The 227613-nt window shown below is 67.9% G+C and carries 202 protein-coding genes, 4 tRNA genes, 2 pseudogenes and 1 other annotated feature (2 of these 209 running past the window's edge); of the genes and pseudogenes, 105 read left to right on the forward strand and 103 right to left on the reverse strand.

Going from position 1 to position 227613, the window contains the following annotated elements; translation table 11 throughout:
* Positions 1-394, forward strand: the end of a protein-coding gene (recQ, locus tag ACQ1RG_RS03770; RefSeq protein ID WP_430600539.1) for a DNA helicase RecQ. The gene continues 1439 nt to the left of window position 1, outside the view; the window shows 394 of its 1833 coding nt (coding positions 1440-1833); its start codon lies off the left edge, out of view; the stop codon is at positions 392-394.
* 8 nt (positions 395-402) lie between these two features.
* On the opposite strand, the gene ACQ1RG_RS03775 is transcribed toward recQ, so the two are convergent.
* From ACQ1RG_RS03775 to ACQ1RG_RS03790, 4 genes are all read right to left on the reverse strand, one after another.
* Entirely contained in the window at positions 403-846 is a 444-nt protein-coding gene (locus ACQ1RG_RS03775; protein ID WP_430600541.1) for a VOC family protein, read from the reverse strand.
* Positions 847-1171: 325 nt separating this feature from the next.
* On the reverse strand, positions 1172-2281 hold the full coding sequence (locus tag ACQ1RG_RS03780; RefSeq protein ID WP_430600543.1) for a DUF262 domain-containing protein: 1110 nt from the start codon (positions 2279-2281) through the stop codon (positions 1172-1174).
* Positions 2281-2871 carry a hypothetical protein gene (locus ACQ1RG_RS03785; protein WP_430600545.1) on the reverse strand — a complete coding sequence of 197 codons (591 nt, stop codon included), beginning with the start codon at positions 2869-2871 and terminating at the stop codon, positions 2281-2283. The genes ACQ1RG_RS03780 and ACQ1RG_RS03785 overlap by 1 nt, the downstream gene beginning before the upstream one ends.
* 195 nt (positions 2872-3066) lie before the next feature.
* Complete coding sequence (locus ACQ1RG_RS03790; RefSeq protein ID WP_430600547.1) at positions 3067-3552, reverse strand: Lrp/AsnC family transcriptional regulator; 486 nt, start codon at positions 3550-3552, stop codon at positions 3067-3069.
* Positions 3553-3622: 70 nt separating this feature from the next.
* Here ACQ1RG_RS03790 and kynU point away from each other — a divergent pair, with 70 nt between their 5' ends.
* Positions 3623-4897, forward strand: coding sequence for a kynureninase (gene kynU, locus ACQ1RG_RS03795; protein ID WP_101623381.1), 1275 nt, complete (start codon positions 3623-3625; stop codon positions 4895-4897).
* Positions 4898-5048: 151 nt separating this feature from the next.
* On the opposite strand, the gene ACQ1RG_RS03800 is transcribed toward kynU, so the two are convergent.
* Positions 5049-5810 carry an MOSC N-terminal beta barrel domain-containing protein gene (locus ACQ1RG_RS03800; protein ID WP_430600549.1) on the reverse strand — a complete coding sequence of 254 codons (762 nt, stop codon included), beginning with the start codon at positions 5808-5810 and terminating at the stop codon, positions 5049-5051.
* Between the two features lie 102 nt (positions 5811-5912).
* On the opposite strand from ACQ1RG_RS03800, the gene ACQ1RG_RS03805 reads away from it, so the two are divergent.
* From ACQ1RG_RS03805 to ACQ1RG_RS03815, 3 genes and pseudogenes are all read left to right on the forward strand, one after another.
* Entirely contained in the window at positions 5913-6278 is a 366-nt protein-coding gene (locus ACQ1RG_RS03805; protein WP_009376654.1) for a hypothetical protein, read from the forward strand.
* A gap of 209 nt (positions 6279-6487) precedes the next feature.
* Positions 6488-7104: pseudogene (locus ACQ1RG_RS03810) on the forward strand (cysteine hydrolase family protein).
* Positions 7105-7332: 228 nt separating this feature from the next.
* Positions 7333-7755 carry an OsmC family protein gene (locus tag ACQ1RG_RS03815; RefSeq protein WP_009376656.1) on the forward strand — a complete coding sequence of 141 codons (423 nt, stop codon included), beginning with the start codon at positions 7333-7335 and terminating at the stop codon, positions 7753-7755.
* A gap of 98 nt (positions 7756-7853) precedes the next feature.
* Here ACQ1RG_RS03815 and ACQ1RG_RS03820 read toward each other — a convergent pair whose 3' ends face one another.
* Positions 7854-8705, reverse strand: a complete 852-nt coding sequence (locus tag ACQ1RG_RS03820; protein ID WP_040341354.1) for a polyphosphate kinase 2 family protein — start codon at positions 8703-8705, stop codon at positions 7854-7856.
* A 148-nt stretch (positions 8706-8853) separates the two neighbouring features.
* Between ACQ1RG_RS03820 and ACQ1RG_RS03825 the strand changes: the two genes are divergently transcribed.
* On the forward strand, positions 8854-9546 hold the full coding sequence (locus tag ACQ1RG_RS03825; RefSeq protein ID WP_009376658.1) for a GOLPH3/VPS74 family protein: 693 nt from the start codon (positions 8854-8856) through the stop codon (positions 9544-9546).
* Positions 9547-9559: 13 nt separating this feature from the next.
* Here the strand turns inward: ACQ1RG_RS03825 and ACQ1RG_RS03830 are convergent, their stop codons facing one another.
* Positions 9560-10249, reverse strand: a complete 690-nt coding sequence (locus ACQ1RG_RS03830) for a trimeric intracellular cation channel family protein (RefSeq protein ID WP_009376659.1) — start codon at positions 10247-10249, stop codon at positions 9560-9562.
* 137 nt (positions 10250-10386) lie between these two features.
* On the opposite strand from ACQ1RG_RS03830, the gene ACQ1RG_RS03835 reads away from it, so the two are divergent.
* Positions 10387-11271 carry an alpha/beta hydrolase gene (locus ACQ1RG_RS03835; protein WP_430600550.1) on the forward strand — a complete coding sequence of 295 codons (885 nt, stop codon included), beginning with the start codon at positions 10387-10389 and terminating at the stop codon, positions 11269-11271.
* Between the two features lie 89 nt (positions 11272-11360).
* Here the strand turns inward: ACQ1RG_RS03835 and ACQ1RG_RS03840 are convergent, their stop codons facing one another.
* The gene (locus tag ACQ1RG_RS03840) at positions 11361-11864 is read right to left on the reverse strand and encodes an OsmC family protein (RefSeq protein WP_095375315.1); all 504 of its coding nucleotides are present in this window, start codon (positions 11862-11864) and stop codon (positions 11361-11363) included.
* A gap of 164 nt (positions 11865-12028) precedes the next feature.
* On the opposite strand from ACQ1RG_RS03840, the gene ACQ1RG_RS03845 reads away from it, so the two are divergent.
* From ACQ1RG_RS03845 to ACQ1RG_RS03860, 4 genes are all read left to right on the forward strand, one after another.
* Positions 12029-13675, forward strand: coding sequence for a molybdopterin-dependent oxidoreductase (locus ACQ1RG_RS03845; protein ID WP_430600551.1), 1647 nt, complete (start codon positions 12029-12031; stop codon positions 13673-13675).
* A gap of 140 nt (positions 13676-13815) precedes the next feature.
* Positions 13816-14481, forward strand: coding sequence for a fasciclin domain-containing protein (locus ACQ1RG_RS03850; RefSeq protein ID WP_430600553.1), 666 nt, complete (start codon positions 13816-13818; stop codon positions 14479-14481).
* Between the two features lie 240 nt (positions 14482-14721).
* A complete protein-coding gene (locus ACQ1RG_RS03855; RefSeq protein ID WP_095375313.1) occupies positions 14722-15336 on the forward strand; it encodes a sigma-70 family RNA polymerase sigma factor in 615 nt (204 codons plus the stop codon).
* Positions 15333-16256 (forward strand): anti-sigma factor, encoded by a 924-nt coding sequence (locus tag ACQ1RG_RS03860; protein WP_190247395.1) that lies wholly within the window; start codon positions 15333-15335, stop codon positions 16254-16256. Before ACQ1RG_RS03855 ends, ACQ1RG_RS03860 begins: the two co-directional genes overlap by 4 nt.
* On the opposite strand, the gene ACQ1RG_RS03865 is transcribed toward ACQ1RG_RS03860, so the two are convergent.
* Positions 16257-17024, reverse strand: coding sequence for a hypothetical protein (locus ACQ1RG_RS03865; RefSeq protein WP_259820019.1), 768 nt, complete (start codon positions 17022-17024; stop codon positions 16257-16259).
* Positions 17025-17118: 94 nt separating this feature from the next.
* Between ACQ1RG_RS03865 and ACQ1RG_RS03870 the strand changes: the two genes are divergently transcribed.
* The 7 genes from ACQ1RG_RS03870 to ACQ1RG_RS03900 all read left to right on the forward strand — a co-directional run bounded on the left by ACQ1RG_RS03870 (position 17119) and on the right by ACQ1RG_RS03900 (position 23386).
* Complete coding sequence (locus ACQ1RG_RS03870; RefSeq protein WP_259820017.1) at positions 17119-17553, forward strand: hypothetical protein; 435 nt, start codon at positions 17119-17121, stop codon at positions 17551-17553.
* A gap of 143 nt (positions 17554-17696) precedes the next feature.
* Positions 17697-19124, forward strand: a complete 1428-nt coding sequence (locus ACQ1RG_RS03875) for a sensor histidine kinase (RefSeq protein ID WP_430600554.1) — start codon at positions 17697-17699, stop codon at positions 19122-19124.
* Positions 19121-19792, forward strand: coding sequence for a response regulator (locus ACQ1RG_RS03880; RefSeq protein ID WP_009376666.1), 672 nt, complete (start codon positions 19121-19123; stop codon positions 19790-19792). The genes ACQ1RG_RS03875 and ACQ1RG_RS03880 overlap by 4 nt, the downstream gene beginning before the upstream one ends.
* Positions 19793-20045: 253 nt before the next feature.
* The gene (locus tag ACQ1RG_RS03885; protein WP_131248245.1) at positions 20046-20723 is read left to right on the forward strand and encodes a TetR/AcrR family transcriptional regulator; all 678 of its coding nucleotides are present in this window, start codon (positions 20046-20048) and stop codon (positions 20721-20723) included.
* A 34-nt stretch (positions 20724-20757) separates the two neighbouring features.
* Positions 20758-21645, forward strand: a complete 888-nt coding sequence (locus ACQ1RG_RS03890) for an ABC transporter ATP-binding protein (RefSeq protein ID WP_009376668.1) — start codon at positions 20758-20760, stop codon at positions 21643-21645.
* The gene (locus tag ACQ1RG_RS03895) at positions 21642-22766 is read left to right on the forward strand and encodes an ABC transporter permease (RefSeq protein ID WP_095375310.1); all 1125 of its coding nucleotides are present in this window, start codon (positions 21642-21644) and stop codon (positions 22764-22766) included. Before ACQ1RG_RS03890 ends, ACQ1RG_RS03895 begins: the two co-directional genes overlap by 4 nt.
* Before the next feature lie 44 nt (positions 22767-22810).
* Entirely contained in the window at positions 22811-23386 is a 576-nt protein-coding gene (locus tag ACQ1RG_RS03900) for a GNAT family N-acetyltransferase (protein ID WP_095375309.1), read from the forward strand.
* Between the two features lie 72 nt (positions 23387-23458).
* Here ACQ1RG_RS03900 and ACQ1RG_RS03905 read toward each other — a convergent pair whose 3' ends face one another.
* The 3 genes from ACQ1RG_RS03905 to ACQ1RG_RS03915 are packed head-to-tail and all read right to left on the reverse strand — an operon-like array spanning position 23459 to position 25639.
* The gene (locus tag ACQ1RG_RS03905; RefSeq protein ID WP_095375308.1) at positions 23459-24193 is read right to left on the reverse strand and encodes an ABC transporter permease; all 735 of its coding nucleotides are present in this window, start codon (positions 24191-24193) and stop codon (positions 23459-23461) included.
* Positions 24190-24975, reverse strand: a complete 786-nt coding sequence (locus ACQ1RG_RS03910; RefSeq protein WP_095375307.1) for an ABC transporter ATP-binding protein — start codon at positions 24973-24975, stop codon at positions 24190-24192. The genes ACQ1RG_RS03905 and ACQ1RG_RS03910 overlap by 4 nt, the downstream gene beginning before the upstream one ends.
* A 43-nt stretch (positions 24976-25018) precedes the next feature.
* Complete coding sequence (locus ACQ1RG_RS03915) at positions 25019-25639, reverse strand: TetR family transcriptional regulator (protein WP_176472404.1); 621 nt, start codon at positions 25637-25639, stop codon at positions 25019-25021.
* A gap of 226 nt (positions 25640-25865) precedes the next feature.
* On the opposite strand from ACQ1RG_RS03915, the gene ACQ1RG_RS03920 reads away from it, so the two are divergent.
* The 4 genes from ACQ1RG_RS03920 to ACQ1RG_RS03935 all read left to right on the forward strand — a co-directional run bounded on the left by ACQ1RG_RS03920 (position 25866) and on the right by ACQ1RG_RS03935 (position 29833).
* On the forward strand, positions 25866-27131 hold the full coding sequence (locus ACQ1RG_RS03920; protein ID WP_009376685.1) for a pyridoxal phosphate-dependent aminotransferase: 1266 nt from the start codon (positions 25866-25868) through the stop codon (positions 27129-27131).
* Positions 27132-27169: 38 nt separating this feature from the next.
* Positions 27170-27907, forward strand: coding sequence for a GH25 family lysozyme (locus ACQ1RG_RS03925; protein ID WP_259801208.1), 738 nt, complete (start codon positions 27170-27172; stop codon positions 27905-27907).
* A gap of 425 nt (positions 27908-28332) precedes the next feature.
* A complete protein-coding gene (locus ACQ1RG_RS03930; protein ID WP_259801210.1) occupies positions 28333-29229 on the forward strand; it encodes a sulfite exporter TauE/SafE family protein in 897 nt (298 codons plus the stop codon).
* A 145-nt stretch (positions 29230-29374) separates the two neighbouring features.
* Complete coding sequence (locus ACQ1RG_RS03935; protein ID WP_040341421.1) at positions 29375-29833, forward strand: RrF2 family transcriptional regulator; 459 nt, start codon at positions 29375-29377, stop codon at positions 29831-29833.
* A gap of 27 nt (positions 29834-29860) precedes the next feature.
* Here ACQ1RG_RS03935 and ACQ1RG_RS03940 read toward each other — a convergent pair whose 3' ends face one another.
* Complete coding sequence (locus tag ACQ1RG_RS03940) at positions 29861-30850, reverse strand: LysR family transcriptional regulator (RefSeq protein ID WP_259801212.1); 990 nt, start codon at positions 30848-30850, stop codon at positions 29861-29863.
* 90 nt (positions 30851-30940) lie between these two features.
* On the opposite strand from ACQ1RG_RS03940, the gene ACQ1RG_RS03945 reads away from it, so the two are divergent.
* On the forward strand, positions 30941-32527 hold the full coding sequence (locus ACQ1RG_RS03945) for an aminotransferase class I/II-fold pyridoxal phosphate-dependent enzyme (RefSeq protein WP_430600556.1): 1587 nt from the start codon (positions 30941-30943) through the stop codon (positions 32525-32527).
* A gap of 405 nt (positions 32528-32932) precedes the next feature.
* Complete coding sequence (locus tag ACQ1RG_RS03950) at positions 32933-34441, forward strand: MFS transporter (RefSeq protein ID WP_081590970.1); 1509 nt, start codon at positions 32933-32935, stop codon at positions 34439-34441.
* An 80-nt stretch (positions 34442-34521) separates the two neighbouring features.
* Here the strand turns inward: ACQ1RG_RS03950 and ACQ1RG_RS03955 are convergent, their stop codons facing one another.
* Positions 34522-35352: a GntR family transcriptional regulator gene (locus ACQ1RG_RS03955; protein WP_009376695.1), complete on the reverse strand. Its 831-nt coding sequence runs from the start codon at positions 35350-35352 to the stop codon at positions 34522-34524.
* A 235-nt stretch (positions 35353-35587) separates the two neighbouring features.
* Here ACQ1RG_RS03955 and ACQ1RG_RS03960 point away from each other — a divergent pair, with 235 nt between their 5' ends.
* Positions 35588-37711 (forward strand): FAD-dependent oxidoreductase, encoded by a 2124-nt coding sequence (locus ACQ1RG_RS03960; protein ID WP_009376697.1) that lies wholly within the window; start codon positions 35588-35590, stop codon positions 37709-37711.
* Between the two features lie 31 nt (positions 37712-37742).
* The gene (locus tag ACQ1RG_RS03965) at positions 37743-38735 is read left to right on the forward strand and encodes a proline racemase family protein (protein ID WP_009376699.1); all 993 of its coding nucleotides are present in this window, start codon (positions 37743-37745) and stop codon (positions 38733-38735) included.
* Positions 38736-38744: 9 nt separating this feature from the next.
* Here ACQ1RG_RS03965 and ACQ1RG_RS03970 read toward each other — a convergent pair whose 3' ends face one another.
* On the reverse strand, positions 38745-39998 hold the full coding sequence (locus ACQ1RG_RS03970) for a hybrid-cluster NAD(P)-dependent oxidoreductase (RefSeq protein ID WP_009376701.1): 1254 nt from the start codon (positions 39996-39998) through the stop codon (positions 38745-38747).
* A gap of 62 nt (positions 39999-40060) precedes the next feature.
* Positions 40061-41395, reverse strand: coding sequence for an aromatic ring-hydroxylating oxygenase subunit alpha (locus tag ACQ1RG_RS03975; RefSeq protein ID WP_009376707.1), 1335 nt, complete (start codon positions 41393-41395; stop codon positions 40061-40063).
* 191 nt (positions 41396-41586) lie between these two features.
* Between ACQ1RG_RS03975 and ACQ1RG_RS03980 the strand changes: the two genes are divergently transcribed.
* Together ACQ1RG_RS03980 and ACQ1RG_RS03985 are read left to right on the forward strand one after the other, a co-directional pair.
* Positions 41587-42507, forward strand: coding sequence for a LysR family transcriptional regulator (locus ACQ1RG_RS03980; protein ID WP_009376708.1), 921 nt, complete (start codon positions 41587-41589; stop codon positions 42505-42507).
* A gap of 173 nt (positions 42508-42680) precedes the next feature.
* Positions 42681-43622 carry an ornithine cyclodeaminase family protein gene (locus ACQ1RG_RS03985; RefSeq protein WP_009376709.1) on the forward strand — a complete coding sequence of 314 codons (942 nt, stop codon included), beginning with the start codon at positions 42681-42683 and terminating at the stop codon, positions 43620-43622.
* 7 nt (positions 43623-43629) lie between these two features.
* Here ACQ1RG_RS03985 and ACQ1RG_RS03990 read toward each other — a convergent pair whose 3' ends face one another.
* The 5 genes from ACQ1RG_RS03990 to ACQ1RG_RS04010 all read right to left on the reverse strand — a co-directional run bounded on the left by ACQ1RG_RS03990 (position 43630) and on the right by ACQ1RG_RS04010 (position 47485).
* Complete coding sequence (locus ACQ1RG_RS03990) at positions 43630-44304, reverse strand: DUF6226 family protein (protein ID WP_009376710.1); 675 nt, start codon at positions 44302-44304, stop codon at positions 43630-43632.
* A 303-nt stretch (positions 44305-44607) separates the two neighbouring features.
* A complete protein-coding gene (locus ACQ1RG_RS03995) occupies positions 44608-44946 on the reverse strand; it encodes a hypothetical protein (RefSeq protein WP_430600557.1) in 339 nt (112 codons plus the stop codon).
* The gene (locus ACQ1RG_RS04000) at positions 44943-45977 is read right to left on the reverse strand and encodes an IS30 family transposase (protein WP_430600054.1); all 1035 of its coding nucleotides are present in this window, start codon (positions 45975-45977) and stop codon (positions 44943-44945) included. The genes ACQ1RG_RS03995 and ACQ1RG_RS04000 overlap by 4 nt, the downstream gene beginning before the upstream one ends.
* A 51-nt stretch (positions 45978-46028) precedes the next feature.
* Positions 46029-46406: a hypothetical protein gene (locus tag ACQ1RG_RS04005; protein ID WP_430600559.1), complete on the reverse strand. Its 378-nt coding sequence runs from the start codon at positions 46404-46406 to the stop codon at positions 46029-46031.
* Between the two features lie 629 nt (positions 46407-47035).
* Positions 47036-47485 carry a hypothetical protein gene (locus ACQ1RG_RS04010; RefSeq protein ID WP_141236318.1) on the reverse strand — a complete coding sequence of 150 codons (450 nt, stop codon included), beginning with the start codon at positions 47483-47485 and terminating at the stop codon, positions 47036-47038.
* 577 nt (positions 47486-48062) lie between these two features.
* Between ACQ1RG_RS04010 and ACQ1RG_RS04015 the strand changes: the two genes are divergently transcribed.
* The gene (locus ACQ1RG_RS04015; RefSeq protein WP_009376717.1) at positions 48063-50876 is read left to right on the forward strand and encodes a hypothetical protein; all 2814 of its coding nucleotides are present in this window, start codon (positions 48063-48065) and stop codon (positions 50874-50876) included.
* Positions 50877-51268: 392 nt separating this feature from the next.
* Positions 51269-52255 carry a siderophore-interacting protein gene (locus ACQ1RG_RS04020; RefSeq protein ID WP_009376725.1) on the forward strand — a complete coding sequence of 329 codons (987 nt, stop codon included), beginning with the start codon at positions 51269-51271 and terminating at the stop codon, positions 52253-52255.
* Positions 52256-52297: 42 nt separating this feature from the next.
* Here ACQ1RG_RS04020 and ACQ1RG_RS04025 read toward each other — a convergent pair whose 3' ends face one another.
* Positions 52298-53311: a DMT family transporter gene (locus ACQ1RG_RS04025; protein ID WP_081590971.1), complete on the reverse strand. Its 1014-nt coding sequence runs from the start codon at positions 53309-53311 to the stop codon at positions 52298-52300.
* Positions 53312-53393: 82 nt separating this feature from the next.
* On the opposite strand from ACQ1RG_RS04025, the gene ACQ1RG_RS04030 reads away from it, so the two are divergent.
* Positions 53394-54305, forward strand: coding sequence for a LysR family transcriptional regulator (locus tag ACQ1RG_RS04030; RefSeq protein WP_009376729.1), 912 nt, complete (start codon positions 53394-53396; stop codon positions 54303-54305).
* A gap of 144 nt (positions 54306-54449) precedes the next feature.
* Here the strand turns inward: ACQ1RG_RS04030 and ACQ1RG_RS04035 are convergent, their stop codons facing one another.
* From ACQ1RG_RS04035 to ACQ1RG_RS04045, 3 genes are all read right to left on the reverse strand, one after another.
* Positions 54450-54737 (reverse strand): HNH endonuclease, encoded by a 288-nt coding sequence (locus ACQ1RG_RS04035; RefSeq protein WP_430600560.1) that lies wholly within the window; start codon positions 54735-54737, stop codon positions 54450-54452.
* A 95-nt stretch (positions 54738-54832) separates the two neighbouring features.
* The gene (locus ACQ1RG_RS04040) at positions 54833-55756 is read right to left on the reverse strand and encodes an IS3 family transposase (protein WP_009381362.1); all 924 of its coding nucleotides are present in this window, start codon (positions 55754-55756) and stop codon (positions 54833-54835) included.
* Positions 55664-55792, reverse strand: a sequence feature (AL1L pseudoknot). (Overlaps the previous gene by 93 nt.)
* The gene (locus tag ACQ1RG_RS04045) at positions 55753-56058 is read right to left on the reverse strand and encodes a transposase (RefSeq protein WP_009381361.1); all 306 of its coding nucleotides are present in this window, start codon (positions 56056-56058) and stop codon (positions 55753-55755) included. Its footprint overlaps the feature before it by 40 nt. Before ACQ1RG_RS04045 ends, ACQ1RG_RS04040 begins: the two co-directional genes overlap by 4 nt.
* Positions 56059-57063: 1005 nt before the next feature.
* Between ACQ1RG_RS04045 and ACQ1RG_RS04050 the strand changes: the two genes are divergently transcribed.
* Positions 57064-58272, forward strand: a complete 1209-nt coding sequence (locus tag ACQ1RG_RS04050; protein ID WP_240941165.1) for a DUF2332 domain-containing protein — start codon at positions 57064-57066, stop codon at positions 58270-58272.
* Positions 58273-58449: 177 nt separating this feature from the next.
* On the opposite strand, the gene ACQ1RG_RS04055 is transcribed toward ACQ1RG_RS04050, so the two are convergent.
* Positions 58450-58869 carry a VOC family protein gene (locus tag ACQ1RG_RS04055; protein WP_009376740.1) on the reverse strand — a complete coding sequence of 140 codons (420 nt, stop codon included), beginning with the start codon at positions 58867-58869 and terminating at the stop codon, positions 58450-58452.
* A 167-nt stretch (positions 58870-59036) separates the two neighbouring features.
* Positions 59037-60194, reverse strand: a complete 1158-nt coding sequence (locus ACQ1RG_RS04060) for a helix-turn-helix domain-containing protein (protein WP_167560084.1) — start codon at positions 60192-60194, stop codon at positions 59037-59039.
* A 222-nt stretch (positions 60195-60416) separates the two neighbouring features.
* Here ACQ1RG_RS04060 and ACQ1RG_RS04065 point away from each other — a divergent pair, with 222 nt between their 5' ends.
* Both ACQ1RG_RS04065 and ACQ1RG_RS04070 read left to right on the forward strand, forming a co-directional pair.
* Positions 60417-61748 (forward strand): MFS transporter, encoded by a 1332-nt coding sequence (locus ACQ1RG_RS04065; protein ID WP_167560086.1) that lies wholly within the window; start codon positions 60417-60419, stop codon positions 61746-61748.
* 31 nt (positions 61749-61779) lie between these two features.
* Complete coding sequence (locus ACQ1RG_RS04070; protein ID WP_430600562.1) at positions 61780-63051, forward strand: M20 family metallo-hydrolase; 1272 nt, start codon at positions 61780-61782, stop codon at positions 63049-63051.
* Positions 63052-63188: 137 nt separating this feature from the next.
* Here the strand turns inward: ACQ1RG_RS04070 and ACQ1RG_RS04075 are convergent, their stop codons facing one another.
* From ACQ1RG_RS04075 to ACQ1RG_RS04095, 5 genes are all read right to left on the reverse strand, one after another.
* On the reverse strand, positions 63189-63599 hold the full coding sequence (locus ACQ1RG_RS04075) for a type II toxin-antitoxin system VapC family toxin (RefSeq protein ID WP_009376747.1): 411 nt from the start codon (positions 63597-63599) through the stop codon (positions 63189-63191).
* Positions 63596-63805: a type II toxin-antitoxin system prevent-host-death family antitoxin gene (locus ACQ1RG_RS04080; RefSeq protein WP_231882248.1), complete on the reverse strand. Its 210-nt coding sequence runs from the start codon at positions 63803-63805 to the stop codon at positions 63596-63598. The genes ACQ1RG_RS04075 and ACQ1RG_RS04080 overlap by 4 nt, the downstream gene beginning before the upstream one ends.
* Positions 63806-64013: 208 nt before the next feature.
* Complete coding sequence (gene selB, locus ACQ1RG_RS04085; protein ID WP_430600564.1) at positions 64014-65861, reverse strand: selenocysteine-specific translation elongation factor; 1848 nt, start codon at positions 65859-65861, stop codon at positions 64014-64016.
* Positions 65861-67321, reverse strand: coding sequence for an L-seryl-tRNA(Sec) selenium transferase (selA, locus tag ACQ1RG_RS04090; protein ID WP_131248453.1), 1461 nt, complete (start codon positions 67319-67321; stop codon positions 65861-65863). Before selA ends, selB begins: the two co-directional genes overlap by 1 nt.
* 75 nt (positions 67322-67396) lie before the next feature.
* Positions 67397-67492: transfer RNA gene (locus ACQ1RG_RS04095), tRNA-Sec, on the reverse strand.
* 160 nt (positions 67493-67652) lie between these two features.
* Here ACQ1RG_RS04095 and ACQ1RG_RS04100 point away from each other — a divergent pair.
* The 3 genes from ACQ1RG_RS04100 to ACQ1RG_RS04110 all read left to right on the forward strand — a co-directional run bounded on the left by ACQ1RG_RS04100 (position 67653) and on the right by ACQ1RG_RS04110 (position 70450).
* Positions 67653-68591, forward strand: coding sequence for an SMP-30/gluconolactonase/LRE family protein (locus ACQ1RG_RS04100; RefSeq protein WP_009376771.1), 939 nt, complete (start codon positions 67653-67655; stop codon positions 68589-68591).
* A gap of 96 nt (positions 68592-68687) precedes the next feature.
* Positions 68688-69740 carry a glucose 1-dehydrogenase gene (locus ACQ1RG_RS04105; RefSeq protein ID WP_009376772.1) on the forward strand — a complete coding sequence of 351 codons (1053 nt, stop codon included), beginning with the start codon at positions 68688-68690 and terminating at the stop codon, positions 69738-69740.
* The gene (locus ACQ1RG_RS04110; protein WP_063250351.1) at positions 69737-70450 is read left to right on the forward strand and encodes a YczE/YyaS/YitT family protein; all 714 of its coding nucleotides are present in this window, start codon (positions 69737-69739) and stop codon (positions 70448-70450) included. Before ACQ1RG_RS04105 ends, ACQ1RG_RS04110 begins: the two co-directional genes overlap by 4 nt.
* Positions 70451-70537: 87 nt before the next feature.
* Here ACQ1RG_RS04110 and ACQ1RG_RS04115 read toward each other — a convergent pair whose 3' ends face one another.
* From ACQ1RG_RS04115 to ACQ1RG_RS04125, 3 genes are read right to left on the reverse strand one after another with little or no spacing between them, the layout of a single operon-like run.
* Complete coding sequence (locus tag ACQ1RG_RS04115; protein ID WP_009376776.1) at positions 70538-71323, reverse strand: ferritin-like domain-containing protein; 786 nt, start codon at positions 71321-71323, stop codon at positions 70538-70540.
* Entirely contained in the window at positions 71313-72317 is a 1005-nt protein-coding gene (locus ACQ1RG_RS04120; protein ID WP_009376778.1) for a hypothetical protein, read from the reverse strand. The genes ACQ1RG_RS04115 and ACQ1RG_RS04120 overlap by 11 nt, the downstream gene beginning before the upstream one ends.
* Positions 72311-74527: an HAD-IB family hydrolase gene (locus ACQ1RG_RS04125; protein WP_009376780.1), complete on the reverse strand. Its 2217-nt coding sequence runs from the start codon at positions 74525-74527 to the stop codon at positions 72311-72313. The genes ACQ1RG_RS04120 and ACQ1RG_RS04125 overlap by 7 nt, the downstream gene beginning before the upstream one ends.
* Before the next feature lie 130 nt (positions 74528-74657).
* Between ACQ1RG_RS04125 and ACQ1RG_RS04130 the strand changes: the two genes are divergently transcribed.
* The 3 genes from ACQ1RG_RS04130 (at position 74658) to ACQ1RG_RS04140 (ending at position 78317) form a co-directional block, all read left to right on the forward strand.
* The gene (locus tag ACQ1RG_RS04130) at positions 74658-75455 is read left to right on the forward strand and encodes an SDR family NAD(P)-dependent oxidoreductase (protein ID WP_040341360.1); all 798 of its coding nucleotides are present in this window, start codon (positions 74658-74660) and stop codon (positions 75453-75455) included.
* 160 nt (positions 75456-75615) lie between these two features.
* Complete coding sequence (locus ACQ1RG_RS04135) at positions 75616-76554, forward strand: lysophospholipid acyltransferase family protein (protein WP_156491177.1); 939 nt, start codon at positions 75616-75618, stop codon at positions 76552-76554.
* Positions 76551-78317, forward strand: coding sequence for an FAD-binding oxidoreductase (locus ACQ1RG_RS04140; protein WP_430600567.1), 1767 nt, complete (start codon positions 76551-76553; stop codon positions 78315-78317). The genes ACQ1RG_RS04135 and ACQ1RG_RS04140 overlap by 4 nt, the downstream gene beginning before the upstream one ends.
* Before the next feature lie 13 nt (positions 78318-78330).
* Here ACQ1RG_RS04140 and ACQ1RG_RS04145 read toward each other — a convergent pair whose 3' ends face one another.
* The gene (locus ACQ1RG_RS04145; RefSeq protein WP_009376784.1) at positions 78331-79119 is read right to left on the reverse strand and encodes a helix-turn-helix domain-containing protein; all 789 of its coding nucleotides are present in this window, start codon (positions 79117-79119) and stop codon (positions 78331-78333) included.
* 121 nt (positions 79120-79240) lie between these two features.
* Between ACQ1RG_RS04145 and ACQ1RG_RS04150 the strand changes: the two genes are divergently transcribed.
* From ACQ1RG_RS04150 to ACQ1RG_RS04160, 3 genes are all read left to right on the forward strand, one after another.
* Complete coding sequence (locus tag ACQ1RG_RS04150) at positions 79241-79597, forward strand: nuclear transport factor 2 family protein (protein ID WP_063250354.1); 357 nt, start codon at positions 79241-79243, stop codon at positions 79595-79597.
* A gap of 95 nt (positions 79598-79692) precedes the next feature.
* On the forward strand, positions 79693-80691 hold the full coding sequence (gene selD / locus ACQ1RG_RS04155) for a selenide, water dikinase SelD (RefSeq protein ID WP_063250355.1): 999 nt from the start codon (positions 79693-79695) through the stop codon (positions 80689-80691).
* A gap of 8 nt (positions 80692-80699) precedes the next feature.
* Positions 80700-81743, forward strand: coding sequence for an ankyrin repeat domain-containing protein (locus ACQ1RG_RS04160; RefSeq protein ID WP_063250356.1), 1044 nt, complete (start codon positions 80700-80702; stop codon positions 81741-81743).
* 49 nt (positions 81744-81792) lie between these two features.
* Here the strand turns inward: ACQ1RG_RS04160 and ACQ1RG_RS04165 are convergent, their stop codons facing one another.
* The gene (locus tag ACQ1RG_RS04165; protein WP_144587756.1) at positions 81793-82395 is read right to left on the reverse strand and encodes a TetR/AcrR family transcriptional regulator; all 603 of its coding nucleotides are present in this window, start codon (positions 82393-82395) and stop codon (positions 81793-81795) included.
* Positions 82396-82544: 149 nt separating this feature from the next.
* On the opposite strand from ACQ1RG_RS04165, the gene ACQ1RG_RS04170 reads away from it, so the two are divergent.
* Together ACQ1RG_RS04170 and ACQ1RG_RS04175 are read left to right on the forward strand one after the other, a co-directional pair.
* Positions 82545-83768: an MFS transporter gene (locus tag ACQ1RG_RS04170; RefSeq protein ID WP_063250358.1), complete on the forward strand. Its 1224-nt coding sequence runs from the start codon at positions 82545-82547 to the stop codon at positions 83766-83768.
* Between the two features lie 44 nt (positions 83769-83812).
* On the forward strand, positions 83813-85453 hold the full coding sequence (locus ACQ1RG_RS04175; protein ID WP_063250359.1) for an amidohydrolase: 1641 nt from the start codon (positions 83813-83815) through the stop codon (positions 85451-85453).
* A 490-nt stretch (positions 85454-85943) separates the two neighbouring features.
* Here ACQ1RG_RS04175 and nrfD read toward each other — a convergent pair whose 3' ends face one another.
* The 6 genes and pseudogenes from nrfD to ACQ1RG_RS04205 all read right to left on the reverse strand — a co-directional run bounded on the left by nrfD (position 85944) and on the right by ACQ1RG_RS04205 (position 94098).
* The gene (gene nrfD, locus ACQ1RG_RS04180) at positions 85944-87308 is read right to left on the reverse strand and encodes an NrfD/PsrC family molybdoenzyme membrane anchor subunit (RefSeq protein WP_009376794.1); all 1365 of its coding nucleotides are present in this window, start codon (positions 87306-87308) and stop codon (positions 85944-85946) included.
* Positions 87305-88411, reverse strand: coding sequence for a 4Fe-4S dicluster domain-containing protein (locus ACQ1RG_RS04185; RefSeq protein ID WP_009376796.1), 1107 nt, complete (start codon positions 88409-88411; stop codon positions 87305-87307). The genes nrfD and ACQ1RG_RS04185 overlap by 4 nt, the downstream gene beginning before the upstream one ends.
* A 500-nt stretch (positions 88412-88911) precedes the next feature.
* Positions 88912-92082: pseudogene (fdnG, locus tag ACQ1RG_RS04190) on the reverse strand (formate dehydrogenase-N subunit alpha); the annotation flags it as partial.
* Positions 92083-92129: 47 nt separating this feature from the next.
* Positions 92130-92867, reverse strand: a complete 738-nt coding sequence (locus ACQ1RG_RS04195; RefSeq protein WP_063250360.1) for a class I SAM-dependent methyltransferase — start codon at positions 92865-92867, stop codon at positions 92130-92132.
* Positions 92864-93280 carry a thioredoxin family protein gene (locus ACQ1RG_RS04200; RefSeq protein ID WP_101623331.1) on the reverse strand — a complete coding sequence of 139 codons (417 nt, stop codon included), beginning with the start codon at positions 93278-93280 and terminating at the stop codon, positions 92864-92866. The genes ACQ1RG_RS04195 and ACQ1RG_RS04200 overlap by 4 nt, the downstream gene beginning before the upstream one ends.
* A gap of 68 nt (positions 93281-93348) precedes the next feature.
* Complete coding sequence (locus ACQ1RG_RS04205) at positions 93349-94098, reverse strand: ABC transporter permease (protein WP_197464191.1); 750 nt, start codon at positions 94096-94098, stop codon at positions 93349-93351.
* Between the two features lie 300 nt (positions 94099-94398).
* Here ACQ1RG_RS04205 and ACQ1RG_RS04210 point away from each other — a divergent pair, with 300 nt between their 5' ends.
* The 4 genes from ACQ1RG_RS04210 to ACQ1RG_RS04225 all read left to right on the forward strand — a co-directional run bounded on the left by ACQ1RG_RS04210 (position 94399) and on the right by ACQ1RG_RS04225 (position 98171).
* Positions 94399-94602: a cold-shock protein gene (locus tag ACQ1RG_RS04210; RefSeq protein ID WP_009376805.1), complete on the forward strand. Its 204-nt coding sequence runs from the start codon at positions 94399-94401 to the stop codon at positions 94600-94602.
* A 486-nt stretch (positions 94603-95088) separates the two neighbouring features.
* Positions 95089-96462 (forward strand): putative PEP-binding protein, encoded by a 1374-nt coding sequence (locus tag ACQ1RG_RS04215; protein ID WP_063250362.1) that lies wholly within the window; start codon positions 95089-95091, stop codon positions 96460-96462.
* 209 nt (positions 96463-96671) lie between these two features.
* Entirely contained in the window at positions 96672-97451 is a 780-nt protein-coding gene (locus ACQ1RG_RS04220; protein ID WP_009376807.1) for a DeoR/GlpR family DNA-binding transcription regulator, read from the forward strand.
* 51 nt (positions 97452-97502) lie between these two features.
* Positions 97503-98171: an HAD family hydrolase gene (locus ACQ1RG_RS04225; RefSeq protein WP_063250363.1), complete on the forward strand. Its 669-nt coding sequence runs from the start codon at positions 97503-97505 to the stop codon at positions 98169-98171.
* A gap of 16 nt (positions 98172-98187) precedes the next feature.
* On the opposite strand, the gene ACQ1RG_RS04230 is transcribed toward ACQ1RG_RS04225, so the two are convergent.
* The 4 genes from ACQ1RG_RS04230 to ACQ1RG_RS04245 form a co-directional block, all read right to left on the reverse strand.
* Complete coding sequence (locus tag ACQ1RG_RS04230; protein ID WP_223289833.1) at positions 98188-98631, reverse strand: acyl-CoA thioesterase; 444 nt, start codon at positions 98629-98631, stop codon at positions 98188-98190.
* An 80-nt stretch (positions 98632-98711) separates the two neighbouring features.
* A complete protein-coding gene (locus ACQ1RG_RS04235; protein WP_009376813.1) occupies positions 98712-99158 on the reverse strand; it encodes a hypothetical protein in 447 nt (148 codons plus the stop codon).
* A 19-nt stretch (positions 99159-99177) separates the two neighbouring features.
* Positions 99178-99969 carry an SDR family NAD(P)-dependent oxidoreductase gene (locus ACQ1RG_RS04240; protein WP_009376815.1) on the reverse strand — a complete coding sequence of 264 codons (792 nt, stop codon included), beginning with the start codon at positions 99967-99969 and terminating at the stop codon, positions 99178-99180.
* Complete coding sequence (locus tag ACQ1RG_RS04245) at positions 99966-100694, reverse strand: type 1 glutamine amidotransferase domain-containing protein (RefSeq protein ID WP_009376817.1); 729 nt, start codon at positions 100692-100694, stop codon at positions 99966-99968. Before ACQ1RG_RS04245 ends, ACQ1RG_RS04240 begins: the two co-directional genes overlap by 4 nt.
* A gap of 94 nt (positions 100695-100788) precedes the next feature.
* On the opposite strand from ACQ1RG_RS04245, the gene ACQ1RG_RS04250 reads away from it, so the two are divergent.
* From ACQ1RG_RS04250 to ACQ1RG_RS04265, 4 genes are all read left to right on the forward strand, one after another.
* Complete coding sequence (locus ACQ1RG_RS04250) at positions 100789-101358, forward strand: TetR/AcrR family transcriptional regulator (RefSeq protein ID WP_009376819.1); 570 nt, start codon at positions 100789-100791, stop codon at positions 101356-101358.
* A gap of 154 nt (positions 101359-101512) precedes the next feature.
* Entirely contained in the window at positions 101513-102421 is a 909-nt protein-coding gene (locus ACQ1RG_RS04255) for an acetoacetate decarboxylase family protein (RefSeq protein WP_009376821.1), read from the forward strand.
* A 30-nt stretch (positions 102422-102451) separates the two neighbouring features.
* Positions 102452-104032, forward strand: coding sequence for a succinic semialdehyde dehydrogenase (locus tag ACQ1RG_RS04260; protein ID WP_009376823.1), 1581 nt, complete (start codon positions 102452-102454; stop codon positions 104030-104032).
* Positions 104033-104034: 2 nt separating this feature from the next.
* Positions 104035-104973, forward strand: a complete 939-nt coding sequence (locus tag ACQ1RG_RS04265; RefSeq protein WP_040341452.1) for an NAD-dependent epimerase/dehydratase family protein — start codon at positions 104035-104037, stop codon at positions 104971-104973.
* On the opposite strand, the gene ACQ1RG_RS04270 is transcribed toward ACQ1RG_RS04265, so the two are convergent.
* The 5 genes from ACQ1RG_RS04270 to ACQ1RG_RS04290 all read right to left on the reverse strand — a co-directional run bounded on the left by ACQ1RG_RS04270 (position 104945) and on the right by ACQ1RG_RS04290 (position 110981).
* Positions 104945-105910: a LysR family transcriptional regulator gene (locus ACQ1RG_RS04270; RefSeq protein WP_009376827.1), complete on the reverse strand. Its 966-nt coding sequence runs from the start codon at positions 105908-105910 to the stop codon at positions 104945-104947. The two genes, ACQ1RG_RS04265 and ACQ1RG_RS04270, sit on opposite strands and share 29 nt — an antisense overlap.
* Positions 105911-105983: 73 nt before the next feature.
* The gene (gene dnaB / locus ACQ1RG_RS04275) at positions 105984-107321 is read right to left on the reverse strand and encodes a replicative DNA helicase (RefSeq protein ID WP_009376829.1); all 1338 of its coding nucleotides are present in this window, start codon (positions 107319-107321) and stop codon (positions 105984-105986) included.
* A gap of 164 nt (positions 107322-107485) precedes the next feature.
* The gene (locus tag ACQ1RG_RS04280; RefSeq protein ID WP_063250370.1) at positions 107486-108862 is read right to left on the reverse strand and encodes an FtsX-like permease family protein; all 1377 of its coding nucleotides are present in this window, start codon (positions 108860-108862) and stop codon (positions 107486-107488) included.
* A gap of 26 nt (positions 108863-108888) precedes the next feature.
* On the reverse strand, positions 108889-110244 hold the full coding sequence (locus tag ACQ1RG_RS04285; RefSeq protein ID WP_227007234.1) for an FtsX-like permease family protein: 1356 nt from the start codon (positions 110242-110244) through the stop codon (positions 108889-108891).
* An 8-nt stretch (positions 110245-110252) separates the two neighbouring features.
* The gene (locus tag ACQ1RG_RS04290) at positions 110253-110981 is read right to left on the reverse strand and encodes an ABC transporter ATP-binding protein (RefSeq protein ID WP_040341366.1); all 729 of its coding nucleotides are present in this window, start codon (positions 110979-110981) and stop codon (positions 110253-110255) included.
* 190 nt (positions 110982-111171) lie between these two features.
* Here ACQ1RG_RS04290 and ACQ1RG_RS04295 point away from each other — a divergent pair, with 190 nt between their 5' ends.
* Genes ACQ1RG_RS04295 through ACQ1RG_RS04305 form a run of 3 tightly spaced genes read left to right on the forward strand, consistent with a single transcriptional unit; the run spans position 111172 to position 113067 of the window.
* Complete coding sequence (locus ACQ1RG_RS04295; RefSeq protein ID WP_009376837.1) at positions 111172-111564, forward strand: ArsR/SmtB family transcription factor; 393 nt, start codon at positions 111172-111174, stop codon at positions 111562-111564.
* Entirely contained in the window at positions 111561-111950 is a 390-nt protein-coding gene (locus ACQ1RG_RS04300) for a VOC family protein (RefSeq protein WP_009376839.1), read from the forward strand. The genes ACQ1RG_RS04295 and ACQ1RG_RS04300 overlap by 4 nt, the downstream gene beginning before the upstream one ends.
* Before the next feature lie 55 nt (positions 111951-112005).
* Positions 112006-113067: an FUSC family protein gene (locus tag ACQ1RG_RS04305; protein WP_259819731.1), complete on the forward strand. Its 1062-nt coding sequence runs from the start codon at positions 112006-112008 to the stop codon at positions 113065-113067.
* Between the two features lie 147 nt (positions 113068-113214).
* On the opposite strand, the gene ACQ1RG_RS04310 is transcribed toward ACQ1RG_RS04305, so the two are convergent.
* Positions 113215-114513 (reverse strand): DUF445 domain-containing protein, encoded by a 1299-nt coding sequence (locus tag ACQ1RG_RS04310; protein ID WP_009376843.1) that lies wholly within the window; start codon positions 114511-114513, stop codon positions 113215-113217.
* Between the two features lie 349 nt (positions 114514-114862).
* Between ACQ1RG_RS04310 and ACQ1RG_RS04315 the strand changes: the two genes are divergently transcribed.
* From ACQ1RG_RS04315 to ACQ1RG_RS04325, 3 genes are all read left to right on the forward strand, one after another.
* The gene (locus ACQ1RG_RS04315) at positions 114863-115078 is read left to right on the forward strand and encodes a DUF2945 domain-containing protein (protein ID WP_009376846.1); all 216 of its coding nucleotides are present in this window, start codon (positions 114863-114865) and stop codon (positions 115076-115078) included.
* Positions 115075-115677, forward strand: coding sequence for a DUF488 family protein (locus ACQ1RG_RS04320; protein ID WP_430600575.1), 603 nt, complete (start codon positions 115075-115077; stop codon positions 115675-115677). Before ACQ1RG_RS04315 ends, ACQ1RG_RS04320 begins: the two co-directional genes overlap by 4 nt.
* A gap of 119 nt (positions 115678-115796) precedes the next feature.
* Positions 115797-116576: a class I SAM-dependent methyltransferase gene (locus ACQ1RG_RS04325; protein ID WP_009376848.1), complete on the forward strand. Its 780-nt coding sequence runs from the start codon at positions 115797-115799 to the stop codon at positions 116574-116576.
* 163 nt (positions 116577-116739) lie between these two features.
* Here ACQ1RG_RS04325 and ACQ1RG_RS04330 read toward each other — a convergent pair whose 3' ends face one another.
* The 9 genes from ACQ1RG_RS04330 to ACQ1RG_RS04370 form a co-directional block, all read right to left on the reverse strand.
* Positions 116740-117375, reverse strand: coding sequence for a DUF1345 domain-containing protein (locus ACQ1RG_RS04330; RefSeq protein WP_009376849.1), 636 nt, complete (start codon positions 117373-117375; stop codon positions 116740-116742).
* 247 nt (positions 117376-117622) lie between these two features.
* Positions 117623-118081: a 50S ribosomal protein L9 gene (gene rplI, locus ACQ1RG_RS04335; RefSeq protein ID WP_009376850.1), complete on the reverse strand. Its 459-nt coding sequence runs from the start codon at positions 118079-118081 to the stop codon at positions 117623-117625.
* A 16-nt stretch (positions 118082-118097) separates the two neighbouring features.
* Positions 118098-118337, reverse strand: a complete 240-nt coding sequence (gene rpsR / locus ACQ1RG_RS04340; RefSeq protein ID WP_009376853.1) for a 30S ribosomal protein S18 — start codon at positions 118335-118337, stop codon at positions 118098-118100.
* A gap of 35 nt (positions 118338-118372) precedes the next feature.
* Complete coding sequence (locus ACQ1RG_RS04345) at positions 118373-118993, reverse strand: single-stranded DNA-binding protein (RefSeq protein WP_009376855.1); 621 nt, start codon at positions 118991-118993, stop codon at positions 118373-118375.
* Positions 118994-119024: 31 nt separating this feature from the next.
* The gene (gene rpsF / locus ACQ1RG_RS04350) at positions 119025-119315 is read right to left on the reverse strand and encodes a 30S ribosomal protein S6 (RefSeq protein ID WP_009376857.1); all 291 of its coding nucleotides are present in this window, start codon (positions 119313-119315) and stop codon (positions 119025-119027) included.
* Positions 119316-119491: 176 nt separating this feature from the next.
* Positions 119492-120916, reverse strand: a complete 1425-nt coding sequence (locus ACQ1RG_RS04355) for a hypothetical protein (protein ID WP_009376859.1) — start codon at positions 120914-120916, stop codon at positions 119492-119494.
* A gap of 50 nt (positions 120917-120966) precedes the next feature.
* Positions 120967-123306: a transglycosylase domain-containing protein gene (locus tag ACQ1RG_RS04360; protein ID WP_009376861.1), complete on the reverse strand. Its 2340-nt coding sequence runs from the start codon at positions 123304-123306 to the stop codon at positions 120967-120969.
* A 325-nt stretch (positions 123307-123631) separates the two neighbouring features.
* On the reverse strand, positions 123632-125338 hold the full coding sequence (locus tag ACQ1RG_RS04365; protein ID WP_009376862.1) for an AMP-binding protein: 1707 nt from the start codon (positions 125336-125338) through the stop codon (positions 123632-123634).
* Between the two features lie 109 nt (positions 125339-125447).
* A complete protein-coding gene (locus tag ACQ1RG_RS04370) occupies positions 125448-126929 on the reverse strand; it encodes a CCA tRNA nucleotidyltransferase (RefSeq protein WP_063250373.1) in 1482 nt (493 codons plus the stop codon).
* A 114-nt stretch (positions 126930-127043) separates the two neighbouring features.
* On the opposite strand from ACQ1RG_RS04370, the gene ACQ1RG_RS04375 reads away from it, so the two are divergent.
* The 7 genes from ACQ1RG_RS04375 to ACQ1RG_RS04405 all read left to right on the forward strand — a co-directional run bounded on the left by ACQ1RG_RS04375 (position 127044) and on the right by ACQ1RG_RS04405 (position 136652).
* Positions 127044-127532, forward strand: coding sequence for an NUDIX domain-containing protein (locus ACQ1RG_RS04375; protein WP_040341368.1), 489 nt, complete (start codon positions 127044-127046; stop codon positions 127530-127532).
* A 42-nt stretch (positions 127533-127574) separates the two neighbouring features.
* Positions 127575-129857, forward strand: coding sequence for a DUF6049 family protein (locus ACQ1RG_RS04380; protein WP_009376869.1), 2283 nt, complete (start codon positions 127575-127577; stop codon positions 129855-129857).
* Between the two features lie 3 nt (positions 129858-129860).
* Positions 129861-131474 carry a murein biosynthesis integral membrane protein MurJ gene (murJ, locus tag ACQ1RG_RS04385; protein WP_063250374.1) on the forward strand — a complete coding sequence of 538 codons (1614 nt, stop codon included), beginning with the start codon at positions 129861-129863 and terminating at the stop codon, positions 131472-131474.
* 60 nt (positions 131475-131534) lie between these two features.
* A complete protein-coding gene (locus ACQ1RG_RS04390) occupies positions 131535-133838 on the forward strand; it encodes a virulence factor MviN (RefSeq protein ID WP_430600580.1) in 2304 nt (767 codons plus the stop codon).
* A 169-nt stretch (positions 133839-134007) separates the two neighbouring features.
* Positions 134008-134997 carry a thioredoxin-disulfide reductase gene (trxB, locus tag ACQ1RG_RS04395; RefSeq protein WP_063250375.1) on the forward strand — a complete coding sequence of 330 codons (990 nt, stop codon included), beginning with the start codon at positions 134008-134010 and terminating at the stop codon, positions 134995-134997.
* 109 nt (positions 134998-135106) lie between these two features.
* Positions 135107-135424 (forward strand): thioredoxin, encoded by a 318-nt coding sequence (trxA, locus tag ACQ1RG_RS04400; RefSeq protein ID WP_063250376.1) that lies wholly within the window; start codon positions 135107-135109, stop codon positions 135422-135424.
* 163 nt (positions 135425-135587) lie between these two features.
* On the forward strand, positions 135588-136652 hold the full coding sequence (locus ACQ1RG_RS04405; protein ID WP_100227405.1) for a peptidoglycan-binding protein: 1065 nt from the start codon (positions 135588-135590) through the stop codon (positions 136650-136652).
* A gap of 3174 nt (positions 136653-139826) precedes the next feature.
* On the opposite strand, the gene ACQ1RG_RS04410 is transcribed toward ACQ1RG_RS04405, so the two are convergent.
* The 8 genes from ACQ1RG_RS04410 to rpmH form a co-directional block, all read right to left on the reverse strand.
* Positions 139827-141560: a ParB/RepB/Spo0J family partition protein gene (locus tag ACQ1RG_RS04410; RefSeq protein WP_009376886.1), complete on the reverse strand. Its 1734-nt coding sequence runs from the start codon at positions 141558-141560 to the stop codon at positions 139827-139829.
* A complete protein-coding gene (locus tag ACQ1RG_RS04415; protein WP_009376888.1) occupies positions 141553-142449 on the reverse strand; it encodes a ParA family protein in 897 nt (298 codons plus the stop codon). Before ACQ1RG_RS04415 ends, ACQ1RG_RS04410 begins: the two co-directional genes overlap by 8 nt.
* Positions 142450-142515: 66 nt before the next feature.
* The gene (rsmG, locus tag ACQ1RG_RS04420) at positions 142516-143154 is read right to left on the reverse strand and encodes a 16S rRNA (guanine(527)-N(7))-methyltransferase RsmG (protein WP_240941080.1); all 639 of its coding nucleotides are present in this window, start codon (positions 143152-143154) and stop codon (positions 142516-142518) included.
* Entirely contained in the window at positions 143147-143668 is a 522-nt protein-coding gene (locus tag ACQ1RG_RS04425) for a protein jag (RefSeq protein ID WP_009376890.1), read from the reverse strand. Before ACQ1RG_RS04425 ends, rsmG begins: the two co-directional genes overlap by 8 nt.
* Before the next feature lie 8 nt (positions 143669-143676).
* Positions 143677-144633 carry a membrane protein insertase YidC gene (yidC, locus tag ACQ1RG_RS04430; protein WP_009376891.1) on the reverse strand — a complete coding sequence of 319 codons (957 nt, stop codon included), beginning with the start codon at positions 144631-144633 and terminating at the stop codon, positions 143677-143679.
* A 107-nt stretch (positions 144634-144740) separates the two neighbouring features.
* Positions 144741-145112 carry a membrane protein insertion efficiency factor YidD gene (gene yidD, locus ACQ1RG_RS04435; RefSeq protein WP_223289831.1) on the reverse strand — a complete coding sequence of 124 codons (372 nt, stop codon included), beginning with the start codon at positions 145110-145112 and terminating at the stop codon, positions 144741-144743.
* Positions 145084-145458, reverse strand: a complete 375-nt coding sequence (gene rnpA / locus ACQ1RG_RS04440; protein WP_040341370.1) for a ribonuclease P protein component — start codon at positions 145456-145458, stop codon at positions 145084-145086. The genes yidD and rnpA overlap by 29 nt, the downstream gene beginning before the upstream one ends.
* Positions 145459-145460: 2 nt before the next feature.
* Positions 145461-145598: a 50S ribosomal protein L34 gene (gene rpmH, locus ACQ1RG_RS04445; RefSeq protein WP_009376895.1), complete on the reverse strand. Its 138-nt coding sequence runs from the start codon at positions 145596-145598 to the stop codon at positions 145461-145463.
* Between the two features lie 406 nt (positions 145599-146004).
* On the opposite strand from rpmH, the gene dnaA reads away from it, so the two are divergent.
* The 9 genes from dnaA to ACQ1RG_RS04490 all read left to right on the forward strand — a co-directional run bounded on the left by dnaA (position 146005) and on the right by ACQ1RG_RS04490 (position 157097).
* Positions 146005-147618, forward strand: a complete 1614-nt coding sequence (gene dnaA, locus ACQ1RG_RS04450) for a chromosomal replication initiator protein DnaA (protein WP_167559771.1) — start codon at positions 146005-146007, stop codon at positions 147616-147618.
* Positions 147619-148135: 517 nt separating this feature from the next.
* The gene (dnaN, locus tag ACQ1RG_RS04455; RefSeq protein WP_009376899.1) at positions 148136-149275 is read left to right on the forward strand and encodes a DNA polymerase III subunit beta; all 1140 of its coding nucleotides are present in this window, start codon (positions 148136-148138) and stop codon (positions 149273-149275) included.
* Positions 149276-150415 carry a DNA replication/repair protein RecF gene (recF, locus tag ACQ1RG_RS04460; RefSeq protein ID WP_009376901.1) on the forward strand — a complete coding sequence of 380 codons (1140 nt, stop codon included), beginning with the start codon at positions 149276-149278 and terminating at the stop codon, positions 150413-150415.
* A 13-nt stretch (positions 150416-150428) separates the two neighbouring features.
* Complete coding sequence (locus tag ACQ1RG_RS04465; protein WP_009376903.1) at positions 150429-150941, forward strand: DUF721 domain-containing protein; 513 nt, start codon at positions 150429-150431, stop codon at positions 150939-150941.
* 200 nt (positions 150942-151141) lie between these two features.
* On the forward strand, positions 151142-153139 hold the full coding sequence (gene gyrB / locus ACQ1RG_RS04470; protein WP_131248440.1) for a DNA topoisomerase (ATP-hydrolyzing) subunit B: 1998 nt from the start codon (positions 151142-151144) through the stop codon (positions 153137-153139).
* Positions 153140-153261: 122 nt separating this feature from the next.
* Positions 153262-155847 (forward strand): DNA gyrase subunit A, encoded by a 2586-nt coding sequence (gyrA, locus tag ACQ1RG_RS04475; RefSeq protein WP_009376908.1) that lies wholly within the window; start codon positions 153262-153264, stop codon positions 155845-155847.
* Positions 155844-156677, forward strand: coding sequence for a DUF3566 domain-containing protein (locus ACQ1RG_RS04480; protein ID WP_009376910.1), 834 nt, complete (start codon positions 155844-155846; stop codon positions 156675-156677). The genes gyrA and ACQ1RG_RS04480 overlap by 4 nt, the downstream gene beginning before the upstream one ends.
* Positions 156678-156799: 122 nt before the next feature.
* A tRNA-Ile gene (locus ACQ1RG_RS04485) sits at positions 156800-156873 on the forward strand.
* Positions 156874-157024: 151 nt separating this feature from the next.
* Positions 157025-157097, forward strand: a tRNA-Ala gene (locus tag ACQ1RG_RS04490).
* Between the two features lie 84 nt (positions 157098-157181).
* On the opposite strand, the gene ACQ1RG_RS04495 is transcribed toward ACQ1RG_RS04490, so the two are convergent.
* The 3 genes from ACQ1RG_RS04495 to ACQ1RG_RS04505 all read right to left on the reverse strand — a co-directional run bounded on the left by ACQ1RG_RS04495 (position 157182) and on the right by ACQ1RG_RS04505 (position 160600).
* Positions 157182-158708 (reverse strand): multicopper oxidase family protein, encoded by a 1527-nt coding sequence (locus ACQ1RG_RS04495; RefSeq protein ID WP_144587792.1) that lies wholly within the window; start codon positions 158706-158708, stop codon positions 157182-157184.
* A 187-nt stretch (positions 158709-158895) separates the two neighbouring features.
* Positions 158896-159471 (reverse strand): hypothetical protein, encoded by a 576-nt coding sequence (locus ACQ1RG_RS04500; protein WP_144587794.1) that lies wholly within the window; start codon positions 159469-159471, stop codon positions 158896-158898.
* A gap of 97 nt (positions 159472-159568) precedes the next feature.
* Positions 159569-160600 carry an Atu2307/SP_0267 family LLM class monooxygenase gene (locus tag ACQ1RG_RS04505; RefSeq protein WP_101623301.1) on the reverse strand — a complete coding sequence of 344 codons (1032 nt, stop codon included), beginning with the start codon at positions 160598-160600 and terminating at the stop codon, positions 159569-159571.
* A 206-nt stretch (positions 160601-160806) separates the two neighbouring features.
* Here ACQ1RG_RS04505 and ACQ1RG_RS04510 point away from each other — a divergent pair, with 206 nt between their 5' ends.
* Positions 160807-162303, forward strand: coding sequence for a DHA2 family efflux MFS transporter permease subunit (locus ACQ1RG_RS04510; RefSeq protein WP_101623300.1), 1497 nt, complete (start codon positions 160807-160809; stop codon positions 162301-162303).
* 142 nt (positions 162304-162445) lie between these two features.
* Here the strand turns inward: ACQ1RG_RS04510 and ACQ1RG_RS04515 are convergent, their stop codons facing one another.
* The gene (locus ACQ1RG_RS04515; RefSeq protein ID WP_144587797.1) at positions 162446-163651 is read right to left on the reverse strand and encodes an MFS transporter; all 1206 of its coding nucleotides are present in this window, start codon (positions 163649-163651) and stop codon (positions 162446-162448) included.
* Positions 163652-163825: 174 nt separating this feature from the next.
* Here ACQ1RG_RS04515 and ACQ1RG_RS04520 point away from each other — a divergent pair, with 174 nt between their 5' ends.
* Positions 163826-164275 carry a MarR family winged helix-turn-helix transcriptional regulator gene (locus ACQ1RG_RS04520; RefSeq protein ID WP_009381257.1) on the forward strand — a complete coding sequence of 150 codons (450 nt, stop codon included), beginning with the start codon at positions 163826-163828 and terminating at the stop codon, positions 164273-164275.
* Here ACQ1RG_RS04520 and ACQ1RG_RS04525 read toward each other — a convergent pair.
* The 3 genes from ACQ1RG_RS04525 to ACQ1RG_RS04535 all read right to left on the reverse strand — a co-directional run bounded on the left by ACQ1RG_RS04525 (position 164251) and on the right by ACQ1RG_RS04535 (position 168782).
* On the reverse strand, positions 164251-166827 hold the full coding sequence (locus ACQ1RG_RS04525; RefSeq protein ID WP_144587799.1) for an excinuclease ABC subunit UvrA: 2577 nt from the start codon (positions 166825-166827) through the stop codon (positions 164251-164253). The genes ACQ1RG_RS04520 and ACQ1RG_RS04525 overlap by 25 nt on opposite strands.
* 125 nt (positions 166828-166952) lie before the next feature.
* Positions 166953-167213 carry a hypothetical protein gene (locus ACQ1RG_RS04530; protein WP_009381251.1) on the reverse strand — a complete coding sequence of 87 codons (261 nt, stop codon included), beginning with the start codon at positions 167211-167213 and terminating at the stop codon, positions 166953-166955.
* A 195-nt stretch (positions 167214-167408) separates the two neighbouring features.
* A complete protein-coding gene (locus ACQ1RG_RS04535; protein WP_009381250.1) occupies positions 167409-168782 on the reverse strand; it encodes an NAD-dependent succinate-semialdehyde dehydrogenase in 1374 nt (457 codons plus the stop codon).
* Positions 168783-169150: 368 nt separating this feature from the next.
* Between ACQ1RG_RS04535 and ACQ1RG_RS04540 the strand changes: the two genes are divergently transcribed.
* Positions 169151-169549: a VOC family protein gene (locus tag ACQ1RG_RS04540; protein WP_063250783.1), complete on the forward strand. Its 399-nt coding sequence runs from the start codon at positions 169151-169153 to the stop codon at positions 169547-169549.
* Positions 169550-169837: 288 nt separating this feature from the next.
* On the opposite strand, the gene ACQ1RG_RS04545 is transcribed toward ACQ1RG_RS04540, so the two are convergent.
* The 3 genes from ACQ1RG_RS04545 to ACQ1RG_RS04555 all read right to left on the reverse strand — a co-directional run bounded on the left by ACQ1RG_RS04545 (position 169838) and on the right by ACQ1RG_RS04555 (position 175430).
* Complete coding sequence (locus ACQ1RG_RS04545; protein ID WP_430600585.1) at positions 169838-172765, reverse strand: HNH endonuclease signature motif containing protein; 2928 nt, start codon at positions 172763-172765, stop codon at positions 169838-169840.
* Between the two features lie 568 nt (positions 172766-173333).
* Entirely contained in the window at positions 173334-174686 is a 1353-nt protein-coding gene (locus ACQ1RG_RS04550; RefSeq protein ID WP_430600586.1) for a Cmx/CmrA family chloramphenicol efflux MFS transporter, read from the reverse strand.
* Between the two features lie 141 nt (positions 174687-174827).
* A complete protein-coding gene (locus ACQ1RG_RS04555; RefSeq protein ID WP_063248792.1) occupies positions 174828-175430 on the reverse strand; it encodes a TetR/AcrR family transcriptional regulator in 603 nt (200 codons plus the stop codon).
* A 306-nt stretch (positions 175431-175736) separates the two neighbouring features.
* Here ACQ1RG_RS04555 and ACQ1RG_RS04560 point away from each other — a divergent pair, with 306 nt between their 5' ends.
* On the forward strand, positions 175737-175946 hold the full coding sequence (locus ACQ1RG_RS04560; protein ID WP_009379855.1) for a DUF5808 domain-containing protein: 210 nt from the start codon (positions 175737-175739) through the stop codon (positions 175944-175946).
* A 60-nt stretch (positions 175947-176006) separates the two neighbouring features.
* Here the strand turns inward: ACQ1RG_RS04560 and ACQ1RG_RS04565 are convergent, their stop codons facing one another.
* The 3 genes from ACQ1RG_RS04565 to ACQ1RG_RS04575 all read right to left on the reverse strand — a co-directional run bounded on the left by ACQ1RG_RS04565 (position 176007) and on the right by ACQ1RG_RS04575 (position 177056).
* Positions 176007-176360 (reverse strand): VOC family protein, encoded by a 354-nt coding sequence (locus ACQ1RG_RS04565; RefSeq protein WP_430600588.1) that lies wholly within the window; start codon positions 176358-176360, stop codon positions 176007-176009.
* 27 nt (positions 176361-176387) lie between these two features.
* Positions 176388-176753 carry a DUF488 domain-containing protein gene (locus ACQ1RG_RS04570; protein WP_167560330.1) on the reverse strand — a complete coding sequence of 122 codons (366 nt, stop codon included), beginning with the start codon at positions 176751-176753 and terminating at the stop codon, positions 176388-176390.
* Between the two features lie 156 nt (positions 176754-176909).
* The gene (locus tag ACQ1RG_RS04575; protein WP_201671842.1) at positions 176910-177056 is read right to left on the reverse strand and encodes a hypothetical protein; all 147 of its coding nucleotides are present in this window, start codon (positions 177054-177056) and stop codon (positions 176910-176912) included.
* Positions 177057-177151: 95 nt separating this feature from the next.
* On the opposite strand from ACQ1RG_RS04575, the gene ACQ1RG_RS04580 reads away from it, so the two are divergent.
* The 3 genes from ACQ1RG_RS04580 to ACQ1RG_RS04590 are packed head-to-tail and all read left to right on the forward strand — an operon-like array spanning position 177152 to position 179628.
* Positions 177152-178189, forward strand: a complete 1038-nt coding sequence (locus ACQ1RG_RS04580; protein WP_009379852.1) for a Dyp-type peroxidase — start codon at positions 177152-177154, stop codon at positions 178187-178189.
* 42 nt (positions 178190-178231) lie between these two features.
* Entirely contained in the window at positions 178232-179017 is a 786-nt protein-coding gene (locus tag ACQ1RG_RS04585; RefSeq protein WP_009379851.1) for a pyrimidine reductase family protein, read from the forward strand.
* Between the two features lie 2 nt (positions 179018-179019).
* Positions 179020-179628: a hypothetical protein gene (locus tag ACQ1RG_RS04590; protein ID WP_430600591.1), complete on the forward strand. Its 609-nt coding sequence runs from the start codon at positions 179020-179022 to the stop codon at positions 179626-179628.
* A gap of 41 nt (positions 179629-179669) precedes the next feature.
* On the opposite strand, the gene ACQ1RG_RS04595 is transcribed toward ACQ1RG_RS04590, so the two are convergent.
* Positions 179670-182954, reverse strand: coding sequence for a S41 family peptidase (locus ACQ1RG_RS04595; RefSeq protein WP_430600593.1), 3285 nt, complete (start codon positions 182952-182954; stop codon positions 179670-179672).
* Positions 182955-183031: 77 nt separating this feature from the next.
* Between ACQ1RG_RS04595 and argS the strand changes: the two genes are divergently transcribed.
* From argS to ACQ1RG_RS04610, 3 genes are all read left to right on the forward strand, one after another.
* The gene (gene argS / locus ACQ1RG_RS04600; protein ID WP_201671837.1) at positions 183032-184762 is read left to right on the forward strand and encodes an arginine--tRNA ligase; all 1731 of its coding nucleotides are present in this window, start codon (positions 183032-183034) and stop codon (positions 184760-184762) included.
* Positions 184759-186009: a CynX/NimT family MFS transporter gene (locus ACQ1RG_RS04605; RefSeq protein WP_223289830.1), complete on the forward strand. Its 1251-nt coding sequence runs from the start codon at positions 184759-184761 to the stop codon at positions 186007-186009. Before argS ends, ACQ1RG_RS04605 begins: the two co-directional genes overlap by 4 nt.
* 104 nt (positions 186010-186113) lie before the next feature.
* Complete coding sequence (locus ACQ1RG_RS04610; protein ID WP_009379842.1) at positions 186114-187481, forward strand: FAD-binding oxidoreductase; 1368 nt, start codon at positions 186114-186116, stop codon at positions 187479-187481.
* 110 nt (positions 187482-187591) lie between these two features.
* On the opposite strand, the gene ACQ1RG_RS04615 is transcribed toward ACQ1RG_RS04610, so the two are convergent.
* Positions 187592-188335 (reverse strand): hypothetical protein, encoded by a 744-nt coding sequence (locus tag ACQ1RG_RS04615; RefSeq protein WP_197464152.1) that lies wholly within the window; start codon positions 188333-188335, stop codon positions 187592-187594.
* Positions 188336-188509: 174 nt separating this feature from the next.
* Here ACQ1RG_RS04615 and ACQ1RG_RS04620 point away from each other — a divergent pair, with 174 nt between their 5' ends.
* Both ACQ1RG_RS04620 and ACQ1RG_RS04625 read left to right on the forward strand, forming a co-directional pair.
* Positions 188510-189052 (forward strand): peptidylprolyl isomerase, encoded by a 543-nt coding sequence (locus ACQ1RG_RS04620; RefSeq protein WP_009379838.1) that lies wholly within the window; start codon positions 188510-188512, stop codon positions 189050-189052.
* A gap of 19 nt (positions 189053-189071) precedes the next feature.
* A complete protein-coding gene (locus ACQ1RG_RS04625; protein ID WP_227006994.1) occupies positions 189072-189779 on the forward strand; it encodes a rhomboid family intramembrane serine protease in 708 nt (235 codons plus the stop codon).
* A gap of 294 nt (positions 189780-190073) precedes the next feature.
* On the opposite strand, the gene ACQ1RG_RS04630 is transcribed toward ACQ1RG_RS04625, so the two are convergent.
* Positions 190074-190727, reverse strand: a complete 654-nt coding sequence (locus tag ACQ1RG_RS04630) for a cell division protein CrgA (protein ID WP_063248786.1) — start codon at positions 190725-190727, stop codon at positions 190074-190076.
* Between the two features lie 430 nt (positions 190728-191157).
* Between ACQ1RG_RS04630 and ACQ1RG_RS04635 the strand changes: the two genes are divergently transcribed.
* The 4 genes from ACQ1RG_RS04635 to ACQ1RG_RS04650 are packed head-to-tail and all read left to right on the forward strand — an operon-like array spanning position 191158 to position 193723.
* Complete coding sequence (locus ACQ1RG_RS04635) at positions 191158-192297, forward strand: class E sortase (RefSeq protein ID WP_009379832.1); 1140 nt, start codon at positions 191158-191160, stop codon at positions 192295-192297.
* A 1-nt stretch (position 192298) separates the two neighbouring features.
* Entirely contained in the window at positions 192299-192466 is a 168-nt protein-coding gene (locus ACQ1RG_RS04640) for a hypothetical protein (RefSeq protein ID WP_040342208.1), read from the forward strand.
* The gene (locus ACQ1RG_RS04645) at positions 192466-193152 is read left to right on the forward strand and encodes an anthranilate synthase component II (protein WP_063248784.1); all 687 of its coding nucleotides are present in this window, start codon (positions 192466-192468) and stop codon (positions 193150-193152) included. Before ACQ1RG_RS04640 ends, ACQ1RG_RS04645 begins: the two co-directional genes overlap by 1 nt.
* 58 nt (positions 193153-193210) lie before the next feature.
* Positions 193211-193723 carry a GyrI-like domain-containing protein gene (locus ACQ1RG_RS04650; protein ID WP_009379827.1) on the forward strand — a complete coding sequence of 171 codons (513 nt, stop codon included), beginning with the start codon at positions 193211-193213 and terminating at the stop codon, positions 193721-193723.
* A gap of 3 nt (positions 193724-193726) precedes the next feature.
* On the opposite strand, the gene pknB is transcribed toward ACQ1RG_RS04650, so the two are convergent.
* The 7 genes from pknB to ACQ1RG_RS04685 form a co-directional block, all read right to left on the reverse strand.
* The gene (gene pknB / locus ACQ1RG_RS04655) at positions 193727-195670 is read right to left on the reverse strand and encodes a Stk1 family PASTA domain-containing Ser/Thr kinase (protein WP_430600595.1); all 1944 of its coding nucleotides are present in this window, start codon (positions 195668-195670) and stop codon (positions 193727-193729) included.
* A gap of 83 nt (positions 195671-195753) precedes the next feature.
* A complete protein-coding gene (locus ACQ1RG_RS04660) occupies positions 195754-197544 on the reverse strand; it encodes a protein kinase domain-containing protein (RefSeq protein ID WP_430600597.1) in 1791 nt (596 codons plus the stop codon).
* Positions 197541-199010 (reverse strand): peptidoglycan D,D-transpeptidase FtsI family protein, encoded by a 1470-nt coding sequence (locus ACQ1RG_RS04665; protein WP_009379822.1) that lies wholly within the window; start codon positions 199008-199010, stop codon positions 197541-197543. The genes ACQ1RG_RS04660 and ACQ1RG_RS04665 overlap by 4 nt, the downstream gene beginning before the upstream one ends.
* Positions 199007-200557, reverse strand: coding sequence for an FtsW/RodA/SpoVE family cell cycle protein (locus tag ACQ1RG_RS04670; RefSeq protein ID WP_009379820.1), 1551 nt, complete (start codon positions 200555-200557; stop codon positions 199007-199009). Before ACQ1RG_RS04670 ends, ACQ1RG_RS04665 begins: the two co-directional genes overlap by 4 nt.
* Positions 200554-202008, reverse strand: a complete 1455-nt coding sequence (locus tag ACQ1RG_RS04675) for a protein phosphatase 2C domain-containing protein (RefSeq protein ID WP_063248780.1) — start codon at positions 202006-202008, stop codon at positions 200554-200556. Before ACQ1RG_RS04675 ends, ACQ1RG_RS04670 begins: the two co-directional genes overlap by 4 nt.
* Entirely contained in the window at positions 202005-202520 is a 516-nt protein-coding gene (locus ACQ1RG_RS04680; protein WP_009379817.1) for an FHA domain-containing protein FhaB/FipA, read from the reverse strand. Before ACQ1RG_RS04680 ends, ACQ1RG_RS04675 begins: the two co-directional genes overlap by 4 nt.
* Positions 202517-203359, reverse strand: a complete 843-nt coding sequence (locus ACQ1RG_RS04685; protein WP_009379815.1) for an FhaA domain-containing protein — start codon at positions 203357-203359, stop codon at positions 202517-202519. The genes ACQ1RG_RS04680 and ACQ1RG_RS04685 overlap by 4 nt, the downstream gene beginning before the upstream one ends.
* A 473-nt stretch (positions 203360-203832) precedes the next feature.
* Here ACQ1RG_RS04685 and ACQ1RG_RS04690 point away from each other — a divergent pair.
* Positions 203833-203919, forward strand: a tRNA-Leu gene (locus ACQ1RG_RS04690).
* Positions 203920-204001: 82 nt separating this feature from the next.
* Here ACQ1RG_RS04690 and ACQ1RG_RS04695 read toward each other — a convergent pair.
* The 3 genes from ACQ1RG_RS04695 to ACQ1RG_RS04705 form a co-directional block, all read right to left on the reverse strand.
* The gene (locus tag ACQ1RG_RS04695) at positions 204002-205132 is read right to left on the reverse strand and encodes an IS1249 family transposase (RefSeq protein WP_144589524.1); all 1131 of its coding nucleotides are present in this window, start codon (positions 205130-205132) and stop codon (positions 204002-204004) included.
* 193 nt (positions 205133-205325) lie between these two features.
* Complete coding sequence (locus tag ACQ1RG_RS04700) at positions 205326-206144, reverse strand: hypothetical protein (protein WP_063248777.1); 819 nt, start codon at positions 206142-206144, stop codon at positions 205326-205328.
* 116 nt (positions 206145-206260) lie between these two features.
* Positions 206261-207292 carry a cupin domain-containing protein gene (locus ACQ1RG_RS04705; protein WP_131248228.1) on the reverse strand — a complete coding sequence of 344 codons (1032 nt, stop codon included), beginning with the start codon at positions 207290-207292 and terminating at the stop codon, positions 206261-206263.
* 203 nt (positions 207293-207495) lie between these two features.
* Between ACQ1RG_RS04705 and ACQ1RG_RS04710 the strand changes: the two genes are divergently transcribed.
* The 5 genes from ACQ1RG_RS04710 to ACQ1RG_RS04730 all read left to right on the forward strand — a co-directional run bounded on the left by ACQ1RG_RS04710 (position 207496) and on the right by ACQ1RG_RS04730 (position 213247).
* Complete coding sequence (locus tag ACQ1RG_RS04710; RefSeq protein ID WP_131248227.1) at positions 207496-208389, forward strand: NmrA family NAD(P)-binding protein; 894 nt, start codon at positions 207496-207498, stop codon at positions 208387-208389.
* Positions 208386-208856, forward strand: coding sequence for a DUF1772 domain-containing protein (locus ACQ1RG_RS04715; protein WP_063248776.1), 471 nt, complete (start codon positions 208386-208388; stop codon positions 208854-208856). Before ACQ1RG_RS04710 ends, ACQ1RG_RS04715 begins: the two co-directional genes overlap by 4 nt.
* A 116-nt stretch (positions 208857-208972) precedes the next feature.
* Positions 208973-210202 carry a hypothetical protein gene (locus tag ACQ1RG_RS04720; RefSeq protein ID WP_430600598.1) on the forward strand — a complete coding sequence of 410 codons (1230 nt, stop codon included), beginning with the start codon at positions 208973-208975 and terminating at the stop codon, positions 210200-210202.
* A 41-nt stretch (positions 210203-210243) separates the two neighbouring features.
* Complete coding sequence (locus tag ACQ1RG_RS04725; RefSeq protein WP_009379807.1) at positions 210244-212067, forward strand: bifunctional 3'-5' exonuclease/DNA polymerase; 1824 nt, start codon at positions 210244-210246, stop codon at positions 212065-212067.
* Between the two features lie 94 nt (positions 212068-212161).
* Positions 212162-213247, forward strand: coding sequence for an NAD(P)-dependent alcohol dehydrogenase (locus ACQ1RG_RS04730; protein WP_009379806.1), 1086 nt, complete (start codon positions 212162-212164; stop codon positions 213245-213247).
* 49 nt (positions 213248-213296) lie between these two features.
* Here the strand turns inward: ACQ1RG_RS04730 and ACQ1RG_RS04735 are convergent, their stop codons facing one another.
* Both ACQ1RG_RS04735 and ACQ1RG_RS04740 read right to left on the reverse strand, forming a co-directional pair.
* Entirely contained in the window at positions 213297-213470 is a 174-nt protein-coding gene (locus tag ACQ1RG_RS04735; RefSeq protein WP_240388922.1) for a DUF1772 domain-containing protein, read from the reverse strand.
* A gap of 60 nt (positions 213471-213530) precedes the next feature.
* Positions 213531-213749, reverse strand: coding sequence for a hypothetical protein (locus ACQ1RG_RS04740; RefSeq protein ID WP_240388921.1), 219 nt, complete (start codon positions 213747-213749; stop codon positions 213531-213533).
* Positions 213750-213948: 199 nt separating this feature from the next.
* Between ACQ1RG_RS04740 and ACQ1RG_RS04745 the strand changes: the two genes are divergently transcribed.
* Together ACQ1RG_RS04745 and ACQ1RG_RS04750 are read left to right on the forward strand one after the other, a co-directional pair.
* A complete protein-coding gene (locus ACQ1RG_RS04745; protein ID WP_063248772.1) occupies positions 213949-214506 on the forward strand; it encodes a TetR/AcrR family transcriptional regulator in 558 nt (185 codons plus the stop codon).
* Positions 214507-214597: 91 nt separating this feature from the next.
* On the forward strand, positions 214598-215065 hold the full coding sequence (locus ACQ1RG_RS04750; protein ID WP_205772186.1) for a VanZ family protein: 468 nt from the start codon (positions 214598-214600) through the stop codon (positions 215063-215065).
* Positions 215066-215090: 25 nt separating this feature from the next.
* Here ACQ1RG_RS04750 and ACQ1RG_RS04755 read toward each other — a convergent pair whose 3' ends face one another.
* Positions 215091-215537, reverse strand: coding sequence for a MarR family winged helix-turn-helix transcriptional regulator (locus ACQ1RG_RS04755; protein WP_063248770.1), 447 nt, complete (start codon positions 215535-215537; stop codon positions 215091-215093).
* Positions 215538-215637: 100 nt separating this feature from the next.
* On the opposite strand from ACQ1RG_RS04755, the gene ACQ1RG_RS04760 reads away from it, so the two are divergent.
* Complete coding sequence (locus ACQ1RG_RS04760; protein ID WP_197932193.1) at positions 215638-216012, forward strand: VOC family protein; 375 nt, start codon at positions 215638-215640, stop codon at positions 216010-216012.
* Positions 216013-216025: 13 nt separating this feature from the next.
* Here the strand turns inward: ACQ1RG_RS04760 and ACQ1RG_RS04765 are convergent, their stop codons facing one another.
* Both ACQ1RG_RS04765 and ACQ1RG_RS04770 read right to left on the reverse strand, forming a co-directional pair.
* Positions 216026-216976: a methyltransferase family protein gene (locus ACQ1RG_RS04765; RefSeq protein WP_009379801.1), complete on the reverse strand. Its 951-nt coding sequence runs from the start codon at positions 216974-216976 to the stop codon at positions 216026-216028.
* Between the two features lie 10 nt (positions 216977-216986).
* Positions 216987-217919, reverse strand: a complete 933-nt coding sequence (locus tag ACQ1RG_RS04770; RefSeq protein ID WP_009379799.1) for a PhzF family phenazine biosynthesis protein — start codon at positions 217917-217919, stop codon at positions 216987-216989.
* Between the two features lie 284 nt (positions 217920-218203).
* Between ACQ1RG_RS04770 and ACQ1RG_RS04775 the strand changes: the two genes are divergently transcribed.
* The 3 genes from ACQ1RG_RS04775 (at position 218204) to ACQ1RG_RS04785 (ending at position 222834) form a co-directional block, all read left to right on the forward strand.
* Complete coding sequence (locus tag ACQ1RG_RS04775) at positions 218204-218944, forward strand: M50 family metallopeptidase (protein WP_009379797.1); 741 nt, start codon at positions 218204-218206, stop codon at positions 218942-218944.
* Positions 218945-219318: 374 nt separating this feature from the next.
* On the forward strand, positions 219319-220002 hold the full coding sequence (locus ACQ1RG_RS04780) for an HAD family hydrolase (RefSeq protein ID WP_009379795.1): 684 nt from the start codon (positions 219319-219321) through the stop codon (positions 220000-220002).
* A gap of 462 nt (positions 220003-220464) precedes the next feature.
* Positions 220465-222834, forward strand: a complete 2370-nt coding sequence (locus ACQ1RG_RS04785; protein ID WP_190246639.1) for an HNH endonuclease signature motif containing protein — start codon at positions 220465-220467, stop codon at positions 222832-222834.
* A 184-nt stretch (positions 222835-223018) separates the two neighbouring features.
* Here the strand turns inward: ACQ1RG_RS04785 and ACQ1RG_RS04790 are convergent, their stop codons facing one another.
* The gene (locus tag ACQ1RG_RS04790; protein ID WP_009379791.1) at positions 223019-224629 is read right to left on the reverse strand and encodes a nucleobase:cation symporter-2 family protein; all 1611 of its coding nucleotides are present in this window, start codon (positions 224627-224629) and stop codon (positions 223019-223021) included.
* A gap of 489 nt (positions 224630-225118) precedes the next feature.
* Here ACQ1RG_RS04790 and ACQ1RG_RS04795 point away from each other — a divergent pair, with 489 nt between their 5' ends.
* A complete protein-coding gene (locus tag ACQ1RG_RS04795; protein ID WP_430600599.1) occupies positions 225119-226540 on the forward strand; it encodes an 8-oxoguanine deaminase in 1422 nt (473 codons plus the stop codon).
* A 7-nt stretch (positions 226541-226547) separates the two neighbouring features.
* Here the strand turns inward: ACQ1RG_RS04795 and ACQ1RG_RS04800 are convergent, their stop codons facing one another.
* Positions 226548-227324, reverse strand: a complete 777-nt coding sequence (locus ACQ1RG_RS04800; protein WP_009379788.1) for a FadR/GntR family transcriptional regulator — start codon at positions 227322-227324, stop codon at positions 226548-226550.
* Positions 227325-227476: 152 nt separating this feature from the next.
* On the opposite strand from ACQ1RG_RS04800, the gene eat reads away from it, so the two are divergent.
* Positions 227477-227613, forward strand: the 5' portion of a protein-coding gene (gene eat, locus ACQ1RG_RS04805; protein ID WP_009379786.1) for an ethanolamine permease. Its footprint extends 1300 nt past the window's final position; 137 of the gene's 1437 nt are visible here — the first part of the coding sequence; its start codon is at positions 227477-227479; the stop codon falls past the right edge of the window.

Consider the following 227613-nt stretch of genomic DNA (forward strand, 5'->3'; position numbering starts at 1 on the left):
CGGTCTCCTCGAATCCCACGGCGACTACGGCGTCCTCGTCCTCGGCCCGGCCGCCGATCCCGTGCTCCGCGGTGAGGCCGAGGTCTCGATGCGCATCGACCCCGTCAAGCGCTCCGGCGGTTCCCGCTCAGGGGCGAAGCGCCGAGGCGGCGACGTCACGCTCGACGCCGCCGACTCCGCACTGTTCGAGGCCCTGCGCGCATGGCGAGCCGAGCAGGCCAAGGAGCAGTCGGTGCCCGCCTACGTCGTCTTCCCCGACGCGACGATCTACGGCATCGTCGAGGCGAAGCCGCGGACCGTCGCCGAGCTCGGCCAGGTCAGCGGCGTCGGACTGAAGAAGCTCGACCGCTACGGACCGGCCGTGCTCGAGGTCATCGCCGCCCACCTCGGCTGACGCGCCGCCTAGCCTTCGGTCTCGGTGAAGGCCTCCGGTCCCGCCTCGGCGGCGGCTGGGTCCATCCACATGAACTCGATGATGTTCCCGTCGGGATCGGTCATGCTGATCGCGTACATGAACCCGTGATCCTGCGGTGGGCGGTTATCGCCTCCCCCGGATTCGAGGACCGCTGTGCGCATCGCGTCGACGTCCTCGCGGGAGGGACGGCTGAGCGCCGTCATCGCCTGCGCGCTCGCATGCGGGTCGATGATCGGCTTGTCGGTGAAGGACTGGAGGTAGTCCTTCGTGAGGATCATGAAGAAGATCGAGTCCTCCCACTTCACGCAGGCGGCGTTCGCGTCGGTGAACTCGGGGACGATCGTTGCTCCAAGCGCGGAGTAGAACGCCTTCGAGCGTTCGAGGTCGAGGGTGGGGAGGTTGACGGCGATGTCAAGGCGTCGAAGCAACATGGGGCTCGCCGGCGAGCCCCATGTTGCTTCGACGCCTTGACATCGCCTGCTCCTTCGCAGGACAGTTTCGCATTCAAAAGGATTCTACTTCAACATGGAGAATCATTATCAACGCAACGACAAACCGCTGCGTCCCTGAGGTAAAAATTTCCAAAGCCTAGAACTTCCAAGTTAGGCCCATTTCAAGTACGCATGCGCAACAAGTAAATTATCAGTACTCCAAACTCCAATCTCCATTGCGATTCCAACAGAAACCAACGCCGGCAGCCTTGAATGATAAACTGGCATCACGACAATTAAATCATCCGGCTGACTCAATCAAAGATCAAGACAACATATTATTGAGTAACCCACTAAGAGCACTAGAGCGAGAACGACGTGCCCCTAAATCAGATGAATTCCGCACTCCAGACGTGTACTGTGCGATTGCCGACTCCACGCGATCATTCTCCACGCCAGCGAGAACGCCCAACTTTTTTAGGTCCGCCGCAGTTGCCGATTCGTCGCCGCCGTTCTTTTTATAATGAGAAACCGAACGCTGGAATAGATCAAAGAAATCACGGATGCTCGACGGGTCCGAAGTTAAATCGTTGAGTCCTTCGCGAAACTCCCAGGTAACATGCAATAGTGTAAACATGTCCACAATATTCGACCACCGAGTACGCCCTTCCCACTTGATGAGAATTGTTAGATCGTCGAGAAGCTTCACAAAACTCATCGCGTCATCTGCGTAATCTTCGAAGTCGACAGACATCGTGTCATATCTTTCATCCAGCTCGGCCTTTTTGTTCGAGAGCCCGAACACGCAGCTTCCGAACGCTTCCGCAAAGAACTCTAGATCGCCACCCCTTTGACGTCGTTGCGGGCTAAATATACCCGACACCGTGCTAATTTTGTGATAAGAGCAATCTTTCAGGAATTCCAGGAATGGACCAGGCATAATCGCGTTCCTCAACTCCTGCTCAGTCAAAACCATGTTGACACGATTAACCCGAGCGAACACGGAACGAACAAACTCGTCGGTAATATTGGACAAACGGCGAATCGGAAATCGATACTCGAAGAAGTCTTGGCGCACCTCGGGAGGAAGATCCTTGAAGAAGAGGCCCTCGTATTGTCCAATCAGGCCTTCATCTTCCAACCCCTGAAGCGGATACTCGTTATTAACAAACTGCAGGAGTGCGGTCAGTCGTTGCTGCCCGTCGACGACTGAGGCACGCACGTCCCCGTCTGCGCTGGTTTCATATGCTAGATATATTTCCGGAATCGGATATCCAAGAAGTATCGTTTCCATTAACGAAACTTTGGCATGCTCGGGCCACACAAGCTTTCGCTGATAATCTGGCCTCAACTCCAGTTCGCCATCGTTCTGTAGTTTACGAAATTCAGCGACCGTCTTGGATTCAATTTCAAACTTCAAAGTGGCATCTGACATCAAGTTAAGACTCCATCTCCGACGGCTCGCGCCTCAGCTGCCTTAACGCTTTTCAATTGATAAGCGCGCAGTGATTTATGATTTCGGTAGATTCTATAATTTATATCTAGTGAAGTAAATTCACTGCCCAGCGAGGCTATCAAATCCTCTCGAGCCTTAGACCAGGCCTGACCGAAGGAGAGGTGCGGCAAGACAATATCTAAGCCGATGCACTCCTCGAAGACCAGTTTTCTCAACCGCCCCTTCATGCCATGAAAATTTCCTTCCTCAAATAGTCGGCGCAACTCCGTCCAAGATTGCTCGAAAATGTCCGAATTGATTATGGCGACATCCAAGTCGGATTCTGAATCAAACTTTTTAAAGTTTTTACCTGGATTTAGAGAGTACCCTAATCGCGCGCTCCCAACTAGTTGCACTTCGGCCGGATCCACCCCTAGACGGTCTCCGACCAAATGTCGCCACGTTACGTACTCGAGATCCTTCGTCCAAACCGACGGAACGCCATCCATGAGGCGAGCAGTAACAAAATATTCGACATTGCGGTCTAGAGTTTCGAAGTCAAACGAGAACTGCTTCAATCCCTCGCTCACTAGCTCCTCATCTCGATTTCTGGCGATGTTCGATCTGATTATTACGTCTACAGTATCATGCGCGAATCAGGTTATGTCGTTGAACCCGACTTGAATAGTTTGGCAGAACGTTGTTTGCGAGCCTGCACCCTCCGGTTGACCTTCACACATATACGTCGCCTTCCATTTGAGACCGAGCGAATCAGTCACGGGTCATCAGCCGCGGTGGTGGCCGAAGACGAGGCTCGTCTGCGTGTGGGCGATCGCCTGGTCGGCGAGGTGCTCGTCGATGAAGGAATGGAGGCCGAGCGGATGGGTCGTGGCGATGTGGACGAGGAGGTCGCGCTCTCCCGAGACCTGGAAGACCTCGAGCGTCTCGGGCACCGCGAGCAGCCGGTCGATGACCGCGGCCATCGAGGCGCGGCCCACCGGTGTCGTGCGCACGGAGATCATGCCGAAGACGTGGAGGCCGAGCGCCTCGAAGTCGATGTCGGCGTGGAAGCCCCTGATCACCCCGCGCCGCCGCAGTGCACTCACCCGCCCCGAGCACGTCGACGGGGCGATGCCGACACGGGCGGCGAGCTCCCGGTTCGAGATCCGGGCATCGGCACTGAGCTCACGGAGGATCGCGAGGTCCACCTCGGCGAGGGGATCAGACTCCGGTGTGCGATGATCGGCGATCAGACCCGAACGATTGCTCATTTCCTCGCTCCTTTTCCGTGAATCGTTCACTTCGACTCCGATCCTGCCGCAATTTCGGCACGATGGGAACATGACCGAACTCACCGTTCTCGACCGGGCCGCCTGTCAGCGCCGCGACGCCGACGATCCTCTGCGCGGATTCCGCGACGACTTCATCATCCCTACGGACACGATCTACCTCGACGGGAACTCGCTCGGTGCCCGCCCCAAGGGTGCGGCCGAACGCGCGGCCGCGGTCATCGAGGACGAATGGGGCGAGGGCCTCATCCGCTCGTGGAACACCGCCGGCTGGTTCGAGCTGCCGGCTGCGCTCGGTGAGAAGGTCTCCGGTCTCGTCGGCGGCGGCGACGGGAGCACCGTCGTCACGGACACGACGTCGATCAACCTCTTCAAGGCCGCCTCGGCGGCGCTGCGGATCCAGGCCGAGGACCGGCCCGAGCGCCGCGTCATCCTCACCCAGCGGGAGAACTTCCCCTCCGACATCTACATGCTCCAGGGCCTGGCCGAGCAGCTCGACGACGGGTACGAGGTCCGTCTCGTCGACGACGCCGAGGTGACCGCGGGCTTCCCGACGACGATGACCGACGAGGTGGCCCTCGTCGTCCTCACCCACGTCAACTACCGCACCGGCCGTCTCTTCGACATGCGCTCGACGACCGAGGCGATCCACGCCGGCGGGGCGCTGGCGATCTGGGACCTCTGCCATTCCGCGGGCGCCCTGCCCATCGACCTCGCCGGAGACGGTGCGGACATGGCGGTCGGCTGCACGTACAAGTTCCTCAACGGCGGGCCGGGATCCCCGGCCTTCATCTGGGTGGCCGAGGAGCATCGGAACCGCTTCGCGCAGCCGCTGTCGGGCTGGTGGTCCCATGCGAAGCCGTTCGAGATGAGCCCCGGCTACGCTCCCGCCGACGGCATCCGCCGCTTCCTCACCGGCACGCAGGGCATCGTCTCGATGTCCGTCGCCGAGGTGGGGCTCGACGTCGCGGCGCGCGCGGACATGGGTGCGGTGCGGGCGAAGTCGCTCGAACTCAGCGACCTCTTCATCGAGCTCGTCGAGACGCGCCTGTCCCACCACCCGGTCGAGATCGTCACCCCGCGCGAGCACGAGCACCGGGGCTCACAGGTCTCGATCGCCCACGAGGAGGGGTTCGCGATCATGAGCGCCCTCATCGCCCGCGGCATCATCGGCGACTACCGGGAGCCCTCGATCCTGCGCTTCGGCCTCACCCCGCTCTACCTCGGCTTCGCCGACGTCTGGGACACCGTCGAGGCGCTGCGCGACATCCTCGACAACCGCCTCTGGGACACCCCGGAGTTCAAGGTCCGCGGCGCCGTCACGTAGGCCGCGAGCAACCCTCGGGGGCGCGAGCGTCGAATCTCGGCAAACCTCCGCACGCTGAGCAACCCTCGGGGACGCGAGCGTCGAATCTCAGCACCCCCGGGCACTGAGCAATCTGGCACCGGGGTGCCGAACGCCGAAGGGTTGCTGAGATTCAGGCCACCTCGGCGTAGACGCCGAAGAACGGTTCACCCGCCCGGTTCGTCGCCCTCGTCGCGGCGAGCGTCGTGAGCAGACTGCCGGTGCGCTCGCCGGTGGTCGGATCGAGGTCGATGACCGCGCAGCGCGGGACCGGTCCGCCGATGCGCAACCGCAGTCCGTCGACGGTCCCGCGCACGGTCATCACCCGTCCCAGCCACGTCTCCTCGGCGAACGGCTCGTCCGTGTCGACGAGCAGTGTCGCCCGGAAGCGGTGGAACAGATCGGTCACCGCCGCACCCCCTGCCACCTCGGCGAGGGAGGCGGTGGCGACGATCGTCAGCGGCTGGCCGAAGACGACGCCGCCGCGCGGGGCCTCGGCCAGGCGCACCGGCCGCCCCAGATGCGTCGAGAACAGCTCATCGTGACCGCCTCCGGTGAACGTCAGGTCGACCGCCCGACCCCAGTAGTCGCAGGTGAGCGTCTCACCGGTGGGCTCAGGAACCGCAGTCACCGCACTGCCGTCGGGGAGCACCGTCTCCAGCGCCTCACCCTGCATCCGCGCGACGACGGCGAGCAGCGAAGGATTCTGCACGGTCCGCAGCACGCGCCGGGTGCGCATGTCGACGAGGCAGAAGCGCCGATCACCGAGCGGACCGGCCGCATCGAAGCGAGCCTTCGGCTGCACGAGGTGCCGTGTGCCCTTGATCGGCGAGAAGCCGACGGCACGGACATCGAGAACGTCGTCGTCCACCTCGGCGACCCCCTCCCATTCCATCCTTCGAACATCTGCGTCCCACACTAGGTGATGATCCGCGCCCGCACCGCGCCGCCACTAGGCTGATGAGCAGCCGTGCACCGACCACCAAGGAGCTTGCACATGCCGAAGATCACCATCGGCCTCGGAATCATCCTCATCCTTTTGGGCGTCATCGGATGGCTCGCCACCGGTATGGCGAGCTGGACCGCGCTCATCCCCGCGATCCTCGGTCTCATCATCGCGATCTGCGGGTGGATCGGGATCCGCCGCCCGAAGATCGGCATCCACATCGCCCTCGTCGTCGCCCTCCTCGGCGTCTTCGGCACGTTCATGAACGTCCTCAAGCTCGGCGATCTCTTCGCCGGCACCGCCGAGCGTCCGGCCGCCGTCATCATCAGCACGGTGACGTTCGTCCTGCTCATCATCTACATCATCCTCGGCATCCGCTCGTTCATCGCCGCTCGCAGGAACCCGACCGCCGCCTGAGTCCCGACCGTCCGGTCAACCGGACGCCAGCAGGTCGTCCGGCATCTTTGCATCCCGACCGCCTCGCCGCATCCCCGCGCCGAGGCGGTCGTCTGCGTTCCGGTGCGATCCGCCCGTCCGTCGTGCCCCGGCACGGCCTATCGTCGTGTCACGGGCGGACGCTAGCCTGTCAGTGACCGTGCATGTGCACGACGATCAAGGAGGATCGCATGTCGAACAACACCCCCGCCGCCGCACCGAACACCGCTGCCCCGTCCGCCGCTCTGCCCGCCGAGAGACCGAATTCCGCGCTCGTCGTCATCGACGCCCAGTATGCTGCGTTGGCCGCAGCCTGGAACGCCGCCGAGGTGGTCGCGACGATCGCCGACCTCGTCGAGCGTGCCCGACAGTCCGGGACCGAGGTCGTGTGGGTCCGCCACAGCTCCGCCGGGCTTCCGCCGGGCTTCCGCCGGGCTCCGACCAATGGCAGATCGTCGAGGAGCTCATCCCGGCAGAGGGAGAGGCGATCGTCGAGAAGACCCATGCAAGCAGCTTCGAGGACACCGACTTCGACGAGGTGCTCGCAGGCCGGGGCATCGGCCACCTCATCGTCACCGGGGCCCAGTCGGACTGCTGTGTGCGCTCGACGATCCACGGCGGATTCGCGTGCGGCTATGACGTCACGCTCGTCTCCGACGCCCACACGACCGAGGATCTCACCGAGTGGGGCGCACCGCCGCCCCAGGACGTCGTCTCTCACACCAACCTCTTCTGGACCTTCGAATCCGGTCCCGGACGACAGGCGCGGGTGCAGGAGTCCGCGGAGGTCGACTTCGGGGTTCGGTGACTGAACCGGATCTGACTGCACCGGAGCTGACTGAACCGGTCCATCGGCGCGTGCGCCCCAGCGACGCTGCAGCGTTACGGCACGGGTCGAGCTGCACTGGCGGCACGCCACGGCGCTGGCCGCACGCCACGGCGCGGGCCTCTCGCTCCGTCTGCGCCACGACGCCTGCGCCGACGCCCGTAGGCCAGCGCCGCGCCCGGGTGACGGCCCTTCTGCGATCATGGATCCATGAGCGAAGACCCGCGCAGCATCGAACTGACCCGCATCGCAGAGAACCACTACCGTGCGACCGCTCCGAACGGCGCGAGCATCGAATTCGGCCGTGGCGAGGGTCTGATGACGCCCGTCGAACTCCTGCTCGCCGCCGTCGCCGGGTGTTCGTCGATCGACGTCGACACAGTGACGAGCCGGCGGACGGAGCCGACGCGCTTCGACGTGCGAGCGAGCGCGGACAAGGTCGTCGAGGACGGCGCGAACCGGCTCGAGAACGTCCACCTCGACTTCGACCTCGCGTTCCCCGACGACGAGGCCGGCCGCAGGGCCGATACCCAGATCGAGAAGCTCGTCGCCCTCTCCCACGACAAGTACTGCACGGTCTCGCGCACCATCGAGCATCCGACGCCCGTCGATGTGAGGATCCACCGCGACTGACACCGCCGATGGCCGATCGGCCCCGCGGGGTTGCTCACACGCGAGGCCCGCCGCTTCCGCTGAGGTTCCGCACTGGTTCGCCGCCCGGACGGGCAGGCTCAGCTCGCGAGCAGCCGCTTCTTCTCCACCTCGATGTCATAGTCGGCCGGCGGCCACTGCGGATCGATCGCTGAGAGGGCATCGATGAGGAGGCGCTGGACGGCGAGGCGCGCGTACCACTTCCGGTTCGCAGGTACGACATACCAGGGAGCGATGGCCGTCGAGGTCCGTTCGAAGACGTCCTGGTAGGCCTCCATGTACGCAGGCCAGAGCAGGCGCTCGTCGACATCGCCGGGGTTGTACTTCCAGTGCTTGTCCGGCCGGTCGAGGCGTTCGAGGAGGCGGTCGCGCTGCTCCTCGGGCGAGATGTGGAGCATGACCTTGATGATGACGACGCCCGCCTCGGCGAGTTCGGCCTCGAAGGCGTTGATCGCGTCGTAGCGGCGTTCGATCTCCGCCGGATCGGCGAGGCTGCGAACCTTGCCGATGAGCACGTCCTCGTAGTGGGAGCGGTCGAAGACGCCGATCATCCCCGGACGGGGCACCCGCTTGCGGATCCGCCAGAGGAAGTCGTGGGCGAGCTCCTCCTCGGTGGGCTTCTTGAACGCGGCGAGTTCGACACCCTGCGGGTCGACGGATCCGACGACGTGGCGGACGATCCCGCCCTTGCCCGCCGTGTCCATCGCCTGAAGGACGAGGAGGACGGCAGGCCCTGAGTCCTTGTCATGGTGCGCCGCGAAGAGACGCTCCTGCAGATCGTCGAGGTTCGGGGCGGCCGCGGCGAGATCCCGCTGACCGCTCTTCTTCTCACCCTCGTAGCCGGGTGTCGACTCCGGATCGACATCGCCGAGGCGGAATCCCTCTCCGACGTGCAACAGTGGGCCGGGGTCCTGCGTCCAATGGCTGCTCATGCGAACATCTTCGCAGGTGGGTGACCCAGCGTCCACACCGACATCGAGCACCCCGCAGTGACCGCCCTGCCCGCCGCGACTCTGGGCAAGGCGCCTTCCCATGCCCTACCCTTGAACCAACCTTCACAGCGGCGGGAGGAGTGTGCCCATGGACGACGATCTGCTCATCGTCGAAGAGCTCATGCTCCTCCTGCTCGCCGACGACGGCACCGCGATCGCCGGAGCCAATGTCCTCCACTGCCTTCTGCCTGCTGCGATCTTCGTCGAACTCGCCCTCACCGCGCGCCTCGACGTCCACTCCCACCGCCGTTCCGCCGGCACCCTCATCCATGCCCGGCGCACAAGCCCGGATCCGGCGATCGATCCGCTGCTCGCCGAGGCGCTGCGGGCGATGGGCACGCGGGAGCATTCGGCGTACGGGCTCGTCTCCGCCCTCGGGATCGACGTCCGACAGCCCGTCCTCGACCGCCTCGCCCGCCGCGGACTCATCATCCGGGAGACGAGGAAGATCCTCGGCGTGCTGCCGGTGACCCGATGGCCTGCCGCCGACTCCCGCGCCGAGGCGCCGCTGCGCGATCGCGTCACCGCCGTCCTCGACGGTGATGCCGACCCCGACGCGCGAACGGCGGGGATCATCGCGCTCGTCTCCGCCTCCCAGGTCTACGTCCAGCTGCAGCCGCGGATGCCGTGGACTGCGGGGGTGGCGAAGCGTCTGCGTGCGATCGAAACGGGAGAGGTCACCGCCCCCGGCACGACACAGGAGTCGAGGGAGATCACCGAGGAGCTCGCGAAGGCCGTGCGCGCCCTGACCTCCTCGGCCACCTCGGCGCCGATCCTCTGACTGAGGTACCCCCTCAGTCCGGGCGACGGAACACCGAGGGCAGCCGTTTCCGTCGGGACCGCCCCTCCTTCGCGCGGAACGACCACTGCCGCATCGGCTGCGGCACCCGCCACTGCAGCTTCCACGCGAGCATCCGGAACCCGAAGGCGAGCGCGGCGATGAGCACCGCGGTGACGCCGCCGAGGACGCCCGTGCGGTCGGCGATGATCGTCAGACCCGACCCGAAGAGAGCGGGGATGAGGTAGAGGTCGGTGCCGCTGAAGATCGCCGGGTCCTCGTTCGCGACGACGTCACGCAGCAGTCCGCCGCCGCACGCGGTGAGCGCCCCCATGAGCAGAGCCACCGGTGCCGCTGACCCAGCGTCGAGCGCGATCGCGGTGCCGGTGAGGCTGAAGAGGCCCATCCCCATGGCATCGAAGACGATGATCCAGATCCGCGCCCGCAGGGTGTGCCGCCCGAGCAGGTAGACGATGAGCGTCGCGAGCAGCGGCGGCGCGAAGTAGACGGGGTGGGCGATCGCGTTGGGCACACGGTCGAGGAGGATGTCGCGGATGATGCCGCCGCCGATGCCGGCGAGCATCCCGAGGACGAGCCCGCCGGTGATGTCGAATCCGCGCCGGGCGGCAAGCAGCACACCGGAGATCGCGAACACGAACGTGCCCATGAGGTCGAGCACGAGCAGGACGATCGCGACGAATGACACACCGACTCCTTGATCCGGGCCGCAGCCACTCGCGGCGCTCCCGCCACCACTGTAGTGCGGCTGATGAGAACCCGGCGGCGTGACCCACATGCCCACGGTGACCCTCACATCCTCGGCGGCGCCGCTAGGCTGGCCCCATGACCGAGCACACAACGCCGTCCGGTGAGCCCACCGTCGTCCTCATCCACGGAGCGTTCGCGAACTCGCTGACCTTCGCCCCGCTCCAGGCGGCGCTGGCCGGCCACGGCGTCCGCTCGGCGGCGCTCGACCTGCCGGGTCACGGCTTCGCCGCGTCCGTTCCCGCCGGCTACCATTCACCGCAGGATCTCTCCACCCTCGCCACCTCACCGAGTGCGATGGCCGGAGTGAGTCTGGACGATGCCGTCGACAGCCTCGCCGAGGCGCTGGTGAGCTTCCGGAGGTTCGGACCCGTCATCGTCCTCGCCCACAGCCGCGGCGGTGTCGCCCTCACCGCGCTCGCCAACGCCCACCCGGAGCTTGTCGACCATCTCGTCTATGTCTCGGCGTGGGCTCCCGTCGACCTCGAGGCCACCGCGTACAACGGGGAGCCGGAGATGGCGGGGGTCGACTCCACGGTCCTCGCATCCCTGCTCGTCGGGAATCCGGCCGAGCTCGGGGCGCTGCGCTGCAACTTCCGCGCCGCCGCCGGCGAGCAACTGGCCGCGCTCAAGAACCTCTTCGCCGCCGACCGCAGCGACGACGAGTTCCTCACCTTCCTCAGCACCTTCCAGACCGATGAGGGACTCGACGCGGGCGGTGCCGACGATCGGGCGCACGCGGGCACGTGGGGGACGATCCCACGGACGTACGTCCGCCTCGACGAGGATCGGTCGATCCCTCCGGCGATGCAGGACCGCCTCATCGCCGAGGGCGACGCGCTCACCCCCGACAACCCCTACCGGGTGCGGACGCTGCCGACCTCGCATCTGGGATGGCTCATCGACCCCGCCGAAGCGGCAGCGCAGATCGCGGACATCGTCGCCGAGGTGCGGGCCGGGTGATCACGCCGACATCGGCCGAGTGATCACGTCGACACCGGCCGGGTGAGCGCGCTCAGCGCAGCCGACCCGAGCCGAGGCGGCGAGAGTGTTCAGCTGAGCAGGAAGTTGTCGGGGTTCTTGTAGGCCTCGATCTCGACGCTCGGGGTGCCCATCCCCTTGAGCAGCTTCGAGATCGGGCAGCGGGCGTGGGCGCGGGCCGCGTACTTCTCCGCGTCCGCATCCGAGACCCCGTCGATCGAGACGTACGCGCGGGGGACGAAGTAGTAGCCGCCGGACTTGTCCCGGTGGAGGTCGACCTCGCAGCGGACCCGGGAGAGGGCCTCGAGGTCGTTGACGGCGAGGACCACTTTGAGGGTCTCGCCGAGGCAGGTGCTCCACGCCATCGCGAGGAACTGCTCCGGATTGCTGCCGAGCTCCGTGTGGGAGGTGGGCGCTGTGGCCAGGGTCGGGCCGTCCTCGACCCTCACCTCTCCCGAGGTGCCGCCGAGGTTCTCCACCTTCGCGGTGTAGATGGGAGCGTTGGCGCCTTTGGGTGCGTCGTCCGAGTCTTCGCGGCGTGCCTGCGGCTCGGCGTATCCGGGGTTCTCAGTCATTGATCCATGTTACGACGGCGAAGAGACACGCGGCTGAACGTTTCGTGAAATGGAGACGCCCGTCCGGCCCCACCCGCGGACCATCCCGGCTGATCCGACGCCCGCTCGGCTGATGCGACGCCCGTCCGGCTCATCCGCAGCCCGCCCGGCTCCGAACTCCTCGCATGAGACCACTTCTGCGCTCGGTCCGCTGGCTGCCCGTCCTCCTCGGCGCCGCCGCGGCCCTCGTCCTCTTCGGCCTCGCCGACCTCATCGCCCGGTTCATCGGCCCGAACTCCGCGCCGCTGCTCGCTCTCGGTCAGGCGATCATCCCGCTCACCCCGACGAGCATCATCAAACCGGTCATCGCGATCTTCGGCGACAACGACAAGCTCGTCCTCGTCGCCACGGTCGGACTCGGCGCACTCGTGCTCGGCGGCCTCATCGGCTGGTTCGGGTCAGTGCGACCGCGGGCGGCCCTCGCCGCCTTCACCCTCGCCGGGCTCGTCCCCGCGGTCGTCGTGCTCACCGCACCCGGTGCGCGCCTCCTCGACCTCGTGCCCACTCTCCTCGGGCTCGTGGTCGGGCTCGTCGTCCTCGGACTCGGACTGCGGATGGAGGATCGGTCCCCCGCCGCCGGTGACGCTGCCCCGACCCCCGCCGAGGCGGTCGTCCCGCCCCGGGTCACCGACGATACCGCCCCGAGCGCTCCCCCACCCGTCACCCGGCTCCTCACCCGCAGCCCATCACGGCAGCGGCCGACCTCGCGCCGCCGCTTCCTCGCCCTCACCGGCACGGCGGCAGTGATCGGCGCGATCGGCGTCGCAACAGGGCAGTCGCTTGTCACCCTGACGCGCGAGGCCGGTGCCGCCGCGGCGAACTTCGTCCTCCCCCGCGCCGCGCGGAGGGCACGGCCGATCCCATCCGAGGCCAGCCTCGGCGTCGAGGGGATCGAACCATTCATCACCGACCAGAAGGACTTCTACCGCATCGACACCGTGCTCGCCCCGCCGACGATCGATCCTCGCACCTGGTCCCTGCGGATCCACGGAATGGTCGAGAACGAGGTGACGCTCACGATGGACGAGCTCCTCGCGCTTCCGCTCGAAGAGCAGCACACGACGCTCACCTGCGTCTCGAACCCGGTGGGAGGGGATCTCGTCGGGACGGCGACGTGGCTCGGCTACCCCGTTCGCGAACTCCTCCGCCGGGCACGGCCGCAGCCGGGAGCGGACATGGTCCTCTCGAAGTCCGACGACGGCTTCTCGGCCTCGACCCCGCTCGAGGCGATGCTCGATGATCGCGACGCCCTCCTCGCAGTCGGAATGAACGGGCAGCCGCTCACGCCCGTGCACGGCTTCCCCGCCCGGCTCGTCGTCGCCGGACTCTACGGCTTCGTCTCAGCGACGAAGTGGGTGACCGAACTCGAGGTCACCCGCTTCGATCGGGCGGAGGCGTACTGGACGCAGAGAGGGTGGGACGCGAAGGCACCGATCCTCGTCGCCTCGCGCATCGACGTCCCCCGCCCCCTCGCCCGGGTCGCCGCAGGCACCGTCGTCGCCGGCGGTTCGGCGTGGGCGCAGACGCGCGGGATCGAGCGGGTCGAGGTCCGCCTCGACGACGGCGACTGGACGCAGGCCCAGCTCGGCGCCGACGTCAGCGACGACACGTGGCGGCAGTGGCGGGCGGAGTTCCCCGACGTCGGTGCGGGCACGCACGCGATCACGGTCCGCGCCGTCGACGGTGAGGGCACGGTGCAGACGGCCGAGCGGCGGGAGTCGATCCCGAACTCCGCGACCGGTCATCACCGGATCCAGTTCACCGTCGAATGAGAACTGAGATCAGCGAAAGAGATTTCTTCCTCAACCACCCATCCAGAACCCGCCCGGCTGCGAACCCCGGGTACACAGCAGGACACACAAGCGCTGTGTCGACCAGAGAACCGCACCACAGTGAAACAAGGAGAAGAACGATGAAGACACTTCGCACCCGCACTGCCACACTCCTCTCGGCCGGCGCGATCGGTATCCTCGCACTTTCGGGCTGCTCGGGCACCGGCAGCGGCTCGGAGGGCGGCGGCTCGGAGACCGAGTCGAGCGAGTCCGCGGAGACCTCCGCGCCGGCCTCGGAGGAGGCGATGGCCGACTCCGAGCTCGTCGGATCCGGCTGCGCCGCCTACGCCGAGCAGAACCCCGATGGGGCCGGCTCCGTCGAGGGCATGGCTCAGGACCCGGTGGCCACCGCCGCGTCGAACAACCCGATGCTCTCGACGCTCACCGACGCCGTCTCGGGCAAGCTCAACCCGGACGTCAACCTCGTCGACACGCTCAACGGCGACGAATTCACCGTCATCACCCCGGTCAACGACGCCTTCGAGAAGATCCCCAAGGACGACCTCGATGCGCTCGCCGGCAACGCCGACGAACTGACGAAGGTGCTCACCTACCACGTCATCCCCGGCCAGCTCTCGCCGGACGAGGTCGTCGGTGAGCAGGAGACCGTCGAGGGTTCGAAGGTCAAGATCGGCGGCAGCGGCGACGACCTCACGTTCGATGACGCCAAGCTCGTCTGCGGCGGTGTGAAGACGGCGAACGCGACCGTCTACATGGTCGACAGCGTGCTCATGCCTCCGAAGTGAGACACGCCTGCGCCTTCCCCGCAAGGCGCGCACAGGCCTCCCAATTGAGGGATGGGAGGAGTCGCCGGGGGCCGCGACCCCAGTGGTCCGGCCTCCGGCGGCATCGGCCTTTCCCTCACCGGATGCGGGCCCTCCGGGTCCCGTTCCGAGGCGCAGCTTCCCCACCCGCAGCCGGTGTCTTCGCCCCGCACTCCCGGGATGTCGCCCCGCCACCTCAGGCGGAGATGACATGATGGGAACATGACTTCCCATGACCCTGGCGCGCAGGGAGACGCACCGCCTGGTCAGAGCATCGACTCGACCCCGGCGTCGGATCCCTGCGGTCGACTCCTCGTCGAGGTGGCCGCCGGCGACCGCGAGGCCTTCGAGGAGCTCTTCGTCTCCCAGTCCCCCGTCCTCATGGCAGTGATCATGCGGATCGTGATGAGCCGCTCGCTCGCCGAGGAGGTCCTCCAGGAGTGCTTCGCCGAGGTGTGGGCAAGGGCCCGCAGCTTCGATCCCGGCCGCGGCACCGGCCGGGCGTGGCTCGTGACGATGTGCCGCCGCCGCGCGATCGACTGCGTGCGCAGCGTGCAGGCCTCCCGTGACCGGGACGTCGCCGACGGCCTGCGCCAGGCCGCCACCGTCGATGAGGAGGTAGAACAGACAGTCATCAGCAAAGCAGAGTCGGATCGCACAGTCTCAGCCCTCAAGCTTCTGCCCGACGACCAATCGACGCCGATCGTCATGGCGTTCTATCAGGGGAAGACCCACGCTCAGATCTCAGAGGAGCTCGGAGTCCCCCTGGGCACGATCAAATCGAGGATCAGAGACGGAATGAAGAAGCTGCGAAGAGACTTGGAGGCGAGCCGATGAACGCAGATCGTGACTATCTGGCCGCCGGATTGGCCCTGGGTGGGCTGAGCGAGAGCGAACTCGCCGAGGCGCGCGCCCTCGCCGACACCGACGCCGACTTCCGCGCCGAGGTCGACGCGTACACCGACACCGCCGCCCTCATGGCGATGTCCGACGAGCCCCAGACCGTGAGCGAGGAGACCCGCTCGGCGATCCTCTCCCTGCCCGATACCGTGGCACAGGAGGACAGTGCTGCCGATGCCGGTCCCGCCGAGACGGCCGACCGTTCGCCGGCACAACTCCGCGACGTCTCCCGTCCCGCCGAGACCGGTCAGACGGAATCCGCCCCGACCGGGCCTGCGGCGGCGGGCAACGGGTCCGCGGCCCCGGAATTGGCAGGCACCCCCGCCACTGCGGGCGCCGCACCCGCGAAGCCGCGAGACGACCAGCCCGTCGACCTCGCCGAGCGTCGCCGCCGGCGCGCCTGGCTGCCGTGGGCGGCCGCAGCGGCCGCGGTGGCCCTCGTCATCGCTGGCTTCGGCGTCAACGCGTGGCAGACCCAGCAGCGACAGTACGCGCTCCAGGAACGCCTCGACCGCACCGAGAAGACGCTCGAGGACACCACCCGGCTGATGACGGCGCCCGACCTCAAGACGTCGACGGCCGAGCTGCCCGACGGCGGGTCGGTCACCGTGGTCTCCTCGGAGACGGAACAGGTCATCCGCGTGTCCGCGCGCGATGTCGAAGCGCCGAGCGGTTCGGACCTGCAGATGTGGGTCATCGACGCCGACGGCCCCGAGAGTGCGGGCCTGATGTCCGGTGCCGGCGCGCAGATCGACGATCGCACGTTCACCGCGGGCAGCCAGTTCGGCATCACCGTCGAGCCCTCCGGCGGGTCGCCGCAGCCGACGAGCGATCCCATCGTCGCAGTCGAACTGTAGTCAGCCGGCGAGCTCGGCGAGGTCCATCGTTGCGCCCGGGCGTTCCCGGAATGCGCCCCTGACCAGGGACGACAGTCCTTCTATGTAAGTTGAGCGCATCCGCGCTTCATCGCGCCCGGAGACGATCCTCGCCACCGCGCTGCGGGCGAGCAGGAGGGCCGCCTCGGCGATCACGGCGGTACCCGCAGGTGACACGGCCTCGAGTCCCCAGGCCCGCGCGACCCTCTCGTAGACCGCACGCACTCTGGCGGAGTCCTCGGAGTCGATCCGGTCGAGCACCTCGGCGAGTTCCGGTGTCGGGGCATCGAGGGCCACCGCCTGGAAGCGGACGAAGGCGCGCCAGCGATCTGAGCCGAGGAGGATGTCGAGCTCTTCGTCGGCGGCGAGTGCGATGAAGCGGGCCGCGCTCTCCACCCGAGAAGGATCAGTGGACCGCGCATCGGACTCCGATGTACCCGACGCCTGTGCCGAGGATTCCCCGTCGCCGTCCTCCGGTTCGACGACCTCACGGGCGAGCGCGAGGGCGCGATCGGCACCGAGGGTCGCCATCGCGTGTCCGGCGAGGCACTGCTCGAGGGCGAACGCACTGAACGCCGACCTCCCCGACCAGATCCGGTAGGCCGAGGCACGGGAGACGCCGGCGCTCTCAAGGATGGCCTCCATAGGGATCTCCGGCCACACGGCGATGCCGTGGTGGGCGACGAAGTCGACGACCGCCTCGGCGACGAGGGATCGCGTTTCCTCGGTGGTCCGGTGCGTTCGCGGCATGGGAACCCCTTGACTTGAGACATGATGCCTCTTTAGGCTACCAGTACGAGTTGAGACATGACATCTCAGCACTCTCGGGACTCTGGAGGACATCATGATCCGCACCCGCACCGCCGCCCTCATCGGCGGACCTGCCAGCGCCGCAGCCATTGTCGCCACCGCCGCCTCGGCGGGACAGGTGGGCCCGGCGCTCGCAGGAGCATACGCCTATCCGAACGCCTCAGGCATCGGCCTCGACGAGGCGGTATCGATGACACTGACCTATCTCTTCGTCCTGGCCGGCACCGGGCTGATCGTCGCCTTCGCATATCTCCTCATCCACCCCTTGGCGCGGTCCCGTGTCGGATGGTGGATCGCACTGGGGTTGAGCGCCCTCGGTCTTGCGGTCGCGGCCTACAACGCCGTACAGGTGGAGATCCCCCCGATCGTCAAAGTCGTGTTCTTCCTGCCGCCGCTAGCCGGAATCGCCTGGCTCGCGATCTCACGGCAGGGGATTCGGGCGGAGGACCGAGTGCGCACCGGTGACTGAGCAGGCGCTCAGCGGAAACGCGCAGTCTCGACCGCACCTGGCCGTGTCCACCGCGCGGGTCCGCAACAGGCTCCACCACGCGGCGGAGGCCAATCCGCACAGAGGCGGATGTCTCCGGGGTCGGCACTGCCTAAGCTGGAGGCATGGCAGATCCGATCACCCTCGAAGAGCGGCGACCGCGCGTCGGGGACTGGTACCTCGTCGCAGCCCTCGCCATCGGCTCATCGGTCTTCGCCGCGCTCTACGATGCCGGCGGCTTCTGGCCCTTCGAGGTCCCACTCTGGGTGGCCTGCACGGCATCGGTCGCCGTCGCCCTGCCCCTGCCGTGGCGCCGACTCCACCCGAGTGTCACCGCGTGGCTGATCTCGGCGATCTACGTCACCGCCCAATTCCTCGGGGCGATGGAGCCCGGTGTCTCCCAGATCGCCCTCTTCATGGGCACGTATGCGATCGGAGCGTGGCAGAGCGACCGCCGCTCGGCGTTCCTCTCCCGCCTCCTGCTCTGCGTGGCGATCTTCGCCTCCCTCATCGTCGGTGCGGTCATCGAGCTCTCGAACCTCGGCAGCCTCACCGTCCTCCAGTATGCCGCGAACTCCGGCATCACCGTCCTCATCAACATCATCTTCTTCGGCGGCGCCTGGCTGTTCGGCGACCGGGCGTGGAATCAGCGTCTCCTCCTCGCCGAGCTCAGACGCGCCAACAACGAGGTCCGCCGCCAGGGCCGACAGCTCGCCGATCAGGCGCTCGACCTCGAGCGCGTCCGCATCGCCCGCGAACTCCACGACGGCGTCGCCCACCACATCGCCGGGGTGAGCATCCACGCGGCCGCAGCGCGGCGCAGCATGGAGCGCAACCCCGACCGGGCACGCGAGTCGCTGGGGATCATCGAATCCTCGACACGGGAGACCGTCGAGGAGCTGCGCACCCTCGTCCACACCCTCCGCGACTCCGGCAGCCCGACAGCCCCGACAACCGACGGCGCAGGCAATCCCGGTCTCGGCGACCTTCCTGAGCTCTTCGACAACGCGCGTCGGAACGGGCAGCGCCTCGAGTTCCGGACCCTCGGCGAGCCCCGTCCACTCACCCCGATCATGGAGCTCTCCGTCTATCGCGTGATCCAGGAGTCCCTGACGAACTGTCATCGCTACGCGGGGGCCGACGCCGAAGTGGAGGTGCGCCTGCGCTACTGCGATGCGGAACTCGAGGTCGAGGTCAGCGATGCACGTCGGCGCACCGCGTCCACCGGCCACCTCCCGGAGACCGATGCCGACGCCACCGTCTCCCACCACGCTCCCGGCCAGGAGACGGGCTCTGCCGCCTCGGTCGGCACAGGGCTCGGCATCATCGGGATGCGAGAACGCATGAGCGCCCTCGGCGGCACCCTCGAGGCCGGCCCGAAGTCACGCGGGGGCTGGCTCGTCCGGGCCCGCCTGCCCTATCCCCTCCGGAGCGGCAACCGCTCCGGGACGGTCGATGCGACCGACACCCCTGACCCGTCCGGGGACCCCGCTGTCGATGCCGCCTCGGCGAGGACCCCCGACGAACTCGCCCCAGCGGAGGTCAGCCCATGATCCGAGTCCTCCTCGTCGACGACCAGTCGATGGTCCGCACCGGCTTCCGCACGATCCTCGAGTCCGAGGACGACATCGTGGTCGTCGGTGAGGCCGAGAACGGGCAGGAGGCCGTCGATCGGGCCCTCGAACTCTCCCCCGACGTCATCTGCATGGACGTGCAGATGCCGGTCATGGACGGGCTCGCCGCGACCGCGGAGATCGTCCGTCGGGGCGCCGCCGGCGCCGTGCTCATGCTCACGACCTTCGACCGCGACGACTTCCTCTTCGACGCCCTCGCGGCGGGAGCGAGCGGATTCCTCCTCAAGACCGCACAGGCCGAACAGCTCATCGACGCCGTGGCCGCGCTCGCCGGCGGGGACGGTCTCCTCTCACCCGAGGTCACCCGCCGGGTCATCGAACGCTCCGTGAGCACTCCGGCGGCGAGCGCCGCCCCGGCGCCCGAGCTCGACTCTCTCACCGACCGCGAACACGAGGTGCTCCGCCTGCTCGCGACGGGTCTGAGCAACGCCGAGATCGCCGGGCAGCTCTTCCTCGGGGAGGCGACGGTGAAGACGCACGTGTCGAATGTGCTCGCGAAGCTCGGCATCCGCGACCGCACGCACGCGGTCATCTGGGCGTATGAGAACGGGGTCGTGAGAGTCGGCGAAGGCCGCGCGGACCGCTGACGGTCAGAGCGACGCGGGCCGTGAACGGTCCGGAGGAGCTCAGCCCGCTGAGGGTCCGGGGGCTGCCGGTGCGAGCGCACCGGCAGCCCCTGATGACGAGGCTGAGAACGCCGAGGCGCCTCTGGGGATTGCCGTCATCGGATACTCCTCGGGGAGTGCACGCGGAGTCGGACTCCACTTGCATTACGTATCGTAACGCAATGTAAGATGGTCTTCAACGTCCCTGGTGCCGGGAGTCCCGGCTGCAGTCGACGTGAGCGACCCGACCCGAAGAAGGAGTGTCGACATCATCATCCAGAGGCTCTCCGGTCGCCCTCGAGACGATTCGATCGACTCCTCGATCCTCGACGCGGCGGCACGGATCATCATCGACGACGGCTACTCGGCGGCGACGATCGCGGCGATCGTCAAAGCGGCCGGAACGAGCAAACCCGCCTTCTACCGTCGCTTCGACAGCGTCGCCGACCTCGTCCCGGCGCTCGTCGAACGGCGCCATCAGCTCAGCGTCCCCGCCGACACCGGGTCGCTGACCGGCGATCTCTGTGCCTTCCAGACTGCACAGGCCGAGATCTTCAACGACCCGTTCGTCCGGGCGGCGATGCCGGGCTGGCTTGCGCACATGCAGGAGTCCCCGGAGACCTCGGGACCGTTCGTCGAGGGCTTCCTCCCGCAGCGGATGGCTGTGCTCGAGGCGATCCTCGCCCGGGCGGAGGAGCGCGGAGACGCGGTGCGCTCCGGCCTCGACATGGACACCCTCATGGAGGCGTGCGTCGGCCCCTTCCTCATGCGCTCCCTCATCCCGGGTGCACCACTGCTCGACGACGCCGACGTCGATCGCACCGTCGCTCTCGCCTGCCTGCTCATCGACCAGGCGAGCGCCGCAGCCTCGGCTCCCCCGGCCAGCGGAGTCCGATCTCGTCCGCACGACTGAGCCGCAGACGGCCGCTCGGCCGTAGCGTGGGAGCATGATCACTCTCGAGGGAATCTCCCGCAGCTTCGGTGCCACGCAGGTGCTCCACGACCTGAGCTTCTCGATCGGCGCGGGCCGGATGACCGGCTTCGTCGGATCGAACGGTTCGGGGAAGACGACGACGATGCGCATCCTCCTCGGCGTCCTCGCCGCAGACAGCGGACGGATCACCGTCGACGGCACCGACATCACCCCTGCCGATCGGAGCGCGATCGGCTACATGCCCGAAGAGCGCGGGCTCTACCCGAAGATGCCGATCATCGATCAGCTCGTCTACCTCGCCCGCTTCCACGGGCTCAGCCGCCACGACGCCAAGCGCCGCGGACTCGACCTCCTCGAGCGCCTCGACCTCAAAGGCGAGCCGAGCGACACCCTCGAATCAGTCAGCCTCGGCAACCAGCAGAAGGTCCAGATCGCCGCCGCGCTCATCCACAGCCCGCGCGCCCTCGTCCTCGACGAGCCCTTCTCCGGCCTCGACCCCGCCGCCGTCGAACGCACTCTCCAGGTGCTCTCGGACTTCGCCGCCACCGGCGCCCCCGTCCTCTTCTCGAGCCATCAGCTCGACCTCGTCGAACGCCTCGTCGACGACCTCGTCATCATCGGTGACGGCCGGCTCATCGCGACGGGCACGGCCGATGAGCTGCGCCGCTCCCGCAGCCTGCCCGAGTGGACGCTCGAGGCCGACGCCGACCTCGCGTGGGTCCGTGAGGTCCCCGAGGTCGACGTCACCGAGTTCGACGGCTCGTGGGTGCGCTTCACCGCCCCGGATGCCGATGCCGCCGAGGCGGTCCTGCGCCGGGCGCTGTCCGTGTCCTCGGTGAGGTCGTTCACCCCGCACTCCGTTCCACTCAACCGTCTCTTCCAGGAGGTCACGCAGCCATGAGCACCATCACCGCAACGGACCGGACTGCACCGACCCGGCCCACCCGGGCGAGCTTCACCACGGCCATCGGCCTCGTCATCGAACGCGAGATCATGGTGCGGGTGAAGTCGAAGGCGTTCATGATCTCGACCCTGCTCTCGATCGTCCTCTTCGGCGCCGCCGTCGCCGCATCGGGGGCGCTGCCCTCTCTGTTCGCCTCGACGGACAAGGTGGCGGTGACCTCGGCGGAGACCGTGGCCGGGATCGAGGGCATCGAACCGGTCGAGGTCGCCGGCGTCGAGGAGGCGAAGGAGCTCGTGCGCACCGAGGCGGTCGCCGCGGCCGTCGTCGACTCACCGGACTCGCCGACCGGCACCACCGTCATCGCCCTGCGGTCGGCCCCGGAGTCGCTGGCCGGGGCGCTCAGCCTCACCCCGGACGTCGAGATCCTCGACCCCGACGCCCCGGATCCGACGCTGACAAAGTTCATCGGACTCGGCCTCGGGCTCATCTTCCTCAGCTCCGCGATGACCTTCGGGGTGACGATCGCGTCCTCCGTCGTCGAGGAGAAGCAGTCGCGGATCGTCGAGATCCTCCTCGCCTCCGCCTCGGCGAAGGTGCTCATGTTCGGCAAGGTCATCGCGTGTTCGATCCTCGCGTTCGCGCAGATCGCGCTCACCGCGGTCGCCGTCCTCGTCGGGGCCGCGATCAGCGGCAACGATCTCGTCCTCGGCCGCCTCGCCGCCCCGATCGCGTGGTTCATCCCGCTCTTCGTCGTCGGCTTCGTCATGATCGCCGCCCTCTACGCGGCGGCCGCCTCGATGGTCTCCCGGTCGGAGGACCTCGGGTCGACGAGTTCCCCGCTCATGATGCTCATCCTCCTGCCGTACATGGCCGTCGTCCTCTTCGCCGACAACGAGGCGGTCATGGCCGTGCTCAGCTACATTCCGTTCTCCGCCGCCGTCGCCGTGCCGATGCGGGTGTTCATGGGCACGACCGAGTGGTGGGAACCGGTCGTCTCGCTCGCGATCCTCGGTCTCACGACCGTCCTCGCCCTGCTGCTCGCGACCCGCATCTTCGAGGGCTCGATCCTCCGCTCGGGTCCGCGGGTGACGTGGAGGCAGGCCCTGAGTCCTGCGTGACCCGCACCTTGACCGCGGGATCCCGGCGTGGTTCGGTAGACGCTATGAGCGAGCCGGCACTGACGCTGCACACCGATCGGCTGCGACTGCGCACCTACCAGCCCTCCGACGCCGAGGCGCTGCTGCCGATCTACTCCCGCGAGGACGTCTCGCGGTTCCTCCTCGGCGACCCGTGGACCGCCGAGGCGGCGCGCACCGAGGTCGGCAAGCGGCTGCAGCGCACGGGGCTGAGTAGGGAGGCGAAGGCGCTCGCCCTCGTCATCGAGACCGATGACGACAACGACGCGATCGCCGGGTCGCGGGTCATCGGCGACATCGGGATCTGGCTCGACGGCAATGATCCGACGAAGGCGGAGATCGGCTGGGTGCTCGACCCTGCCGCGAGCGGTCACGGCTTCGCCTCGGAGGCCGCGATCGCCGTACTCAACATGGCCTTCGACGACTGCGAGCTGCGTCGGGTCGTCGCGCAGATGGACGCCCGGAACACCGCCTCGGCGAAGCTGGCCGAGCGGATCGGGATGAAGCGGGAGGCGCATCTGCGTCAGGACTGGTGGTCGAAGGGCGAGTGGACCGACACCCTCGTCTTCGCCATGCTCGCCAGCGACCGCGTCACCGCGTGAACACCTCCCGACCCGATCGCACCACCCCGCCCGCCGCATCAGCGAGCGATGACGACGCACCGCGCACGGCTCCTACGGGGTGCGCCTGCGCAGGGTGAGCGACCCGACGACGATCGCCCCGACGATCCAGCAGCCGATGAAGAGGATCCGCAGCCACACCCAGCCCGCGTCCTCGTCCCCGGTCGCCACCGCCGTGAGCGCGTCGATCGCGTGGGAGAGCGGCAGCCAGTCGCCGATCACCTCGAGCACGTCGGGCAGTCGGTCACGCGGGAGGAAGATCCCGCCGAGGAGGATCTGCGGGAAGACGAGGACCGGCATGAACTGGACGACCTGGAATTCGGTGCGGGCGAACGCGCTCGCGAGCAGCCCGAGTGCGGTCCCGAGCAGGGCGTCGGCGATCGCGACGACGAAGAGGAGGCCGAGCGAACCGTCGATCGTCAGTCCGCACACCCACACCGCGAAGGCGACGGCGATCGCCGTCTGGACGATCGCGAGGAGCCCGAAGGCGAGTGTGTAGCCGAGGATGAAGTCGCCCTTGCCCAGCGGCATCGACAGCAGGCGCTCGAGGGTGCCGCTGCGCCGCTCACGCAGGGTGCTGATGCTCGTGACGAGGAACATGACGATGAACGGGAAGAGCGCGAGCATCGCCGGCCCGATCGTCTCGAACACATCGGTCTCGTCGAAGATCCACGCGACGAGCCCGATGAGCAGGCTCGGCACGACGAGGAGGAGGGCGATCGTGCGGGGATCGTGGCGGATCTGGGCGAGCACGCGACCCGTCGTGGCCAGCGTGCGCTGCGGGGTCATCGGCGACCTCCCCTCGGCCGGGCGGGGCGCCTCTCGCCGAGGAGGCGGTGGCCCTGACCTCGGTCGCTGCTGCGGTCGCGTTCGATGATCCGGAGGAAGGCGTCCTCCGCCGTCGCCGACCCGGTCTCGCGGAGGAGACTCTGCAGAGACGAGTCGGCGATGACACGGCCGTCGCGCATGAGGAGGAGCCGGTCGCAGCGCGTGGCCTCGTCCATGACATGGCTCGAGACGAGGATCGTCGCCCCGTCGTCGACGAGCCCCCGGAAGATGTCCCAGAGTTCGGCGCGCAGCACGGGGTCGAGGCCGACCGTCGGCTCATCGAGGACGAGCAGCTCGGGGGTGCCGAGCATCGCCGCCGCGAGCGACACCCGGTTCGCCTGACCGCTTGAGAGCGTCCGGGCGAGCTGGCGAGCCTGCGCGCTGAGCCCGGTGCGCTCGATCACTCGGGCGACGTCGGTCGCGGGAGCCCCGACGACGCGGGCGAAGTAGCGGAGGTTCTGCTCGACGGTGAGGTCGTCGTAGATGCTCGCCTGCTGGGTCATGTAGCCGACCCGGTGGCGCAGTGCGGACGATCCCGCGCGCCGTCCGAGCACGCTGACCTCGCCGCCGCGGATGGTCTGCACCCCGACGATCGCCCGCATGAGCGTCGTCTTCCCGCTGCCGCTCGGGCCGAGGAGTCCGACGATCTCCCCGCCGGGCACGCTGAGATCGAGGCGGTCGAGGACCGTCGTCCTCCCGCGCCGGACCGTGAGGTCCCGGATCTCGATCGAATTATTCACCATATGATGAATTACACGCCCGATGCGCGCTCACGTCAAGGGTCGGTCAGCCGCCGCGACCGTCGATGTGCCCCTGCAGAGCCGGACCGACCCGGGCGATCACCTCGTCCAGCGGCGCCGAGGCGAGCGGTTCGAGGACGATGACGTGCCGGACGATGAGCGCCCCCGCCATCTGGGCGAGGACGAGGGAGGCCCGCAGATCCGCCTCGGTCGCCTCGACGCCTTCGGCCGCAAGCCTCCCCGCGATCTGACTGCCGAGCTCGCGGACGAGGAACTGCCTGACCAGACCGCCTGCGGCCGAACCCCCGATCGCCGATTTGAGCAGGGTGATGCCGACGGGCTTGACCCGCGGATCCTCCCACGCCGTGAGCACCGTCGTCGCGATTGCATCGCCGAGGCGGTCGAGCGGGGCGTCGAGCGCGCCGCGGACGATTCTGTCGGGGCGCACGGGAAGCCTGACCGCCTCGGCGAAGAGGGCGGCCTTCGAGTCGAAGTAGTGGTGGATGAGGGCGGGGTCGACGCCGGCCCGGCGGGCGATCCCCCGCATCGAAGCGGCGTCGTAGCCGCGCTCGGAGAACTCGGCGGCGGCCGCCTCGGCGATCGCCTGGCGCGCGTCACCGCCGGACGACTTCGGCGGACGACCGCGGCGGCGCTGGTTCGGGGGCACAGACCTCAGCTTAGTCGGGCGCGATCGGCTGGGCACTGTGCACGGAGGGAGCAGACCGCGCCGGCACCGGCATCGCGCGCTGGTCCGGACGCCACTGCGGCGCAAAGGTCTGCACAACGGTCCGCCCCGGCGGCCAAAGGTGTTCGAAACGCGCCTCTGTCCGGTCGGAACCACCCAGGGTCGGGCAATAGCGTGGGAGAGGCAGCACTCTCAGGGAAAGGCTCACATGTTCAGGCAGTCGTCGAAGCTGGCCAACGTCCTCTATGACATCCGGGGACCCGTCCTCGAGGAGGCGGAGGCGATGGAGGCAGCGGGACACACGATCCTCAAGCTCAACATCGGCAATCCGGCACCCTTCGGCTTCGAAGCCCCCGAGGCGATCGTCCAGGACATGGTCGGGCACCTGCCCCACGCACAGGGCTACTCCGAGTCCCGGGGCATCCTCTCCGGTCGCCGCGCGGTCGTCCAGCACTACGAGTCGAAGGGGATCACGAACCTCGATACGCGTGAGGTCTTCCTCGGCAACGGGGTGAGCGAGCTCATCACCCTCTCCCTGCAGGCACTGTGCAATCCCGGCGACGAGATCCTCGTCCCCAGTCCCGACTACCCGCTGTGGACCGCCTCGGTGGCGCTGTCCGGAGGCACCCCGAAGCACTATCTCTGCGATGACGAGAACGGCTGGCTGCCCGACCTCGAGGACCTCGAGTCGAAGATCACCGACCACACCCGCGGCATCGTCGTCATCAACCCGAACAACCCGACCGGCGCCGTCTACCCGCGCGAGACGCTCGCCGCGATCGTTGACATCGCCCGCCGACACGACCTCATCGTCTTCGCCGACGAGATCTACGAGAAGATCACCTACAACGGCGTCGAGATGGTCAACCTGGCGACCCTGACCGGCGACGACGTGCTGTGTCTGACGTATTCGGGCCTGTCGAAGGCCTACCGGATCGCCGGATACCGGGCGGGCTGGCTCGCGATCACCGGACCGCTGTCGGAGGCGAAGAGCTACATCGAGGGGATCACCCTGCTCGCGAACATGCGGATGTGCGCGAACGTCCCGGCTCAGCACGCGATCCAGGCCGCTCTCGGCGGTCGCCAGTCGATCGAGGACCTCGTCCTGCCGACCGGTCGCCTCGGCGAGCAGATGGCCGTCGCCCATGCCGGGCTCAACGCGATCGACGGCGTGAGCGCGCAGCAGGCCGATGGGGCGCTCTACCTCTTCGCGAAGCTCGATACCGAGAGGTTCGGGATCACCGACGACGAGCAGTTCGCGCTCGACCTCCTGCGCGAACAGAAGATCCTCATCTCCCACGGCACCGCGTTCAACTGGTCGCGCCCCGATCACTTCCGGCTCGTCACACTGCCCTCGGTCGACGTGCTCGAGGAGTCGATCGGTCGCCTCGGCGAGTTCCTCTCCGGTTACCACCAGGTCGCGCCGACGACGTGCGAGCTGCCCGTCGTCCGTGATGTCGAGGGCGCGGCCTGAGCTCGTGGGGATAGCGGGACCGCCGCTAACCTGGGGTGATGGGCGCACACCACTCCTCACGACAGCGACGCGGCAGGCGTTCGCGCAGGCCGCTGATCGTCACCGCGATCGTCCTCGTCGCTGTCGTCGGCATCGGTGCCGCCTGGTGGTTCGCCTACGTGCCGAACGGCAGGCCGGCACTCCAGGCGGGCGAGGTGCTCGCGATCGACGTCTCCAACCATCAGGGCGCCATCGACTGGCCAGCCGTCGCCGGTGACGACGTCGGGGCCGCGATGATCAAGGCGACCGAGGGCAACGACTACGTCGACCCCCGCTTCACCGAGAACTGGGCGGGTGCAGGCGAGGCCGGGATCCGTCGCGGCGCCTACCACTTCTTCACCCTGTGCTCGCCGGGCAACGAACAGGCCGAGAACTTCCTCTCAGCAGCCCCGCCCGACGCGGATGCGCTCGCCCCGGCGATCGATCTCGAGCTCATCGGCGCGTGCGAGAGGCGACCGTCCCAGGCCGAGGTCGATGCCGAGCTCACCGACTTCCGCCGCACCGTCGAGGAGGCGTGGGGTCGGCCCCTGCTCGTCTACGCGAGGGGGTCCTTCACCTCCGAGTATTCGATCGGCGCGCTGGCCGAGCGCCCGCAGTGGGTGACGAACTACTTCGTCCGGCCGGCCGACGACAGCTGGACGATGTGGCAGGTCCACTACTTCGCGAAGATCGACGGCATCGAGGGGCAGGTCGACCTCGACGTCCTCCGCCTCGGCGCCATCCCCCGCTCGGAGTAGTCGAACGACCGGTGCACCCCGGCATCCCGGCATCCCGACAACCCGGCGCCGGACGGCAGCGCACCCCGCCGCCGAACGCACCCCGGCACGCACTCCACCCCTCCACCACGTCGGCATCGTGTCCTCCGCGACGGCATCTCCTCCACTACCTCGGCATCTCCCCCATCACGACGACACAGTTGAGCAATCTTGGCTCCCCACCCACTGATCCCGCACCGCCCAACCGACGATTCCCGCCGCCAGCCCTTCAGCAGACAGGCCCAACGCGGCCCGAGACACCGCGACCATCCGCCGAATCACCGCCACTCTCCGCCTCGCCGCGTCACAGAAGTTCATAGTGTAGTAATCCACTCAACTTAGTGGCTATTGTGTGGGGGTACCGCAGAACTGCTCAACAATCCTCACGCAACGGAAAGGCGGCCTCCATGCGGCAGCTCATCGTCTTAGGCATCGTCGGGCTCATCGCCCAGCTCATCGACGGCTCCCTCGGCATGGCGTACGGCGTGACGTCGACGACCCTGCTGCTGGCGACGGGCATCGCCCCGGCGACCGCCTCGGCGGCGGTGCACTTCTCCGAGATCGGCACCTCCCTCGTCTCCGGCATCTCCCACCACAAGTTCGGCAACGTCGACTGGCGCACCGTCCTCATCCTCGCCGTGCCCGGCTTCATCGGCGCCTTCGCCGGGGCGACCTTCCTCGCCGGTCTCAATGGCGATGCGGCGACGCCGTGGATCTCGGGCCTCCTGCTCGCCCTCGGCGTCTACGTGATCTGGCGCTTCCTCGCCCTCGGCGGGGCGAGGCCGACGTTCAAAGCACGTCCGGGGAAGACCCTCCTCGTCCCCATCGGCCTCGTCGGCGGCGCCCTCGACGCGATCGGCGGCGGGGGCTGGGGTCCCGTCGGCACGACGACGCTGCTCTCCTCCGGTCGTCTCGAACCGCGCAAGGTCGTCGGCTCAATCGACACCAGCGAGTTCGTCGTCGCCGTCGGCGGCTCGCTCGGCTTCCTCTTCGCCCTCGGCTCACAGGGCATCGAGTGGTCGATCGCCGGGGCCCTCCTCGTCGGCGGCATCATCGCTGCCCCCTTCGCCGCGTGGCTGGTGAAGATCCTCCCCGCGAAGGTGCTCGCGATCGCCGCGGGCGGCATCATCATCCTCACCAACGCACGGACGATCGCACTGGCTCTCGGCGCCTCGACCCCGGTGCTCACGACGATCCTCATCGGGCTCGCGCTCGTCTGGGTCTCGCTCCTCGTCCATGTCGTCCGCCTCGAGCGGAAGTCGCGACGCGAGGAGGCGGCCGAACCGGTCGCGGCCGACGCATGAGCCGCTGAGCCGTCCACGGCACCGCGGAACGACCACGGTCGGGCCGCGGTGCCGCCGTACGATGACAGTCCCGCCGCACGACGACGGCGCCGCTGCACCTTCACGGTCCCGCAGTGCGAGGACGGTGCCGCTGTACGATGACGGCATGCGGGTCACCACGAAATCCGACTACGCGCTGCGCGCGCTCATCGAGATCGCCGCCAGCGGCGACGGCGACCCCATCAGCGCCGACGAACTCGGCCGCCGCCAGGACATCCCGAAGGGATTCCTCCAGGCCATCCTCGCCGACCTCCGCCGGGCAGGCATCCTCGTGTCCGTGCGCGGGAAGTCCGGAGGGTGGCGGTTCGCGGACTCCGCCGCCGAGGTGACCGCAGCCGATGTCATCCGCGCCGTCGACGGCCCCCTCGTCTCCATCTACGGCCAACGCCCCGAGGCCGTCGAGTACGATGCCGCCGCCGAGGCGCTCCAGCAGGTCTGGGTCGCCGCCCGCTATGCGCTGCGTGACGTCCTCGAGAAGGTGACGATCGCCGACCTCGCGGCGAAGACTCTGCCTCCGGAGATCGCCGACAAGGCCGCGATCGAAGACGCCTGGCAACCGCACTGAGCGCTCACCACTGGAAACTCGGTGTCCTCACCGCCAGACCGCGGTGACCGTGCGGACGTCGGCGTCCACCTCGGCGAGGGCGGCGGAATGGGCGGCGGCGATCGGATCGTGGCGCGCGGGTCGGCGGCTCGGACCGAGCACCCGGGCGCGGGAGACGAGGAGGACGTCGCGGCGGGCGGCCGTGAGCGGCAGCGGCACCACGTCGATCTCGGGATCGCTCGGCAGTGACGACTCGGGGATCATCGCGACGGCGAGTCCGGCGGCGATCATCCGGTTGATCGCCGCGTAGTCGTCCATCCGCATGCCCACCCGGGGTTCGAAGCCCGCGGCGAGGCACAGCGCCCGGATGACCTCGTCGATCGCATCGCCCGGGTCGATGCTGAAGGCCCACGACTGCGTGACGAGGGCGGCGAAGTCCGGCATCCCGTGGGCATCGACGGGGATGGGACCGACGGATGCGGGCACGCAGAGGAAGAGCCGTTCGGAGTAGAGGTGCTCGGCAGTGAGGCTCGGCGGGATCCACACTTTGTCGACGTCGGTCGAGACGAGGAGCGCGAGGTCGAGGTCCCCGGCTTCGAGGCGGGAGACGAGCTTCGCGTGCTCATCCATCGTCACATCGAGCGCCGCCCCGAGCCCCGGAGAGTCCTGGTGCCAGCGCGGTCGCTTCTGCAGCTCGTGGTGGAGTTTGGGGATGACGCGGGCGCCGACAGTCGGAACGGCTCCGATCTTCACCGGCACCGCCTGGGAGTCGCGCCACAGGCCGACCTCGTCGATGAGGCGGTCGCAGAGTCCGAGGATCTCGACGCCGCGGGTGACGACGAGGGCGCCGACAGTCGTCGGGTGCGATCCGCGCGGGGTGCGATCGACGAGCGTGGCCCCGAGCGATCGCTCGAGGTTGCCGAGGTGATGGTTGACCGTGGGCTGGCTCCAGCCGAGCGCTGAGGCCGCTGCGGCGACCGACCCGGAGTCGGCAACGGCGCGCAGCGCCACGAGACCCCGAGTATCGAGGACTTCCATTGGTCTACCCCCATAATCTCTATAGTGGCTATAGAGTACGGGAGGAAACTTGGTATTCTCCTCAGACTCCTCGCTCCTTACATTGGAGACATGACCGTGCACCAGGACTCCCCCATGCCCGCAACCGCCCGCGCGCACACGCGCGCGCCCTACGCCGACGCCCTCGCGACGGCGGCGGGCCGCGATTCGCTCTTCCTCTCGACTCCGGGGCACGGCGGCAATCGGGAAGGGATCTCCGCAGGTCAGGCCGATTTCTTCGGCGAGCACACGCTCGCCCTCGACATCCCCCCGCTCTTCGACGGCATCGACCTCGGCGTCGACACCCCGAAGGACGAAGCGCTGCAGCTGGCGGCCGAAGCCTGGGGGGCCAGGCGGACCTGGTTCCTCACCAACGGCTCCTCGCAGGGCAACCGAATGGCGGCCCTGGCCATCGGCACCCTCGGCACCGGAGTCATCACCCAGCGCAGCGCCCACTCGAGCTTCATCGACGGCATCGTGCTCGCCGGACTCAACCCCCGCTTTGTGTCCCCCAGCGTCGATGAGGTCAACGGCATCGCCCACGGCGTCACCCCCGACGCCCTGCGCCACGCCATCCGCATGCACCCGGAGAAGGTCACCGCGGTCTACCTCGTCACCCCGAGCTACTTCGGTGCCGTCGCCGACGTCGCGGCACTCGCCGAGGTGGCCCATGAGGCCGGCGCGATGCTCGTCGTCGACGCGGCCTGGGGCGCCCACTTCGGCTTCCACCCCGACCTGCCGGCCTCCCCGGTGACGCTCGGGGCCGATATGGTCATCATGAGCACCCACAAACTCGCGGGCTCCTTCACCCAGTCCGCTCTCCTCCACCTCGGCGACACCGAATACGCCGATCGCCTCGAGCCGGCACTCGCCCGCGCCTTCATGATGACGGCCTCGACGAGCGAGAACGCCCACCTCATGGCGTCGATCGACATCGCCCGCCGGGAGCTCGTCAACGCCGAGGACGCGATCACCGACTCGCTCGAGAACATCCGGCAGATGCGCGCCCAGGTCGAGGGAACGGGGCGCTACCGCCTGCTCTCCGGCGACTTCCTCAGTCATCCCGACGTCGTCGACATCGACCCGTTCCGCCTGCCCATCGACATCACCGCCACCGGCCTCGACGGGCACACGATCCGCAAGCGGCTGGCAGAGGACTACGGCATCTTCGCCGAGATGGCCACGGCCACCACCCTCGTCGCGCTCATCGGACTCGGCAAGTCCCCCGACATCACCCCGCTGCTCACCGCCCTCGACGAACTCCGGGACGAGCACGCGGCGACGGTCGACGCCGCCGCGGACGACGAGGCAGCAGTCGGCGCGGCAGCAGTCGAGGACGCTGTCGAGGACACCCCCGTCGAGATCCCGCCGCTGCCGAGCGCCGGTGATCTGGTCATGCTCCCCCGTGAGGCGTTCTTCGACGAGTCCGAGGTCGTCCCCGCCGCCGAGGCGGCCGGCCGGATCAGCGTAAGCTCGCTCGCGGCGTACCCGCCCGGGATTCCGAACGTCCTTCCCGGTGAGGAGATCACCGCGGAGACCGTCGCCTTCCTCCAGGCCGTCGCCGCGAGCCCGTCCGGCCACGTCCGCGGCAGCGTCGATCCCGGACTCGAGTCCTTCCGCGTCGTCCGCGATCCCCACGCAGGAGACTCTCCGCTCTGATCTGAGCATCGCCTCGCACGCGTGCGGATCCCGTCTCGATGGGGTCCGCACGCCTATCTTCTGGGGCCGGAGATCCGGCCGCGGTCGGATCGGAGCACCACCTCGGCGGGGAACGCACACCCACCTCGGCGGGGGTCGTGATGATCACATCTGCCGAGGTGACGAACACGGCCGAGGTCGATGATCGGCAGGGCCGTCTCTGCCTTGTCGCACAAGGGCTCCTGCGCCCTCGAGCCGCCCAGAGTACGGTCGCATCGCGCACCAGGGAAACAAGCTGTCTTGCGTGATCCGGTTCACTCCGACTGTTGACATGGTTTGCACACCGCGCAATGATGTTCTGCATTGTCTTTTTGCCGCCCAGCATGTGAGCGGCGATTGCACTGCTGTCAACGTGAGGATTCTCAGATGACCACCGGCCACTCGGAACCGTCCAGGGAAGGCCGAAAGCCCTTCCGCATCAAGCGGAGGAAGAAGCGTTTGGATGCCGATGACTGCATCGTCGTCGAACCGAAGTCCATCCGCACCGCGATCGGCGGGACCACCGTCGGCAACTTCATGGAATGGTTCGACTTCGGCGTCTACGGCTACCTCGCCGTGACGATGACGACCGTGTTCACCGAGGGCATGGACAAGCAGATGGGTCTGCTCGTCACCCTGCTCGGCTTCGCGGTCTCGTTCCTCGTCCGCCCGCTCGGCGGCATGGTGCTCGGACCCCTCGGCGACAAGATCGGCCGGCAGAAGGTCCTCTTCTTCACGATGGCGACGATGGCCACCGCCACCGCTCTCATCGGCATGCTCCCCACGGCCGCCCAGGTCGGACTGTGGGTGATCATCCCCCTCTACATCCTCAAGATGATCCAGGGCTTCTCGACCGGCGGCGAGTACGCCGGTGCGACGACCTACGTCTCCGAGTTCGCTCCCGACAAGTCGCGCGGCTACTGGGCGTCGTGGCTCGACGTCGGCTCGTACCTCGGCTTCGCAGCCGGTGCGGGCACCGTCGCCATCACCTCGGTGGTGACGACGAGCATCTGGGGCGAGAACGCGATGGTCGACGGCGGCTGGAGGATCCCGTTCCTCGTCGCGATCCCGCTCGGCGTCGTCGCGATCTGGTTCCGGATGAAGATCCCCGAGACCCCCGGCTTCGAAGCGGCCCAGCACGAGGGCCTCGTGACGAAGGACAACGACGACCCCTACGCCCGCCACGGGCTCATTGGCGTCATCCGTCACTTCTGGAAGGAGATCCTCATCGGCATCGCGATCGTCGCGGGATCGCAGACGATCGGCTACGCCCTCACGAGCTTCATGCCGACCTACCTCGAGGAGACGGTCAAGGTCTCGAACATCCAGGCAGCCGTCGTGACGATCCCCGTGCTCGTCCTCATGTCGGCGAGCCTGCCGCTCATCGGACGTCTCTCGGACAGGCTCGGGCGGAAGTTCGTCTTCGGCCTCGCCGCCGGGCTGACGATCGTCCTCATCGTCCCCGCCTTCGCGGTCATGCAGATCGGTGAGATGTGGGCGGTGACGATCGCCCTCTTCATGGTCGCCGTCCCCGCGGCGTTCTACATCGCCTGCCTCGCCTCGACGCTGCCCGCGCTCTTCCCCACCGCCTCGCGCTACGGCGGCATGGGACTGACCTTCAACCTCGGCGTCTCCCTGTTCGGCGGCACGACTCCGCTGTTCAGCCAGGCGCTCATCGATCTCACCGGCAACTCGTACATGCCTGCCTTCTACATCATGTTCTTCTCGGTGATCGCGTTCGTCGCCGTGTGCTTCATGAAGGAGTCGGCGCACCGGCCCCTCCTCGGGTCGTTCCCGACCGTGAGCTCGCACGAGGAGGCCGTCGAGCTCGAGAAGACCCAGGACGACAACCCCGACATCGACCCGGAGACGATGCCGATCGGCGCCGGGAGGTAAGCGCTCGCCCTTCCCGTTCTCGCCCCTCGACGCCCGCGCTTGGCCGCCCGCGTCGAGGGGCGCCGGTCGTCTCGGGCGGCTCAGGCCTCCGTGCGCCGGAAGAAGTAGAGGTTGCGGGTGACGAGCTCGGCCACCTCATCATCGGCCCCGGTTTCGATGAGGTCGACGATGTCGATGAGCTCCTTCGCCGAGGTGACCGCGATGTCCTCGACCGCGACCCCTCCGACCGGCGCCTGCCCGCCGATGCGCGACTGATCGCGCAGGCGCAGGCTGATCTCCGCGGCCCGGGATCCGAGGCCGAAGGCGAGCAGGGACTCATGAAACCGGCGGTCGTGGGTGTAGAAGCCGACGATGTCCCCGGCTTCGGCGGCGGTCACCGTCGCCTCGGCGTGCTCGCGCAGCTGCCGCATCCGGTCGCCGATGTCGGGGCGGGCTGTGTCGGGGTGGGCTGTGTCGGGGTGGGCTGTGTCGGGGCGCGCTGAGTCGGGATCGGCGGCCACGCCTGCGGGTCCGGTCCCGGCGATCTCCGGGTCGCCGGCCTCCGGAGTCCCGGCGATCTCCGGGTCGCCGGCCTCCGGAGTCCCGCCGTCGGAGCCCGCACTTCTCAACTGCCGGCAGAGTTCGCGGACGGCGGGGACGGCGAGGAGCACACGGATGCGGATGATCTCCTCGAGGTCGGCCTCGGTGACCGGGACGAGCCGGAACCCGCGGTTGGGCACGGCCTCGACGGTGCCTTCGGTGACAAGGGCCATCATCGCTTCGCGCACCGGACTGAGCGAGATGCCCAGCTGCTTCGCGAGTCCCGCGGCGGAGTAGATCCGCTCCTCGTCGAGCTCTCCGGTGGCGATCGCGTCGCGGATGATCGCCAGCGCGTGCTCGCGCAGCGACGGTGGTGCCGTTGGTCGATCCATGCTCACCCTCCTCGCTCACCTGTCGCGATCTGCTCGCCGGAGTTCCGGTCGAACTCTCCCGCACAAACCTGCACGCTGAACTCCCGCGCGATCTGCTCGTCCGACTCCCGCACAAACTTCGCAGAGCTATTGACAGCATAGCCCGGAGAATCGACGATGGAAGCACGGTAGTCGGTAATCGATTACCTATTCCGCTCGTTCCCGGAAGGGAACCCGTTCCTGCGATGGAGGAGGAATGGACGACCCGCTGCTCCAGCCGTACGACCTCGGCGGACTCACTCTGCGCAACCGCATCGTCTCGACCTCGCACGAGCCGGCCTACACCGAACTCGGCATGCCCAAGGACCGGTACCGCCTCTACCACCGGGAGAAGGCGCGCGGCGGCGTCGGCCTGACGATGATCGGCGGATCCGCGATCGTCTCGCGCGACTCTCCTGCGGCCTTCGGCAACATCGACCTCTCGACCGACGAGGTGACCCCGTGGCTCGCGGCGATCGCCGAGGACTGTCATGCCGAGGGAGCGGCGGTGATGATCCAGGCGACCCATCTGGGCATGCGTTCGTCGAACTTCACCGGCGACTGGCTGCCGCTCGTCTCCCCCTCGCGCACTCGTGAGGCCGCGCACCGGTCGTTCACGAAGGCGCTCGAGGACTTCGACATGGATCGCATCGTCGCCGACTTCGCCGCCGCGGCCGCCCGGGTCGCCGACGCCGGCTTCGACGGCATCGAGATCATGCATGCCGGTCATCTCCTCGACGCGTTCCTCGCGCCCTGGCTCAACGAGCGCACCGACGACTGCAACGGCGGGCTCGCCGATCTCACGCGCTTCCCCCTCCGGATCATCGACGCCGTCAGGGAGGCCGTGCCCGACGGGTTCCTCGTCGGCATCAGGATGGCCGTCGACGAGCGCCGCGACGACGGGATGCGCGAGGACCGCGCAACCGATGTGCTCGAGGTCTACGCCGCCCACGGCATCGACTTCCTCAACCTCAACGTCGGCACGATCGGCTCCGACAGGGTGCTCGCCGAGGCGATCCCGGGCATGGGCACCCCCTCGGCCCCGTGGCTCGAGACGTGTCGGAGGATCCGGAAGGCGATCGAGATCCCCGTCCTCCATGCCGCGCGCATCGCCGATGTTCCGACCGCCCGGTGGGCGATCGAGGACGGCTGTCTCGATCTCGTCGGGATGACGCGGGCGCAACTGGCCGACCCCCATCTCGTCCGCAAGATCGCCGAGCACCGTGAGGACGACATCCGTCCCTGCGTGGGCGCGAACATGTGCCTCGACAGCATCTACACCTCCGGTTCGGCGACGTGCATCCACAATCCTGCGAGCGGCCGGGAGGCCGATCTCCCGCAGGAGGTCCCGAAGGATTCCGTCGCCGAGGTCAAGCACGTCGTCATCGTCGGGGCCGGCCCCGCAGGTCTCGAGGCCGCCCGCGTCGCCGCGGTCCGCGGGCACCGGGTCACCGTCCTCGAGGCCGACTCCGCGCCCGGCGGTCAGGTCCGCATCGCCGCCCGCTCCGAGCGCCGCCGGGACCTCATCGGGATCGTCGACTGGCGCGTCCAGCAGTGCGCCAAGCACGGTGTGGATCTGCGTCTCAACGCCTTCGCCGACGCCGAGGCGGTGCTCGCCCTCGATCCCGACGTCGTCATCGTCGCCACCGGGGGGATCCCCGACACCGGACCTCCGCTCGGCGGGACCCAGCCGTTCGACGTCTGGGACGTCATGGACGATCATCTGCGCGCGAAGTCCCGGGTGCTCGTCTTCGACGACCACGGAGCCTATCCCGCCCTCGATGCCGTCGAACGCCTCGCCCGGGGCGGACAGGAGGTCGTCTACGTCAGTCCCGAGCGGACCATCGGCATCGACGTCGGCTCGATGAACTCCCCCGCCTACCTGCGGGCATTCTCCGAATTCGGCGTCGACGTCCGCCTCGGCGAGCGCCTCGTCGCGGCAGCGCCCGAGGGGACGCGGGTCCGGGCAGGACTGCGCAACGAGTACTCCGATCTCGAGTCCGCGGTCGAGGCGGATGCCGTCGTCGTCGATCACGGGACGGTGCCCAACGACGACGTCTACCTCGAGCTGCGCGAACGCTCACGCAACCGGGGCGAGATCGACCTCGACGCCTGGGTACACGGGCATCCGCAGCCCGCGACCGGGCCATCGTCCCGTCCCACCACGGCTGACGAATCCGCCGAGGCGGCCGACGCTGCCGAGCAGCCCCGTCCCCCCACGCGTGCCGAGCCCGCCGAGGCCGCCGGGTCCTTCGCGCTCTTCCGGATCGGGGACGCCGTCGCCTCCCGCAACATCCATGCCGCGGTGCTCGAGGGCCTGCGGGTCGGGATGGGACTGTGACGCAGTGTCAGGGAAAGGGAGACCCACAGTGATGATAAAGACGGTCGACTACCACACGGCCGGGGAGCCGTTCCGGATCGTCGCGAACCCGCCGATCGACATCGCCGGGTCCGCCGTCGCCGACCGGCGGGCGAGCGCGATCGCCAGTCCGGAGGTCGACGGACTGCGTCGGCTGCTCTGCTTCGAACCGCGCGGGCATGCCGACATGTACGGCGGGTTCCTCGTCCCGCCCGATGATGACGGCGCGGACCTCGGCGTCCTCTTCTGGCACAAGGACGGGTTCTCCACCGCGTGCGGTCACGGGACGATGGCGCTCGGTGTCTGGGCGGTCGAGTCCGGGCTCATCCGCCCCGCCGAGGCGGGTCCCACCGAGGTCGTCATCGACGTCCCCTCGGGCAGGGTGAGGGCGAGCGTGCACACTGACGCCGAGGGCGCCGTAACCGCCGTCGACTTCGTCAATGTGCCCAGCCGCCTCGTCGCCTCAGGAGTCACGGTGGAGACGAGCCAGGGTCCCGTCGAGGTCGATCTCGCATGGGGCGGGGCGCTCTACGCCTGTGTCGAGGACAGCGGAATCGACGTCACTCCCGACCGCCTCGGCGAGCTCATCGCCTTCGGACGGGAGGTGAAGGCGGGACTGCGCGGACATCCGCTGACCGTCCACCCGGATGACGAGCGACTGAGCGGGGTGTACGGGACGATCGTCGTCGACCGGCTCGGCACCACCTCAGCCGGCGAGCTCCACCAGCGCAATGTCACGATCTTCGCCGACGGGCAGGTCGATCGGTCCCCGTGTGGGTCGGGCACAGCGGCAAGGGTCGCCGCCCTCCATGCGACCGGCGAGCTCGGTGACGGGCAGCGGCTCGTCCACGAGTCGATCGTCGGCACGCGCTTCACCGCGCGGGTCCTCGACGTCACCGATGACGGTGTCGTCCCCGTCGTCACCGGCACGGCGCACCAAGTCGCTGAGTCGAGCTTCACCGTCGACCCGAAGGATGACCTCGTCCCGGGCTTCGTCCTGCGGTGAGCGGCCTGCTCACCGGTCGATGACGAGGTCACTCAGCGGCGTCGAACAGCAGGGAAGGAACTTCCCGGCGGCGATCTCCTTCGGACGGATGCCGCCCTCATGGCTCATCTCGACCTCTCCGGAGAGGAGGTCGGACTTGCACGTCCCGCACATGCCCGACTCGCATGACGAGGGGACGGTCAGTCCTGCGGCGAGCGCGGCATCGAGCACGGTCGTCTCGGCGTCGCAGTCGACGGACAGGCCGCTCGCGGCGAACTCGACGGTGAAAGCCGGTGGCGCCGACGACCCCGTTCCCGCAGAGATCGGCGCTCCTGCGGAGAGCCTCGCTCCCGCGGGAACCGTCGCTCCTGCGGAAACCGTCACTCCCGAAGCGACCTTCGCTCCGGCGGAGACTGTCGCGCCTACACCCTCCGTCGCCGGGGTTCTGCGGCGAGCGAGCCGCTGCGCGGGAGTCGTCGCGAAGGCGAACGTCTCCTCGTGCACTCGGCTCACCCCCGCCTCGGCGAGCAGGGAACGGACGGTGTCCATGAATCCGCTGGGCCCGCAGACGAAGGCCTCCCGTTCGGTGAGGTCGGTGACCGACTCGAGGACGTCCCGGCGGATCCGACCGCGCGGACCGCTCCAGACCTCGGTCGCGGAGTCGCGGGAGCACATCGTGATGACGGTGATCCCGGGGACCTCGGCCAACTGGTCGAGTTCGGTGCGGAAGACGATGTCGTCGGGGGTCGAGGCGCTGTGGAGGAGGACGATGTCGATCGTCTCGGGAGGATTGCGGGCGAGCAGCGCACGGACCATCGACATGATCGGGGTGATCCCCGACCCCGCGGAGACGAAGAGGTGGCGGCGGGCGGGATGGAAGCTCGTGCTGAAGAGGCCGTACGGCCCGTCGACATGGAGTCGGTCACCGACCCGGAGCCGGTCGTGGAGGTAGGCCGAGACCGGACCCGCCTGTCGTTTGACGGTGATCGTCAGCGTGTTCGTGCCGAACGGCGCCGAGGAGATCGAGTAGCAGCGGTCGAGTCCGAGCTCGGGCACGTGCACCGTGAGGTACTGGCCGGGTTCGAAGTCGGCCCTGTTCAGCCACGGTGTCCACAGCTCAATCGTGATGACGTCGCGGGTGTTCGCGGTGATGGCAGTGCAGACGGCGAGACCGGTGATCCCCTCGTCCGTGTCGCGGAACTCGTCAGCGTCGCGGAGCTCGCCCGTGTCGCGGAGTCCGTCCGTGCCGCGGGGTCGGGCAGCGGGGGTCGCGAGTGCCGGCACTCGGAACCTCGACCTGCTCGGCGTTTCCGGTGCGACGAGCGGGAACGGCGACCTCACGTACCTCATCGCCCGCACACCCTCTCTCTGTGGGCCTTCAGCCGTTCGATGTACCACGTGCAGAACTCTTCGAGATGCGCCTCGGTGGGGGCATAGGGCCCCGGCAGGTACGCCGGCGACGACACCCCCAGCTGACCGCGTTCGCAGAAGGCCGCGTCCTGCTCGTTCGTCTTCATCCACACCGTCGTGAGGTTCTCCAGGTCGTAGTCGACGCCCTCCTCCGCCTCGGCGTCGACGAGCCACGTCGTGCGCACGAGCGTTCTGTCAGCGGCGAGGGGGACGAGGCTGAAGGTGACGATGTGGTCGGCCATCGCGTGGAACCACATGTTCGGTTGGACATGGAGTGAGGCCCGGCCCAGGGAGAAGGTGTCGAGGTCGCCGAGCAGTCTCGCCGAGGCGGCCGACCCGTCCATGGTGTACGACTCGCCGTGTCCGTCAAGGGCGGCGCGTTCGATCCTGAACCCGGTCGGGCGGCCGCTGAGCTCCTCGACGAGGGCAAAGGGAAGTCCGTTGCGGTCGCAGTCGTCGTGGAGTCGCCGTTCGGCGTCGAGGAAGCGCTGATAGGCCGGTTGCAGCCGGGGTGGGATCTCCTCGGGGGCGTACCCGTAGGTGGGGAAGAATGTGCAGGTGAGCTCCGGATGCCCGGCCTCGCAGTGGTAGCACTCGCGGTTGTTCTCCATGACGAGCTTCCAGTTCGAGTCCTCGATGAGGTCGACCTGTGCTGCGACCTTCGCTCCGGCGATGTCATGCGGGGCGATGTACGGCGCGATGACGTCGGCCACCTCGTCGATGTCGTCCGGCTCGGGTCCCAGGCAGACGAAGATGAGCCCGGCGATGGTGCGCACGCTCACCGAGCGCAGGGAGAAGCAGGCGGGATCGAAGCCCGGTGCCTGTGCTCCGGCGGAGATGAGCTCACCGCGGGGCGTGTAGGTCCACTGGTGGTAGCTGCAGACGATGTTGCCCACCGATCCGGCGAGGTCGCTCAGCAGTCTCGTCCCGCGATGGCGGCAGACGTTGTGGTGGACACGGATCTCGCCGTCGTCATCGCGGATGACGATGACCGAGTACGTGCCGATGTCGATGGTGACGAAGTCGCCGGGTTCGGGCACCTCGGCGACGGAGCCGACGAAGATCCACGTCGAGGCGAAGATCGCCTCGACATCGCGGGCGAAGAAGTCGGGACTGGTGTAGAACGGGGCCTCGAGCGAGTACCCGGGGCGGCGCTCGTCGATGAGCTCATCGAGCCCGCGTGGATCCGTTCCGGGGACGACCGTCCTGTCGGGATCGAGCCCGCGTGCCCGCGTTCGGGGATCGACTGTGCTGTCGGGGAGCAGGGTCATCGGTTCCACCACCTTGTCGCGTCGGGGGCATCGGCGCCGGCGACCGAGCACCCCGGGCAGCGACCGCCTCGCAGCGGCTGTCGCGGCGCGGACCCAGCGCCGGAGGGACTTCGCCGTTCCCTCTCAGTCTCCGCCCCCACCTCGGCGAAAGGAAGCGAATCATTTTGTCCGCGATCATGCAAGAATATTGCATGATCGATCGTCGTCTCCACGTCCTCCGCGTGCTCGCCGAGGTCGGCACCGTCACCGCCGCCGCGGAGCGGCTCGGGTACACGCCGTCGGCAGTGTCGCACCAGCTGCGGACCCTGTCGAAGGACCTCGGGGTGACCGTGCTCGAGCAGCGCGGGCGGATGCTCGCACTCACCCCGGCGGGGCAGATGCTCCTCGACCGCACGCAGGAGCTGTTCACCCGGTGGGAGGAGATCCGCGGCGAGCTCGCATCGATCGGTCCCGCCACGGGCACGCGGACGCTGCGCCTGTGCGGGTTCTCGACGGCGGCGGCGAGCCTGCTCCCGCTCACCGCCGACCGGGTGATGGGCGCGCATCCGGACTGCACCGTGCGGATCATCGAGGCGGACCCGCAGGAGTGCTTCGACCTCCTCGTCGCCGACCAGGCCGACATCGCCGTCGTCGTCGCCACCGATCCGCTGCCGCCGCGCAGCGACACCCGCTTCGAGCAGTCGGCGCTCTTCAGTGACCGTCTCGACCTCCTCGTCCCCAGCCGCCACCGTCTCGCCGGCCGGGAGTCGGTCGCGCTCGGTGAGGCGGCGGAGGAACGGTGGATCCTTGACCGGCCCGGCACGCCCTACCACCGGCTCGTCCGTACGGCATGCGCGGCCGCAGGGTTCTTCCCCGAGGTCGCCCACGAGTCCCACGAATGGGAGACCGGTGCGGCGCTCGTCTCCGCCGGACTCGGCGTCGCGCTCGCTCCCCGGCTCGCTCACCTGCCCGAAGGCTACGACGTCGTCCGGGTCCCCCTCCGAGGCGACCCGGTCCCCTCCCGAAAGATCCTCACCGGGGTCCGCAGCGGTTCGGCCGATCAACCGCTCATCGCCGAGGCACTGACAATCCTCGCCGAGGCGGCCGCCGCTGCCGCCCGACGCGCGGTGTGAGGGGCGACCCCTTCCACCCGCCGGGGTCGCCTTCGCCACGCTGACCCTCCACCCCGGCAGGCCCTCCATCGCGGCTGACGCCGCTTCCTCCCGGCAGAATCCGTTCGGAATTGTGGGTGCGATCACATAGTGTGGCAGGACAGCCGTGGCACCCGCACCAGTGAGGAGAACCCATGGACGACGTGAGCTATCTCGACGCCGAAGCCGTGTTCGCGGCCCTCTCCCCCGCCGAGGCGGTCTCCGCTCTCCGCGAGACGCTGGCCGGGGGATTCGATCCCAGTGACGACATTCCCCGGACCGTCACCGACATCAGCGCGGGGAACATGATCTTCATGCCCTCGGAGTTCGGACAGTGGGTCGGGGTCAAACTCGTCGGAGTCTCGACAGGCAATGCCGAACGCGGGCTGCCCCGCATCCTCGGCCAGTACCTCATGTACGAGGCCTCCACGCTGCGCCTGCGCACGGTCATCGACGGCGCGGCACTGACGACCCTGCGCACTCCCGCCGTGTCCGTCGCCGCAGTCCTGCCCGCGCTCTCGCGCTTCCCGGACCCGGTGAAGGTCGTCATCTTCGGCGCCGGGCCCCAGGGGATCGGTCATGCCGACACGATCAGGGCGGAGCTCGACGTCGCCGAGGCGGTCTTCGTCGTCCGCTCCCCCGACCGGGTCGGCGACGAGGTGCGAGATCGTGGACGGGTACTCGCGGCAGGGTCGGAGGAAGCGAACGAGGCCCTGCGCGACGCCGACATCGTCGTCGCCGCGACCACCGCGCGCACGCCGCTCTTCGACGCCGATCTCGTCCGCCCCGGTGCCGTGGTGCTTGCGTGCGGCTCGCATGATCCGCACGCACGGGAGCTGCCGGCGGAGCTGTTCGCTCGCTCAGAGGTCGTCGTCGAGGACCTCGACACCGCCCTGCGCGAAGCCGGGGACGTCGTCCTCGCGATCACCGATGGTGCCCTCGACGCGGACACGATCGTGACGATGAAGCAGGTGAGCACGGGCGAGGTCACGCTTGACGCGGACCGCACGCTGATCTTCAAGGGGTCGGGGATGTCGTGGGAGGACCTCGCCGTCGCGGCGAAGCTCGTCGAGACCGTCGACCGCGGCGAACGGTGAGCTGCGGTCAGGCCCATTCCTGCATGGGCCGGGGTGTCCAATCGGGGAACCACGGTCGTGACCGATGTCTGGCCTGGCGGTGGGTGATCTCCCCGGAGAATTCTCCGGCGGCGTCGAACGAGGTGCGGTAGCCGGAGTACCGGCCTCCTGATTGCGCTTCGATGGAGCCGTCGACGACGGAGAAGATGAGGCTGTCGAGCTGCTGGAGGAGGACGTCGGAACCGTAGTCGCAGAAGTCGCAGCCGCAGTCGGGCACGCGGGCGAGAGACACGGCCGGATCGCCGAGGGCGACGACGACGTTGGCGACGCGGTCGATTCCGTCGTCGTCGGCGACGAAGTCGTTGAATCCGATGACGAGCTCGGGGTTGCCCTCGACGTCACTTGTGAGGATCGCGCTGCGGTCGGCCACGGAGAGGAAGGGGTCGTCGCTGGCCCAATCGACCGGGTGGTCGGCGACGCGGATGCCGCGTCGGGCGAGCACATTGATCCACGCCCGCGCGCGTGCGTGGACGATGGCGAATTTCTCATGATCGGTCACGTCCGACCAGCCGTCGGGGGCCGGTCCTCCGCCCCACTCGAACTCGGGGTCGAGGTGGGGGTCCTCCCACCTCGGCGTGCGCGACCCGGTGGCGCGGAAGTCCTCCTCGACCTCACGGAACAGCGCGGCAGCCCTCTCTGACACCGGAAGAGTCGCAATAGCGGGATTCCACCGCTGGTCAGAGGGGTCTTCGTAAGATCGGGCAAGGTTGCTTCGCAGCTCCTGCCCCCAGAAAGTCATGGTTCGATCTTAGACTGCTCGTTCCGCCGCGGAGTCAACACTTCGTCACAGCGGGTCACTGCCTGGTCACCAATCATCGAACGTCACTCCTCTGCGATGTCCTCACGGCGTTCGAGCACGTCGGCGGGGCCGTCGGGCCGCGCCGCGCAGCCGTCATAGGTGCAGGTGTGCTTGCCGTCGCATCAGGTCCGTTCGTCGCCGACACCGTCAGTCCTGCAGTCGGGTCGTTCCCTCGTATCCCCCTGAGGTGTTGAGCTGCTTGGCGTAGCAGTGGTCGGGCCCCAGACCGTTCGAGGAGCACCAGGCGAGTGCGTCCTCGGGGTCGCTGTAGCCGATGCCGACGACGGTCACCCAGAAATCGTCCTCTTTGAAGCTCGAGAAATCACCCGACCACACCAGTTGTACCCGGGGATACTCGTTGCGGAATTCCTCGTATTCGGCGAGGATGTCCGCTTCCTTCCACGTCTTTCCCTCGGCTTCGAGGCCGACTCGCTTCGAACTCAGCTGGGGAACCCATTTGCCGTTGAGGTCCTTGGGCGATGTCAAGGCGTCGAAGCAACATGGGGCTCGCCGGCGAGCAGTCGAGCGAATGCCTCGGTGGGCGTGAGATAGCCCAGTCGGCGGCGGGGTCGATTGTTGATCTCCTCGGCGATGGTGGTGAGGTAGGGCTGGTGATCGGGGATCACCGTGCCCTTGGGCAGATACTCCCGGTAGAGCCGGTTCGTGTTCTCGTTGCTGGGCCTCTGCCAGGGCGAGTGGGGATCGGCGAAGTAGACCGGCATCGCCGTGGCCAGGGAGACCTTCGCGTGCTGGGCCATCTCGCTGCCCTGGTCCCACGCCAACGATGCCTTCATCATCTCGGGCAGGTCGTTGAAAAACTCGATGACCGCGTCAGCGGTTGGCTCGGCGTGTTTCGAGGGCAGGGCCAGCAGCCCGGTGAACCCGCTCATCCGCTCCACCAGCGTCGCCGCGCACGAGGTGCCGTTCTTCCCGATGATCAGGTCACCCTCCCAGTGCCCCGGCACCCGACGCTGGGCGGCGTCCTCACCTCGCTCCGCGATCGGGACCATACCTACGATTGGGCCACCGCGCGTCCGCCCGGTCGTACGTGGTCGGCGCTTGGTCCGCTTGGACTGCAGGAAGATGCCCTTGCGGGCGAGCTCACCCTTCGGGATTGCGTAGATGTACTGGTAGATAGCCTCACCGGAGACGGTTCGGCCGCGTGCGTCAGGAGAGTTCGCCATGCGTTCAACGGTCGGGTCTGTCGCCTCCAGACGCAACCGGCCCGCTATCTCGTTCGGCGTCCAGGACGCGGCCAGGTCGGCGTCCACCCTCGCCTGCAGCACCGGATCCCCCGCGACCTTCCGCTGCTGCGGGCGAGCTCGCCGAGGCTGCGCTCTGACGTCTGCGGTCACGGCCTGGTAGCCGCGGGTCTTCGTCGAGTTCCGGTGAAGCTCCCGCGAGATCACCGACGGGCAACGCCCCAGGTGACGGGCGATCCTCCGCACCGACCAGCCCGCTTTCGAGGCCGCCGAGATCTCCGACCTGTCGCTGAACGACAACCCCACCCGCGCCATCTGCACACTCCACCGATCAGACCCCCGCCGACCGGGAGTGTTGCTTCGACGCTATGACACCACCTTGACCACCGAGGGGCGGTCGCGGTCGACGATTTGGTCGAGCGCCTCCTTCGGGTCATCGGGGAGTTCGGGCGATGACTCTGCGGTCGGCGTGGTCTCCGCACTCGGCCCGCCGGACGGCGACGGCGAGACCGAGCCGGACGGGGAGCTGGCGACTGTCGTCTCACCCGAGTCGTCCTGGGTGAAGAACATCGCCGCGCCCCACCCGATGGCACCGGCGACCACGACTGCGAGAACGATGAAGAGTCCGATGACGCCCCTGCGACGGCGTCGATCGGTCGTCGGCGCCGCAGACCGACCCGGGCCTGCGGCAGCGAACCCGACCCCTTGCTGGTGGGGCCCCATCTCCTGCTGCTGGGATCGCATCCCTTGTTGGTAGGGCCCCACTCCCTGCTGATGGGGCTCCATTCCCTGCTGGTGGGGTCCCGCCTCCGGCTGACGAGGAGGAACGCCAGGGCGCTCGGACGCCAGACGCGCGGGCTCGTGTCCCGGATGCTCCTGCTCCCCACCGGGACGCTCTGCTCCGTTCGGGTGCCGCGCCGACGCCGGCTGCTGAGCGGCGATGAAGGGCGAGGCCTCGTTCGGGCGGCCCCATCCCGTCTCCGCTGGGGGACCCCATGCTCCAGGGGCGCCGGCACCCGCGCTGCCCTGTCGAGCAGCCTCGGCGCCGTCGGCGGGACCTCGGTCCCAGCCGTCATCGGACCCCGATCCCCAACCGGTCTCCGCGGCAGGCCCCCATGCGTCCGCGTCACCGGCCCGCGGGCCACGGCCGGGCTGAGGTCCTCCGCTCGCATCATCGCGCGGCCACCCATCGTTCTGGCCACGCCCGCCTCGGGAAGGGTTGTCGCTCATCGGCAGCTCCAGATCGGTCGTCGGACACAGAATTCTGAGAAAAACTCCCTCTGCTGTTTCCAGCCTAATATAGGATGCCACTACAGATGGATATGTCGTTGCGAATGACTGATCACGTCCCCATCAGCCCGGCGCAGCAGGCATCATTGGCGGCAATGAGGTCGGCGACGCACTCGGGCCTGAGCAGTCGAAGGATTCCCCATGAGCACATCGTCCCAGAACCCCGAAGAGCGGTCCCCCGACAGTTCGAAGCGCAGCCCCGAGCACGGCTCCGCGACACCGTCGAAACCCGCGAAGCCGTCGGAAGCTACTAAGCCATCGGAAGCCGCGAGGCCGTCGGGGACCACGAAGCCGTCAGAAACTGCGAAGCCGTCGGCTGCCGGGAAGCCGTCAGCGGCACCGAAGAAGCCCTCCGCCGAGCCCGCCCGCAGCAGCACCCGTCCCGGCAGTTCGGCGTCCGTCAGCTCTAGTCCCGGCAGCTCGACGCCCGACAGCTCTGATCCCAGCAACTCTGATCCCGGCACCTCTGACACCAGCAGCTCCAATCTCAACAGCTCCGCGTCCAGCGGCACCGATGCGGAAGACACCGTCACAGCCGCGCCAGCAGTGGACAGTCGCGAATCGACTTCTCAGAGCGCACCGGGCTCGGACACGAGGGCACCGGGCTCAGGTTCGGACACGAGCGCGCCGACCGAGCAGTTCCCGCGCTTCTCCCCGGAAGCCGCTGCCCAGCAGAACTCCGTGTACTCGCCGGAAGGTTCGCCCTCCCCAAAGCAGGGGACCCCTTACTCCCCGGAAGGATCCGGGTCCCGGCAGCCACAGGGCGAATCCACGCACGGTGCCCCTCCTCAGGGAACTCCGAATCCCCCGTCGACGCCGCCGTGGCAGGGGGCGGGGTCGCAGCATCCGCCCCAGGGGCCCGCTCACCAGGGAGCATCACCGTACCAGGATGCGCCGTATCAGGGAGCCGCCTCGCAGGGATCGCCGTATCAGGGTGCCGCCTCGCAGGGTGCGCCACACCCCCAGCAGGGCACGCCGTACCAGGGTTCACAGTATCCCCAGCAGGGGGCGACCCCGCAGGGCATTCCCTATCCCACATCGAGCGCGGGACCCTCGCCGCGGGCGGCGACATACCTGGCACCGCTTGCCCGCGGAGCCACGTGGAAGGCGGTGCTCATTCCTCCGGGGATCGCCCTGGCCGCCGGCATCCTCGTGTCGATCATCCTCACGGTCGTCGTCATGTCGACCGCCGAGGTCGATTCGGCCTCCCAGACCATGGGCGCGGACACCGACAAGATCGGCTACGCCCTTCCATTCGTCCTCATGGCTCTGGCCCTGTTCGGTTCGGCCGCGTTCCGCTTCGACCTGCAGATCGAGGACTTCGCCTCCGCGAACGGCGCACTCCACCTCTCCGGCGCCCCACTGCTCGTCACGCTCGTCGTCCTCGGGACCCTGTGGTGGTTCACCCAGTGGAGCGAGCGACGCCAGCCGTCTCCCAACCGCGGGTCGACGTGGATCCGGATCGGAATCTCCGCGCTGGCGTTCACCATCGTGCTCTTCCTGCTCCAGCTCATCTTCGCGGCACGGTTCGCGCTCATGGAAGGCGGCGGTGCCGCGCAGTTCGAGTTCTCGGCGGTGACTGCGCGCTCGTTCTTCGTCCCTCTGCTCGTCATCGCCGCGGTGAGCGCGTGGGGCCGAGTCGCCGGCCACTTCAAGGGCACAGAGGCGATCGGCGCCCCGTTCCTCCGCTGGGCTGTTCCGCCTCTGCTCGTCGCATGGGTCCATCTCGTCGTCATGGTCGCCGTGATGTCGATCGTGGCGATCTTCGTCCTGCCCTTCGGTCTCGACGTCCCCGGCCAGGTGGTTCCGCTCGTCTTCATCACGATGGGTCTCATCCTCACTCTGCTCGTCCACCTCGGCGGGGTGACGTTCTCGATACAGGGTGGCTTCGGTTCGGGATCGGGTGGCTTCTCGGACTCGGGAACGTTCTCCGAGTCACTGACGATCTTCAGCGACGAGGCTCCCGGGCAGCTGTGGTTGGGTCTGCTCGCCGTCGTCGTCGCGGTCCTCGCCGCAACGCTCGTCGCCACGGTGACGCGGCAGCCGCGGTGGACGGTGCAGGGTCAGGATCCGAATCAGTGGCATTCTGCGTGGAGGATCCCGCTCGCCTTCGCCGCGGTGTGGGGGATCCTCTCGCTGACGGCGATCCCGATGCGGGCCTCTGTGCGCGGTTCGGCCGGAGCGACGGATGTCTTCGGGTCGATGGCTGCCGGACAGGCCGCACTGAGCACCTTGGCGTGGTCGTTCCTCGTCTTCGCAGTCTGGGGCGGCCTCATCGAGGTGCTCTCGCGCACGCTCGGGCCGCGCCTGGCGCTGACGATGCCTGCGGTGACGCGGTTCCTCGCCGGTCGGGCGACGCACCCGCACTGGGGTCGCGAACTCGGCATGAGCGCTCCGGAGTATCCGCTCATCCATCGCAGCGCGGTCTCCGGCACGCGATCGGGCCAGACACCGCCTCCGCCGCCGCAGACTCCGTTCGGCCCGGCCGGTCCGCAGTCGGGAGCACTGCAGGATTCGAGCGGCAATCCGATTTCGCAGTCAGCACCCGGCTCGGCGTCACAGCCTGCTTCCGGGACGACGTCTCGGTCCGCCTTCGATTCGGCCCTCCACGCGGCCTCCGGCTCGACTGCACAGTCCGCCTCCGGGGCTGCGGATCCATCCGTCTCGGGATCAGCGGCGCAGTCCGCCCCAGACTTCGCCGGACCCTCATCTTCGTGGAGCGCAGACCCATCGCCGAGTCAGACCGGCACGGGATCCACGCGCGCGTGGTCGGAGGCGGGCACCTATTCCGGGGCAGCGTCGGCACCAGCGCAGTCTGCGTACGACGGGCGATCCCCCGGCGCGTCGGGAGGCCCGGCCAAGCCGTTCGACCGGAAGAAGGCCACCGTCGTCGGCGTCATCAGCGGAGTCTCGGTCCTCGTCATCGTCGCCGCGCTCATCGTCGTCACCCAGGTCAACGGTCGGATGTTCGGCCCGGAAGCGGCCGTCGAGAAATACCTTGACCGACTGGCCGACGGAGACGCCGAAGGGGCGCTGTCGATCGCGGATGTCGATGTGCCGGCGGAGCAGAGGCAGCTGCTCACCAACGACGTCCTCGGCGCCGCCAAGGCTCTGCCCACGGACATCACCGTCGCCGATGCCGACGTCTCCGACGACCAGGCCACGGTGTCGGCGACCTTCGACCTGGGAGGAAGCAAGAGCACGACCGACTTCTCCCTGGTCAAGTCGGGTAAGACTGCTCTGTTCTTCGACGATTGGAAGCTGCAGTCACCTGAGCTGTCCTACCTCGCGGTGGAGACTCCCGGGCTGACGACGGTCAAAGTCAACGGCATCGATGTCGACACAGACGGCAGTCAGCTGGCGCTGCCGGCGTTCCCGGCGCTCTACGAAGTCGGGCTCGCCGAGCAGACAGAGCTCATCTCCGCCGACCCCATCGAGGCACGGACGTTCTTCGCCGGCAGCGTCGACGATGCGGACATGGAGGGCGTCGAACCGGCTCTCCTCGCGGCGCAGCCGACCGATGCGTTCCGCAGCGAGGTCGACAAGCAGGTCAAGACCCTCATCGACAGCTGCGCGCAGAAGACCGTCGCCCAGCCCGACGGGTGCCCGTTCGGCTCGTTCAGCGCCGAGAGCTACGACGCGACGAACATCAAGTGGTCCACCTCCTCGTATCCCACGGTCACCGTGGCGGACAGCTCGTCGGATCCGTACTACGACCTGGGAGAGACGACCGGCCCCAACGGCGGTCCTGCCTGGGCCGTCACCTCGGTGACCGAGGGAGAGGCGTTCGTCACCGGCAACTATGATTCGTTCTTCGATGATGACGGCACGTTCGATGACACGGTGACGTTCTCCGTGGACGGGACGGCTGAGATCGTCGACGGGAAGGTCGTCATCACCATCAACGACGGCTACGGATACTGAGACGCCGGGGAATTCGCGGGCCGGGCCGGTGCGCGGTCCACGCTCACATAGGCCCGGCCGCAGCACGCCCCCGCGCCCGCCTTCCCGGTACGCCTGCCAACCCGGGGCACACCATGCCCGGCTCACATCGGCCCGGCGCACAGCACGACCCCGCTCGCGCCGGCCCGGTGCACAGCATGCCTGGCTCGCATCGGTCCGGTGCGCCGTCTCTTCGCGCGCCCGACCTGACACGGGAAGTCCGTGCTCGCACCCGGCCGCCGTCGGGACGTCGGTTGAATCACATCGGCGATCAGACAGTGTGGAAAGGCTACCCTTATCTGTAGACTCGACGTGAACGAACGTCCATCGTCGCCGCGGGGTCTCGACTCGCCGCGGGGGCCAGAGGAGAACCCGTGTCACGAGCATCCATCAACGCCTTCGAAGCCACCGTCATCGGCATCGAGGATCTCAGTCCCGCCTTCCGTCGCATCACGTTCGGAGGTCCCGGACTCGCCGGCTTCGGCGTCACCGACCATCCGCGCGACCTGAGGATCAAGCTCGTCATTCCCCCAGGCGGCACGACCGCTCCCGCTTTCGACCTTGTGGGGTTCTTCAGCGAGCAGGCACAGGCCGGGACCTCGTGGTACCAGGCGTGGTTGCAGCTCGACGAGGCGCTGCGCGGGTGCATGCGCACGTACACGGTCCGCGAGTGGCGAGACGAGGCCCGTGAGCTCGTCGTCGACATGGTCCTTCACACGGACGAGGCAGGACATTCGGGTCCGGCCGCGAGCTGGGCCGAGACCGCAGAGATCGGTCACCGCCTTCACATCATCGGACCGTCGCGCGATCACGACGGCGATTACGGCGGGATCGAGTTCCGATCCGGCGACGCCGATCAGCTCCTCCTCGCCGGAGATGAGACCGCCGTGCCGGCCATCGCCTCGATCCTCGAATCACTGGTCGGGGGCAGCGTGCGTGGGAAGGCGGTCATCGAGGTCCCCAGCCCTGCCGATGTCCTCGATCTCACCCTCCCCGACGGATTCGAGATCGAATGGCTCCCCCGTGGTGATGCTGAGTTCGGCGCCAAACTCGAGCCCGCAGTCCGGGCGGCGGTGAAGGCGGAGAGAAGGGTCCTCGCCGAGGTGGGAGGATCAGGCTCGGGCGTCGAGCTCCCGGACGTCGACATCGATTCCGAGATCCTCTGGGACGTTCCCTCCCAGCTCTCTCAGGCCGCCCAGAGCAGTTCGAGCGACAGCACGGCCCGGCCGTTCTACGCGTGGATCGCCGGTGAGGCGGGACCGGTCAAACGCCTGCGTCGGTATCTTGTCCAGGAGATCGGCGTCGATCGCAAACAGGTGGCGTTCATGGGCTATTGGCGTCAGGGCAAGGCCGAAGGCTGAGCGGATCACACCGCCGTCCGTGCGCCTTGGGGCGTGCTTCGGTCAGCCCGAGCGCTCGGCGGACGCTCGCAGCGAGCTCACGATCTGCGGTCCGATCGCACATGCGGCCCCAACGAGGCAGAGGACTCCGCCCGCGGCTGCCAGCGGCGGCGGCACCTCGGCGAGGATGATCCATGAGAGAAGAACGACGATCGCCGGGACGAGAAGGCTTGAGGAGCTGAGCAGGCCGGCCGGGAGAACGCGGATAGCGAATCCCCAGAGATTGAACGCGATCGCAGTCGGCACGACGCCGAGGTAGACGACCTGGAGGGTGATGCCGATGGGTGCGGCGGCCACCTCGGCGACGAGGCTCGGAGTGAAGACGAGACACGCAACTGTGCCGGCGAGGATACCGAGCCACGTCACGGTCACGGAGTCCTCGCGCGAGAGGAAGTGCTTCTGGAGGAGCACACATGCCGCGTAGAGCACGGCGGCGACGAGGCTGAGGACCAGTCCACCTAAGGTGATGACTCCGGTGAAACTCGCTGCCGTGATCAGCCCGATGCCGCCGAGCGAGATGAGTATGCCGAGCAGGAGGCGCCAGGGCAGCCCCTCGCGGAGGACGATGCCTGCGAAGACCGCGATGATGAGCGGTGCGACATTGACGATCATCGAGGCGGTGCCGGCGTCGATGGAATGCTCCGCTGCGTTGAGGACGACGACATAGGCGGCGAACCACGCCACTCCCCAGAGGGCGACGATGAGCCAGGCGCGCATCGATGAGGGGAACCGCGGGCGCCGGATGAGCATCCACAGCGAGAGCACGGCGGCTGCGGCAAGGCAGCGCAGCAGTGCCATCGCTCCGGGGTTGAAGTGGGCAGCTGCGTCACGGATGACGACGAAGGACGACGCCCAGAAGACCATGGTCAGCAGTGCGGCAACCCATGGCAATGCGGGGAAGCGGACGGAGAGAGGCAGCGATCGGCCGGTCGGCGCGGTGGCCAGCGGTGTCGCCGTGGTGTCCACAGCGTCGTCGGCTGCCCTCGACGAGCCTTCTCGCTCTGGATTGCGTCTCATATCTGTGATTATTACGGTTCTCATCGTAAGGGAAAAGCGCACGCTCTTGCACAACTGTGCACGGTATTCGTACGGTTGGGGTATGCACTCCGTCGCGCATCTGCAGTCATTCAAGTCGGTCGCGATGACGGGCTCGGTCCGCTCTGCCGCTCATCATCTCGGACTCTCACCGTCAGCCGTCAGTCATCATCTCAAGCTGCTCGAACGCGAAACCGGTCTCACCCTATTCACCCGGCGCGGACGCGGACTGTGCCTGACAGAAACGGGCGCCTCCATCCTCGGAGAGATAGAGGCGGTTCTCGATTCATCGAGTCGACTGCAGCAGCGGATCTCCGAACTGCAGGAGAGCCGTGTGAACCGGCTGTCGATCGGGTACTTCGCGTCGGCTGGGACGAGATGGCTGCCGGAGCTCGTCGCCTACCTCGAGAACCGCTACCCTGATACCGCCGTTCAGCTCAATCTCGCGGAAGGACCGTGGAGGGAGCTGAGCTCCGATATTCAGCTGGTCATCTCTGAGTCGCAGGAACTGCGCTTTCCCGTCGAGGTCGACAGCAACCTGCTCGTCGCAGACCCGTATGTCGTCGCTGTTCCCGACGACCATCGGATCGCCTCTCCCGACTCGATCTCGCTCGCTGAGCTCGAAGAGCTGCAGTGGATCGACAATGACATCGGCGACGGACCCTGCCGAACGATTCTCTTCGACGCATGTGCGCGAGCCGGCGTACGGATCCACTTCAAGCATGAGGCGCATTCCTTCCCGACGGCCCTGCACATGGTCAGTCGCGGACTCGGTGTGACGATCCTTCCCCGGCTCGGCATCGACCCGCTGCCGCCGGGAGTGCGAATCGTGCCACTGGCGGATCCCGCTCCGACGCGATACATCCACGCAATCAGCGATCCGGGGCATCCGCAACAGGAGCTCATCGCCGATGCCATCTCCGCCTTGCGGGATCTCGCTGTCAACGACACCCCACAGACTCCTTCTCACGGATGACATCGCACTAATGGCGTCATACGGATTACTTTCTACGGATGGCGTCATACAAATGGCGTCGCACGGATGACGTCATGCGGATGAGGTCCGAGAGATTGCGTGAACAGGTGCTTCAACTCAGCCGATGAGGACAGGGCTGTGCCCTCACCCGGTGCCCCGCTGTTGATCCTGACCAGTCCCGTCAGAGTGATCATCTCTCACCGTGTCGGGGTGGTCGTCGAAGAGGGACGCGATGATCTCCTCGGCCAGGAACCGCGGATGCAACAGTGGTCGTCGGGCAGGATCCACCGACGCCGGTGGTCTCCACGCCGGACGCCCATCCAGAAGCATGAGCATCTCCCAGTCGCAGCGATCCAACAGGTGATGGTGGGCACTGCAGGCCAGAGCCAGATTGTTGATCGTCGTCTTCCCACCCCTGGCCCAGGGCACCACATGATTGGCCTCACACCACCCCGGGGGCGCATCACACCCGGGGAACGTACACCTGTCAAGCCCCGGGTTTCGTAGAGGCTCCTATTCTTGGTTTCCTAAGCAGCCGCGGGTTCTGTCCCGGACTGGTTGATCCATTCGGAATGGACCTCGACGGGCGGTCGGTAGTTAATCGCTGAATGCAACCTGGACTGGTTGTACCAAGCCACCCACTTCGACGTCTCCGCCATCACCTCGATCAACCCCGACCACCCCTTCCGGTCGATGAGTTCGGCCTTGTAGACCGAGTTCAGCGCCTCGGCCATGGCGTTGTCGTACGAATCCCCACGCGACCCCACCGACGCCACGACCTCGGATTCCGCCAGGGTCTCGCCATAGCGAATCGATCGGAATTGCACCCCGCGATCCGAGTGGTGCACCAGCCCGGAAACGTCTTCACCGGCCCGATATTTCGCAGCGAGAGCCATCGTCAGAGCGTCCCTGGCCAGGGACTCCCGCATGTGGTTCGTCACCTGCCAGCCGACGATCTCCCTGTGGAAGACATCGAGGATGAACGTCGTGTATACCCACCCAGCAGTCGTCGGAACATAGGTGATGTCCGCGACCCATAGACAATTGGGTGCCGGTGCTGCGAACTCACGCTCGACAAGATCATCCGGACACTCCTCAGCCCTAGCCGAAGCCGTCTTCGGGCGCTTCCTCCTGCGTCGAATACCGTCGATGCCTAACTGGCGCATCAACCGCTCCACCGTGCAGCGGGCCACCGGGCCGAACTGATCCGCGTACTCGCGGTTGATCGCCTTCCACATCTTCCGCACCCCGTAACACGAGTAGTTCGCCTCATAGACATCCTGGATGACGACCATCAGCGCCTGGTCTCGGCGGGCCCTGGCCGATGGTTCGCGTTTCTTGAACGCGTAATACGAGCTCACAGCAATCCGTGCCGCAGTCCCGGACAGGGCGCGTACGATTGGCTCGACTCCGAACTCGTGACGATTGTCGTCGATGAAGACGACAATCACTTCGATGGGCGGTCGAGCTCCGCCGCGAAGAAAGCCGACGCTCTCTTCAAGATCTCGTTGGCCCGCTTCGCTTCAGCCAACTCCGCCCGCAGCCGACGGTTCTCCGCTTCCAAATCGACTGACTCAGTCGGTGTGGCCTTGCCGGAGTCTTTGTGCTTACGGACCCAGACTCGCAGGGTCTCTTTGCTCAGACCGAGCTCGCCGGCGACACGGGTGATTGCCCCGTTCGCCGTCTCCGGATCGGCCTGAGCATGAATGACGAGTTCGACGGCGCGAGCCTTGAGTTCGTCGGTGTATTTCACTGGCAAGAGAGAATCTCCTTCTTCCAATCTCCCTGCCTCTATTATCCCCGGGGCGATTCAGGTCGCCGGGATGGGCGGTGTCGTCTGGGATCGGGTGTTCGGGGTCCTGTGAGGGAGCATCGCCGGGCCACTCCCCCGTCTCTTCTCCGCCGTTGTCTCGGCGAGGTCCGAAGAGGTCGATATCGGAGTCATCGATCGTGGAGAAGTAGTCGAATGCGGGGTCCTCGGGGACCGGGGTGTTGGTGGTGACGGGGTCGAGGGCGTCGAAGTCGTCGGCGAGGGGGTGTCCGGTGAGGTCGAATCCGGCCTGGGCGAGTTGGTCGCGCAGTGACTGGAGTTCTTCGCTGATCGCCTCGTCACGTGGACCATCAGCCGCGGGTGTCCTGCGGGAGTTCGTCGACGTCTCATCGGGCCCGGGCGCATTCTGCGAGGGAGTCGGAGCGTGTCGCTTCGGCTTCTTCGGGGTGCGGTCCGGGGTGAGAGTCATGGCCTCCTGGTCCATTCATCAACGTCGGTGTTGATGCTCCTAGTATACACGTGTTTCGGTGTTGTCAATGGTTTTCTTTGTTTTTTGTTCGACTATTTGACTACTGTTCGATGTTCTTCGAATCTGTCGTCAACTCTTCTTGTTCTCAACTTTGCTGTGTGTGTGATGGTCTGCGCTTGTGATCAGGGGCGGTCCTCTCATCGCGGCCGTTGGTGGCCTCGTCGTGGCGCCTGCGCAGGCGCGTCGAGGGTCTGACAGCGGAGGGGTCGGCACGGCCTGGTTGTGGGTGATCCTACGAGCAGGTGCTGACGCCGGGGCACGGCGCGGCCGCCGCGCAGTCCCGAAGCACACCCGCGCAGTCCCGAAGCACACCTGCGCAGTCCCGAAGCACACCCGCGCAGTCCCGAGGCACACCCGCACCGAACCGCCCAGGCCGACACCGCCCGGTCTACGATGAGGAGACGATCGCGCCGCACCGGCGGTGACTTCGGCCGGAAGGGGACGACTGCATGCGACCGATGACCGATCTCGACACCGAGACTCTGCGCGAATACTACCGGAACTTCGCCGGCGTCGAGGCGGCCGGCACCTCCCCGATCTACGTCGACTGGGCGAGCGGTGTCGCCGAGGACGAGGCGGTCCTCCGCCTCCTTCTCGACCTTCCCCGGCCCAAACGCCAGGCGAATCTGCTCTTCGGAGCGGCCAGACACCTCGGCGCCGGTGAAGGCGACTACGCGCAGCTGCGCACGTGGCTGCTCGAGCACTGGGACGAGACCCGCTCGCTCATGCTCGCCCGCTCGACGCAGACGAACGAGGCCGGTCGGTGCGCCGTCCTGCTGCCGGCGTTGGCGCAGATCAACGGGCCTATCTCGCTCATCGAAGTCGGCGCCTCGGCGGGGCTGTGCCTCTATCCCGATCGCTACAGCTACACGTATCGGACCGTCGCCGTCCCCGGGGAGAACGTCTCGATCGCCGACCGGGAGTCAGGTGCTGGAGGGTCAGGCACAGGAGGGTCCGGAGCCGGAGAGTCCGGAGCCGGAGAGTCCGGCGCCAAGGAGTCGGACTCAGCGGAGCACGGCACAGGAGAGCTCGGCACCGTCCGACTCGATCCCGTCGACGGCCCGAGCACCGTCCGACTCGATCCCGTCGACGGCCCGAGCACCGTCGATCTCGAGTGCACGCTCACCGGCACAGCGCCGCCGACTCGCCTCCCCGGGGTCGTCTGGCGCGCGGGGATCGACCTCAACCCTCTCGACGTCACCGACCCCGAGGACCGCGCATGGCTGCGCTCGCTCATCTGGCCCGAGCACACCGTCCGCCGCGACCGCCTCGACGCCGCTGCCGCCATCGCCGCCGCCGACCCGCCGAGGTTGGTCACCGGTGATCTCGTCGCCGGCGTGGAATCGCTCATCGCCGAGGCCCCGGCCGACTCACAGGTCGTCGTGTTCCACAGCGCTGTCCTCGCCTATGTCGACCCACCACACCGAGCCGCCTTCGCCGACCTCATGCGCTCCCGCGACGACGTCGTCTGGGTGAGCAACGAGGGCGAGCGCGTGCTGCCCGAGATCGGCGACCAGCTGCGTGACCTCGGCATCGAGAGTTCCGGCGGCCGCTTCGTCCTCGCCGTCGACGGCATCGCAACCGCCCTCACCGGACCCCACGGGCAGAGCTACGAGAGCCTGCAGAGCTGCGAGGGCCTGAGGACACCACTGCCCCAGGCACCGTAGGCATTCCGTGAAACCAGAGCACTTCGGCAACCACGGCATCCGTCGAACGCGAACTGTCCGCCGGACCGTCCCGCGAACCGTCCCGCGAACTGTCCGGCGGACCCTCCGGCACACCCCAATCCGAACAGCCCCACCCCGACCCGGCTCCACCCCGACCCAGCCCGGGCCGATTCAGGCTCACTGCGGAGCAGGCTCCTGGGTCGTATCGATCATCCACGGCACTCCGAACTGGTCGATGCACGCCCCGAATCCCGCCGACCAGAATGTCGGCGCGAACGGCATCTGCACCTCACCGCCCTCGGCGAGGACGTCGAAGATCCGCTTCGCCACCTCCGGATCGGGAGCGGCATAGAAGAGGGCGACCCCGGTCATCGCGTCCCCTGTGCCCGTCGGATCGTCGGCGCCCATGATCCGCGAATCACCGAGGTCGAGCTCGGCGTGCATGACCGAATCCTCGGGTGCGCCGGGCATCCGCGCCTCGGGAGGCGCGTCCTTGGCGAGCGCGATCGTGAGATCACCGCCGAGGATGTCGCGGTAGCGTTCGAACGCGGCGGCGCACTGGCCGCCGCTGATGAAGACGTGGGGACTGACCGGCATGGCTTCTCACCTCATGACGTGGACGGATAGACCGCACGACCGGCTCCGTTGCCGGTCGTCGTGACTCAAGTATGCCCCGACCGTCCCGCCGGGGACAGACGTTCCCGCCGGCGACAGCGATTCCCGCACCGCGTCCCCACCGCGCCCACCCCGTCGACGACAGAGGCTCACGCCCACGCGACGACGAGGCGGGCCGCCTCGGCGGGGATCGTCGGATCGACCCCGGTCACCTCGGCGAATCGCCGCAGCCGGTTGGCGACGGTGTTGCGATGGCAGTAGAGCACGGCAGCCGTCCGTCCGATGCTCCCGGTCTCGAGGTACGCCCCGGTCGCCTCGACGAGGCGCTCCCGCTCCGCCGTCCCGCACGCGGCGAGGGCCTCGTCGATGTCGCCGCCGACGGTCTTCCCCGTCGCATTGAGAGCCTGCGCCGCGAGCCTGGCCCACCCCCGACTCCACGTCATCGCTCCCGTCTCACCTGGGGTGATGGCCTGCGCGAGATCCCTGGCGGTGAGCGCGAGGCGACGCAGGGACGCGATCCCGGCGGCCGTGACCAACCCGACCCTCGCATCGGCGAGGCGGGCGTCGATCCCCGTCCGCCGCACCCCTGCCGCGGATGCGAAAGCGATGAGGACCCCGCCGAGGTGGTGGGTGAACATCGTCCCGCCCGTGCTCTCGTGTGCGGAGACGAGGACGCGCAGGTCCGGGGTGTCCTCCTCGCGGGAGGCGGCGACGATGAGCTCCTCGGTCGGATCGATCCCCAGCGCCGAGGCGATCGTGGCCAACCGCTCGTCCGTGGGGTTCACGTCCTGGAAGAGCGAGGCGATGTAGCCCTGGCGGACCGAGGACTCCTCGGCGCGCATCCGCTGCAGCTCGGCCGTGTAGGCCCGCTGGACCTGGAGGACGTACTCGTCGACGGTGCTGAGCACGTCACCGGTGTGGCGGATGACGAGTTCGGCGTCGTCCCGGGTGGCGACGCGGGTGAGCGCCTCCCAGAGCACGGTGAAATCGTGGCGGATCGCCGTCATCAGCGCCTCGAGCGGGATGCCCGCTCGGGCGCGGGAGACGCCGACCTCGGTCGAAACGGCAACGACCCCGTCGAAGCCGCCGGCGCGCAGACCGTCGATGAGGGTGGTGAACGAGTTCCTGCCGGTGCGGCGCAGTTCGGAGACGGGGATCGGCGCGGGGTCGTAGCCTGGGACGGTGACGACGCGGTCCATGAAGGACTCGGTGAGCTCGTCGAGGTCGAGGGCGTCGAGGAGTTCGAACCACCGCTGCCGATCGCCGGGCAGCGGCCGATCATGGAGGCGGCCGTCGTTCGCACTCATGTCGTCAGTGTATGTGCATATGCACAATCCCGACCGGGACAATTGCGGCAATTCTCCGTGGAGACCGAGCGATCTCACTCGGTAATGTTCTGAGTCACACGGTCGTCCGCCCCGACCCGCTCAGACGGACGCCCGACTCGCCCAGCCGAACGCCCGACCCACGCAGGCGGACGCCCGACCCCGCAGTCGCAGAACCGCCCACGCAATCGACGGAGATCACGCATGAGCAACGACCCCACCACCTCGGCGATCGAATACGACGCGACGCAGGAACTCAGCGTCAAGGACGCGAACAAGGTCGCCGCCGGGGCACTCATCGGCACCGCGCTCGAATGGTATGACTTCTTCCTCTTCAGCGCCGCCGCCGCGCTGATCTTCAACGTCCAGTACTTCACCTCGGAAAACGCCACCGCCGCAGCCCTCGCGTCGTTCGCGACCTTCGGCGTCGGCCTGGCCGCCCGCCCCATCGGCGGCATCATCTTCGGTCGGATGGGTGACAGGATCGGACGTCGTCGGGTCCTCATGATCACGATCGTCGGCATCGGCATCGTCACCGGCCTCATCGGCATGCTCCCGACGTACGCGGCGATCGGGTTCGCCGCCCCGGTCCTCCTCGTCCTCCTGCGCATCGCGCAGGGTCTCTTCGTCGGCGGCGAATGGTCGGGGGCGATGACGCTCGTCGTCGAGAACGCCCCGCTCCACCTGCGCGCCCGCTACGCCGCGATCCCGCAGATCGGCTCGCCGATCGGCACGATCCTCTCCTCGGGCGGCTTCTTCGTCATGACCCTGCTCCTCTCACAGGAGAACTTCAACTCGTGGGGCTGGCGGATCCCGTTCCTCGTCGCCATCCCACTCCTCCTCGTCGCCGTCTACATCCGCAGCCGCCTCGAGGAGTCCCCGGTCTTCCGCCAGCTCGAGGAGTCCGGTGAGGTCGAGAAGAGCCCGATCTCGACGACTCTCAAGCGCAGCTGGAAGCAGATCATCGTCGGCATGGCGGCAGCACTCCTCGGCGTCGGCGGCTTCTATCTCGTCACCGCCTTCTGCGTCTACTACGGCGTGAACATCCTCGGCTACGACGACTCGCTCCTCCTGCTCGGCAGCATGGTCGCCGCCGCGGTCGAGATCCTCATCCTCATCTGGGGAGGGATGCTCGGGGCGAAGTACGGCGCGAGCAGGGTCATCCTCTGGGGCGGCATCGCCTCGGCGGTCATCGCGGTCCCCGCGTTCCTCCTCTTCGAGTCCGGACAGCCGGTCCTCATCGTCATCGCCATGACAATCGCCGTCGGAGCGCTCTCCCTGCCGTATGCGGCCTCGGGCACGGTGCTCACCGGGCTCTTCCCCCCGACGACCCGCTACACCGGGGTGGGCATGGCGCAGAACGCCGCGGGCATGCTCTCGGGCTTCATCCCGCTGCTCGCGACCGGGTTCGTCGTCTCGGCGAACGACCATTGGTGGCCGGCCGCGGCGATGCTCATCTTCCTCTCCCTCTTCACGGCGTTCGCCGGAGCGATCGCGCCGAGGCTGAGCGTCGACCTCCCCGGCTTCAAGCACTGAGCACTCGGCTCCCGCACGGAAAGTCCACACGATGAACGAGAACCCCAGCACCCCGACCCAGGCCACCCGCGACGCCGACTTCCTCGCCGACTGGGCCGTCCACTCCCGCTTCGGCGCGGTCGAGGGGACCAACGGGGTCGATCGGCAGGCCGCGAGCGAGGCCGACGGGCAGCAGCGGACGTGGTTCGCCCGGCTCCTCGAGGACCACGGGTTCACCGTCGAACGGGACGCGATCGGCAATCAGTTCGGACTGCTCGAGCTCGTCCCCGGCGCCCCGTACGTCCTCACCGGATCGCACATGGACTCGCAGCCGACGGCCGGTCGCTTCGACGGCGCGTACGGCGTGATGGCGAGCGCGCACGCGTGCTTCGCGATCGCCGATGAACTCCGCGCAGACCCCTCGCAGGCGCGGTTCAACCTCGCCGTCGTCAACTGGTTCAACGAGGAGGGCTCACGGTTCAAGCCCTCGATGATGGGCAGCAACGTCTTCACCGGCAAGGCCGACCTCGAGGCGGCGCTCGCGACGACCGACCCGCACGGGGTCACCGTCGCCGAGGCGCTCGATGCGATCGGCGAACGCGGTGACTTCACCGCCCCGGAAATCGCCTCGTACGCCGAGATCCACGTCCAGCAGGGGCGGAGCATGGAGGAGGACGGCGTGACGATCGGGCTGGTCGATGCGACGTGGGCCGCGCACAAGTTCGAGTTCCGCGTCCACGGCGCGCAGGCCCACAGCGGGTCGACTCTCATGACCGATCGGCGCGATGCCCTGCTCGGCGCAGCGCGACTCGTCGTCGCCGCACGCGAGCTCGTCGACGAGTTCGAACCCGGAGCGCTGCACACCGCGTGCGGTGAGCTCAACGTCTACCCGAATTCGCCGGTCGTCGTCGCGAGCGAGGTCGAGCTCCTCCTCGACCTCCGCTCCCCCAGCGCCGAGGTGATCGCCGCCGCCCACGCCTCGCTCATGGACACGGTCGCGAAGATCTCCGAGGAGGTCGGGGTCGACATCGAGATCACCGCCGAGCACAGCTGGGATCAGAACCCCTACGGCGAGGACGGCGTCGAGCTCGCCCGCGCGGTCGCCGATGACCTCGGGCTCACCTCGGCGAGGGTGATGACGGTGGCCGGGCACGACTCGACGAATCTCAAGGACACGGTGCCCACGGTCATGCTCTTCGTGCCGAGCGTCGCCGGGATCTCGCACAACCTTGAGGAGTTCACGAAGGACGAGGACCTCCTCTCCGGTCTCCATCACCTCACCGAGGTGGTCCGGCGGTTGGCAGGCGGCGCGCTTGCGGGGTGAGGAGCGCGCACGGGGCGGATCGCGAATCGGTCACCGCTCGGTTCCGATCCACATGGCATGGATCGATCCAGCGCAGTGGGATCGGAACCGAGCGGTTGCCGGCGGTCAGTGTCCCGGCGGGTTCGCGCCGACGCTCCTCAGTCGTCCCAGGGGTTGAGCAGGGCGACGCCGGTGCGTTCGAAGTCAGCGGTGTTCCGCGTGACGAGCGTGAGCGAATGCGCGATCGCCGTCGCCGCGATGAGACTATCCATGTCCAACATCGGGTCGAGGACATGAAGCTGCGACGCCCGCAGCGCCACTGCTTCGTCGACCGGGAGGATCCTCCCGGTGAACGCTTCCCGCACCTGATCGTCGAGCCAGCGTCGGAGCACGACCCCGGCTCGGGGGTCTCTGCGCTCCTTGAGCCGGATTCCGAGGTCGATCTCGAGGAGGGTGATCGCGCTGATTGCGAGGGCGCGCAGTCGCTGCGTCCTCACCCACTCGGCGGCCGGTGAGCGGCCTCCGCGGCGCGCATCGCTGACGATGTTCGTGTCGAGAAGGAACCTCACAGCGTCGGAATCCGCAGCGACGACCCCGAGCGCGGCGGAAGCTCCAGCTCGACATCGTCGCCCTCGATGACGAGCCGATCACCCATGAGTTCGTCGGAGTCGACGAGTGCGTCGTAGTCCTCCGCAGTGAGCAGCACATGTGAGCGTCGCCCGTGGTCGGTGATGGTGACCGGGCCGTCCTTTGCCGCACGCTTCGCCGCAGACACGTCTCGATTGAATTCCCGACTCGACATCGTCGTCATCGCAACCCCTCCGGCTTGTGCCTACTGTCACTACATTCTACCGGCGCTGATGCGGGGGCGCATCAATATCGCCAACGTGAAGTCCCTGCGCAGCGGACTTGTCCGTCGCGCTCGGACATCTGGTCAGCGGCCCTGACTGCACCGCGGACCGCCCGCCGCTTTCGAGCACGTCCTACCGCACGACCTCGCGGTGCGAACCGTCGAGTCGCCTCGTCCACCCGCGGGAGTCGAGGTGCTCGAGCAGGGGGATGACGACGCGCCGCGTCGTCCCCAGCGCCCGCCTGGCCTGACTCGTCGTGAACGGCTGATCGAGTCCCGCGAGCAGTCGCATCGCCTGCGCCGGGGTCCGCGGGGAGACGACGACACCGTCGCCGAGGCGCAGCACCCTCCCCGCCTTCTCGGCGACCGCGAGCTCCCGCGCTCCCAGGCACAGCGCCCGCAGATCATCGGCCTCGGGGGCATCGAAGGGATTGGCCTTGAGGCGTTGTTCGACCTTGGCGACACCCGCCTCCGCAGGGCCGAGATCCGCGCGGTGACCGGGTGGGCGGACCACGCCGTCGGCCGCCTCGAGACCGGCTCGTCGGATCACCTCGGCGACGAGCGCGCCGATCCCGGTTCCGCTGCCTGGGGACGCGGCCGGCTGGGCCCCAGCACTCGGCAGCGGCGGATCGACCCGACGCAGGGCCTCGACGACGGCTTTGACCGGCACGCCCGGGGCCATCGGCTGTGCGGCGAGCTGCTTCGCCACCACTTCCTTGGCCGCCGTCACCCACGCCTGGAGCGTCGGAGCGTGCACGAGCCAGGCACCCAGCGCCTCGACGCCTGAGGGCAGCGCCTCGGGCACCGTCAGACCGAACCGCACGAGGACCACGCGTTCGACGGCTCCCCGCCGGGCCACCTCGGCGAGGACGTCCCCGGTCACCGGCCGCGATGCCAACGCAGCGGCCCGCCGCGCCCCGTCGCCGCGTCGTCCCAGCTCAGGCGGGTCGACGTCGAGGACGACGACGCCGGCGAAGACGTTGCGGCTGCCGGGGTTGCGCAGCACCATGCGGTCGCCGAGCTGCAGCGGCAACGGGCGCTCGAGGGTGAGCCTGGCGTGCTCGGCGTCGAAGGGGCGCAGACGCACTGGCACGGCGGCGGTGCCGATGTGGAGCATGAGCTCGTGGACGCCGTCGTCGAGCGCCTCACCCATCGTCCGGCGCACGTCGAGCACCTCGACGATCGGCCACGCATCGGGCGTGATGAGGGCGTCACCTCGGTGGATGTCGTCGACGGGGACGTCGCGGACGTTGACGGCGACGCGCGCGGCGGGGGTGACGACCTCGGCGGAGGATTCCCTGCTCTGCATCCCGCGGATCCCGGTGACGACGTCGACGGACTCGCCGACGACGCGCACCCGGTCGCCTGCGCGCAGGATTCCCGCGGTGAGCGTGCCGGTGACGACGGTGCCCGCCCCGGTGATCGAGAACGCCCGGTCGATCCACAGCCGCACGCGCGCGTCCGCGTCCGGAGCGGGGGCGGCGGCGGTGACCTCGTCGAGGCGGGCGATGAGTTCGTCCATGCCCTGCCCCGTCGTCGCCGAGACCGTGACGATCGGCGCATCGGCGAGCGTCGTCCCCCGCAGCTCGGCCCTCACCTGGGCTTCCGTCTCCGTGACGGTGTCGGGGGCGAGGTCGGCGCGGGTGACGACGACGAGCCCCCGGTCGATCCCGAGGGCTGCGATCGCGTCCCGATGATCGCTCGACTGCGCCTGCCAGCCCTTGTCCGCGGCGATGACGAAGCAGACGATCGGCGCGGGCCCGACCCCGGCGAGCATGTTCGCGAGGAACCGCTCGTGCCCGGGGACGTCGACGAACGCGAGCTCCCGACCCGAGGGCAGCGTCGTCCACGCGAACCCGAGATCGATCGTCAGCCCGCGCCTGCGCTCTTCGGCCCACCGGTCCGGTTCCATCCCGGTCAGGGCTTTGACCAGGGTCGACTTCCCATGATCGACGTGCCCAGCCGTCGCGACGACGAACATCAGGTGCCCTCGCCGAGGCGGTCGTGCGCGGCCGTCTGCGTCGCGGTTTCCGTGATGCAGGGTCCGCCCTGACCGCGGTCAGCCGCTGCGCCGGTTCCGCCGAGGCGGTCGGCGGCCGCGCGGATCGCATCGGCGAGCGCACCGTCGGAGGTTTCGGGCACGCACCGGAGGTCGACGAGGCACACACCCTGGTGGACGCGGGCGACGACGGCCGGATCGCCGAGGCGCAGCGGTTCGGCGAAGTCCTCGGGAAGCTCGAGCGCCCACCCGGGTAAGGGGACGCCGGGAGCACCCCCGCCGCCGACGCGACCCTCGTGGACGACCACGGTTCCACCGACCGCCTCGGCGAGGCGATCCGTGCGTCTGCGCAGGTCGACCGGGTCGAGGTGGAGGGCGTCGTGAACCGGGTTCGAGGCTCCTGAGATCGTCGCCTCGATCGCCGCAAGCGTGAGCTTGTCGGTGCGCATCGCGCGGGCGAGCGGGTGCCTCGCGATCCGCTCGACGGCCTCGGTCCGGCCGAGGATGAGGCCGGCCTGCGGTCCGCCGAGGAGTTTGTCGCCGGAGACGATGACGACGTCGGCCCCGTCCCGGAGGGCGGTGTCGATGTCGGGTTCGTTCGGCAGAACCGGGTCGGGAGTGAGGAGTCCGCTGCCGAGGTCGGCGATGAGCGGCAGCCCGTGTTCGTCGGCAAGGCCGCGCAGCTCGGGCAGGGTCGCCTCGGCAGTGAAGCCGTCGACGCGGAAGTTGCTCGTGTGGACCTTGAGCAGGCTCGCGGTCGCCGGGCCGACGGCCGCGGCATAGTCGGCCAGATGCGTCCGGTTCGTCGTGCCGACCTCACGGAGGCGAGCGCCGGTGGTGACCATGAGGTCGGGCAGACGGAAGCCGGCCCCGATCTCGACGAGCTCCCCGCGGCTGACGACGATCTCATCCGGGACGGTGGTTCCCGGACCGGACCGGCCCGGCGAGGTCGAATCCGCAGCGTCCCCACTGCCCCGCAGCGCTGTCACCGCGAGGAGCAGGGCGGCGGCGCCGTTGTTGACGACGAGCGCGTCCTCGGCGGCGGGGCAGGCGCGCAGCAGCGCCGCCTTCGCCCCGACTCCGCGCTTGCTCCGCTTGCCGGACTCGAGATCCATCTCAACGTCGACATAGCCGGCGGCATCGCTGACGGCCTGCTGCGCCGCAGGTGAGAGCGGCGCGCGCCCGAGGTTCGTGTGGACGATGATCCCGGTCGCGTTGAGCACGGGGGTGAGCGAGGAGGCCGAACGCGTGGTCACGGCCGCGATGACGGTGGGGGTCACCTCGGCGACGGGAAGCTTCCCTGACCGGGCGGAGTCCTGGGCATCGGCGATGAGGGCACGGATCGTCGCCTCGCCGAGGCGGTCGCGGGCGGCGGCGACCTCAGGCAGGGCGAGGAGATGATCGGTGCGCGGAATGCTCCGGCGGGGGTCGGCCTCGACCATGGCTGCCTCCTCCTCTGTGCCGACGCGCATACGCTCACGTCCCGTGCCGGCAAGCATCCTTGCCGGCGATGTCTGTGGCGGAGGCGGACGGGAATCGAACCCGCCAGACCGAGATGCTCGGTCTCACCGGTTTTGAAGACCGGGGGGCCCACCAGGACGCCAGACGCCTCCGGAACGAACTCTACCGGGTACCGCGGACATGGTGATCCACTGCGGTCGGACCCCATCCCGCAAGGGGCGTTGACTGAGGTGAGCGGCGGCAATAGCGTGGACCCCACGGTCGACGTCCCCGACCGACCCCGTCCAGCGTCCCTCCCACAAGGCAGGAAGCATGCGAGCAGAGCTCTTCGTCCCTCCCGTCGCCTTCCACGCCGAAGGTCCCGTGTGGTGGCCCGACGACGGTTCACCGGTCGCGAACACACTGCGCTACGTCGACATGCTCGCCGGACGGATCCTCACCGTGCGACCCGAAGCGCTGACCGCCGACGTCAGCGGCACTTCCGCCGGGTCAGTTCTCACACCGGTGGCCCCCGACATGGTCGACGCGCTCGACGTTCCCGGCCCGGTCGCCGGATGCCTGCGCCCCCGCGTCGCCGGCGGCGTCGCCGTCCTCACCGAGCACGGACTCAGCGTCTCCGACGATCCCGCCGGCGGGGCATGGACGGAGATCGCCGAGGTGGTCACCGACCCCGACGTCCGCTTCAACGACGGCGGGTGCGACCCGGCCGGTCGATTCCTCGCCGGCACGATGCGCTACGACCAGGGCGAGGGCGGCGGCGCCCTCTATCGGATTACCGGCGACGGCTCGGTGAGCACGGTCTTCGACGACGTCACCATCTCCAACGGCATCGCGTGGACCTCGGATGAGCGCCGCGCCTTCTACAACGACACCCCCACCCGCAGTACCTGGGTCCTCGACTGGGACGAGTCGGCGGGACTGAGGAACCCCCGTCGCGTGTTCACCCTCGACGACGATGACCCGGCCGGCGGACCGGACGGACTCTGCGTCGACGCCGAGGACAATGTGTGGACGGCGATCTACGGCGGATCGCGGGTCGAGTGCCGCAGCTCAGGCGGCGAACTCCTCGAGATCGTCGACCTTCCCGTCACCAATGTCACCGCCTGCACCTTCGGCGGACCGGATCTGCGCACCCTCTTCATCACGACGACCCAGGAGAACGTCGAGCCGGGCACCCAGCCGGGCGCAGGAGGCGTCTTCGCCGTCGTCCCCGGCGCCACCGGGGTCCCCGCAGCGCCGTTCGACGGGTGAGCGACGCCGCCTGACGAGCCGCCCGACCAGGCGACACCCACTCACGACCCACGCGACACCCACCCACGACCCCGACCCCGACCACGAAGGACCCCGATGAGAGCACTCACTATCACCCCCGGCACCGCTGACTCGCTCGCCGTCACCGACATGCCCACGCCCGAGCCCGCTGCCGACGAGCTCCTCGTCACCGGCCTGGCGATCGGGGTGTGCGGCACCGACCGCGAGCTCAACGGCGGGCAGTACGGGTGGGCGCCTCCGGGAGAGGAGCTGCTCATCATCGGCCACGAGTCCCTCGGCCGCGTCGAAGCCGCCCCGGAGGGATCGGCCTTCGCCCCGGGCGACCTCATCGCCGGGGTCGTCCGGCGCCCCGACCCCGTGCCGTGCCCGGCGTGCGCGCACGGCGAGTTCGACATGTGCCGCAACGGCGAGTACACCGAACGCGGGATCAAGGAGCTGCCGGGATTCGGGTCCGAGCAGTGGGTCGTCAAGCAGGACTTCTCCGTCAAGCTCGACCCGAGCCTCGGGCGCACAGGGGTGCTCATGGAGCCGACCTCGGTCGTCGCGAAGGCCTGGGATCAGGTCTTCCGCGTCGGCGAGCGCGCGTTCTTCGACCCGGCGTCCGTCGTCATCGTCGGCGGCGGGACGATCGGGCTGCTCGCGGCCCTCCTCGGCCGGCAGCGCGGGCTCGACGTCCATCTCTACAACGCCACCCAGCGGGACAACAAGGAGGAGCTCGTCGACCGCCTCGGCGGGCAGTTCCACTCCGGGGATCTCCCCGGCGTCCTCGCCGAGGTGAAGCCCGACATCGTCCTCGACACGACCGGGGACTCGGCGACCCTCGCCGACATCCTCGAGGCTGTCACCCCCTACCAGGTCGTCTGCCTCCTCGGCATGCACGATCCGCAGGAGCCCACCGGACTCGACCTCGCGAGCATCGGCAAGACGATCGTCCTCGACAACGTCGCAATCGTCGGATCCGTCAACGCCAACGTCGACCACTGGAAGCAGGCAGCCGCGGCGCTCGCCGCCGCGGACGAGGAGTGGCTGACCTCCCTGCTCTCCCGCACGGTTCCCCTCTCCCAGGCGCTCGAGGCCTTCGAACATCACCCCGGCGACATCAAGGTCGTCATCGACCTCCAGGAATGACGATGGCGGCCGCGGCGAAGGAGAGAGCTCCCGGATCCCTGGCGCTGCGGTCGCTCTACGCGCTCGCCGGAGTCGTCCTCATCGGCCTCGGCGCCGCGATCCTCCAGACCGGAGGGGTCGGTGTCGACCCGTACACGGCGCTCAACATCGGCATCAGTGAGCGGATCGGATGGTCGCTCGGGGCATATCAGCTGTTGAGCAACGCGATCCTCTTCATTCCCGTGCTCATCTTCGCCCGCCGCTACATCGGCGTCGGCACGGTCATCAACATGACGCTGACCGGGTTCTTCATCGACCTCTTCGCCGGTCTCCTCGCTCCGCTCACCGTCGCACCGGGCGATCACGGGGGTGCGACGATGTTCTTCGCGATCGGCATCGTCGTCTTCGCGTTCGGTGCCAGCGGATACATCTCCGCCGGGGTCGGGACCGCGCCCTACGATGCGATCGCCCCGATCATCGTCGACCGCACCGGGTGGAAGTACCAGCGGGTGCGCGTCCCGCAGGACCTCATCGTCCTCGTCGGCGCAATCCTCGTCTCCGGTCCCGTCGGGGTCGGCACGATCATGACCGCGTTCTTCTGCGGCCCGCTCATCGCCTTCTTCTCCTCCCGCGTCAACGAACCCCTCGTCGCGCGGCTGACGAAGGGCCGGGCACTGAGCGACTGCCATCCCGAGGCCGGGAACCCGGCCGATCCGACGAAGCTCATCTGATCCCTCCCCCGTTCACATTCCCTCGCCGAGGTGGTGCGGATTTCGCATGCGCCGCCGAGGCGGTGCCGGAGTCCGGTGCCGCGCCTCTCAGTCGATGCCGAGGCGGGCGAAGGCGTTGCGGAAGATCGTCAGGTCCCCGAGACCGGGCAGCTTCTGCACGCGTTTGTCGAGCTTGTCGAGTTCAGCGGTCTGGTTCCGGAAGAGGTGGGTCATGACGTGCTTGACCTCGGCGTCGTCCATCATCCCCGAGCCCACCGGCTTCCACAGCCTCCCGAGCGCCAGTCGCACGATCCTCTGCGCGCGCGGGTTGTCCTCGAGCCGTTCCTTCGCCTGCGTCGAATAGAACGCGACGTGGCGGGTCTCCTGCTTGGCGATGCGCTCGAGCAGCGGCGAGAGCACCGGGTGGTCCTGCATCGCCGCCATCCGACGGTAGCCTGCGGTGGCCGAGAGCTCGTTGGCTGCGCCCCATGCCATGTGGACGGCGATGAAGTCGGAGCCGACCATGTTCGACAGCAGCGACTGCTTCGCCGGACCGAGGGCGAGCTTCCAGCCCAGTCCCGCCCGCTTCGCCTTGATCTCGTCGTAGTCGACGTGGATGCCGTGCTTCTTCAGCACCGCGGCGAGCGCCTCGCCGTGCCAGAACTCCTCCCGGTTCCACATCGTCATGAACGCCGCCGGCGCGTCCTCCCGGTGCGAGGGGGTGACGAGGAGCTCCCGGACGAAGCACGTCGTGTGGTACTCGACGTCGCACATGTAGCGGACCGTGCGCAGCGTGTCCGCATCCAACGGCATCGCGTCGAAGACGTCGAAGTCGAGGTCCGACCATCTCACCGCCTCGGACGTCTCGGCATAGGTGTCGAAGTCAAACGCCATTCTCACTCCTGTCTCGAACCGGTCGGCTGCGGGTGGACCGCAGGCGACTGCCCGCGGTGCCGGGCCGTCCGTCCTTGGTCACCCTCCGTCGGCCTGGACTACCCTGCCGTCGGCGCGCGAAGCGCAGCGCCGCCCGGACCTCGTCCGCCGACGGCTGAGGGTTCCCGGCGAGCTGCTGCCCGATCACCGCATCGGAGGCGGTGAGCGCCCGCCGGTCGGAGCCCTCGGCGAAGAGGCTCGCGAGTGCCGCCGCCTCGTCGGGCTCGGGCACGCCGACGATGCGCAGCGGCGCCCAGGGCCAGCCGAGGTGGATCCGGGCGAGGACGGCTTCGCGTCGCGACCGGGTGATGCGGGCGATCGCCTCGGTGCGGAAGAACCGCACGATCTCCTCGCGACGCTCGACCACCTCGGCGAGGACCCGGTGGGCCTCCCCGTTCAGCCGCGGCAGCAGGGCGGCCTCCGCGACCTGGAGGGCGCCCTCCTGGACGGCGAGCCGGGCCATGTGGCCGGCGGTGACGGGCTCCCTGACGACGCCCCCGACGATGGGAGCGACGATCGGCAGAGCCCGCTCGACCCAGACCTCGCGCAGCCGGGTCGACGGCACCCGCGAGGGCGCGGGGGATCCGGTCGCGCCACCGGCATCGAGGACGTCCCGCAGCGCTTTGGCCAGCCAGTATCGCTCATATCCCCACGCGGTGACGAAGGCGGTGATCCGGGCTTCGTTCGCCGTCCATGAGGCCAGCAGCGCCCGGGTCTCGGCGAGCGCAGAGTTCTCCAAGCGCCAGAGGAATCCCAGGTCACGGGCCGCCTCGGCGGGCAGATCGATGCGCTCACGGTCGACGGGGATGCGACCCCGCGCCTGCTCGAGGTAGCCGGGGACGTCGAAGTCGGTGACGAGGACCGTCGGATGGTCCGCGTCGGAGAACAGGCGTCCGTCGACGTGACCCGGCGGATGCTCGACGTCGACCGCACTCCGGCTTCCCTGCATCACCATTCGAGCACCTTCCATCGCTTCTTCAGGGCATGTCCGTAGAGGCCGAGGTCGGGGGTGACGGCGATCGGCTCGCCGACGAGCTCGAGCCACGCGGCATCGGCGAAGGAATCGCCGTAGCCGGTCGATTTCGCGAGGTCGGCGCCGACGCCGCTCGCGTACTTCCGCAGCCAGTTCGCGCGGGCTTCGTCGACGAGCGGCGGAGTCGCGAGGTACCCGGAGAGCACGCCGTCCGAGGTGACGTCCATGCGGGTGGCGACGACCTCGTCGAAGAGGTCGGCGAGCGGTTCGACGAGGACTTCGAGGGCACCGGTGACGAGCACGGTGCGGTGTCCGGCCGCGCGGTGCTCGTCGATGAGGGTGCGGGCCTGCGGGCGGATCGAGTCGCGGATCCGCTCCCCGAGGCTGCCCGCGATGACCGCGCGCAGCTCGTCGATGTGGAACCCCCGGTACCGGCGGTTGACCATGCGGATGAGCTCGGAGCGGTCACGGGATTCGGCGCGCAGGAGCCCGGGGACGATCCCGGCGATGCCGGCGAGCGCTCCCGGCCAGCGGTGGGGAGGCTGGGTGGCGCGGACGACAGCCGCGTACTGCCGGACGATGTTCGTCGAGATCACCGTGCCGTCGAGGTCGAACACGGCGAGCGCATCGCCGGCAGGCAGCAGCCCCGCCGAGGTGGTGCGGTCCTGCCTCGTGCGCGCCCGGGTGCGGGCGTAGGTGCGGGTGAGTTCGGTGATGGCGGGCAGGTGGATGTCCTTGAAGTACCGGTCCCACTCGATGTCGGTGACGTCGAACCCCCGCTCGGGCGCAGTGTCCGCGGGCAGTCGTTCGTGGAGTCGGCGGGTGGCAGCGTCGTCGAAGACCATCTCGGTCTTCGTGTACTGCCGGTAGAGGTCGGCGAACTGGCGCAGAGACCGCAGCCCCGCATCGACGCGGCTCAGATGCGAGACCCACCCGCGGGTGCGCCGGGACGACGGCAGCCGGTCGACGACGGCCCGCCCGAGACGTGAGCTCAGTTCCTTGAGGCGGATGCGCTGTTCGATGAGCTCGGAACTCGGGAAGCTCCATTCGGGAACCGGGGTCGGTTCGCCCTCGGGGTCGGGGATCGGGCGGTCGAGGAAGTACTCGCGCACCGTGCTCACCATCTGGTGGAACGGCAGGGGATTCGACGTGCCGGACACGACATGGAAGTACCGGGCCCCCGCCTCGGCGGCGGTGGATTCGTCCTCTGCGGCGAGCGCGAGGATGACGTTGACGACGAAGTCGACGGGGATGATGTCGAGGACGGAGTCCGCGTGGCCGGGGAACTCGGTCAGCCCGCCGTTCGCATAGGCCATGATGAGCGGGTCGGCGACTTTGAAGCCGTCGATCCAGCCGGGGTGGGGCAGGCGGAGCGCGGATTCGATGATCGAGGGCCGGACGAAGGAGACCCGGTGGCCCTGGTCGGCCCATTCGGCTTCGGCGACGCGTTCGGCCATCGCCTTCGTCAACGTGTAGACGTCGGTCCAGCCGAGGGATTCGGCGCGGGTGCGGCCGAACTCGACGAGGCGGTCGGCGACGAAGGCCTCCCGCGCCGCCTCGGCGGACGCGGCGACGGCCTTGGGTCCCATCCGGGAACTCTGGGCGCGGGCACTGCGGAGGAAGCGGCGCAGCTGTTCGGGAGCACGGGATTCGGCTTCGACCCGGTCGCGGGCGAGTTCAGCGGCCGCGGACTCGGCGCGGTGGTCGACGTTGTGGCTGAGCCGACGCTCCTGGGCGAGGCCCTTGGAGATGCCGCCGACGTACGCCGTCGAGACGTGGATGACGTGCGGGTCCTGCCCGGTCTCGCGCAGGGCCCGGTAGAGATGCTCTACTCCAGTGACGTTGGTGCGGAACGCCTCGTCGATGGGGGCGTCGAAGGACACCGACGACGCGGAGTGGATGACGACGTCGAAGGCGTGCGGCAGCGGCGGCAGGTCGGTGAGGTCACCCTCGAGGACCTCGACACGCGCCGTGAGAGCATCCCGCACGGCGGCCTCACCGGCCCGTCCGATCCAGGAGCCGAAGACCGGTTTCGCGAGCAGCCGTTCGAGGCGCTGCCTGCCCGACCGGGTGCCCCGGGGACGCACGAGGGCGGTGATGGTGACGTCCGGCCTGCTCTCGAGCAGGGCCTGGAGCACCGCCTGACCGAGGAATCCCGTCACGCCGGTCAGGAGAATGCGGCTGGATGTCATGTGCTGCCTATCGGGTCGCGCGGAAACGGTCTCGGATGCTCATTCGGAGCCGGCGGGGAATCGGATGGGTGGTGCGGTCACCCTCAAGGTCATCGCGGAGTATGACGCAGGTCACTGTATCGTAACAAGCATGCATGTCGCTCTGATCACGGGAGGCACCGCGGGCATCGGTGCCGCGTTCGCCCGGGCCTTCGCCTCTCGCGGCGTCGGACTCGTCCTCGTCGCCCGCGATGAGGGCAGGCTCGAGACCTTCGCGGCCGACCTGCGCTCGACCTTCGGGATCGAGGTCGAGACGCTCATTGCCGACCTCGCCGACCGTGACGACCAGACGCGGGTCGCCGTCCGCATCGAGGACCCCGGAGAGCACCGACCCATCGACATCGTCGTCAACAACGCCGGGTTCTCCGTGCGGGCGAGCCTGCTCGCCACGGACCTCGAGGAGCATGACCGCGGCTTCGAGGTGATGCAGCGGGCGGTGCTCGTCATCGGCGGTGCCGCGGCCCGGGCGATGACCAAGCGCGGACGCGGGTGGATCATCACCGTGTGCTCGGTGAGCTCGGGCCTGACCCAGAACAACTACACCGCGATCAAGGCCTGGGCGCTCAACTACTCGGAGTCGCTCGCGGTCGAGACCGCCGGCACCGGGGTGACCGTGACGGCGCTCGTGCCCGGCTGGGTGCGCACCGAGTTCCATGCCCGCGCCGGCATCGCCGGGACCTCGATCCCCGATGTCCTCTGGCTCGACCCCGACGACCTCGTCGAGGAGTGCCTGCGCGACGTCGCCAGGGGTCGGACCGTGAGCGTACCGCAGCTGCGCTGGAAGGCCATCGTCGCAGGCCTCCGGATCGCCCCCCGGTCGGCGATCCACCGACTCTCGAGTGCTCTCACCTCCCGCCGGAACGAGGAGAGAGACCGCCGTGGCGCCTGATCGCGAGCCCCACGACCGTGCGTACGTGGGGCTTCGCTCGCACGACGTGCGCCATCCGCGCGAGCGGCTTCGTCCGCGCGTGGGGCACCGTACGAGGGACGGGGAGAATTTCCTCGCCGAGGCGGCATCCGGTTCTGGGGTCGGCTCCGAACCCCGGGCGATGAGAGCAGAGAGAACACCCCAGGGTCAGTCGCCCGCAGTCGTGCCGGCGGCGGCACCGACCGAGGTGCCGACGACCCCGCCGTCGCGGGACGCAGCACCCCCACCTCCGCACGCCCCGTCCACGGCGATGTACCGCTCCCGGGCGCGCGCCGCGCTGCGCTTCGTCCTCCAGCGCGTCCTCTTCCGCGGTCTCGTCCGCTCGACGATCACCCCCTCGGCACGGATCGATCCCGAGGTGCGCGGCCTGCGCGGTGGGTTCCTCGTCGTCGCCAACCACACCTCGCACCTCGACGCGCCGCTCATCGCGCAGAGCCTGCCGCGAGGACAGGCGCGTCTGCTCGCCGCCGGGGTCGCCTATGACTACTTCTTCACGGCGTGGCACAAGCGGATGTTCGTCCGACTCCTCTTCAACGCCTTCCCCGTCTACCGGGAGGGCTCCCACGGCAGCTCCGAGACGCCCCGCGCCCTGCTGCGCTCAGGTGTGCCCGTCCTCCTCTTCCCCGAGGGCGGGCGTCAGCAGAACGGGTTCGTCGCCGACTTCAAGGTGGGGGCGATCAAACTCGCCGTCGACACCGGCGCGCCCATCGTCCCGACGGCCGTCGTCGGCGGTTCGGAGGCGATGCCGAAGGGCACGAGCTGGCCGGTGCCCGGCCGCCGGCCGGTGCGCGTCATCGTCGGCGCCCCTGTCCTCGCCCAGCCCGGGGAGTCGCTGCCGGCGCTGACGGCGCGGGTCCAGTGCCGGGTCGAGGAGCTCTTCGACGCCGGGGCCGACGAACTCGGCCTCGCCCGACTCACCCACCGACGTGTCCCTGGCGACGAATCCGGGCGCACCGACCGTGCCCCGCAGCCCGACAAGCAGGGCGCGGCAGAGAAGCAGGCCACAGCCGCCGAGCAGGGCACCACAGATCACACCACCGACGAAGGGACGAGGACGTGAGCGCACCGCTGAGCGTCGACGAGGTCAGGCGACACCGCTGGTGGGGCTGGGGCGCCGACGGCGTCGAGTTCCGCTGGGAGACGAAGCCCGCCTTCGCTGCGATCGCGAAGGAGAAGGTCGGCCTCGACCTGTGGAACGCCCCGCGCCCGCGCATCCCCGACCTCGGCGGGTTCGACGTTCCCGCCTCACGGGTGAGCGAAGATGGCCTCGCCGTCCTCGCCGAGGCGGTGGGGACCGAGAACGTCAGCGTCGACGACGAGCTGCGGGTCATCCACTCCTTCGGGCGCTCCCTGCCCGACCTCTACCGTGTCCGGAACGGGACGATGCCCCGTCTCACCGATGTCGTCGTCCATCCCGGCAGCGAGGAGGAGATCGCCGAGGTGCTCACCGCGGTCCTCGACCACGATCTCGTCCTCATCCCCTACGGAGGCGGCTCGTGCATCTCCGGTTCGGTCACCCCCGACCCCGACGAGGAGCGACCCATCGTGTCGCTCAACCTCGGTCGGATGCGGCGCGTCCTCGAGGTCGACGAGTACTCGGGCCTCGCGCGGGTCGAAGCCGGCGCGTACGGACCCGACCTCGAGGAGCAGCTGGGCGTCCGCGGGTGGACCATGGGGCACTTCCCCGATTCGTTCAGCTATTCGACGCTCGGCGGGTGGGCGGCGACCCGGTCGTCCGGGATGCAGTCGGACAGGTACGGCGACATCGAGGACATCGTGCGCGGGATGCGCGTCGTCCACCCGCGCGGAGTCGTCGTGAGCAAGCCGATCCCCGGCCGGGACTCCGGCCCCTCGGTCCACGAGATGATCCTCGGCAGTGAGGGCCGCCTCGGCGTCATCAGCGAATGCACGGTCCGGATCCACCGGAAGCCGGAGGTGAGGGAGGTCGTCGCCTACCTCTACCCGGATTGGGCGTCCGGGGTCGAGGCGATGCACGACATCGCGCGCTCGGAGGCCAACCCGACGTTCACCCGGCTCTCCGACGGACCCGAGACGCGGTTCAGCCTCGCCATGGTCTCGGAGCCGACGACGGTGAAGTCGAAGCTCACCGCCCGCGGTCAGGACGCTCTCTTCGCCTATCTGCGCTCGCGCGGCTGGGACACGACGGAGGGGATGTGCCTGTCCTACGTCTGCTTCGAGGGCTCGAAGGAGCACGTCGGACGCGAGAAGACCGCGGTCAAGAAGATCGTCGCAGGTCGCGGCGGAATCAGCCTCGGCACCGGGCCGGGCGCGATCTACGACCAGATGAAGTTCGACACGCCCTACCTGCGCGACTTCCTCCTCAACTACCGGGTCTTCGGCGACGTCTGCGAGACGGGGGTGAGCTGGGCGAACCTCAAGGACATGCATGCGCGCGTGCATGAGCGCTTCGCCCAGGTCCGCGCCGAGATGGGCGGCCCCGGCTTCATGTTCTGTCACATGTCCCACAGCTATCACGGAGGCGCGTGCCTCTACTTCACGTTCGCGATCCCCTACACCGAGGAGGCCACCGCGCTCGCGGAGTACCGAATGGTCAAGGAGGCCGTGCAGCAGGAGTTCATCGACTCCGGGGGAGGGCTCTCCCACCACCATGGGGTCGGCACCGAGCATCGTCCGTGGATCGTCGACGACATCACCGAGGCGGGCGCGTTCATGGTCGATTCGCTCTTCCGCGCCACCGATCCCGGACGCAACCTCAACCCCGGGAAGATCGTCGCCGAGGCGGTGCCCAAGGGCCGTACCGACCCCGGGTCCCAGCACAGCCGTGCCGCTGCCGTCGACTGACCCAGTTGACAGCCTATTGCCCCTGGGTGGACGTGAAGTGCCGACGCGTGAAGGCATCGGCAGGCAGGAACGTCTCCAACTGCAGACCCTCAAGGGCGGTGTCGGCTGCAGTCGTGAGCCGGGCGCTGGTGCTGAACAGCTTCAACACCCCTGTCTCCGTTCGCAGTGACATCGTCACCACGGGACCCGCCGGGACCTCCGTGCGGGGTGTTTCCCCGATCAGTTCGCAGATCTCGTCGGCGAGATCCCTCAATCGCACGTCGCACGTGCGCTGTCCCCGCCGCAGCACCTGGTGATAGAGATGAGCAGCCCACTCGGACAGATTCTCCAGGTGCGGGGCCAGGCCGCGAGGGTGAAGGCTGAGACGGACAACATTGACAGGTGGTTCAAGCAGCTCGGGAGCACAGTCGGTCAGCAGGTGAGCGACCGCGTCATTGGCGTCGATGATCGTCCACTGCTCGTCGAGGAGCAGAGCCGGGTACGGTGCGTGCGCATCGAGGAGACCTCGCAGGCCGGTCATCACCACGGACAGAGAGGTGTCGTCAAGGTCCGCCTCTGAGTACTTCGGCGCATAGCCGCCCGCCAGAAACAGCCGATTGCGCTCTCTCAACGGCACATCGAGGTTCTCTGCGAGGAAGTCGATCATCTCCGGAGTGGGTCGGGCACGCCCGGTCTCTACCCGACTCAAGTGGCGGGTCGAGACGCTGGAGAGATTCGACAGCTCCTGCTGACTGAAGCGACGCTGTTCCCGCCACCACCGCAGCATGTCCCCCACCGACTGCGCTTTCGCCACCGTGTTCATGTCGTCAGTGTAGGCATGCGCCGGACTCGTCCTCCATGACCTGTGAAGTCATGGCCAACGCCCTGCAGCGGCGAAAACATGGGTGATGATCCTGCACACCCAACAATCAAGGAGAGCCATCATGCAGCAGATCATCGACGCCTGCATCGCGACCTGGAATTCCGCCCGGGACGACCGGCAGGCACTGCTCGAACGTCACTTCTCTGCTGACCTCAGCTACTGTGATCCCCTGTCCGAGGTGGGAGGGCGCGGAGGAATCGACGCCCTCATCGACAGCACACAGTCCCAGTTCCCGGACTTCGTCTTCACAGCGCTCGGAGATCCGGACGGCCACCACGACCAGGTTCGCTTCCGCTGGGGCCTGGGACCCGAAGGCGCAGAACCCGTGATCATCGGCTTCGACGTCATCATCGTCGATGACCATGGCCGGATCGAGGATGTGCGTGGATTCCTCGACAGGGTGCCAGCTTCGGCCTGAACACCAGAGGACCTCGGCAGGTGCACACGCGGCACCGGTCGGGGTCCTCTCGGACACCCAGACCACCGCAGTCTTCCCCTGCTAGGCTCGCGCACATGGACACCTCGATCGATGTCTCGGAGTACCGCCTCACCGGTTTCGCCCACGGCGGCGGCTGTGCGTGCAAGATCCCCCCGGGCGAGCTCGAGGACGCCGTCCGCGGCCTCACCGGGCAGACGAACCCGCAGGTCATCGTCGGTCTCGACGACGGCGATGACGCTTCAGCGGTGCGGATCCGCGACGACCTCGCAGTGCTGAGCACAGCCGACTTCTTCACCCCCGTCGTCGACGATGCCTACGACTGGGGGCGGATCGCGGCGGCGAACGCGCTCTCGGACATCTACGCGATGGGCGGGACCCCGGTCACGGCGATCAACCTCGTCGGGTGGCCGCGCGAGGTCCTGCCGTTCGAGCTGCTCACCGAGGTGCTCCGCGGAGGCCTCGACGTCGCCGCCGAGGCGAACTGCCCCGTCGCCGGCGGTCATTCGATCGACGACCCCGAGCCGAAGTACGGCATGGCCGTCACCGGGGTCGCCCATCCCGAGGCGATCATGCGCAACGACGCCGCCGAGGCGGGACTGCCGATCACCCTGACGAAGCCGATCGGCGTCGGGATACTCAACAATCGACACAAGCAGACCGGAGAGGTCTTCCCCGAGGCGATCGCGACGATGACGGAACTCAACGCATCCGCGTCCCGGGAGGCCGTAGCCGCAGGCGTCCGCGCGGCCACCGACGTCACCGGCTTCGGACTCCTCGGCCACCTCTTCAAGATGGGGCGGGCCTCGGGGGTCGGTGCGGTCATCGACACGGCAAAGGTCCCCCGCCTCGGCGGGGTCGATGAGTCGATCGCGGCAGGATTCGTCTCCGGCGGCACCCGCCGCAACCTCGACTGGGTGCGCCCGCACCTGATGACCGACGACACCGTCACCGAGGACGATCTCCTCCTCCTCGCCGATGCGCAGACGTCCGGCGGCCTCCTCGTCGTCGGCGAGCTGCCCGGCTATCCCGTCATCGGCGAGACCGTCGCCGGGTCGGGCATCACCGTCCGCTGAGGAGAACGATGGCGACGACCCTGCCCAAGGACTTCCGAGAGTACGGCGATGCGTATTCCCTGATCGAGCTTCAGGAGATCTTCGAGTCTCGGCCCCTCGATGCCCGCGGCGGATACCGCAAGCAGACGGCTCTCGCCTACAGCACCGTCACCGCCGAGGTCGTCACCTGGCTGCTCGACCACGGTGCGGACATTGAGGCCGAAGACCAGTTCAGCGCGTCGCCGCTGGTGACGCGCGCAGCGGAGGGTGACCTCGAGATCGTCGACCTGCTCATTAAGCGCGGGGCGGACCCGATCAGAGCCGGAAGCAGGCACACGCCGCTGTGTGCGGCAGCGGCCAACCACCGCGCCGACGTCGTCGCCCTGCTCCTCGAGCGGGGGGCAACCCTGACCGAGACGGACCCGCTCGGGTGGACGGCACTCGACCTCGCCGCCATCCGCTGCGAACCGTCGAAGGTCGAACGAGGACTGCCCGTCGTCCGGCTCCTCGCCTCCCGGGGCGGAACCTTGAGCGAGGACGCTCGCCCGTATCTGCGCAAGGCGATGACGACGCTGTACCGGTACCAGGCCGCCGGCAATGCTCGTATCGCGACGGTCGACGCTATGACAGATCTCCTTGAGATGTTCGATATCGACCTGCCTGCACGCCCTCGCGTGCTCGCCGGCGGCGAGGCGATCACCGTCACTACCTCGGGATGGAAGAAGCAGTTCTCAGAACTGTGGGGGATCCTTGTGCCGGGCTCCGGACCCTCCGCGAGTGTGCAGGGTGAGGTCATCCGCATCGCCGGTCGGATCGGTCATGAGATCCTCGACAACGGCGGGGCGAACTGGGATCGCGACTTCGCGGCGATGGCGACGGCATTCTCCCGGCATGTGCGGAGCGGGGTGCCGCTTTCGGACGATGGTCTGCGCGCCGTCGATGCCGCGCTCGACCAGGTCCGGGGCGGTGGGATCTCGGAGCAGGCTGTCGACACGCTCACCGAGCAGAGCGTGGCCTGGGTCCTCGTCAACCCCGAGCGCCGTCCCCTGGACACGCCCGACTACCTCCGCTGAACGCGTTCACCCAGTCGTCGGGCTCCCGAAAGCCGGCCCGCGCGCTCCCTCACTCCACCCGCGCTTCGATGCCGGCGATGATGATGTCGAGGCCGCGGCGGTAGAGCAGTTCGTTGCGCTCAGTCCCCGTCGGATGTGCGGCGATGAGGTCGGTGAGCGGGGAGTCCTCGTCGTCGGGGGCGAAGATCTCCGTCGGTGAGAGCGCATCGATCGCGACCCCGAACGCGAAGGCGTCGAGAACCTCGACGGTCGAGAGGACCTCGCCCTCGGGCAGCCCCGCCCGCTTGAGAGCAGAGACGAGGGATTCGTAGAGGCGCAGGGTCTGCGGTTCTTCGATGGTCACGCCGAGGAGGTGGATCATCACCCGCGGATGGTCGGCGTAGAGGCGCCACAGCGAGCCGACCCCCGCGCGCACCGCGTCCTGCCACGTGTCCCCGTCCGGCGTCGGCAGCACGTACTGGCCGCTGAGAACCTCGCGCATCGCGTGGACGATCCCCTCCCGCCCGTCGACGTGGTGGTAGAGCGAGGAGAGGCTGACCCCGAGCCGCTTCGCGAGCGGCTGGATCTTGAGCTCCTGCCCGGAGTCGAGCATCTCGATCGCGGCGAGCGCGATCTTCTCTCGGCTCAGCAGCGGTGAGGTCGGACGTGCCATCGAGTGCTCTTTCCCGGGTCGAGGTCGGCAGTGGCTGGTCTGCAGTGGCTGGTCGGCGCCGATGGATTGACATCGACGGGTGTGGCATGCACCATACTAGTTAACCGAAAACATTTCGGTTAACTGAGTTTCTGGCAAAGGGGCCGTCCATGACTTCACCGACACCGACCCAGGCGAGCACCGTCGACGATCCGCGCGTGCCGCTGGGACTGCGCAACGGCGCGGCGATCTTCCTCGTCTCGCTCGCCGGTCTGATGATGGCCAATCTCGCCCCGCTCATCATGTCGGTCCTCGAGGACGTCGGCTTCGACGTCATCGCCTCCGGCAACATCCTCACGTGGGCGCTGCTCGCCTCGGCGGTCGTCGGCCTCGCCACCTCGCGGTTCGCCTCCGGCCCCCACCGTCGCACGCTCGCCTCGATCGGGCTCATCGTCGCGATCATCGGCTTCCTCGTCGCCGCCTTCGCAGGCTCCCCGGGCGCGGTGGTCACCGGCTTCATCATCGGCGGGGCCGGGGTCGGCACAGCGATCTCGAGCTCGGGCGCGGCGATCGCGGCCGTCCGCAATCCCAACCGGGTGAGCGCGACGAGCGGGGTCGTCAACCGTCTCCTCGTCATGGTCGTCCTCGCCCTCATCCCCACCATCGGGCTCGCCCAGATCACCGTCTTCGGTGCCCTCGCCCTGCTCGCGGCGATCAGCCTCGCCGTGACCGTGTGGCTGCCCGACACCCCCGACTACTCGACCGCAGACATCGTCGCCGAGGCGCCCGCCGGGTCCCGCACGCCGCGCACGGTCATGCTCGCCGGCATCGGCGTCCTCATCGTCTTCCCTGTGTGGGGCACGAGCGAGGACTCCGTGTGGACGCTCGCACCCGTCCTCGGCAACGCCGTCGGTCTGAGCGAGCAGAGCCTCGGCTTCGCGCTCAGCGCCGCCGCCGGCGTCGGGGCCGCGGCGATGCTCGTCGTCACCCTCCTCGGCACCCGGATCGGACGGGCTGTGCCGCTCGCCGCTGCCCTCCTCCTCGGCGGGATCACGAAGATCTGGATCGGGATGACCACGGATGCGCTCACCCTCGCCGTCCTCATCGTCGTCGTCAACACGATCTACGCGTTCGCGTTCGTCCTCTTCATCGCCACCGCCGCGGGCCTCGACGCGCGCGGCAGCTGGTCGGGTCCCCTCATCGGCGCCTACATCGTCGGGTCGAGCTTCGCCCCGATCATCGGCGCGTGGGTGATCGAGTCCGTCGGCATCCCGAACTTCGGCCTCATCATGGGCATCGTCAGCTTCGTCGTCATCCTCCCGACCGTGTGGATCGCCCGCGTCTCCACCCGCGTCGAACGCACGCTCAGCCACCTCGGCGAGAATCCCGCCTGACCGCGCCCGCCGTCCCCGCACCTCGCCCCCTACGGAAGGACATCATGACCACCGTCTTCGCCAACGCCACCGTCTTCACCGGGGATGAGCACTCCCCCCTCGCCGAGGCGGTCGCCCTCGACGCCGGCCGTGTCCTCGCCGTCGGGGACCGGGAGTCCGTCGTCGCGGCGGCCGGGCCCGACGCCGAGGTCACCGACCTCGGCGGGGCACTCGTCACCCCCGGCATCGTCGAGGCGCACACGCACCTCGCGATGTTCGGCCAGGCGCTCGACAAGGTCCAGCTGCGGGACTGCACGAGCCTCGAGCAGATCCAGGACCGGCTCCGACAGGCACGGAAGGAGCAGCCGGATGCGGAGTACCTCCTCGGCGCGAGCTGGATGTTCGAAGCCGTGCCGGGCGGGGAGCCGACCGCGGCGATGATCGACGAGGCGGTCGGCGACATCCCCGTCGTCCTCGATTCCAACGACGTCCACTCGACGTGGGTGAACACGGCCGCGCTTGAGGCGATGGGCATCGACGCGACGACGCCGGATCCACCCGGCGGCCGGATTGTCCGCGACGGCACGGGGGCGGCGACCGGGTTCTTCCTCGAGAGCGCGGCGATCGAGTACGTCTGGGCCTACCTCGATGAGATCACCACCGACGAGGACCGGGATCGGTTCCTCGACCTCGCGTTCGCGACCTACCTCGAGACCGGGGTGACGGCGGCGACGGATATGGCTCTCGGTGAGACCGAGCTCGCGACGTTCCTCCGCCGGCTCGAGCGCGACGGCCGGCTGCCTTTTCCTGTGAGCGCGCACTGGCTGCTCCGACCGACCGGTGATCCAGAGGCTGACCTTGCCGCCGTCGCCCCCGCCGCCGAGGTGCGCGACCTCGTCGCCGAGCGGTTCGACACGGACTCGTTCCGGATCACCGGGGTGAAGTTCATCCTCGACGGGGTCATCGATGCGTGCACCGCGGCGATGCGCGCACCGTACGCGGACGGGTCGAATGCCGAGCCGATCTGGTCGTTCGAGACCGCCGCACCGGTGGCGGTGGCCGCGGACGCCGCAGGTCTGCAGCTGGCCATGCACGCGATCGGGGATCGGGCGAGCGAGATCGCGCTCGACCTCGTCGAGGAGTGTGTGCGGGTCAACGGCCCGAAGATCCGGACTCCGCGCATCGAACACCTCGAATCGTGCACGGAGGCGACGATCCGGCGCATGGCGGCCCTCGGGGTCACCGCGTCGATGCAGCCGGTCCACTGCGATCCGGCGATCATGGGCAATTGGAAGGCGATGCTCGGCGACGAGCGTGCGGAGACGGGTTTCCCGTGGCAGAGGTTCCGGGAGGCGGGAGTGCCGATCGCACTCGGCACCGACGCTCCGACCGCGCCCCATGAGGCCGCCCACAATCTCTTCATCGCCCTGACCACGCGCTCGGCTCTCGAACCCGGGCCCGCCGAGTACCATCCCGAGCGTGCCTTCACGCCCGCGCAGGCGCTCGACGGGCTGACCCGGGCCGGGGCGCAGGCGGGCGGCTTCACCGACGGCGTCGGCGAGATCGTGCCCGGCGGACGGGCGAATCTCATCGTCGTCAGCGTCGACCCGTTCACCGGCGCCCGCGACGAACTCCTCGACTCCCGTGTGCTGCAGACGATCGTCGACGGCGACGTGCTCTGGCGGGGCCCCGCGGTCGAGGTGTAGGGAGCGCAGAAGCGACGGGCGGGTTGGTCGTACCGCTCCTGGGAGGACGTGGCGCTTCTGGGAGGACGTGGCGCTGGGGGTAGGTCGTGATGCCCAGGGTGCCTCTCGGCGACCCCCGTCAAGCACCCTGTCGGTGCAGCCGCACAAACAACCCGTGCACCGCTCGGATTAGGCGCTCAGGGTTGTTCGTGCGCAACCACGCGGAGGACGTGGCGTTCCGCCGCGGAACTGCCGCTAAGGGTATGACGTGCCGCCCAGGGTGCGTCGCGACGACACTCCCCGCGCATCCAGCGCACGCAGCCGCACAAACAACCCGTGCAACGCTCGGATTAGGCGCTCAGGGTTGTTTGTGCGCAGCCACGCGGAGGACGTGGCGTTCCGCCGCGGGACTGCCGCTAAGGGTATGACGTGCCGCCCAGGGTGCGTCGCGACGACACTCCCCGCGCATCCAGCGCACGCAGCTGCACAAACTCCCCGAGCACCGCGCTGGTCACGCGGTGGTGATCGAGTCGTCGGTGATGCCGCGGGCGCGGCGCTCTGCGAGGCGGGCGCGCTGGGGTTCGATGACGTGGCGCGGATCCTTCGTCGACTCGATGCCGGCTTCGAGCACACCGAAACGCGTGTACGCCGAGGCGGCGGCCAGTGCCGCACCGCTGACCACGGACAGCGTCCGCAGCAGAGTCCGCGTCTTCCAGCTCCGGCCCGCCTTGTTCGCGGCCACCGTCGCCGCACCCGAGGCGGCGACGCGACCGGCCGCCCCGCTCGCTGCGGCCTTGACGACTCCCGCGCCCTTGAGAGACGCGACACCCGAGACCAACCCGGAGGCAGCGCCCTTGGCCGCACCCTTCGCGACGCCGAGCGCCTTGTCCCCGGTCCGCGATCCGAGCTTCTTCGCAAACACGCGGGCTCCGACCTCGACGACGGCGGCACCGATCGCGCCGGCAATGAGGAGCTTCTCGGCCCGGTGGAGTTTGTGACCGGGTTCGCCGTCCTCCATCGGTTCGACCTCGACCGGGTGCATGCGCTTCTTCATCTGCGACATCGCGTACATGTCTCCGGCCGACCCCATGAGGGCGAGCAGGCGGGCCGGTTCGGCCTCGCGCACCGGCGAGAGCGCCATCGCCGCACCACCGGCGGCCAGTGACGCCGAGGACACGAAGACATACGGCAGTCCGTTGCGGCCGGCCGCGTTCCACGTCGGCACCGCGGTGTCGCCGAGGAGCACGGCCGTATACGCGGCCAGGGGGGTCGCGAACAGCGCCGACTCGAGGGCCGCAGGCAGCTCGAGGGCGTGGAGCAGCTTCCGGAACGGACCGAGCGGGATGAGCTTCTCCCTCGTCAGCCGGTCGACCTCGATGACGGACGTGATGCCCGCCCCGACGCCGAACCCGGAGAGGATCCACGTGCCGAGGCTCATCGGGGAGCTCACCTTGACCACGCGCATCATGTTGATGAACCGCTCGGGACGCCCGAGGTCCTTGACGAGCGCGGCACCGCCGACGGCGGTCGCGGTGATCGCGGTCAGCCGGGTCGCCGCCCGCATGCCCGGCCGGTCGCTCAGCTGCGAGCCGAGCCCGAGCAGCGTCGACCCCCCGGCGAGGCCGCCGAGGAAGAGGTAGAGCGAGATCTCATGTCCCCATGGCGGCGGTTTGACGATGGGTCGACCGTAGTAGGACGTGAACTCGACGTCCTCGACCATCGGCATCTCGCGTCCGCCGTCGGCGCCGCGGTTCTGCCAGCCGCCGCCGGAGCCGCCCTGACGGCCGGAACCGGACCCACGACCGCCTCGGCGACGCTTCTTCCGGCCGCCTTCGGGCTCAGGGGGACGGTAGGAATCGTATTCGGATGTGCTCATGGACGTCGGCTCCCGAGGAAGGACAGACCGGCCGCGGCGATCATGCCGAGCGCGGCGATGCCTGCGGTGGCGAACATCGCGGGCAGGTCCTTCGTCGCGACCCTGGGGTCCGGCGGCAGGCCGTAGACCTCGGGCTCGTCGAGGAGGAGGAAGACCGATCCGGTGCCGCCCACGCCGTCGTTGGGGTTGGCCCCGTAGAGGCGCGCCTCGGTGAGTCCCTTCGCATGGAGCTCGGCGACGCGGTCGTGCGCCTGGGCGACCATGTCCTCTCGGTCGCCGAACTTGATCGACGTCGTCGGGCACGTCTGCGCGCACGCCGGGGTCTGACCCTCGACGAGGCGGTCGTAGCAGAGTGTGCACTTGTTCGCCGTGTGCATGTTCGGAATGTCGTCGGTGTCCAGGGGCCGCTCGTTGCCGTTGCGGTCCGTGGGCGGACGGATCGTGCCGTCGTCACGGCGTTCGATGACGCCGAACGGGCAGCCGGCCACGCACGTGCCGCAGCCGTTGCAGACATCGGCCTGGACGACGACGGTGTCGAACTCGGTGCGGAAGAGCGCACCGGTCGGGCAGACGTCGAGGCAGCCGGCGTGCGTACAGTGCTTGCACACATCCGAGGACATCAGCCAGCGGAAGTCCGCGGTGTCCGGCGGCGTCGTGTCGACGCCGTCGAAGTCGACGGGGTCGAGGGCTCCGGGGGCGAGCAGGTCGACGTCGAGCTGCGGCGACGACGGCAGACCTCCGCCTGCCCCGCCCACCGGCTGGGGGCCGGAGGTCTCATCCGTGCGCGGGCGGATCCCGGGCATGCCGAGGTTGACGAGCTTGCGACCCGACTCCCTCGCCGCTTCGATCTGCTCCTTGCCCTGTTCGATGAAGGCGACGTGACGCCACGTGTTGGCACCGAGCTCACCCGTGTTGTCGTACGACATCCCGAGGATCTCGAAGTTGCCGTCCTGCGGGTTGTGATTCCATTCCTTGCACGCGACCTCGCACGCCTTGCAGCCGATGCAGATCGAGGTGTCGGTGAAGAATCCCTTGCGGTGGTGCGTCGAGTCGTGCCAGTGGCCGTCCGCGACGGTGCCGCCATCCAGCGTCGGTGCCGCCATCAGTCGTCCTCCTCTTTCTCCTCAGCGCGCTCATCGTCGCGTCTGCGTGCTCGCTTCTCGTACTCCCAGGCGTTCGCCGGCTGCTCGGGATCGACCGGTTCGTACGGTCGGCCCTCGGCGTCGTAGCCGTAGTCCGGGTCCCCGTCGGTCGGGTCGCCGTCGACGGCGAAGTTCGCGTCGACGCGCTTCTTCGGCTGGTCGTCGGTGCTTCCCGACTGAGCCTCGGACCCGCCGACCGCATCGGTGCCTCCCGACGATGTCGGGCGGTCCGAACCGGCCGAGCCCTCGCCCTGACCGTCCACGGCGTCGGACGAGTCCCCGGAGTCCGTGACCTCGCGGTGCCCCTTCGCCGAGGCGCCGCCGGAGTCTCCGCTCTCGTCGGCACCGTACGTGCGACCGGGGGTGACGCCGACCGCGGAGTCGCCTCCGCGCTCGTTGTGTCCGCCGGTCGTCGCCGGGGATCCCGCGGCGGCCGCCTCGTCGACGACCTCCGGCGGCACGGTGACGAGTTCGTTGCCCGATTCGGGGGTCAGCCCCGCCTCACGCTGGAACTTCTCGACGAAGTCGACGAGTTCGGGACCGCGCGGTCGCCTGCCCGCCATTGCGGTGCCCGCGACGTACTTGCCGTTCTGGATGAAGACGTTGGGATCCATCGTCACGCCGAGGAGGTCGTTGGCCGAATCGCCGTCGACCCACGCCCCGTCGCCGCCGACGCCCCAGTGGTAGGGCAGGCCGATCTGGTGGACGGTGCGTCCGCCGATGGTCAGGGGCGTCATCCGCTCGGTGATGAGGACACGGGCCTCGATCGCTCCGCGCGGGGAGACGAGTGTCGCCCACCCGTACGGTTCGAGGCCGAGTTCCTCGGCGAGTTGCGGTGAGACCTCGCAGAACATCTCCGGTTGGAGTTCGGAGAGGTAGGACAGCCACCGTGACATGCCGCCGGCCGTGTGGTGCTCGGTGAGCCGGTAGGTCGTGAACACGTAGGGGTAGACCTCGGAGCCGGGGAAGCCGGCACCGGGCGCGGACAGGTTGTCCTCGCGACGCATGATCTTGCGCAGCGGGTTGTTCTGCTGGGTGTAGAGCGGGTTGCTCGTCCCCGACTCCTGCGGTTCGTAGTGGGTCGGCAGCGGACCGTCGACCATGCCGCTGGGTGCGAAGAGCCAGCCCTTGCCATCGGCCTGCATGATGAACGGGTCGTCGCCGTCGAGTTGGCTGGGCCCGCCGAAGGGGACGTCGGAGTGCGCTGAGGGCTCGCGTTCGAGGGGGAAGTCCGGTTCGTCGGCTCCGACCCAGCGGCCCTTCTCCTCGTCCCACCACACGAGCTTCTTCCGCTCCGACCACGGCTTGCCCTCGGGGTCGGCCGAGGCGCGGTTGTAGAGGATCCGCCGGTTCGCCGGCCACGCCCACGCCCACTCCAGGGCCATCTCGTCCTGTTCGGTGCGCGGTTTGCGCCTGGCGGCCTGATTGACGCCGTCCTTGTAGATGCCCGCGTAGATCCAGCAGCCCCCGGCGGTGGTGCCGTCGTCAGTCATCTCGGTGTAGACGGAGAGAGGCTGCCCGGCCTTCTCGCCGCTGACATGGTAGCCGTTGATCTCCCGGAGGACTGCCTCGGCGTCGACCTCGCCGTCCTCGTCGAGGGGGTAGTCCCACGTGAGGTCGAGGAGCGGCCGGTCGCGCGGATCGTCGGAGTCCTTGAGCTTCTCTCGCACCCGATTGCCGAGTTCGAAGAAGAACTCGAGTTCGCTCTGCGCATCGCCCGGCGGATTGACCGCCTTGTGACGCCACTGGACGAGGCGCTGGGTCTGGGTGAACGTCCCGGCCTTCTCGGTGTGGTTGGCGGCGGGGAGGAAGAACACCTCGGTGTCGATGTCCTCGGTCTTCAGCTCCCCGGTCGCGATCTCCGGGCCGTCCTTCCACCACGTGGCGGATTCGATGAGGCTGAAGTCGCGCACGACCATCCACTTGAGATGGCTCATCGCCATGCGCTGCATGCGCCCGTTCGCCGATCCCACGGCCGGGTTCTGGCCGAGGATGAAGTAGCCGTCGACGCCGTCGTTGAGCATGCGCACCTGGGTCTGGTAGGTCCCGTGGGCGCCGTTGATCCGCGGCAGGTAGTCGAAGGCGAAGTTGTTCTCCGGTGCCGCCGCATCGCCCCACCAGGCCTTGAGCAGGTTGACGACGTAGCTGCGTCCGTTGGCCCAGTAGCCCTTGTGGGTCTCCGGGGTGCCGACGGCGGCGACGTAGTCGTCGAACGTGTCATGGACCCCGGCGCTCGGCATCGGCAGGTAGCCGGGCAGGAGGTTGAACAGCGTCGGGATGTCCGTCGAGCCCTGGATCGTCGCGTGTCCTCGCAGCGCCATGATGCCGCCGCCCGGGCGGCCCATGTTGCCGAGCAGGAGCTGGAGGATCGAGGCGGTGCGGATGAACTGCGCGCCGAGCGAGTGCTGGGTCCAGCCGACGGCGTAGGCGAAGCACGTCGTCCGGTCGCGTCCGGAGTTCGTCGTGATCGACTCGAGCAGATACTCGAAGTCGGCCTCCGAGATGCCGCAGTTGTCGGCGACCATCTCAGGGGTGTAGCGCGAGTAGTGGCGGGCGAGGATCTGGAAGACGCTGCGCGGGTCCTTGAGGTTGGGATCGCGCAGGGCCACGCCCGCCTCGTCGGTCTGGTAGGCCCACGTCGAGTTGTCGTACGAGTTCGTCGCCGGATCGTAGCCGGAGAAGAGCCCGTCGAGGTCCTCGGGATCGAGGTAGTTGTCGCTGATGAGGTTCGTCGCGTTCGTGTACGCGCGGACGTACTCCTCGAAGTAGAGCCCGTCGGAGATGACGCGGTTGATGAGCGCACCGAGGAGGACGATGTCCGAGCCGGCCCGGATCGGGACGTGCTTGTCGGCCACCGCCGTGGTCCGGGTGAAGCGCGGATCGACGTGGATGATCCGTGCACCCCGAGCCTTGGCCTCAGTCACCCACTGGTATCCCACCGGATGGCATTCGGCCATGTTCGAGCCCTGGATGACGATGCAGTCGGCATTCGCCATGTCCTGGACGGGCTGAGTGGCGCCGCCGCGCCCGAATGAGGTTCCCAGACTGGGAACCGTGGCGGAGTGTCATATGCGGGCCTGGTTCTCGATCTGGATCGCCCCGGCCGCGGTGAAGAGCTTCTTCGCGAAGTAGTTCTCCTCGTTGTCGATGGTCGCCCCGCCGAGGCTGGCGATCCCCATCGTCCGCCGCAGCGGGTGACCTTTGTCGTCGACGTCCTCCCAGTGGTTGCGGCGGGCTTCGATGAAGCGGTCGGCGATCATGTCGATCGCGGTGCTCAGGTCGAGCTTCTGCCAGTCCCTGCCCTTGGGGGCGCGGTAGAGGACTTCGGTCTGTCGGGAGGGGTTGTTGACGAGCTGCTCGCTCGCCGAGCCCTTCGGACACAGGCGTCCGCGGGAGATCGGCGAGTCGGGGTCGCCTTCGATGCCGACGACCTTGTCGTCCTTGACGAAGATCCGCTGACCGCAGCCGACGGCGCAGTAGGGGCAGACCGACTGGACGACCTTGTCGGCCGTCCTCGTCCGCGGCACCGTGTTGCGCGTCTGCGGGGACACGACGGATTCGCCGCGTCCAGTCGGGTCGGACGAACGGAACTGCCGGAGTACCGGCCACTCGAGGAAGCTGAACCGAGCCATGGCGTCATCCTACCCCCGCGACCTCTACGTCGTGTAGTGAAGAATGCCTAAACTTTCCTTGCCACGAGGATGCCGTCGTCGAGGTCGACTGAGGAGCCGTCCGGAGCGGTCACCGCACGGGTGCGGATCTCGCCGAGGTCGAGCTCCCAGTCCCCGGTTCCGCTCGCCTTGAGCAGGGCGAAGTCCTCCTCCGGACCGCGGAAGTCGTTCTCGTCGTGGGCGTCGTGACCAGCATGGGCGTCGCGGCCGGCATCGTGGTCATGCGACCCGTCGCCACCGCCGGAGTGGCCGGCGGCCCACGGCGGGATCCCGGCATGGGAGATGAGGATGAGGTGTCCGCCGGGGGCGACGAATTCGCCGAGGCGGGAGAGGAGCTCCTCGCGCGTGTCGGGAATCCGGGTGTGGAGGAAGCATCCGGTGACGAGGTCGAAGCCGCCTCGGCGAGGGAATGCTGCCGCTCTCCGGGCGTCGGTCGCTCCGGCCCAGTCGGTGAGGTTGGCGACCGCGAAGTCCGCGCTCGTCCCGGCGGCCGCAGCGGCGGCGCGGGCTCGGTCGATGGCGGTCGCGGACACGTCGATGCCCACCGCCTGCCAGCCTCGGGCGGCGAGCCAGAGGACGTCGGCGCCCTCGCCGCAACCGACGTCGAGGCTGCGACCGGGCGAGAGGTCGAGCTCGGTGACGACGTCGACGAGGGAGGGGTTCGGGTCGCCCGACCACACCGCCTCGGTGCCGGCGTAGCGCTCCTCCCACTCACCAGCCGACCCCGGATGCGGTCTGCGGCTCACCTCTCCTGACCGGGTTCGGTCGCTCCCTCGTTCGCGCCGTCGGAGCCGGATGCGGCTTCGCGCTGGGCGATCTCGGCGCGGACGGCATCCATGTCGAGGTCCTTGACCCCGGTGATGACCTGCTCGAGCTGCGGGGCGGCGAGCGCTCCGGGCTGGGCGAAGACGACGATGCCGTCACGGAAGGCGACGAGGGTGGGAATCGAGGTGACGGCGAAGAGCCCGGCGAGTTCCTGCTGGGCCTCGGTGTCGATCTTGCCGAAGGCGATGTCGGGATTGGCGTCGGAGGCCTGCTCGAAGACGGGGGCGAACTGGCGGCACGGGCCGCACCAGGCGGCCCAGAAGTCGAGGAGGACGATGGAGTTGTCGTTGATGGTCGTCTCGAAGTTGTCCTGGGTGATCTCGATCGTAGACATCTGGGCAGTCTAAACCCGGATCATGGGCGCTGTCTGCACATGGAGGCATCTGTCCTTTTCAGCAGGGTTCACTGTGCTGGTTCCGCCGGCTTGAAGGCGACCCCGGAGGCGACCTGCGTGGCGACGACGGCAGTGATCGCCCCGGCGAGCATGATCGCTGTGAGGACGACGATCTGGAACTGGGCGGCCTCGAGCGGTGCCGCGCCGGCGAAGAGCGCGCCGACGAACGCGCCCGGCAGGGTGACGAGCCCCGTGTTCTTCGTCTGGTCGAGGTTGGGCAGGAGGGCTTCGCGCACCGCGGTCTGCCGCAGCCGCTTCCCGGCCCGCCGAGGCTGGGCACCGAGGGAGAGCCACGCCTCGACCTCGCCCCAGCCGGTGTGGAGATCGGAGGCGAAGCGGCGCATCGACAGCGTGGCCACGGTCATCGCGTTGCCCGAGACGATGCCGGCGATCGCGATGATCCGTTCGAACCGGAGATCGACGAGTCCGAGGACGAGGACGAGCCCGAGGGTGACGAGGGTGCCGATGACGACGCCGAGGACGGCGCCGAGCGGTCCGCGCGGAAGCCCGCGGGCCCGACGCAGGGAGGTCACCGAGGCAGTCGTGAGCATGAGACCGACGAAGGCGGCGACCGACCACCAGGCGGTGAGCGCCCCGGACAGGAGCAGGGCGACGAGGGCGAGCTGGACGACGGCGCGCACGATCGCCACGACGGGCAGCCATCCGAGCCCCACCTCGGCGAACCGGAGGACGGCCAAAGTGATGACGAGGAGGACGGTGATGCCGCCCAGGAAGGGAAGGACCTCGGTGATCGTCACGAGGACAGTCTAGGATGCCGCGCGACCGTGCACCGGCGGACTCTGCTAGGGTGGGGGCATCGCTTCATTTCCCTCTTCTCCCTTCTCATACGCGTCGTGCATCGACGCCTCCCCCAGATCTCCGTCGGACCTGCGGTTCGTCCGCGCGTCCTCCGACGGAAAACTCACACCTCACGGCCCGGCGATGTGCGGCACCCGCCGACCATCGCTCGGACCCCTGTGTGTGAACAGCCGGATCCGTCTCGGATCCGACCATCAAGACCGCTCCGGCGGTCGCAGTTGAATAAGGATACAAAGAATATGACCACAGGTACCGTGAAATGGTTCAACGCGGAGAAGGGCTACGGATTCATCCAGCCTGACGACGGTTCGGCCGATGTCTTCACGCACTACTCCGCCATCGAATCGACCGGTTACCGCGAGCTCGTCGAGGGACAGAACGTCGAATTCGAGTCCGAGATGGGACAGAAGGGCCTCCAGGCCACGACCGTTCGCCCCCTCTGAGCCCACCAGCCCAGAGACTCCCTCGGGACGGTCGACGCCTCCGCGCTGATCGTCCCGACGCGGATCGGAGCGGCCGGTGACAGCATGTCTGCTGTCACCGGCCGCTTCGAGCACATATGCCGATCCTCTCGATGATCGAAGATGATCGAATCGTCACTCAACCGATCACAGTCCCGATGGCAGCGCACCGACGATTTCCGTCGCCCGCGCCGCTGACGATGAGGCTGATAGCGGGAGGGATGCTTCTCTGACCAGTGATTCTATGGCAATCCTCCCGGTCTGTTCAGCCTGCGGAATCCGTTGCCCCACGATGCTCACAGCGTGAGACTTTCGATCATTCCGTTGACTTTTTGTGCATTTTTATGCAACTCTGCTCATGTTCTTGGCGGAGTCCTTCGCTGTCGCACGGCAGACCCCGCGCTCGCTGCAGACCGTTGAGGAGTCAACGATGGCCACCCCGCTCTCCACGTCCGGGAGTCCCTCCCAGTGAGCGCCGAGGTGGTCACCGGACTCGGTGTCAGCCCGGGCACGGGCGTCGGCGTCGTGCAGCTCATGGCACCGAGGCTCGGACCCCCGCGCACGCAGACGCTGACCGAGAACGGAGAGTCGGAGGCGGCCGGCGGTGTCCCCGAGCTCCGTGAGCCCACCGTGCTCATCGCCCGCGATCTCTCCGCCGCGGACGCCGCCGGCCTCAATCCCGATCTCGTCGCAGGGCTCATCACCGAGGCCGGAGGTCCGATGAGCCACACGTCGATCGTCGCCCGGTCTCTGGGCATCCCCGCTGTCGTCGCCGCCGGAGCCACCGCCCTGCGCACCGGCATGCGCGTCCGCGTCGACGGCGGGACCGGCCGGGTCCGCGTCGCGGACGTCACGGAGTCACCCGCCCGCAGCACAGCGGCACCGGCCGCACAACGCAGCGTCGGCGGCACCCGCACCGCCGACGGATACCCTGTCGAACTCCTCGGCAACGTCGGCGACGCAGCCGGAGCGGCCGAGGTGGCCGCGTGCGAGGCCGACGGAATCGGGCTCTTCCGCACCGAACTCGCCTTCCGCACGCGCACCCGGCAACCGAGCATCGAGGTCCAGGCGCGGCTCTACTCCTCTGTGCTCGCCGAGGTCCCGGAGCGCAAGGTCATCCTGCGCACCCTCGACACGGGCACGGATACGACGATGCCCCCGTCACACGGCCTCGGCGAACGCAATCCCGCGCTCGGGGTCCGGGGATATCGGGCGACGACGAATCTGCTCGAGGACCAGCTGCGGGCGATCGCCATCGCCGCCCGCGTGCAGGATGTGGACCCCTGGGTGATGGCGCCGATGATTTCGACCCCTGCCGAAGCCAGGGGTTTCCGCATGATCGCCCGGCGCTACGGCATCTCCCGTGCCGGGGTGATGATCGAGGTGCCCGCGGCAGCGGTGATGGCCGACGCGATCCTCGCCGAATGCGACTTCGTCTCGATCGGGACGAACGACCTCACGCAGTACACCATGGCAGCCGACAGGGAGCTCGGTGCCGTGGCCGAGCTCAACGATCCGTGGCAGCCCGCGGTCCTCCGCCTCGTGCGCACCGTCGCCGTGGCGGGAACCGCGCACGGCAAACCCGTCGGGGTGTGCGGCGAGGCGGCTGCCGACCCGCTCCTCGCATGCGTGCTCGTCGGACTCGGTGTGACCTCGCTGTCGATGTCGCCGCGGGCGCTGCCCGCGGTCGCTGAGGCGATCGGGGAATCCGACCACGGTCAGTGCCAGGCGATGGCCGTCGCCGCGCTCGGCGCCTCCTCGGCGAGCGCGGCGCGGGCAGCCGCCCGGCATGCGCTCGCGACCGCCGACCTGCGCACCCCTGAGCCCACCCACCGAGCCTGAATCGCACCGACTGACGACCACTGCTGCCCACCAGCGAGGGAGACGAGGATGCTGCTGACGAGGACACGCCCGGAGGCGCGGGAGCGGCCACGCTCGCCGAACTCCTCGAGATTCCCCACTCACGGCATTCCGCCTGATCGCGACGAGAAGCCGAGTGCTACGCTCATGCACAACATTCGGTATGCCATAGGAGCACAGGAGGTTGCGCGATGCGATATGAGCGTCTCAACGCAGTACTCGAGCTCCTCGCTGAGAACGATCACATGAGCGTCAACGAGCTCGCCGACAGGCTTGCGGTCTCGACGGCGACTGTCCGTCGCGATCTCGACCACCTCTCGGCACAGCAGCTGCTCACGCGCACGCGGGGCGGGGCCGTGTCCTCCGGGGTCGCCGACCTTCCGATCAAGTACAAGTCAGCGCAGCGGGCGAATGAGAAGGAGCGGATCGGTTCGCTCAGCGCCTCACTCGTCAAACCGGGCATGACCGTGGGGATGAACGGCGGCACGACCGTGAGCGAGACCGCGCAGGCGCTCGCCCAACGCGCCGATCTCGTCCACCACACCTACGACAGCCGGCTCACCGTCGTCACCAACGCCGTCAACATCGCCAACCTCCTCACGGTGCGCCAGCACATCAAGCTCGTCGTCGCCGGCGGGGTCGCCCGCCCCCAGTCGAACGAGCTCATCGGCCCGATCGCCTACGACGTCATCTCCCAGCTCAACCTCGACCTCGTCTTCCTCGGCGTCGACGGCGTCGCTCTCGGCTATGGGGCGACGACCCACGATGAGGGCGAGGCGAGCATCAACGGAGTCCTCGCCTCCCGCGCGAAGCAGGTCGTCGTCGTCGCCGACAGTTCCAAGATCGGCAAGAGCGCTTTCGTGCGCATCTGCCCGCTCGAGGACATCGATGTCCTCGTCACCGACGAGGACGCCGATCCCGAGGCGGTCGCCGAACTCACCGCCGCCGGGGTCGAGGTCCTCCTCGCCTGACGCGGTAGCGTAGGGGGTCCGGGAACGAATCCACTCCGAGGCGGTGCTCCGATGTCCGATGTCCCCACGACCGTCGTCTTCGACTTGGGCCAGGTCCTCGTCGGCTGGGACCAGACCGGTCCCCTCTCCGATGAGATGAGTCGGGCCGAGTGGGAGGAGTTCGCCGCCGCGGCTGACTTCGCCTCCCTCAACGTCTCCGCCGACAACGGGGCCACCGTCGCCGAGGTGGTCGACCGCGCCGCACGGGTCGATCCCCGCCATGGGGAGATCGTCGCCCGCTACTACGAGCGCTTCGAGCATTCGCTCACCGGCCCGATCCCCGGGATGGCCGACATCGTCGCTGAACTCAAAGGCGCAGGCGTCCGGCTGCTCGGTCTCTCGAACTGGTCGGCGGAGACGATCCACCATGCGCCCGTGGCCGCCCCGGCGATCAGCGAGCTCGAGGACATCGTCGTCTCGGGCCGTGAGAAGCTCATCAAACCTGATCCGGCGATCTTCGAGCTCCTCCTCTCCCGCTTCGACCTCGATCCGTCGCGCACGGTCTTCGTCGACGACCTCGAGGCCAATGTCGCCGCGGCCAGACGGCTCGGGATCATCGGCATCGTCTTCACCGGCGCCGACGACCTGCGCACCGAACTCGAGTCCCTCGGAGTCCTCGACGCCCCGAGCGGACCGGTCGCCGGCGAGCGCACCGCTCCCGGCGGGTCCCCTCGCCGCTGAGGGGTCCCCTCGACTCTCATCCGTTCTCGGCGGTCATCCGGTCGCGCTTGTACGTGATCGTCGTGTAGCCGTGCGGCATCGGCGTGCCGAACTCGTCGACGCCGACGAAGACGAGCCGGTCGATGCTGAGGATGACCCTGCGGGTGATCATGTTGCGGACCTTCGCCCGCATCGTCAGCGACGTGCGCCCGAAGTGGGTGGCGACCAAGCCCATCTCGATGATGTCGCCTTCGCGGGCAGACGATTCGAACTCGATCTCGGAGATGAGCTTGGTGACGACGCGGTGGTTGCCGAGCTGGACGATCGCATAGATCGCGGCCTCCTCGTCGAGCCAGCGCAGCAGGCTGCCGCCGAAGAGCGAGCCGTTGGCATTGAGGTCCTCGGGCCGCACCCATTTGCGCGTGTAGAAGTTCATCCCGCCGGTCGTCTCGGCCCTGGCCGTGAGAGTCGTCTCGCTCATGCGGCCAGCGTAGCGAGCGGATGTTTCACCGGTTTTTCGACCATGTGTCAGGCAGTGACGCCCGCCGACACGCGGGGTGGTCACTCCTCCTGAGCGAAGAGGTCGACGCCCTTCTCGGCGGCGAGCGCCTGGAGCTTCTCCACGTCGTCGGTCTGCACGCACACGGTCGCCCGCAGACCCTCGTCCTCCCGCCGGAGCAGGTAGTGGGCGATGCTGTCGGTGAGCCGGGCACCGTCGGCGTCGAAGAAGTCCCAGCGCACCCGGACCATGACGAGCCCCTCGGTCAGGTGATCCTCGCCGAGGAGGTCGTATCCCACGGAGGCGAGCCCGAGCTTTCGATAGACGGGGTAGGACTGCTCGAGTCCCTGGGCCATCGCCTCCCGGGAGTCGAGGACTCCGGAGAACGTCTCGTCGACGATCATGCCGGGGATCGACCACAGCCCCGCGGCCGCCTCGGCGTCGAAATCGCTCAGCGACCGCGCATAGCGGTCGAGGTATGCGGTGATCTCTGCGGTGTCGATGCTCATACGACCACCCTACGAGCGGTCACTCGAGGGCGCGACGGGCCGCGTAGAGCGCGAGCCGGCGCGGCATGAGACCGGCGGCGGCGACCATCGCCCGGTTGGACAGTCCCGAGATGACCGACCGCGGTTGCGGGTGGTCGAGGGCGGAGAACGCGACGGACACGACCTTCTCCGGGGTCTCGAAGCTGATCGGCTGGGAGAAGTCGCCGCCGGCGACGGCGAAGAACTCCGTGCTCGTGGGTCCGGGACTGAGCGCGAGGACGCGGAGGCCGCTCCTGCGCGTCTCCTCGGCGATCGCCTCGGTGAGCGAGAGGACATAGGCCTTCGTCGCCCCGTACGCAGCCATGCCCGGCGTCGGTTGGTATGCCGCAGCGGAGGCGACGTTGACGAGGACGCCCCGGTCAGCCCTGAGCAGCTGCGGCAGCAGCGCCCTGGTCAGGCGAGTGAGGGCGACGACGTTGAGGGCGAGCATCTCGTCGAGGCGGTGCGCATCGGTCTCGGCGAACGGGGCGGTGATCCCGAAGCCGGCGTTGTTGACGAGCGAGTCGACGGCGAGGCCGTGGGTCTCGAGGTCGGAGAGGAGACCGTGCACCCCGTCGGAGGCTGTGAGGTCTTGAGTGAACACGTTCACCGTGATGCGATGCGCAGCCGTGAGTTCATCGGCGAGCGCCTCGAGCCGATCCCGGCGCCGGGCGACGAGGACGAGGTCGGCCCCGCGCGCGGCGAACTGGCGTGCGAACTCGGCGCCGAGACCCGAGCTCGCGCCGGTGACGAGCGCGGTGGTGCCGCGGTGGTCGAGCGGTGCGCGCCTCATCGGGTTGCTCCCGTGCCCGCCGTCTGTCCCTCGACATCGGCGAGGATGCGGTCGGCGAGCGCCTCGGCGGATGCCGGGTTCTGTCCCGTGTAGAGGCTGCCGTCGACGACGACATGGGGGCGCAGCGGCATGATGCCCTTCTCATAGTGGATGCCCGCGTCCTTGACCGCGTCCTCGAGCAGCCACTTCGCCTTCCAGGCGAACGGGTTGAGCCGTTCCTCGACATTCGACAGCCCGGTCATCGTCCGCCCCGCGAAGGCGTTCGTGCCGTCGTCGCTCGTCGCTGCGAGGACGGCGACCGGGGCGTGGCAGAGCAGGGCGAGCGGCTTGCCCGAGGCGAGTCTGCGCTTGAGCAGTTCGCCTGAGACCGGGTCGACCGCGAGGTCCTCCATCGGACCGTGGCCCCCGGGGTAGAAGACGACGTCGTAGTCGGCTTCATCGACGGAGTCGAGGGCGACCGGATGGTCGAGGACGTCCTTGATCGACTCGAGATAGTCGCGGATCTCCTGGCGCTTCTTCGGCCTGCCGCCGGCGACGCCGAGGCTGAGCTCGTCGAGGGTCGGGGCGACTCCGCCCGGGGTGGCCACGGTGATGTCCCATCCGGCCTCGGAGAAGACGCGGTAGGGTTCGGCGACCTCCTCGGCCCAGTAGCCGGTGGGGTGGACGGTGCCGTCGCGCAGCGTCCAGCCGGTGGCTGCGGTGATGACGAAGAGAACCGAGGTCATGGGAATGCCTTCCGGGCGCAGATGCCGCCGGCCTCCTCGGCCGACCGGCTTGGTAAAGTTAACGGTGTCTACAACGTATGGGGGAACCACAGCAGTGTCAACGCCGACCACCGAGAAGCCACGTCACCACCACGGCAATCTCCGCGCCGCCCTCGTGGCGGCGGGGATCGAGATGCTCGAGGAGGGAGAGCCGTTCTCGCTGCGCGCCGTCGCGCGCAGGGTCGGGGTCTCGCAGGCCGCGCCCTATCGCCACTTCGGCAGCAAACAGGACATCGAGGCCGCCATGGCCGAACACGGGTTCCGCGAACTTCAAGCGGCGCTCCGCGCCGTCATCGACGCGACTGAGGCCGGGCAGGTCCCGCTCGTCGATCTCGCACTCGTCTACATCCACTTCGCCGAGGACCATCCCGCGCTCTACGCGCTCATGTTCGGCTCCGAGCTCGCCGACGACGAAGCCCGCCGTGAGGCCTGCGCGCAGGTCTTCGCGCTCATCGAGGAGGTCACAGCCAAGATCCACCCTGACCGGGACGCCCACGGAATGGCGACCGCCGGCTGGGCGCTCGCCCACGGCATGGCCACGCTCCACCTCGAGGGCACGCTGGGCCGCAATGACGACGACTTCGACGACCGCGTCCGCGCGGCCTTCGCCGCCGTCGCCGGCTGAGGCGCCGCCCCCGCACCGCGCATGTGCGCCGCCCCCGCAGCCTGAGACCGAGATCACCACCCCAGGGGAATGATTCCCTCCATCTCGATGTTGACGCCGTTAACTTCGGCTGGCTACTCTCGACCCGGGAGTACCGAAGCGAATGGGAGTGACAATGAGCATCGACCGCGATACCTCCACGACAGTGACCCTCGGCAACCGCACCGTGTCCGTCCCCACCGGCGGACTCTTCGACCGCTACCGGATGCAGACCGACCTCGACGATGTGGCCCGCGACCCCCGGGTGGGCGGCGTGGAGTTCTTCCGCGACCAGCCCAAGGTCGAGGTGCAGTCGGCGATCGGACCGACCTTCACCCCGAACTTCTACTACGCGATGTCGAGTGCACGTCTGACGATGCTCGCTCCGACCAGCGCCCTGCGCGATCGCCTTCCCACCCCGCTCGATCCGCTCGAGGTCGTCCCCGGCTTCGGCCTCGCCTCGCTCATCCTCTTCCGCTACGACGTCGCCGACATCGACTTCTACACCGAGGCGGCGGTAGGGATCGCGGTCAAGCCGCCCCACCACGGTCCGCTCGGGGCGATCGACCTCATCGCGGCGCTGAAGAACAACCATCTTGACTCCTACGTCCTCTCACTGCCGGTGAATACGGAGATCGCCCAGGTCCGGGGCCACGACGGCTACGGCTTCCCGAAGTGGGTCACCGACATCGACGTCGACATCACGGCGCAGTCGGTCTCCGGACGGGTGCTCAACGACTCAGGGGGAATCGACGTCGAACTCCACGCGCCGACCCCGCGGCAGAAGCGGCACCGCTCGGGAACCGCGGTGTCCTCGCTGACGTCGTACACGCACTTCGACGGCGGCTGGCACGGAACGTTCAACCAGACGAATGCCCTGGTCTCGGGGTCGACGCTGTTCCCGCGGGACATCGACCTCCACCTCGGCGAGGGACGGGTCTCCGACGATCTCCGTTCGCTGCGCACGAGCCGCACGCTCATGTTCGATGTCATGACCCACGGCCAGGCGGCCCTCCACATGCCCCGGGTCATCTCCCTCGACTGACCCCCACATACGCTCGAAAGGCAGACCATCGTGTCCACTCTCACCGCCGCCCGGCGGCTCACCCCCAGGATCACCACCGACCGACTCGCGGCCCTGGCACGCCGCGTCGAAGTGGCCGATCCCGCCTCCACCCAGGACGTCACCAATGCGATGACCGGTGAGGTCCTCGGCACCGTGCCGCACGGCACCAAGGCCGACGTCGTCGCCGCAGCAGAGCGCGCCCGCAGAGCGCAGCAGGCGTGGGCCGAGCGACCGATCAAGGAGCGCGCCCGCGTGCTCCTGCGCTTCCATGACCTCGTGCTCGCGCATCAGGACGAAGTCCTCGACCTCATCCAGCTCGAGAACGGCAAGGCCCGGCGGCACGCGTTCGAGGAGATCATGGATGTCGCCATCAACGCCCGCTACTACGCGCATACCGCCGAGAGGATCCTCCGGCCCAAGCGCCGGCAGGGTGTGCAGCTGGGGCTGACGAAGGTCTGGGAACTCCACCATCCGAAGGGCGTCGTCGGGGTGATCTCGCCGTGGAACTATCCGCTCACCCTCGGCATCAGCGATGCCCTTCCGGCGATCGTCGCCGGCAACGCCGTGCTCGCCAAGCCGGACGCGCAGACCCCGTTCTCCGCCCTGTGGGCCGTCGAACTGCTCGAACGGGCGGGCATGCAGCCCGGCCTCGTCCAGGTCGTCACCGGTTCGGGTGCCGAGCTCGGCCGGCCGATCATCGAGAACTCCGACTTCCTCATGTTCACGGGGTCGACCGCCGTCGGTCGCACCGTCGCCGCGCAGGCCGGGGAGAACCTCATCGAGTCCTCGATGGAGCTCGGCGGGAAGAACGCCCTGCTCGTCCTCGACGATGCCGATGTCGACAATGCCGTGTCCGGGGCGATCCGGGCGAGCTTCTCCAACACCGGTCAGCTGTGCATCTCGATGGAGCGGATCTATGTCCCGGGCGTCCTCTGGGACGAGTTCACGACGAAGTTCGCCGCGGCGGCGCAGGCGATGACGCTGTCGGCCGGTCTCGACTACTCGGGGGACATGGGATCGCTCGTCTCGCAGAAGCAGCTCGACACCGTCGTCCGCCATGTCGAGGATGCGAAGGCCAAGGGAGCGACCGTCCTCGCCGGTGGGAATGCCCGCCCGGATCTCGGCCCGTTCTTCTTCGAGCCGACGATCCTCACCGATGTCGACGCGTCGATGGAGGTCTTCGCCCACGAGACCTTCGGTCCCGTCGTCAGCCTCTACCGCGTCGCCGACGAGGAGGAGGCGATCGCGAAGGCCAACGACAGCGACTACGGACTCAACTTCAGCGTGTGGACCTCGGATGAGGACCGCGGTGTCCGGGTGGCTGCGCGTCTCGAGGCGGGAACCGTCAACGTCAACGACGCCTATGCCGCCGCGTGGGGCTCCGTCGACGCTCCGATGGGAGGGATGAAGTCCTCGGGACTCGGCCGACGTCACGGGGAGCACGGCATCCTCAAGTACACGGAATCGCAGACCATCGCCGCCTCGCGACTCCTGCCCGTCGGTGCACCGGACAAGGCCGATCCCGCACGCTACGCCCGCATCGTCTCCGGCGCGCTGCGCGTGCTCAAGCACATCCCGGGAGTGAAGTGATCATGCAGACCATCCTCGGAGCCGGCGGACCCATCGCCGATGAGCTCGCCCGCGAGCTCCACCGGAACTTCACAACAGACATCCGCCTCGTCAGCCGGCGACCCAAACAGGTCAACGGCACCGATGAGCTCGTCGCCGCCGACCTCATGGACCCGGTCTCGACCGAGCGCGCCGTCGCGGGCAGCGAGATCGCCTACCTCACCGTGGGACTGCCGATGGATTCGGCGCTGTGGGAGGAGAAGTTCCCGGTGATGATGAGGAACGTCATCGACGCGTGCAAGGTCCACGGCACGAAGCTCGTCTTCTTCGACAACACGTACATGTATCCGGGCACGCCTGCCCCGCAGACCGAGTCGACGGGATTCGCGCCCGGCGGCCGGAAGGGGCGGGTGCGGGCGGAGATCGTCACGATGCTCCTCGAGGAGATGAAGGCGGGGACGATCGAGGCGCTCATCGGTCGGGCTCCGGAGTTCTACGGGCCAGGGAAGACGAAGAGCTGGTCGAACATGCTCGTCTTCGACCGGATCAGGGCGGGCAAGCGCCCGCTGGTGCCGGTGAGTGCGCGGACGAAGCGCTCGCTCATCTGGACGCCGGATGCCTCGCGGGCGCTCGCGCTCCTCGGCAACACCCCCGACGCGTACGGGCAGACGTGGCATCTGCCGATCGATGAGAACCGGCAGACCTACCGGCAGCTCATCGGAATCGCCTCGGCGGTCACCGGGCGGAGGATCGGCTACACGGTGCTGCCGCTGTGGGTGTTCAAGATCGGGAGCCGGTTCAATCCGATGCTCGCCGAGGCGGCCGAACTCCTTCCCCGGTACCGCGGGGACAACGTGTTCGACACCGCGAAGTTCACCTCCCGCTTCCCCGACTTCGCCGTGACCACCTACGAAGAGGGAGTCAGGGCGATCCTCACCGAGCCGGCTGATCGGGCGCACTGACGAGAGCGGCGCCGCCGGTCTCGGCCGGAGTGTCCGCCCGTCTGCTCCGGCCGAGCAGCGCCTCCGCCTGCGAGACGGTCTCCTCCCGCAGCGCCTGGACGACGGCGGCGACCGCGGGACGGCGCAGCGAATCCGTGCGCAGGACCATCCAATACGGGAGGCGTTCGGAGAGCTCGCCCGGCAGCAGCCGGACGAGGTCGGGATGCCGGTCGGCCATGAAGCACGGGAGGAACCCGATGCCTGCTCCAGCCCGCGTGGCCTCGACGTGGACGAATACGTTCGTCGAGGTCAGGCCGTCGCGCATCGCCGGGACCAGGCGTCTGGGGGCATCAAGGTCGTCGACGTGGAGCATCGCGTCGACGAAGTAGACGAGCTGGTGCTCCATGAGTTCGTCGACGGTGTTCGGGGTCCCGTGCTCGGTGAGGTAGTCGCGGGCGGCGTACATGCCCAGCGCGTACTCACCGAGTCGCAGCGCTTCGGCGCGGTGGACCTGGGGTTCGCCGACGACGATCTCGATGTCGAGACCCGAGCGCTGCTGCAGCGCCTGCCTCGTCACCGTGATGATCTCGACGCTCAGCCCCGGATGAGCTCGCCGCAGCTTCGCGACCGCCGGAGAGGCGATAAAGGCGCTGAATCCGTCGGTCGCCGACATCCGCACGACCCCGGTGATCGGGTCGGGGGTCTGTCCGGATTCGCCGAGGCTGTGGACCGCGGACTCGACCTGTTCGGCGACGCGGACGGCGGAGGCTCCGAGTTCGGTGAGCTCCCAGCCCCCGGCTGAGCGGGAGAGCACGCGGCCGCCGAGTGACTTCTCGAGGGCGGCGATCCGCCGGGAGATCGTCGTGTGGTTGACCTTGAGAACCCGGGCAGCCGACGCGAACTTCCCCGACCGGGAGACCGCGAGCAGCACGAGCAGGTCGTTCGGCGTCGTGTCCATGACTGCCATCGTACAAAGCGACTCAGGCGTCGGCGGAGCCCTCGCGGTAGATCTTGGCCCGCGTGATCGCCCCCTACTGCGGCATGTTGACGAAGCGCGACTTCGCTCCCTGGAACGCCACGGCGATGTCACCGGTCGGTCCGGCACGGTGCTTGGCGACGATGATGTCGGCCTCACCGGCGCGTTCGTGCTCCTTGTCGTACATGTCCTCACGGTGGATGAGGAGGACCATGTCGGCGTCCTGCTCGATCGAACCGGATTCGCGCAGATCGGAGATCATCGGGCGCTTGTCGGTGCGCTGCTCGCTGCCGCGGTTGAGCTGGGAGAGCGCGATGACGGGAACCTCGAGCTCCTTCGCGAGCAGCTTGAGCGAACGGGAGAACTCGGAGACCTCCTGCTGACGCGACTCGACGCGCTTGCCCGAGCTCATGAGCTGGAGGTAGTCGACGCAGACCATCTTGAGGTCGTGCTGCTGCTTGAGCCGGCGGCATTTCGCGCGGATCTCGGTGAGCGCCATGTTCGGCGAGTCGTCGACGAAGAGCGGGGCATCGTTGATGCGGGCCTCGGTCGCGGCGAGGTTCGTCCAGTCGTGGGGGCTGAGCTCGCCGCGGCGCAGGGACTGCAGGGGGATCTCCGACTCGGCCGAGAGCAGGCGCATGACGAGCTCGTTCTTGCCCATCTCGAGGGAGAAGAAGACGGCGGCCTGCTTGTGGTGGATCGCCGCCGAGCGGATGAAGTCGAGGGCCAGCGTCGACTTGCCGACACCGGGGCGCGCGGCGATGACGATCATCTGCCCGGGGTGGAGGCCGTTGGTGAGCTGGTCGAACTCGGTGAACCCGGTCGGCACACCCGCGGTCTGCCCATCCGTATCGCCGTTGCGTTCGATCTCCTGCGCCACCTCGCCGAGGATCTCGGAGAGGATGACGTAGTCCTCGGTCGTGTGCTTCTCCGTGACCCGGTAGATCTCGGCCTGCGCGTTGTTGACGACGTCATCGGTGTCGCCCTCGGCGTCATAGCCCATCTGCACGATCCGCGTGCCCGCCTCGACGAGGCGGCGCAGAACGGCGCGTTCGCGCACGATCGTCGCATAGTACGCGGCGTTCGCCGCGGTCGGCACCGAGGCGATGAGCGTGTGGAGGTAGGCGGGCCCGCCGATGCGCGAGAGGTCACCGGTCTTCGTCAGGTAGTTCGCGACCGTCACCGAGTCCGCGGGCTCACCGCGCGAGTAGAGGTCGAGGATCGCCTCGTAGATCGTCTCGTGGGCCGGACGGTAGAAGTCGTCGCCGGACATCGACTCGACGCAGTCGGCGATCGCGTCCTTCGACAGGAGCATCGCCCCGAGGACGCTCTCCTCGGCCTCGACGTCCTGCGGAGGGGTCCTCAGGCCGTCGAACTCCTGATCTGTCGTCACTCCCAAGACTTCCTCCCTCGCCGTTCCACGGCCCCGACCCGGATGCAGTGCCATCCCACTTTACCCGGGCCCGACTCGGGATCGACAGCGATCCTCGTCACCGCCTCGGCGACCGAACGAAGGGCCCGCCGAGGCGGTGCTGCGGTGGTCCTGCCAGACGTCCCTCAGACCCGGGCGCGCCCGGCAGTCGCCACCGAGGCGAGAATCGGCTTCGCGAGTTGGAGGCCGAGTCTGATGACGACGATACCGACGACCACTGACGCGAGGATCGTCAAGAACGTGACCGGCTTGAACACGAGCGCCGCACCGGCCAGGGGCAGGACGAGGAGGAGGCCGAGTCCACCGGCGAGCAGGCTCACCCAGACGACCGGGGAGAGCACGGCCCGCACGAGGGCTGCGTGCATCGTGTCGACATCCATGCCCGCGGCATAGAGGTCGGCGAACGTGTCGGCCCGGTCGTAGATGTCGGCGACCTGGTTGATGAGCGCCGAGACGGCGATGAGGACGATCGAGATGCCGAGGACGAGGAGGATGCCGGTGAACATGTCCTCGAAGAACACCCCCACCTCGGCGGGGGCATCGGTCGCGGGATCCTCGACGGAGTCCATGCCCAGCTGCATGAGAGCGATGCCCGACCCTCCGACGGCGGCGACGAACGCCGTCATCGCCAGCCCGGAGACCCGGCGCCAGAACCGCTTCGGCTCGTCCGAGACGAGGCGGGCCGCGATGAGCCGCGCCGGGGACGAGGCCCGGGTGCCGGCGATGTGGGCGAACCACCGCATGAGCAGTCCGCCGAGGAGGTCGACGACGATGAGCCCGAGGAGGAAGACCGTGAGGATCGCAGCGATGACCACGGCGAAGCCGAGCTCCGCCGACTTCGCGACGAGGATTCCCACGGGCAGGAGGAGGATCGCGATGGCCACGGCGATGACGCGGCCGAGGGGGAACTTCCGGTCGAGTGACTTCGTGCGCACTCCGAGCGGGGAGACCGTGACCTTCCGCAGCCCGACGAGTGCTGAGAGGACGCAGACGAGGATGAGGAAGACGACGACGCCGGCGAGCAGCAGCGGGGGCATGAGCATGTTCGCGTACCCGATCGGCGCGCCGAGGAAGTGGATGAGGCTGACCGGCCACGCGAGCACGAGGTACCCGGCGACGCCGAGGACGATGCCGCACACAGCCGGGACGAGGGGCTCGGCGACGGCGAGCGCGACGATCTCAGAGCGCCTGGCTCCGAGCAGCGACATCGTCGAGAGCCTCTCGTCCTGCCGCCTCGCCGAGAGCGTCGCCGAGGCCGACGCCAGGGTGCTCGCCGGGATGACGAGGAGCACCGTGGCGAAGGCGGCGAGGAACTTGTACATTCCGTCGATCCCCTCGGCCTCGGGGATCGGCGGGATCTGGAAGAACATCCACGCCCCCGCGGCGACGGTGAGGAAGAGCGTCGCGCAGGCGAAGAACGAGCTCATCACGAGCAGCGAACTCGGGGAGGTCACGGTTCTGCGACCGAGGACGACGGGGAGGATCTTCACGGGTGCCGACATGGCTGACTCCTGTTCGGGCGGTCGCCTCAGGCGGCGACCGCGGTGACGCGGCGGACGAGCGGACGAGTGAACTGCAGTCCCAGCCACACCATCGCCACTCCGCCGATGAGGACTGCGGAGACGACGCCGAGGGTCACGGGATCACCGACATCTTCGGCCTGAGCCATGACCGCCGCGAGCAGTCCGCCGAGGACGAGGGAGACGAGGGTGACGAGGATGATCGGGGACATCACCGAACGGACGGTGACTCCGTGCATCATCGACTGCGTCATGCCGGCCGCGTGGAGCTCACGGTACGTCGAGGCACGGTCGAGGATGTCCGCGGCCTGGTTGATCGTCGCGGACACGACGATGAAGACGAACGCGAATCCGAGGGTGAGGATGAGTCCGGTGAAGACGTCGTCCGCGGTGAACTGGTACGGGCCCATCTGCGCGAGCTCCTCGGCGGGCAGGGCCTCGATGTTGCCCCGCATCATCGCCGCTCCCGCTCCGCCGACGACGGCGATGAAGGTGATGAGTGCGAGACCGGCGACCCGACGCCAGTACTGCGACGGCGCATCGGCGATCATCGCCGCCGAGAGCATCGCACCGGGGCGACGGGCGATGCGGCTGCTGACCGCGGCGTGGACCCTCATGATGAGCACACCGAGGACGTTGATGACGAGGAGGGCGACGCCGATCGTGACGATGCTCGCGATCGCTGTCGTCAGCTGACGCTGTCCCTCCTGCTGGGAGAAGACGAGGGCGGAGACCATGACGACGGCGAGGACGGCGACGGTGATGATGCGCACGATCGGGAACTTCCGCGCCAGCGAGCGGGTGCGCACACCGAGCGGGGAGACGATGACCTTGCGCAGCCCGAGAAGAGCGGCGAGGAGACACACGAGGAGGAGCCCGACGACGACCGCAGCGAGCAGCCAGACCGGCATGAGCAGCGCAGAGTATCCGAGCGGAACACCGGTGAAGACGATGAAGCTGAGGGGGTAGGCGAGGACCAGGTAGCCGACGATGCCGGCGAGGATGCCCGCGGCAGCGGGGATGAAGGGTTCGGCGACGGCCACGAGGCGCACCGTGCCCTTCGAGGCACCGAGGAGCGAGAGCGTCGAGAGGCGCTCGTCCTGACGGCGGGCACTGAGCTTCGCTGAGGCGACGCCGAGGCTGACGGCGGGGACGATGAGGAAGACCGTGGCGAGGACGGCGAGCATGCGGTAGAGCTCAGCCACCTCGGCGTAGCGGTCGACCTCGGGACGGTCGTTGAACGCCCAGGCGCCGGCGGCGACGGTGAGGAACAGGGTCGAGCAGGCGAAGAACGCGATCGCGACGAGGCGGGCCGTCGTCGAGGTGAACGTCTGCTTCGAGAGGACGAGTGGGAGGACATTCATGGTCGGCATCACCCGTTGTTCGTCGCGTACTGCGCGGCGGAGTCGGAGACGATGCGGCCGTCGGCGAGGCGCACGACGCGCGAGCAGCGGGCAGCGACGTTCTCGTCGTGGGTGACGACGACGAGCGTCGAGCCGCGACCGGTCGTCGAGGCGAGCAGCTCGGAGAGGACCTCGGAGGAGGTGCGGGAGTCGAGGGCTCCGGTCGGTTCGTCGGCGAAGGTGACGACGGGCTGGGTGACCTGGGAGCGGGCGATGGCCACACGCTGGGCCTGGCCGCCGGAGAGCTGACCGATGCGCTTGGTCAGGTGTTCGCCGAGGCCGAGGCGCTGGAGCCAGGCACGGGCGTGCTTCGTGGCCTCGGTGCGGTTCATGCCGGCGAGCATCGCGGCGAGCGCGACGTTGTCCTCGGCGCTGAGTTCGGGCAGGAGGAGTCCCTGCTGGAAGACGAAGCCGAAGACCTCACGGCGCAGGGCGGTGCGGCCGGACTCCTTGAGGCCGGTGATGTCCGCGGCGGCGCTGCGGTCGGTCGGCAGCAGTCGGATCGAACCCTCATCGGGGCGGATGATGCCGGCGAGGCAGTGGAGCAGGGTCGTCTTGCCGGACCCGGAGGGTCCCATGATGGCCAGGGATTCGCCGAGGCCGATGTCGAGGCCGACTCCGGCGAGGGCGTAGGTCTGGTTGTAGTGCTTGACGACGTTGGAGGCGGTGATGATCGCGGGCATCTGTGTTGTGTTCATATCTCAATGGTTTCGCGGATCGTTCTCAGCGACCATGCAGTCCTCCCACTGCTCGCAGTCGGAAAACCCGACTCTCCAGGTGGGGTATGGCAGGCGAATGTGGCGTGGGTCAACAGAACGGCCAGATTCGGCCCGATCCGAGGCCCCCAGACCATTGACAGGCAAGTGATCACTTGCCTATGGTGGCGGGGTGACGGACCTCTTCAAGGCGATCGCCGACCCGACGAGGCGGACGATCCTCGACGAGCTCGCCGAGCGCGACGACCAGACCCTGTTCGAGATCTGCTCGCGCCTGGCGAACAGGCACGGGCTCGGCCTGTCCCGGCAGGCGGTGTCACAGCACCTCGAGGTCCTCGAATCCGCCGGCCTCGTCGTCACCAGGAGGGAGGGGCGCTACAAGTTCCACCGGCTCGATCCCGAACCGCTCCGGACAGCGTTCGACCGGTGGACCGGAGGGCAGCAGGCGGCAGCGCAGTCCGACGGCACCGCCCGCCCAGCACAGAACAGCCCAGCACCGGACCGCCCAGCACCAGCCACCCCAACCCAAGGCACCGCAGACCCCAGAGAAGGAGACCCATCATGAAGGCACAGTGGATCAGTATCCCTGTCGAGGACCAGGCCCGCGCGCTCGAGTTCTACACCGACAAGCTCGGCTTCGTCCTCAAGCACGACGTCCCCGTCGGTGAGGCGCGCTGGCTCACGGTCGTCTCACCCGAGGCGCCCGACGGCGTCGAGGTCGTCCTCGAGCCGATGGGGCACCCCGCGGCCCGCGAGTACACCTCGGCGCTCAAAGCCGACGGGATCCCGATCAACCAGTTCGCCGTCGACGACGTCGCCGCGGAGTACGAGCGGCTGACCGGCCTCGGCGTATCATTCACCCAGAAGCCCCTCGAGATGGGGCCGATCACCACCGCCGTGCTCGACGACACGGTGGGCAATCTCGTCCAGCTCATCCACCAGGAGGAATGACCGCGCCCCGGTACGTCCGCCGACCACCTGGCGGGTGGCGGTCGGCACCACAGCCATGAAGAGGATCATCGACTATCTGCGGGGCACCCTGCGCCTCGAGCCCGGCGATGACGACCGGGGGGCACCGATCCGGGTCGGCCTCGGCGTCGCGATCCCCTCGCTCGTCCTCCTCATCCTCGGGTATGAGCAGTTCATCATCTACGCGGTCTTCGGTGCCTTCTGCGGCATGTACGGCCGCGGCGAGCCGCACCAGCTGCGACTCATCCACCAGCTCCAGGCAGCCGTGCTCCTCCTCTCCGGAGTCGTCATCGGCGTCATGCTCGCGACGATGGACACACCCGTGTGGGGGCTCATCGGCATCGAGGCGTTCTTCGCCGCGGTCGGGTCGATCATCGCCGACCGCGCGCGGATGCGCCCGGGAGGACCGTTCTTCGCCATCTTCGCCCTCGGCGCCTGTGCCTCGGTCGAACCGCTGGCCCCACCGTGGGTGTCGATCGGCATCAGCGTCCTCGCGGCGGCCTTCGCGATCGCCATCGGCTTCCTCGGATGGTTCCGCACCCGCACCTGGCGGCCAGGCTCCCGGCGGGCGATCACCCCGCTGCGCAGCCCGCATGCTCCGCGCATGGTCAGGCACGCTGCCACGTATGCGGTGGCGGTCGCCTCGGCGGGGATCCTCGGCACGCTCATCGGACTCGATCACGCGTACTGGGCAATGGCCTCGGCGGCCGTGCCGCTGGCCGCGGCCGAGCTTCCCGGCCGTATCTCCCGCGGCGTCCACCGGGTCCTCGGGACGTTCTCGGGACTCATCCTCACCGCGCTCATCCTCTGGCCGGACCCCTCACCGGTGTGGCTGGCGATCCCGGTCATCCTCCTCCAGTTCCCGACCGAGTACCTGATGATGCGCAACTACGGGTTCGCGCTCACGTTCTTCACCCCGATGATCCTCCTCATGACCCAGCTCGCGCACCCGATCCCACGCTCGACGCTCATCATCGACCGCGGGATCGAGACACTGCTCGGGGCGGTCGTCGGCATCGCCGTCGTCCTCGTCGTCGGGTACTTCGGCAGGCGTCGCAGCGCTCAGTCGCGCACGGACGACGGCCTCGCCGAGGCGTGAGCCGGGTTCCGCGCTCATCGCACCTCAGCTCGTGCCGGGTCACCGCCCGCGGCCTCGGGCGGATGGGCAGACCGTCGATCGTGAGTTCCGTGCGCATGGCGGCATCGGTCCTCTCACCGGACGATGCGGTCGGTGATGACGCCGGTCTCAGGTCGGGAGGAGGACGATGACCGTGTGGAGGGCGAGGCCGACGAGTGCGCCGATGACGGTGCCGTTGATGCGGATGTACTGGAGGTCGCGGCCGACGTAGAGCTCGATGCGGTCGGCGGCCTCCTTCGCGTCCCAGCGTTCGATCGTGTCCGAGATGACGCTGGCGATCTCAGGGCCGAAGCTCTCGGCGAGGTCGCCGGCGGTCGTCGCGACGCGGTCGTCGATCCTCTCTGCGAACGCGGTGTCGGTCTGGAGGCGCTCGGCGAATTCGCCGATGAGATCGGCGATGCGGTCGCGGACCTCGCCGTCGGGTTCGATGATCGCCTCGCGCAGGAGCTGTTTGAGGGAGGTCCAGATCTCGAGGACCGAGTCGACGACCCCGTCCTGGGTGAGAAGGTCGTTGATGATGTCCTCGGCCTTCTCGGCGAGCGGGGTGTCGGTCGAGAGGTCGGTGGAGAGGTCGACGAGCCACGCGTCGAGGGCCTGTCGGGCCTTGTGGTACGGGTTGTCGCGGACGTCGACGAGCCAGCCGAGGATCTCGCGCTGGAGGCGGCTGGCGAGCTGATCGTTGACGAAGTCGGGCACCCAAGAGGGGGCGCGGTTGTGGACGATCTCGTCGATGACCTGCGGATTGTCGCTCAGCCAGGTGTACGCCTCGGCGATGACGAGGTCGACGAGCTTGTGGTGGGCGCCGTCGAGGACGATCTGGCGCAGCAGCTGACCGAGCACCGGTGACTTCTTCGTCGCGACCAGACGCGGGATGATGACGTTGCGGGTGAGTGCCGCGATCTGCTCGTCGTCGATGCGGTCGAGGACGTACTCGAGGCCGCCGGCGGCCCGGTCGACGACGAGGTCGCGGTTGGCGGACCTGCTCAGCCATTCCCCGGCCCGCCGGGAGACTCCCAGCGACCGGATCTTCGTCGACACCGCCTCGGCGTGGAGGAAGTTCGTCGCAACGAACGCGGAGAGACTCGCCCCCAGAGCGTCCTTCTTCCGGGGGATGATCGCGGTGTGCGGGATCGGCAGGCCGAGTGGGTGGCGGAAGAGTGCGGTCACGGCGAACCAGTCGGCGATCGCACCGATCATCGCGGCCTCGGATCCGCGGGCGATGAAGCCCCAGACGCCCGAGAGGTCGGTGAAGAGGTTCGTCGAGAGGAAGATGAGGGTCGCGAGGATGAGCAGGGAAAGGGCGAGCCGACGCATCTTCCGCAGGCCCCGCGCTCGTTCCCGATCCTCCGGTGTGAGTTCGCTCGGCCCGCCGAAGCGCGGCATCAGCTCGGTTCTCTCGATCGTCATCTCTACCCCCTGGGCACCGACTCTAGCGAACACCGACTCTAGCGAACTATGGGCCGGGTTCCGTGCCGACCGGCTGGGTCGGACCTGGGAACCTCGAGCGTGCGTGCCGTGATCAGGGTCCCCGCCGTCCCGAGCACCCACGGACCACGCGCTGCGGAAGCGGCTTCGACAACAGTCGCCTTGTCGAGGAGAGTACCGTAGTCGTATGGACGGCGCCCTCTCAGTCAGAGTGGTTGACTCAGTCCGCAGGGGATACGCGCGGAACTCAGCATACGGGGAGCACGCCGATGGTCGGGCACCGCATCGACATGAGCAGAGCCAGGTACGCATTCGAGTGAAAGGGCAGGTCATGGCACACGAATTCTCCGTCGGCGATCACGTGGGGTGGAACTCCGAGGCCGGTGAGGTCTCCGGGCACATCATCCGGGTCCACACCGCGGATTTCGACTACAAGGGGCACACGCACCGGGCGACGCCGGACGATCCCCAGTACGAGATCAAGAGCGACAAGACCGATCACATCGCCGCCCACAAGGGCAGCGCACTCCACCTCATCGACGAATGAGCGATTCCGCGCCGGAACCGGATGGGCCCGCATCGGGTGAGCCCGAAGCCCCCGCACCCTCACCGGGCGGACCCGACTTCCTCACGATCGGCCATTCGAACCGGCCCCTCGAGGAGTTCCTCGACCTTCTCCACGAGAATCGCGCCGAGGTGGTCGTCGACGTCCGCAAGCTGCCCGGATCGAAGGCGAACCCGCAGTTCAACGCCGATGTCCTCGCCGAGGCGCTTGCGGATCAGCACATCGAGCTGCGTCGTCTCGACGGACTGACCGGACGGCGGAATGTCAGCGACGACGTGCCCTTCGACGTCAACGCATGGTGGGAGAACCGCAGCTTCCACAACTACGCCGACCACGCCCTCGGCGTAGAGTTCGCTACCGACATCGATGTCCTGCTCGGATGGGGCGATGAGCGGCGGTGTGCCGTTATGTGCTCGGAGGCCGTGTGGTGGCGCTGTCATCGGCGCATCATCGCCGACTACCTGCTGGCCCGTGACCATCCCGTCCGTCATGTGCTCGGAAGGAATCAGACCGCCGAGGCGGTGCTCAGCTCAGGTGCCGTCGTCGCCGACGACCGGACCATCACCTACCCGAAGCGCTGATTCCGCCCTCAACGTCCTCGTCCTACCCTCGGCAGTCTTCCCGAGGAGGATCGAGTTCGAAATCGGGCTCGGATTCGCACCGGATCCTCCTCGGGAATGCTGTTCCTTAGACTGTCCAAATGGAACCCCATACCGACAGAGCGCGAGCCGAGTCCTTCGGTCCCGTAGCCGACCAGTATGACCGCTACAGGCCCCGGTATCCGAAGGAGCTGCTGACCGCGATGTTAGAAGCTTCGTCGGGTTCGAAACCTCGACTACGGGCACTTGATGTCGGTGCAGGTACCGGGATTCTTGCCATGCAGTTACGGGAGCGAGGGTGCGATGTCCTTGCGGTCGAACCCGATCCGGGCATGGCCGCCGTCGCCGCAGGCAAGGGCCTGCACGTGGAAACGGCGAAGTTCGAACAGTGGGACCCATCCGGCAGAGAATTCGACATCGTTGCGTTCGGACAGTCGTTCCATTGGGTCGATCCGGTTCCGGCACTTTCCCGAATTCGGAAGATCCTCACTCCCTCAGGCACACTCGCACTTGCCTGGAACCGCATCGTTCCACAGGGCCCTCCCGCGAGGCGAATCGATGAGACCTTGGACGAGTATCTTCCGCAGCAAGATCGTTCCAGTGGAGAAGTCGACAGCGAGGGCGCAGAACAGGACGGCCCGGCCCCATTGGTCGAGGTGCTGCGACGGAATAGCTTCGATGTCGAAGAACTCCACTTCGAGGAAAGCCTCCGATACGCTCCAGAGGCGTGGTTGTCGATGGTCGCCACCCATTCGGATCAGCTCACTATGGGGACCGAAGATCGACTGGCTCTGCACACCGCGCTCAGGGATGCTCTAGGACAGGACGTACTCGAGACGCAGAACCATGCGCTGTTGCTTGTGGCGAAACCACGACGATGAGCACCGCCCTAGCGAGAATGGGTGACTCCCCGAGGAGGATCGAGTTCGAAATCGGGCTCAGTTTCGCACTGGATCCTCCTCCGGAACAGCCGACAGCCCCGACTGCGGCGTCGACAACACGCACGACCGCACCCGCAGCGCAACTCCCTGCGCCCCGCCACCCTCAGTTCGAGAAGACCCCGACGACGAGGTTGATGGCCGTGGCGAGGATGACCGCGTTGAAGACGTAGGACAGCAGACTGTGGCGCAGCACCACGGCGCGGATCTGCGTGTCGGAGACGCTCGTGTCCGTGACGCCGAAGGTCATGCCGACCGCGTAGCCGAAGTAGAGGAAGTCCTTGTAGTTGGGCACCCGATCGGAGTTGAAGTCGATGCCGCCGGGGGTCCCGTCGCCGAAGTACATGTAGGCGTAGCGCGCGCTGTAGAGGATCTGCAGGCCGGCCCAGGACATGAAGACGCCGAGGAGGGCGATCGCCGCCTCCCAGTTCCCGGCCTGGGAGCCGCCGACGATCTGGAGGAGGATGATGCCGCCGAGACCGCAGAGCTGGGCGATCGTGATGACGACCTCGTCGAGGACGGGGTTGAAGTCCTCCCGGCTCGCGTTCGACTTCGTCTCCTCGGAGGACATCGGCCACAGGGCGGCGGTGCCCACGAGCACGAAGAACGTCGTCGCCGCCGCGATGCCGACGAGGAACCCATCGCCGGTGGTGGTGAGGAGACCGACGATGCCGCCGATGATGAATCCGACGATGATGGACGCGACGAGCCGTCCGGTGGCGCTGATCATGAGCTTCTTCATTGGGTCACGTCTCCAATCGACCGGGGCGGGAGTTCCGACAACCGAGGTTTTCGACAACACTCTGCCACACCCGGAGCCGATCTGGCCGTTCCCAGCCACGTGAATGCACGACCGCCGGGTGCCCACGGTGGGGCACCCGGCGGTCGTGGTCTCGGCGGCCGGTCCCGGAGGACCGACCAGCTCACAGTCCCGGAGGACCGATCAGCCTACGGTCCCGCAGGACCGTCAGCCGATCAGGCTACGGCGATCAGGCCTTGCCGATGACGTCGAACTTGGCGTTCGCGGTGATCGTGTCGTTGACGCGCACGACAGCGGTGTAGCTGCCGGAGGTCTTGACGTGACCGGTGAGCGCCACCTGACGACGATCGAAGTCGTGTCCGGTCGCGGTCTGCAGCGCCTCGGCGACGAGTGCCGGGGTGACGGCGCCGAAGAGGCGACCGTTCTTGCCGGCTTTGAGCTCGATGCGAGCGCTCGTCGACTCGAGCTGGTCCTTGACGCGGACGGCTTCGTCGTGGTCGGCGATCTGCTTGGCCTGACGGGCCTTGCGCAGCGCGAGGATCTGCTTCTCCGCGCCCTCGGTCCACGGGGTGGCCCAGCCGCGGGGGACGAGCAGGTTGCGCGCGTAGCCGGCGCGAACCTCGACGATGTCACCGGCGGCCCCGAGGCCGTCGACTTCCTGAGTGAGAATCACTTTGCGATTCGGCATAACTGTTCTCCTCCGATCAGCGAGCAGAGCTCGAGTAGGGCAGGAGTGCCATCTCGCGGGCGTTCTTGACGGCCTTCGCGATGACGCGCTGTTCCTGCACGGTCACGCCGGTGACGCGCCGTGCACGGATCTTGCCACGGTCAGAAATGAACTTGCGGAGCGTAGCGGTGTCCTTGTAGTTGATGTTGGCCGCTTCGCCCTTCTTGAGCGGATTCGCCTTCTTCTTGATAGGCTTCCGGATCTCTGGCTTTGCCATGAGTCTCTCCTGTATGAGAAATGTCTAAAACGTGGTCAGAACGGCGGTTCGTCGGCGCCGGGATTGCCCCAGCCGCCGTTGTCGTTCTGGGGAGAAGATGATGCCCACGGGTCGTTGTTCGGACCGTTGTTCCCCTGGCTGTAGCCGCCCTGGCGCTGTCCACCCTGCTGCGGGTTGCCCTGCTGCGGGTTGTTGCCCCACCCCGACGACTGCTGCTGGTAGCCGCCCTGCTGGCCGCCACCCTGGTAGCCGCCGGAGTTGCCGCCACCGCCGGAGAAGCCTCCGCCGCCGCGTTCGTTCTTCGAGACCTGAGCGGTCGCGCGTCGCAGGCTGGGGCCGACTTCGTCGACGTCCAGCTCCATGACCGTGCGCTTCTCGCCTTCCTTGGTTTCGAACGAGCGCGACTTCAGTCGGCCCTGCACGATGACCCGGGTACCCCGCTGCAGCGATTCGGCGACGTTCTCTCCCATCTCACGCCAGACCGAGCAGCGCAGGAACAGGGTCTCCCCGTCCTTGAACTCGTTCGACTGACGGTCGAAGATACGCGGCGTCGAGGCCACGGTGAAGTTCGCGACTGCAGCACCGTTGGGTGTGAAGCGCAGTTCGGGATCGCTTGTCAGGTTCCCGACGACCGTGATGACTGTTTCGCCTGCCATTGAATGCTCCTCAAACGGGGTAGCGTGACGCTTACTTGGCGTCCGGGCGGAGGATCTTGGTCCGCAGCACCGACTCGTTGAGTCCGAGCTGACGATCGAGTTCCTTGGTCGTGGCCGGCTCCGCGTGGAAGTCCACCACGACGTAGTAGCCCTCGGACTTCTTCTGGATCTCGTAGGCGAAGCGCCGACGTCCCCAGATGTCCACGTTGTCGACGGTTCCGTTCTCTGCCGGGACAACCTTGATCAGGTTGTTCACGGTGTCAGCCAACGTCCGCTCTTCGAGGTCGCTGTCGAGAATGAGCATGAGCTCGTAATGACGCATGTGTCACCCACCTCCTCTGGTCTTCACGGCCATGGTCGGTCCATGGCAGGAGGGTAAATGCGTGCCCGTTCCGTCCTCCGCGAGGTCCGCGAAATGGGAACAGACCTCCCTATTCTACGGGACCGCGCCGCCGGCTGTCATGTCGGTTTCCCGTGCCCTTGGCCACGGGGGCAGGGTCATTCCCTCGCCGAGGCGGTGCCCGAGTCCCCGTGTCCGCCTGAGTCTCCTTCGGCGGTCTTCCCGGCACCGCTGCCGGCCGCTCCATCATTCCCGCCGGCCGCGACGTCGGCGCGGGGGCCCGCGCCCTCGGAATCGGCATCGCCGGTGGCTGGCTCTGCCGACCGGATCCGCGGGCGCAGCCGTCCGCGCACCCGACGCCGGTAGAGGTTCTCCCCAGCGAAGACGACGACGATGATGAGGGCGAAGAGCCGCAGGAGGGAGAAGAGGGCGATGAAGGAGGGTTCGAGGCCCTTGCTCGGATCGATGCCGGTGACGTCGCCGAGTTGGATCGCAATGGCGAAGACCGCCTCGGCGAGGGCCCAGGCAATGAGCACCCACCACCGGGACACGGCGAGGGCGAGGAAGGGGAGAAGCCACAGCGAATCCCACGGCATGAGGGCGGGGGCGAGGACGAGGCACGAGCCGATGAGCAGACACGAGGTGACGGCCGGGTCGAGGCCATGCACACGCACCATGAACAGGGCGACGAGGACGCCCGCCACAAGGAGCCCGCTCGCGACGATCCACACCGTCGCCCACGTCCCGGCGTCACCGATGCGGGCCATGACGAGGATCGAGGCGAACGAGCCGCCGTCGACGGCGTCCGAGAGCCACTGGGTCACGCGACGGATCGTGGTGCCGTCGGCGACGAGGATGATCGCCGAGGCGATCGTCGCGGTGGCGATCATCATCTGCGGGTTGCGGTGCTCGAGCCGGCCCGGCGGGTAGAGCCCCGAGAGCGCGAGGGCGGCGAGGACGAGGAGAGCGAGCGGATTCTCGAACGCAGCGATCGCGAGCAGGATCCCCGCCAGCCACGGTCGCGGAGTCACCGGAGCCGGAGCGACGACGAGGACGACGGCCCAGAGACTGAGCGCGAGCGCGAGAGGGTCGAGCGTCGATCCGAGGGTGAAGAGGATGACGGGTGAGGCGAAGACGGCGACGAGCCATGCCCGCCGGCGGGCGAGGAGGAGCAACGCCACACCGAGTGCCGCGACCCCGACGACGTTGAGGAGAAGGACGAACGCCATGAACACCGAGACGTCGTCGGTGATGAGGCGGAAGACGTCGACGAGCACGCCGTCGAGGACCGAGAGACCCGAGGCTCCGCCGCGAGCGCGGCCCACCGCCTCGGGATTGAACTGCCCGAGGAACGCCGTCGACAGCGGGCCCGCGCACATCCTCGCCGAGGCGCTCGGCCGCTCGTAGCCCGAGCTCAGACACGGACCCTGGAGAGCGAGAGCGAGGAACGTCGTGATCCCGAGGATCCCCGCGAGGACGAACGCCTGCCCGCGCAGATACACGGCCGATGCGGAACCGCGGTGAATGCCGTCCGGACCGCCGAGCAGGGGCTCGGCGATCCGGGTGGCTGGAGTCGAAGGCATATTCAGAGGTTACCGGTCATCGGAGGACGACCGGCCCCCGGCGTGCGGGATCACCCGCCGGGCGCTCCGGTCGGCGGATCGATAGGAACCGGCTTCTTCGGGGGCTTAGTCGGGTCCGGTTTCTTAGGCGGCTTCGTCGGATTCTCACCGTCCCCGCCTTCGTCTGACGACCCGGTTTCGTTGCCGTCCTTGGACCCTTCATTCGACCCGTCGGCGGAGTCCTTGCCGTCGGTATCGGCGGTGGAGTCGGCGTCCTTCTCCTTGTCCTTGTCCTTGCCGGAGTCCTTCTCCTCGTCGTCCTTGGGCTTCTTCGTCGGTTCGTCGACGGGAGCCTTCTTCCGCGCGTCGTCGTCATCCTCGCGCGGCTCGCGCTTGGGCGCCGGAGGAGCGTTCGTATTGGCGGGCTTCTTCACCTCTGGCAGCTTGCCGCGCTCGGGGAAGGGTTCGACCTTCGTCCCCTCGAGGGCGTCCTTCATGTACGCCGTCCACACCTGGATCGGGAACGAACCACCGGTGACCTCGCTGCGACCGCCGTAGGCGCCGATCGGCACGGACTTGCCGTCGACCTCGCGGTAGAGGACGACCGAGGTGGCCAGCTGCGGGGTGTAGCCGGAGAACCACGCCGACTTGTTCGACGTCGAGGTACCGGTCTTGCCGGCCGCCGGGCGGCCGAGGTTCTGGGCGTAGCTGCCCGACCCGCCGTTGACGACCTGGCGCAGGGCGTAGGTGGTCTCGGCGGCGACGGCCTTGTCGAAGACCCGCTCACCCTTGGTGTCGGCCTTGTAGACCTCTTCGCCGTCCTTCGAGACCGACTCGATCGAGTGGGTCTCGTGGCGCACGCCGTTCGAAGCGAACGTCGCGTAAGCGGTGGCCATGTCGATGACCTTGACGCTCGGCGTACCGAGGACGTTGGCCGCGTTCGGGGTGAGGTCGATCGTGCAGTTGCCGGTGTCGCCCGAGGCCATCTGCTCCTTCGTGCAGTTGGGGCTCAGGCCCGCCCGCTGTGCGACGTCGACGGTCTTGTCGGGACCGACCTGGACGTTGAGCGCTGCATAGGCCGTGTTGATCGAGGACTGCGTGGCCTTGAGCAGGGTGACCGGTCCATAGCTCGAGCCGCCGAAGTTCTTCACCGGCCACGGAGTGCCGTCATTGTTGAGCGTCGTCGGGCTTCCCGGGTACCGATCGGTCAGGCGCACGCCGTTCTCGAAGCCGGCGACGAGGGCGAAGGGCTTGAACGTCGAACCCGCCTGAGCGTGTCCCTGCGTCGAGGCGTTGAACGCCTGATCGAGGTAGTTCTTGCCGCCGTAGAAGGCTTCGATGCCGCCGGTCTTCGGATCGATCGAGACGAGGCCCGCCTGCAGGCCCTTCGGCTTGTCCTTCGGCAGGTCGTTGATCGCCTGCTCGGCTTCCTTCATCCGCTTCGCGTCGAAGGTCGTGACGATGTTGTAGCCGCCGCGGTCGAGCTGCGACTCGTCGATCCCGAGCTTCGCCATGGCCTCCTTGCGGACGTACTCCCACATGTAGCCCTTCTGACCGCTGAGCGAGTCCTCCTTGCTCTGCGCCTTGACCTCGGGCATCTCGACCTGGTCGGCCTGCTCCTGGGTGATGAAGCCCTCGTCGACCATCGACTTGATGACGTAGTCGAAGCGATCCTGGTACATCTCCGGGTTCTCCGCCGGATCGGCGGCACCGGGGCGCTGGATCATCGCGGCGAGGAGCGCCGATTCGGCGAGATCGAGGTCCTTCGCGGACTTGCCGAAGTAGTTCTGCGCTGCGACCTCGACACCGTAGGAGCGGCGTCCGAGGTAGATCGTGTTGAGGTAGTTCGCGAGGATCTCGTCCTTGCTCTGCTGCTGGTCGATCTTGAGCGCGATGAACATCTCCTTGACCTTGCGGTCGAGCGAATGCTCGTTCGTCAGGTAGAAGTTCTTCACGTACTGCTGGGTGATCGTCGACCCGCCGCCGGCGTACTGGTTGGTCACGACGCCGACCACAGCGCGGGAGAGGCCCTTGATCGAGATGCCGCGGTTCTCGTAGAACGACGTGTCCTCGGCAGCGATCGCGGCCTTCTGCATCGGCTCGGAGATCTCACCGATGTCGACAGACCTCCGGTCCTCGATCTTGTAGTGGCCGATCGGGGTCTTGCCGTCGTTGTAGTAGATCGTCGACGTCTGCCCGGTCGCCTCGAGGTTGGGTTCGGGGACCTCGGTCGTCGCGTAGCCGATTGCGAACGCGATGCACGCGAGGATGATCGCACTGAGTCCGCCGACGACGAGGATGCGCAGACTGGGCAGGAAGCGCGTCCACCCGCTCACTCCGGCACGCGGATAGTTGAGCAGATTCTTCGTCTTCCTGCCTCTGGTTCCGGCTGCTTTCTCTGCCTTAGCCACCCAAGGTCCTCCAGGTCTTCTCCACGTCCCGCACTGCGATGGCGACGAGGTTCGAAAAGGTCACAAATGGATTTCAGTGTCGCACGCGTTCATTGGAACACCGTGAAAAATGCGGTTCCGCCGCGCCATGTGGCTGCTGAGCATCACCCGCTGTGAGAACGGCGCGCCTACGGCAACCCGTTCACCAGCAATTTTACATCTCTTCACGTAAAGCAAACACTCAGAGTGCGTGTTTGCTCACATTCTCCCTTGTCACAGGCACTGAAATCGCCTCGGCCGCGAGGCCGACCTCCCGTCCGCATCCCCTGTCGTGCAGCCGCCCGACTCAGCCCTTGAGGTCGAAGTCGGTGTCCGCGTACTCGGTCCCCTCGACAGCGGGTTCGCCGCTGAAGGGGTGGAGCTGATCCTCTCTCGCGCGGAGTTCGACGCGACGGATCTTGCCCGAGATCGTCTTCGGCAGCTCGGCGAACTCGAGTCGGCGGATCCGCTTGTAGGGGGCGAGGTTCTCCCGGCAGTACGCGAGGATCGAGCGCGCGGTCTCGGCATCGGGCTCGAACCCGCTGCCGACGACGACATAGGCCTTGGGGACGGCGAGACGGACCGGATCCGGGGAGGGGACCACGGCCGCCTCGGCGACGGCCTCGTGCTCGATGAGCACGCTCTCGAGTTCGAACGGGGAGAGCCGGTAGTCGCTGGCCTTGAACACGTCGTCGGCCCGCCCGACGTAGGTGATGTAGCCCTCCTCATCACGCTGCGCAACGTCGCCGGTGTGGTAGACGCCGCCTTCGAAGGCCTCAGAGGTCTTCTCGGGGTTGTTCCAGTACCCGGTGGTCAGGCCGAGCGGAGTCGGGTCGAGGCGGAGGCAGATCTCGCCCTCGTCACCCTCTTCCCCGGTGGCCGGGTCGATGAGGACGACCTCGTAGCCGGGGAGCACCTTGCCCATCGACCCGTACTTGAGCGGCTGGTCCGGGGAGTTGCCGATCTGCAGGGTCGTCTCCGTCTGTCCGTATCCGTCGCGGATGAGCACACCCCATTCGCTCTTGACCCGGTCGATGACCTCGGGGTTGAGCGGCTCACCCGCCCCGAGGGCCTTCGTCGGCGGGGTCTGCAGCTGGCCGAGGTCGGCCTGGATGAGCATCCGCCAGACCGTGGGAGGCGCGCAGAAGCTCGTCACCCCGGCCCGATCCATCGTCTCCATGAGCGCGCCGGCGTCGAACTTCGAGTAGTTAAAGAGGAACACGCACGATTCGGCGATCCACGGGGTGAAGATGTTCGACCAGGCGTGCTTCGCCCATCCGGGCGAGGCGACGTTGAGGTGGACGTCGCCGGGGGTCAGCCCCATCCAGTACATCGTCGAGAGATGTCCGACGGGGTAGGAGACATGGGTGTGGGCGACCATCTTCGCCTTCGACGTCGTGCCCGAGGTGAAGTAGAGCAGGAGCAGGTCGTCGGCGCGGGAACGGCCCTGCGGTTCGAACTCGGTGCGCTCCTCCTCGGCCTCGGCGTAGGCATAGTCCTGCTGGCGGGTCGGCTCTCCGCCGACGACGATGCGGACGACCTCGGCGTCGACGTCGTCGAACTTCGCAGCGTCCTCAGGACCGGCGACGACGAACTGGGCCCGGCCCCTCTCCACGCGGTCGCTCAGATCGATGGGGCCGAGCTGCGTCGTCGTCGGCAGGAGCACGGCGCCGAGCTTGATGCCCGCGAGCATCGTCTCCCACAGCTCGACCTGATTGCCGAGCATGACCATGACGTGGTCGCCGCGCTGGACGCCGGAGCGGCGGAGGAAGTTCGCGACCTGGTTCGAACGTGCGGCGAGCTCGGCGAAGCTCCACTTGCCCTCCGACCCGTCCTGTTCGACGATCCACAGCGCAGGATCGTCGTTGTCCTCGGCGATCCGGTCGAACCAGTCGATGCCGAAGTTGAAGTGCGAGAAGCGCGGCCACTCGAAGTTCTCACGGGCAGCGTCGTAGTCGCTGCGGAGCTCGATGAGCCGGTCCCTGGCCGCCCGGAACTCGTCAGTCACAGTCATTGCGGTCTCCTCGTGGTCGCTGCTCGCGCGTCGCCTGTGACGGCGCACACATTCTCACGACTCCGAAGTTACCAGGCGGCGGCCGCCCCCGTAGAGGCGGGGGGCGGTGTCACTCCTTCGGGGCGTTCTCCGCCCACCAGGCCCGCAGCATCTCCTCGGCCCGCTCCTCGCCGAGCGGTCCGTGCTCGAGGCGCATCTCGAGGAGGTGCTTGTAGGCCCGCCCGACGAGCGGAGAGGGTTCGATGCCGAGGATCTCCATGATCCGCCGACCGTCGAGGTCGGGCCGGATCGCCGCGAGCTCCTCCTGCTCGGCGAGCGCGGTGATCCTCGACTCGAGATCGTCGTAGGCGAACGCGAGCCGGTCGGCCTTCTTCCGGTTCCGCGTCGTGACATCGGCACGGGTGAGGATGTGGAGGCGGGTGAGCAGAGCTCCGGCATCGGTGACGTAGCGGCGCACGGCAGCGTCCGTCCACCCCGCATCCCCGTAGCCGTAGAAGCGCAGATGGAGTTCGACGAGGCGGCAGACGGCTTTCGTCGTGTCCTTGTCGAAACGCAGGGCCTTCATCCGCTTCGCCGTGAGCTTCGCGCCGACGACATCGTGGTGGTAGAAGGTCACGGCACCGCCAGGGAGGAAGTTCCTCGTCGCGGGCTTCCCCACATCGTGCATGAGGGCGGCGAAGCGGACGACGAAGTCGGGTTCGGGCAGGTGCTGTGGGTCGGCGGCCTCGACTCCGGCCTCCCGCTGCCTCGCGGCATAGGCGGCCTCAAGGTCGACGGCCTGCCGGAGCACGGTGAGACTGTGCTGGTAGACGTCCTTGTGCCGGTGGTGCTCGTCGGTCTCGAGCCGCAGCCCCGCCACCTCGGGCAGGACATGGTCGGCGATCCCGGTGCGCACGAGCAGGTCGATCCCGGCGGCGGGATCGACGCCGGTGATGAGCTTGACGAGTTCGACCTGGATGCGTTCGGCGGAGACGATGGCGATCCGGTCGGCCATCTCCGTCATCGCCGCCTCGACACCGGGATCGACGTCGAGTCCGAGCTGTGAGGTGAAGCGCGCGGCGCGCATCATCCGCAGCGGATCGTCGGAGAACGAGTCCGCCGGGGTTCCGGGTGTCCGGATCCGGCCGGCCATGAGGTCGTCGAAGCCCTGGTAGGGGTCGACGAAGGTCTTCTGGGGCAGGCGCACGGCCATCGCCCCGATCGTGAAGTCGCGGCGGACGAGGTCGGCGTCGAGGTCGGTGCCGAAGCGGACGACGGGCTTGCGCGAATCGGGCTCGTACGCCTCGGCGCGGTAGGTCGTGATCTCGATCTGCACCCCGGACTTCATCGCTCCGATCGTGCCGAACTCCCGGCCGATGTCCCAATGGGCATCGGCCCAGTCGACGATGAGGGCGAGGATGTCGTCGGGGCGGGCGTCGGTGGTGAAGTCGAGGTCGGGCATCGGCCGTCCCATGAGCGCGTCGCGCACCGAGCCGCCGACGAGGGCGAGCTCGAATCCCGCCTCGGCGAATCGACTGCCGAGCGGACCGAGGATGTCGTCGAGCTCATCGAGCTTGTCGTACAGCCGCACATGCGCGCTCTGCGGGTCCACCGAACTCCTGACTCTTGGGGTAAGCCGGCCTGCGGGCACGGCGATCGAGCAACCTCCAGCCTACCGGGAGCGCGTCAAGCGGGACTTCCAAGAATCGCCCATTAAGGTAGGAGAATGACCACACCGATGCCCAAACCGGGACCGCGGGCATCCCGACGCACCACGGTCGAGGAGACATCCGCCGGGGGCATCGTCGTCGACTTCTCCAGTCAGGATCTCAGTGTGGCCGTCATCGCCCGACTCAACCGCGCAGGGCGTCTCGAGTGGTGCCTGCCCAAAGGGCATCTCGAAGGGGAGGAGACCGCCGCCGAGGCGGCCCGCCGTGAGGTCGAGGAGGAGACCGGGATCCTCGGCCAGGTCATCTGCCCGCTCGGTACCGTCGACTACTGGTTCACGGTGACCGGGATCCGCATCCACAAACTCGTCCACCACTTCCTGCTCCGCGCGAGGTCCGGCACGCTCACGGTCGACAACGATCCCGACCAGGAGGCCGTCGACGCCGCCTGGGTGCCCTTCGACGAGCTGCGGACGCGATTGTCGTTCGCCAACGAACGCCGTATCGTCGCCGCTGCCCGTCCCATGGTCCGTGAGTGGGAGATGTGAGGGCGGTGTGCCTGTGTGCCGCATGACGAACGAAATGGAACAGTGAACAGCTTCACCCCCGCGCGCGTCCTCTTCGCGCTGCTGACTGCGACCCTGCTGCTGGCAGGGTCGGTCTTCGCCCTCCCCCTGGCCGCGGCGGCTTCCGGCGGCCAGAGCGGCGAGAATGCGAGCGGCGCGGCCGACGGCGGCGACGCCGACGGCGGGAGATCCGGCACCGGCGTGTCGATGCGACTCGATGAGATCACTCCGTGGCTCGACGACAAGGGCACCCTGACCGTGCGCGGAACGGTGACGAACTCGACGGACACGGCGATCGTCGATCCGCAGCTGCGCCTCGGCATGTCGCTGCGCACCCTCGACTCCGAATACCGCATCGAAGCGTGGAAGACCGATCAGTCCCGGCACCGGGTCGTCGCCGATCTCAACAGCGACGGGCCGGAGGCGAGGAAGCAGGCCGAGAAGCAGGGCGGTGACGATGCCGATCCGGTCACCTCGGTGGATGCGACCTTCGCCAAGGAACTCGCCCCGGGGTCCACGGGCGAGTTCACGATCACGGTGCCCGCCGACCAGCTCGGTCTGCGCGCGTCCTCCCCGAACTCCTCGTGGGGGTCCCGTGGACTGAGCGTGCAGATCCGCGACGCCTCCGGGGCGCTGGCCACCGGAGTGGGCTTCACGACGTGGTATCCGAACCCGAAGTTCGATCGCACAGCGATCAGCTTCCTCGCCCCGGTCACCCTGCCCGGCTACACCACCGACGGCCTCATCGGCCCCGACGAGCTCGATGCCGCGATCGCCGAGGACGGAGCGCTGACGAACGCCGCCCGGGCGTTCGAGGACCCCAAGGTGGCCATCGCCCTCGACCCCAGGGTCGTCGCCTCGTTCGAGGCCGCCGTGGCAGAACCCCCCGCCGAGGACGGCGAGGAAGAGGAGACCGGTGCGCCCTCCCCGCCGCCGAGCCCTGGTGAGACCGCAGCCGCCGAAGGCCCCGACGAGCGGGAGGAGCAGCGCAAGCGCCTCGACGCGTGGTACCGCGAGTTCCTCGCGACCGCAGAGACCCGCACGGTGCTCGCCCTGCCCTTCGGCGATCCCGATCAGAACTCGCTCACCGGCGAGGAGCTCGACGACCTCGGTGCCTTCGCGGAGAAGGAGAAGAGCATCGTCAAGGATGTCCTTCCGAATGCCCGCACGGACATCGCGTGGCCGATCGCCGGCACCGCGGACCGTGCGGACCTCCGCGCCCTGCAGAAGGCGGGGAATTCGACGGTCATCCTCGATGACGTCCAGCAGCCTCCCACCTCAGGCATCCGCGAGGACGCGCATTCGGTGACCCGGACGACCTCAGACGGGCAGTCGACCGTCGAGACGCTCATCTCCGACTCGGCCCTGACCCGGCTGAGCGCCGACGTCATCAACGCCGAGGCACCGCCGGCGGCGATGAGCGAACTCGTCGCCACGACCGCGGCGATCCAGTCAGAGGCGCCCAACCGGTCACGGCACCTGCTCGTGCCTCTGCCGCGCACGACCGCCTCGGCGGGGTGGGAGTCGACAGTGAAGACCGTGACCGGAACCCCCTGGATCGAAGCGGCCGGTCTCGATGCCCTGCTCGAGAGCGATCCCGAACCGCGGGGCCTGCTCCAGAAGGCGACGGATCCCGAGCGGATCGCCACGAGCACGCTCGAGGGGATCGCCGAGGTCCGGACCACGGAGTCGAAGTTCAACAGCGCGTTCTCCGATCCTGAGGCCGCGAACACGCGCCTCGACCGGTCCCTGCTCGCGTGCACCTCGGTCGCGTGGACCCTCGGCGGGGATTCGTCGACGTGCCTGGCGAAGGCGCAGCAGACGAGCCGGGCGCAGATGGACGGCCTCTACCTCGAGAAGGGCTCCTCGGTGCTCCTCGTCACCGGGGAGAAGACGACGATCCCGGTGACGATCGTCAACGACACCAACGCCGAGGCGACGCTCAGGCTGCAGATGAAACCGCAGACCCCGCAGCTGCGGGCCCAGACCACGGAGACCGTCGCCGTCCCACCCGCAGAGACGATGCGCGTCGACGTCCCCGTCGAGGGGCTCGCGAACGCCGACGTGCCCACGACCATCGAGATGGTCACCGCCGACGGCGTCGTCCTGCCCAGGGACGCCTCACTGCTCGTGCGGGTCCGCGCGGACTGGGAGAACATCGGCACCGCGGTCGTCGGATTGGCGCTCGCGGCCGTGTTCGTGATCGGCTTGGTCAAGTCCGTGTCCCGCGGACGGCGGAAGATCCCCGAACAGCAGCTGGCGGCGGCGGTCGCCCGCGCGAAGAACGACGAACCGGAGAAGAGGTAGGACGTGGCGAACTTCTCGAGCCTGGCGCGATCCTCGGCGATCATGACCGCCGGCACCCTGACCTCGCGCATCCTCGGCCTCGTCAAGGCCTCCCTGCTCGCCACCGCGATCGGCATCACCGCCGTCCAGGCCGACGCCTTCGACGTCGCGAACAAGGTCCCGAACACCCTCTACATGCTGCTCGCCGGCGGCGTCGTCAACGCCGTGCTCGTTCCCCAGCTCGTGCGCGCGACGAAGCGCGAGGACGGCGGACGCGACTACACGAACCGCCTCCTCACGCTCTCCTTCCTCCTGCTCGCGATCGTCAGCGTCGTCGCGACGCTCGCCGCCCCGATCCTCGTGTGGCTCTACTCCTCGGGGTGGAGTCCTGAGCAGATGGCGCTGGCCACGGCGTTCGCATACTGGTGTCTGCCGCAGCTCTTCTTCTACGGCCTCTACACGCTGCTCGGCCAGGTCCTCAACGCGAAGTCGTCGTTCGGTCCCTACATGTGGGCGCCGGTGCTCAACAACATCGTCGCGATCGCCGGACTCCTCGTCTTCATCGTCGTCTTCGGCACGAACACCGCCTCACCGCACACGCTCGACACGTGGACGCCCGAGAAGATCGCGCTCATGGGCGGGTCGGCCACCCTCGGCGTCGCAGCCCAGGCGCTCATCCTCATCTGGCCGCTCAAGCGGATCGGCTTCAGGTACCGGCCGACCTTCGGCTTCCGCGGCGTCGGCCTCGGCACGGCCGGCAAGGTCGCCTTCTGGACGTTCGCGGCGATGCTCATCGGCCAGCTCGGCTTCCTCATCATCTCCCGCGTCGCCGCCGGCGCCTCGGTGCCCGGCGAGGGGAACGCCTCGAACGCGGCGTACACGAACGCCTACCTCGTCTTCATGCTGCCGCACTCCCTCATCGCGGTCTCGCTCGCCACCGCCCTCTTCACCTCACTGAGCAGGAACGCCGCCGAGCACGACACCGAGGCGGTGAAGTCCGACTTCTCGATGGGCGTGCGCATGGTCGGGCTCGTCAACTCCTTCGCCGTGGCCGCCCTCGTCGTCCTCGCCTCTCCGGTGGCGATGATCATCGCCGGGGCCGGGCGGGAACAGGCGATGGCCGTCGGGCTCGTCATCATCACGATGGTCTTCGGGCTCATCCCGTTCAGCGCGAACTACCTCGCCCAGCGCGTGTTCTACGCGTACGAGGACGCGCGCACGCCGTTCTTCATCCAGCTGCCGCAGATCGTCTTCCAGTCCCTCGCCGTCCTCTCGGCGTCGATCTTCCCGAAGTCCGTGACGGTGGCGATCATCGGCCTCGTCATGAGCCTCGGCTACCTCTTCGCGATGATCCTCTCATTCGCAATCCTCTCCAAACGCCTCGGCGACATCGACGTCCGCACGATTGCGAAGGCGCATGTGAAGTTCCTCCTCGCCGCGCTCGCTGCGGGACTCGCCGGCTACGGGCTCCTCCTCTTCTTCCCGGACTTCGCACTCTCCGGGCGATGGCAGGCCTTCGTCGCCACCGCGGGAGTCGGCACGGTCATGCTCATCGTCTACGTCGGAGCCTGCTTTCTGCTCCGAGTCCGAGAGTTGCATTCGATTATTGGCCTCGCAGCTGGAAAACTTAGGAGATAGTCAGTCCTCGTCCGTCCCGCCGCCCCGGAGGTGATCCCCCTGATCGATATCGAACCCGGCATGGTCGTTGCCGGTCGCTATGTCGTATCAACGGTTGACCGCCCGTGGTTGGAGGACAGGCCCGAGGTCGGTGCGGTGTGCACCGCCCTCGACGCGATCCTCGACGAACCGGTCCTCATCCACGTCGCCGACGCCTCAGGCGGCTCCGACGTCCTCGAAGCCGCACGCCGGGTATCGATCCTCGGCGACCCGCGGATCGCCCCGACGCTCGACGTCGGGAACTCGAACGGGCTCGACTACGTCGTCTCGACGCGCATCGCCGTCACCCCGCTCGGCTCCATCCTCCCGAAGACGCCGCTTCCCATCGACGCCGCCCGCGCGCTCATCGGGGAGGTCGGCACGGTCCTCGTCACCTCGGCGAGGCGAGGTCTCTTCCACATGTTCCTCCGCCCGAGCGTCGTCGGCATCAACGCGAACGGCGGGATCCTTCTCTCGGGAATCGGCATCGATGCCGCGCTCGCGCTCGGCAACGGCGTCATCGACCCCGACGACTACACGCCCACGGCAGCCTCCCGGCAGGACGCCCTCGACCTCGTCCGCCTCTTCTACGCAGCGGTCACCGGATACTGGCCGGGCGAAGAGGGCAAGGACGGCATCCCCGCAGCGCCCCGCGAGAACTCGCGGATCGCGCGGGCGAAGTCACTCAACCCGGAGATCCCCGCCGAACTCGACGACTTCGTCAGCGGTGTGCTCACAGGCGCCGATCCCGGTCCCGGGTCCGTCGCCGAGGTGCTCGGATTCCTCGACGAATGGGACGCCGAGCTGCTGCGCTACGTCAACCGCACGCCCGCAGCCGAGAACGACAAGCTCTTCGACGAGTCCCCGTCGAGCTTCGACGAGGCGACGAAGCTGCCGAGTCCGGGTCCGGCGCCGCTCGGCGGGTCGACATCGCAGGCCAGCGACGACCAGGTCAAGGCGGCTCTGGTGCGCATCGGCATCACCCGTCCTGGGACCCGTGGCCTGGCTGCCGGTGTCGTCGGACGCACGACCGGTCGCTACGCGGAGCGCATGCAGATGCGACAGGCCTCGAGCTTCCCGATCGGCGCGGAGCAGATCGACAACGCCGCGAAGGACTGGGACGAGTGGTCCCCCGAGCAGACGTACTCGGAGTACTCCGGCTACTCCGCGCATGAGTACGACGAGAATCTCACGACCCCGATCCTCAACCGCGATGAACCCGACCCGGACACGCAGGCGATGGACATCGTCGCCGTCGACGAGGAGGACGACGACAACGACACCCGCGTGATCATCGACGACGAGGACGACGGTTCGTGGTTCCTCGGCGGGATGTTCGAGACCTCGGAGCAGCAGCGCGAGCACCAGCTGCGCGAGTACGAACGCGAGCGCCGCATCGCCCGTGCGAAGGAGGAGGAGGCCAGGCGCCGCCTCGCCGCCCTCGATGCCTCGGCTGCCGCGCGGCGCGAGGAAGCCGAAGCAGCGGCCCCGCCGAAGCAGGTGCGCAGGCTCTCCCCGGAGACCGTCGACCAGGGCGAAAGCGGGACCGCGGCCGCCGGGACCGCAGCCGCCGGGACCGCGGCGGCCGGCGTGGGCGCGGCAGCGGCGGGAGCCGGTGGACCCGGGAACACCGCACCGACAAGCTCAGCACCCACCGGAGGATCCGGGCACGGGAACGGTGGGGCCGCCTCGGCGAGCACCCTGGCGTCCGCCCCCGGGGAGGACCCGCGGGAGACCCGAGCCCGAACGCGGAAGCCCTTCGCCCTCCTCGTCCTCGGTCTCCTCGTCGTCGCCGCAGTGATCATCGGCATCATCGTCGTCAATCTCAATTCGGGACAGGACGAGCCGACGGCGACACCCGAGACTGCGGCTCCGAGCGAACCCGCGGAAGACAGTCCGGCCGAGGAGGAGCCGAAGGCCGAGCCCCCGAAGATCGCCGAGGTCTCCGCACTCGATCCCGAGGGCGACGACAAGGAGAACGACGACCGCGCCGGCGACGTCGTCTCCGGCGAGAAGGGGTCGTGGCGGACGGATCGCTACAACTCGGCGAAGTTCGGCAACCTCAAGTCCGGGGTCGGCCTGCTCTTCGAGCTCGAGAAGTCGACGACCGTCAATGAGGTCACCGTGAAGTCCTCGACTTCCGGGGGGAAGTTCGAGATCCTCAACGGCTCCGATCCCACCTCGGCGAAGAAGGTCGGCGAGGGCGAGTTCGAGAAGGGCGACGACGGGGTGACCGTCAAGCTCGATGAGGGCGTGGAGACCGATTCTCTCATCCTGTGGATCACCCAGCTGCCCAAGGATGACGGCGGGTACCGAGCCACCATCAGCACCGTCGACCTCGCCTGAGCGGTCGCGGTCGGCCACGTCAGCCGGTGGACCACCTCGGCGGGGGTGCCCGGACGACGGCCGCAGGCGACCGCTGCCTGCGGAATAGTCGCCGTCGGGCTGCCGTTACCACTAGGCTAGGAATCCAGCGTCAGCACGGCGCACGAGACTACGACAGGGAACGCACAACATGACTGACACACAACTGGTGATCATCGGGTCCGGTCCGGCCGGATACACGGCCGCCGTCTACGCCGCCCGAGCCAACCTGTCACCTGTGGTCATCGCGGGATCCGTGACCGCCGGCGGTGAGCTCATGAACACCACCGACGTCGAGAACTACCCCGGGTTCCCCGCGGGGATCCAAGGTCCCGAGCTCATGGAGGCCATGCGCGAGCAGGCCGAACGCTTCGGAGCCGAGGTCGTCTACGACGACGTCGAGACGCTCAAGCTCAACCCCGGAGCCCATCAGATCGAAACCGCCCTCGGCGCGCGCTACACCGCCAAGGCCGTCATCCTCGCCACCGGCTCCGCCTACCGCGAGCTCGGACTGCCGAACGAGAAGAAGCTCTCCGGCCACGGGGTGAGCTGGTGCGCGACCTGCGACGGCTTCTTCTTCCGCGACCAGCACATCGCCGTCGTCGGGGGCGGCGACTCGGCCCTCGAGGAGGCGACGTTCCTCACTCGCTTCGCGTCGAAGGTCACGCTCATCCATCGCAGGCAGGAGCTCCGTGCCTCCCAGGCCATGCAGGATCGTGCGCGCGCCGATGAGAAGCTCGAGTTCCTCCTCGACACCGAGGTGGCGGAGATCCATGGAGACGAGGCTCTCACCGGGCTGATGGTCCGCAACACCGTCACGGGAGAGACCTCCGAACTTCCGGTCACCGGTCTGTTCGTCGCGATCGGGTCCGACCCGCGCACGGGCCTCTTCGCCGAGCAGCTGCCCCTGCGCGCCGACGGCTACCTCGAGGTGGAAGGCCGCTCGTCGAAGACCGCCGTCGAAGGCGTCTTCGCCGCCGGCGACGTCATCGACTCCGTGTACCGTCAGGCGATCACCGCAGCCGGGTCCGGCTGTGCGGCCGCCCTCGACGCGGAGAACTACCTCGCCGATCTCGAGGCCTCAGAGCAGCTCGAAGCCGACGGCGACCACGAAGCCGCCGTCGAGGTCATGAACGCCTGACGGAGGTGGGTGAACCAGGCTCCGAAGTCTGGCTGCGCCCTGGGGGAATGAAACCCCCGCACACGCTGTTCTCGGTAGAGACAGACCACCGCCAGCAGAAAGGGAGCTCATGACGACCGAAGTCACTGATGCCACGTTCGATGAGACCGTCCTCAAGTCCGATAAGCCCGTCCTCGTCGACTTCTGGGCCCCGTGGTGCGGACCGTGCCGCATGGTCAGCCCCATCGTCGACCAGATCGCCGACGAGAACGCCGACAAGCTCACCGTCGTCAAGGTCAATACCGACGACAACCTCGAGACCGCGAGCAAGTACGGGATCACCTCGATCCCGGCACTCTACGTCTTCAAGGACGGCGAGGTCGCCAAAACGATCATCGGTGCCCGTCCCAAGCCGGCGCTGGAGGAAGAGCTCGCAGACTTCATCTGATCAAGTTCCAAGGCGCCTGTTGTAATATCAACAGGCGCCTTCGGCGTATTCCCCTCGGAAACACACCCCAGAGAAGCAGATTGGCACGACATTGAATCACCACGGACGCCCCCAGTTCAGGAACGGGGACACCTCAGAGGTCCTCCCTGCGATCAAATCGCAGATGGCGCGTCTCGGTCTCACTGTCGGCGATGCCCACACCCAGGACTTCGATCGTCCCTTCGAGCTCGCCGTCCGGCAGTTCCAGCAGACCAGGGGAATCCTCTGCGACGGTGTGCTCGGCACTGAGACGTTCGCAGAGCTCGAACGGGCCCGGTACCAGCTCGGGGACCGTGTGCTCCGTTTTGACCCCGTCAAGGTCCTCACGGGGGATGATGTGCTCTCGTTGCAGCGCACCTTGTCGGGATTGGGGTTCTACGCCGGCCGAATCGACGCCGAATACGGTGCCACCACCGAAGCGGCGGTCAAAGAACTGCAACGTGGTCTCGGAACCAAGGTCGACGGCGTCGCAGGACCGCAGACGCTGCGTGGACTCTCTGCCGTCGATCGCAAGCAGAGCACGGGCAACCTCTTCGCCCTCGAGGAGCACGCTCGAGTCGCGGCGTCGGGAACATCGCTCGCCGGCCGCACCTTCGTCATCGAAGCGGCGACGACGATCGCGGACTTCGTCACCCTGCCGATGAACGAGGAGCAGAGCAGGCTCGAGAGGGAAGTCACTACAGATGTAGCACGTCGCTTGGCAGGGCGCCTGGAGGCCGTCGGTGCTGGTGCCGTCCTCCTCGACGGCGATGCTGCCGAGATCAATGCGGCCGATCAGCTGGGCGCGTCGGCCGTCGTCACCGTCACCGCCGACGTCAGTCGGTCGCCCGGCGCGAACGGTCTCGCGACGTTCTACTTCGGGCACGAGGAACATCCGGACATCAACTCACCGGTAGGGGCACGTCTCGCTGGCCTCATCCAGAGTGAGATCACCGCGCGTACGGGAATGCAGGACTGCCGATCCCACGCTCGCACGTGGTCGTCACTCAAGCGCCTCCGCACACCCAAGGTCCACGTGGTCACCGGGTACCTCACGAACGAAGGCGATCGACGCAACCTCGAAGACCCTGCGGTGCGCGACGCCATCGCGGATGGCATCGCTGCAGCGCTGCAGCGTCTCTACGTCAGAGAGGACTCGGATCCCGAGACCGGTACCCTCAGCCTCGCCGAGATCAAAGCCTACGGCTGAGGCTCGCTGATCGATTCGGGTCCGCTCATTCGTCGCCCGTTCCATGTGATTCACGAATCGCCGATGCCTCGATGCTGAAAAGCCCCGCTGGCCAAGTATTGTCGCTGTGTCCGTCCCTCGAGGCCAACGGCCCATCTCTTAACCGGAACGGCTGAACGGAGCGCAGAATCGCCCCATGTCAAAAGTGCCCCATGTCATAAGCACTGTGCGAGATAACCGACGGCAAGAAACCAGCGGTCGTCCACTATGCCGACGTCGATCTCCCTTGCATTGATCCGGTTCTCAGGCCCGCCCCGATACACCTGCTGTGGCTCCCATGCAGCCGTCACCCGACGCCTCGTCAATACCTTCACACGAACGTTCTGCCCGCGGACGAGCTCATGCCGGTCGCAGCCACATTTGCGGCTGAGATGGGAATGGAGGGAAGCGGCTTCCGTTTCACGTGGAACGAAGGTCCAATTACATACATAAGATCGAACGTCCCCACCTCCGTCTCATCGCAGGCCGCCCACAGATTCGATCGGCCGGTCAATTACGAGGCAGAGTACGCAACAGTCAATAAGCCGTTCCGCCTTCCGCCAGCGACATCGTCCGGCTGAAAGATGCCCGTGCGCCAGTGCGTGTGTTTCCGTCTTCAGGTGCTCGTACCATGTGGAGCCATGTGGATGCATGATCTGCCGTACCAATTCCACGATGTACGATCTGGCGTAGCGATTCCACACAGCGGGCAGGACACCAACATCAAGTCACGAAATCCGCAGCATGCTGGCGGAACGCTACTCTGGCCCCGAGGTGGCCACGTTTCACGTGGAACAAGGTGCACAACTCGAACATAGCTCGGACTCGTCTTCGCGTCGAACATAGCTCGGACTCGTCTTCACGTCGAACATAGGTCCAGCACATCATTGACTCGGTTTCACGTTAAACAGTGATGTCAACAGACATCCAGCCCAAGTCGCCATAGATTCCCCTAATCAAAGTTCCAGAACCACATCCCCACGAGATCTCCCGGCGTCGCTACCGACACCGTTTCATTCTGGACGCTTGGTCTCCTTCGTTTGACGTATAGGAGGATCTGGTTTCACGTGAAACGCACCGTGTTCCCTCTCTGAGATCCACGTCTGCCAGCTCACAGGAGTACGTCTAACAGCCGACGCTTCACGGAAGAACCATGAGTACAGGAGCGAAAGACTACAGCCCTCAGTCCCAATCCTTCGTCCGTGCCGACGATTGCTCAACCAATGACTTCAGCTGAATCCCGCGGTTCCGGACTTCAACAATGTCGTCCACTTGAACAGATCGACCGACCTGGGACGACTCGGTACCCTTTGGACGTTAATGATCTTTGCCCTCCCCACTAGCGTGCCCCGACAGACATTTACCCGACTCCACGTGCGTTTCACGTGAAACGCTGGTGTTGACGATCACTAAGGAAAATCGCCTGCGGTCAACCATGTTCGTCGCTGAACTTCGCGTTGATCCAAGGGTTTCCCATTGCGCCGGGAAGCGGGCCGCTGACTCGATCCCAACCGATGTTAGCAGCGCAGCACGTACATGCGCATTCGCATCTGAAAACTCATCTGAAAAGTGCACAGCGATCATTGACGAGCCAGCACGTTCACCAGCAACGGGCGGTGTGAGGTTGGCGCAACGTTTCACGTGAAACGGGCAGCAGAGAAGGGCAGATCATGCGCGAAGGAACAAGCAGATATCCGCCTACCAGTTCAATCGGGCGCTTCAAGGGGACTAGCGAACCGAGGATAGCAAGAAGACTACGGGTTCTAGCCAGCATTCGATGGTTTGAAGCGTGCGGGTGCCCGGGTCCGGACCCGATCTTCTGGCTTCATTCGATGCCTTCAACCACATCAAGTATTCTTCGCCTCCGCGGGAGGCCGGGCCCCGGGGAGGACCAGTGAAGACTGCTTGGTGGGCTGATCGATTTCGGCTTGGCGGATGATCGCGATGACATACCTTTAGAATCACCAAGATACTCGTGGAACTCGAAAACGTGCGTGGCCGGCCGTTTCACGTGAAACCAAGAGTAGAAATTGATGCGACTGGTCAGCCTCCACCAGTGCCAGCAATCCTCGTTTCTCGCGACACGCCAAGAAACTCGGTCTTCAGTCTTCGTTTCACGTGAAACGCCGCCCGGCCACGCCTACCAGCGCTCATCGCCTTCATCCAGCAGTCGAGTTGACCGGACATAAGCGGGTGGAGATCAAGCGCCGAAAAGTAGGCAGGCATGAAAAAAGACCGAACTCCATTGAATCCACGGAGAACGACCACTCATCCCACCAAATTCGGTACCAAGAATGCTGCGGCGCAATCGAACCTCGATTTCGTGCGTTCTGAGCTCAATAGTCCACCTCCCGTTTCACGTGAAACACCCTGTTCCAGTTTCACGTGAAACCTCGAACGAGTCATCCTCGAAGATCCCGAACTGGACGAGCCGGACAGAAACCTTCATTACGTCGCAATTTCATCCGACAGCGGTCTAGAACGAATCACCGGCTTCTACCGAAAGTGGAACAACCGAAAGAAGAACTAGGTCGACACGTACACCTGTCGCCTCACACTTCCGAGCCATATCACCGGGCGAATGGACCGCACAAGAAGCTGAAACCGTCGTCGAGTTGTTACAACGATGAAGTTTCCTCTGGGAAAACAATGTCGCCTTAGTTCAAATGCGTTGATTGCTCTCGCTTGAGCGTCACGTTTTACGTGATACGAGAGTCTGATCGACACTACGCAGTTTGTGTGACAAGACCGTGAGTCAGTGCATCCAAGTTTCACGTGGAACATACGTACCTCCGCTTCAGGGCGAAGTGCATCAATCGGACCTCATGAAATGCCCTAGTCGAGACCACCTGATACGGGGGACATGGTGTTCAGCCGCATGACACTGAGAATGCCGTGACCGCAGGAGTTCCATCATCGTAGGCGCGAATCTGCGCAATTTGTGTCACCGGCAGCCCAAACAACGTGCTTTCAGCCGGTTTCGACGCAAAGATCAACGACTTCTGTAAAGACGAATACTTACGGGCCGCGGTAACGTTTGAACAACCGCGAGCGAACCGACCCTGCCATCACTCGACTCGGCATCGGCAGTCCCGCGGTAACCAGAGAAGTTCCTCTGACGAGTGGGCTTCGAATCAGAGGAAGATACTGAGCGACCTATTCGGGGGACTTGACGCCGAGAAGGGCGAGGATGCGGTCGAGGTCCTCCTGATTGGCGAACTCGACGCTCAGCTTGCCCTTGCGCTTGCCGACGGTGATGTTGACCTTCGTATCGAGACGATCACCCAGACGCTCGGCAACCTCGATGAACTCGGGCGCCACACGCGATGTTGCACGTGAAACATTCACCGAGTCGCCGCGGTTGAGGAGCACAACGGCTTCCTCAGAGGCACGCACAGAAAGACCCTCGGCGACTATTCGCTGAGCAAGGACTTCCATCTGCTCCGGATCCTTGAGACCGAGGATAGCGCGAGCGTGTCCGGCCGAGATCACGCCGGCTGCGACGCGACGCTGAACCAGCGGTGGGAGACGAAGCAGGCGCAGGGTGTTCGAGATCTGCGGACGGGAACGTCCGATGCGCTCCGACAGCTCCTCCTGCGTGCAGCCGAAGTCCTCGAGCAGCTGGCCGTAGGCAGCCGCCTCTTCGAGAGGGTTGAGCTCGGCACGATGGAGGTTCTCAAGCAGTGCATCGCGGAGAAGGTCCGTGTCCTCGACATACCGGACGATCGCAGGGATCGTCTCCAGACCGGCTTCCTTCGTCGCACGGAGTCGACGCTCACCCATGATGAGCTCGTATCGCTCGGCCTCACCGGGCTTCCGGCGTACGACAACAGGCTGGAGCACACCGATCTCGCGAATGCTGTGAACGAGTTCAGCGAGCTGATCCTCGTCGAAGACGGTCCGCGGCTGACGAGGGTTCGGATCGACGAGAGCGACGTCGATCTCTCCGAATGCCGTATCCGGGATCGAATCGACTCCCGACGCTTCAGCAACGCCGTCCGCCTCATCATCGGCGTCGTTGACGGCTGCGGCATCGCCGGATCCATCGTCGCCCGACGTGATCGCAACGTCTACTACATCAGTAGTAGACATTCCGGTGTCACTCGGCTGGCCTGCCGGTTCCTCAGCCGAGGCCTCTGTCTCCGGGCCGGCGTCCGCGGCAGCCTCGTCGTCGCTGAATCCCCTCGAGGTGTAGACACCAGGATGGTCTTCACGGACGTCGTCGTTCGGTGCAGTGAGGTCAACGGCGCTGGTCTCCTCGACAGCTGATGCCTGCTCAGCCGCCACCGCAGACTCCGCAGTCTCGGAGGTCGCGGGCTCGACGGACGAGCGCTTCGCCGCTGGGGACGCAGTCTTGGAACCCGACGCCTTCGCTCCGGCCGTCTTCGTCCCTGCCGCCTTCGCCGCGGATCCCGACTTCGACGTCGTGGATCCAGTGGCCTTGGACGCTGAGGACTTGGAGGCTGCGCCCTTGGCAGCAGCGGTCTTCGCACCCGCAGCCTTGCTGGCTGCGCCAGTCTTACCGCCTGCGGCCGCCTTGCCCGTCGAGGACTTCGAGGCGGCACTCTTCGTCGTTGAACTCTTCGCCGATGTGCCGGCCTTCGAACTCGCGGTCGACCGAGACCCACTCTTCGCCTGCCCGGCGCCTGACGACTTCGCCTCCGAACCCTCAGTTGCCGACTTCGGCTTGCGACGCCTCGAGGACTGCATCGTCGCCGCAGGGTCGGTACGCCGACTGCGCCCAGCCTTCGTCTCCTCACCGGCACCACGGGACTGTTCGTCGGCATTGCCGCCGGAGAAGAACACGTCGACAGGGCGATCGTTCGACGCAGCATCGGGAATGAGCGCTCCGAGACCTCGCCCCAGTCCGCGCTTCTTGCGTTCAGCCACGTTCCACTCCTCGGTTCGCGATTTCCTCAGCGGCTTCCAGGTAGGACAGAGCGCCGCTGGAATGAGGATCATAGGTGATGACAGTCTGTCCGTAGCTCGGCGCCTCGGAGATCCGCACAGATCGCGGAATCGCCGTCCCCAGCACTTGCTCCGGGAAGTGAGAGCGGACGTCTTCGGCGACCTGGGCGCTGAGGTTCGTGCGACCGTCGTACATCGTCAGGAGGATCGTCGAGACCGAGAGCTGCGGGTTGAGGTGCTTCTGGATGAGCTGGATGTTCTTGAGCAGCTGGCTCAGTCCCTCGAGCGCGTAGTACTCGCACTGGATCGGGATGAGCACTTCGCGCGCGGAGACGAATGCGTTGACGGTGAGCAGCCCCAGGCTCGGCGGGCAGTCGATGATGACGTAGTCGACGCGGTCCCCGGCCGCCGCTCGCTCCTCGAGGTAGAGTCCGAGCGACCGCTGCAGCCGCTGCTCGCGGGCGACGAGGGAGACGAGCTCGATCTCGGCACCGGCGAGGTCGATCGTCGCCGGCACGCAGACCAGGGTCTCGAAGTCCGGTGCCTGCGCCACAGCATCCCGCATCGGGACATCGTCGATGAGCACATCGTAGATGCTCGTGACGTCGGAGTAGTGGTCGATGCCGAGTGCCGTACTCGCGTTCCCCTGCGGGTCGATGTCGATGACGAGGACGTTGAGGTTCTGCTTCGCGAGTGCACCGGCGATGTTCACGGCGGTCGTCGTCTTGCCGACGCCGCCCTTCTGGTTGGCGATGGTGAAGATGCGAGTCGAATCGGGTTTGGGGAAGCTCACCTGTGCCAGTCGGTCTGCGCGACGGTTGTCGCGAGCGATCGCGGCACCTATCGGAGACGACTCGTCCATGATCGGCATTCGGCGCACTCCATCATCCATCGGGTTCACAAAGCTACTGACAGCCTAAACCAATTTCAGTTCGTTCTATTTCTTCGCTATTTCCACAACGCGGCTGGGGGTTTCGAGGATCCCCCCGTCGACGAGGTGGACCGTCGGCTGCCCGAAGCGGTACCGCTTGAGCAGCTTCTTCGCCTTGACGAGCTCACTGTCGACCGAGGCCCCCTTGAGGGCGAGGATGCGCCCTTCGGGACCGATGACCTCGTGCGTCCATTCGACGAGGGTGGCCATCGCCTTGACGGCCCGCGCGGTGACGACGGTGAACATCTCCTCATCGACGAGGTCCTCGACCCGAGCCCTGACGATGCGGACGTTCTCAAGGCCGAGGTCGTCGACGACCATCGTCAGCCAGTCGACGCGACGCTCCATCGGCTCGATGAGCACGACGGTCGCCTCAGGTCGCATGAGGGCGATCGGAATCCCCGGCAGACCGGCCCCGCTGCCGACGTCACCGACGACGTCGTCATCGCCGACGAACTCGGCGACCACCGCGCAGTTGAGGATGTGCCGCGACCACAGCCTGTCGAGTTCACGCGGGCCGATGAGGCCCCACTCGATCCCGGTAGTCGCCAAGTGCTCGACATAGCGCTGGGCGAGGGGGAACGCCTCACCGAAGTACTCCTCGGTTCCGGCCGGCGGAACCTCGACCTCCGTCAGGTCAGTCATCAGCGGGACGGACGACGACATGACGTCCGTCGCCCTCGCCTTCCGACTCGGACACGAGTCCGGCCTTCGCCACCTGATCGTGGATGATCTTGCGTTCGAAGCTGTTCATCGCCTTGAACGCGAACTCCTCGCCGCTCTCCTTGACTTCGGCGATGGCGTCCTCAGCCTTGCGGATGAGTTCGTCGCGCCGGCTCGAGCGGTAGCCGTCGATGTCGAGCATAAGCCAGGACCGCTGGCCCGTGCTCGTCTGCACGGCGAGACGGACGAGCTCCTGCAGCGCACCGAGGGTCTTGCCGTCACGGCCGACGAGCGTGCGCAGGTTCGAGTCGTCCTCGTCCTCGCAGACGATGGACAGCTGCGCCCGGCCGTCGGCGACGTCGATGTCGATGTCGCCGTCGATGTCGGCGATGTCCATGAGCTCTTCGAGATAATCCGCCGCGATCTCGCCCTCTTCCTCGAGGAGCTCGGCACGGGTCGGCTTCGCAGCCTTGTCGTCGATGGCTTCTTCTGACATGTCCTACCTCAGCGCTTCTTGTTCTTCTTGCGGTTCTTGCTCACGGGCTGCTGACGCTGACCGGTCGGCTTCGGTGCCTCGACGGTGGTCTGCGCAGACCCCTTGATCTCTGCCGACGGAACGGTCTTGCCCTTGCGCGCCTTGCGCTCGAGCATCTCCTTCTCGGCCTTCGACCCGGGTGCCGGCATGTTCCTGATGACCATGTGCTGCTGGACCATCGTCCAGGTGTTCGACACGAGCCAGTAGAAGAGGACGCCGAGCGGGAAGTAGATTCCGCCGACGCCGAAGACGACGGGCATGATGTAGAGGAGCATCTTCTGCGACTGCATCATCGGGTTGGCCATCGCGGCCTCCGACATGTTCTTCGCCATCATCTGCTTCTGCGTGATGAACATCGTCGCAGCCATGATGATGATGAGGACCGCGGTGAGCACCTTGACGGTGATGCCCGGATCCATGAACGTCGCCGAGAGGGAGACGCCGAAGACCGAGGACTCCTCGGCCTGCTGGGCGAGCTCCTGGGTGAGGCCGCCGATCGCGTCGATCTTGCCCTCAGCCACGTTCTGCATGTTGTGGATGACGCGGAAGAGCGAGAAGAAGATCGGCATCTGCACGAGGAGAGGCAGACACGACGCCCACGGGCTCGTCTTGTTGTCGCGGAACAGGGCCATCTGCTCCTCGGCCATCGCCTGGCGCGAGTACTGGTCCTTCTTGCCCTTGTACTTCGCCTGCAGACGCTGGATCTCAGGCTGGAGGAGCTGCATCTTCCGCTGGGCCCGGATCTGGTAGACGAAGAGCGGAATGAGCAGTGCGCGGATGACGACGGTCAGACCCGCGATCGAGAGCACCCAGGTCCAGCCGTTGGCTGCGGGCAGACCGAGTGCGGTAAAGATGTCATGGAAGATCGCAAGGATCCAAGCCACTACCCACTGCAGGGGGTAGAGCAAGCTGTCGATCCAGTCCATTCAGTTCTCCTCGTTGCAACGATCCATCACGATCGTTCATTGTGCCATTGTTGTCAGTCGGTCGCGACACGGGTGCGGACGCGGATCTCTCGGCTCGTATCAGGCCCTCACGGACGCTCGCCCCGCATGCCGGCATCAGCGTCATGGAGCATCTGGGACCGGGCTTCGCGGGCTGAGCCGGGAACATGGTCCACCCCGCCGTGGGAGAACGGATTGCACCTCAGCACTCGCCACCCAGTTAACACCATTCCCTTGAGAACTCCGTGTATCTCGAAGGCCTCGAGGCCGTACATCGAGCAGCTGGGATAGTACCGGCAGACCTGTCCGTAGAGCGGAGAGACGACCACCCGATACGCGCGGATGAACCACACGAAGGGCATCCTCGGTGCGATGCGGACGAACCACCACAGCCCCGGCCAGAATCCGGCCGGACGCTCGGGCACCTCGGATTCATGTCTGAGGTCGTGTTCGGCGTCCACGGTTCTGCTTCTTCCGGGCCTTCCCGATGAGGTCGTCCACCTCGGTGGCCAGCTGGGAGTACTCCGCCTCCGCGGCGTTCGGCAGCGCCCTGACCACGAACAGGCTCCCCGTGCCGAATTCGTCCAGCCGGGGCCGGACGATCTCCCGCAGCCGGCGTTTGACCCGGTTGCGCGTGACCGCGTTGCCCACGGCCTTGGATACGATGAAACCCACGCGCGCGGCGTGGGAATCATCAACGTCTCTCAGGCTGTGCGCCATGAGGTGGTCCGAGCGCACGCGGACACCGGCTCTGAAGACTCGTCTGAAGTCGTCGCCGTGCCGGAGGCGGTGCGCATCCGGAATCACATTCAGGCCGAGACTTCGGAACGTCCCTTGCGACGACGCGAAGCCAGGATGGCGCGGCCCGCGCGGGTGCGCATACGCAGACGGAAGCCGTGCTTCTTGGCGCGCTTGCGGTTGTTGGGCTGGAATGTACGCTTGCTCACTTGAGGTCTCCGATTTCTAGATCGCGGATGAACGCCTGAAGCGTTCTCACAAAAAACGGCGGTGCGAGTCTCGACCGCCGAGCACTCCTGTGCATGAGAGCTATACAGAGAATCGGATGCAGCCCGGTACACAGGACACTCCATCTTAGCCAAGGCGCTCAGGCCCGGTCAAACCGCTCAGAGATGTTCCCCGTCACGGTGCCCGGCCGTCGACTCCCATTCACCTCCGCGTCGACTCCCGTCTTCCACAAGTCACAATCATGTAGTTTTCCACACGCTTATCCACCCGTGTGGAGTATCGCCCGGCCGACTCGTCACTCCTCCACAAACTGTGGAAAACTGTGTGGAAGTCATGCACAGGTGTGGACCGTGCGACGAAGACGATCGACAGAAGAGAGGATCGACGGTGTCGAATTCCAAGAACGAGCTCATCGGCCAATGGCAGACGGTGGTCTCTACCCTGGATCAGGACGCCGACCTCACCCGACATCAGAAGAGCTTCCTCTACCTCGCTCTCCCCAAGGCTCTCGTCGACAACGCCCTCGTCCTCCTCGCCGTCCGTGACGAGCATTCGCGCCGCACCATCGAGACCCGTCTCCTCGAGCCGCTGACCAGGGAGTTCTCCAAGGTCATCGGCTTCGACGTGACCTTCGGCTTCGTCGTCGACCCTGAACTCGACGTCCCGATCCGCTTCGACGAACTCATCGACGATGCGTCCGCAGAACCCTCCACCGCTGCCGAGACCACGGCCCCGACGGCATCCGACGCCGCACCCGCCCCGGCCCCCGCCTCGGCGACGGAGATCGACGAACCTGCTGTGGCTCCTCCTGCCGCCCCGGAGCCCTCCCCTGTGGGGAACAGCGCTCCCGCACCGTCCGCGGACACCGCCACCCGACCGGCCGATTCGCGCATCGAGGTCGAGATCGCCGAGGCGACGACCACCCCGACCCCGCCCGTCGACGTTCCCGGCGTCGCCCAGCTCAACCCCAAGTACACGTTCGACACCTTCGTCATCGGCGCGTCGAACCGTTTCGCCCATGCCGCGGCCTTCGCCGTCGCCGAAGCGCCGGCGAAGGCGTACAACCCTCTCTTCATCTACGGCGACTCGGGACTGGGCAAGACCCACCTCCTCCACGCGATCGGGTTCTACGCCACCCAGCTCTTCCCCGAGATCCGCGTCAAGTACGTCTCGAGCGAGGAGTTCGTCAACGACTTCATCAACACGATCGGCTCCTCTCGGACGTCGAACGCGCTGCGCCCGGCCTTCCAGCGCCGCTACCGCGAAGTCGACATCCTCATGATCGACGACATCCAGTTCCTCCAGGGCAAGGACGCCACCGTCGAGGAGTTCTTCCACACATTCAACGCCCTCCACAACGAGGCGAAGCAGGTCGTCATCACCTCCGACCAGCCGCCGAAGATGCTCAAGGGCTTCGAAGAGCGGCTGCGGTCCCGGTTCGAATGGGGTCTGCTCACCGACGTCCAGCCCCCGGACATGGAGACCCGCTTCGCGATTCTGCGCCGCAAGGCCGCCGGCGAGCACCTCGACGTTCCCGACGACGTCCTCGAGTACATCGCCTCCCGGGTCTCATCGAACATCCGCGAACTCGAGGGCGCCCTCATCCGCGTCACCGCCTTCGCCAACCTCAACGACCAGCAGGTCGACGTGTCGCTGGCCGAGACGGTCCTCAAGGACTTCATCACCCAGGACGACACCCCCGCGATCACCGCTGCCGACATCATGGGGCAGACCGCCGCCTACTTCAGCCTCACCCTCGACGACCTCTGCGGGACCTCGCGTTCGCGGACGCTGACGACGGCCCGGCAGATCGCGATGTACCTCTGCCGCGAACTCACCGACCTCTCCCTGCCGAAGATCGGGCAGGCCTTCGGCGGCCGCGACCACACGACAGTCATGCACGCGAACAAGAAGATTCGAACGCAGATGGCCGAGCGGCGGGCGGTCTACACCCAGGTCACCGAACTCACAAACCGCATCAAACAACAGCACCGCCTATAGAAGACGCTATGCACACCTGTGGATAACTCTGGGGACAATTCGACCACAGTGGGGATAACTCTGGGGACGGAGTCCTGCAGCCACGTGGACGGATGTGAACTACACGGCTGTGCTTACCCAGGCGTCCCCGAGCACCAGCCTGCGGTTGCACATCCGATCCACACCCCGACGACGGCAGAGATCCCAGGAGTGCTCTGCGTCCTGACCGTTTCGTCCACAGGTTCCACAGGTGCTGATACTTCTGCTGAATCAATCTCAGGTGACAGGAGGGCGACCGCCATCGTCTGCTGACGATGACGTCATGGGCTCCGCGCTGCTGAGCGAACGATCAGTTCGGTATTCGAACACGTCCCGGAAACCGGTTCTCGGATCCGAGATTCCCAGGCTTCCTCCGCGTGTCCTCCCCGTTCGTTCGGCCGTCCTCGGGTATCGCGGAATCGGTTAGGCTGTGTACAGTTTTCCGAGCACCGTCACGCCGAAGCCGAACGCACATCGGGTGATATCCCGAAGGAGTAAAGTGAACGACGAAGCAACCCCTCTCAAGTTCAAAGTCAATCGCGATGTCCTCGCCGACGCCGTGACCTGGGCGACCAAGACCCTCCCCAACCGCCCCTCTGCTCCCGTCCTCACCGGAATCCTCATCACCGCCGAGACCGGCGGGACCGTTCGCCTCGCCGTCTTCGACTACGAAGTCTCCTCGCGAGTCGAGATCTCCGCCGAGGTGGTCTCGCCCGGCACCGTGCTCGTCTCCGGCCGCCTCCTCGCCGACATCTCCAAGGCCCTGCCCAACCAGGAGGTCACCCTCGAGCAGATCGGCTCGAAGGTCGACGTGACGTGCGGATCCTCGCGCTTCTCCCTGATGACGATGCCCGTGGCCGAATACCCCTCGCTGCCGCAGGTGCCCGACGACTCCGGCACCGTCTCCGCCGGCGAATTCCAGAACGCCGTCTCCCAGGTGACGATCGCGACCTCGAAAGACGACACCCTGCCGATCCTCACGAGCGTGCGCGTCGAGATCGAGGGTGAGAAGGTGACGCTGCTCGCCACCGACCGCTACCGGCTGGCCGTCCGCGAATTCACGTGGAATCCCGGGCGCCCCGACGTCTCGGCGGTCGCTCTGCTGCGCGGTCGCACCCTCTCCGACGTCTCGAAGTCCCTCGGCGGTGACGTGACGATCGGTCTGAGCACCGATTCTGGCAAGGATCTCATCTCGTTCACCTCGGCGGGACGGGTGACGACCTCGCTGCTCGTCGAGGGCGAGTACCCCAAGGTCCGTTCGCTCTTCCCCGACTCCGTGCCGATCCACGCGATCGTCGAGACCGCAGTCCTCCGCGAAGCCGTCCGCCGTGTCTCCCTCGTCGCCGAGCGCAACACCCCGCTGCGCTTCGAGGTCACCGACGGCCTGCTCACCCTCCACGCCGGCACCGGTGACGACGCGCAGGCGTCTGAGGCCGTCGAAGCCGTCCTCGAGGGAGAGCCGATCACCGTCGGCTTCAACCCGCACTACATCGCCGAGGGCCTCGCCGCCATCGAGAACCCGTACGTGAACTTCTCCTTCACCCAGCCGATGAAGCCCGTCATCATCTCCGGGCAGAAGGACCTCGAGGCCTCGGCCGACGAGTCGTATCGCTACCTGCTCATGCCCACGCGCATCTGAATGTGGATATCCCGACTCTCGCTGCGTGGCTTCCGGTCGTACCCTGAGCTCGATCTCGAGTTCGCGCCCGGGGTGACGACCTTCGTCGCCGACAACGGTACCGGCAAGACGAACGTCGTCGAGGCGGTCGGGTACCTCGCGCACCTGCGCTCGCATCGTGTGGCCTTCGACGCCCCGCTCGTCAATGAGGGCGCGAGCACGGCGACGGTCTCCGCGCTCGTCAACCGCGGGCAGCGGCATGCAACGGTCGAGGTCTCCATCCAGTCCAAGGGTGCGAACCGGGCACGGGTCAACCGGTCCCCGGTGCGGATCAGGGAGATCCTCGGGCTCGTCTCCGCCGTCGTCTTCGCCCCCGAGGACCTCAGCCTCGTCCGCGGGGAGCCGGCGGAGCGGCGTTCGTGGATCGACACCCTCGTCGTCGCCCGCAATCCCCGCTTCGCCTCGGTGATCACGGACTTCGATCGGGCCCTCAAACAGCGCAACGCCCTGCTCAAGCGGCTGCGCGAGGACCGCGATCCCGGACTCGAGGCGACCCTCGACATCTGGAACATGGCCTACGCCGACTCCGCCGCCGAACTCGTCTTCGGTCGTCAGCGGGTGCTCGCCGACATCGTCGCCCCGCTGCAGGAGAACTTCGCGTACATCGCCGCCGATGCCCGACTCGAACGGCAGGGAGTCACGGTCGCCTACGATTCGCGCATCGACTACTCGCAGGTCGCCTCGGCCGCCGAGGCGAAGGAGCTCCTCCTCGCCGCCCTGGAGAGGAGACGGACGACGGAGATCGAACGCGGACTCACTCTCCACGGACCCGGCCGCGACGACATCACCCTGATGATCGGCTCCCACCCGGCGAAGGGCTACGCCTCCCACGGGGAGACGTGGTCGCTCGCGCTCGCCATGCAGCTCGCCGGCTGGGACCTGCTCAGCGCCGACGCCGGAACGCCTGCCGAACAGCCGATCCTCGTCCTCGACGACGTCTTCGCCGAACTCGACACCGGTCGGCGCAGCCGGCTGGCCTCGCGGATCACCGAGGCCGAACAGGTCCTCGTCACCGCGGCCGTCGATGCGGACCTGCCGGACGGCCTCGGCGGTGAGCGCATCGGCCAGGCGGCCCTCCTCGGCGCGGGAGCCCAGCGATGACGGGAGGCCGGGCATGAGCGGGATCGAGCGGGATCCCTCGACCCCTGTCGCCGCCCTCGAAGCCCTCGACCGGGTGCGCCGGATGGAGGTCACCGAGGCGCGGTTCATCCGGGGGCGCCGCCGCTCCCGCGTCCGCACGGACGTCACCTACACCTCGGCGGGCAAGGACAGGCGGGACCCGACGTCGATCTCCTCGGTCCTCGGCGGCTTCATCGCCACCCAGGGATGGTCGTCGTCGATCGACATCGGCAAGGTCCTCGGCCGCTGGTCCGACCTCGTCGGCGAACAGGTCGCCCGGCACGCCACTCCCGTCGACTTCTCCCCGCCGCTGCTCGTCATCGCCGCGGACTCGACGACGTGGGCGACGCAGCTCCGTGTCCTGCGCCCGACGATCCTCCGTGCCCTCGAGGCGGGACTCGGGTCCGCGACGATCACCGAGCTCGAGATCCGGGGGCCGCAGGGACGCAGCTTCAAGAAGGGCCGGCGCAGCGTGCGCGGGCGAGGTCCGCGGGACACCTTCGGGTGAGCTCGGACGCTGCCGACGACCCCCGAACCCGGAAATCCACAGAAAGCCACCAGCGGCCATAGCCGGGTCCCATCGTGTCCGGGGGTACGTCAGCCGGTCGGAAAAAGCGGGAGAGGACGTTTCTGGGCCGCTTGCGGGCATTTCTGTCCGCCGCGCGGTAGAATGGACAGCTGATAGCGTTCATTTGCACGAGGAGTCACATGACGACCGAGGAACAGTCCCACTACGATGCCGGGGATATCACGGTACTTGAAGGTCTCGAGGCAGTCCGCAAACGTCCAGGCATGTACATCGGGTCGACCTCGGAGCGTGGTCTCCACCACCTCGTGCAGGAGATCGTCGACAACTCCGTCGACGAGGCGATGGCCGGGTACGCCGATGACATCGATGTGACGATCCTCGCCAACGGCGGCGTGCGCGTGGCCGACAACGGACGCGGAATGCCCGTGGCGATGCACCCGACCGAGCACAAGCCCACCGTCGAGGTCATCCTCACCATCCTCCATGCCGGCGGCAAGTTCGGCGGCGGCGGCTACGCCGTGGCCGGCGGTCTCCACGGCGTCGGTTCGACCGTCGTCAACGCGCTCTCCGAGCGCCTCGACGTCGAGGTCATGCGCGACGGCTACCACTGGACGATGGACTTCCGCCGGGGCGTGCCCACCGGTGAACTCCAGCGCGGAGAGCCGACGGAGGCGACCGGGACGATCGTGACGTTCTGGCCCGATGCCGAGATCTTCGAGACGACCGACTTCTCGTACGAGTACCTGCGCGCCCGCTTCCAGCAGATGGCGTTCCTCAACAAGGGCCTGAAGATCCGGCTCATCGACGAACGCCACGTCCAGGTCGACGACGACAACGTCCAGATCGACGAGGACGAAGAAGCCGAGGCGAAGCCGCGCGAGGCGACGTACCTCTACGAGCACGGGCTCCTCGACTACGTCCAGTACCTCAACTCGGCGAAGAAGGTCGACCTCATCAACCCCGACATCATCGTCTTCGAAGCCGAGGAGGCCGGGCAGACGCTGTCGCTGGAGATCGCGATGCAGTGGACGACGGCGTACAGCGAGTCCGTCCACACCTACGCCAACGTCATCAACACGCATGAGGGCGGCACCCATGAGGAGGGCTTCCGCACGGCCCTGACCTCGCTGGTCAACGCCTATGCCCGCGAGCAGAAGCTGCTGCGGGAGAAGGACCCGAACCTCACCGGCGACGACATCCGCGAGGGCCTGACCGCCGTCATCTCCGTCAAGGTCGGCGACCCCCAGTTCGAGGGCCAGACGAAGACGAAGCTCGGCAACTCCGAGGTCAAGGGCTTCGTCCAGCGCGTCGTCCGCGATGAGCTCGGCCACTGGTTCGAGTCGAACCCCGCCCAGGCCAAGGACGTCGTCCGCAAGGCGCTGCAGGCCTCGCAGGCCAGGCTCGCCGCGCGGAAGGCCCGCGAGGCGACCCGTCGCAAGGGCCTGCTCGAGACCTCCGGCATGCCCGGCAAGCTCAAGGACTGCCAGTCCAAGGACCCGGACATCTCCGAGGTCTTCATCGTCGAGGGCGACTCGGCCGGCGGGTCCGCCGTGCAGGGCCGCAACCCCTTCACGCAGGCGATCCTGCCGCTGCGCGGCAAGATCCTCAACGTCGAGAAGGCCCGCCTCGATCGGGCCCTGGGCAACAACGAGGTCCAGGCGATGATCACCGCCTTCGGTACCGGCATCGGCGAGGAGTTCGACCTCGAGAAGCTGCGCTACCACAAGATCATCCTCATGGCCGACGCCGACGTCGACGGCCAGCACATCACGACGCTGCTGCTCACGCTCATCTTCCGGTACATGAAGCCGCTCATCGAGCACGGATACGTCTACCTCGCGATGCCGCCGCTGTACAAGATCAAGTGGTCGAACGCGCACTACCAGTTCGCCTACACCGACAGGGAGCGCGATGCGCTCCTCACCGCCGGCAAGGCCGAGGGCAAGCGCCTGCCCAAGGAGCAGGCGATCCAGCGCTACAAGGGTCTGGGCGAGATGAACTACGAGGAGCTGTGGGAGACGACGATGGATCCCGACACCCGCCTGCTCAAGCAGGTCACCCTCGACGACGCGATCGTCGCCGACGAGATCTTCACCGTCCTCATGGGCGACGACGTCGACTCGCGTCGCCGCTTCATCCAGGAGAACGCGAAGGACGTCCGCTTCCTCGACATCTGAGCACGACCTCGCCGAGGTGGCCCCACCTCGGCGAGGGATCCGCTGCGCATTCCATCCGCCGCCGTTCGCGTCCGCAGAGATGACGCCAGAAGAACGGTTCGAACACAAGGGAAGAGCCCACATTGGCTGACGAATTCGAAACACCGACCGAGATCAACCGGGTCGAACAGGTCGATCTCAACCTCGAGATGCAGAGGTCGTACCTCGACTACGCGATGAGCGTCATCGTCGGGCGCGCACTGCCCGACGTCAGCGACGGCCTCAAGCCCGTCCACCGCCGCGTCCTCTACGCGATGTACGACGGCGGGTACCGTCCCGACCGGAACTTCTCGAAGTGCGCCCGCGTCGTCGGCGACGTCATGGGTCAGTACCACCCGCACGGCGACTCGGCGATCTACGACGCCCTCGTCCGCCTCGTCCAGCCGTGGACGATGCGCTACCCGCTCATCGCCGGCCAGGGCAACTTCGGCTCGCCCGGCGACGACGGTGCCGCGGCGCCCCGGTACACGGAGTGCAAGCTCGCTCCGCTGGCGATGGAGATGGTCCGCGACATCGACGAGGACACCGTCGACTTCCAGCCCAACTACGACGGCCGCAGCCTCGAACCGGTCGTCCTGCCCTCGCGGTTCCCGAACCTGCTCGCCAACGGTTCGGCCGGCATCGCCGTGGGCATGGCGACGAACATCCCGCCGCACAACCTCCGCGAACTCGCCGCCGGCGCTCAGTGGCTGCTCTCCCACCCCGAGGCGACGAAGGAAGAGGCGCTCGAAGCCCTCCTCGGCATCGTCAAAGGCCCCGACTTCCCGCTCGGCGCCACAATCCTCGGCCACAAGGGCATCGAGGACGCCTACCGGACCGGTCGCGGTTCGATCACCCAGCGCGCCGTCGTCGAGGTCGAGGAGATCCAGGGTCGGACCTGCCTCGTCGTCACCGAGCTGCCCTACATGGTCAACCCGGATACCCTCGCCGCGAAGATCGCCTCCTACGTCAAGGACGGCAAGGTCGCCGGCATCGCCGACCTCCGCGACGAGTCCTCGGGCCGCACGGGTCAGCGGCTGGTCATCGTGCTCAAGCGCGACGCCGTGGCCAAGGTCGTGCTCAACAACCTCTACAAGCACACCTCGCTGCAGGAGAACTTCTCCGCGAACATGCTCGCGCTCGTCGACAACGTGCCGCGCACCCTCTCCCTCGACTCGTTCCTGCGCCTGTGGGTCAAGCACCAGATCGAGGTCATCGTGCGCCGGACGAAGTTCCGTCTGCGCAAGGCCGAGGAGCGCGCCCACATCCTCCGCGGCTACCTCAAGGCCCTTGACGCCCTCGACGAGGTCATCGCCCTCATCCGCCGCTCCCCGTCCTCGGACGAGGCGCGGGCGGGACTGATGGAGCTCCTCGAGGTCGACGAACTCCAGGCCAACGCCATCCTCGATCTCCAGCTGCGCCGCCTCGCGGCCCTCGAGCGGCTGAAGATCCAGGAGGAGTCGGAGAAGATCGAAGCCCTCATCGCCGAGTACAACCTCATCCTCGAGACCCCCGCCCGGCAGCGGGAGATCGTCTCCGAGGAGCTCGACGAGGTCGTCGAACGCTACGGCGACGACCGGCGGACGAAGATCCTCGCCGGCTTCGATGGGGACGTGTCGATGGAGGACCTCATCCCCGAGGAGGAGGTCGTCGTCACGATCACCCGCGGCGGGTACGCCAAGCGGACCCAGTCGACGCTCTACCGCGCGCAGCACCGCGGCGGCAAGGGCATCAAGGGCGCCCAGCTGCGCGGCGACGACGTCGTCGAGCAGTTCTTCGTCACTTCGACGCACAACTGGCTCCTCTTCTTCACCAACACCGGACGCGTCTACCGGGCCAAGGCCTATGAGATCCCTGAGGGTTCCCGGGACGCGAAGGGACAGCATGTTGCGAATCTCCTGGCACTTCAGCCGGGTGAGACGATCGCGAAGGTGCTCTCGATCCGCGACTACGACGAGGCGGAATTCCTCATCCTCGCGACCAAGTCCGGAGTCGTGAAGAAGACCCGCCTGAGCGAGTACGACTCGAACCGCACCGGCGGCGTCATCGCCATCAACCTCCGCGAGTACAAGGGCGAGCCGGACGAACTCGTCTCCGCCCGCATCGTCTCCTCCGAGGACCACCTGCTCCTCATCTCGCGCAAGGGGATGTCGATCCGCTTCGCTGCCGATGACGATTCGATCCGTCCCCTCGGCCGCGTCACCGGCGGTGTCACGGGCATGAAGTTCAAGGACGACGACGAACTGCTCACCATGGACGTCGTTCAGCCGGGCACGTACGTCTTCGTCGTCACCGAGGGCGGCTACGCCAAGCGCACCCCGGTCGATGAGTACCGTGTGCAGGGCCGCGGCGGCCTCGGCATCCGAGTTGCGAAGATCACCGAACAGCGCGGAGACTTGGTGGGCGGCCTCATCGTCGACGAGGGTGAAGAGGTCCTCGTCGTCATGGAGCGCGGTAAGGTGGTGCGGTCGAACATCGACGAGGTTCCTGCGAAGGGACGCAACACCATGGGTGTGGTGTTCGCGAAGCCGGGAAAGAATGACCGTATCATCGCAGTAACCCGTGGACCCGAGACCGCGGTGGAAGACGAAGACGAAGCCGAGGCAGTCGAAGCTGAGGTCGTGGCACCGGAGGCGGAGACGCCTGAGGCCGTCGAGACCGAGACCGGCAGCGAGGATGTGGAAGAGTGAGCGACAACAAGCAGACAGGACCCGGCAAGATCATCAGGACGTCGAGCGGATCGACCCGCCTGACCGCCGGCTCCTCGAAGACCGACTCCTCGTCCGGCTCCTCAGGCTCTGCGGGCGCCGGCAACCGCTCGGGGGGATCCAAGCCCGCCGCTGCCCCGAAGACGGGCACGACGTCCACTCCCGCCTCGGCGAAGGGATCGCGGACCGACGACAAGTCGACCGTCGTCGCCCCTCCTGCCCCGAAGGCCTCACCGAAGCCCGGACGGGCCCCCTCCACGGGCTCCGGTCCTGCCACGGCCGCGGCGTCGACCGCCTCGGCGGAGACCTCAGCGGCAGGCCAGGGCACCGGCAGCGGTCCGGCCACCTCGGTGATGGGCAACGTCGCGAACACGGTCCGGGCGAGCTCCGGGGGCGTGAAGATGGGCGTGAAGAACATGGTCGACAACGGGAAGGGAAAGAAGAAGAAGGGTCCCCGGACCGTTCGCCTCACCGTTGCCGCCGTCGACCCGTGGTCGGTCATGAAGATGTCGTTCCTCATGTCCGTGGCCATCGGCATCGCCACAATAGTCGCCTTCGTCGTCCTCTGGGTCGTCCTCCAGGCCACCGGAGTGATGAGCGGACTCGAGGCCACGATGACAGAACTCGCCGGTGCGGAGTCCGCTGAGCGCCTCATCGGCATCTTCGGCTTCGGTCGGGTCGTCGCTGCCGGCTTCATCATCGCGATCATCAACATCGTGCTCATGACGGCGCTGTCGACCCTGGCTGCGTTCATCTACAACATCGGCTCTCTCATCGCCGGCGGGTTCCACCTCACCCTCACCGACGACTGACGAAGTGTCCGTCCCCGGACGGAATCGACGCGGATCCGCGGGCTGTGAGGCGTGTCACGGCTCGCGGATTTGTGCAGGGGATGACCGGTTCGGTATATTTTTACTTCGGGTTCACCCCGAAAGGGCCTATAGCTCAGGCGGTTAGAGCGCTTCGCTGATAACGAAGAGGTCCCTGGTTCAAGTCCAGGTAGGCCCACTTCCTTTCGAGGAGGATCATGAAGAAGTGGATTCTCTCCGGGCTCACGCTCGTGGGGCTGGGAGTGTTCTTCCGGTGGCGGCACACGAATCAGCGTGCCCAAGCCGAGTGGTCAAAGCACACCGATTCGGTGTAGGGTGATTACCCACCTGGGGGTATGGCGCAATTGGTAGCGCATCTGCTTTGCAAGCAGAGGGTTAGGGGTTCGAGTCCCCTTACCTCCACTCGAGTAGTTTTGAGACAGCACTCGTGACCGAGGCCCCGAACCTGATGGTTCGGGGCCTTCGTCGTGCCCGGCCAGTCGAGAGCTACGCCCGGTAGGCGATCACTCCCATCATCCCGGCCTCTCCGTGGTAGACGTTGTGGCAGTGGGTGAGCCACCGACCCGGGTTGTTCGCGTCGAAGTCGACGGTCAGGGTCGCCCCGGGCAGGACGATCGACGTGTCCTTCCGTGGGCCTCCGCCAGCGAGCTGATACGTGTGCCCGTGGAGGTGGATGGGATGCCACATGTCTGTGTCGTTGACGAAGCGCACCCGCACCCGGTCGCCCTCGGAGATGCCCCACGCGTTCTCGAGCGGTTTCGCATGGTCGAAGCGGTTCCCGTCAAAGGCCCAGTCGTATTTCGCCATCGACCCGGTGAGCCGGATGGTGATCTCCTCATCGGGCGTCTTCGACGGCAGCGCCACTGACTTGGCGGCGGTGAGCACCTCGGCCGTCAGCGGCGCGGCCCCGAACTCGCCGATCTCCCCGTCGAGGGCGGGAGGCTGCCCGGACCCCGCCCGGAGTAGAGCATGCGTGCGCTGGGTCTTGCCCTCCGCCTCGGCGACGAGGGCGAAGACACCGTCTCCGACGGTGACGATCGCGTCATACCGCTCGCCCATGCCGAGGAGCAGCGAGTCGGTCTCCGTCGGCTCGACGGGGAAGCCGTCGGTGTGGGTGACGGTGAGGCGGTGCCCGGTGAGGGCGAGACGGAACGCGGTGTCGCCGCCGGCGTTGATGATGCGCAGGCGGATCCGCTCGCCCGGCTTGGCGGTGAAGGTCTCCGGGTCGTCGGGACCGCGGCCGTTGACGAGGTAGTGCGGGTAGAACACGTCGCCGGCATCGCCGCCGAGGACATCGGAACTCGCGCCCATGAGGGTGTTGCCCATCCGCATCGGCCCGCCCATGCTGCCGTGGTCCATCCCGCCCATGTCCCCCATGCCGCGGGTGAGTTCGGTGAGGACCTCGTCCGGGGTCGCGGTGACGCCGTCGAGCCAGTCGTCGAGGATGATCACCCAGTCGCGGTCGTAGTCGAGCGTCTCCTCGGGGTCGTCGACGATGAGGGCGCCGTAGAGTCCCCGGTCGAGCTGAGCGCCGACGTGCGGATGGAACCAGTAGGTTCCCGGATGCGGGGCGATGAAGTCGTACGTGAAGTCACCGCCTGCCGGGACCGGTTCCTGAGTGACCGCGGGTACGCCGTCCATGTCGTTGCGCAGTGCGAGTCCGTGCCAGTGGATCGTCGTCTCCTCCGGCAGGCGGTTGCGCAGGGTCGCCTGGAGGCGGTCACCGGCGTTCATGCGGATGACGGGAGCGGGGATCTCCCCGAAGCTCCACGTCTCCGCGGTGGTCGTGCCGAGGGTGAGGGTCGAGGCGGCCGCGGTGAGGGTGACGGTGACGGTCTCGCCGGTGGTCTCGCGGTCGGCTTCGGCGTCGTCGACGCGCTGTGAGGCAGGGTCGAGGAAGTCGCCTCCCGAGGCCTGGGCGGCGCAGCCGGTGAGGGCGAGGACGCCGAGGGCTCCGGTGAGGAAGCCGCGACGATGCAGCGGACGCGAGTTGAGAGGTCGGTTGCCGGTCATGGTGTGTTCTCCAAATCAGTTGGATCGTGCTCACGGTGAGCGGGCGGTGCAGAGGCGCACAGGCGTGCAGCCGCTGAGGCGCGTCGGCGCGGTGTGCGGCGTGAGCCGAAAGAGGTTGGGTCGTGGTCGCTCACGGGAGCGTGATCGAGGTGTCGCCGGCCGGGAGGTGGCCGGCGACGATCACGGCCTACGTCCGACTGATGGAGAGAACGGTGAGACTCGGCGCGTGCGAGTCCGGAGGTGCAGGGATGCGCGCGATGACCGGGCGCGACCCGGCCGTGTCACCGCGCGGGAGGCGGAACACCGTCCCCCGGGACCGGGGCAGGAGGAGGGAGAGGACGATCGCGGCCAACGCGCACATGAGCATGACGATGCACGGGGTGAGCGGATCGTGGTCACCGGCGCACGGCATGTCGGCGCAGGTCACGGCGGTGATCTCGTCGTTTGCGGAGATCTGCCCGACGTCGGCAGGCTGATGCCCGCCCATCGCCGAGGCGGCTCCCGGTGCCGCAGAGCCCGACGCACCGTGGGAGGACCCCGACATCCCGTGCGCGGTCGACGTCACGGACCCCGTCATAGCGCCCGACATCTGGCCGGACATCGCGTCCGACATCTCCCCGGCGTGGGGCAGCGCGAGCAGGCCCGCGGCCATCGTCAGCGCCGCGATGAGGAAGAGGACCATGCGCACCGACGATGGGCGCCTGCGGGAACGCGAGGGCGCTCCCGAGACGCGCGCAGCGGTTGCAGATCCTGATGAACTCATACCCAGTCAGGGTATCTGCTCGCGCGGCGTCGGGCAACGACGACGCGGTCCCCGAGCCGCCGGCGGGGTCGGTTCAGCAGCCGGCTCAGCATCCGGCTCAGCTGCCGGCGAGCATGTCCTTGACCATGGGCACGACCTTCTCGCCGTAGAGGCCGATCGAGGTCTGCCGCGTCTCGTGGGTGACCTTGCTCTGGTCGTACTTGAGGTCGAAGCGGTCGATACCGAGGGCCGTGATCGTCGTCGCGATCTTCTTCGCCACCGTCTCGGGCGAGCCGACGTAGAGCGCGCCGGTCTCGATCTCGGCCTCGAAGTCGCCGGGCTGCGGGGGCGGCCACCCGCGTTCGCGGCCCATCCGCCTGCGCATCGCGGTCCACCCGGGTTCGACGATCTCGCGGGCGAGCTCATCCGACTCGGCGACGAGACCGGGCGAATGGACGGCGATCGGCCGGTGCTCGATGCCGTATTCGTCCTGGGCACGGTGGAAGAGGTCGATGTAGGGGGCGAAGCGCTCGGGCTGCCCGCCGATGATCGCGAGGAAGAGACTGAACCCGTACTTCGCTGTGCGCACCACCGACTCGGGGCTGCCGCCGACCCCGACCCAGGCCGGGATGGGCTTCTCGGTCGAGGGGAACACCTGCTGGTTCGACAGCGCGGAGCGTGTCGTCCCCTGCCAGGTCACGGGCTGGTCCCGCAGGAGCTTCGCGAGGAGCTCGAGCTTCTCCTCGAAGAGGACCTCGTAGTCGCTGAGGTCGTATCCGAAGAGCGGGAACGATTCGATGAATGACCCGCGGCCGGCGACGATCTCCGCACGCCCGTTCGAGACCGCGTCGAGGGTCGCGAAGCGCTCGAAGACCCGCACCGGGTCATCCGAGCTGAGCACCGTGACCGCGGATCCCAGTCGGATCCGCTCAGTGCGTCCCGCGATCGCCGCGAGCACCATCTCGGGGCTGGAGACCGCGAAGTCGGGGCGGTGGTGCTCACCGACTCCGAAGAAGTCGAGCCCCACCGAATCGGCGAGCACGCCGTCGGCGACGACGTCGCGCACCGTCTGCGCATGGGTGATGAGTTCGCCGTTGTCGTCCTCTGTGAGCGCACCGAAGGTGTCGAGCCCGAATTCCACATCTGCCATGCCCTGCCAACGCCGAGGCGGGACAAAAGATTCCGTGTCCGTGCCGTGTGGGAGCCTGAAGGCTGAGCGGCCTGCGCCGGCGACGACGAGCGGAGTACTGTGAGAACGGTGGGAGAATTTCCCCACCACCCGGAATAAAGCCGCACGGACGCGCCGTTGCCTGCTGTGTCTGCCTGAAATCCGCCTCTTCCGATCGGAGACCAGACTTGTCGAGTGACAAGAACACCGCCCAAGCACCGTCGTCCCACGACGATGTGATCGACCCGGCGGGGATGCGGGTCATCTGGCTCCTCCTCGTCGCCGCGTTCGTCGCGATCCTCAACGAGACGACGATGGCGATCGCCATCCCGGAGCTCAACCGTTCGCTCCACATCCCGCCTGAACTCGGGCAGTGGCTGACGAGTGCGTTCATGCTCACCATGGCCGTCGTCATCCCGACCACAGGGTTCCTCCTCCAGCGGTTCACGACACGGCAGGTCTTCCTCACCGCGATGATCCTCTTCTGCCTGGGCACACTCATCTGTCTGCTCTCGCAGGGCTTCCCGATGCTCCTCGTCGGACGCGTCGTCCAGGCGGGCGGCACCGGCATCATGATGCCGCTGCTCATGACGACGATGATGAACGTCGTCCCGCCGCATCAGCGGGGACGCATGATGGGACGGGTGAGCCTCGTCATCTCACTCGCTCCGGCGATCGGACCGACGATGTCGGGCATCGTGCTCGACTCCCTCGGCTGGCGCTGGCTCTTCGGCATCGTCCTGCCGATCGGGCTCATCGCCCTCGGTCTCGGTGCGAAGTGGATGACCAACCTCGGCGAGACCACCCACGCCCCGATCGACGTCGTCTCGATCATCCTCTCGGCGTTCGCCTTCGGCGGCATCGTCTTCGGCCTCAGCCAGTTCGGCGGCGGCGAATTGGGTGCCGGCGCCTCGGCCGGAACGGGCCTGGCCTGGGCGTCGATCGCCGGGGGGCTCGTCTTCCTCGGACTCTTCGTGTGGCGTCAGCTCGTCCTCATCAGAGCCGATCGGGCGCTGCTCGACCTGCGCGTGTTCACCTCGCGCAACTACGTCCTCTCGGTCATCATCATGGCGGTCGTGGCGCTGTCGATGTTCGGCACGCTCTCCCTCCTGCCGCTCTACCTCCAGAGCGTCGTCGGCCTCAATGCGACCCAGTCGGGCCTCGTCCTGCTCCCGGGATCGGTGCTCATGGGCCTTCTCGGTCCGGTGATGGGCCGCATCTATGACGCGAGAGGCCCACGGACGCTGCTCATCCCCGGCACGATCCTCATCGCCTCGGCGATGTTCGCGTACTCGAACGTCGGAATCGGCACCCCGATCTGGGTCCTCGTCATCATCCAGATCGCGATGTCGCTCGGACTCGCCGGGTCGTTCACGCCGCTCTTCTCGGCATCGCTGGGATCGCTCGAACGGCGTCTGTACTCCCACGGATCCGCTGCGCTCAACACCCTGCAGCAGGTCGCCGGCGCCGCGGGCACGGCGCTGCTCATCTCGATCTACTCGGCGGCTCTGCACGCGGGCCAGGCCGCCGGCAAGAGCGTCGCGGAGGCCGGGGCTCCGGGGGCTCATTCGGCGTTCCTCCTCGCTTCGGCGATTGCGCTCGTCCCCGTCGTCCTCGCCTTCTTCATCAAGAAGCCCGAAGACCAGAAGACGCCTGACGATCACGCGGTCGCCCTCGAGAGCTGACCTCGGCGGCCTCGGCGATCGGGGCGAGCATCGACGGTGAGGCCGTCGAACTCGCCCTCGATGCTGCCGAGGCGATCCGGTTCGAGAGCTGAGGTGTCGGAGTCCGGCACCTGGTGCCAGAGGCTGGGTCAGACTCTCGGGCTCAGGCGCTGATGTCCGCGGTCACGGGAGTCTCGGCGACCGCCTGCTTCCGACGCAGCTCGCCTCCCCGACCGAGACCGGCGACGAGGAAGACGACGAGACCGGCGAGGGTGACGAGCGCTCCGGCCCACAGAGGTGAGGCGTAGCCGAGCCCTGCGGCGATCGTCAGGCCGCCGACCCATGCGCCGAAGGCATTGCCGACGTTGAAGGCCGCGATGTTCGCGCCCGAGCCGAGCGTCTGGGCACCCTCCGAGTGGCCCATGATCCGCATCTGCAGCGGCGGGACGGTTGCGAACCCGAAGCCGCCCATGAGGAAGAGGGCGACGATCGTCGCAATCTGGTTGCCGGCGACCTGCGAGAAGACGGCGAGGATGACGATGAGGCCGATGAAGAGGGTGAGCAGGGTCGCGCCGAGGTTCCTGTCCGCAGCCCTGCCGCCGAGGAAGTTGCCGACGAAGAGGCCGACGCCGAAGAGGACGAGCAGCCACGGAACCGTCGAGGCCGCGAATCCGCTCACACCGGTGAGGGTGAAGGCCATGTAGGTGAAGGCGCCGAACATGCCGCCGTAGCCGAGGATCGTGATGAGGATCGACGCCCATACCTGAGGCGAGCGGAAGATCCGGAACTCGCTGAGGATGCTGCCCGTCGAGGTCGAGTGGACGCTCTCCCTGGGGACGAGCGTGACGATGCCGATGAGGGCGATGATGCCGATGACCGAGATCGCCCAGAACGTCGAACGCCACCCGGCAGCCTGGCCGAGGAACGTGCCGAGGGGAACGCCGAGGACGTTCGCGCTGGTCAGACCCGCGAACATCATGGCGATCGCCGCAGCCTGACGGTTGGGAGCAACGAGACTCGCGGCGACGACGGAGCCGATGCCGAAGAACGCTCCGTGGCAGAGGGCCCCGACGATCCGGCCGATCATCATCATCTCGTAGCTCGGCGCCATCGCGGAGAGTGCGTTGCCAAGGATGAAGAGGACCATGAGTGCGATGAGTGCGGTCTTCCGGTTGACGCGGGTGAGCGCGACCGTGAGGAGGATGGCGCCGACGGCGACAGCGAGCGCATAGCCCGAGATGAGATAGCCGGCCACGGTCTCGGTCACCGCGAAGTCCGCCGCCACTTCGGGCAGCAGACCCATGATGACGAACTCCGTGAGTCCGATGCCGAACCCGCCGATGGCGAGGGCGAGCAGTGCGAGGGGCATGGAAGGTCCTTCCGATGGGAATGAGAAGTGGTTGGTCGGGTGGTCCGCGGACGGTGCACCCGCAATATGCGGCGTGCGCAGTAGTTGCACACGCATCGATATAGATACTTGCACACGCGTTCTATCTGCGCAAGTCGTGTATCATGGAAGGACGAACGAAGTGAGGAGAAGCACGTGGGGATCAGGGACGACGCGGTGGAGATCCGGGCCCGGGGCTGGCGCACGCTCGCGGCCCTGCACGGACTCATCGACACCGAGCTCGAGCGCAGCCTGCAGCGCGAGCACGGGCTTTCGGTCGTCGAATTCACCGTGCTCGACGCGCTGAGCAGGCAGGACGGCTGGCATATGCGGATGCGACAGCTCGCCCGCGCGGCAGCGCTGTCCTCGAGTGCGACGACGCGGCTCGTCACCCGACTCGAGGACCGCGGTCTGCTCACCCGCATCCTCTGCGCCGACGACCGGCGCGGCATCTACACCGAGCTCACTCAAGCAGGTGAGAAGCTGCTCGCCGCAGCCAAGCCGACGCATGATCGAGTCCTCGAAGAGGCGCTCGCCGAGGCACGCGAGACCCCGGAGCTCGAACCTCTCGTCTCCGCGCTCTACGCCGAAGCGCCGGTCGCCTGAGCCCGGCGGGTGCGGGCCTCGTGCAGGTGCGCACCGGTGAGGCTCTCTGCCTCCTCGGCGAGATCGACCGGGGTGCCCGTTGCGACGATCTCACCGCCGTTGTCACCGGCCCCCGGACCGAGGTCGATGATCCAGTCGACGATCGAGAGCGTCCTCAGGTCGTGATCGGCGATGACGACCGTGTTGCCCGCGTCGACGAGGAGCTGGAGCTGACCGATGAGCATGTCGATGTCGGACGGGTGGAGACCCGTCGTCGGTTCGTCGAGGATGTAGAGGCTGTGACCGCGCGCTGAGCGGTGGAGTTCGGAGACGAGCTTGATCCGCTGCGCCTCCCCGCCCGAGAGCGTCGGCGCCGACTGACCGAGGCTGACGTAGCCGAGTCCGATGTCGGCGAGCAGGGTGAGGATCTTCGCCGCCGGCGGCACATCGGAGAGGAACTCGGCCGCCTCGTCGACGGTCATCGCGAGGACATCGGCGACCGACCTCCCCCGGTAGGTGACCTCGAGGGTCTCCGGGTTGTAGCGCTTGCCGTGGCAGACCGGGCATGGGGCGGTCTCCGTGGGCATGAAGAGGAGTTCGATGCTCACGACCCCGTCTCCGAGGCAGTTCGGGCAGCGCCCCTCGGGCTGGTTGAAGGAGAACCGTCCGACGCCGAAGCGGCGTGCCTTCGCTTCCGGCTGGGCGGCGAAGAGCCTGCGGACGGTGTCGAAGAGTCCCGTGTAGGTCGCCAGCGTCGACCGGGAGGTGCGGCCGATGGGACGCTGATCGACGACGATGACGCGATCGATCGCCTCGAGGCCCGTCGTCGATGCGGTCGCCAGCTCGTCGTTGCCGAGGTCCCAGACCGGCACTCCGTGGGAGATCTCCTCGGCGATCTCGACGGACTGCGGGTTCCTCTCCTCGTCGGCGGTCACCTCGGCGAGGTCGAGGGTGGTGCGGACGGCATCGGCGAGTGCCGTGAGCACGGAGGTCTTCCCCGACCCGGAGACTCCGGTGATCGCGGTGAACGCATGGAGGGGGAGGCAGACGTCGATCCCGGTGAGATTGTGGCCGGTGACGCCGAGGAGGCCGATCCACTCGGTGAGCGCGCGGGGAGCCGGTGGCGACGGCGGCAGCGGAGGAACCGGACCGAGGTAGCGGGCGGTGACGGATTCCGCCACCTCGGCGATGCCGTCGGCCGGACCGTTGTAGAGCACGCGTCCGCCGTAGCGCCCGGCCCCGGGACCGAGGTCGACGATCCAGTCGGCGGCGCGGATGACGGGGGCGCTGTGCTCGACGACGAAGATCGTGTTGCCCTCGTCTCCGAGCCGGCGCAGGGCACCGAGGAGGAGCTCGAGGTCGGCGGGGTGGAGTCCCGCCGAGGGTTCGTCGAGGACGTAGAGGACTCCGAAGAGCCCGCTGCGCAGCTGCGTGGCGAGGTGGAGGCGTTTGAGTTCGCCGCTCGAGAGCGTCGAGGTGGGGCGGGCGACCTCGAGGTAGCCGAGGCCGAGGCCGATGAGAGTGCCGAGCTGGTCGACGAGGACGTCGATGAGGGCCTGGGCGGCCTGGTTGCGTTCGACGGAGAGCTCCCCGGTGGCCGGGTGGGTGCGGGCGTTCTCGAGGAAGGAGACGAGCCCGGTGAGCGGAAGGCGGGCCGCCTCGGCGATGTCGATGCCGGCGATCGTCACAGCCAGGGCTTCGGGGTTGAGGCGTTTGCCGTGGCACGTGGGGCAGAGCCTCTCCGTCATGAAGGATGCGGCAGTTGCGCGCATCCGCGCCGAGGCGGAGTCGGCGAAGGTGTGCTCGACCCAGCGCTTGGGGCTCATGTACGTGCCCTTGTAGCCCTCCTTGACCTCGACCGTGGGCTGGTCGTCGGTCGTGAGCACCCATTGCCGGGTGTCAGCGGGGAGGGAGTCGAAGGGGACGTTGATGTCGATGCCGAGGTCGCGGAGCACCCGACGGTTGTTCTTGCCTCCGAAGGCGCCCGGCCAGGCGACGATCGCTCCGTCGTCGATGCTCAGCGACGGGTCTCCGACGAGGCGGTCCTCGTCGACCTGGAGGAGGCGGCCCATGCCCGAGCACGTCCGGCACGCGCCGACCGCGGTGTTCGGGGAGAAGCTGTCGGAGTCGAGCGGGGCGGCGTCGCGGGGGAAGGTGCCGGCGAGGTCGGCCGGTCGATAACCCTCGGGGTATGTGCCGGAGCGGGAGTAGAGCATGCGGAGGACGTTCGAGACCCGCGAGACCGTACCGACGGTCGACCGGGTGCTGCCCGACTGCTGCTGTTGGAGGGCGACGGCGGGAGGGAGTCCGGTGATGACGCGGACGTGGGGAGCCGAGCCCTGGTCGATGAGGCGTCGGGCGTAGGGGGCGACCGACTCGAGGTAGCGCTGGCGGGACTGCGTATAGATCGTGCCGAAGGCGAGTGACGACTTGCCCGAACCCGAGATCCCGGTGAAGGCGACGATCGTGTCGCGGGGGATGTCGATGTCGACGGCCCGGAGGTTGTGCTCGCGGGCACCCCGGACGGCGATGTGTCCGGAGACGACGTCGCTGCTGAGACGATCGGCGGTCATGGCTTCGATCCTAACGGCGGGGGTCTTCATCCTATGAAGCAGGTGGAGACGACTCCGGCCGACAGCGAATCGTTCGCTGTCGGCCGGATGCGGTCGATGTCTGTTCCGTGGAGGGGAACCGTGCTTCAGGAGTTCTCGTCGCGCTCCTTGTCCGCCTGTGAGAGGTCGCTGGCGGCCACGGAGCGGACCTCCTCGGAATCTCCGTCACGGGTGAGGTCGCCGGCTTCAGAGGCGACCCAGGCACTCGTCTCGCCGCCGCGGTCGTCGGACTGACGGAGAACGCTCGCTGCGACGGAGCGCTCCTCCTCGGTGGCGTTGGGATCGGACATGATGCGAGCGGCTTCGGATGCGCTGACCGAACCGGATTCTGAGGTGTTCTCGGACATGTGCTGACCTTTCTCGACTGTGGGGCGGAAACCCCCGTGGAGCTGTGGGTCGGACCCCTGTGGATGGGTGTTCAGTCTGGCATCGGCCAACTAGGGGAGTCCACAGCTTTGAGGCAATTCACATTGTTGAATGTGAAACAGTGGCGACCCCGGTCAGACGCACAGCGTGAGTGGACAGCGATGTGCCGTGGTCCCTCAGGGGTGGACGCGGATGAGGTGCTCGTTGGTGAACGCCCGCAGAGCCCATTCGGCGTTCTCGCGGCCATAGCCGGAGCGGTTGATGCCGCCGAAGGGGTATTCCGGTCCCGACTCCATGTGGGAGTTGACGAAGCTCATGCCCGCGTTGATCTTCGCGGCGAAGCGCTCGCCCTTCTCGAGGTCGTCCGTCCACACCGAGCTCATGAGCCCGTACTCGGAGTGGTTGGCGATCTCGAGGGCGTCCGCTTCATCCTTCGCCCGGTAGATCATCACGGCCGGACCGAAGAGCTCGTTGCATCCGAGGTCGGAGTCCGGGTCGATGTCGGTGAGCAGGGCCGGGGACATGAACCAGCCGGGACGGTCGAGCTTCTGCCCGCCCGTGTGCAGTGTCGCGCCGTTCTCGACGGCCTTCGCGATGCGCTCGACGATCTCATCTCGTGCGCTCTCGGAGGACAGCGGCCCCATCCCGACCTCGGGATCGTCGAACGTCGAGACCTTCGTCGCCTCGACGGCCTTCTTCGCCTCGGCGACGAATTCGTCGTAGAGCTCGTCGACGACGATGAAGCGCTTCGGGGAGGTGCACACCTGTCCGGCGTTCGTCAGGCGGATGCCGACGACCTTCTTCGCGAGTGCGGGAACGTCCGTGGAGTCGAGGACGACGAGGGGGTCGTTGCCGCCGAGTTCGAGGACTGAGCGCTTGAGGTACTTCGCCGCGATCCCCGCGACGGAGGCGCCGGCCGCTTCGGACCCGGTGAGGGAGAAGCCCTTGACCCGAGGATCCTTGAGGACCTCCTCGGCGTGGGAGCTGTCGAGGTAGATGTTCTGGTACACGCCTTCGGGCAGGCCCGCCTCGACGAGGAGGTCGGCGAAGTACTGCGAGGACACAGGACAGATCGAGGCCTGCTTCATGATGATCGCGTTGCCGACGACGAGGTTCGGGATGACGAAGCGGGCGATCTGGTTGTAGGGGAAGTTCCACGGCATGATGCCCAGCAGCACGCCGAGCGGATCGTGGCGGACGTAGCTGCGGGCGGCGCCGGCGGAGGGCAGTTCAGTGGGGTTGAGGTATTTGTGGGCGTGGTCGGCGAACCAGCGGGCCGTGCGGGCGACCTTGTCCACCTCGGCGAGGCCCTGCTGCTTCGGCTTGCCCATCTCACGGCCGATGATGTCGGTCATCTCATCGGCGTTCTCATCGACGAGGTCGGCGAACCGTCGGAGGATCGCCGAGCGTTCGATGAGGGGTGTGTCCTTCCACGACTCAAAGGCGGTGTGGCCGCGGTCGATGTAGCCAGGGATCTCCTCGACGGGGACCGAGGGGAACTCCTCCTCGACTTCGCCGGTGTTGGCATTGGTGAGTGCGAACTTGCTCATGGACGATCCTTTCGCGATGGAGGTGGGGACCTCGGTGAGGCGGTGTCCGCAACGAGGGCGGACTCCCCGTCTGGACTCCTCGGTGGAAATCCTCGTTGAGACTCCCCTTTCGAGGGTATGCCTGCTAAGGGAACACGGGGAGAGGGTGAGGAATTCCTGAAACGCCGCTTGTCGCATTCCTCGAACCTCGCCGAGGTGATCCCGGACAGACAGCGGCACCGGCCATTGTGCGGGGCTGGGGCTCCGAGGTCACTGCGGCGATGGAGCTCCGAGCTGAATGGGCAGGGCTCGTGGAACCGCCGCGGCGTGGGCCTCCAGTGACGACGATGGGGTTCCGCGGGGACGGTCGCGGGCATAGGGTGGGCGGCATGGAGAAAGTGAACGGAATCGGCGGATATTTCCTGCGTGCCAGCGATCCCGAGGCACTGTCGGCCTGGTACCAAGGCCGGCTCGGGGTCGACACCACCGAGGGGGTGTGGCGGCAAGAGGCGGGGCCGACCGTCGTGGCGGCGTTCGAGGCGGAGACGGACTACTTCGGCGAGCGTGCCGACGGGTTCGGGCGGCAGCAGACGATGCTCAACTTCCGGGTCGACGACCTCGACGCGATGCTCGAACAGCTCCAGGCCGCCGAGGCGGACGTCGACGACGAGATCCAGGAGATGGAGGGCATCGGCCGCTTCGGTTGGGTGACCGATCCCGAGGGCAACCGGATCGAACTGTGGGAGCCGGCGCCCGAGACGCTGGGGGATCCTGACGTGGAGGGCTGAGACCGTCACAAGTGGTTCAGTCGGAGCGGTCGGCTCAGCCGACGCCGGCGGTTCGGTCGCCGCTGGCACTTGACCCCTTCTGCCGGTGTACTCGTCACCGACGGTTGAATCCACCGCCGATCTCTGATTCCGCTGTCGTCGCCTGATTCCACTGCCGAGATCACATCAACGTCGACCGATGGATATCCGGTGAGTCCGGCATCGACTCCGCTCCGCCTTGCAGATGACTGTGCAGACACGTCGACACTTCGCGACAGCGTTCATCGGCGCAATGCGGTGCCTGTTTCCTCAGAACGGTGGTGGGTCGGTGACGGGGTCGTGGTCCCAGTTGATCACCGGGGGTGGCTGTCGGGTGAAGCTGGTGTCGTACTCCGTGACAGGACCGCGAGTCACGAATCCCGGTCCGGCGTTCGCGGTGGTTGGGTTCGCGGTCGTCGGGTTCGTGTTCGTGCTCGTCGCGCTGGGATCCGGCGGCGTGGTGTCGAGATTCGCTGTCGCGGGGTGTCCCGAGGTCGACGATGCGTCGACCTTGCTCTCCCAGGGAGCACGGGTATCGCTGTCGGGATCGACGGCCAAGGTCCAGGGGTCGATGCTCGGGGGCACTTGGGGAGTCGACGCGACGGAGGACTGACGGGTCGTTGTCCTGCGGGTAGGCGACGTCGTCGGGGTAGGCGAGGTTGTTGTCGGTGTCGAGTAGCCTGTCGGGGTTCTGCGGGGTTTCGGTTTCCGTCCACCCGTTTTCCGCCGTCGGGCTGGTTGGCGTTTGGTCTCGGTGGCGGCTCGGAGTCGTTTCGCCCGCTGGGCGATCGCGTGCTTGCGCTGTTGGGCCAGGGACCGGTGTCCGGTGATCGGTTCGACCGGCCCCAACGGGCAATGCCCGAGGGGTGGATCCGTCTCACACAGACTCCTCCCCGTACACCAGATCAACGACGACGACCGTGCTGACGTGCACCCTCGCTCAGCGTCTGTGGCAGCGAACGGGTCGCTTGTTCCTGGTGGCAGGGCCTTCATTCTCACCGGGTCATGCCCGGGAGGCAGACAGGCTGGGAAGACGGCGTGTTCCCAATCCATGGCGTGTTCGAGACGCAGACGTGCCCGTGCCGCATTCGATGCCTCGGTAGCCTCCCGCAGCGCTTGGTCACGGGCAGCGACTTCCGCGATCCGTCGCTGTTGTGCTCTGTGCTCCTTGACGTGTTCTCTCGTGGGTGGAACTTCAATGATTGCGGGTTCGTCCGGGACGTCATGGTCGGGGGTCACCCACCGGCATGGTCGCATCCGGGCCAGGTCGGCGAATGCCAGGGCGTGGTCGATGTCGATGGGTTGGTCAGGGGCCTCGATTGTGGTCATCAGCCCGTGGGGGAACTCGTAGGCGATCCGACTCGTTCCACTGCCCCGGTCGTTCATGTCCACGGCGTATCGGCGTGCGGTCTTCACCGCGTGGTGTTTCTTGCACAAGGGGTGGAGGTTGCCGAACTGGGTGAGCCCACCCCGGATCGGGTCGGTGTGGTTGAACGGGTCGACGTGATCGATCTCGGTCTTCTCCGCGGTTCTGGTGCAGCCGGGGAAGGTGCAGGTGGCCCATTGGTTGATCAGGGTCCGCCTGACGGGTTTCGGGATCGCGTAGGTCAGTGCTTGGGCGTCGAGTGGGGTGCCGGTGGCCGGGTCGGTGAGGATCCGGGTCAGTGTCGGGGCACCGGCGGCGATGCGACGGGCCGTCTCTGCCGGGATGGGGGACCCGTCAGCAAGGGTGCCGGGCAGGTTGGCGTCGCCGGTGAGGGTGAGGAAGGGGACGGTGACGATGACACCGGCCTGGTTGCGCATCGCCTCAGGCCCGGATTCCATGTCCACGAGGATGGCGTACTCGACCACCACCGGTTGGGGGCGGCCGTGGGGGAAGAACGATGCCCCAGGCGGGTAGGGGGACTCAATGGTGGTGGCTGCAGGGTCGGTTCCTCGTGGTTCGGTTCCGTCCGGTCCGGCATCCGTGTCTTCCCTGACTGCGGGGGTGAGGAGGTCGGTGAGTCCGGTGATGGTGGTGTCGTCATAGTGAAACCGGGGTTCCCCGTTCTCATCGAGGAGCGGGGTTTCACGGTGGGTTTCGATGCCGGTGATGGGGTCGAGTTCGCGGACTCGGATGGCCAGTTTCGGGTGGGGGCGGAGGAACATGTCGCACATGAGGGCGCTGATGGTGCGCTCGTCGATGATCTCGACCCCGGCGGGGAGGTTGAGGGTGCTGGTTTGGCCGTTGTGGATGGCTCTGGCCATGGCGTTCACGCGGGCGTAGGCGGCATGGATTTCATCAGCGGGGGCGGTGATGGACAGGCAGGCGGTGCCGTTGCCGAAGGTGTCGACGTCGACGCGGCGGCGCTGCGCGGCGATGTGGGACCGGTCGTCGGGGGTTTGGAGGAGGTGGATGAGTTTGCGCAGCCCGGTGCGCAGGGTGTCACTGGTGACATCGGCACGTCTGGTGGCTAGGTGCTGGTCGAGGCGGGGGAGGTGTTCGAGGGCCACTGTTTGGCAGAGGTCGGCGGCGGTGATCATGTGGGCGAGGGTGAACTCGCCGGAGCGGGCACGGGCGGTGAAGCGGGGGAGTCCGTGGATGAGGGTCACAGCTTGGGTGAGGTGGCGGTAGGTGCGGGCGGTGGTGGTGCCGAGGATCGTGGAGATCGCCCCGAGGTGCTCGGTGGCCACGTGGTCATGGACCCACGCTGAGAAGGTCGTGTCCGGGGTGTATCCGGGGAAGTCGGGCAGGTCCTGGATTGTGGGGTGTTCGATCGTCGAGTCTGCCGGTGCTGAAAGCCGGGGTGATCCTGATTCGTCAGCGGGGACGGGGACGTGACCGGAATCTGCGGGTGCGGAAGGGGCAGTGTTCGATGTGGCGTCGGCTGATTCAGGTCGGGTAGGGGCATCGTTTGCGACGTGGCTGGAGTCCGGTTGTCCGTTGTGTCGGTTGAGGGTTTCGGCGATGGTGGCGAACCGGTAAGGGGACCCGTCGGTGGGGGTGGGGTGGTCATGGTCGTGGATGATCTCGGCGAGGATGTGGCCGGCGGTGAGTTCGAAGACGGTGAGGTGGGCGAGGTCGACGGTGGTGGAGGCGGTGGCGAGGTCGGTGAGGTTCGATCCCAGGTGCAGGGTGTAGCGCGACGAAGCGACCGGGCCGGGGGTGCCCGTGCCGGGGTCGTCGGGTCCGCTGAGATCAGCGGTGGTGTCGCGCATGGTGTGTCACCTGTCTCTGACGTCGTTGTCGGGGAAGAGCGGTGCAACGGTGGAGGGGAATCGGGTCGTACGGAATGGGAATGGCGGTTGTGGTTGTGGGTGTGAGGGGGTGTGTGGGTGGTCTCCTGGTCGTTGATAGTGGTCTGTGTGTTGTTGTGTTTATATGGTGGCAGACGGCACTGACACGAGATTCGGACATGGGCCGATATCCGCTGTCGTCCGCCGCAATCGGTGCCGGTCGGCGGTATCGACCGTCAGTACAGGTTCGCGGGCAGCACAGATGCGAGGGCAGCACAGGTTCGGGGGCAGTGCTGGCTTGGGGACACTCCTGACATCGGGCAGTCCTGACTTCGGAGCGCATTGCGCGCACCTCCCACCGCCTCAGCGACGAGGTCGCCCTCGTGCAACCAGGAGCACGTACTCGGCAAGGCGCTGCCGTTCAACCGAGCATGTTCAACTTCTACCGAGCATGTTCAACCCGGACTTGCCCTTCTGCCTAGTGGGCAAGAGGCCGATCCTGTACACACATTCTGAGCATTAACCGGCACGTGCACCGCCCGGACCGTGGTCACTCGGCCTTGCCGGCCGCCCCGCAGGAGGAGGTGTTTCGGTCGGGGTCACCGTCCGTCGGGTTCGGCGCGGTCTCGGCCCCCACCTCGGCGATCTGACGCTGCCGCCATGCCCGCTCCCCGCGGATGGCCACGGCGGCGACGCCGAGGGCGGCCAGAGCAAGGAGGATCGCGACGACGACCGGGGCGCGGAAGCCCCACCCGAGCGCGATGACCGCAGCCCCGGCGGCAGGACCGAGGGCGTTGCCGACATTGAACGCGGAGGTATTCACGCTCGCGGCCAGGGTCGGCGCCTCGGTCGCGATCTGGAACACTCGGGCATTGAGGGCACCGGCGATCGAGAAGCCGCTCGCTCCGATGAGGACGATGACGACGATTGCCGCCCATCCGACACCGGCGACGAGCCACAGGGCGAAGAGGCTGAGCGCAAGCGCCGTGAGGCTGCCGACGATGTTGCCGAAGACGGTGCGGTCGGCGAGCCGTCCACCGACGACGACCCCGATGAAGGCGCCGATGCCGAAGGCGGCGAGCACGCCCGGGACGAAGTCATGCGGGATTCCTGCGATCTGCGTGAGCAGCGGGGAGAAGTAGGAGAACGCCGCGAACACGGACGCCTGGAAGAGCGCCGTCGTGGACAGCGCGAGCCAGATCCGCGGTCCCCGGAACGCCGCGAGTTCGGCCCGCACCAGGGTCGGGAGGTGGACTGCGGAACGGTCGGCCGCCTCGGCGGCGGAGTCCCGATCCGCACTCGGCCGGGTCATCACGGCGATGAGGACGGCGGCAGCCGCGGTGACGATCGCGATCGCCCAGAAGGTGGCCCGCCAGCCGAACTGCGCACCGATCCACGCCCCCATGGGCACGCCGACGAGGTTGGCGACGGTGAGGCCGCCGACGAGGCTTGCCAGCGCTCGGCCGCGGACCTGAACTGGGGCGATGCGGGTCGTGTGGACGGCGGCGACCGCCCAGAATCCGCCGCACGCGACGGCGGAGAGGACGCGGCTGAGCATGAGGATCGGATAGTTCGGGGCCAGCGCGCCGAGGATGTGGAGGGCGGAGAACGCGACGATCGTGATGATCATCGTCGCCCGCCTGGGCAGTCGCAGGGTCAGCAGAGCCATCGCCGGTGCCCCGACGATCATGCCGACGGCGAATCCCGTGATGAGGAGGCCTGCTTGGGGGATCGAGATGCCGAGGTCGGCGCTGATCGGCTCGAGCAGGCCGGCGATCATGAACTCCGAAGTGCCGAGGCAGAAGATCGCGGCGGCGAGCAGGTAGACCTGGGCCGGGACTCGGGGTCGGGTGGATGAATCGTCGGTCGCCGAGGTGGTCGTGCCGGTGGTCGATGACGTCATGAGCTCAGGTCCCCTCGTCTGGGTGGTGTCGCGTGTGGGTTGTCTCGTCTGGATGGTTGTCGTGCGGACGGTGGCGGAAGTGTGTGCGATGGCTGCGGAAGCGCGTGCGGTGTCGGTGCCGTGCGTGGTGGGCTCGGAGCCTCAGAACGTTTCGGCCCCGGCCGGGGTGCACAGAGCGGCGACGAAGGTGCGGGCTTGGGCGTCGACATCTTCGGCGGGCATGACACGGGCGGAGACCCGGAGTCCCGCGAGGACGCTCTGGACGAGTTCGCCCGTCGACTTCGGGTCGAGCTCCGAGCGCAGGTGACCTTCCGCCTGACCGCGGGCGATGAGGGTCCGGTAGGTCTCGAGCCACGCGGCCCGGTCGGGATCGAGGATCGTGCAGACGGCGTCGACCTCGCGTCCGAGCTCGGCGGCCGTGTTCGCCGACAGGCAGCCGATCCGCTTCTCGTCCGCGCACTGTTGCGCCAGCTCCCCGCCGAGGCGCTCGAAGAGGAGCGCGGGAGCGGGCCGGTCGCTGGTGAGCAGGTGCTCGCGCGCCGGGATGCCGGTCGCCGTGTAGTCCCGCAGGGCCCGGAGGAAGACCGCGTCGAGGCTGTCAAAGGTGTTGTAGAAGCTCGAGCGGCCGATGTTCGCCCGCTCGCACACGAGACCGACATCGGTGCCCGTGTACCCGTGTTCGCTGAACACGGCGATCGCGGCGTCGATCACCGCCTGCTCGTCGAACGTCTTCTTCCGGCCCATGCCTCGACCCTAAGGCATATTGGACAGATGTGTCCAATAAAATTTCAGTGAGTTTTCGTCACAGGGGTATGGGGCGTAGCCTGACAGCAGGCGTCGTCGACGGCGAAGAGGGCCTGACAACGGGTCCGGGACGGCTGGGTCCACACGACCGGGCCGGTCCGGGACAGAGCGGGCCGGTCCGGGACAGAGCGGGCCCAGGTCGGGGCGACACCGAGAGGGAACGGTCGAGGACAGAGGTCCGGGACCGTGGCCAGACCAGGGTTGGCTCCTATGAAGCAGGCCGAGACACGAGGAGGAGATTCGACGATGAGTTCGCTCAGCGAGGCGGAGAAGCAGCAGCTGCGAGACGATGATGCGAACTGGAAGTTCGGACTCCTCTATTTCTGTCCGCGCGATCCCGGATTCCTCGTCCCCAAGCGCGTCGGCATCGGGTGGACGGTCAACTTCGGCAGCGTGTGGACGCTCGTCGTCCTCGTCGTCCTCATCGCCGTGATCGTCTGGGGCGTCGTGTTCTGAGTCGTCGTGTTCTGAGTCGTCGTGTTCTGCGGCACCCGTGTGCGCATCGAGCGCGCCCTGTCAGCGCCGCGAGGAGAGGACGCAGAACTCGTTGCCCTCGGGATCGGCGAGGACGACCCACGGTTCGTCCCCGGTCTGCCCGACTTCGACCCGGCGCGCTCCGAGGTCGAGGAGGCGGGCCACCTCGGCGGCCTGATCGGCGGGACGGAAGTCCGGGTGGAGGCGATTCTTCACGGACTTCGCGTTCGTGTCGCGCCCGAATAGCAGGCCGGGCAGGCGATCGGGGCTCTCCCTGATCTCGATCTCGTCCTTGCTCTCATCGACGACGACCCAGCCGAGCGCCTCGGCCCACCACCGGCCGAGAGCGTGCGGATCAGCGGCATCGACGACGATCTGCTCCCACGTCAGGTCCATGGTCACAGCGTAGGCGACGGACCGGGACTAGCCGCCGGTGAGGACGTGCTCGAGGACGGCGGCCTCGCTGATCTCGACGTCCTTCGAGGCGGTGAGCAGGGTGAGCGTGCCCTTCCGTGCGAAGTCGCGCAGGGTCGCGAACGCCTCGGCGTGTTCGTCGTCGTCGAGTTCATCACGGTAGCGGCGGGAGAACTCGTCGAACTTCGCGGGATCGTGGCCGTACCACTTCCGCAGGTCGGTCGAGGGGGCGACGTCCTTGAGCCACTCGGTGAGGTCGGCGCGCTCCTTGCTCACCCCGCGCGGCCACAGACGATCGACGAGGACGCGTGCGCCGTCGTCGGGACTCGGATCCTCGTAGATCCGCTTGACCCGGATCGCGCTCGTCTCGGTCATGGCGCTCCTCGCTCTCGTCGGTTTCTGGGTCTGCCGGGGTTTCTGAGTCTGCCAGGGTTTCTGGGACTGGCAGATTCGTCGTCGTCGGTGCCGGTTCGTCGTCGGTACAGGTCCGCCGTCATCGGTGCAGGTTCGTCAACGCTGGTGCCGGTCAGTCTAGCCACCGGCCACGAGATCCATCCACCACTGGGCCGGAGACGAGAGCGCCCCCACACCGGACCGGCGTCCACCTGCGACGATGCCGTCGTCGGCGATCGTCGGTGCGCAGATCAACTGCGCGCGGATGACTTCAGCCGGTGTCAATGTCGAAGCCGTGTTCTCCGCGTATACTGACCGACCAAGGACGATTGTCGTTCGGCTCACACTCCTCCGTGGGCCGCGGAACAGGAGACGGATCAGTGACTTTCCAGTACGCATCACCCCCGAGCGCAGTCAGCCCCCAGCACGTCCTCGAACCGCCGGCACCGTCGGCCGTCTTCGTCGTCGTCACCGTCAAACCGGGTGCCGAGGACGCCATCCGGGAGTTCCTCGGCGGGATCGGCGGGGTCATCCGCGCCGTCGGCTTCCGCGCGAAGGCCGCGAACCTCTCGTGTGTCACCGGCATCGGCGCCGATCTCTGGGATCGTCTCTACCCCGAGAAGCGACCGGCCAAGCTCCACCCATTCAAAGAGCTGCGCGGCGGCACCCACGTCGCACCCTCGACGCCCGGTGACCTTCTCTTCCACATCCGCTCCCAGCGCACCGACATGAGCTTCGAGCTCGCCCGGCAGCTCATCAACCAGATCTCCGAGTCCGTCGACGTCGTCGACGAGGTCCACGCCTTCCGCTACTTCGACCAGCGCGACATCCTCGGCTTCGTCGACGGCACCGCGAACCCCGAGGACCAGCTCGCCGTCGACTCGGTCTTCGTCGGCGACGATGACCCCGACTTCGCCGGCAGCAGCTACGTCATCGTCCAGAAGTACATCCACGACCTCCCGAAGTGGAACTCGATCACCGTCGAGGATCAGCAGGCGGCGTTCGGTCGCCACAAGCTCTCCGACATGGAGTTCCCCGACAAGGACAAGGCCCCCGACTCGCACATCGTCCTCAACACGATCACCGGGCCCGATGGCAAGGAACGCAAGATCGTGCGCGACAACATGGTCTTCGGCTCCGTCGAATCCGGGGACTTCGGCACGTACTTCATCGGCTACGCCGCCGACCCCGAGGTCACGGAGACGATGCTCGAACACATGTTCTTGGGCCACGGCGACGCCACCCACGACCGGATCCTCGACTTCTCGACAGCCCTGACCGGCGGCCTGTTCTTCGTCCCGACGCAGGACTTCCTCGACGATCCGACCTCGGTGCTCGGTTCGAACTCGCGGGGCGCGACCACGCAGAGCTCGAGCGCACAGGGTTCGAGCCCGGAGAACACGAACGCGCAGGGCTGAGGCTCGGATCCTCGGATCCAGCGGCAAGGAGCGTGATCGGCGATGACCGAGATCCCCACCGTCCGCCGGCTCCTCCCCGGAGCGACTGACGGCGGAACCCCGGACCTCAGCCTGCCCGAGGCCTTCGCGTTCCCCGCCGACGCCCGGTCACCCGCCGACGCGCAGTCGTGGGTCCGCGCCGTCTTCGTCGCCTCGGTCGACGGTGCCGCGACCGTCTCCGGGCGCGCCGGCGGGCTCGGCAACGCCGTCGACCGCGCGGTCTTCGCGCTCAACCGTGCGCTTGCCGACGTCATCCTCGTCGGAGCCGACACCGCCCGCACCGAGGAGTACGGTCCGGCCGAGGACGACTCCCGCTGGCGCGGGCTCAGGGAGGGCCGCAGCCCGACCGCGCCCATCGCCGTCGTCACCGACAGCCTCGCCCTCGACTTCTCCTCCCCGCTCTTCGTCGACGCCCCCGCATGGGCGCGCACGATCGTCCTCACGAGCGAATCCTCCCCCGCCGAGGCGAGGGCGAAGGCCGCTGAAGTCGCCGAGGTGATCGTCGCCGGAGCCGACACCGTCGACCTCACGCTCGCGCTCGCCGCACTGCGGGAACGGGGCTTCGAACGCATCGTCTGCGAGGGCGGACCGAGCGTCTTCGCCGAACTCGTCCGCGCCGGCTGCGCCGACGAGCTCTGCCTCACCCGTTCGCCCGAGATCGTCGGCGGTCAGGGCACCCGCATCGTCCACGGCCCGGCCCTCGATCCCCCGGTCCCCCTCGACCTCGCCGAGGTGCTCGCCACCGACGACGGGTACCTCTACCTCCTCTACCGCTTCGAACGGAGCTGACGATGACGCAGATCCCCGACGTCCCGCCGACCGACCCTCCAGCCTCGCCCCCACCCGCGGACACCGTCCGTCCCCAACCGGCGCGCGGCGCGGAGATCGGTGCGCTCATCGGCGGGGCGTTCGGCCTCGTCTTCCTCGTCGTCAACAGCTCAGGCTTCTCGACGGTCGGTCGGATCATGGTCCTCGTCGTCGGGATCCTCGCCTTCGCAGCGATCCTCTTCCTCGCCTTCCGCAGCTATGGTCGCAGGCGGGGATCCCCGCAGGCCGGAACCGCGAAGGCGTTCGGCACGAGCTTCTGGATCATCGTCGCCGTCGAAGCCCTCGCGCTCTTCGGCGGGACGAAGCTGCTCGCAGGGCTCGGGTACCCGGAGCTCGGCGTCGCGTGGGTCTCGGTCGTCGTCGGGTCCCACTTCTTCGCCCTCGGCCACGTGTTCGGACTCCGCCGCTTCCATCTCCTCGCCGGGGTCGTCACGCTCTGCGGGATCGCCGGGTTCATCGCGTTCTTCATCCCGGCACCCGCCTTCATCCCGGTGCTCGCCGGGGTCATCCCCGGATTCGTCCTCCTCGCCTTCGGCCTCTGGGCGCTCGCCCCGGTCGACGCGCAAGGCTGAGGCCGGGGAAACCCGCTCCCCGGCCCCACCTGAGCCAGCCGCTACTCCCCAGCACCACCTCGGCGGCGGATGCGGACACGGGGTTCGGGCATCTCGGGTGCGGTGACCGCGGGGGTCTCCTCGAGGCGGGCGAGCACCTCGGCGATCGCCCGGTCGAGCTGCGGATCGGCCTCGGCGAAGAGCTGCGAGGGATCGTGCTCGACCTCGATGTCCGGGTCGACGCCGTGGTTCTCCACCTCCCACTCCTTGCCCTCGAGCCAGAACGCATACCGCGGCTGGGTGACCTTCGTCCCGTCGACGAGCTCATAGCGGCCGTCGATGCCGACGACCCCGCCCCACGTGCGCACCCCGATGACCGGTCCGATGCCCTTCGCCTGGACCCGGGCGTTGATGATGTCCCCGTCGGAGCCGGAGAACTCGTTGGCGAGGAAGACGACCGGCCCGCGGCGCGTGTTCTCCGGATCCGGGACCATCTCGTCGTACGACCGGGTGGCGCTCCACGCGATGACGCGGTCGGCGAGGCGCTCGGCGACGAGGGCGCTCGTGTGCCCGCCCCGGTTGAACCGGACGTCGGCGATGACGCCGTCGGCGGCCATCGCCTGCCGGATGTCGCGGTGCAGCTGTGCCCAGCCGCCGGCCATCATGTCGGGGATGTGGACGTAGCCGAGCCTGCCGCCCGTCGCCTCCCTGACGTACTCGCGCCGCGAGCGCACCCAGTCCTGATAGCGCAGCTTCTCCTCGGACTTCACCGGCACGACCGCGACCGTGCGCTCCCTGCGCCCGGTGCGCAGCGTGAGCTCGACGATCTGGTCGGCTGCCCCGACGAGCAGCGGCGCGGGACCGAGGTCCTCATCGACGCTCTGCCCGTCCACGGCGACGATGACGTCCCCGGGCTGCGCCCCGACACCGGCCTGACGCAGCGGCGACCGTGCCGCCGGCTCACTCGTCTCACCGGGGAGGATGCGGACGATCTCCCAGCCCTTGTCGGTGCGGGCGAGATCCGCGCCGAGGAAGCCGAGCCGTTTCGACTCATCGCCGAGCGGCTCGGCCGGGGTGACGTAGGCATGGGAGGTGTTGAGCTCGCCCACGGTCTCCCAGAGGATGTCGACGAGGTCGTCGTGGGTGAGCGCCTTCGCCGCGACCTGGCGCCACCGCAGGGTCACCCCCTGCCAGTCGACGCCGTTCATGTCGGCCCGCCAGTAGTGGTCGCGCATGATCCGGGCGTTCTCCTCGAACATCTGCAGCCACTCGGCCCGCTGGTCGAGTTCGAAGCGCAGCCGCGCGAGGTCGACGGTCACGGACTCGTCGTCATCGGCCTCGACTTTCCGGTTCGCGGGGCGCACGGTGACGTCGTCGCCGTCGGTGACGACGATGAGCTTTCCGTCGCCGCTCACCCGATAGTCGTCGGCCTTGTCGACGACGGTGACGAGCTTGCGCTTGGCGAAGTCGAAGTACTGGACCTGCTCGCGCGGCTTGTCCCCCGTGACACCCGCGTACCGGTCGCCGAGCTCGCCGTCCTCGGCATCGCCCTTGCGCATCCACAGCACCCCGCCGTCGGCGGACTCGAGGTCCCGGAAGACTCCGGAGGACACGGGGAACGGGACGATCCGCTCCTCGGCGCCGTCGAGGTCGGGCTCGACCGTGCTCACGGTGTCCTTTCCGGACTTCTTCTGGCCCTTCTCGCTCTCCTCGGTGAGCTCGCTGATCGCCCATCCGGCGGTGCTCGGGCCGAAGGGTGCGGGGTCGGTGGCCGAGAGCGGCAGCAGCCACGGCCTCGTCACCCCGTTGAAGGAGAGGTCGAAGGAATGCTGGTTGTACGCGGGATCGAAGGTCCGGTCGGAGAGGAACGCGACGTACTTCCCGTCGCGCGTGAACGCGGGGGAGAAGTCGTTGAACCGCCCCGTCGTCAGCGGCTTTCCCTCCTCATCCGAGCGCACCTCGGTGATCATCAGCCGGTTGAGATCCCCCTCGCCCTGCGTCGGCTGCGCCCAGACGAGGTACCTCCCGTCGGGGGAGAAGCGCGGACTCGTCGCCTCTCCGAAGCCGGAATGGCCGACGACACGGCTGCCGCCGCCGGCGACCTCGACGAGGCGGACCGTCCCGTCGTGGGAGATCGTCGCGAGGATCCGTCCCGCGGGATCGGCGGACATGTGGAGGACGCGTCCGAGAGCCCCGGCCCCGATCCGCCGAGGCGGTTTCGACCCGGAGGTCTCCCGGACCTCGATCGCATCCTCGCCGTCGACGTCGGTGACGTAGGCGACCGCGCCGGTCTGCCCGAGGACGACGGGTTCACGCACCCGCACGGCCGACTCGGCCGCCAGCGCCCTGGCCGGCCCCTCGCGGTGGGCGAGCCAGAACGCCTTCCCCCGCCATTCGATCGCCGAGGCATTGCCGCCGTGGTCAGGGGCGATGGCACCGACCCCGGAATCGGCTGTGAGCGAGCGCGACTGCACCTGCGTGCCCGGGAGGGTGACGTCGAGGGTGCGGACCTGCCCGTCGAGGGAGTCGAGGACCTTGATCTCGCCGCGGGAGTGCCACACGATCCTTCTGCCGTCGGTCGTCGCATCGCGGACGTACCCGTCGGCCTCGGTCTGGTGGGTGAGCTGACGGGGCTCGCCGAGGTTGTCACCTGTTGCCGTGGCCAGTCCGTCCCAGATCCACAGGTTCGCCTGCTCGTCGGCATCGTTGGGGAACGTCGCGGCCCGGTCGGAGGTGAAGACGAGTGAGTCGCCGACCCACAGCGGATCGCTCAGCGGCGCGGCCTCGTCGCGCAGCAGCCGCTGCCACTGCGTCCCCGCCCCGTCGGCGTCGCCGGCCCGATCGAGCCACAGCCTCGGCGCGGTGCCTCCGCGGTAGCGCTTCCAATGGGCCGGGGGACGACTGTACGGCGTCGAGAGCGCCGTGGCACCCGAGTGGTGACGGGCGAACCCGGATGCGCGACCCCACGTGAGGCGCTCGACCTCACCACCCAGGCCCACGCGCTTGACGACATGGTCGCGGACCTCGGCTTCGCCCGCGTTCGAACCGATGAGGATGTGTGAATCGTCCTCCCACCCGAGCATCGTCGTCGCGGTCCCGCCGAGCCAGGTGAGCCGGCGCAGGGCACCGGTCGCCACCTCGGCGAGCATGAGCTCGGGATGACCGTCGCGGTGGGAGACGTACGCGACGTGGGAGCCGTCCGGGGAGAATCGCGGACTGCGGGCCGGAGCACGATCGGCGGTGAGCCGCCATGCCCGGCCGCCTGCGGTCGGCACGAGCCAGACGTCGTCGTCGGCGATGAAGGCGATGAGATCGCCGCTGATGTGGGGGTACCTGAGATAAGTCACGTGATCCACATTACAGCCGATGAGCGGCGTGCACGGACCGGTGCCGCGGGTCGGGTCGGCGCGAATAGAATGAGGACATGCCGACGCTCACCTCTCTGCTCACCGACCGGTTCGCCGCTGCCCTCTCTGCCGCCTTCGGGGAGGACTTCGCCGACCGCGATCCCGTCATCAGGAGCTCGCAGTTCGCCGACTTCCAGGCCAACGTCGCCCTCCCGCTGGCGAAGGAGCTCGGGGCCAAGCCGCGGGAGGTCGCCGGGCAGATCGTCGAGCACCTCGACCTCGCAGGAGTCTGTCAGCCCCCGGAGATCTCCGGTCCCGGGTTCATCAACCTCACGTTCCTCCCCGAGTTCCTCGCAGGCGTCCTCGAGGCCGAGGACGCGACCGCCGTCGACGCACCTTCGGACCCGCAGCGGATCGTCATCGACTACTCGGCGCCGAACGTCGCGAAGGAGATGCACGTCGGGCACCTGCGCACCACCGTCGTCGGCGATGCGCTCGCCCGCACCCACGAATTCCTCGGCAACACCGTCATCCGGCAGAACCACATCGGCGACTGGGGCACCCCCTTCGGCATGCTCATCGAGCACCTCCTCGACGTCGGCATCGACTCGGAGACCGCGCAGACGATCGCCGAGGACCCCAACGCCTTCTACCAGGCCGCCCGGGCGAAGTTCGACGCGGATGAGGACTTCGCGACCCGCGCCCGCACCCGGGTCGTCGCCCTCCAGGGTGGGGACGCACAGACCCTCGAACTCTGGGAGCGACTCGTCGGCTACTCCCGGGAGTACTTCAACCACATCTACTCCCTCCTCGACGTCACCCTCCGAGATGCCGACCTCGCCGGGGAGAGCACGTACAACGACGATCTCGAAGCGGTCTGCGACGACCTCGAGGCCCAGGGCTTGGCCCGGATGAGCGACGGGGCGCTGTGCGTGTTCCCCGAGGGCTACACCGGCCGGGACGGGCAGCCGCTGCCGCTCATCATCCGCAAGTCCGACGGCGGCTACGGCTATGCGACGACCGACCTCGCCGCGGTCCGCCGCCGCGCCCAGGTCCTTCACGCCGACCGCGTCCTCTACGTCGTCGGCGCCCCGCAGGCCCTCCACTTCGAGATGGTCTTCGCGACCGCCCGGGCCGCCGGCTGGGTGCCGGAGGACATGGTCCTCGAGCACGTGAAGATCGGCAATGTCCTCGGCTCCGACGGGAAGATCCTCCGCACCCGCTCGGGCAAGCCGCTGCGTCTGGCCGAACTCCTCGACGAGGCGATCGCCCGCGCCAAGGTCACCCTCGAGGAGTCGAACGTCGAGTTCAGCCCCGAGGAGGCCAATGAGGTCGCCCGCATCGTCGGCATCGGCGCGGTCAAGTACGCCGACCTCTCCGTCGCCCACGACACCTCGTACACCTTCGACCTCGACCGGATGCTCGCGCCCATCGGCAACACCGCGCCCTACCTCCAGTACGCCGGCGCCCGGATCCGCTCGATCCTGCGCAGGGCTGCCGCTGAGGACATCACGTTCGCCGACTCCCCGATCCACCTCGGCGAGCAGTCCGAACGTGAGCTGGCGCTCGCGATCCTCGGGTTCCCCGATGCCCTCGCCGAGGTGGCCGCCGGCTCCCAGCCGCACCGGATGGCGACGTACCTCTTCGACCTCGCGCAGGCGTTCACGACGTTCTACGAGCAGTGCCCAGTGCTCACGGCGGCGACGCCTGAGCTGCGGGCCTCCCGCCTGCGGCTGAGCGCGACCGTGCTCTCCGTCCTCGAGGCGGGACTGAGCGTCCTCGGCATCCGCGTGCCCGAGAGGATGTGACGGGCACGCTGCGTCCCGCGATGCTCCCGTGGATCGTCGCGGGCATCGTCGTCCTCGCGCTCAACCTGCGCACCCCGATCATCGCCCCGACCGCGGTGCTCGGCGACATCCGTGCGGACACCGGACTGAGTGCGGCCGGGGCGGGCCTCCTCACGGGTCTGCCCGTCCTCCTCTTCGCCCTCGCCACGCCGCTGGCGAGTAAGACGATCCGCCGCCTCGGCGCGGAGACGACGGTGCTCATGTGCCTGTCGGGCGTGCTGCTCGGCACGGTGCTGCGTTCGGTCGGGCCGACCTGGCTCATCCTGTTCGGCACCGGCATCATCGGACTCGCGATCACCCTCGGCAACATCGTCGTGCCCGTGATCATCCGCCGCGAGGTCCCGTGGAACCAGGTCGGCATGGTCACCGGGCTCTACTCGGCGATGATGAACGTCGGCTCGATGGTCACCCTCATCGGCACCGGGCCGCTCGCGGCCCTCGTCGGCTGGCGGTGGGCGATCGGTCTGTGGGCGGTCCTCGCGCTCCTCGGCCTCGGTTACTGGATGATCCTCATCCGCACCCGGATCCGCCGCACGCCGGTCGACGGCGCTGCCGGGGACACTGCCGGCGCCGAGGCGGGTGCCCCGACCCCAGCGGAGGCGAAACGGCCCTGGCGGGAGGTCTCCCCGGAGTTCCGGCGCATCGTCGTCCTCCTCGTCATCACCTTCTCCGGGCAGTCGATCGCGTACTACACGACGACGACGTGGCTGCCCTCGATCCTCGCGGACACCGCACGCCTCGACCCGGCGCTCGCCGGCGGCACCGCCTCCCTCTTCCAGGTCTCGGCCATCGTCGGCGCCTTCGGCGTGCCCCTGCTCGCCGCGCGGTCGCGGCCGTGGGTGCCCGTGGCGATCGTCGCCGCCCTCTGGCTCTCCCTGCCTCTCGGCATGCTCACAGCCCCCGATGCGTACGTCGTCTGGGCGGTCACCGGCGGCATCGCCCAGGGCGGCGGGTTCACCGCGATCCTCTCGATCATCGCCCGCACCGCCGGCAGCGACAGGGAGACGGCATCCGGCTCGGCGCGGGTGCAGGGCGGCGGCTACCTCGCCGCGACCGTGGCCCCGCCGTTCGCGGGCTGGCTCGCCACGGTCACCCACGGCTGGGTCGTCCCGCAGCTCCTCGTGCTGGCAGCGACCCTGTCCTTCACCGTCGCCGGTCTCCTCGCGGCCCGGATCGCCGGACGGATGGGTCCGCGCCGGCTCGCCTGAGGACTGTCCGCGCTGAGCATCGAGGTCGCTGCGCACCCCGCCCTCGTCACTGTGACACGGCTCACGTAGAGTGAGACCCACGTCGCCCCGATCCGAGGAGAATGATGTCAGCCGAGGTCCTATCCGCCCTGTCCGACGCCCTGCCCGCCGAGGCGATCGTCACCGACCCCGATTCGATGGACGCCTATCGGTGGGATCGCGCGAACGACCCTGATGCGGGCATGCCGCTGGCCATCGTCCGCGCGACCTCGACCGAGGACGTCCAGACCGTCGTCCGCATCGCCGCGGCCGCAAAGATCCCCGTCGTCCCCCGAGGCGCCGGCTCCGGCCTCTCGGGCGGCAGCTCCGCGGTCGAGGGCGGCATCATCGTCTGCCTCGACCGGATGAGGGAGATCGCCGTCGACCCGGCGACCCGCATCGCCGTCGTCCAACCGGGGGCCTTCAACGCCGAGGTCAAGGCCGCGGCCGCCGAGCACGGCCTGTGGTACCCGCCGGACCCCTCGTCGTACGAGTTCTGCTCGATCGGCGGCAACGTCGCGACGAACGCGGGCGGGCTCTGCTGCGTCAAGTACGGGGTGACGACGGACTACGTGCTCGGGATGACGGTCGTGCTCGCCGACGGCCGCGCCGTCGAGCTCGGCGGGCCCCGCGTCAAGGACGTCGCGGGGCTGTCCCTGACGAAGCTCTTCGTCGGCAGCGAGGGCACTCTCGGCATCATCACCGAGGTGACCCTGCGCCTCATCCCCGCGCAGCTGCCGCCGACGACCCTCGTCGCCACGTTCCCCACCCTCGAGGGAGCGACCCAGACCGTCCTCGACATCTGCGCGCAGATGCGCCTGTCGATGCTCGAGTTCATGGATCGCGCCTCGATCAATGCCGTCGAGGACGAGCTGCGGATGGGCCTCGACCGGGAGGCCGCAGGCATGCTCGTCATCCAGTCCGACGAACCCGGCGAGTATGCGTCCGGACAGATCGCGACCGTCGAGGAGCTCTGTGCGAAGAACGGGGCGAGCGAGGTCTATGCGACCGACGACGCCGACGAGGGGGAGGCCTTCGTCACCGCCCGGCGGATGGCGATCCCCGCGGTCGAGAAGAAGGGCACCCTCCTGCTCGAGGACGTCGGCGTGCCGCTGCCCCGCCTCGGCGATCTCGTCGTCGGGATCGAGCGGATCGCCGAGGACCGCGACGTCCTCATCTCCGTCATCGCCCACGCCGGGGACGGCAACACCCATCCGCTGCTCATCGTCGACCCCACGGACGCCGAACAGCGGGCGCGGGCTGACATCGCCTACGGCGAGGTGATGGACTTGGCGACCTCACTCGGCGGGACGATCACCGGCGAGCACGGGGTGGGACGGCTGAAGAAGCCGTGGCTGGCCGACTATCTCGGCGCCGATGTCATGGAGCTCAACCACCGGATCAAGGCCGCGCTCGACCCGGACAACATCCTCAATCCGGGCGCCGTGTACTGAGGCGTGCCCCGGCTGGGGACGGGACGCTCTCCGGCTGCGGCCGGACAGCACAGAGGCGGCCACCCGAACGGGTGGCCGCCTCTGTGCTGTCCGGCGACGGTCGGTGCGCCTCAGTGCTTGGCGTTGGTGTCTTTCGCGTCGCCGGCCGCGGGGTTCGGAGTCGCGGGCTTCGGCGCGGTCGTCGGCTTCGGAGCCGGGGTGGCATCCGTCTTCGACTCGGGCACCGGAGCCTGCGAGACCGTGGGCGTCGTGCCCTGGCGCGAGGCTGGGGTCGAGCCGACGGGGCGGGCGTCAGCGGGACGGTTGTTCGGCAGCGGGGTCGACCAGGGATCCTCGACCGGCTGGGCCTTCTTCCACACGTAGTAGCCGATGCCGGCGGCCGAGCCGATGACGAGCGTCCACACGAGGGCCTTCTTGCTCGTGTTCGACTTCTGTGCGGTCTCCTTCTGGATCCGCTTGCCGGCATTGGCGAGGGCCTTGCGGGCCTTCTTCATCGCCTTCTTGTCACCGGTGAGGCGCACAGCGAGGTTGTCGATGAGCTGCGGGGTCTCCATCGCCGCGAGCGAGGCGGCAGCCGTTCCGGCGACCTTCCCGGCCCTCTCCGTGGCTTCGGGGCGGTACGCCTCGATCCGGTCGGCGATGTCGTGGACCTGACGGTTGGCCTTCTCGGCCAGAGCCTCGACCTGCGGACGGGCCTTCTCCGTGAAGACACCGACCTGCTCATTCGCCCTGTCGGCTGCCTCGCGGAGCTTGGGCGCCGCCGCATCCGACGCGTCGGCCAGGAACCGGAGCGACGTCTTCTTCGCGGAATCGAGCTTCGACGCGAGCGGCTTCCGAGCTGGTTTCTTCGACATGAACATTCCCAATCCTCCGGGTCAGGGGCAACTGATCACTCCCCAGTCTACGGCCTGGCCCGGGGGCGCACGCCACCTCAGGGCCAGGAATTTGCCTGCGGATACGCTGGCAGAGTCGTACAAACCCACCTTGATGGAACCGCAGACCTGTGTGCGGCATGGAAGAATGAGGGCATGTCTACAGTTGCAACGAACACAGCGGTCCTGCACACCAACCACGGCGACATCACGATCAACCTCTTCGGCAACCACGCTCCGAAGACGGTCGCCAACTTCGTCGAGCTGGCCACGGGTGAGCGCGAGTTCACCGATCCCCAGACCGGTGAGCCGACGAAGCGCCCCTTCTACGACGGCGTCGGCTTCCACCGCATCATCTCGAACTTCATGATCCAGGGCGGTGACCCGCTCGGCACCGGCACCGGCGGTCCCGGATACGTCTTCGACGACGAGATCCACCCCGAACTCCAGTTCGACAAGAAGTACCTGCTCGCGATGGCCAATGCCGGCAAGCAGATGGGCCGCGGCACCAACGGCTCGCAGTTCTTCATCACCACCGCTGAGACCCCGTGGCTCAACGGCAAGCACACGATCTTCGGTGAGGTCGCCGACGAGGCCTCGCAGAAGGTCGTCGACGAGATCGAAGGCGTGCGCACGGGGGCGATGGACAAGCCCGTCGAGCCGGTCGTCATCGAATCCGTCGAGATCAAGGACGCCTGAGCACCAGTACGATGGTGCCATGAGCACACCAGAACAGGGCCCGGCCAGGGAATCAGGCCGGGCCCTGTCCGTGTCCATCCCCCTGGTGACACGGACGATCATGATCGTCACGGGACTGTCGTTCCTCCTCCAGCTGCTGCCGGGACTCGACCTCATCCACCGGCTGAGCTTCGTCCCCGCTCTCACCCTCGACCAGCCGTGGCGCCTCCTCACCGTCGCCCTCGTCCACGAGCAGCCCTCTCCCATCCATCTGCTCGCGAACATGATCGGGCTCTTCTTCTTCGGCTCGTTCGTCGAGCGGGCGCTCGGGCGGTGGCGCTTCCTTGCGGTCTACCTCCTCGGCGCGATCGGCGGCTCCGTCATGGTCCTCCTCCTCGCCGAACCGTGGAGCCGGGACTGGGTGACGAACAACATCGGCGCCTCGGGTGCCGTGTTCGCGATCATCGGCGTCCTCCTCGTCCCGACGAAGCGCCTCGACCGCAACATCACCGGTGTCGTCCTCTTCGTCGTCCTCAACTTCGGCTACGGGTTCCTCGTCGAGGGAGTCTCGTGGGAGGCCCACCTCGGCGGGTTGCTCACCGGCTTCGTCCTCGGTTGCGCGGCGCTGCTCGTCAAGCCTCAGCGCTCGACCCTCGTGTTCTGGCTCGTCGCCGCCGGCCTCGTCGTCCTCATGGCCGTCGCTGCCGTCGTCAAGACGCTCGCCGCCGGCCCGGCACCGGGACTCTGAGAGGCGGTCACCTGAGAGCTGGGTCGGGGACGTTCTCCGTGGCTCCGAGAACTGCAGGCGATGTGCCTCCCGGCACTGCATCTGTGCTTTGTCCACAGGGGTTATCCACACGGTGGAAAACTTACACGCGTGTGTTTCCCCAGGTCACAGAGGTGAAAAAAGTTATGCACAGGACAGAGTCGTGGCTTGGGTATAACTCAGAAGTCGACGAAACCCTCCACCTGCCCGTGTGATCGGGGCGAGTGGAGGGTTGCGTGGTGAGCGACAGCGTGGCGGCGGCGCAGCTGCGCGGCGCTACCGCCAGCGGGTGGACATGATGAGGCCCGCGACGAAGAACGCGAAGCCGATGAGGATGTTCCAGTTGCCCCAGGCCTCGACGGGGAAGGCGCCCTGGGTGATGTAGAACGTCACGAGCCAGATGAGGCCGACGAGGAGGAGGCCGATGAGGACGGGGAGGAACCAGCGCGGGTTCGGCTTGATCGTCTGCTGACCGGCCTCGGAGGTGTAGCTCGCCGTCTTCCGGCCCTGCGAGCGCTTGGCGGGATTCCCCGAGCGCGAGGTCCGCTTCGCCGCGGCCTTCTTCCCGCCCTTTGAATCCTTGGTCTTCGCGGAGTCAGCCTTCGCGTCCTTGTCTTTGGAGACCCTGTCCTTCGAGTCCCTGTCCTTCGAGTCCTTCGCCGTGCCCTCGGACTTCTTCTCGTCCTTCGCCGAGGCGGCTGCGTCGTCGTCAGTGTCCGTCTCTTCAGCGTCGGTGTCCTCGTCCGCGCCGGTCTCGGTGACCTCGATCTCCGTGACCTCGACCGTCTCGGTGCCTCCCGTGGCGTCGGTCTCGGTGACCTCGACGTCGGTCTCCTCGACGACGGCCGCGTCGTCGGTCGTCGACTCGGGCTTCGCCGTGGTGCGCGAGGTGCGCTGAGGGCGCGAGGTCCGTCCTTTGGACTTGGCCACGTGAACTCCTTCGACAGCGAACCCGGGCGGGTCGCCGATGCTCTGGTCGGGGATGATCGCACCCAGTCTACTCGGGAGGCGAGCATGCGCGAAAAACCTCGCCTGCGCCTCGGTGCCCGCAGGCGACGCCACGACGGCGCCCGGAGTCAGCGGCTTCGGCACTGCGCGCGGGAGGCTCAGAGTCAGCTGTGTGCGAAGCCGAGACGAGCTGTGAAGGGGACACCGCGTCACGTTCATGCGATAAAGTTCTGTAGGGTGTCCCCGCTCGATCACTGGTCGAGCCCCGGATTGCAAAGGTCATAGGCACGGTGCAGAAGTGGTGAACAGTCTCTCCTCGGGTAGCGAATCGTCTTCGAGACCCACCATTCGCGCGGCGCAGCGACGCCAGCCCGCCCCGCAGCCCATCGACCCGGGCCCGGCGACGGAGCCGATGCGCACCGATGCGACCGCCTCCTCCGGCCAGGGTGAGAGCGCCTCCCGCGGACCGGGAGACACCGCCGCAGCGGGTGGCTACGACGCGCCCCTGCCGAGCCGCCGCGAACTGCGCCGTCGGGAAGCCGAAGCCGCCGGTGCCGCCCCCGCGTCCTACTCCGATGCCCCGCCCCTCGGCGACGGCCCTGCGACCCAGGCGATGCCGGCGCAGTACACGGCCGCCCAGTACACCGCTCCCCAGTACAGCCAGCCCCAGCACCCCCGGCCCCAGACCGGCTATGCGGAGGGCGTCCCGGCCACAGCGGCACAGGGCGCGGTCGCGGCAGGCGAGCCCCACCTCGGCGGGGGAGGCGGCTCCGGACGGGGCGGAGGGGGCCGGAGGAAGCAGCCGCCGCAGCGTCAGCCGCTCGGCCCGATCCGCGGAACGATCCGCACCTTCGGCGAACTCTGCATCACCGCCGGTCTCGTCCTCATCCTCTTCGTCGCGTGGCAGCTGTGGTGGACGGACATCGAAGCCGACCGCGACAACGAGGTCCTCGCCGACCAGCTGACGAAGGACTGGGCGAACCAGGACCCGAACAAACTGCCCGCGGACCCCGACGAACCCGTCGTCGCGGAACCGGTGGAGAAGAACACGGCGTTCGGGATCTTCTACATCCCGCGCTTCGGCGACGACTACTACCGCACTCTCGCCGAGGGCGTCGACCTCGAACCCGTCCTCAACCGGATGGGCGTGGGCCGCTACCCGAACTCGGCGATGCCCGGGGAGGTCGGCAACTTCTCCGTCGCCGGCCACCGCGTCACGTACGGCAAGCCGTTCAACCAGATCGCGAAGCTGCGGCCCGGCGATGAGATCGTCGTCCAGACGAAGGACGGGTTCTACACGTACACGTTCCGCAACTTCGACATCATCCTCCCCGACGCCGTCGAGGTCCTCGCCCCCGTGCCCGACCAGCCCGAGTACAAGGGCAAGGACCGGATCCTCACGCTCACCGCGTGCAACCCGATGTTCTCCGCCCGCGAGCGCTACATCGCCTACGCCGAACTCACGGAGTGGACCCCGGCCTCCGAGGGTGCGCCCGACTCGATCAAGGACTCGAAGGCCTACGAAAAGGTCAGCAAGAACGGTGGTGCCTGACATGTACGCATTCATCTGGCGGCTCCTGCCCGGACCGTGGTTCGTCAAGCTCGTCTTCGCGCTCATCCTCATCGCCGCGGTCGTCCTCCTCCTCATGCAGTACGTCTTCCCGGCCGTCGCACCCTACATGCCGTTCAACAACGCGACCGTCACCGACGAAGGCGCGTGATGACCTCGATCCTCGTCGTCGACAACTACGACAGCTTCGTCTACACCCTCGTCTCCTACGTCCGCGAGCTCGGTGCGAAGGCGGACGTCATCCGCAACGACGATCTGGGCGCCGAGGCGGCCGTGGAGCTGGCGCGCGGCTACGACGGGATCCTGCTGTCCCCGGGTCCCGGTGTGCCCGCCGAATCCGGCGTGTGCCCCGACCTCATCCGCTGGGCCGCCGAGGCGGGCAAGCCCCTGTTCGGCGTGTGCCTCGGCCATCAGGCCCTCGGCGAGGTGTTCGGGGCGACCGTGACGCATTCGCCGGTCCTCATGCACGGCAAGACCTCGGTCATCACCCATGAGGGTCAGGGCGTCTTCGCCGGATGCCCGTCTCCGCTCACGGTCACCCGCTACCATTCGCTGGCGATCGTCGATGAGACGATCGACCTCGAGACCTTCGCCGTGACCGCGCGCACCGCCGACGGCGTCGTCATGGCCATCGAGCACCGCACCGCCCCGCTCCACGGCGTCCAGTTCCACCCCGAATCGGTGCTCACCGAATCCGGGTACCTCATGCTCGGCAACTGGCTCGAAGTCTGTGGGCTCGCCGGCGCCGCCGAGCGTGCTGCGTCGATGTCGCCGCTGGCCAGCGCGATCACGTCTCCGTCACCGGCAGAGCTTTCCCGTCACCGGCCGAGCGCTTAGGATCGGTTCCACACTCATCCAGACCGTCCACCGGCGGTCGCCAGCGAGAGGAATCCCCATGCCCGAGCCCAGCTACATCCCGACCGAGCCGTATCGCGAACTCACCGTGTTCGAGGCCCAGCCGGTGCCCACGGTCGTCGTCGAGGCGCAGGGCCATCCGATGGACGAGCTCCCCGCCCTCTTCGACGCCGTCTTCTCGCGCCTCTTCCCCGCCCTCGCCGAGGCGGGCGTGGAGCCTGCCGGGCCGGCGTTCTCGCTCTACACGCGCCCGCCCACGGACACCGTCGACATCCAGGTCGGGGTTCCCGTCGCCACGGGGCTGAGCCAGGCGCTCGATCTCGGGGACGACCTCACCGCGATTCCCGCCGAACTGCCCGGCGGGTCGATCGGGGCGATCTCCCACCTCGGCGGGTTCGACGGCCTCGCCGAGGCGTGGAACGCGCACATGCAGGCCCTGGTGGCCGCTGGACACCATCCGGACATGCCGTTCTTCGAGGTCTACGTGACCGAGCCGAATCCGGAGATGGACCCGGCGGATCTGCGCACCGACCTCTTCGTCACTCTCGGCTGAGACTCAGTCGCGGCCGTTGCCGTTGCCGTTGTTGCCGCGACGGCCGTCGGACCAGCCGTCGAACCACGACTCCCCGCCGCCGACGGCCCCGTCGGTCTCGGTGCCGCCGCTGCCGTTGTCGTTGCCGTCGCCGCCGGCGTCATCGGACGGTGAGGTCGGGATGCCGCCGGGGACCGACGGGATCGTCGGGGTGGGCTCCGGGGGCTTCTTCGCCACGGTCACGGTGATCTCCGACCCCTGCGCCACGTCGGTGCCGCCGGGCGTCGACTGCTCGTAGACCTTGCCCTCCTCCTGGTCAGCCGTCTCGACCTCCTCGACCTTGCAGCCGAGTTTGTAGTCGTCGCCCTTGAGCGTGTTGCACGCTTCGTCGGCGGTCTGACCGGTGACGTCGGGGACCTTGACCATGCCGGAGGAGACGACGAGGTCGACGTTCGAGTCGACATCGACCTTCTCGCCCTCGCCGGGCTTCGTCTCGATGACGACGCCCTTCTTCACGTCCGGGGAGTTCTGGGTGATGTGCGTGCCGGCCTGGAGCTTGGCGTCCTTGAGGATCTGGCGGGCCTCCTCCTCGGTCTTGCCGGCGACCTCGGGGATCGAGACGCTCTCCGGACCGAGGGAGACGAGGAGTTTGACCTGGCTGTTCTCCGGGATGGACTGCCCGGCGGCGGGATCGGTCGAGATCGCCTTGCCCTCGTCGACCTCGGTGCTGTACTGCTCCTCCGGGGTGACTTGGAATCCCTGATTGCGCAGCTGCGCCTCGGCGGCGTCCGCGTCGAGCCCGGCGACATCGGCCACCTGGACCTGGACGATCTCCGGTGGCTTGTTGATCTCGTACACCCACAGGGCGAGTGCGGCGAGAGCGAGGAGGACGAAGATGCTGCCGATCCAGATCCACGCCTTCGACCGCTTCTGCGGGGGGCGCTCCTCCTGCCGGTTCATGATCGTCGAGACCGGACCCGTCTCGGGGGCCGACTCGTAGTCCGCGGGGTAGACCTGAGTGCCCGTGGGAGGCCCCATCATCCCGGCTCCGGCACCTGCTCCGGCGGCGGCGAAGGCCTGAGTGCGGTCCTCGTCACCGCCGTCGATGCTCAGCGGTCGGCCGTCGCGGGCGGCCAGCACGTCCTCACGGAAGGTGTAGGCGTCCTGGTAGCGCTCGTCGCGGTCCTTCTGCAGGGCATGGAGGACGAGGCGGTCGACCTCGGGCGGGATGGTGGGGTTGTAGAAGCTCGGGGGCTGCGGGGTCTCCCCGACGTGCTGGTAGGCCACGGCGAGCTGGGAGTCGCCGACGAACGGGGGCCGACCGGCGAGGAGCTCGTAGAGGAGGCACGCGGTCGAGTAGAGGTCGGAGCGGGCGTCGACGACCTCGCCGCGCGCCTGCTCGGGGGAGAGGTACTGTGCGGTGCCGACGACGGACTGCGTCTGCGTCAGCCCGCTGTTGTCCTTGAGCGCCCGGGCGATCCCTAAGTCCATGACCTTGATGTCGCCTTCGGGGGTGAGCATGACGTTCGCCGGTTTGATGTCGCGGTGGACGATGCCGTTGCGGTGCGAGTACTCGAGCGGGGCGAGGACTCCGGCGACGACGTTGAGCGCCTCGTCGACGGTGAGGGTGCCGTGCTCGTTGAGGACCTCTCGCAGGGTCTGGCCTTCGACGTACTCCATGACGATGAAGGGAACGGAGACGCTCGAGCCGCCGGATTCGACGAACTCCTCCTCCCCGGAGTCGTAGACGGCGACGATGCCGGGATGGTTGAGACCGGCAGCGGACTGCGCCTCGCGCTTGAGGCGGGTGTGGAATGACGGATCGCGCGCAAGATCGGACCGCAGAAGCTTGATCGCGATGCGCCGCCCCAGACGGGTGTCGACGCCCTCGTGCACCTCTGCCATGCCCCCACGGCCGAGGAGGGTACGGACTTCGTACCTCTCCGACAGCACTTTGGGCTCAGTCATTTACTTCCTCCGCGTGATTCACCCCGTTCGAGGTGGTTGCTCAGCAATTCCTCAAGTCTACTGTTGGTCCGTCCGAACGGTTCTCAACCCTCGGTCCCGTTCGCCTCGGTGGTACCGCCCTGTCCGCCGCCCCGGCCCGAGTTGCCGTTGGCGTTCGCACCGCTGCCGGTGGTGGCGTTCGCGTTTGAGCCGGTCGACGTCTCCGAGTCCGTGGACGAGCCGCTGTCCGTGTTCGCGCCCGACTCGGAGCCCGAGTCCGACCCCGACTCGGAGCCCGAGTTCGAATCGGAACCGGAGTTCGAGTCGCTGCTCGACCCGGAGTTCGAGCCCGAGTTCGACCCGCTCCCGGAGCCCGAGTTCGAGCCCGTATCGGAACCGGAGGACGAGCCGGAGTCCGACCCTGAGTCGGACCCGGAGGTCCGCGTCGGGCGGGGTGCCGGCTCCTCGGCGGGACCGCTCGAGATGTAGAGGGTGACGGTGTCGCCCTCGGTGAAGGTGTACCCGCCGCCGTCGGCCTCGCCGACATCAGCGACTGTGCCCGCAGCGCGATTCGAATCGATCGTCTCGGTGTCGACCTGGAGGCCGAGGCGTTCGAGGTTCGCCGTCGCCGACGACTCGGACTGGCCGATGTAGTCGCTGCGGTCGATCTCGATCTCCTGCGGGGCCTGCGAGGTCGTCGGAGCGCTCGTGCTCGGAGTCGGCGTCGGCTCCCCGCGGCCTCCGAGGAAGAACCAGAGGAGGGCGCCGACGGCGATGAGGGCTGCGATCGCGAGGACCCAGATGAGGATCTTCCCGCGCTTCGACTTCCGATCGTCGACCTCGTCGTCCCGACCGCCTGGATCGTTGGGGTCGACCGCGGCACCGTAGCCCGTGCCGGGTCCGCCTGGCCCGGCCGGACCGTCGGCACTGTAGACGCGGGTGGCGTCGTTGCTCGAGGTCGCAGGCAGCACCTGCGTCGAGGGTACGGGCTCGGGGTCGTTGAAGACCTGGGTGAGCGCTTCGGAGGCGGCATTGCCGTGACGCATCTGCGGCAGGACGGCTTCGGCCCCGGCGATGTCGCCTGCGGCGATGAGTCCGGCCGCCTTGGACACGGCCATCGCGTCATCGGGACGACGCTCCGGCTTCTTCTCGAGCAGGGAGTCGACGAAGCGGCGGACCGGTTCGGACACGGTCGTCGGCAGCGGCGGATGCTGCTGGTTGACCTGGGCGATCGCGATCGACACCTGCGAGTCGCCGGTGAAGGGACGCTGGCCCGCGAGTGCCTCGTAGGCGATGATGCCGAGCGCGTAGAGGTCGGAGCCGGGACCCGAGCCCTTGCCGGTGGCCTGTTCGGGAGCGAGGTACTGGGCGGTGCCCATGACCTGGCCGGTCTTTGTCAGCGGCGCCTGGTCGGTGACGCGGGCGATGCCGAAGTCGGTGATCTTCACCCGGAAGTCCGGGGTCATGAGGATGTTGCCCGGTTTGATGTCGCGGTGGACGACGCCGGCCTTGTGGGCGGCGCCGAGCGCCTGCGCTGCCTGCGCGACGATGCTCAGCGTGTCCTCTTCGGAGAGCGGGGCGCTGCGCTCGATGATCGTCGACAGGGGCTCCCCGGGCACGTACTCCATGACGAGGTAGGGCGAACCGTCCTCGTCGCCGTAGTCGTAGACCCCGGCGATGCCGGGATCGGAGACCCGGCCCATGTTCTGCGCCTCGGCGCGGAAGCGGGCGAGGAACGTCGAGTCGGAGAGGTACTCCTCCTTGAGGATCTTCGCCGCGACCTCGCGGCCGAGCACCGAGTCGACGCCCTTCCAGACCTCGCCCATGCCGCCCACGGCGATGCGTGAGGTCAGGGTGTACCGGTTGCCCAGCTGGGTGCCTTCGCTCGGCCTCATTTGTCGACCACCGCTTCCATCATGTCCTTGGCGATCGGTCCCGCGACCGTCGCTCCGTATGCTTCACTGCCCGCGTTTCCGCCGTTCTCGACGACGACCGCGACGGCGATCTTCGGATCGTCGGCGGGGGCGAAGGAGATGAACCAGGCGTGGGGCGCTGCGCCCTGCTGATGCTGGGCGGTGCCCGTCTTCGCTGCGACCTTGGTGCCGGGGATCTTCGCCACCGAGGCGGTGCCGTCGGTGACGACGCCCTCCATCATCGTCGTCAGCTCGTCCGCCGTCTGTCCGGAGACCGGCCGTGAGAGCTCGGTGGGGCGGGTCTCCGTGATCGGTTCGAGGGTGTCGGCGTTGAGCACGCGGTTGACGAGCTGGGGCTTCATCATCGATCCGCCGTTCGCGATCCCTGCGGTCATCATCGCCATCTGCAGCGGCGTCGACCGGACCTCGTACTGTCCGAGCGAGGACTGCGCGAGCTGGGGCGGGTTGAGGTCGGAGGGGAACGTCGAGGGGGTCACGCTGAGCGGGATCTCGAGGTCCTTGCCGAAGCCGAACTTGCTCGCCTGCTCGGCGATCGTGTCCTCACCGAGGTCCATGCCGAGCGAGGCGAACGAGGTGTTGCACGATTCGGCGAGCGACTGCGCGAGCGTGGGTCGCCCACCGCCGCGGCATGCGCCGGCATGCGAGTTGCTGATCGTCGCCGTCGTCTGCGGCAGATCGAGGGTCGCGGGGCCGTTGAGCTTCGAGTCGGGGGTGTAGTCCCCGGACTCGAGGGCGGCAGCGGCGACGAGGACCTTGAAGGTCGATCCGGGCGGGTAGAGGTTGCCGCCGATCGCGCGGTTGTAGGCGGGGTTGTCGGGGGCGTTGTCGAGCTTCTCGAACGCGGCCCTGGCCTTCTTGGGGTCGTGGCTGGCGATCGGGTTGGGGTTCCATCCGGGGGTCGAGGCCATCGCGAGGATCTTGCCGGTCTTCGGGTCGAGGGCCACGGCGGCGCCGGTCTGGTTCCCGAGGCCGTTCCACGCGGCTTCCTGGACCTTGGGGTCGATGGTGAGTTCGACGGCCGCACCGCGGGGCTGCTCGCCGGTGAAGATGCTGCCGACCTTGTCGTAGAAGAGGGCATCGGACTCGCCGGAGAGGTACTCTCCGGCAGCGCGCTCCATGCCGGAGGCCCCGGAGACGATCGAGTAGTAGCCGGTGACCGCCGCGTAGGCGCGCGGGTCGAGCCCGTCGGAGCCGTACTTGCGCTGGAACTTGTACTTGTCGTCGACGGGTTCCGAGTACGCGATGGGGGTGCCGTCGACGAGGATCGGTCCCCGGTCGCGGGAGAGCTGGTCGAGGATCTGCCGCGTGTTGAGCGGGTTGGTGTTGAGCGACTCCGCCGTGATGAACTGCACCCAGCTCGTCGACGCGAAGAGCAGGGCGAACATGACGAATCCGACGACGCCGATGTGTGTGAGTGACTTCTTCATCGTTCACCTCCCTGGGTGCGCTCGCGGGTGCTGAGGTTCGTCGTCACAGCTTCGTCGGCGGGGCCGTTGTCAGTGGGGCTGTTGTCGGCAGGGCCGTTGCCGACAGGGCTGTTGTCGGCGGGGTCCTCCGGTCCCTCGTCCGCCTTCTTCCTCCGCCGAGGCGGGGCGTCGGGGTCCTCGGTGATCCGGAGGACGCCGGTGTGGAACTCCTCGACCGGGCGGCGGGCGTTGTCGGACATCCGGAGCAGGAGGGCGATGATCACCCAGTTCGCCACCAGTGAGGATCCGCCCTGGGCGAGGAACGGCGTGGTCAGGCCCGTGAGCGGGATGAGGCGGGTGACACCGCCGACGACGACGAAGACCTGGAGGGCGATCGTGAAGGCCAGTCCCGTGGCGAGCAGGGTGCCGAAGCCGTCCCGCAGCTTCTGTGCGGTCCGGATGCCGCGTTCGAAGATGAGGAGGTAGCAGAGCAGGATGACGAAGAGACCGGCCATGCCGAGCTCCTCGCCGAAGCTCGCGTAGATGAAGTCGGATTCCGCGTAGGGGACCATGTTCGGTCGTCCTTCGCCGAGTCCGGTGCCGACGAGGCCGCCGTTGGCCATCCCGAAGAGCCCTTGGACGAGCTGGTAGGAGCCGCCGGGGGTCTTGTTGAACTCCTCCGGGGTGAGTGCGCCCAGCCAGCCGTCGATGCGCTGCTGGACGTGGGAGAAGAGGAGGGTGGCGATGACGGCGCCGGCGGCGAAGAAGCCGAGGCCGAGGATGATCCACGAGACCTTCGACGTCGCGACGTAGAGCATCGCGACGAAGAGGCCGAAGAAGAGCAGCGAGGTGCCGAGGTCGCGCTCGAAGACGAGGATGCCGACGCTGGCGACCCAGGCGATGATGATCGGGCCGAAGTCGCGCAGGCGCGGGAAGCGGATGCCGAGGATCTTCGGTCCTGCGAGGACGAGCTGGTCGCGGAAGCTCACGAGGTAGCCGGCGAAGAAGATCGCCAGGAGGATCTTCGCGATCTCACCGGGCTGGAACGACAGCGGCCCGATGCCGATCCAGATCCGTGCGCCGTTGATCGTCCGTCCGAGTCCCGGGACCAGGGGGAGGAGGAGGAAGAAGAGTGCGAGGAAGCCGGAGACGTACGTGTACCGGCGCAGCCAGCGGTGATCGCGGAGGAGGACGAGGACGGCCACGGCCAGGCCCACTCCGAGGGTCATCCAGATGAGCTGCTGGGTGGCGCTGTCGAGGAACTCGCTGCGGCCGAGGTCGACCCGATGGATCATCGCGAGTCCGAGTCCGTTGAGGAGGACGGCGATGGGGACGAGGACGGGGTCGGCGTACTTCGCCTTCCACCACACGACGACGTGGAGGATGACGGCCAGGGCCGCCAGCCACGCCATGTACTGGTAGATGTCGGTGGGGACCTCGTCGTCGACGCCGAGGCCGACGAGCGCGTAGGCGCTCGACGAGGCGGCGATCGCGAGGATGAGCAGACCGAGCTCGGCCAGGCGGTAGGGCCTGGGCCGGGCTGCCTGGGAGACGGAGTCCGAGGTCACTGCGACTCCTGGGTGATCGCGTCGCTGGGCTCCGCGCTCTGTCCGTCCGGCGGCGAGGGCGCAGGGTCGCTCGGGTTCGTCGCATCCTCGGCGTTGCCGGAGACGGTGCCGGAGTTCGCGGCCTCCTGGCGGAGGTTGTCGATGATCCGGTCGGCCTCCTCCCGCGAATCGGCCTGGATCGATCCGCGCAGGCGGTCCTGGGAGAACGTGTTGAGCGCTTCGACCTGGATGTCGGTCGTGTCCTCGAGGCGGCTGAGTGCGATGGGACCGAGCGTCGTGTCGAGGCCCCGGTAGAGGGTGACGCGGCCGCCGTCGTTCGTCAGGTAGTAGTGGTTGCTGATGTAGTTGTACGCGAAGAAGCCGCCGACGGCGAGGGCGATGATGACGATGCCGGCGATGATCCATCCGAGGTACGAGCGTTTCTCACCCTCGTCGTCGCCGTCGAGGTCATCTCCTTCGCTCGTCTCGGCCTCGGTGTCGACGGCGGTGCGCACGGACCCGGCGGGCACCTCGGCGGTGGGCTCCTGACCGGTCTCACCGGGAGCCGAGGCATCGGTGACGGTCTGCAGGGGAACGGTGTCGGTGGGGACGTCGCCGCCGCCGAAGTCGTGCTGGGCGGTGGAGGCCTCGCCCTCGGGGCGCGTTCCGATCGTCGCATACTGGGGGTTGACGTGGACGGAGCCGACCGCGATGCCCTGCGGGACGTCGACGCTGCCCTCGATGACATCGCCGATGACGACGGTGACGTTGTCGGCGCCCCCGCCGGCGAGGGCGAGGTCGATGAGCTGACGGCACGCCTCGTCGGGGTCGGCCACCTCGGCGAGGACACGGGTGATGTCGCCGAGGTCGGCGAAGCCGGTGAGCCCGTCGGAGCAGAGCAGCCAGCGGTCGCCGACGTAGGCCTCGCGCAGGGAGAGGTCGAGGTCGGGGGAGGTGCCGACGTCGCCGAGGACCTTCATGACCACGGAGCGCTGCGGGTGGGTGTCGGCTTCGTCGGCGGTGATGCGGCCTTCGTCGACGAGCATCTGGACGAACGTGTGGTCGTGGGTGACGGGGTGGAGTTCGCCGTCGCGGTAGACGTAGCCGCGCGAATCGCCGATGTGGGCCAGCGCGAACCGGTTGCCGGGCGCCCGCAGGAGCGCGGTGACGGTCGTGCCCATCCCCGCGAGCTCCGGCTGCTCGGCGACGCCGCGGCAGATGCGGTCGTTGGCGTCGAGGATCGAGGCGCGCAGGAGTTCGAGGGCGTCGTCGCCGGCGACGCCGTCGTCGAGTTCGGCGAGCCGGGCCACGGTGATCGCCGAGGCGACGTCGCCGCCGGCGTGACCGCCCATTCCGTCCGCAATGAGGAGGAAGTTCGGACCCGCGTAGCCGGAGTCCTGGTTGTTCTTGCGCACGAGCCCGGTGTGCGACCGAGCGGCGGAGCGGAGGGTGATCGTTCCGTCGGTCGTCACGATTGGGTCTCCAACGTCGTATGGCCGATGGTGATCTGGTTGCCGATGCCGAGATCGAAGGGCGCGGTGATCTTCGAGCCGTCGACGAAGGTGCCGTTCGTCGAGCTGAGGTCCTCGAGCACCCATGCGCCGCCCCGGGCGATGATGCGGGCGTGATGGCTCGAAGCGAAGTCGTCGCCTATGACGATCGTGTTGTCAGGGGCGCGGCCGAAGGTCACCGGTGCGCCGGAGAGGATGAGCGAGGTGCCGGCGAGCGGTCCCGCGGTGACCCGGATCGAGCCGGGGTTGGCCCGCGGCGGAGCGGGGGTCGGTCGCGGCTGCGGGGCGGGCCGGCTCGGGGCAGGGGCCGACTGCCGCGCGGAGTCCTGCGAGTTCTTGGCCTTTCGGGGCTTGTGTGTGCCGCGCTTGGCTCCGAAGATGTCCCGTCGCAGCACGCCCGCCACCCCGAAGACGAAGAGCCAGAGGATGACGAAGAAGGCGAACCGGAAGACGGTGACGGTGAATTCGCTCACAGAGAGTCCTGTTCGGTGTAGCGCACCTCGGCGTCTCCCGCCGTGAGCACGTCACCGTTGGTGAGGTTGGCCGAGGTGAGTTTGCGTCCGTGGAGCAGCGTGCCGTTGGTCGAGCCGAGGTCGTTGGCCACGGCGTGGTCGCCCTCGACGACGATCTCGAAGTGGCGCCGGGAGACGCCGGGATCGTCGATGACGAAGTCCGAGCTGTTCGACGAGCGGCCGAAGACGTTCGCCCCCTGGCGCAGCGGGTACGTCCGCCCGTCGATCGTCACACTCGCCTCGATGGTCCGCGACCGGGCCGGAGCGGCCGGGCGGATCGGCGTCGAGGAGCGTGCCGGCTCGGGAGTGCGGTGCCGCTGGGCGACGGGGCGCGGGCCGGAGCTCGGCGCGGGTTCGACGATGCTGTGGGACCGGGAGGCCGGGTCGTAGCCGCCGCGGTTGGCCGGCTGCGCGGCCGGGGAGCCGTCGGGGCGCTGCGTCGAGGAGACGACGCGGTACATTCCGGTGTCGAGGTCGTCGGCCTCGACGAAGTCGACGGAGACGGGTCCGACGAAGCTGTAGGCCTGCTCGATCGCGTGATCGCCGATGACCTGGCGCAGGTCGGCGCGCAGCTCGGTCTCGATGCCGGAGAGGCGCTCGAAGTCGGCGGGCGAGAGTTCGATCGTGTAGTGGTTGGCCGTGAGTGTGCGGCCGCGGGAGACGACGGCGGCCTTGTTGTCGGCCTCGCGGCGCAGTGCTCCGCCGAGTTCGACGGGTTCGACCTGCGAGCGGAAGGCCTTCGCGAAGGCGCCGTTGACGACGTTCTCCAGTCCCCTCTCGAAGCGATCGAGAATCCCCATGGCACCTCCTCAAGTCCAAGTCCGTCGTTGTCGTGGTCGGGTTCGCGGTCGAACCCGGGCACATGGTCTGTCCTGCGCTTCTGTACGGGCGTGCCCTGCTCCGACGGCGGGCGCCGTTTCGGGTACACCAACACCCAATCCTAACGCGGAGGCGGCCTCAACTCACGTTCGAAGCGCGAGAGGGACCCACCTCGGCGAGGATTCACCGTGTGCGTTCAGCCTGGCAGGACGGGCGGGACGGCACCTGAGAGCACCGAGGTGACTGATCGGTCGATGAGGAAGGATGCGACGCCCGCCGAGGAGGTCACAGGGACCCGCGCTCACCCGCCGGTGCGCGGAATGCAGGGGTCGGGCCGGGCTCCTGTGGGGTCTCACGGAGGGAGTGAAATGTGAAGGTCGCCACGTTCGGCCCGTTCCGAGCCTCTGCGGGTTTCCGGATCGGTCGCCCGCGATGATAGAGTCTTCTCTTGTTCGCGCGAGTGGCGGAATTGGTAGACGCGCTGGCTTCAGGTGCCAGTGATCGCAAGGTCGTGGGGGTTCAAGTCCCCCCTCGCGCACCAGCGGACGAGAGCCCCTCATCGGGATTCCGGTGAGGGGCTCTTCGCGGGTTATAGGACAGAAAGTGTGTCTTTTCCGGGCGCGTCACCCGCGTCGTCCTCCCCACCCCTTCTGGATGCCGATGCCGTCTTCCCACGAGAACCCTGTCCCGTACTCCACCGGTCCGATCGGCTCCTCACGAGGAGCACGCACACGCTTCGGCGGTGCCCAATGCTCCGGCCCGACCAAGGACCACCCCGTCCCGGCCTGATGAGACCTCTCGAAGAGGAACCAGTCCACCCCACGCCGGGCATGCCCCTCACTCAACCCGCGGTGTGCCCGCAGCAGTCCTTTGATGCCCGCATTGATCCCGCCTTCTAACGCGTTCGTCGTCCGCGCGAGCTCGATACCCTCGTCAGCGGCATCCAACCAGGTGAACAAGTGTCCTTTCGCGATGATCCGTGAGAGGAAGAAATACGCTCGACGGGTCCGCAGATGCGTGTACCACCACGACTGTCCACGACGGACATGCGCCGGCCTCGCACCAGCGTCTTTGGCCCTGGTGCGGTGTTTGAGGAACCTTGACCACTTCGCCTCCCACGACGCGAACGCCGCCAACCACGCTGCTGCTTGATCGCGGGAGTCAACCCGCGGCAGCGCCTGGTACAGGCGCAACAGTTCCTGGTTGGCCGGCAAGCTCGGATTCCGGGTCAGGTGCCGGTGTCCGGCCTGCCGGATATGGAAGAAACACCGTTGGATGCGGGTATCTGGCCACAGCGTCTCGATCACAGTGGTCAAAGGACCGTTGCCATCGACGACGGCGTATCTCGGGGCAGGGATACGGGCGATCAACGCCGTCCAGGACGCGGTCTTCTCCCGATCACACCACTGCCAGTGAATGACCTTCTCCCCGGTGTAGGCGATGAGGACGCACCACCCGTTGAAATAGGTGCCATCGAGCATGATCTGGTCATGGATCTCCCCAGTCGCTGACACGGTCGGGGCGATTCGCCAGCACCATTGAGTGCGGCGGCGGAAGGTTCGGGTCGACCCGAAGTGATCGACAGCCGTCTGTGGTGCGGGACCGAGTAGCCAGTCGAGGAAGACCCGCAGCTCGGTTCTTCGTGTCGATACGGCCCGTGTACCGGTGCTGCTGGCCCCGCAGTTCGGGCACCGGTACCTCGGTGTACCAGCACTGGTCGTGCCGTTCTTCTTCAGCCTTGTTTGACAGATCACGCATGTACGTCGATTGCAAGCACCCCATCGATGCTAAGCCCGATCAGCTAAGCAAACCGGGTATTGCCGTTGGGATTGCTGGGCACGAGCCTGATCCGAGACACACTTTCTGTCCTATAGCCCCTCTTCGCGTGTCCGGATCACCCGGGCCAGGGGCACACGGTCCGGGCCGCCGGGATCAGTGCCGGCCGAATCAGGGCCAGAACCACCCGCGGGTGAGGACGAGGTTGACGGCGACGAGGACCGCGAGGAGGACGAACCCGCCGAGGTGGGGCCACCGGAACTGCGGGGCGGTCTCCGCACCGGCCCCGGGACGGAACATCATCGACACCGGCGCGAACACGCCGATCGCTGCGGCCCCGGCGAGGACCGCGGTGACGGCGCCGGAGTCGTCGATGGGGCTGAGGACGACGTAGAGCGCCATGAGGGCGAGCAGCACGCCGGTGCCGAGCAGCCACGCCCACACGGCCATCGCCGTGCGATCACGGTCGCTGGCGGCGAGCTCGCGGATCGGGGCGGCGAACGCCCACGCCGTGAGCGGCAGGCCCAGCCAGCCGATGACCGTGGCGGCGATGAAGGCGCCGGGAGGCAGACCGAGCAGGGTGAAGGCCTGCGCGGTGTCGCCGGCGGGCATGAGGGCGGTGACCTGGAGGTAGCCGAGACCCTCCTGGATGCTCGTGAAGATCGTCCACAGCCACACGAGACGCCAGAACGGACGGTTCCGGAACGGTGTCAGTGCGCGATCGACGATGACCCCGATGACACCGGTGACGAAGCTGAAGACGGGGCCGGCGAGGAGGGTGAGGACGTGGGGCTCCGGCGGCGGCGCCGGGGTGTAGTCGACTCCGAACGGCAGCTGCTGCGGGTGGTAGCCGAGCAGGGCACCCATGACCGCGTGACCGGTCTCGTGGAGGAGGATCATGATCGTCGCGCCGATGACGAAGGCGAGGCTCGCGCCGAGGATCAGTCGGCTGCGGTGACTCGCAGTGGGTCGTTGCTGCGAAGTGTCCATGCCTGCATCTTCGCACCGCTCCGGCCTGCGCAAATGCTACGATTCGGTGAATTCGCAGCGGTTCGGGTCATTCGGCTGCGGTTCTGCGGCTCAGGTCACCGGGCGCTCGGCTCAGGTCACCGGGGCCTCGCGTTCTGCTCAGCGCTCCGCCTGTGCGCAGCGCTCTCCCTCCGCACGGAACCGGGGGTGCGGCCGTTCGCGCGGGTGAAGGCGCGGCTGAATGCGGCCTCCGAACGGTAGCCGAGCTCTCCGGCGAGGCGGGCCGCGGTGACGTCGGTCTCGCGCAGGCGGGACTCGGCGATGCTCATCCGCCAGCGGGTGAGGTAGGCGATCGGGGCCTCGCCGACGAGCTCGGCGAACCGCGCTGACAGCGACGACCGGGACATCCCGGCGACCCTGGCGAGCCGCTCGAGCGTCCACTCGTGGCCCGGGCATGCATGGATGGCCTCGATGACCCGGCCGATGCGCTCGTCCTGGAGGGAGCGCAGCCACCCGGCGCTCGCCTCGGCGTCGGAGTTCATCCACGAGCGGATCGCCTGGACGACGAGGACGTCGGCGAGCCGGGTCGCCACGGTCTCCGCGCCCGGCTGCGGGTGGGCGAGTTCGGCAGCGATGAGTCGCAGGGTCTCGCGCACCGAGGAGGCGACGGCGGCCGAGTCCCCGCCGACGTGGAGGACGGGCGGAAGGGCCCGCATGAGTTCGCGTGCGGCCGGATCGTCGAAGGCGACGACCCCGCAGATGAGCGTCGTGGTCCTCCCCGGTCCGCCGTAGCGCAGGCGGGAGTAGCTCTCACTGAGGTAGTCCTGGGGGAGCAGGTCGACGCGGGGTCCGCGCGGGGAATCGGGGTCGCTGAGGAGGTCATGGCCGGCCCCGTGCGGGACAAGGGCGAGATCACCGGCGGCGAGTTCGACGAGGGTGGATCCGTTGGAGCCTGCCCCCGGCAGACGGAGCCAGCATGTGCCGGCGATGAGGACGTGGAAGCTCAGCGAATCGGGGATCGCGGGCATCTCGAGCGACCACGGGTCCCCGAACTCGGCATGGCAGTAGAACGTCGACCGCATCCGCAGGTTCGCGAGCGCGCGCGCGAGCCGGTCGTCCGCACCTCCCGGCGTGGGCACGGTGCCGGTGCTCCGGGGGACTGTGTCCATTCTGCTGGGGCCTGTCGCCATGACCGCATCGTCGCACACGATCCCACCGATCGTCTGCGGTTCTCGGACGATCGAGCAAGAAGTGCGGTCGTTCGGGCATGGATCGACCGAGAGGTGCTCAGTAGCGTCAGAGGTGCAGGCTGAACGGTTCGCAGAGCGGACGAGCAGCCACGGAGCAGCCACAGAGCAGAAGGGGAGAGACCATGTACGTCATCGCAGGAGCAACGGGACGCGTCGGATCGGCCACCGCGAGGGCCCTGCTCGCGGCAGGGGCCGAGGTCCGCGTCATCGTCCGCCAGGACACCGACGCGGCCGTGTGGGAGGAGGCCGGCGCCGAGGCGGTCGTCACCGCCCTCGACGACGAGGAGGGTGTGGCTGCTGCGCTGAACGGAGCCGCGGGGTTCTTCGCCCTGCTCCCGTTCGACCTCGGTGCCGACGACCTCGACGCCCACGCCGACCGGCTCATCGCCTCCATCGCCGCAGCCGTGGCCCGGGCAGCCGTGCCCCATGTCGTCATGCTCTCCTCAGGAGGCGCTGACCTGACGACGGGCACGGGCCCGATCACGGGACTCCACCGCCTCGAGGAGGCGCTGCGGGCGACCGGAACGAGGCTCACCGCACTGCGCTCGGGGCACTTCCAGGAGAAGGTCGCCGACGTCATCGACCTCGCCCGGGCCACCGGGCTCTACCCCGTCTTCGCCTCCTCCGCCGAGGTGCCCGTGCCCATGGTCGCGACCCGCGACCTCGGTGCGGCCGCCGCCCGGGCGCTGCTCGAGCCGCCGGAGACGAGCGAGACCGTCGACGTCATCGGGCCCACCCGGTCCGAACAGGAGGTCGCCGAGGTGCTCGGGCGCGGTCTCGGCCGTGAGCTCACCGTCGACCTCGTTCCCGCCCCCGCGTGGGCGGGTGCCCTGACCGAGGCAGGCTTCCGTCCGCACGTCGCCGAGAGCCTCGCTGAGCTCTACCGCGCCGACGAGGCGGGACTCCTCGCCCCGCGCGGGGACCGGTCGGTCACGGTGACCACGACGATCGAGGAGACGATCGCGGGACTCCTCGGCGCGGGCGGGACGGATCCCGGGGCAGGGGAACGGTCATGACCACGGCACTGCTCGCCGCCTCGGCGGTCGTCCTCAACGGACTCCTCGCGGGACTCCTCTTCGCGTTCGTCTGCGCGGTCTCCCCGGCCTACCGCCGGCTGAGCGACGAGGAGTTCGTCCGCGGATTCCGCGCCGTCAACGAGGCGATCCTCGGGCCCTCGTTCCTCGTCGTCTTCTTCGGGGCCCCGCTCACGGCGCTCGCCGCCGCGGTGGTCGGCTCGGTCGAAACGGGCACCGTGCCGCTCCTCTGGGTCGGGGCTGCCGGGTCGCTGGGCTCCCTCATCATCACGATGACGGTCAACGTCCCGCTCAACACCCGACTCGTCCGAGCGAGGATCGAGACCGCCGCTGACTGCGCGGCTGCGCGCACGGGCTTCGAGGCGAGGTGGAACCGCTGGAACCTCATCCGGTGCTGGGCCAGCGTCGTCGCCGCACTCGGGTTCGCGCTCGCCCTCGCACTCGGGTGAGGCTGCGCCGGAAGCAGCGCTGTTCCGGACCAGGATTTGTGCCGGAATCGACTCTGTGCCGGAATCGGAACAGCGCCGGAAGCTCTGAGAGCGGATTCGGGGATAGATTCGCTTCCATGTCCTCGAGTCGTCCCACTGTCTGCACGATCACCGCGCTTGCCGTCGCACTCCTCGTGCTCTCCGCCTGCACTCCCGATCCGAATGATCCGGACCTGCCGCCCGAGGCGGATCTGCAGCTGACCCCGCACGGCGATGCGGGCACGTGGCTCGACGATGCGTACGCGGCCGGGTTCGTTGACCAGTACGCGACGCCGAACGAGGTCTGCGCCGTGACCGACGATGTGGTCGTCGAAGTCGAACGAGGCATCGGCGGTGGCGCGACGGTGATGGGCAGACAGCTGCGCGGCGGGGGGATCCTCTGGGAGATCGACGATGCGACCTGCGGGCGGGGAGCTCTGCTGCCGGAGAATCCGGAGTCGACGGTCCCGGCCGCCGCCTCGGCGAGTGTCGTCGTCGGGACGCAGTGGCTGAGCGCGAAGCGAGCCTGGAGCCTCTTCGACCCGGCGACGGGAACCGAACGGCAGGCACTGGGGTTGGGGGCCGAGGTCTCGAGCGTCCGCCCGTTGGCCTGGGCGGGTGCCGGCGTCGTCGTCCAGACCGACAGCAACGACGTCGTCGGCCTCGAGCTGGGAACCAGCGGGGAGCGCGGCGACGAGGTCTGGCGTCAGCCCATCGCCTCGGGTGCCGAGGTGACCGTGCTCGGCGACGATCACCTCGGCGTCACCCAGGTGTCGGTGAACCGGGTGTCGGTCATCGACATGGCGGCCGGGGAGAACGTCCTCTCGAAGCCGGTGCCCGACGCCTCAGAGATCACGTGGGCAAGCGACGGATATGTGGAGAACGTCCAGGAGACCGACCCCGAGTACGCGTACTTCGACCTGCGCGGCAACGAGATCGACCGGACGAAGGGCGTCTCGCAGTACCCGTTCGTCCCGTCTCCCCGCGACGGGGTGACCTTCCCCATCGCCGACCATCGGAAGGCGGGTGCCGTCGTCGGCGTGAGCGCCGCCGGGACGCCCGCCCTCTTCCAGGACGAACGGCAGCGCGACTTCACGCAGACCGGTGAGATCGAGGACCTTCCGGGCAGCATCATCGGACTCCTGGGAGTGAGCGCCGACGGCTCGCTGCTCCTCTTCGACCGGGGACCCGACGGCCTTGTCCTCCTCGACGAGACGGGTGCCGAGGTCGGTGAATGGCCGCTGGGGTACTCGGAGCTGCGCATCGAGTCCGGCCTCATCATCGTCTCTGGCACCTCGGGGACCGCGGTGCTCCTCCCGCCAGCCTGAGACGGTCTCGCCGCGTCAGGGCCGCCCAGTAGGGTGGGTCTATGCCCTCCGAGACCGCGCCGACTCCCGCGTGGACGGTGCTCGGGCGCGCGGAATCGGAGGCGGACGCGCCCATGATGCGCGACCACCGGGTCACGGTCGTCGACCTCGGACCGGACGGTGAGGAGATCGGGAGGACGACCCTCGCCGAGGCGGCCCTGCCCGACCTCGTCCGCGACCGTGAGGGCGGTGCTGGGTCGGGAGCCCCTGAGGGGGCGGCCTCCTTGTCAGACGGACGGTCGACGCCACCGCCGAGGTGGGTCGTCAGCGACACCCCGAAGTGGTATCCGGCGCTCCTCGCGGCAGGGGTGCGCATCGACCGCGCCCATGACCTCCGGCTCGCCCATGCGATCCTCGCCCGATCCTCCCTCGTCACCGACCGCTCGGCACTCACCGCGGCAGACGAATGGGACGCGGGGCCCGTCACGGCACCCGCCGTCGGACAGGCCGAGACCCTCTTCGACGTCGCGGGAGGTCGCGGACGCCCGAAGGAGGTCCCGCACGGCATCGACGCCGCGCTCACCGAATTCGCCCGCCAGCAGGCGGCGCTCGAGACGGCGACCGACCCAGGGCGGCTGCGGCTCCTCCTCGCCGCGGAGTCCGCGGGCGGCCTCGTCGCCGCGGAGATGCACGCGGCCGGCGTGCCCTGGGACGTGACCGAGCACGAGCGGATCCTCGAGGACCTCCTCGGTCCGAGGCCCGCCGCCGGGGCGAAGCCTGCGAAGATGCTCGCCGCCGCCGAGGAGGTCCGCACCGCCCTCGACGACTCGCGGGTGAGTCTTGACTCCCCGACCCGACTGCTCACTGCCCTGCGCAACGCCGGGATCAACGTGTCCTCGACGGCGAAGTGGGAGCTCGCCGAATCCGACCACCCGGCGATCGAACCGCTGCTCCGCTACAAGCGGATGGCACGGCTGCTCTCGGCCAACGGCTGGCACTGGCTCGCCGAGTGGGTGGCCGAGGGCCGCTACCGTCCCGTCTACGTCCCCGGCGGCGTCGTCACCGGCCGGTGGGCGGCGAGCGGCGGCGGGGCACTGCAGATCCCGCGCCAGCTGCGCCCTGCGCTGCGCGCCGATCCCGGGTGGCGGCTCATCTCCGCCGACGTCGCCCAGCTCGAACCCCGGGCGCTCGCCGCGATGTCCGGCGACCGGGCGATGGCCGAGGCCGGGTCCGGCCGCGACCTCTACTCCGGTCTCGTCGACGAGGGCATCGTCGCCACGCGGCAGGAGGCGAAGATCGCCGTCCTCGGCGCGATGTACGGGTCGACGACCGGGGAAGCCGGGCGCCTCGTGCCCCGACTGCGCCAGTCCTTCCCCGCGGCGATGCATCTCGTCGACTCCGCCGCCGAGGCGGGACGGACCGGGGGAGTGGTGACGACGTGGCTCGGGCGGACCTCCCCGGAGCCCGGTGAAGGCTGGCGCCGGGTCCAGTCCCGGGCCGACCAGGTCGATGCGACCACCGCCGATGAGAACCGCGCACGCCGGGCCGCCGGCGACCAGGGGCGCTTCACCCGCAACTTCGTCGTCCAGGGCACCGCAGCCGAATGGGCGCTCGCGTGGCTGGCCGACCTCCGGCAGCGCCTGGCCGCACTGCCGGAGATCGACGATTCGCCCGCGACCGCCTCGGGTCCGGCCTTCTCACGACGCGCCCACCTCGTCTTCTTCCTCCACGACGAGGTCATCGTCCATGCCCCGGAGGCGCACGCGGATGCCGCAGCGGACGCGATCCGGGAGGCGGCTGCCTCGGCGGGCAGGCTCCTCTTCTCCGGTGCCCCCGTCGATTTCCCCCTCGACCTCACGATCGGGGAACGGGCGGCGGCGAAGTAGGGCCACGGGCCTTGACGCAGGGGGACATGTCAGCGGCAGGATGTAGTGTGTGCGGAGTCCGCACGAACCCCTGTCTCGAGCACTGGAGGAACCCATGTCGATCACCGTCAAGGCACTGCAGAAAACCGGACCTGATCAGCCGTTCCGCGTCGCCGAGATCGACCGCCGCGACCCGCGCCCCGACGACGTCGTCATCGACATCAAGGCGGCGGGCATCTGCCACAGCGACATCCACACGATCCGCAACGAGTGGGGCGAGGCGAGCTTCCCGCTCACCGTCGGCCACGAGATCGCCGGCGTCGTCTCCGCCGTCGGATCCGAGGTCACCGAGTGGAAGGTCGGCGACCGCGTCGGCGTGGGTTGCCTCGTCAACTCGTGCGGCGAATGCGCCGAATGCCTCGCCGATCAGGAACAGAACTGCCTGCGCGGCAATGTCGGCACGTACAACTCGACCGACGTCGACGGCACGATCACGCAGGGCGGCTACGCGGAGAAGGTCGTCGTCAACGAGCGCTTCGTGCTCCGCATCCCCGAGAGCCTCGACTTCGACGTCGCCGCCCCGCTGCTGTGCGCGGGCATCACGACCTACTCGCCGCTTCACCGCTGGGGTGCCGGCGAGCTCAAGGACGGGGCGCCGAAGAAGGTCGCGGTCCTCGGGCTCGGCGGACTCGGGCACATGGGTGTGCAGATCGCCGCGGCGATGGGCGCCGAGGTCACCGTGCTCTCCCGGAGTCTGAAGAAGGAGCAGCTCGCGATCGACCTCGGGGCCACGCGGATGCTCTCGACAGCGGAGGAGGACTTCTTTTCCGACCACCGCGGCGAGTTCGACCTCATCCTCAACACGATCAGCGCGGACATCCCCGTCGATAAGTACCTGCGGCTCCTCGCTCCGCGCGGGGTCATGGCCGTCGTCGGCCTCCCGCCGGAGAAGCAGGAGCTCTCCTTCGGTTCGCTCATCGGCGGCGGCAAGGTGCTCGCCGGGTCGAACATCGGCGGCATCGCCGAGACCCAGGAGATGCTCGACTTCTGTGCCGAGCACGGCATCGCCGCCCAGATCGAGACGATCGGCATCACCGAGGCGGATTCGACCTACGACCGTGTCGTCGCCGGTGAGGTCTACTTCCGCGCCGTCATCGACATTGCGACGCTGAACGACGCCGAGGTGGAACCCGCACTCTGAGGCTGGGGCGCTTCGGCGCCGGAGTGCCGGTCAGAGCCTTCAGCGCCGATCAGAGCAGCGTCGCCGCCGACGCGAGGAGGGCGAAGGCGGCGACGATGACGGCGACGCGGACGATGTGGAGCCGGTCCCACCGCCCGACCTGCTCCCGCCAGTCCGCGGGATGGGACTCGGCGCTCCACGTCCGGGTGCGGTTGTTGATCGGGACGAGCAGGGCCACAGACATGATGACGCTGCCGGCGAGGAGCACAGCGGCGAGACCGGCCGTCCACGCCGATGCCGAGCCTCAGGTCAGCGCCGCGAACGCGCCCGTGAGCGCGAGCGAGGCGATGTACCACACGGGCATCACCGCCCCGAGCATGCGGGCACCGTCGGCTCGGGCCGTCAGCGACGGGCCGGCGGGCAGGCGCAGGGTGATCGGATTGACGACGACGGCGACGGCGAGCTCGACGCCGACCATGATGCCGACGATCGTCGTCGCGAGGATTCCGAGAATGACGTCCACGGTGCGGTCCTTCCAGTGACATGTGCTGGTGCTGGTGTGATCGCGTGTGCTGGTTCGGGTTCGCGCTCGTGTGCTGCCTCGAGTGTTCTTCGGCGCCTTCGATCGAGCCATGCTCACAATCTAGCAATGCTAGGAATTCTATCATTGCTAGAGTAGGGCGGGACGGACAGCGGCGCAAGGGAATCGAGGGAGGCTGGCGGTGACGGACAGACAGACACGACTCGACGAGCGGCGTGCCGCGATCCTCGCGGCCGCCCGCACAAGCGCGGACTCCTCAGGCTGGTCGGCGGTGACGACTCGGCGCCTCGCCGAGGCGATCGGCTATTCGCAGCCCGTCCTCTACGGCCACTTCCCCGGAGGCAAGGCCGAGATCATGCGCACCGTCGCCCTCGACGGGTTCACCGACCTGCGGCAGCGGTGCCAGGCGGCGATCGAGACGGCGGGCGCTGAAGCTAGACCCGATTCGCGTGGGGTCGTCGAGGCGCTCGCCCACGCCTACCTCGATTTCGCCGACGCGCACCCCGCCGTCTACGAGGCGATGTTCGCCGAGCCGATCGGCGCGCGCTTCGCCGAAGCGGACAACGAACCCGAGCTCAGGGACACCTTCACGGTGCTTGCCGACGTCATCGGCGAGGACACCGCGACCGAGGTCTTCTGGGGTGCCCTGCATGGGATGAGCCTGCTCGAGCGCGCCGGACGGATGAAGACCGCGGACCGGGCTCGGCGGGTCGCCGACCTCAGCGCGCGCTTCGCGTGAGGCCTCGTGCCGTCATGCGCCGGGGCGGACCGGACCCAGAGGCCCGCCCGGTCACCGGTCCGTCTCAGGATCGGCCCGTACTCTGACGGGGATGAGAGGCTATAGGCAGCGCGTGCGCACGGTTCCTATGGGCCTGCTCATCCTCTACACCGCGTTTATCGCCCTCATCACCCTCACCCCGCAGCAGCTCGACACGTCGCCGGGGTCACCGATCGCCCGCCTGCTCGCCTTCTTCGCCTCCCATGAGGCGACGGAGTGGCTGAGCTACGAGCGGGTGGAGATGCTTGCGAATGTCGGACTCTTCGTGCCCTTCGGGTTTCTGCTCGCATTCCAGCTCGGCGTGCGGCGCTGGTGGATCGGCTGGGTGGCCGGTGCCGCGTTCACCTGCCTCATCGAGGCCACGCAGCTCACCCTGCTCTCCCCGACGCGCTTCGGGACGATCAGCGACCTCGTGACGAACACGCTCGGCGCCGGGCTCGGAGCCGCGCTCGCGCTCCTCGTCATGCTCCTCCTGCCCAAGCGCGTCGAAAGGGAGCCCGCCGAATTCGCGGTGCGGTGAGCCGAGCTGACTCATGTCGCAGAGGTCAGCCCTTGGCGCCCTCGAACGAATCGATGCACCGATCGAGAGCCTCGCCGAGGCGTCGCCTGGCCTGCGGATCGAGTCCGCTGACCATGAGCGCCTCGACTTCCTCGACGCGCACGACCGCCTGAGCGAGGAGGTCCTCGCCCGCGGGTGTCAGAGTCGTCGGACGCGACCGGCCCGTGTCGACCGTCTCCGGACGGGTGACGAGCCCGCGGTCCTGGAGCCCGCGCAGGAGCGTATTCATCGCCTGCCGGGTGACGAACGCGCCGCGGGCGAGATCCGAATTCGACGCCCCGGGAGTCCGCTGGAGCAGTTCGAGGCACGCGTACTGGGGAATGGAGAGCTCAAGCGGACGCAGGACGTCGTCCATGTGCGCGCGCAGCAGGGACTGCAGGTGCTTGAGCTGATACCCGATCTTCGATTCGAGGCGCGGAGACTCTTGACTCATGTCAATATTCTGACATACATTCGCAGTGTCAGAAACCTGACATAGGAATCGAGCCGGTGCGAGAGCAGCGCCGTTCGAGACACGAGAGAGGACAGAGACCATGGATGTCACAGGAGTGGATTTCGTCGCCCTGCAGGTCCGCGACGTCGAGGCGTCGGCGGAGTTCTACACCGGCCGGCTCGGCCTCGAGCGCGCCGACGCCAGCCCGCCCGGGGCCGTCGTCTTCCAGACGACGCCGACCCCCTTCGCCGTGCGCGAGCCCCTGCCGGGGGTCGATCTCGACGCCGTCGAGCGGCCAGGAGTCGGTGTGGCGCTGTGGCTGGCCTGCGAGGACGCGGCAGGGCTGCATGACTCCCTCGCCGAGGCGGGGGTGCCGATCCTCCGGGAACCGGCCCCGAGCCCGTTCGGGCTCACCTTCACTTTCGCCGACCCTGACGGCTACGCGGTCACCGTCCACGAGGCGTCACCTCGGTGAGGGGAGGTAGGACTCAGTCGGACTCGCTGCGCGCGGTCGATCGGGGCTTCGGGACCCAGCAGGCCACCTCGGCGGAGTAGTCGTCGAAGTCGGCACCGAAGCGGTCGCGGAGGTCGGCCTCCTCGAGGGGGCGGATCATCCAGTTCCACAGCAGGGACCCGGCCAGGGCGTAGGCGATGACGAGCCATGAGTCGATGAACATGCCGATCGCCACGCCCTGGGCGACCCCGGCGACGGCCATCGGGTTGCGGAGGAAGCGGTAGGGGCCGTCGTCGACGAGACGGTTGGGCATCTCCGCGGGCAGGGGCGTGCCGCCGCCGTAGCGCGCCATCGTCACCGCCGACCAGATGCCGAGCGCGCTCGCGAGGACGAGGAGGGCGAAGCCGGCGAGGACGACGAGGACGGGGAACTTCACCTCGAGGCCCCAGCGCTCCTCGAGCGCGGAGATGATCCACGGGATGATGACGAGGAAGACGCCCCAGAAGCACACGAGCTGGATGCCGGTGCGCATGAGCAGGGAGCGCTCGTCCTCGGTCCGGGAGCTCGAGAACGCGAACGGACCGAAGAGGAGGCGTTCGGTCGGGATGCGGCCGGCGAGCATGAGGGCACCGGCGATCGTGCTCGCGACAGCGGCGGCGATCATCGCCACGGCACCGAGTCCCGCCTCGGTGGTCACCGTCGCGTAGACGGTCATGCCGAGGGCGACGAGGATCGTCCAGGGGACGACGACCCACACGGCCAGGCGGACGCCGAGGGCCACGGCCGCGGAGGCGAGAACGAAGAGTGGGATGTCGAAGACGGCGACGACGACCGGCTCGAGGGACCCGAGCGTCGCGGTGCGGATGCCGGGGACGGTGAAGACGCCGAACCACCATGCGGCTCCGGCGAGGGCCTGGAGGGCGAACCAGATCCGGGCGTGGGTGCGGGTGAGCGGCAGGTCCGTGGAGGGGCGGGTGTGCGGCATCGTCAGCTCCTCACGCCTCGATCGTGCCGGTGATGCGCACCGTCGTCGGGCCGCCGACCCAGATCGACGGGGCGGGGGTTGGGGCTGTTTCGGTGAGGGCTGCCTCGTCGGGGTTCGGGTCTGAGTCGCCCGGGGTCGGGCGCTCGGACCTGATGCTGATGACCCCGGCGCGGCCGATCGCGGTGCCCTGGGTCGCGGTGTAGGAATCGGGGACGAGGCCCTGCCCGATGAGCCACTGCGCGACCGAGGCATTGAGGCTGCCGGTGACGGGATCCTCGGCGACGCCGACGCCGGGGACGAAGGCGCGGACCTCGTAGGCGTGTTCGGAGCCTGCCGGGTGGGCGCCGACGACGCCGAGCTTCGTGTCCGGGATCGCCGAGAAGTCGGGGGTGAGGGCAAGGACCCTCTCCGCGGAGTCGAGGCGCACCGCCGCCCAGCCGGGACCGTTGTCGACCCACGCGTGGTCGAGGATCTCGGTCCGGTCGATGCCGAGCGCCGAGGCGATGGCTGCGACGTCGTCGTCGGCGAGCGGTCCGGAGCGGAGGAGCTCGGGAGCGGCGAAGGAGAGGTCGGCGGTGGTGGTCGTGCTGCTGTCGGGGCCGCTGCGGCGGAGGTCGACGAGGCCGACGCCGCACTCCTGGACGACCGTCGTCTCGCTGTGCGGGGTGCCGCCGGCTGCCAGCCATGCCGCGGCCGAGCCGAGCGTGGGGTGTCCGGCGAAGGGCAGTTCGCGGGAGGGGGTGAAGATCCGCAGGCGGTAGTCGGCCCGCTCATCGGTGGGCGGGAGGACGAACGTCGTCTCCGAGAGGTTCGTCCAGTTCGCGATCTGTGCCATCTCGTCGTCGGTGAGTCCCTCGGCGTCGAGGATCACGGCGACAGGATTGCCTCGGAAGGGCTCGCGGGAGAAGACATCGACCTGGGCGAACTCGCGACTGCGGGGCATGGGGGACTCCTCATCGTCATGGCTGACCTGTTCCCATCGTAGTGGGGCAAGCTCCGCGTTCTCACACAGCCCCCGAGGCTCCGACGCAGAAAGGGGACTTGTCGATCGGAGTCGTTCGTTCCGGCTTCGCCGACAGTGCTGCCCGCCCGACCTGTGGACAGCCTCCCACCGAGCTGAGCGCGTCACTCAGACTCCGTTCCTAGACTTGGGCGCTCAGGACTGGGTCCGGACTCGGCGCTCAGGACGGGGCCGGGACGGGGCGAGCGAGGATCGACGAGGTGACGATGGATCTCAGGCAGGGCGTGGAGACGTGGTGGGAGGCCATCACCTCCGGATTCGGACGCGGGGACGGACTCGAGCTCGGGCCGACGCAGCTGCTCATCATCCTCGGCGTGCCTCTGATCATCACGATGACGCCGGCGATCTGGCGGTTCTTCGGGCTCTTCGTCACCTTCGTCCACGAACTCGGTCACGCCTTCGCGGCGCTGACGACCGGACGGGTCGTGCGCGGGATCTCGCTCAACTTCGACCACTCGGGGCAGATGAATTCGTTCGGTCGGGTCGGATTCTCCGCAACGTGGGCGGGATTCTGGGGATATCCGGCACCGGCGGTGCTCGGGCTCGTCCTCATCACCTCGGCGATCTACGGCTGGGCACCGCTCGCGCTCTCGCTCGGTGCGCTCGTCCTCCTCATCGCGCTCATCTTCATCCGCAACGTCGCCGGCGTCGTCATCGCCGTGTGCACGGCAGTGGCCGCGCAGTTCCTCGTCGTCTTCCTGCCGCCCGAGTGGATCGCGGTCTTCGTCGCCGGGCTCGGCGTCGCGCTCGCCCTCGGCTCGCTCAAGGACCTCGTCAAGGTCATCCGCGTCCACACCCGCCGTCGGAACGTCCAGCAGTCCGACGCGTTCATCCTCAGCCGCGGCTCCGCGATCCCCGCGGGCGGCTGGCTCACCCTGTTCGCCCTCGTCATCGTCGGGTGCGCGATCGGGTCGGGACTCCTCATCTACTCGGCGTTCGTCGTCTGATCCCCTCGCCGAGGCGGGGCTTGCCCCCGAATCCCGACCGTCGTCGGGATCCCTGGTCAACCGGGGTTCCACCGGACTGGATCTTCCCGGTGATCCGAGTTTCCTCAGGCGCCGGAGTTCCCAAGGAGCCCTCGTTCCCTAGGGCCGGGGTTCCGCGGGTGGCCGGAGGTCCCCGGGCCGCCGAAGATTACAGGGCGACCGGGCGACCGCAGTCACTGGGGACCGGGCCACCCCAACGGCGATGCACGATTCGTGCGGGCGGGCACAGCCGCCTCGGCGAGGGGATGCTCCACCTCCCCGCCTGGACGGTCGGCAGGGACCGGTGCACGGAACCCCTGCGTACGGCGCCCACGGTGGGATGACAGAATCGGACTATGGATCTGAGCCCGAAGTTCGCTGCCGTGCTGTTCGACTGTGACGGCGTCCTCGTCGATTCCGAGAGCATCACGAACGAGGTGCTGCGCGGGATGCTCGCGGACATGGGATGGGACCTGACCCAGGAGGAGGCCGTCGCCCGGTTCGTCGGCAAGATGCTCCGCGACGAGGCCGACGTCATCGAGGAGCACACGGGCGTGCGGATCGACGCCGACTGGCTCGCCGACTTCCGACAGCGACGCAACGTCGAGCTCGAGGCCCGCCTCGAGGCGATCCCCGGCGTCGTCGACGCCGTCCACATCATCGAGAAGGCCTACCCCGGCAGGCTCGCGTGCGCCTCGAGCGCCGACCGGCCCAAGATCGAACTGCAGCTGAAGAAGATCGGCCTCTACGACGTCTTCAAAGGACGGATCTTCTCCGGCATGGAGCTGCCGCGGTCGAAGCCCGCCCCCGACGTCTACCTCGCCGCCGCGCATGCGCTCGGAGTCGACCCCGCCGAGGCGGCCGTCATCGAAGACTCCCCGACCGGCGTCATCGCGGGGCGGGCCGCCGGATCCTACGTCTTCGGCTTCTGCCCGCCGTCGCCCGTGCACCAGACGCCCGAGACCCTGCTCGCCGCCGGCGCCGACGCGACCTTCGACTCGATGGCGGAGCTGCCGGGGCTGGTCACGCGCGAGGGGTGAGGGCTGGGACTGGGTTTCCCACCTGTCCGCCTCTGATTCCAGAACGACGAATTGCACTCTGGGCTGCCGATTCAGCCTGCTCGGACGTGCAGTCGGCCTGCTCGGCCGTTCAGTCGGCCCGTCCTTTCAGCCTGCCGATAGGTTGCCCCAGCCTGCCGATTGGCAGCCGAAAATCACTGAGCGTCCGAAATTCAATGAATTCGACGTTCGAAGAGATTTCGAAAAAAGGATTGACACGATTTGTGACGTGACCTACACTGGAATCAACGATCCACACTGAAGTGGAAAGGCAGGTGACCGGCAGTGGAGGACCCTTCGAACCCTGATGGGGCCGCTTGCGATGCCGCTGGTGGTGACCAGCCGAATCAGCCGCGCACTCCTCGTTTCGATGTCGACCCCGATTCCCCGTTCGCCGACGCCCTTTCTGTCTACACCGCCTGTGACCGCGCGCATTTCGACGCGATGCGGACCACTGCCGGGCTGTTCCTCGACGAAGTCATCGAGCACCTCCGCCTGCTCAACCCGCGGCCTGATGAGCCCTATGCACATGCGTCGTTCATCGACACCGCCCACAGGTATGAGGTTCCCGAGAGCGACGAGCTCGAAGGCCCTTCGAACAGTGGTGCGTCTGCGGAGGCTGTGACCGACGAGGGTGAGTCCGCGAACTCCGATGGCCGTACCGACGAAGCGGAGTCCTCGAACGCGGACGGACCCACCGATGCCTCCCCCGACGAAGCAGCTGTCGGCGCTGCCGGCGAAGCAGCAGTCTCTGCAGCAGGACTCGGTGGAGCAGGACTCGGCGCAGATTCCCCGGAACCCGAGCATCTGCCGGGGTTCCCGCGGTTTCGGCCGGACTCGACGTTCTACACCTGGGTGCACATGTACTCCCACACCGAGGACCTTGCCGAATTCGCCACCGTCCTCGGCGCGACGACCTCGCGCACCTACAGCCACGTGACCGCGTCGATGATCCTCGTTCACGGGTTGCCGCAGTTCTATCAGCGCTGCCTCGGCGGCGAGTTCACCATCGAACACGTCAACGTCGCGACGCGGCTGTGCCAGGACGTGCGCTTCGCACTGCTGCCGAACATCGACGACTACCTTGCCGGGAGGCGTGCCGACATCACCCCGGAGACGTTCGCGAAGTCCCTGGGCACACGGATCAATGCGATCCAGCCCGAACCCGATCGTACGAAGACGGCGCACGAGAAACGACGGGTGTCCATTACGACGTATCCCGACGGGACTGCCAGCGTCTCCCTCGTCGGACCCGCGGCCGACCTGCAGGCCTACTATCTGCGGATCGAGGCATTCGCGAAGGCGATCCGCAACGGCAACACAGCCTGTTTCGCCGACCAGCTGCCCGAGGGTGCCGTCATCGACGACGATCGTGCGATCGACGCGCTGATGTTCGACATCGCCACATGCACCCGTCCCCAGGTCCGCATCGAAGTCCTCGCGGAAGACACCGAAACTGGGGCGACGACGACTCGGCAGATCCCGCTCGACCTCGAGCATGTCCGCAGCGTCGACGACATCGATGATTCCATCGCCGAGGCGGTCGACACCGCCACGAGCATCCCGGCCGGCAAGAGCACCGCTTCGGTCGGCGGCGGAACCGGGGACGGGGCCGAGGACGGCGCCCGGGCCGGCGCTGACGGACTCCGCGCCGACGGACTTCGCGCTGACGGACTTCCCCATGACGGTTCCGGCAGACTTGCCGAGTCCGATGGCATCGTCGCCGAGGATTACGAGCTGGACTCCGGTTCGGTCGTCGATCGCGACGAACAGGGTCGCAGTCGCATCAAAGTGCTCGTGTCGATGCCGACGGGTCCGTACTGGTTCGCCCTGCAGGCGAAGATGATCACCACCGTGCCCTGTATGACTCTTCTCGGACAGTCCGACCTGCCCGGCGCCTTCCCCGATGGGTCGCCGATCCCGGCGGAGACGGCGAGGGCGATCGCTGGCCAGTGCTCGACCTGGACCAGGATCCTCACCGATCCTGCCACCGGTACTCCCATCGACGCCAAGGCCAAGAGCTACTACATCCCGCAGTCGGTGCGACAGACGCTGGTGACGAAATGGCAGAGATGCACGATGCCCGGCTGTCGACGGCGAGCGGAGTCCTCCGAAGTCGATCACATCATCCCCTACAACCACGATGATCCGGCCACGGGCGGACTCACCGTGTTCGGCAACCTCCACCCGCTGTGCAAGAAGGACCACCAGGCGAAGACCGACGGGAAGTACTCGGTGAGCATGGACGAGAACGGCGTGCTGGAGTACCGATTCCCGCACGGAATCAGGGCGACGGTGGCTGCAGGGGACAACCCTGTCAACATCGAGAACGCTCGGCTGATGGGCGACGCGGCTCGGCTGATGGGCGACGCGGCTCGGCTGATGGGCGACGGGGCTCAGAGCGTGAGCGGGAACGTGGGAGACGCTCCAGCGACAGACGATGGCGCGGGCACTGTTTCGGAACGAGGCAGCGCTGCGGGTGGCGACGGTGGCTCGGAGCGCGACGGTGGCTCGCATAGCGATGCAGTCACTCCTGTGCCGGAACCGGGTGACACCATGTTCGCTGAGGAGTGCCCTGGGCCCGAAGGAAGCGTCGGCTCTCCAGGCTGGGTGAGCGCGCCGGAAATCTCCCCGTGGCTGCTCCGGTGCCGTGAGGGTGAGGACTCAGGCGATCCGACCATGGCGCACACGAACTCCCAGGAGCGAAACTCTCGGAATCCTGGCCCCCAGAATCCGGGCGCTCGAAAGTCGAACCCACAGAACTCGAAGGTACGGCGCTGGGTCTGGGACAACGGCGAACCCCCGCCGTTCTGACCGGCCTGTTCCTCAGTCTTTCGACCAGGCCCGCTTGGCCACCCACTCCCACGACTACTCGATAACCGGGTCAGATAACCGCATGACCGCACAACCACTCAAAGGGGGACGGCCCAGTCAGACTGACTGGGCCATCCTTCTCTGCACCGCTCTCCACCTTCGACAGGCTCACCGACCCGGTCTGTCAGCGGTCGGGCGTCTCCGTTCCCGTCTCCTCGATCACCCGGCGGACATCGTCACGGGTCTTGACCTCGCCGTTGCGGACCGCCTCGGCGATCTTCTCGTGCTGGTCGTCGGTGACGACCGGGACCTCCTCACCGTTGCAGTCGACGATGCGGCCGTCCTTGATGGTGTCGCCCTCGGCGAGGATGGCCTCGTGATCGAGCAGGCGCTGCAGGTCCTCCCTGCGGACCACGCGACCGGTGCCGGCGACGAACACCGAGCGATCGGAGCGGTCCTTCGACTTCGCGCCGATGTGGTTGAAGATGAGGTTGAGGAGGACGGCCATGATCGTCGCGGACGAGATGCCCGAATGGAGGATGATGCCGACCCACGACGGGAAGGCGTTGTAGAACTCCGGCGCGACGACCGGGATGATGCCGAACGCGAGCGAGACCGCGACGATGATCATGTTGAGGTTGCCCTCGTACTCGACCTTCGACAGGGTGCGGATGCCCGACGCCGCGACCGTTCCGAAGAGGACGATGCCGGCGCCGCCGAGGACAGGGGAGGGGATCGCCGCGACGACCCCGCCCATGACGGGCAGCAGACCGAGGACGACGAGGATGACGCCGCCGGCCGTGACGACGAACCGCGACTTCACGCCCGTGATCGCCACGAGACCGACGTTCTGTGCGAACGCCGACTGGGTGAACGAGTTGAAGACCGGGGACACGGCGGAGGAGAGCATGTCGGCGCGCAGGCCGTTGGCGATGCGCTTCGAGTCGACCTTCGTCTTCACGATCTCGCCGACGGCGATGATGTCGGCGGTGGTCTCAGCGAAGGTGACGATGATGACGATGAACATCGAGATGATCGCCGCCGCGGAGAATGTCGGCATGCCGAACGCGAAGGGTTCGGGGAAGGCGAAGACGCCGCGATCGAGCACGTTCGAGAAGTCCGCCCAGCCGAAGATCAGGCAGACGATCGTGCCGACGACGATCGCGAGGAGGATCGACAGCCGCGAGATCATGGCGACCGGGATCCTGCTGAGTAGGAGGACGACGGCGAGGGTGCCGACGGCGATGAGGATGTTGCGCATGCTCCCGTAGTCGGGGGCCTCGGCGTTGCCTCCCATTGCCCAGCCCGCGGCCACCGGCATGAGCGAGAGACCGATCGTCGTGATCACCGTTCCCGTGACCACCGGTGGGAAGAACTTGACGATGAGCGCGAATCCCGGGGCGACGATGAGGCCGATCGCCGAGGCGACGATGACCGCTCCGAAGACCTCCGGCAGACCGTCGCCTCCCGCGAGGATCGCCGTCATCGTCGCGACGCCGGCGAACGACACGCCCTGGACGAGCGGCAGCTGCGACCCGAAGAACGGCACGCCCCACGACTGGAGGATCGTCGCGAGGCCGCCCATGAACAGACACGAGGCGATGAGCACGCTGATGCCGCTGTCGTCGAGTCCGGCGGCCTTGCCGATGATGAGCGGCACGGCGATGATTCCGCCGTACATAGTGAGGACGTGTTGGAACCCGTAGGCGAACGACGTCCCGACGGGAAGTCGCTCGTCCTCGGGGCGACGCTGCTTCTGCTGTGACTGCTTGGACACCGACATCTGCTTCTCCATTGAATTCCTGCCCGCTGATCCGGGCCCCCGGACGCGAGCCTGAGTATCCGGACTCGAACCGGAGCGGTCGGATGTCAGTCCGACCTCCATGAGCTCGCCAGCGGCTTCCACGGAGCCGAGACCTCACCTGCGAGGGGTCGGCACCTCTGCTCATCATCATTCAATTCTCGGGAACAACTTCCAAGATGTGAAAGAAAGTTTCCTTATCGCAGAACACTAGGCGAAGTGAACGGCGATGGCAACTCGAATTCGTGATCCGGAACACATGCTAGAGTGCAGTCTTGTCGGTGTGCCCCGCAGGCACAAATCGCACGCGGCTCGGACTTCCGTTCGGACTCGGATCGAAGCCTGCGAAGAGGGACTGCGCACCGACCGGCGGAGCAGCAGACGCCGTGAAACCTGAGCTGGCGGCGATCGCCCCAGCGCAGTCGCCGCGACAGCGGGCGGGCCGTGGCCCACCTGAGAGCACACGCACGAGAGGCGACGCAGATGTCCAGAATCTGGCTGCGCAATCCCAAGGCCGTCCACCTCGGCCGCAATACTGACGCGACCGCCGACGGTGGGATCGTCATCGACACTGAGACCGGGACGATCGTCGAGCTCGTGCCGGCTGGCCGCGAGCCTGTGGGCGGTGGGCCCGTGGACGATGGGGCATCGAGCAGCGGCCCCGCCGGAGCCTTCGACGAGATCATCGACGTCAGCGATCACGTCATCACCCCGGGGCTCATCAACACCCATCACCACTTCTATCAGACGCTCACCCGCGCGTGGGCTCCCGTCGCCGACCTCCCGCTCTTCGGCTGGCTGACGAACCTCTACCCCGTGTGGGCGCGCCTGACTCCGCAGGCCCTCGAGCTCGCGACCACCGTCGCCCTGGCCGAACTCCTCGAATCCGGCTGCACGGCTGCCGCCGACCACCACTACCTCTTCCCGACGGGCATGGACGACGCGATCGACATCGAGGTCGAGGCCGTCCGCCGCCTCGGCATGCGCGCGATGCTCACCCGCGGATCGATGTCCCTCGGCGAGGAGGACGGAGGCCTCCCGCCGCAGCAGACCGTCCAGGACCCCGAGGTCATCCTCGCCGACTCCCGCCGCCTCGTCGAGACCTATCACGAGCGCGGCGCCGGCGCGCAGGTGCAGATCGGCCTCGCCCCGTGTTCCCCGTTCTCGGTGACCACCGAGCTCATGCGCGAGTCCGCGGCGCTCGCCGCCGACCTCGACGTCCGCCTCCACACCCACCTCGCCGAGACCCTCGACGAGGAGGACTTCTGCCGCGAGCGCTTCGGTCTGCGCACCGTCGACTACCTCGACTCGGTCGGCTGGCTCGGCGATCGCACGTGGCTCGCCCACGGAATCCACTTCGACGACGAGGAGATCGCCCGCCTCGGCGCGGCCGGCGTCTCCGTCGCCCACTGTCCGACCTCGAACATGCGCCTGGCCTCGGGCATCGCCCGCGCCGTCGAACTCGAGGACGCGGGCGTCCACGTCGGCCTCGGCGTCGACGGCTCTGCCTCGAACGACGCCTCGAACCTCATCCGGGAGGTCCGGCAGGCCCTCTACCTCCAGCGTCTGCGCTACGGCGCCGAGGCGGTCACGTGCGAGCGCGTCCTCGACTGGGCGACCGCGGGTTCGGCGGCAGCGCTGGGCCGCGACGACATCGGCACCATCGCGGTCGGCAGGCAGGCCGACCTCGCGCTGTTCCGCCTCGACGGCCTCGCGTTCTCCGGCTCCCACGACCCGATCCCCGCCCTCGTCCTCTGCGGCGCGGAGAAGGCCGACCGCGTCATGGTCGGCGGGCAGTGGCGCGTAATCGACGGTCACGCGATCGACGCGGACGGGCAGGCGCTCGACAAGGAGGCCCTCATCGCCGCCCACCAGGAGGAGGCGCGACGGCTCCTCAGCGGGTGAGTCCTACTCACCGCTCCTTTGTCGAGCCGTCCCCCTCGAGGAATCCGCGCAGGAGCTGCTCGGTGCCCTCGGCGTGCTGGGCCGCCAGCGTCGCCGCCGCCTCGGCGTCATGGTCGAGGATCGCTGCGACGAGCTGCTGATGCTGCGTGCACGAATGCTCGACGTTCGTGTGGATGAACGGAATCCGATCGAGCAGCGCATTGATCCGGTCCCGCGTCGTCGCCGCGGCATGCGCGAGCGACGGGATGCCTGTGAGCTCGGCGATCGTGAGATGGAAGCGGGCATCGAGGGCGCGGAACTGCTCGATGTCCTCGGCCGAGGACCCCAGCGGCATCCAGCAGCTCCGCTCCGCGGAGATGAGCCTCTCCCGCTCCTCGGCGCCGAGTTCGCGACCGGCCACGATCCGTGCCGCCGAGGTCTCGAGGATGTGCCGGAACCGCACCGCATCGTCGAGCTCGCCGAGGTCGACCCCGGCTCCCGTGTCCGCGCTCGGCAGCCGGGTGACGAAGGCGCCTCCGTACCGGCCCCGCCGGACGTCGACGACGCCGGCTGTCTGCAGTTCGCTCAGCGCCTGGCGCAGGGTGGCCCGTGAGACGTCGATCCGCGCGGCGAGCTCCCGCTCGGGCGGCAGCTTGTCCCCGACGAGGTACTGGCCGAGGCGGATCGCGCGCAGCAGCTCGGCGATCGTGTGCTCGAAGACGTTGCCCCCGCGCATCCGGGCAGGGCGAGTGGGAGAGCCAGCGGCGCTGTGCCTCTCGTCCCCGGCATCGGCAGTCCGTTCCACGCCCAAACCTCCTCTCACCTCGACTTCCCTCCGCGGCCTCGACGGAGCTCGTCTCGACCTTCGGCAGATCCTTGACACCGTGATCTGAGTCATACTACATTCGACCCCAGCCAATGGTCTGATTGTGATCCATTGAACGTGATGGGGCGGATATGAGCAAGAACATCGAGTACGGCAACGTCGACGAGAACTACCTCGAGAAGCGGCAGCTGAAGAAGGGCGCGGCCGGGTGGATCCTGCTCGCCGGCCTCGGCGTCGCCTACGTCATCTCCGGTGACTTCTCCGGCTG

Origin of the sequence: Brevibacterium sp. K72 (genome assembly GCF_050562175.1) — a bacterium.
Classification (GTDB): domain Bacteria; phylum Actinomycetota; class Actinomycetes; order Actinomycetales; family Brevibacteriaceae; genus Brevibacterium; species Brevibacterium casei.

What these genes read in the sequence shown, in the direction of transcription:
- ACQ1RG_RS04325 (WP_009376848.1), top strand. Translation starts at nt 115,797, where the DNA reads ATGGAACCCCATACCGACAGAGCGCGAGCCGAGTCCTTCGGTCCCGTA.
- ACQ1RG_RS04785 (WP_190246639.1), top strand. Translation starts at nt 220,465, where the DNA reads ATGCGGACCACTGCCGGGCTGTTCCTCGACGAAGTCATCGAGCACCTC.
- ACQ1RG_RS04640 (WP_040342208.1), top strand. Translation starts at nt 192,299, where the DNA reads ATGTACGCATTCATCTGGCGGCTCCTGCCCGGACCGTGGTTCGTCAAG.
- ACQ1RG_RS04505 (WP_101623301.1), bottom strand. Translation starts at nt 160,600, where the DNA reads ATGGCAGATGTGGAATTCGGGCTCGACACCTTCGGTGCGCTCACAGAG.
- ACQ1RG_RS03790 (WP_430600547.1), bottom strand. Translation starts at nt 3,552, where the DNA reads ATGAGCAATCGTTCGGGTCTGATCGCCGATCATCGCACACCGGAGTCT.
- ACQ1RG_RS04780 (WP_009379795.1), top strand. Translation starts at nt 219,319, where the DNA reads ATGGATCTGAGCCCGAAGTTCGCTGCCGTGCTGTTCGACTGTGACGGC.
- ACQ1RG_RS04615 (WP_197464152.1), bottom strand. Translation starts at nt 188,335, where the DNA reads ATGTCGAAGAAACCAGCTCGGAAGCCGCTCGCGTCGAAGCTCGATTCC.
- ACQ1RG_RS04310 (WP_009376843.1), bottom strand. Translation starts at nt 114,513, where the DNA reads ATGACGATCGAGAGAACCGAGCTGATGCCGCGCTTCGGCGGGCCGAGC.
- nrfD (WP_009376794.1), bottom strand. Translation starts at nt 87,308, where the DNA reads ATGAGCACATCCGAATACGATTCCTACCGTCCCCCTGAGCCCGAAGGC.
- ACQ1RG_RS04160 (WP_063250356.1), top strand. Translation starts at nt 80,700, where the DNA reads ATGGCGACGACCCTGCCCAAGGACTTCCGAGAGTACGGCGATGCGTAT.
- ACQ1RG_RS04000 (WP_430600054.1), bottom strand. Translation starts at nt 45,977, where the DNA reads ATGGCGCGGGTGGGGTTGTCGTTCAGCGACAGGTCGGAGATCTCGGCG.
- ACQ1RG_RS04755 (WP_063248770.1), bottom strand. Translation starts at nt 215,537, where the DNA reads ATGAGTCAAGAGTCTCCGCGCCTCGAATCGAAGATCGGGTATCAGCTC.
- ACQ1RG_RS03905 (WP_095375308.1), bottom strand. Translation starts at nt 24,193, where the DNA reads ATGACCCCGCAGCGCACGCTGGCCACGACGGGTCGCGTGCTCGCCCAG.
- ACQ1RG_RS04590 (WP_430600591.1), top strand. Translation starts at nt 179,020, where the DNA reads ATGACGCAGATCCCCGACGTCCCGCCGACCGACCCTCCAGCCTCGCCC.
- ACQ1RG_RS04715 (WP_063248776.1), top strand. Translation starts at nt 208,386, where the DNA reads ATGACCACGGCACTGCTCGCCGCCTCGGCGGTCGTCCTCAACGGACTC.
- ACQ1RG_RS03935 (WP_040341421.1), top strand. Translation starts at nt 29,375, where the DNA reads ATGCGGGTCACCACGAAATCCGACTACGCGCTGCGCGCGCTCATCGAG.
- ACQ1RG_RS04635 (WP_009379832.1), top strand. Translation starts at nt 191,158, where the DNA reads ATGCGCACCGATGCGACCGCCTCCTCCGGCCAGGGTGAGAGCGCCTCC.
- ACQ1RG_RS04265 (WP_040341452.1), top strand. Translation starts at nt 104,035, where the DNA reads ATGCAGACCATCCTCGGAGCCGGCGGACCCATCGCCGATGAGCTCGCC.
- ACQ1RG_RS03930 (WP_259801210.1), top strand. Translation starts at nt 28,333, where the DNA reads ATGCGGCAGCTCATCGTCTTAGGCATCGTCGGGCTCATCGCCCAGCTC.
- ACQ1RG_RS04125 (WP_009376780.1), bottom strand. Translation starts at nt 74,527, where the DNA reads ATGACATCCAGCCGCATTCTCCTGACCGGCGTGACGGGATTCCTCGGT.
- ACQ1RG_RS04285 (WP_227007234.1), bottom strand. Translation starts at nt 110,244, where the DNA reads ATGAATGTCCTCCCACTCGTCCTCTCGAAGCAGACGTTCACCTCGACG.
- ACQ1RG_RS03920 (WP_009376685.1), top strand. Translation starts at nt 25,866, where the DNA reads ATGTTCAGGCAGTCGTCGAAGCTGGCCAACGTCCTCTATGACATCCGG.
- ACQ1RG_RS04115 (WP_009376776.1), bottom strand. Translation starts at nt 71,323, where the DNA reads ATGGCGTTTGACTTCGACACCTATGCCGAGACGTCCGAGGCGGTGAGA.
- ACQ1RG_RS03955 (WP_009376695.1), bottom strand. Translation starts at nt 35,352, where the DNA reads ATGGATCGACCAACGGCACCACCGTCGCTGCGCGAGCACGCGCTGGCG.
- rsmG (WP_240941080.1), bottom strand. Translation starts at nt 143,154, where the DNA reads ATGACTGACCTGACGGAGGTCGAGGTTCCGCCGGCCGGAACCGAGGAG.
- ACQ1RG_RS03870 (WP_259820017.1), top strand. Translation starts at nt 17,119, where the DNA reads ATGATCCGCACCCGCACCGCCGCCCTCATCGGCGGACCTGCCAGCGCC.
- ACQ1RG_RS03865 (WP_259820019.1), bottom strand. Translation starts at nt 17,024, where the DNA reads ATGCCGCGAACGCACCGGACCACCGAGGAAACGCGATCCCTCGTCGCC.
- ACQ1RG_RS04135 (WP_156491177.1), top strand. Translation starts at nt 75,616, where the DNA reads ATGAGAGCAGAGAGAACACCCCAGGGTCAGTCGCCCGCAGTCGTGCCG.
- ACQ1RG_RS03860 (WP_190247395.1), top strand. Translation starts at nt 15,333, where the DNA reads ATGAACGCAGATCGTGACTATCTGGCCGCCGGATTGGCCCTGGGTGGG.
- ACQ1RG_RS04175 (WP_063250359.1), top strand. Translation starts at nt 83,813, where the DNA reads ATGACCACCGTCTTCGCCAACGCCACCGTCTTCACCGGGGATGAGCAC.
- ACQ1RG_RS04775 (WP_009379797.1), top strand. Translation starts at nt 218,204, where the DNA reads ATGGATCTCAGGCAGGGCGTGGAGACGTGGTGGGAGGCCATCACCTCC.
- ACQ1RG_RS03895 (WP_095375310.1), top strand. Translation starts at nt 21,642, where the DNA reads ATGAGCACCATCACCGCAACGGACCGGACTGCACCGACCCGGCCCACC.
- ACQ1RG_RS04610 (WP_009379842.1), top strand. Translation starts at nt 186,114, where the DNA reads ATGTCAGCCGAGGTCCTATCCGCCCTGTCCGACGCCCTGCCCGCCGAG.
- ACQ1RG_RS04500 (WP_144587794.1), bottom strand. Translation starts at nt 159,471, where the DNA reads ATGAGTTCATCAGGATCTGCAACCGCTGCGCGCGTCTCGGGAGCGCCC.
- ACQ1RG_RS04345 (WP_009376855.1), bottom strand. Translation starts at nt 118,993, where the DNA reads ATGGCAGGCGAAACAGTCATCACGGTCGTCGGGAACCTGACAAGCGAT.
- ACQ1RG_RS04270 (WP_009376827.1), bottom strand. Translation starts at nt 105,910, where the DNA reads ATGGACACGACGCCGAACGACCTGCTCGTGCTGCTCGCGGTCTCCCGG.
- ACQ1RG_RS03985 (WP_009376709.1), top strand. Translation starts at nt 42,681, where the DNA reads ATGGACGACGTGAGCTATCTCGACGCCGAAGCCGTGTTCGCGGCCCTC.
- ACQ1RG_RS04170 (WP_063250358.1), top strand. Translation starts at nt 82,545, where the DNA reads ATGACTTCACCGACACCGACCCAGGCGAGCACCGTCGACGATCCGCGC.
- ACQ1RG_RS04550 (WP_430600586.1), bottom strand. Translation starts at nt 174,686, where the DNA reads ATGACGTCATCGACCACCGGCACGACCACCTCGGCGACCGACGATTCA.
- ACQ1RG_RS04030 (WP_009376729.1), top strand. Translation starts at nt 53,394, where the DNA reads ATGCACTCCGTCGCGCATCTGCAGTCATTCAAGTCGGTCGCGATGACG.
- ACQ1RG_RS03775 (WP_430600541.1), bottom strand. Translation starts at nt 846, where the DNA reads ATGTTGCTTCGACGCCTTGACATCGCCGTCAACCTCCCCACCCTCGAC.
- trxA (WP_063250376.1), top strand. Translation starts at nt 135,107, where the DNA reads ATGACGACCGAAGTCACTGATGCCACGTTCGATGAGACCGTCCTCAAG.
- ACQ1RG_RS03960 (WP_009376697.1), top strand. Translation starts at nt 35,588, where the DNA reads ATGGACGACCCGCTGCTCCAGCCGTACGACCTCGGCGGACTCACTCTG.
- ACQ1RG_RS04685 (WP_009379815.1), bottom strand. Translation starts at nt 203,359, where the DNA reads ATGGGGATTCTCGATCGCTTCGAGAGGGGACTGGAGAACGTCGTCAAC.
- ACQ1RG_RS04110 (WP_063250351.1), top strand. Translation starts at nt 69,737, where the DNA reads ATGACGATGGCGGCCGCGGCGAAGGAGAGAGCTCCCGGATCCCTGGCG.
- ACQ1RG_RS04240 (WP_009376815.1), bottom strand. Translation starts at nt 99,969, where the DNA reads ATGAGGCGCGCACCGCTCGACCACCGCGGCACCACCGCGCTCGTCACC.
- ACQ1RG_RS04405 (WP_100227405.1), top strand. Translation starts at nt 135,588, where the DNA reads ATGGCGCGTCTCGGTCTCACTGTCGGCGATGCCCACACCCAGGACTTC.
- ACQ1RG_RS04415 (WP_009376888.1), bottom strand. Translation starts at nt 142,449, where the DNA reads ATGCCGATCATGGACGAGTCGTCTCCGATAGGTGCCGCGATCGCTCGC.
- ACQ1RG_RS04305 (WP_259819731.1), top strand. Translation starts at nt 112,006, where the DNA reads ATGAAGAGGATCATCGACTATCTGCGGGGCACCCTGCGCCTCGAGCCC.
- ACQ1RG_RS04645 (WP_063248784.1), top strand. Translation starts at nt 192,466, where the DNA reads ATGACCTCGATCCTCGTCGTCGACAACTACGACAGCTTCGTCTACACC.
- ACQ1RG_RS03815 (WP_009376656.1), top strand. Translation starts at nt 7,333, where the DNA reads ATGAGCGAAGACCCGCGCAGCATCGAACTGACCCGCATCGCAGAGAAC.
- ACQ1RG_RS04150 (WP_063250354.1), top strand. Translation starts at nt 79,241, where the DNA reads ATGCAGCAGATCATCGACGCCTGCATCGCGACCTGGAATTCCGCCCGG.
- ACQ1RG_RS04005 (WP_430600559.1), bottom strand. Translation starts at nt 46,406, where the DNA reads ATGCGATCCCAGCAGCAGGAGATGGGGCCCCACCAGCAAGGGGTCGGG.
- ACQ1RG_RS04200 (WP_101623331.1), bottom strand. Translation starts at nt 93,280, where the DNA reads ATGTCTACGATCGAGATCACCCAGGACAACTTCGAGACGACCATCAAC.
- rpsF (WP_009376857.1), bottom strand. Translation starts at nt 119,315, where the DNA reads ATGCGTCATTACGAGCTCATGCTCATTCTCGACAGCGACCTCGAAGAG.
- ACQ1RG_RS03925 (WP_259801208.1), top strand. Translation starts at nt 27,170, where the DNA reads ATGGGCGCACACCACTCCTCACGACAGCGACGCGGCAGGCGTTCGCGC.
- ACQ1RG_RS04650 (WP_009379827.1), top strand. Translation starts at nt 193,211, where the DNA reads ATGCCCGAGCCCAGCTACATCCCGACCGAGCCGTATCGCGAACTCACC.
- ACQ1RG_RS04735 (WP_240388922.1), bottom strand. Translation starts at nt 213,470, where the DNA reads ATGTCTGTGGCCCTGCTCGTCCCGATCAACAACCGCACCCGGACGTGG.
- ACQ1RG_RS04235 (WP_009376813.1), bottom strand. Translation starts at nt 99,158, where the DNA reads ATGAGCATCGACACCGCAGAGATCACCGCATACCTCGACCGCTATGCG.
- ACQ1RG_RS03835 (WP_430600550.1), top strand. Translation starts at nt 10,387, where the DNA reads ATGACCGAGCACACAACGCCGTCCGGTGAGCCCACCGTCGTCCTCATC.
- ACQ1RG_RS04355 (WP_009376859.1), bottom strand. Translation starts at nt 120,916, where the DNA reads ATGCCTTCGACTCCAGCCACCCGGATCGCCGAGCCCCTGCTCGGCGGT.
- ACQ1RG_RS04375 (WP_040341368.1), top strand. Translation starts at nt 127,044, where the DNA reads ATGACCACACCGATGCCCAAACCGGGACCGCGGGCATCCCGACGCACC.
- ACQ1RG_RS04530 (WP_009381251.1), bottom strand. Translation starts at nt 167,213, where the DNA reads ATGTCCGAGAACACCTCAGAATCCGGTTCGGTCAGCGCATCCGAAGCC.
- ACQ1RG_RS04255 (WP_009376821.1), top strand. Translation starts at nt 101,513, where the DNA reads ATGAGCATCGACCGCGATACCTCCACGACAGTGACCCTCGGCAACCGC.
- ACQ1RG_RS04055 (WP_009376740.1), bottom strand. Translation starts at nt 58,869, where the DNA reads ATGCCGGTCAGTCCCCACGTCTTCATCAGCGGCGGCCAGTGCGCCGCC.
- ACQ1RG_RS03965 (WP_009376699.1), top strand. Translation starts at nt 37,743, where the DNA reads ATGATAAAGACGGTCGACTACCACACGGCCGGGGAGCCGTTCCGGATC.
- ACQ1RG_RS04100 (WP_009376771.1), top strand. Translation starts at nt 67,653, where the DNA reads ATGCGAGCAGAGCTCTTCGTCCCTCCCGTCGCCTTCCACGCCGAAGGT.
- ACQ1RG_RS04700 (WP_063248777.1), bottom strand. Translation starts at nt 206,144, where the DNA reads ATGGACACTTCGCAGCAACGACCCACTGCGAGTCACCGCAGCCGACTG.
- ACQ1RG_RS04065 (WP_167560086.1), top strand. Translation starts at nt 60,417, where the DNA reads ATGAGCAACGACCCCACCACCTCGGCGATCGAATACGACGCGACGCAG.
- ACQ1RG_RS04320 (WP_430600575.1), top strand. Translation starts at nt 115,075, where the DNA reads ATGAGCGATTCCGCGCCGGAACCGGATGGGCCCGCATCGGGTGAGCCC.
- ACQ1RG_RS03820 (WP_040341354.1), bottom strand. Translation starts at nt 8,705, where the DNA reads ATGAGCAGCCATTGGACGCAGGACCCCGGCCCACTGTTGCACGTCGGA.
- ACQ1RG_RS04070 (WP_430600562.1), top strand. Translation starts at nt 61,780, where the DNA reads ATGAACGAGAACCCCAGCACCCCGACCCAGGCCACCCGCGACGCCGAC.
- ACQ1RG_RS04750 (WP_205772186.1), top strand. Translation starts at nt 214,598, where the DNA reads ATGAGAGGCTATAGGCAGCGCGTGCGCACGGTTCCTATGGGCCTGCTC.
- ACQ1RG_RS04555 (WP_063248792.1), bottom strand. Translation starts at nt 175,430, where the DNA reads ATGGGCCGGAAGAAGACGTTCGACGAGCAGGCGGTGATCGACGCCGCG.
- ACQ1RG_RS04425 (WP_009376890.1), bottom strand. Translation starts at nt 143,668, where the DNA reads ATGTCAGAAGAAGCCATCGACGACAAGGCTGCGAAGCCGACCCGTGCC.
- ACQ1RG_RS04625 (WP_227006994.1), top strand. Translation starts at nt 189,072, where the DNA reads ATGAGCACACCAGAACAGGGCCCGGCCAGGGAATCAGGCCGGGCCCTG.
- ACQ1RG_RS04665 (WP_009379822.1), bottom strand. Translation starts at nt 199,010, where the DNA reads ATGAAGAAGTCACTCACACACATCGGCGTCGTCGGATTCGTCATGTTC.
- ACQ1RG_RS03845 (WP_430600551.1), top strand. Translation starts at nt 12,029, where the DNA reads ATGAGACCACTTCTGCGCTCGGTCCGCTGGCTGCCCGTCCTCCTCGGC.
- ACQ1RG_RS04535 (WP_009381250.1), bottom strand. Translation starts at nt 168,782, where the DNA reads ATGAGCAAGTTCGCACTCACCAATGCCAACACCGGCGAAGTCGAGGAG.
- ACQ1RG_RS03890 (WP_009376668.1), top strand. Translation starts at nt 20,758, where the DNA reads ATGATCACTCTCGAGGGAATCTCCCGCAGCTTCGGTGCCACGCAGGTG.
- ACQ1RG_RS04540 (WP_063250783.1), top strand. Translation starts at nt 169,151, where the DNA reads ATGGAGAAAGTGAACGGAATCGGCGGATATTTCCTGCGTGCCAGCGAT.
- rplI (WP_009376850.1), bottom strand. Translation starts at nt 118,081, where the DNA reads ATGCCGAATCGCAAAGTGATTCTCACTCAGGAAGTCGACGGCCTCGGG.
- ACQ1RG_RS04120 (WP_009376778.1), bottom strand. Translation starts at nt 72,317, where the DNA reads ATGGTGATGCAGGGAAGCCGGAGTGCGGTCGACGTCGAGCATCCGCCG.
- ACQ1RG_RS04210 (WP_009376805.1), top strand. Translation starts at nt 94,399, where the DNA reads ATGACCACAGGTACCGTGAAATGGTTCAACGCGGAGAAGGGCTACGGA.
- ACQ1RG_RS04560 (WP_009379855.1), top strand. Translation starts at nt 175,737, where the DNA reads ATGAGTTCGCTCAGCGAGGCGGAGAAGCAGCAGCTGCGAGACGATGAT.
- ACQ1RG_RS04565 (WP_430600588.1), bottom strand. Translation starts at nt 176,360, where the DNA reads ATGGACCTGACGTGGGAGCAGATCGTCGTCGATGCCGCTGATCCGCAC.
- ACQ1RG_RS04765 (WP_009379801.1), bottom strand. Translation starts at nt 216,976, where the DNA reads ATGCCGCACACCCGCCCCTCCACGGACCTGCCGCTCACCCGCACCCAC.
- ACQ1RG_RS03875 (WP_430600554.1), top strand. Translation starts at nt 17,697, where the DNA reads ATGGCAGATCCGATCACCCTCGAAGAGCGGCGACCGCGCGTCGGGGAC.
- ACQ1RG_RS03910 (WP_095375307.1), bottom strand. Translation starts at nt 24,975, where the DNA reads ATGGTGAATAATTCGATCGAGATCCGGGACCTCACGGTCCGGCGCGGG.
- yidC (WP_009376891.1), bottom strand. Translation starts at nt 144,633, where the DNA reads ATGGACTGGATCGACAGCTTGCTCTACCCCCTGCAGTGGGTAGTGGCT.
- ACQ1RG_RS03880 (WP_009376666.1), top strand. Translation starts at nt 19,121, where the DNA reads ATGATCCGAGTCCTCCTCGTCGACGACCAGTCGATGGTCCGCACCGGC.
- ACQ1RG_RS04225 (WP_063250363.1), top strand. Translation starts at nt 97,503, where the DNA reads ATGTCCGATGTCCCCACGACCGTCGTCTTCGACTTGGGCCAGGTCCTC.
- ACQ1RG_RS04770 (WP_009379799.1), bottom strand. Translation starts at nt 217,919, where the DNA reads ATGCCCCGCAGTCGCGAGTTCGCCCAGGTCGATGTCTTCTCCCGCGAG.
- ACQ1RG_RS03980 (WP_009376708.1), top strand. Translation starts at nt 41,587, where the DNA reads ATGATCGATCGTCGTCTCCACGTCCTCCGCGTGCTCGCCGAGGTCGGC.
- ACQ1RG_RS04230 (WP_223289833.1), bottom strand. Translation starts at nt 98,631, where the DNA reads ATGAGCGAGACGACTCTCACGGCCAGGGCCGAGACGACCGGCGGGATG.
- ACQ1RG_RS04760 (WP_197932193.1), top strand. Translation starts at nt 215,638, where the DNA reads ATGGATGTCACAGGAGTGGATTTCGTCGCCCTGCAGGTCCGCGACGTC.
- ACQ1RG_RS04725 (WP_009379807.1), top strand. Translation starts at nt 210,244, where the DNA reads ATGCCCTCCGAGACCGCGCCGACTCCCGCGTGGACGGTGCTCGGGCGC.
- ACQ1RG_RS04050 (WP_240941165.1), top strand. Translation starts at nt 57,064, where the DNA reads ATGACCGATCTCGACACCGAGACTCTGCGCGAATACTACCGGAACTTC.
- ACQ1RG_RS04060 (WP_167560084.1), bottom strand. Translation starts at nt 60,194, where the DNA reads ATGAGTGCGAACGACGGCCGCCTCCATGATCGGCCGCTGCCCGGCGAT.
- kynU (WP_101623381.1), top strand. Translation starts at nt 3,623, where the DNA reads ATGACCGAACTCACCGTTCTCGACCGGGCCGCCTGTCAGCGCCGCGAC.
- ACQ1RG_RS04315 (WP_009376846.1), top strand. Translation starts at nt 114,863, where the DNA reads ATGGCACACGAATTCTCCGTCGGCGATCACGTGGGGTGGAACTCCGAG.
- ACQ1RG_RS03855 (WP_095375313.1), top strand. Translation starts at nt 14,722, where the DNA reads ATGACTTCCCATGACCCTGGCGCGCAGGGAGACGCACCGCCTGGTCAG.
- ACQ1RG_RS03945 (WP_430600556.1), top strand. Translation starts at nt 30,941, where the DNA reads ATGACCGTGCACCAGGACTCCCCCATGCCCGCAACCGCCCGCGCGCAC.
- ACQ1RG_RS03940 (WP_259801212.1), bottom strand. Translation starts at nt 30,850, where the DNA reads ATGGAAGTCCTCGATACTCGGGGTCTCGTGGCGCTGCGCGCCGTTGCC.
- ACQ1RG_RS04220 (WP_009376807.1), top strand. Translation starts at nt 96,672, where the DNA reads ATGCGATATGAGCGTCTCAACGCAGTACTCGAGCTCCTCGCTGAGAAC.
- ACQ1RG_RS03975 (WP_009376707.1), bottom strand. Translation starts at nt 41,395, where the DNA reads ATGACCCTGCTCCCCGACAGCACAGTCGATCCCCGAACGCGGGCACGC.
- argS (WP_201671837.1), top strand. Translation starts at nt 183,032, where the DNA reads ATGCCGACGCTCACCTCTCTGCTCACCGACCGGTTCGCCGCTGCCCTC.
- ACQ1RG_RS04710 (WP_131248227.1), top strand. Translation starts at nt 207,496, where the DNA reads ATGTACGTCATCGCAGGAGCAACGGGACGCGTCGGATCGGCCACCGCG.
- ACQ1RG_RS04570 (WP_167560330.1), bottom strand. Translation starts at nt 176,753, where the DNA reads ATGACCGAGACGAGCGCGATCCGGGTCAAGCGGATCTACGAGGATCCG.
- ACQ1RG_RS03800 (WP_430600549.1), bottom strand. Translation starts at nt 5,810, where the DNA reads ATGGAATGGGAGGGGGTCGCCGAGGTGGACGACGACGTTCTCGATGTC.
- ACQ1RG_RS04660 (WP_430600597.1), bottom strand. Translation starts at nt 197,544, where the DNA reads ATGAGGCCGAGCGAAGGCACCCAGCTGGGCAACCGGTACACCCTGACC.
- gyrB (WP_131248440.1), top strand. Translation starts at nt 151,142, where the DNA reads ATGACGACCGAGGAACAGTCCCACTACGATGCCGGGGATATCACGGTA.
- ACQ1RG_RS04280 (WP_063250370.1), bottom strand. Translation starts at nt 108,862, where the DNA reads ATGTCGGCACCCGTGAAGATCCTCCCCGTCGTCCTCGGTCGCAGAACC.
- ACQ1RG_RS04185 (WP_009376796.1), bottom strand. Translation starts at nt 88,411, where the DNA reads ATGGCGGCACCGACGCTGGATGGCGGCACCGTCGCGGACGGCCACTGG.
- ACQ1RG_RS04300 (WP_009376839.1), top strand. Translation starts at nt 111,561, where the DNA reads ATGAAGGCACAGTGGATCAGTATCCCTGTCGAGGACCAGGCCCGCGCG.
- ACQ1RG_RS03850 (WP_430600553.1), top strand. Translation starts at nt 13,816, where the DNA reads ATGAAGACACTTCGCACCCGCACTGCCACACTCCTCTCGGCCGGCGCG.
- ACQ1RG_RS03950 (WP_081590970.1), top strand. Translation starts at nt 32,933, where the DNA reads ATGACCACCGGCCACTCGGAACCGTCCAGGGAAGGCCGAAAGCCCTTC.
- ACQ1RG_RS04025 (WP_081590971.1), bottom strand. Translation starts at nt 53,311, where the DNA reads ATGAGACGCAATCCAGAGCGAGAAGGCTCGTCGAGGGCAGCCGACGAC.
- ACQ1RG_RS04105 (WP_009376772.1), top strand. Translation starts at nt 68,688, where the DNA reads ATGAGAGCACTCACTATCACCCCCGGCACCGCTGACTCGCTCGCCGTC.
- ACQ1RG_RS04465 (WP_009376903.1), top strand. Translation starts at nt 150,429, where the DNA reads ATGAGCGGGATCGAGCGGGATCCCTCGACCCCTGTCGCCGCCCTCGAA.
- selB (WP_430600564.1), bottom strand. Translation starts at nt 65,861, where the DNA reads ATGTTCGTCGTCGCGACGGCTGGGCACGTCGATCATGGGAAGTCGACC.
- ACQ1RG_RS04720 (WP_430600598.1), top strand. Translation starts at nt 208,973, where the DNA reads ATGTCCTCGAGTCGTCCCACTGTCTGCACGATCACCGCGCTTGCCGTC.
- ACQ1RG_RS04705 (WP_131248228.1), bottom strand. Translation starts at nt 207,292, where the DNA reads ATGGACACAGTCCCCCGGAGCACCGGCACCGTGCCCACGCCGGGAGGT.
- trxB (WP_063250375.1), top strand. Translation starts at nt 134,008, where the DNA reads ATGACTGACACACAACTGGTGATCATCGGGTCCGGTCCGGCCGGATAC.
- recF (WP_009376901.1), top strand. Translation starts at nt 149,276, where the DNA reads ATGTGGATATCCCGACTCTCGCTGCGTGGCTTCCGGTCGTACCCTGAG.
- ACQ1RG_RS04130 (WP_040341360.1), top strand. Translation starts at nt 74,658, where the DNA reads ATGCATGTCGCTCTGATCACGGGAGGCACCGCGGGCATCGGTGCCGCG.
- ACQ1RG_RS04790 (WP_009379791.1), bottom strand. Translation starts at nt 224,629, where the DNA reads ATGGAGAAGCAGATGTCGGTGTCCAAGCAGTCACAGCAGAAGCAGCGT.
- ACQ1RG_RS04365 (WP_009376862.1), bottom strand. Translation starts at nt 125,338, where the DNA reads ATGACTGTGACTGACGAGTTCCGGGCGGCCAGGGACCGGCTCATCGAG.
- ACQ1RG_RS04620 (WP_009379838.1), top strand. Translation starts at nt 188,510, where the DNA reads ATGTCTACAGTTGCAACGAACACAGCGGTCCTGCACACCAACCACGGC.
- ACQ1RG_RS04290 (WP_040341366.1), bottom strand. Translation starts at nt 110,981, where the DNA reads ATGAACACAACACAGATGCCCGCGATCATCACCGCCTCCAACGTCGTC.
- ACQ1RG_RS04245 (WP_009376817.1), bottom strand. Translation starts at nt 100,694, where the DNA reads ATGACCTCGGTTCTCTTCGTCATCACCGCAGCCACCGGCTGGACGCTG.
- ACQ1RG_RS03900 (WP_095375309.1), top strand. Translation starts at nt 22,811, where the DNA reads ATGAGCGAGCCGGCACTGACGCTGCACACCGATCGGCTGCGACTGCGC.
- ACQ1RG_RS04515 (WP_144587797.1), bottom strand. Translation starts at nt 163,651, where the DNA reads ATGCCCCTCGCACTGCTCGCCCTCGCCATCGGCGGGTTCGGCATCGGA.
- ACQ1RG_RS03825 (WP_009376658.1), top strand. Translation starts at nt 8,854, where the DNA reads ATGGACGACGATCTGCTCATCGTCGAAGAGCTCATGCTCCTCCTGCTC.
- selA (WP_131248453.1), bottom strand. Translation starts at nt 67,321, where the DNA reads ATGGTCGAGGCCGACCCCCGCCGGAGCATTCCGCGCACCGATCATCTC.
- ACQ1RG_RS04330 (WP_009376849.1), bottom strand. Translation starts at nt 117,375, where the DNA reads ATGAAGAAGCTCATGATCAGCGCCACCGGACGGCTCGTCGCGTCCATC.
- ACQ1RG_RS03840 (WP_095375315.1), bottom strand. Translation starts at nt 11,864, where the DNA reads ATGACTGAGAACCCCGGATACGCCGAGCCGCAGGCACGCCGCGAAGAC.
- ACQ1RG_RS03780 (WP_430600543.1), bottom strand. Translation starts at nt 2,281, where the DNA reads ATGTCAGATGCCACTTTGAAGTTTGAAATTGAATCCAAGACGGTCGCT.
- ACQ1RG_RS04390 (WP_430600580.1), top strand. Translation starts at nt 131,535, where the DNA reads ATGGTCGTTGCCGGTCGCTATGTCGTATCAACGGTTGACCGCCCGTGG.
- pknB (WP_430600595.1), bottom strand. Translation starts at nt 195,670, where the DNA reads ATGACTGAGCCCAAAGTGCTGTCGGAGAGGTACGAAGTCCGTACCCTC.
- selD (WP_063250355.1), top strand. Translation starts at nt 79,693, where the DNA reads ATGGACACCTCGATCGATGTCTCGGAGTACCGCCTCACCGGTTTCGCC.
- ACQ1RG_RS04545 (WP_430600585.1), bottom strand. Translation starts at nt 172,765, where the DNA reads ATGCGCGACACCACCGCTGATCTCAGCGGACCCGACGACCCCGGCACG.
- ACQ1RG_RS04145 (WP_009376784.1), bottom strand. Translation starts at nt 79,119, where the DNA reads ATGAACACGGTGGCGAAAGCGCAGTCGGTGGGGGACATGCTGCGGTGG.
- ACQ1RG_RS04495 (WP_144587792.1), bottom strand. Translation starts at nt 158,708, where the DNA reads ATGACCGGCAACCGACCTCTCAACTCGCGTCCGCTGCATCGTCGCGGC.
- rpsR (WP_009376853.1), bottom strand. Translation starts at nt 118,337, where the DNA reads ATGGCAAAGCCAGAGATCCGGAAGCCTATCAAGAAGAAGGCGAATCCG.
- ACQ1RG_RS04525 (WP_144587799.1), bottom strand. Translation starts at nt 166,827, where the DNA reads ATGACCGCCGATCGTCTCAGCAGCGACGTCGTCTCCGGACACATCGCC.
- ACQ1RG_RS04730 (WP_009379806.1), top strand. Translation starts at nt 212,162, where the DNA reads ATGTCGATCACCGTCAAGGCACTGCAGAAAACCGGACCTGATCAGCCG.
- ACQ1RG_RS04165 (WP_144587756.1), bottom strand. Translation starts at nt 82,395, where the DNA reads ATGGCACGTCCGACCTCACCGCTGCTGAGCCGAGAGAAGATCGCGCTC.
- ACQ1RG_RS04795 (WP_430600599.1), top strand. Translation starts at nt 225,119, where the DNA reads ATGTCCAGAATCTGGCTGCGCAATCCCAAGGCCGTCCACCTCGGCCGC.
- ACQ1RG_RS04585 (WP_009379851.1), top strand. Translation starts at nt 178,232, where the DNA reads ATGACCGAGATCCCCACCGTCCGCCGGCTCCTCCCCGGAGCGACTGAC.
- ACQ1RG_RS03805 (WP_009376654.1), top strand. Translation starts at nt 5,913, where the DNA reads ATGCCGAAGATCACCATCGGCCTCGGAATCATCCTCATCCTTTTGGGC.